This is a genomic window from Rhizobium sp. M10 (assembly GCF_002531955.1).
GTDB lineage: Bacteria > Pseudomonadota > Alphaproteobacteria > Rhizobiales > Rhizobiaceae > Rhizobium > Rhizobium etli_C.
In genome coordinates this window covers 1-230686 of record NZ_NWTA01000001.1, presented here as the reverse complement: position 1 = coordinate 230686, position 230686 = coordinate 1, and the positions used below count along the sequence as shown (strand labels likewise).

The window sequence follows — 230686 nt, the reverse complement described above, 5'->3', positions numbered from 1 at the left end:
ATCGGCAGCCCCGGCGGCTCGCGCATCATCACCATCACGCTGGAGGCGATCCTCAATGTCGTCGATTTCGGCATGGATATCAGCCAGGCGGTTAATGCGCCGCGTTTCCATCACCAATGGCAGCCTGACAAGGTCTATCTCGAGCCCTATGCGCTTTCGCCGGATACGGAAAAGGCCCTCGCCGCCATGGGTTACAGTTTCGACGGCGGCAATGATGCGCCGGTCTGGGGCCAGGCTGCCGGCATCCTCGTCGGCGGCAAAAGCCTTGCCGCCATCGCAAAGGGCGGTGGCGCCCGCTACAACGGCGCCATGGATGCCCGCGCGGTGGAAGGCTCGGCCGGCGGCTATTGACGGGCGCCAAGAGCTGTAGGCGGCGGATATCCATTCATGTCACGGTGACAAAGTCGACGTTCACAAACGGCGTGCCGCATCCTATGCATGTGCGAACTCTCCAAGCAGGACGATTCCCGAATGGCAAGCATTGAAATGATTGTCGCCGCCCGCGCCCGTCTGCGCGGCCATGCGCGCCGCACGCCGCTTCTCTCCTCCCCCTTCCTCAACGACATCGCCGGCCGGCGCCTGTTCGTGAAGGCGGAATGCCTGCAGCATTCCGGCTCCTTCAAATTTCGCGGCGGCTGGTCTGCCCTCTCTGGCCTCGATCCGGCCGTGCGAGCGCGCGGCGTCATCGCCTTCTCCTCGGGCAATCATGCGCAGGGTGTGGCGCTGGCAGCCAAGCTGCACGGCGTGCCCGCCGTCATCATCATGCCGAGCGATGCGCCGAAGCTGAAGATCGCCAACACCCGCGCCTTCGGCGCCGAAGTCGTGCTCTACGACCGCGCCAACGAGGATCGCGACGAAATCGGCGCCCGGCTTTCGGCCGAGCGCGGCCTGACGCTGATCAAGCCCTTCGACGAACCGCTGGTGATCGCCGGCCAAGGCACGACCGGCCTCGAGATCTCCGAACAGGCCGAAGAAGAGGGCGTGACGTCAGCCGAGGTCCTCGTGCCCTGCGGCGGTGGCGGATTGACCTCCGGCATCGCCCTTGCCCTCGAAGCCAGCGCCCCCGGCCTCCGCGTCCGGCCCTGCGAGCCCAAGGGTTTCGACGACACCACCCGCTCGCTCGCCTCCGGCAGGATCAACCGCAACGCGTCGATATCAGGCTCGATCTGCGATGCGATCCTGACGCCGCAGCCCGGCAACATCACCTTCCCGATCCTCAAGCGCCTTGCCGGCGCCGGCATCGTCGTCACCGACGAGGAGGCGCTGCGCGCCATGGCGCTCGCCTTTACCCGGCTGAAGATCGTCGTCGAGCCCGGCGGCGCCGTGGCGCTCGCCGCCGCCCTCTTCCACGCCGAGGCGCTGGAAAGCGATGCAGTCATCGCCGTCACCTCGGGCGGCAATGTCGATGCCGATCTCTTCGCCATGGCGCTGGAGCGCTTCGGCTGAGATATTAGAGCCTTTGCTGCAGCCCGCCCTCTACCGACTGCAGCACGAGCTCGCCGAGCCGCGCCGCAGCCGGCGGCAGCTCGGCTTCGGCCCGATGCAGAACCAGGCCAAGCTTCGGCAGGTCGGGCAGGCCGACGGCCTTCGGCATAAGCGGCCGGAGCTTCGCCGGCAGGCCGACCGGCGTGCGGATGGTGAGACCGAGGCCGGCTGCCGTCGCCGCCCAGAGGCCGCCAAGACTGGCACTGACGAAGGCGAGCCGCCAGGAAATGCCGGCCGCATCAAGCGCCTTTGTCGCCGCGCTGCGCAACAGGCACGGCGCCTCCAGTGAGGCGAGCGGCATCGGCTCGCCGCTGGCGGCATGCCAGCCGATCGGCCCCTCGGCAGGCCCGATCCAGCACATCGGCACTTCGCCGATCCGCTCGCAATGTGCCGTCAGCGCGCCGTCGCTCCAGGCAAGCGCCAGATCGAGCTTGCCTGATGTGACGCGCTCGAGCAGTTCGGTATTGCGTGCCACCCGCGCCTCGATGCGGACCTTCGGATGGGCGCGGGCGAAACGGCCGAGCACCTCGGGCAGCAAGGTCTCTCCGAAATCCTCCTGCAGTCCAAGCCGCACCCAGCCCTCCAGCTCGATGCTGTGCACGGCGGCGGCCGCCTCGTCGTTGAGCTCCAACAGCCGCCTGGCATAGCCGAGCATCGTCTCGCCGGCATCGGTCAGCGCCAGCCCGCGCCCCGCCTTGCGGAAGATCGGCGTGCCCGCCTGTTCCTCCAGCTTCTTCAGCTGCGCGCTGACCGCCGAAGTCGACCGTCCGAGCCTTTCGGCCGCCTTGGCGAAATTGCCGAGCTCCATGCCGGTCGAAAAGGTTCGAAGCACATCGAGATCGAAGATGGTCCGCCGCATCAGATAGTCCATATTTTCAGGATTATTTGTCCAAAATATTCTGATTTTCAGCATCATCGTGCCGTGCGATGGTGCTGTTGTCAAGGCCGGCGGACGGCCCCAACCATGGAGATCCCGATGCCCTTCGTTCGCATTTCCCTTCGCAAAGGCAAGTCGCCGGACTATCTCGCGGCAGTCGCCGACGCCATCCAACGCGCCCTGGTCGAGACCTTCGACGTGCCTGAGAACGATCGCTTCCAGGCCATCCACCAGCATGACGAGAACGAGCTGATCTTCGACAGCAGCTATCTCGCCGGCCCGCGCTCCGGCAATTTCGTCTATATCTCGATCACCATCGGCCGGCCCCGAACCGCCGAAATGAAGGCGGCGCTCTATCGCCGGCTTGTCGATCTCGTGTCGCAATCGCCGGGTCTTCGGCCCGAGGACGTGATGATCGTCATCAGCACCAGCGCCCCTGATGATTGGTCCTTCGGCAACGGCGTCGCGCAGATGACGGATCCCGACTGGCGGCTGCGGGCAGCAGGGGAACGGGCATGATTGCCATGCAATACAGCTTCACCCTGCCCGCCGATTACGACATGTCGATCGTCGACCGACGCATCCGCGATAAGGGGCCGCTGCTCGACGGTTTCCCCAATCTCGGCTTCAAGGCCTATCTCAGCGCCCGCCAAGGCGAATGCGCCAGCCGCGACAATCTCTATGCGCCCTTCTATCTCTGGCAGAAACCGGAAGGGGCAAGCGACTTTCTCTGCGGCCCGGGATTCGAAGCCCTGACCGGTGCCTTCGGCTGGCCCACGGTCAGAAGTTGGATTGTCTGGCAGGCGGAGCTTTCGGCTGAGATCGCTGCTGCCCGGTTTGCGACCCGCGATATCCTGCTGACCGAGCCTTACGCGCTGCTCGCTGATATCCGGCGGACCGAAAGCGCTGAGGCTGAAGCCGAGGTCGCGGCAGGCGGCGCACTCGCCTCCGTCTCCGGCTTCGAACCGACGACATGGACGCGGGTGCGCTTCAGGCTATGGCGCGAGATGCCGGAGATCGGCGCGCAGACGCAGGCCTATCGCGTCGGTCACCTGTCCCTGCCCTGACGCTGGCGTTAAACGGTTGCCCGGCGGTAGAAGGCGAGCGACCCGGCAAGCGCCAAGAGCGCCCCGCCGCAGGCTCGCTCCAGCCAGAGGGCCCCCGACGTCTTCAGAAAACGCACCGCCTGCGAACCGAAAAAGGCGTAGCCGAACATGATGATGAAGTCGAGCGCGGCAAAGACCAGCGCCAGCAGCGCATATTGCCCTGCCTGCGGCAGTGTCGGGTCGATGAACTGCGGCAGAAAAGCCGAGAAGAACAGGTAGCCCTTCGGATTGGTCGCCGCGACCATGAAACTCTTCAGGCCGATCGAGAAGGTCGATGTGGCACCCGCCGGCGCGCCTGCTTTCAACGCCGCATCGATCCCGCCTTTCGAGCGCAGCAGCATGATGCCGAGAAAGGCAAGATAGGCAGCACCTGCCCATTTCAGCATCGAGAACCAGAATTCCGATGCCGCGAGCAGCGCGCCGAGCCCGACCGCCACGGCGCCGATCAGCACGAAATCGGATAGCACCGCGCCGACCATGCCGGCGATTGCCGGCCGCAGGCCATGCCTCGAACCATTCGTCAGCGCCAGCAGCACTGTCGGGCCCGGCGTCGCGATGCCGACGAACGAAACGGCTGCAAAGGCCAGAAGCGTGACGGTGTCCATAATGATCCCTCCCAGGTCAGAGGAACGAAACTTGCACGCGCCACAAGCCCTGGCAATGCCGGACCGTCAACAAAAAACCCGCAGCCTCTGTCGGGCTGCGGGCGCTCGAAGCAATGCGATCGGATCAGATACCGCTCTGGCCGTCGGAACCGATATAGGCGATGCGGATCATGTTGGTGGCGCCGGGCGTGCCGAGCGGCACGCCGGCCGAGATGATGATGCGGTCGCCCGGCTTGCCGAAGCCTTCATCCGCGACGATGCGGCAGGCGCGGTTGACCATGTCGTCGAGATCGGTGGCGTCATGGGTGACGACGCAATGCAGACCCCAGACGATGGCGAGGCGCCGCGCCGTCTTGATGATCGGCGACAGCGCCAGGATCGGCACCTGCGGGCGCTCGCGCGAGGCGCGAAGGCCTGTCGTGCCCGACGAGGTATAACAGACGATCGCCGACAGTTTCAGCGTTTCGGCGATTTGGCGCGCAGCGAGTGAGATCGCATCGGCGCCGGTCGCTTCCGGCTGGGCGCGCTGGGCGTAGATGATGCCGGGATAATGCGGCTCGCGCTCGATGGCAGTGGCAATCGACGCCATGGTCGAGACGGCTTCGACCGGATAGTCGCCCGAGGCCGATTCGGCCGAGAGCATGACGGCATCGGCACCTTCGAAGACGGCGGTCGCGACGTCGGAGACTTCGGCGCGCGTCGGCACCGGCGCCGAGATCATCGATTCCAGCATCTGCGTGGCGACGACCACCGGCTTGCCCGAACGGCGGCAGGCGCGAATCAGCTGCTTCTGGATGCCGGGAACCGATTCGAGCGGCATTTCGACGCCGAGATCGCCGCGAGCAACCATCAAGGCATCGGAAAGCTCGATGATTTCCTCGATGCGCTCGAGAGCCTGCGGCTTTTCGATCTTCGACATCAGGCCGACGCGGCCGCGGGCGATCTTGCGCACTTCGGCAAGGTCGTCGGGACGCTGGACGAAGGACAGCGCCACCCAGTCGACATCGTCGGTGGCGAGCACCGCGTCGAGGTCGGCGCGGTCCTTATCCGTCAGCGCACCGACGCCGAGCAGCGTGTCGGGAAGGCTGACGCCCTTGCGGTCGGAGATGCGCGTGCCCGAAATAACCGTCGTGACGATGCTCTTGCCGTCGCACTTTTCCGCACGCAGCGCGAGCTTGCCGTCGTCGATCAGCAGGCGATGGCCGGGCTGCACCGATTCCAGGATTTCGGGGTGCGGCAGATAGACACGGGTCTGGTCGCCAAGCGCCTCGTTGTTGTCGAGCGTGAATGTCTGGCCGGGCTTCAGGTCGACTTTGCTGTCGACGAACTTGCCGACGCGCAGTTTCGGCCCCTGCAGGTCGGCCAGAATGCCGATCGGCCGGCCGGAGCGCGCTTCGACCGAGCGGATACGCTCGATGAGCGTACGCATCAGGTCATGGCTCGCATGGCTCATATTGATGCGGAAGACATCGGCACCGGCCTGGTGCAGCTTCTCGATCATCGATTCCTCGGAGGAGGCGGGCCCGAGGGTGGCGAGGATTTTAATTTTGCGATTACGCTTCATCAATTCTGGCTTTCTTGCGTCCCTGGGGTGTCGGAGAGTTGGACCATCCAGCTGCCCTGGCGGCCCGTGTCGTATTCCTTGAAACCCATCTTCTGGTAACCGCGGGCATAACAATCCTGCACACCCGAGATCTTGAACTCGTTTTCCGCCACGCACATCTGCACGTCACCCGTCCATCGTCCTCCCCGGGCGGCGTCCTCTGCGTAGAGGTAATAATAACGCGACTGCAGTTCTCCCTCGATCAGCGTGGCGCAGGTGGTTGCCGGCACTTGCCACCAGCCTTCCGTCACCCAGCCATCCTTGGCCCGGTATCCGATCGCGACGCCGACGAGATTCTGTGTTCCGTTGCAGACGCGAAAATCGGCGCGTGCGGCATCTGCGATGAAGAACGGCATAAAAGCTGCAAGAGCGAACAGAGCGAGTCGGACCAGCGGTCCGGACCGCGTGAGGAAACTTGGCGCGGCTTGAATCAACACGGCTCCCAAATAGCTCCACGGTTATTCGTATCCGTGTCTTCTTGCGCCGCCGTCATGCGAAAGTCAACGCGATGCTAATCGATTATATTTCCTTTCACAAACTGCGCATCCAGGCTTCATCTTCGCTTCCCGCCGCCTGTCGCGCTTGAACCGGCGGCAGCCCCATGCGATCACTGCGCCCGACTGCGCAATGACGAACGGCAATTCCTTCATGGACGACTTCCAATCCTTCGAAAGCCTACCGGGAAAACATGACAAAGGGATGGTGATCCTCGCCGATCACGCGATGAACCGCCTCCCCGCGCAATACGGCCGGCTCGGCCTGCCCGAGGCGGCCTTTGCCCGCCACATCGCCTATGACATCGGCATCGAGGGCCTGACGCGGCAGCTCTCGGCGAGACTCGGCGTGCCCGCGGTGCTCGGCGGCTTCTCGCGCCTGCTGATCGATCCGAACCGCGGCGAGGATGATCCGACGCTGATCATGAAGATTTCCGACGGCGCCGTCATCTCGGGCAACCATCCGATCACACCGCAGGAGTGGGAGTATCGTATCGAGACCTTCCATCGCCCCTATCACAATGCCGTGGCGGACACGATCGACAAGGTGGCGAACGCCACCGGCCGGGCGCCGCTGGTCTTGTCGCTGCATTCCTTCACGCCGGCGTGGAAAGGAATTCCTCGTCCCTGGCATGCCGCAGTCCTCTGGGACAGTGACCGGCGCGCGGTCGGCCCGCTGCTCGACATGCTGCGCGCCGATCCCGATCTCTTGGTTGGCGACAACGAGCCCTATGACGGCGCCCTGAAGGGCGATACCATGTACCGGCACTGCATGATGACCGGCATTCCGCACGCCCTGCTCGAAGTGCGCCAGGATCTGATCGCAGACGAGACCGGGATTGCTGCATGGGCCGAACGCCTGGCGCCGATCTTTGCGGCGATGAACGCCGATCCTGCCTTGCACGACTTCGACGTCCATCCGTCGCGCACCGGTCCCTATTGAAGGAAGGAAAGCGAGATGACCGCGCTCAGTAAAGAACAGCAGACCGAATTCGAAGCCGCCGCCTTCCGCCGCCTTGTCGCGCATCTTCGTGAGCGCAGCGACGTGCAGAACATCGACTTGATGAACCTCGCCGGTTTCTGCCGCAACTGCCTGTCGAACTGGTACCGCGAAGCGGCCGAGGCCGAGGGTGTCGCGGTAACCAAGGACGAATCGCGTGAAATGGTCTACGGCATGCCTTACGAGGACTGGAAAAATCTCCACCAGAACGAGGCCTCGCCTGTGCAAAAGGCCGCTTTTGAACTGAACAACCCGCACAAATAGCCCGTCACCGAGCGAATAGGCTTGACCCTCGCGCCGCTTCGCGGCAGTCACGGGCATCCAAAATGATCATCCAATCAGGAGAACACGATGTCTGATGCTCATGGCGTCGCCCGCGACCAGCTTCGCGCTTTCATCGAGCGCATTGAACGGCTGGAAGAAGAAAAGAAGACCATCGCCGACGACATCAAGGACGTCTACGGCGAAGCCAAGGGAATGGGCTTCGACACCAAGATCCTGAAGAAGGTCGTGGCGCTGCGCAAGAAGGACGAGCAGGAGCGCATGGAAGAGGAAGCGATCCTCGACACCTATCTGCACGCGCTCGGCATGATCGAGTCCCCGCCGGAAGGCTGATCCGACTGGCATTACCGATGTCGACAAGCCGCTGGAGCGATCCGGCGGCTTTTCTTTTGCGGAGAACGCGCCGGGCCGAACATTCACGGTCCGATCGAAACGACCAAAAGAAAAACCGCCGGATCGCTCCAGCGGTTTTTCGATATTCCGATGATCGGCACGCTCAGTTCGTATTGAACTTGCGCACCTCCATGAAGTTGACGGCCGTGCCGCTGAAGCGGGCCGGGTCGACCGAAGCGGTCTTGACGTTGAAGCCTTCGGCATAGACGGCGGTCGGCTGGGCGCGCATCGTCTGGCTGACGAAGCGCGGCGCCTTGACCTGCTTGGAGGCCATTTCGAGACGGGCATTGGTCAGCGCCCACTGCGAAATCATCTTCTGCGTCAGCTTCGGCTCGGTCCGCACCGTCGCGCGGCTGGCGTCGGCGGCGGCGGCTTGCTTCTGTGTCGGGCGGCCACCCTTGGTGGGAAGAGCCGGCACCACGGCGTTTTCGGCTGCCGGTTCGTCGAAGGCGTCGCCGAAGCTTGCCGACTTCGTTGCTGGCGCCAATGCGGCGAGCTGAAGCGACGGTTTCTGGGCAGGCGCCTGTTGCGGCATCGCCGCGTTGATCGCCTGCTCCACCGTCATCTCGGGCGCATGCGCGGCGACCAGGTTTTCGTCACCCTTGTTCTGCTGGTCGAGCGCATCGGCAAGGGCAGGAGACAGTCCGCCGTCCTGATCGGCCTCGTCGGCCTCTGCTTCCGGATCGGCATTGGCGGCAGCGAGAAGCTTCTCGGCAAGGGCCGGACGTTCGACCGGCGTCGGAACCGGCATTCCGCTCAGCATGGCAGGATCGGTCGACGCGACTTCGGCATCGCCGGGCGCGCGGCGCTGGCCAAGAAGCGAGGGAACCGGGATGCTGTAGGCGCTGAGATCGGCGAATTGCTGCGGCTGGGCCTGATCGGCCGGGAGCGCGGCGGCCAGAGCCTGCTGCGCAGCATTACCCGAAGGCGGCGCGACCAGCGCGCTTGCCACTTCGCTGCCGGCCGGCTGGTTGCTGAATGCCGGACGAACCTGCGGCACCGGCGCGTTCACATCGGCGACCTCGGTCTGCTGCGGCTCGGCAGGGGCAGGCTCGGCCTTCGGCGGCGTCGCCTTGGCGACGGCGACCGGGGCCGAATCGTCGGAATCGTCTTCCTGCTCGTCGGCGCCGCCGCCGAAGAGCGCCTCAAACAGCGTCTTGTGCTTCGGTGCCGATTCGGAAGCGCTGGCGATCTCGATCTGCGTGCTGTTGCCGCGGCGCTTGTAGTCGGCCATCGCCTGCTGGTAGCCCGGCAGCGGCTTGCCGTCGGCCGGAATATGGATGGTATTGCCGTTCGGGAAAAGCCGGACAAGCTCGTCGCGGCTCATGCGCGGCCAGGCGCGAACACCGCCGACATCCATGTGCACGAAGGGCGAACCGGACTTCGGATAGAAGCCGACGCCGCCGACCTGCATCTTCATGCCGATGGCGCGAATCGTCGCCAGCTTGACGTCGGGAATGAAGAAGTCCATCGCCTTGCCGAGCATGTGCTGGCTCTTTTCGGCAACGCCGGATTTGCGCGAGCGGCCGCGCAGCATCTCGTTGGTCGCCGGCGAGCGGAAACCGCAGACGACGTTGATATAGTCCCGTGAACCGCTCTGGCGATAGACTTCCCAGATCAGGTCGAACAGGCGCGGATCCATCTTCGTCGGCTGGTTCTTGCGCCAGTCGCGCAGGAAGCGGTTCAGCTGCTCCAGACCCTTGGGGTCGAACTTGCCGTTACGCTTGTAGGTAATGACGGCTTTTTCGCCGGTATGGATGAAATAGAGCTTGAGGCTGCGGGTGTCGCCCGCGGCCTGAGAAGGCGTACTGACGAATACCGGCGAGGAAACCGCAAGCGCAAGAAGGGCGGCCGCCGCCGTCCTCACTGCCTTTCCGCAGATGTCGGCGCACAAAGAACGCCAGCTCAAGCGCGAAGGCTTGGAATTCCCATTCAGATTCGGCAACTCGATCCCCGTCAGACAGACAATGTCCCGTACTGTCCCAGATGACTGTCAAATGCGGTCACACGATGGCAAAAATGCCACACATGATCAACCTTTTCTTTACATAGTGAACGAGCCACTAACAAGTGGTTTATGAACAGTAACAAATCGTGGTTGCCCGAGTCTTAACAAATGCGGGCTTAGGCCGCATCTTTCTGGGGATTATCGGGATCTATGCCGTAATCTTTGAGCTTGCGATAAAGTGTGGACCGCCCGATGCCAAGCTTGCGTGCCACTTGACTCATCTGTCCGCGATAGAATTTAAGCGCGAATCGGATGAGTTCCTCCTCGACATCGGCAAGCTTGCGCACGTCGCCTGAGGGGTTGACGCTGGCGATTGCATTTTCGGAGGTCTCGGACAGGCGGTGGTGGTGGTGAACCTCCCCGTGCGTCGCAACCCGGTAGTCCTCGCTATATGCCTCGTCCGGGTCGAGGCCGGTATTGTCGGCCACGAGCGCCAGGTGATCCACCACTTCATATTCCGGAAGCTGGGCGGCGATCTGCGGGAAGTCCGCCTCGGTCAGCTCCGGCCCCTCGGCCAGAACGACCGCGCGGAAGATCGCGTTTTCGAGCTGGCGGATATTGCCCGGCCAGTCATAGGCGGTCAAAAGCGCCAGCGCGCCCGAATTCACCGTCATGCGGCGGCCGTTCTTCTGCTCGCTGGAGAAGCGGTCGGCAAAGACGCGCACCAGGTGGGGAATATCTTCCTTGCGTTTGCGCAGCGCCGGAATGGTGATCGGGAAGACGTTGAGGCGATAGTAGAGGTCCTCGCGGAAATGGCCGTTCTTGACCTCCTCGATCAGATCCTTGTTGGTCGCCGAGATCAGTCGGACATTGACCTTGTGGGCGGTGCGCGCACCGACGGTCTCAATCTCGCCCTGCTGCACGGCGCGCAGCAGCTTCACCTGTACTTCGAGCGGCAGGTCGCCGATTTCGTCGAGGAAGATGGTGCCGCCGTCGGCTTCCATGAATTTGCCGATGTGACGTTCGGTCGCGCCGGTGAAAGCGCCCTTTTCATGGCCGAAAAGGATGCTCTCGACGAGATTGTGCGGGATCGCCCCGCAATTGACGGTGACGAACGGCTTGTTCGAGCGTTCGCCGCCGGACTGGATGGCGCGCGCCACCAGCTCCTTGCCGACACCGGATTCGCCTTCGAGCACGACGGGAATGTTGGATTGCGCCGCCCGCTGGGCAAGATCGATGACGCGGAGCATTGCCGGGCTGGCCGAAACGATGTCGTCGAAACCGACGGAGCCTGAGCGCGACCGGCGTCCGGCGCGCGCCTTCACCTCGCGCTGGTCGAGCTTCATCGCATTCGAGATCGACGTGGCGATGCGTTCGGGCGAGACCGGCTTGACGACGAAATCGAAGGCGCCGGCGCGCATCGCCTGCACCACGGTTTCGATGCCGCCCTGGCCTGTCTGCACGATCACGGGGATCTGCGTGCCGAATTCGTGAAGCGCGTCGAGGAATTCGAGACCGGTCATCTCGGGCATCATCAGGTCGAGCACGATGACGTTGAAAAGGCCGCTGTCGCGCTTGACCATTTCCAGGCCGATCCGGCCGTTTTCCGCCTGGTGCACGACATGGCCGTGACGCTCGATTGCGTTCTTGAGCAGGCGGCGCTGCACCGGGTCGTCTTCGACCACGAGGATTTGCCCTGCTCCCTTGAGCTCATTGTAACCGGTCATTGTCGCCTCACTTCATGCGAAACCATGGAGGGCACTCTGACAGAAAGGCTTGAACATCCAGTTTTGAGAAATAATTGCATTTTAACGATTGCAACGACCGATTTTCGTGCCGAAGCGAGGCCTTTGATGGGGCGAAAGGCCCTTGATGCGGGGCCTTCTCACGCTTATTCAAACAGACCTGTTTTAAAGTGGAGAGGAATTGCGTCCATGAAAATCAAGCTCCCGCACGCCAGCCTTCGCTTGTCGCCTGCAGCGCCGGCTGGGCCCGCCGATCCGGCGCTCGGTGATCTGCCGGTCTGGAAGCTGCAGGATCTCTATCCCTCCGCCACGTCAACCGCCTTCGTCGCCGACATGGAAAAGGCCGGCAAGGCCGCGATCGCCTTCGAGGAAAGGTGGAAGGGCAAACTCGCCGACGCCGCGACGAAAACCGGCACCGAGGGCATCGGCGCGGCGCTGAAGGAATATGAGGCGCTTGACGACATCATGGGCCGCCTCGGCTCCTTTGCCGGCCTCACCTATTTCTCCGACACGACAAACCCGACCAACGGCAAGCTCTACGGCGACGTGCAGGCCAAGATCACCGAATTCTCGGGCCATCTCCTGTTCTTCGCGCTGGAACTGAACCGCATCGACGACGCGGTCATCGACGCCTGCATCGCCAACGACCCCGATGCCGGCCATTATCGCCCCTGGCTCATCGACCTCAGGAAAGACAAGCCCTATCAGCTCGACGACAGGCTGGAGCAGCTCTTCCTCGAAAAGTCGATGACATCGGCCTCCGCCTTCAATCGCCTGTTCGACGAAACGATGGCGGAACTCCGCTACGAGATCGATGGCGAGAAGGTGCCGCTCGAAGTGGCCTTGAACATGTTGCAGGAAAAGGATCCGGACGTGCGCCGCAAGGCGGCCATGGCGCTCGCCGAAACCTTCAAGGCCAATATCCGCATCTTCACGCTGATCACCAACACGCTTGCCAAGGACAAGGATATCTCCGACCGCTGGCGTGGCTTCGAGGACATTGCCGACTCCAGGCACCTCGCAAACCGTGTCGAGCGCGAGGTCGTCGATGCGCTCGCCGCCGCCGTCCGGGAAGCCTATCCCCGCCTTTCGCACCGCTATTACAAGATGAAGGCGAAATGGCTCGGCATGGAGCAGATGAACTTCTGGGACCGCAACGCGCCGCTTCCGGAAACCTCCAGCGCCGTAATCTCCTGGTCGGAGGCAAAGGACACGGTGCTGTCGGCCTATGGCAATTTCGCCCCCGAGATGGCCGATATCGCCAGGCGCTTCTTCGACGAACAATGGATCGATGCCCCGGTTCGCCCCGGCAAGGCGCCCGGCGCCTTTGCCCATCCGACGGTTCCCTCTGCCCATCCCTATGTGCTCGTCAACTATATGGGCAAGCCGCGCGACGTGATGACGCTTGCCCACGAACTCGGCCACGGCGTGCACCAGGTTCTGGCCGGCGCGCAAGGGGCGCTGATGTGCCAGACGCCGCTGACGCTTGCCGAAACCGCCTCCGTCTTCGGCGAGATGCTGACCTTTCGCACGCTTCTCGAAAAGACCACCGACAAACGCGAGCGCAAAGCGATGCTCGCCCAGAAGGTCGAGGACATGATCAACACGGTCGTGCGCCAGATCGCCTTCTACGAGTTCGAACGCCAGCTGCACACCGCCCGCAAATCAGGTGAACTCACCGCCGACGACATCGGCGAACTCTGGCTCTCCGTCCAGTCCGAAAGCCTCGGGCCGGCGATCAGCATTTCCGAGGGCTACGAGACCTATTGGGCCTATATCCCCCACTTCATCCACTCGCCCTTCTATGTCTACGCCTATGCTTTCGGCGATTGCCTGGTGAATTCGCTCTATGCCGTCTACCGGAAGGCCGAGAAGGGCTTCCAGGAGAAGTATTTCGAACTGCTGAAGGCCGGCGGCACCAAGCACCATTCCGAATTGCTGAAGCCTTTCGGCCTCGACGCCACCGATCCGTCGTTCTGGAGCCAGGGCCTGTCGATGATCGAAGGGCTGATCGATGAGTTGGAGGCTTTGGATAGGGCGTAAGAGAGCGAGTCCCTTCTCCCCTCGGGGAGAAGGTGCCGGCAGGCGGATGAGGGGGCGACACGGCAGGACCTCTCCTTCGCAGACGCTGAGGACGTCGCTTCGCTCCACCCCCTCATCTGCCCTTCGGGCATCTTCTCCCCGAGGGGAGAAGAGAGAAAATATTTGAGGCTCCCGATCGCATCTGAGCAATGGGGAGCAAAACAAACCGAAAGCGTTGCGTGGCCGATCAACCCTATATTCTCTTCCGCGACGACACATCAGGCCAGGTGATGCTGTTCGCCGAACCTGTAGAGATCATCGCCGCGCGAACGCCCGCCGAATTCTTCAGCGGCCTCACCCGCATGGAAGAAGCAAAGGCCGAAGGCAAATGGCTTGCCGGTTACATGGCCTACGAGGCCGGGTATCTCTTCGAGGAAAAACTTGCTTCCTTCGTCGGCGAAAATCGCAAGACGCCGCTCCTCTGTTTCGGCGTCTTCGACGCGCCGCAACCGGACACACATCCGCTTGCCCAGCCCAAACAGCGTCTCGAAAACGAGGAATTCCTCACCGAACCGAAAGCCGCCTGGGATTTCCCTATATATAAAGAGCGCTTCGACCGGCTTCACGAGCATCTCAGGCTCGGCGACGCCTACCAGGCGAACCTCACCATGCCGGTCGAGGTCCGCTGGAATGGCGATCCTCGCGCCGCCTTCTGGTCGCTGATCGAACGCCAGCCGGTCAAATATGGCGCGCTGGTCGATCTCGGCGGCCCCGTCATCCTGTCGCGCTCGCCCGAACTGTTCTTCCGTACCGATGAGCAAGGCTGGATCGAGACCCATCCGATGAAAGGCACGGCCAAACGCGGCGCCACCGCCGCCGAGGATGCCGAAATCATCGAGGCCATGCGCAACGATATCAAGACGCAGGCCGAAAACCGCATGATCGTCGATCTGCTGCGCAACGACATCTCCCGCATCACCGAGGTCGGCACGCTCGATGTCCCGAAGCTCTTCGATGTCGAGACCTATCCGACCGTCCACCAGATGGTCAGCCATGTGCAGGCGAGGCTGCGCCCCGGCCTTTCGATCCGCGACATCTTCACCGCCCTTTTTCCCTGCGGCTCGATCACCGGGGCGCCAAAGATGCGGGCGATGGAAATCCTCCACGCGCTCGAAGATGCTCCCCGCGATGCCTATTGCGGCGCGATCGGCATGATCTCGCCCAGCGGCGCCATGCGTTTCTCCGTCGCGATCCGCACCATCACGCTTTTTGAACGCGGCAGGGCCGTCTTCAATGTCGGCGGCGGCATCGTCTTCGATTCGACCGCCGAGGCCGAATACGAGGAGTGCCTGCTCAAGGCCCGCTTCGCCGTCGGCGACCAATGGATCGCGCGATGACCGACTTTTCGCTGATCGAGACGCTGCGCTGGCAGCCCGGCGACGGCTTCATCCGCCTGCGGCTGCATCTCGCCCGGCTTTCCCGCTCCGCCCGTCGCCTCGGCTTCCCACAGCCGATCGAGGCGGCCGCCAAGCTCGAGGGCGCCGTTGCAGGCGCTGCCGGTCCGCTGCGCATCCGCCTGACCTTCGACGCGCAGGGCCGCATCGAGGTAACGAGCGCGGCTTTCGTGCCGCTGGCGCCGGAGACGGCCTGGACGGTGCGCATCGCCGAGACCCGCCTCGATTCCACCGACAGGCTGCTGCGCCACAAGACCACGCGCCGCGCCGTCTACGAGACGGCGCGCGCCGAATATGCGCCCGATGAGGCCGATGAAGTCATCCTGCTGAACGAGCGCGGCGAGGTCTGCGAGGGCACCATCACCTCCGTCTTCCTGGATGACGGGACCGGCACACTGCGCACTCCGCCGATCTCCTGCGGCCTGCTTGCGGGCGTGCTGCGCACCGAGCTCATTTGCGCGCGCAAGGCGCGTGTCGGCCGCCTCACACTTGCCGATCTCGATGCCGGCACGCTTTATATCGGCAACTCGCTGCGCGGCCTGATCCGCGCCAATCTTGTCAGGAGCTGACCATGTTCATTCTCTCCCTCACCTATCTCAAGTCCAATGACGAAGCCGACAGGTACATGGAGCCGCACATGGCCTGGGTGAAAGAGGGTTATGCCAAGGGCTGGTTCCTCGCCTCCGGCCGCAAGATACCGCGCACCGGCGGCGTAGTCCTCGCCATCGGCGACCGCGCCGCTATCGAGGCCTATGTCGCCGCCGATCCCTTCACCATCCATGGTGTTGCCGCATACGACATTACCGAGCTCGCCGTGACGACGACGGCCGAAGGGTTGGAAATCCTGAAACGCTGATTTTACGGAGCGGGGCGGAGTTCCCGTCGCCCCTTGCCGGCCCGCCCGCCCGATATTTGACCTTTCCCCCTCAACGCTCTTTATTGTGACGCCGTTTTGTGGTTAGAGCCGGTCACCTCGCAATTTCTGCGGCAATTTCAAAAGAATTCTTCAGGCTGATCGCCTTCGTCCCCTTCCACAGGAGAAAAGAATGACGGAAAAGAACCATCCGGTATATGCCGAAATTACCGGTCCGATCGTGATGATCGGCTTTGGCTCCATCGGCCGCGGCACCCTGCCGCTGATCGAGCGCCACTTCAAATTCGACAAGAGCCGGATGGTCGTCATCGACCCGCGTGAAGAACCCTCCGACATGGAGATTCTGAAGAAGCACGGCGTCCGCCACATCAAGGAATTTGTCACCAAGGACAATTACAAGGAGCTGCTGAAACCGCTCCTGACGGAAGGTGAAGGCCAGGGCTTCTGCGTCAACCTCTCGGTCGACACCTCCTCGCTCGACATCATCAAGCTCTGCCGCAAGCTCGACGTTCTCTATATCGATACGGTCGTCGAGCCCTGGCTCGGCTTCTATTTCGACAAGAGCATGAGCAACGCCGACCGCACCAACTACGCGCTGCGCGAAACCGTGCGCAAGGAAAAGGCGAAGAACCCGGGCGGCGCCACCGCCGTCTCCACCTGCGGCGCCAATCCCGGCATGGTCTCCTGGTTCGTCAAGCAGGCGCTGGTCAACCTCGCCAATGACATCGGCGTCAAGTTCGAGGAGCCGGACCAGCACGATCGCGAAGGCTGGGCCAAGCTGATGAAGAAGCTCGGCGTCAAGGGCATCCACATTGCCGAGCGCGACACCCAGCGCACCAAGCATCCGAAGCCGCTCAACGTCTTCTGGAACACCTGGTCCGTCGAAGGCTTCATCTCCGAAGGCATGCAGCCGGCCGAACTCGGCTGGGGCACGCATGAAGAATGGATGCCGAAGAACGCCAAGAAGCACAAGAAGGGCAACAAGGCGGCGATCTACCTGGAGCAGCCGGGCGCCAACACCCGCGTGCGCACCTGGTGCCCGACGCCCGGTCCGCAATATGGCTTCCTCGTCACCCATAACGAGTCGATCTCGATCGCCGATTATTTCACGGTCCGCGACAAGGACGGCGAAGTGACCTTCCGCCCGACCTGCCACTACGCCTACCATCCGGCCAATGACGCCGTGCTCTCCCTGCACGAGATGTTCGGCAATGGTGGTACGTCGCAGCCGGTCCATCACGTTCTCGACGAGGACGAATTGGAGGACGGCATCGACGAACTCGGCGTCCTGCTCTACGGCCATGAGAAGAACGCCTACTGGTATGGCTCACGACTGTCGCTCGAAGAAACCCGCCGCATCGCGCCCTACCAGAACGCCACCGGCCTGCAGGTCACATCAGCCGTTCTCGCCGGCATGGTCTGGGCGCTGGAACACCCGACGGCCGGCATCGTCGAAGCCGACGAGATCGACTACAAGCGCTGCCTCGAAGTGCAGATGCCCTATCTCGGCCCGGTCGAAGGTCATTACACCGACTGGACCCCGCTCGACGGCCGTCCGGGCCTCTTCCCAGAGGACATCGACACCAAGGATCCGTGGCAGTTCCGCAACATTCTCGTTCGCTGAGAGTGCTCGCACACGCTCGATGATGCCCGCCGCAAGGCGGGCATTTTTGTAACGCTGGCTGTATAAATGGCGCCCCCGCCGCGCCAAGCCTTGCCATCATGGCGGTCACCCGCCATGTTTTGCCCGAACTTGGCGGGTGACCGCCACGCCGAATCGCCGGGAGAAGCCTTATGAAAATCAGAACTGGTCTCGTTCTTGTCGGTGCCGCGGCCGCTCTTGCCGCCTGCGTTTCATCGGAGCCGCGCCCCATGCCGATTGCGGCCACGCCCCCCGCCACCGGCGTCGAAGGCAATTGGAGCGATCCGAACGGCATCGTTTCCACCTTCCAGGGCGGGACTTTCACGACCCGCACCACCGACAGCAACCAGCTTCTCGCCTCGGGCACCTACATCAATACCTCGCCGACGCTGGTGGAGATCAATATGACCTCGCTGGTGCGCAAGACCCAATCCAAGGTCAATTGCGCCCTCGTCAATCCGAGCCAGCTCAATTGCACCTCGGATTCCGGCGCCCAGTTCACCCTTTCCCGCCGCGGCTGAAAGTGAGGCGATAGGCCGAAAGCACCATGCGGGCCGTCGCCGGTTACCTGATCCTGCTGCTCGCAATGCCGCTTGCCGCGTTGGCCGTCGTTTTGCCGGCCAACGTCTATCGTGCCCAGGGCATCGATGCTCCCGATTGCGACGGACCGCTGCAGGTGTTGATCTTCGCCCTGCCGGTCGTGCTGATCTATGGCGTCGGCGCGCTCCTTGTCTATCGCGCCGGGCGGCGCTTTCATCGCCTCCTTTCCCCACTCTGCCTGATCATAGCGCTCTCTGCGGTTCCGAATATTGCCGAGGCTGTGCACGAACTGCACCGAAACGACGCCGGCGGCGAATGCCGGGGGTAGCAGTCGGCTTTTTTGTCCCGCCCCTCTTGGAAAGAATGCCGTCTGGCCCAGCTTTCCCTTGCAGTCATATGCCGTGTCATGGAACATCGGCATGCCGGGTACCGCCCCGGCGGACTATGGAAGGGATCGGCGAGGGGGATCTTTCGCCTCAATCAGGAGAACAGGGATGACGAAGTCTTTCAGCTTCGGTCTTTTGACCGCGTCCATGCTGGCGCTGAGCGCGGGCGCCGCCTTTGCGGATTACGAACTTAATATTCTTCATATCAACGATTTCCATTCCCGCATCGAATCGATCAACAAGTTCGATTCCACCTGCTCGGCCGAGGAGGAAGGCAAGAAGGAATGCTTCGGCGGTGCCGCCCGCCTGAAGACCGCGATCGACCAGCGCCGCCAGGCGCTATCGGGCAAGAATGTCCTTCTGCTGAATGCCGGCGACAATTTCCAGGGCTCGCTGTTCTACACCACCTACAAGGGCGCGGCCGAAGCCGAATTCCTGAACCTGATGAAGTTCGACGCCATGACCGTCGGCAACCATGAATTCGACGACAGCGAGGATGGTCTCGCGACCTTCCTCGACAAGGTGCAATTCCCCGTCGTGACGGCGAACGTCAAGGCGACGGCTGCCTCCAAGCTCGGCGACCGCGTCAAGCCGTCGCTGGTGCTCGATGTCGGCGGCCAGAAGATCGGCATCGTCGGCGCCGTCACCAATGATACGCCCGAATTGTCCTCTCCCGGCCCGAACGTCACCATCGCCGATGACGTCCAGTCCATCACTTCAGCGGTTCAGGAGCTGAAGGGCCAGGGCGTCAACAAGATCATTGCGCTCACCCATGTCGGTTATCCCCGCGACCTCGCCGTCATCGCCAAGATTCCGGATGTCGATGTCGTCGTCGGCGGCCATTCCCACAGCCTGCTGTCCAACACCGATCCGAAGGCTGAAGGCCCATATCCGACGATGGTCGACAATCCCGGCGGCTACAAGGTGCCGGTCGTCCAGGCGGCCTCCTACAGCAAATATCTCGGTGATATCGTCGTCAACTTCGACGATAGCGGCATCGTCAAGGATGCCAAGGGCGACCCGATCTTGATCGACTCGTCCTTCACGCCCGATCCGGCCGTCGTCACCCGCGTCGCCGAACTCGCAAAGCCGATCGAGGAATTGCGCAAGAAGGTGATCGGCGCCTCCGAAGCTCCGATCGAGGGCGATCGCAAAGTCTGCCGCGTCAAGGAATGCTCGATGGGCAATCTGGTGGCCGACGCCATGCTTGACCGCACAAAGAACCAGGGCGTCACCATCGCCGTTCAGAACGGCGGCGGCCTGCGTGCTTCGATCGACGGCGGCGATGTCACCCAGGGCGAGGTCATCACCGTGCTGCCCTTCCAGAACACGCTCGCCACTTTCGAGGCCACCGGCGCAGACGTCGTCAAGGCGCTCGAAAACGGCGTCAGCCAGATCGATCAGGGCGCCGGCCGCTTTCCGCAGGTCGCCGGCCTGAAATTCTCGTTCGACCAGTCCAAGCCTGTCGGCAGCCGCGTCAGCGATGTCCAGGTGAAGGACGGCGACAGTTTCGCTCCGATCGACCAGGCCAAGACCTACAAGCTCGCCACCAACAACTTCATGCGGGCCGGCGGCGACGGCTATTCGATCTTCAAGGAAGGCAAGAATGCCTATGATTACGGCCCGGATCTCGCCGACGTAACCGCCGAGTATCTGGCTGCGCATTCGCCTTACAAGCCCTATACCGATGGCCGCGTGACGGAAATCGGCGCGACGGTGGCGCAGGCGCCGGCACCAACCACCCAACCTGCCCCCGCCCCTGCGGCTCCGGCAGCGCCGGCACCAACCGCCGAGCCCGCCCCTGCTCCTGCAGCGCCGGCAGCACCCGCTCCGGCCACCGAGCCTGCTCCGGCCGCACCGGCCGCACCCGCGCCCGCCCCGGAACCGACGCCGGCGCCGGCAGCCTCCGCGCCTGCGGCAATGACGCCCTCGACCCATGTGATCGCCGCGGGCGACACCTTCTGGGATCTCGCCGTGACCTTCTATGGCGACGGCACGCTGTGGCGGAAGCTTTCGGAAGCCAACGGCAAGCCGGACCCGCGTCACCTGATGGTCGGCAAGGAGATCCAGGTTCCCGCCAAGTAAGACGATTTGTCTCGACGCCATCGGCCGGCCCGGGGTTTCCCGGGCCGGCTTTTCTTTCTATAGGGTGAACCATGATCTCAAGGCTGCGTATGAGCCAACGAGACAACGAGTGTTGGGGCCAGAATGACAGCAGATATTTCACTCCGTCCGGCGGATCATCCGGCCGTCAAGTCAGGCAAGATCGGCGTCCTGCTGGTCAATCTCGGCACGCCCGACGGAACCGACTACATCTCGATGCGCCGCTATCTCAGGGAGTTCCTGACCGATCGCCGCGTCATCGAATGGTCGCGCTGGAAGTGGTATCCGATCCTGTTCGGCATCGTGCTCAACAGGCGCCCGCAGAAGGTCGGCAAAGCCTACGAGCTGATCTGGAACAAGGAGAGGAACGAAAGTTTTCTCCGTACCTATACGCGCAATCAGTCGGAACTGATGGCCGGGCGGCTGAAGGATCTCGATAACGTCAAGGTCGACTGGGCGATGCGCTATGGCACGCCGTCGATCGCCTCGCGCATCGACGCGCTGAAGCAGGAGGGCTGCGACCGTATCGTGCTCTTCCCGCTTTATCCGCAATATGCGGCTGCGACGACTGCCACCGTCAACGACAAGGCGTTCCAGAAACTGCTCTCGATGCGCTGGCAGCCAGCGCTGCGTACCGTGCCCGATTATCACGACGACGAGACCTATATCGAGGCGCTCGCCCAATCCGTCGAACGGCATCTTTCGACACTCGACTGGAAGCCGGAGATGCTGATCGCCTCGTTCCACGGCATTCCGATGTCCTATTTCAAGCAGGGTGATCCCTATTACTGTCAGTGCCAGAAGACCGGCCGGCTGCTGCGCGAGCGCCTGGGCCTCACCCAGGAAAACTTCATGGTGACCTTCCAGTCCCGCTTCGGGCCGGAGGAATGGCTGCAGCCCTATACCGACAAGACGGTGGAGAAACTCGCCAGCGACGGCCTCAAGCGCATCGCCGTCATCAATCCCGGCTTCGTTTCCGACTGTCTGGAAACGCTCGAAGAAATCGCCGAGCAGGCCGCCCATTCCTTCCACGAGAATGGCGGCGAGAAGTTCGCGCATATTCCCTGCCTCAACGACAGTGAAGACGGCATGAAGGTGCTGGAAAAGGTCGTCCGCCGCGAATTGCAGGGCTGGGCCTGAGAAAAAGGGATAACCGGCGGCAGCCCACGGATCTTGGCGAGAGGAAAGCTGCTTTTCACGTGAAGGTGGAAGTGTGGCATCCGTGTGGCATTTCTTCCTCGCAAAGAACATGCTAACCCCACATCAGTGTGTGGGCGCATGCGCCGATGGGAGGGTTTTTTCATGCTGTTGGGCGGTTTCGATATCGTCGTGATCGTGCTGGTCATCTTCGTCATCCTGGTCCTCTTCGCCGGGATCAAGACGGTGCCGCAGGGCTACCGCTATACGATCGAGCGCTTTGGCCGTTATACCCGCACGCTGGAGCCCGGCCTCAACCTCATCACCCCCTTCATCGAGCGCGTCGGCGCTCGGTTGAACGTGATGGAGCAGGTGCTGAACGTGCCGACCCAGGAGGTGATCACCAAGGATAACGCCTCGGTTTCGGCCGATGCCGTCGCCTTTTATCAGGTGTTGAACGCGGCTCAGTCCGCCTATCAGGTTGCCAACCTCGAAAACGCCATCCTCAATCTCACCATGACCAACATCCGCTCGGTCATGGGCTCGATGGATCTCGACGAACTGCTTTCCAACCGCGATGCGATCAACGACCGGCTGCTGCGCGTCGTCGACGAGGCCGTGCAGCCCTGGGGCATCAAGGTCACCCGCGTCGAAATCAAGGATATCCAGCCGCCGCGCGACCTCGTCGACGCCATGGCCCGCCAGATGAAGGCCGAGCGCGAGAAGCGCGCCCAGGTGCTGGAAGCCGAAGGCTCGCGCAACGCGCAGATTCTGAGAGCCGAGGGCGCCAAGCAATCCGCCATCCTGCAGGCCGAGGGCCAGCGCGAAGCCGCCTTCCGCAACGCCGAAGCCCGCGAGCGCCTGGCCGAGGCCGAAGCCAAGGCGACGCGGATGGTCTCCGAGGCGATTGCCGCCGGCGACGTCCAGGCGATCAACTATTTCGTCGCGCAGAAATACACCGAGGCGCTCGCCTCGGTCGGCTCGGCGCCCAACTCCAAGATCGTGCTGATGCCGATGGAAGCCTCGTCTATCCTCAGCTCCCTCGGCGGTATCGGCGCCATTGCCCGCGAGGTCTTCGGCGACCCCGGCAATCCGCCGCCTGCGCCGCCGCGTCCGCGCCCCGCGCCGGTCCGCTCGACGCCGCCGATCAATCCGCCGACCCCCAACCCCTTCAACCCCGATTCGGAGCGCTGAGCCATGCTGGCGAAGATCATCGCCGAACTCGGTCCGTGGAGCTGGTGGGTTGTTGGCCTGGTTCTGCTCGCCGCGGAAATGATCGTGCCCGGCTTCTTCCTGGTGTGGATCGGCCTCGCCGCCTTGATCGTCGGTGCGCTGTCGCTGCTGTTCTGGGACAGCGCGTTCTGGGTCTGGGAGCTGCAGGCGATCCTTTTTGCCTTGCTCGCCGTTGCCACGACCTTTGCCGGCCGTCGGCTGATGCTGCGCAATGCCGCCACCGACGAGCCCTTCCTCAATCAGCGCGGCGCGAGCCTCGTCGGCCGTACCGCGACGCTGCACGAGCCGATCCGTGAAGGCCGCGGCCGCATCCGTCTCGATGATACGCTGTGGCAGGTGATGGGGCCCGATCTGCCCGTAGGGACGCAGGTCAAGGTCGTGGCGAGCAACGGCCGCGACCTCACGGTCGAACCCATCTAATCAAACAATGCTGATCAGGCGACGCCGATTCGCAGCAGGTCATGGAAATGCACCAGCCCGACCGGGCGGCTGTCATCGTCGACGACGATCAGCGCGCCGATGCTGTGCTGATTGAGCAGCGCGAGAGCAGCGGTCGCCAGAATCGTCGGCTTCACCGTCTTCGGCGTCTTCGTCATGATGTCGTCGACGGCAAGCTCGGCGAGATTGCGGGTCAGGTTGCGCGCCATATCGCCTTCGGTGACGATGCCGCAGAGCCGTCCCTCCTCGTCGAGCACGCCGACGCAGCCGAAATGCTTGCGCGACAGCACGGTGATCGCTTCCGGCATTGGCGTGCCCTTGGCAACGAGCGGCAACCGCTCGCCGGTATGCATGATGTCGGCGACATGTGTCAGGCTGGCGCCGAGCTTGCCGCCGGGATGGAAGACGTGGAAATCCGTGGCGGTAAAGCCGCGCGCCTCCAAAAGCGCCACTGCCAAGGCGTCGCCAAGCGCAAGCTGCATCAGCGTCGAGGTCGTCGGCGCCAGCCCATTGGGGCAGGCTTCCTGTTCGTTCGGCACCAGAAGCACGATATCGGCAGCGGTCGCAAGCGAGGAGCGTTCGCCGCAGGTGAGCGCGATCAGCGGAATGGAAAAGCGCCGCGTGAAGGAAATAATGCTCTTGAGCTCGGCGCTCTCGCCGCCTTTGGAAATCGCCAGCACGACGTCGTCGCGCGCGATCATGCCGAGATCGCCGTGATTGGCTTCGGCCGCATGCACGAAGAAGGCAGGCGTCCCGGTCGACGCAAAGGTCGCCGCCAGCTTGGCGCCGATATGGCCACTCTTGCCGACGCCGGTGACGATCACCCGGCCGGAGATATCGCCAATGACTTCGATCGCGCGGGTGAACGGGCCGGCCAATCCATTGTCCAAGGCCTGTTCGAGCGCTTCGAGACCGCGTTTTTCGATTTCAATCGTGCGTTTTGCTGATTCGAGCACGCCGTTTTCGACCAGTTTTATCGCTCTTCTGTTCATGGACTTGCGTTAGACCTTTTCACTTTCCAAGTCCACCCCGGCCTCTTTCCGAATTGTGAACGGCGCCCGCCGACGACAACGATTGATTAACCACGAGGCTTTACCTTTGGGTAAGAACCGAAAGCATGTCAGGCGCGAATTGCATGGGCCAGCCAGATCAGACGAGCAGTGTGACGCCGCTCCGCGCCATGAGCCGTGCCGTCTCTTTTGCTGCGTTCGGCAGTCTGCTGCTTGGCCAGGTAGCCTTTGCACAATCCGCCTCACAACAGCTGGCAAGCGGCAGCTCCGCGGCCTCTCAGGACAATCGCTCCACCTACAACGCCGCATCCGCCGCTGACGAGAGCGACGACGGCGCCATTCCCGCGGCGAACGGCACGACCGCGAACGCGGATGACGCTTCGCAGAGGCCCGCCATACCGGATGCGCAATCCGGCGACGATATCACCGGCTCCATCCTCGACGAGGACATCCGCCGGCTGAACACCCGCGAAGCACCGGTCGACGAAACGCCGCGCCGCCGGGCTGCCGAAAGTGCGTCGACGGCGGAAACGCCGGGCATTCCGCTCGGCACTTTCGTGCTCCGTCCGAGCGTCACCCAGAGCATCAACACCGAGACCACCAAGGACGGCAACACCAGGCAGCGGCGCGCCTTCCTCGAAACCGATGCGGCCGCGACGCTGACCTCCGACTGGGGCCGCCACCAGCTGAGCGTCACCTCGGAAGGCGCCTGGCAGAGGAATATCAGCGGCGAAGGCGAGGAGCAGCCTTCCTTCAAGATCAACGGCGATCTCAGGCTGGATCTTCCCCGGGATACGGTCACGCACCTCACCGCCGGGTATAATTTCTACCGCGAAGATACGGACGATCCCGACGCGATCGCCAATGCGACGCAGCAATCCGATGTGCAGGAGTTTTCGGCCGGGGCCTCCGTCCAACGCGATTTCGGCATCCTGCGCGGCACGACGGCGCTGGCGCTGACCCGTTCGATCTATTCCGACGCCACGCTGGCCAGCGGCGCGACCGTCGCGCTCAGCGACCGCAATCAGACGACGGGCACGTTGCGCGGCCGCGTCGGCTACGAGCTGTCGCCCGCACTCATCCCCTTCATCGAGGCGACGATCGGCCGGACGCTTTATGACGAGACGCGCGATTCCGCCGGCTATGAGCGTTCGGGCCATAGCTACGGCGCCAAGGCCGGCGTCGAGGTCGATCTCGGCGAAAAGCTGAAGGGGGAGGTCGGCGTTGGTTACGAGAGGGCGGATTTCGAAGATAACAGGCTCTCGTCGATCGACACGGCCACGCTCGATGCGAGCCTGCTCTGGTCGCCGATCCGCGGCACCGACGTCAATCTCGACCTGCAGACGAGCATCCAGCCGACGACCACGGCCGGCGAGAGCGGTTACGTCTCGCACGCGCTGACGACGACGGTCACGCATCAGCTGCGCGACAATCTGGTCGGCACGATGATCGGTGGCGTGGTTTGGCGCGATTATCCCACCGACAGCACCATCAACGACGAGCTCGTCTATAGCGCGGCGACCGGCCTCACCTGGAACATCAATCGCTATCTCGACCTGACCAGCACGCTCGGCTACGAACTGACGACGCGCAAGGAAGGATCCGATTCGCAGCAATGGCGCGCAGGCCTCGGCCTCAAGCTGAAACGCTAAAGCGCATCGCGATCTTTCAGATTCGCTGCTTGCGCTTTAGCTCTTTCTTTCACGCATGTCGTTGCCGCAAAACCGCGCACACTTTTGCGCGACATGCTTAAACGCCGCACATCCGGTCCGGATGCGCGGCGCCCTGTCATGTCTGCGCTGATGAGAACCTTACCTCAGGCCGGCCAGCAATTCCTTGAAGCCGCCTTCGACGGTCGGGCGGATATCGGCGCGTTCGAGGGCGTAGGCGACATTTGCCAGGATGAAGCCATCCTTGGCGCCGCAGTCGTAGGTCGTGCCGCGGAAGTGGTAACCGGCAAAATCCTGTTCCTTCAGCAGCTTCAGCATGCCGTCGGTCAGCTGGATCTCATTGCCGGCGCCGCGCTCCTGGGTTTCGAGGATCCGGAAAATCTCCGGCTGCAGGATGTAGCGGCCGTTGATGAAGAAGTTGGAAGGCGCCGTTCCCTTGGCGGGTTTTTCCACCATGCCGGTGATTCGGAAGCCCTCGCCGATCGCTTCGCCGACGCCGACGATGCCGTATTTATGTGCCTGGTCGGGTGCGCATTCCTCGACGGCGATGATATTGCCGCCGCTCTGCCCGTAGAGGTCGATCATTCCCTTCATGCAGCCCTTGTCGCCCTTCATGATCATGTCGGGAAGCAGCAGTGCGAAAGGTTCGTCGCCGACGATTTCGCGGGCGCACCAGACCGCATGACCGAGGCCGAGCGGCTCCTGCTGGCGGGTGAAGCTCACCGTGCCGGCCTTCGGCAATTGCTGCTGCAGGAGAGTAATTTCCGCCTTCTTGGCGCGCTCCTTGAGCGTCTGCTCAAGCTCGAAATGAATGTCGAAATAATCTTCGATGACGTGCTTGTTACGCCCGGTGACGAAAACCAGATGTTCGATCCCGGCTTCGATCGCCTCATCGACGACATATTGAATGATTGGCTTGTCGACGACGGTCAACATTTCCTTCGGAACAGCCTTTGTCGCCGGGAGGAATCGCGTCCCCAACCCGGCCACGGGAAATACTGCTTTACGAACTTTGTTGTGCTGAGCCACACCGGCCTCCTGCTTCGCCATATCGCTTTGGAAAAAGAGCCTTTTGGTTCTACCTAGTATAGAATTGCTACTGTTTTGCAATGGTGACCGGAGCGCACCGCCATGGTAAAGAATTTGTTGACTCCGTTCCTGTAGTCTCGGGTCTGGGCGGACATGACGCCTCTGCTGCACCGAAAACTGAAGATGACGGATACGACAGTCGATGATCCAGAATCACAAAAACTCCCTTCGTGGTCTTGCTCTCGCCCTCGTTGTCGCCGCCCAGGTAGGCCTGGTCCCCGACAGCGCGAAAGCCGATTCCCGGTTCCAGAAATGGATCGCGGATTTTTACCAAACAGCCGCACAGAGTGGCATCAGTAAGGCAACCTACCAAAAGGCCTTTTCCGGGGTGAGCGAGCCCGACCCGACGGTGCTCGAAAAAGCCGCCTATCAGCCGGAATTCACCTCGAAGATCTGGGATTACATCGATTCGCGCGTCAATCCCTACACGGTCAAGATCGGCCGCGAGATGGCCGCCAAGCATGCTCGCACGCTCAACGCGATCGAGCAGCGCTTCGGCGTCGACAAGGCCATTCTGCTCGCCATATGGTCGATGGAATCCAATTACGGAGCGATCCTCGACAAGGACGACCGGCTGCACTACGTGCCGCGCGCGCTGGCGACGTTGGCCTATGCCGATCCGAGCCGCGCCAAATTCGCCAAGAAGCAGCTGGTTGCCGCGCTGAAGATCCTGCAGAACGGCGACGTGCCGGCACGCGAGATGACCGGCTCCTGGGCGGGCGCCATGGGCCACACGCAGTTCATCCCGACAAGCTACCTGCTTTACGCCGTCGACGCCGACGGCAACGGCCATCGCGACATCTGGAATTCGGTGCCGGATGCGCTGGCGACCTCGGCCAATCTCCTGATGAAGAACGGCTGGGATACCGGCAAGACCTGGGGCTACGAGGTCGTCGTTCCCGCGGCCGCCGCCAAGCAGGCCGGCAAGACCCATACGCTCGCCCAATGGGCGGAACTCGGCCTGAAACGCCCAAACGGCAAGGCCTTCCGCGAAGGCGGCACCAAGGCCGTGCTGAAGATGCCGGCCGGACCAAACGGCCCGGGCTTCCTGATGACCGCCAACTTTTTCACCATCAAGAACTACAATGCCTCGGACAGCTACGCGCTTGCCGTCGGCCTGCTGGCCGATCAGATCGCCGGTTACGGCGGCATGCAGCAGCGCTGGCCGCGCCCGGACGGCGCCCTTGATATCACCGAGAAATTCGAGCTGCAGACCCGCCTCAAGACCCTCGGCTATTACAATGGCGAGGTCGACGGCAATTTCGGCTCGGGTTCGAAGGCGGCGATATCGGCGGTGCAGGAGCGCATCGGCATGCAGCCGGACGGCGAGCCTTCGCTGCCGCTCCTGAACGCACTTCGCCGATAGGAATGCCGAAAAGCAAGCCCTGATTGGAAGCCACAGAACCGTGACCTAAATTATGAGCGGGAGTGGACGCTGACCTACCCCGCGTGCAAGATGCCGGCAGATGCGGAACTGCCCATGATGAAGAAAACTGATCGGACCCCTAAAATCCGTTGGCCGGTGCTCGCCTTGACGGCGGCTGCGCTGTGCGTCGGCGCGTTTGCGCCGGTGCATGTCGCCGAGGCCCAGGAGCAGCGCTACGAGCGCCGGTCGATCCTCGATTTCTTCCTTGGCCGGCGCTATCTCGATGACGGTCCGCAGGCCCCTGATGCCCAGCAGCCGCGACGCCAGCAGCGCAAGCGCCCGCCGGCGCAGAAGGCGGTGATCAATGCCCGCACCGCGCCGCCGGTGCGGCCGCCAGTGCAGGAAGAGCCGGTCGTGCAGAAGCTTGGCGACGCCAAGAAGGTCCTGATCGTCGGCGATTTCCTCGCCAGCGGCCTCGGCGACGGTCTCACCGCCGCCTTCGAGACTTCGCCCGGCGTCGTCGTCGAAGCCCGCGGCAACGTCTCCTCAGGCCTTGTCCGCGACGATTATTATGACTGGCCGGAACAGCTGCCGAAGATGATCGACGAGCTGAAGCCAGCCATGGTCGTCGTCATGATCGGCGCCAACGACCGCCAGCAGATGGTGACCGACACTGCCAAGGAAAAATTCCGCACCGACGGCTGGTTTGCCGAATACCGCCGCCGCGTTCTTTCCTTCGGTAAAGAAGTCACCGACCGCAAGATCCCGCTGCTTTGGGTCGGACTTCCCGCCTTCGAATCCGATCAGATGACGGCTGACGCCGTCCAGATGAACCAGCTCTATCGCAACCAGGTGGAAAGCATCGGCGGCGAATTCGTCGATATCTGGGATGGCTTCGTCGACGAGAACAGCAACTTCATCGTCACCGGTTCGGATGTGAACGGCCAGCAGGTGCGCCTGCGCACCTCCGACGGCATCAATCTCACGCAGGCCGGCCGCCGCAAACTTGCCTTCTATGTGGAAAAGCCGGCCCGCCGCATTCTCGGCACCCAGGCAAGCCCGGATCTGGTGCGGCTGGACGAAAGTGCCCTGCCCGGCCTCGGCCTTCCCACCAATCCGGTCGAACACACCGTGCCGATCAGTCTCTCCGATCCCAATCTCGACGGCGGCACCGAGCTTCTCGGCGCAAGGCCGCCGCCTGTGACGCTGACGAAATCGCCGCGCGATCTGCTTGTCGAGCAGGGCGAGATGACGCCGGCCCCGGTCGGGCGCGTCGACGACTATCGCATGCCGGCGGCCAAGACGCCGGCCGAAGTCTCGGTGAAATGAGAAAGTCCGCGCGAGCATGATGCCGAAACGTGTCGGCGGTTTCGGACCACATAAAAAAATCCGCCTGGGAACTGACCCTCGATAAGTTGGTCAACAACCTACGGGGGTCCGTTCACAGCCGGAGTTCGTCTCGTTCTGAGCCTGCGTGAGCCGACAGTCAGTTCGGCAGCACGCTCGAGCCCATCAAGGCCTCATCGATGGCGCGGGCAGCCTGGCGACCTTCGCGGATCGCCCAGACCACCAGCGACTGGCCGCGGCGCACGTCGCCCGCCGTCCAGAACTTGTCGATCGAGGTCTTGTAGTCCCGGTCGTTGGCGACGACGTTGGTCGAACCGCGCTTATCGGTATTGAGCGTCAGCTTGCCCTCGAGCTCCTTCAGCACGCTTGTCGTGAACGGGCCGCGGAAACCGATAGCGATGAAGGCGAGATCGGCTCGGATGACGAATTCCGTGCCCGCAACCGGCCGCCGGCGCTCGTCGACCTCACAGCATTTGACGCCCGTCAGCACACCGTCTTCGCCGATGAATTCGAGCGTCGCCACCTGGAACTCGCGCACGGCGCCTTCGGCCTGCGAGGAGGAGGTGCGCATCTTCGTCGCCCAGAAAGGCCAAACGGCGAGCTTGTCTTCCTTCTCCGGCGGCTGCGGCCGGATGTCGAGCTGAGTGACCTTGACGGCGCCCTGGCGGAACGCCGTGCCGACACAGTCCGAAGCCGTATCGCCGCCACCGACGACGACGACATGTTTGGCGCCGGCAAGGATCGGATCCGACGGCCAGCCGACGCTGTCGATGTTCTCGCGCCCGACGCGGCGGTTCTGCTGCACCAGATAGGGCATGGCATCATGGACGCCGGCAAGGTCAATGCCCGGAATGCCCGCCTCGCGCGGCGTCTCGGAGCCGCCACAATAAAGCACGGCGTCATGATCGGCCAGCAGCTGCTCGACCTTGACGTCGACGCCGACATTGACGCCGCAATGGAAGGTGACGCCCTCGCCCTTCATCTGCTCGACGCGGCGATCGATGAAGTTCTTCTCCATCTTGAAATCGGGAATGCCGTAGCGCAGCAGGCCACCCGGCTTGGTCTCGCGCTCATAGACATGCACCTCGTGGCCGGCGCGGCCGAGCTGCTGGGCGGCCGCCATGCCGGCGGGGCCGGAGCCAATGACGGCGACTTTCTTGCCGGTATGAACTGTCGCCGGCTGCGGCCGGATGAAGCCGAGCTCATAGGCCTTGTCGGCGATCGCCTGTTCGACCGTCTTGATGGCGACCGGCGCATCTTCGAGGTTCAACGTGCAGGCTTCCTCGCACGGCGCCGGGCAGACGCGGCCGGTGAACTCCGGGAAGTTGTTGGTCGAATGCAGGTTCTGGATCGCCGCTTCCCAGTTGTTGTTGTAGACGAGGTCGTTCCAGTCAGGAATCTGGTTGTGCACCGGGCAGCCGGTGGGGCCGTGGCAATAGGGGATGCCACAGTCCATGCAGCGCGCCGCCTGTTTCTGCACTTCCGGATCCGACATCGGGATCGTGAATTCGCGGAAATGGCGGATGCGATCCGACGCCGGCTGGTACTTCGCCACCTGCCGGTCGATTTCCAGAAACCCTGTTACCTTACCCATCTCTTCGTCCCTTACCCTCATGACCGCCTCATCCGCGGCCAATTGTCTGTCGTCAGTCCCGGCATTCCGGGCGGGTTGCTTCTCTTGACCGTCATTGGAACATATCCCCTGAAACATCCGGGCGATCTGGACGGCCTTTCGCCGTCATGATCGTCACGGATCATCGAGACGTTTCCGATATCCGCCACCCGCAATCAGCCCGTGGCGAATATCCCGGTGCAAATCACTCCGCGGCGATGCCCATCCGGCTGCGTTCCATTTCCTCGAGCGCACGGCGGTATTCGACCGGCATGACCTTGCGGAACTTTGGACGGTAGTCGGCCCAGTGATCGAGGATCTGCTTGGCGCGGGACGAGCCCGTATAATGCAGATGATTGGAGATCAGCTGGTAGAGGCGCTCCTCGTCGTGACGCGTCATGTCGCCCGAGACGTCGACACGTCCCTTGTGCATGAGATCGCCGCCGTGGTGGTGCAGCTTCTCCAGCATGTCGTCTTCTTCCGGCACCGGCTCGAGCTCGACCATCGCCATATTGCAGCGGCTGGCGAAATCGCCGGTTTCGTCGAGCACATAGGCGACACCGCCGGACATGCCGGCCGCGAAATTGCGGCCGGTGGCGCCGAGCACGACGACGACACCGCCAGTCATATATTCGCAGCCATGGTCACCGACACCCTCGACGATGGCGATCGCACCCGAGTTGCGCACGGCGAAACGTTCGCCGGCCACGCCGCGGAAGTAGCATTCGCCCTCGGTCGCACCGTAAAGCACGGTGTTGCCGACGATGATCGAGTTTTCGGCGACGATCCTCGAATTCTCCGGCGGCCGGATAATGATCTTGCCGCCCGAAAGGCCCTTGCCGACATAGTCGTTGCCATCGCCGATCAGGTTGAAGGTGACGCCGCGCGCCAGGAAGGCGCCGAAGCTCTGGCCTGCCGTGCCGCGAAGCGTCACGTTGATCGTGTCTTCCTTCAGCCCGCGATGGCGGAAGCGCTTGGCGACCTCGCCGGACAGCATCGCGCCAGCCGAGCGGTCGACGTTCTTGATGCCGACCTCGAAGGCGACGGGCATCTTGTCGGTCAGCGCCGGCTCAGCCTGCTCGATCAGCACGCGGTCGAGAATGTCATCGATCGGGTGCTGCTGCCGGCTCGTCCAGAAGGTCTCCTCCTTGGCGGCATCGACCTTGTGGAAGATGCGGCTGAAGTCGAGACCCTTGGCCTTCCAATGCGCCAGCATCTCGTCCTTTTCCAGAAGCTCCGAAGCGCCGATGATCTCGTCGAGCCGGGTAAATCCGAGCGAGGCGAGGATTTCGCGCACTTCGTTGGCGACGAAGAAGAAGTAGTTGATGACGTGCTCCGGCGTGCCCTTGAAGCGCTTGCGCAGCACCGGATCCTGTGTCGCCACGCCGACCGGACAGGTGTTGAGATGGCACTTGCGCATCATGATGCAGCCGGCCGCGATCAGCGGCGCGGTGGCGAAGCCGAACTCGTCGGCGCCGAGCAGCGCCCCGATGATGACGTCGCGGCCGGTCTTCAGACCGCCGTCCACCTGCAGCGCAACACGCGAACGCAGGCCGTTCAGCACCAGCGTCTGCTGGGTTTCGGCAAGGCCGATTTCCCAGGGGCTGCCGGCATGCTTGAGCGAGGTCAGCGGCGAAGCACCGGTGCCGCCGTCGAAGCCGGCGACGGTGATATGGTCGGCGCGCGCCTTGGCGACGCCGGCGGCAACCGTACCGACGCCGACTTCGGAGACGAGCTTGACCGAGACATCAGAGGTCGGGTTGACGTTCTTCAGATCGTAGATCAGCTGCGCCAGATCCTCGATCGAATAGATGTCGTGGTGCGGCGGCGGCGAGATCAGGCCGACACCCGGCGTCGAGTGACGGGTCTTGGCGACCGTCGCATCGACCTTGTGACCGGGCAGCTGGCCGCCCTCTCCGGGCTTGGCGCCCTGCGCCACCTTGATCTGCAGCACGTCGGCGTTGACCAGATATTCGGTCGTGACCCCGAAACGGCCCGAGGCGATCTGCTTGATCGCCGAACGCTCCGGATTGCTCGACCCATCGGAGAGCGGCATGTAGCGGTCGGATTCCTCGCCGCCTTCGCCGGTGTTCGACTTGCCGCCGATCCGGTTCATGGCGATCGCCAGCGTCGTATGCGCCTCCCTGGAGATCGAGCCGAAGGACATCGCTCCCGTCGAGAACCGCTTGACGATATCGGCCGCCGGCTCGACCTCGTCGATCGACACCGGCTTGCGGCCGAGCGCCTCGGCGCTCTTAATGTTGAACAGCCCGCGGATCGTGTTCATGCGCAGCGCCGAATTGTTCACCATTTCGGAGAATTCGCGGTAGCGGTCCTCGGCATTGCCGCGCACGGCATGCTGAAGAGCTGCGACCGCATCCGGCGTCCAGGCATGGCTTTCACCGCGCATGCGGTAGGCATATTCGCCGCCGATATCGAGCGTCGTCGCAAGCAGCGGATCCTTGCCGAAGGCGGCGTTGTGGCGGGCGACGGTCTCTTCGGCGATCGCTTCGAGGCCGATACCTTCGATCATCGTTGCGGTGCCGAAGAAATACTTGTCGACCAGTTCCGACGACAGGCCGATCGCATCGAAGATCTGCGCGCCGCAATAGGACTGGTAGGTCGAGATGCCCATCTTCGACATCACCTTGAGGATGCCTTTGCCGACCGCCTTGATGTAGCGGTAGACGATTTCCGAGGCATCGACTTCCTTGGGGAACTCGCCCTTGGCATGCATGTCGAGCAGCGTGTCGAAGGCAAGATAGGGGTTGATCGCTTCGGCACCGTAGCCGGCAAGCAGACAGAAATGATGCACTTCGCGCGGCTCACCGGTCTCGACGACGAGGCCGACCGAGGTGCGAAGCCCCTTGCGGATCAGGTGATGATGCACGGCAGCCGTTGCCAGCAGCGCCGGAATGGCGATTCGATCGGGCCCGATCTGGCGGTCGGAGAGCACGATGATGTTGTAGCCGCCCTTGACGGCCGCTTCCGCGCGCTCGCAGAGCCGGTCGAGCATGTCAGGCATGCCGGCAGCACCCCGCTCGATGTCATAGGTGAAATCGAGCGTCTTGGTGTCGAACCGGTCTTCCGTATGACCGATCGAGCGGATCTTTTCGAGATCGCCGTTGGTCAGGATCGGCTGGCGCACTTCGAGGCGCTTGGCGTTCGCCATGCCTTCATGGTCGAGAATGTTCGGGCGCGGGCCGATGAAGGAGACGAGGCTCATGACGAGCTCTTCGCGGATCGGGTCGATCGGCGGGTTCGTCACCTGCGCGAAGTTCTGCTTGAAATAGGTGTAGAGCAGCTTCGGCTTTTCCGACATCGCCGAGATCGGCGTGTCCGTGCCCATCGAGCCGATCGCCTCCTGCCCGGTCGTCGCCATCGGCGACATCAGGATGCGGGTATCCTCGGTCGTGTAGCCGAAGGCCTGCTGACGGTCGAGCAGAGACACGTCGCGGCGTAGCGCCCGCGGCTCCACCGGCTTCAGCTCTTCGAGGATCAGCTGGGTGCGGTCGAGCCAGCTGCGATAGGGATGCGCGGTGGCAAGCTGCGACTTCACCTCGTCGTCGGAGATGATCCGGCCTTCTTCCATGTCGATCAGCAGCATCTTGCCCGGCTGCAGGCGCCACTTCTGAATGATCTTCTCCTCCGGAACCGGCAGCACCCCGGCTTCGGACGCCATGATGACGCGGTCGTCGTCGGTGACGAGGTAACGCGCCGGCCGCAGGCCGTTGCGATCGAGCGTCGCGCCGATCTGCTTGCCGTCGGTGAAGGCAACGGCAGCCGGCCCGTCCCACGGCTCCATCAATGCCGCATGATATTCGTAGAAGGCCTTGCGTTCGGCGGCCATCGACTGGTTGCCGGCCCACGCCTCAGGGATCAGCATCATCACCGCATGCGCTAGCGAATAACCGCCGCGCACCAGGAATTCGAGCGCATTGTCGAAGCAGGCCGTGTCCGACTGTCCCTCGTAGGAAATCGGCCAGAGCTTGGAAATGTCTTCGCCGAACAGCGGCGAGGAAACCGACGCCTGGCGCGCCGCCATCCAGTTGACGTTGCCGCGCAGCGTGTTGATCTCGCCGTTATGGGCGACCATGCGATAGGGGTGCGCAAGCTTCCACGACGGGAAGGTGTTGGTCGAGAAGCGCTGGTGCACCAGTGCGACCGCGCTTTCGAAACGCGGGTCCGACAGGTCCTTGTAATAGGCGCCGACCTGATAGGCCAGGAACATGCCCTTGTAGACCACCGTCGCCGACGACAGCGACACCGGATAGAAATTGCTCTCCTCGCCGTCGAACTCGTCATAGATGCGGTTGGAGATCACCTTGCGCAGCGTGAACAGCCGGCGCTCGAATTCGTCATTGTTCTCGGCATCCTCACCGGCACCGATGAAGACCTGCACGTGATGCGGCTCGGTAGCGGCAATCGCCGGCGCCTTGGAGAGCGAGGAATTATCAACCGGCACGTCGCGAAAGCCGATCAGGACCTGGCCTTCCTCTTCAATGACGTCCTTGATCACCTTCTTGAAGTGCTCGATCTGCTTTTCATCGCGCGGCATGAAGATATGGCCGACGCCATATTCGCCGGCCGGCGGCAGGGTGATCCCCTGCCCCGCCATCTCCTCACGGAAGAAGCGGTCGGGAATCTGCACCAGAATGCCGGCGCCGTCACCCATCAGAGGATCGGCGCCGACGGCGCCGCGGTGCGTCAGGTTCTCAAGAATGAACAAGCCGTCCTTGACGATCTGGTGCGACTTCTCACCCTTCATATGCGCGACAAAGCCGACGCCGCAGGCATCATGCTCATTGCGGGGATCGTAGAGGCCCTGTTTCTTCGGCAGGCCGGAGGCGGATTTGGACATATTGGCCGTCGCACGCATCTCAGCAGCGGCAAACCGGTCAAATTCCATGGATGGCGTCTTCGTCATCGTCTTTCCTCCTGTCGAAACCCGCGGGCCGCGGGCGGCTTTTCGTCCCGCACCGCAACCCGAAGATAGGTTCGGCGCATGACAGCGCTGTTGCATTGTGAAGATCGCCGCAGACATCTGCTTCTAGGGAAAGCAAACCGTCGCGTTCCGCGCCTGCCATTCGCCTCCGCGCGCCGCCCATCCTGGGGCTTGGCACTCGGAAGAACTATAGCGTGAAAGCCCGCCTGTTCCAGGGCTTTCGGCGCCTCTTCGGCCGCAAAGGCCAAAATAGGACAGCAACACTGTCCTAATTCATCTGCTCTATGCCAGAAAGCATTTGGCTTCGCAAGGGCGTCGGGTCAAAAATCGTCATTTTGCGACGGAAGATTACCAAATCGGTCGCAATCACGAAATAAAATTACGTCAAGTCGAGCCATTTTATTTATTGATTGCGCGGTTCAATTTTCGTGATGGATTATGGGCAATGGCCTTGATCCCGTGAAGGATTGACGTAATGTCCGCTGCGACCCTCCCAACCTGTTTCACTCCCACGGTCTCCGCTATGTTCTTTGCATCCGACAATTGGGCCGGCGCCCACAGATCCATTGCCGAACGCCTGCTGGCGGAATCGGCTGGTTTTGCCCCTGCCTATGGCGCCGGCGACCTCGACAAACAAGTCGAGGCCCGCTTCTGCGAGATCTTCGAACGTGAGGTTTCCGTCTTCTTCGTCGCCACCGGCACGGCCGCCAATTCCCTGTCGCTGGCAAGCGTCCAGCGCCCTGGCGGCATCACCTTCTGCCATTCCGAGGCGCATGTGATCGAGGATGAATGCGGCGCGCCGGAATTCTTCTCCGGCTCCGCCCGCCTCGTTGCCGTCGACGGCGAAGCTGGTAAGATCGATCCGGCGAAACTTTCGGCGAAGATCGCCAACTTTCCCGAGGACGCCCTCCGTCACGGCCGTGCCAGCGCCGTCACCATCACCCAGGCGACCGAGATCGGCACCGTCTATTCCCTGCCGGAGATCGGCGAGATCGCCGCCATATCACGAAAGCGCAACCTGCCGCTCCACATGGACGGCGCCCGCTTCGCCAATGCGTTGATTGCGCTCGGCGCCACCCCGGCCGAAATGACCTGGAGGCGCGGCGTCGACATGCTCTCCTTCGGCGGCACCAAGAACGGCTGCTGGTGCGCCGAGGCGATCGTCTTCTTCGATCCGGAACGGGCGCGCGAAATGCCCTTCATCCGCAAGCGCGCCGCCCAGCTCTTTTCCAAGTCGCGTTTCATCGCCGCCCAGTTCGATGCCTATTTCGAAAACGGCCTCTGGCTCGATCTCGCCCGCCATTCCAACGGCATGGCCGATCGCTTGCGCGCCGGCATCGGCGCCAGCAATGCCGCGCGGCTCGCCTGGCCGACCGCGTCAAACGAAGTCTTTGCCGTCATCAGCAAGAGCGCGGCAAAAACCGCCGAGGAAAGGGGGGCAAAATTCTACGCATGGCCGGTACCCGCAGCAACGCCCGAACTCGTCACCGAAGGCGAAACCCTGATCCGCCTCGTCACCAGCTTTGCGACCACGCAAGCCGATGTGGATGGTTTCCTAAAGTGCCTGACCGCCTGATCGGCCGGGAGGAGCGCCCGCCTGCCGGGCAGGCTCGCGGTGCCGACGATGGCTCATGCCGACCTCAGCCCCCTCACCTTTTGCAGAATATCGTCCGAAAGTGCGGCGACCAGCGTCTGATCGGCGCCCTTGCGCGGCACGAGCACGAATTCCACGTCCTCCAGCGCCGGCAGCCTTCCAGCAGCGATCTCTTTCAGCCCCGAGGGCGCCATGCTGCGCGGCTGCACCAGCACGCCCATCCCGGCCCGCGCCGCCGCCGTCAGCCCGCTGAGACTGCCGCAAGTGCAGACGATCCGCCACGGCACGCCGTTGCGCCCGAGCGCTTCCAGGGCGATCGCCCGTGTTACGCTCGGTGGCGGGAAAGCAATCAGCGGCAGTGGCCCGGCAGCCAGCAGCCGCTCAGGATCGCGCGCCAGCCAGACGAGCGGCTCGCGATAGACGAGCTTCCCGCGTGCGTCACCGAGCCGGCGCTTGGCAAGCACCAGATCGATGTCGCCATTGTCCTGCATCTCGTAGAGGACGCCGGAGAGCGCCACGGTCAGTTCCAGGTCGACGGACGGGTGCGACCGAACGAAATCTTCCAGCGCCGCCGGCAGCTGGCTGGTGACGAAATCCTCCGAGACGCCGAGCCGCAGGCTGCCGCGCAGACTGTTGCTCTTAAATAGCGACTGCACCTGCCCCTCGATCGAAAGCATGGCGCGCGCATGCGTCAGCAGCGCTTCGCCATCGCCGGTCAACATGACCTTGTGCGTGTCGCGCGCCAGAAGCTTGCGACCGAGCGTCGCCTCCAGCCGCTGAATATGCTGACTGACCGTCGATTGCCCGAGACCCAGCCTTTCTGCGGCGAGCGTGAAACTGCCCATCTGTTCGACAGCGACGAAACTGCGCAATTGCGAAAGGTCCAGCATGACATCCGGTTTCTTGATAACTGTTATTTCTTGCATCCTGGATCATAATGGAGGACAGAACAATATCTAATCTTGTTTTGCCGCGAGACCGCCATGCGCCGCTTTCTGCCCGATAGCTTCACCAGCCTGCTTGTCTGCACCGTCATCCTTGCCTCGCTGTTTCCGGCAAGCGGCACCTTCGCGGCTTATTTCGGCATCGCCACCGATCTCGCCATCGCCGCCCTGTTCTTCCTGCATGGCGCCCGCCTCTCGCGTGATGTCGTTATCTCGGGGCTCCTGCATTGGCGCTTGCATCTCGTCATCCTGCTGACGACCTTCGGCATTTTCCCGCTGCTTGGTGTGGCGCTCGGCTTCATTCCGGACACGATCCTGCCGCAGCCGCTCTATCTCGGCATCCTCTTCCTCTGCGTGCTGCCGTCGACGGTGCAGTCATCCATCGCCTTCACCTCGATGGCCGGCGGCAACGTGCCTGCCGCCATCTGCTCGGCCTCCGCCTCGAATATTTTCGGCATGTTTCTGACCCCGCTGCTCGTCGGCCTGCTCTTTTCCGTCGGCGGCCATGGCGGCTTCTCCCTCGACGCGCTTCAGCAGATCCTGCTGCAACTGCTTGCCCCCTTCATCGTCGGCCAGATCCTGCAGCCCTGGATCGGCGACTGGATTCGCGCCAGGAGGAAGATTCTGATGCCCGTCGACCGCGGCTCGATCCTGATGGTCGTCTATCTCGCCTTCTCGACGGCAGTCGTCGAAGGCCTCTGGCATACCTTCTCGATCGCCGATATCGCCGTCGTCATCGTCGCCGACATCGTCCTTCTGGGGATAGTGCTGGTGCTGACGATGTTCGGCAGCCGCCGGCTCGGCTTCGGCAAGGCCGACGAGATCACCATCACCTTCTGCGGCTCCAAGAAAAGTCTCGCAAGCGGCGTGCCGATGGCAAACGTCATTTTTGCCGGCCAGTCGATCGGCGCGATCGTGCTTCCGCTGATGCTCTTCCACCAGATCCAGCTGATGGTCTGCGCCGTCATCGCCCAGAAATACGCCGCCGCCGCGGCCCGCCGTGCAACCGAACAGCAGATCAAGGATGCCGCCAGCCCCGCCTGAACCGCAATAAAGCGAGCGCAATAAAAAACGGCGCCCCAAGCGGAGCGCCGTCCATTTATCCGCACGGGATAACGATCAGCTGTTGACGACCTGCGCCTCGATGGCCTTCGGAGCCTCGACCGGCTCTGCGGCAATCGCGATCTTGCGGGGCTTCATGGCCTCAGGAATATTGCGCAGGAGGTCGATGTGCAGCAGGCCGTTCTTCAGCGAAGCGGCGGTCACCTCGACATGGTCGGCGAGCTGGAAGCGGCGCTCGAAGGCGCGCTTGGCAATGCCGCGATAGAGGAATTCGCCGCCTTCGGCGGTTTCCTCGTTCTTTTCACCCTTCACGGACAGCACATGGGCATGCGCTTCGATCGAAAGTTCGGTCTCGTCGAAACCGGCGACCGCCATGGTGATGCGATAGGTGTTTTCACCGGTGCGCTCGATATTATAGGGCGGATAGGTCTGCGCCTGCTCCGGCTGAGCAAGGCTGTCGAGCATGGTGAACAGCCGGTCGAAACCGACCGTCGAGCGATAAAGGGGAGAGAAGTCTACGTGACGCATGATGTCCTCCTGTGGAAGCGACGTGTTGCGATAAAATGTCCCTGAAACCCCATGTTTGGCGGCCCCGGGGACGGTTGCGCGGGCCCTTCTTGGCACCCGCATCAAGGAGATGGTGATGGGATTTGCGGAGTTCAAGACCTTTTCGGAATCGCCTTGAACGGCCCGTGAACCCCGCATGAACGGCCGGTTCGGAACGCATTCAGACGCAAGCGCCTAGAGATAGCAGCGTCGGGTAAATCTGGTCCCGGCGGCTGAAGTGCATCGTCCCTTCTTCTTCAGCCTCAACCTAGGCCGGCTGCGGGCACCCTCATGCTCCTGCCGGCCCTTTTCTCCCGCCGCTTTGCGGGCACCGCCGCTTTCCAAGCCGGGAGCCATGCGCTATCCCTGATAGCGAAGCAGGCAGCAGCGGCGCATTGGCAAAGTCATGGATCAGGTTCTCTATTCGACGCCCGACAATCCCGCCCCGGAAAACCGCACGGAAGGGTATTTTGAAACCCATGACGGCCACCGGCTGCGTTACGCCGTCTTTCGCTCCGGCGCCCAGGTCGCCAGGGGCACGGTGGTCATTCTCCATGGCCGCAACGAATATATCGAAAAGTACTTCGAGACCATCCGCGACCTGACGGCGAAAGGCCTCTGGGTCGCGACCTTCGATCTGCGCGGCCAGGGCGGTTCTCAGCGGCTGATGAAACGCCGCAATCACGGCCACATCCGCCGCTTTGTCGATTACGAGCACGATCTCGACACCTTCCTCGAAAAGGTGGTGCTGCCGGATACGCGCCTGCCTTTCTATCTGCTCGCCCATTCCACCGGTGGGCTGATCGCGCTGTCGGCCGCCCCTTATCTGACCACCCGCATCGACCGCATGGTGCTGTCCGCTCCCTTCATTGGCCTGACCGGCCAGACGGCCTCGCCCCGTGTCATCCGTGCCCTTGCAGGCACGCTGACCGCTCTCGGCCTTGGTTTCCTGCCGTTGACCTCGAAATTGAAGGAGCCGGACTTCAGCCACAACCCGCTGACCTCGGACGAACAGCGCTTCGACCGCAACGTCGCGATGATGGCGGCTCATCCGGAGCTGACGCTCGGTCCGCCGACAGCCCGTTGGCTCACCGAGGCGTTCCGGACCATAGATCGGGTCACCTCACCCAACCATCTCTTTTCGATCACCATCCCGACCATCGTCATCGCCCCGACGCGCGACGGCGTCGTTCCCTATACGGCGCAGGAGCGGCTCTCGCGCTATTTCCGCGCCGGTCAGCTGGTGCCGATCAACGGCGCCCGCCACGAGATCTTCCAGGAACGGGATATCTACCGCGCCGCCGCGCTCGCCGCCTTCCACGCCTTCATTCCAGGCAGCGATGCCGAGGAAAACCAGGATGTCGCAGCCCTCGGCACGTGAGCCCGGATCAGGAACTGACCGGGGGATCAGCCGAGCTGACCGAGGGATCAGCCGAGCTGACCGAGGGATCAGCCGAGCTGACCGGGGGTCAGCGCTGCAGCACGGCGATCGCCTGCTCGTAGACCGCCCGGCTGCTGGCGGCGATGATCGAGCCGCCATTTTCCGGCCGGCCGCCGTCCCAGGTGGTGATGATGCCGCCCGCCCCCTCGATGACGGGAATGATGCCGCCGACATCATAGGGCTTCAGCCCGTTTTCGATGACGAGATCGATATGGCCGGCAGCAAGCAGCGCATAGGCATAGCAGTCGCAGCCGTAGCGGAAGAGCCGCACCTGGCTCTCGATCTCCCGATATTTCTCCATCTCCTCGCCGCCGAAGAGATGCGGCGAGGTGGTGAACAGAATGGCGCTGGAGAGCCGGTCGCACTGGCGCGTCACCAACCGCCGTTCGCCCTCCGGCCCGGTATAGATCGAACCGTTTTCGTCGGCGAAATAACGCTCGCCGGTAAAGGGTTGTTCGATCATGCCCATGATCGCCCGACCCTCCTTCTGCAGGCCGATCAGCGTGCCCCACACCGGCACGCCCGATATGAAGGCGCGGGTTCCGTCGATCGGATCGATCACCCAGACATAGTCACGGTCGAGCCCGACATTGCCGTGCTCCTCGCCGAGAATGCCGTGATCGGGGAAATTCTCCTCGATCAGCGCCCGGATAGCGAGCTCGGCGGCCCGGTCGCCTTCCGTCACCGGATCGAACCCCGAGGAAAGCTTGTTGGTGACATCGAGGCCGGAGCGGAAGCGTGGCAGCGTCTCGGCGCGGGCGGCCTCCGCCAGACGATTGAAGAACGAACGGTCAGGAAGCATGGTGGCACCATTTGGCTGGCGGGAACGGGGTTTCATAGCGAAACGTGACGGGAATGCAAACGCAGCGGGCAATTTCGGACGAATTGCCCAAAGATATCGCAGCGCAATATATTGCTTGACATTTGTGCAATGCAATAGTAGCGTCGTCGGTACAGTCTTTTGACTGTAAATACCCTCCTTGGGTGTTTCCTCCCTAGACTTAGCCGCGCTGACCAGCGCGGTTCTTTTTTGGCCATTGCGAAAGACGACGGCCACACGAATATCGCCAAATTGAAAAGAAGATTATTCGGCGGCCAGCGCCCGGTCGCCGGCGAACTTTTCGACGTAATCGGCCATCTGCTGCATGAAGGCCGTCACGGCCTCGGCCACCGCGGCGAAATCTTCGCGCTTCTCCAGCGTCACCTCGTCGACATAGATCGCCCGGTTCACCTCGATCTGCAATGCATGCAGGCCGCGCGAGGGGCGGCCGTAATGTTCGGTGATGAAACCGCCGGCATAGGGCTTGTTGCGGATCGCCGCGAAGCCCATTTCCTCGAGGATGGCGATGGCGGCGCGCGAAAGTTCGGCCGAAGCGCTGGTGCCGTAGCGATCGCCGATGATAAAATCGGGCCGCCCGGTGCAGCCGGCGACGCGCACATTGCCGGGCATCGAATGGCAATCGATCAGCACGCCGAAGCCGAACTGCACATGGGTACGGGCAATCAGCCGGCGCAGCGCCGCATGGTAAGGCTTGTAGACCGCCTCGACCCGATCCAGCCCCTCCTGCACCGGCAGGCGCCGCGCATAGATCTCCATGTTCTCGGCGACGATGCGCGGAATGGTGCCGAGCCCGCCGGCGACCCTCAGCGAGTTGACATTGGCATAGGGCGGCAGCAGCCCGTCGAACATCCTGGGATCGAGCTCGTAGGGCTCGCGGTTGACGTCGAGATAGGCGCGCGGAAAGTTGGCGGCGAGAAGCGGTGCGCCGAGGGTGACGGCCGAACCGAAGAGCTCATCGACATAGTGATCCTCGGAACGCCGGATGGCGATGCCTTCGAGCCTCGACTGGGCGATGAATTCCGGTGGATAAATGCGGCCGCTATGGGGGGAGTTGTAGACGAAGGGAATGGTCTGCGACACGGGCTCATGGACTTCAAAAAGCTCGTATTCGCGGATTTCCGGCACTTTCTGCCCTCTTTACCATGTCATGAACTGACTGCTTCGGCCATGTTGCCAGTTGCCCGCCCTCAAGTCCATACTATGTAGAAGGGATGGCAATCACGCACAGGCAATTCACCGGTTGTTTACCGGGCAAAGACTAGTGTAAACGGCTGGCACCCACCCAAAACCTATTGATCAGCGGTCTGGATTGATGACTCAGAAGATACTTCTCGCCGAAGACGACAACGACATGCGCCGCTTCTTGGTGAAAGCGCTGGAAAAGGCCGGTTACAAGGTCCTTTCCTACGATAATGGCGCCAGCGCCTATGACCGGCTGCGCGAGGAGCCGTTTTCCCTGCTGCTGACCGATATCGTCATGCCCGAGATGGACGGCATCGAACTGGCGCGCCGCGCCACCGAACTCGATCCCGACCTGAAGGTCATGTTCATCACCGGTTTTGCCGCCGTGGCGCTGAACCCTGATTCGAAGGCGCCGAAGGATGCCAAGGTCCTTTCCAAGCCCTTCCACCTGCGCGACCTCGTCGACGAGGTCAACAAAATGCTTGCCGCATAAGGCTTGTCTGGCGGTGCGTCACAAAACTGAAAAAAGCCTATTGACGGCTCCAAAGGTTTTGTGATCTATGCGCCGCCATCGGATGGGCGTGTAGCTCAGCGGGAGAGCACTACGTTGACATCGTAGGGGTCACAGGTTCAATCCCTGTCACGCCCACCATCCAGATTGCTTGACCTAGAAGGCCTTTCGAGAAATCGAGAGGCCTTTTTACATCGCGGCTTGCGGGTGTGATACACCTGCCCCAGTAGGAGTTTCAGACTTGGCCCAGGTCATCAAACGACGCAAAACTCTTGTGGTTTCCAACGACAAGATTTCACTCGCAAAAGGTGTCAGCCTTCCTGAGGGACGCTACCCCGTCACTGCCGAGTACGTCGTCTCCCATATGCGCGGCAGACCGGTCGAGCAGGCCGGCCGGATCATGCTTCACCTGACGCGTCAGAACCTCCTGGACTACGGTGTCGATCTGACCGGCAGCGCGATGTTGGGCAGTGATATCGATGTGAGCGGCAATGTCGCCCGCAAGGAAGCCACCCTGGAGTGAATTCTTGGGGCACAGGTGTCGTCACCGCGTCAAGGCAGCAATTCAGGCCGAGAACACCGCCCAATCACGTCGCAGCAGCATGCAATGCCTGACCTTCCAGCGCACGGCCGGTTCGCCGGCGCAGACAGAGGGTAGGAGATTTTTCGCCCCGGCAGCCGCCGCACACACGGCAAATTGGTAAGAGGGCAGATAACGAAAGCGTCGCGATTCCTCAGTTTCGCTTGCCACACCCCAATCATGCTCATCGCAGTTACCTATGAGCCAACCCCGGATTCGCCAGATCACAGCGATCGCGCGACAGCATATGAGGACACGCTGCCTGTTCGTGATTGGTCTTCGGCGGTAAGGCGGAGATTACCACATCCCGATAAGCCTCCGCCTGGACCAGGCTCGCTTCAGGTGAGCCGTCGACGTTGTCCTTGAACAGGCGCGGATTAGATTTACCCACCAGCCGGTGGTCTCCGGTTACCTCTCTGCTACTCGTCCTGAATTTTGCTTCGGCCATCCGCGGCGGCATTTGTGCAGGTCCTCCAGACGCCCGTTCGCCAGTCCGTCACGCAGCAGCCGCCGGAGAAAAACGCACATCTTCCTGCCCGTCGAGATTTGTCCCTGGAGTCGGCTCAAGATATCCGGGCAAGATATCGCCCTCCGGCGTGAACAGGAAAGCGTTGTCGTCCCTGATATCCCGACCGACATCGACAACCACCGGCATCCCCAGAATGTTCGAGAGGCGAGACAATTTGCTGGTCACGTCCTCCCTTTCGTACAGATAGATGTTCAGCTTCGTAGCAAACGTTTTGCGTTCGAGCAGCCAGCGCTCCGTCACGGAATACTTGTCGAGGAAGTCGACGAACGACCTGGCCGCATCTCCTCCGTCGAACACAGCCGGGCTCGGCACGCCGAACGCGTCGCAAAACGCAGCCTCCAATTCTGCCAAGCCGGGCTTGCCGTCGACATAGACATCCGCCGCAGGGCCTCCGTAAACCAGAGTTACTTTTTGCATTTGCGCCAAAGCTCCATGACGGTGTCGATTGCGTCCTGATCCAAGATGCCCTTTTTCTTCATAGCCTGGGCGAATTTCTGAGCGTTTTCCGGCGAGTTTCCGTTCAACTGCTGGACAAGCTGGTGCTGGGGACGCGAGAGATCAACAATACCCGGCCCGCTTACGGGATGCAGCGACCCGTTGTGCATGCCGTAGCTGCGGCGGTTTCGGCGGAGCCGGTCGCGGCGCGGGCGGGCGCGGTACAGGCGGACGGCGCACTCCACCCTTCAAAAACTGGAGAATGAGTCTGAGAAGACCGCCCATCAGCCGATCCTGCTCCAGATATTCTCCCAATCATCACCGGCGGCCCGCTCGAGTTCCAGCAATAGGTCGTCAATCGCGTCGTCCGGATGATCGACATCAGATAGGCCCATTTCATATGCGCTCGCTCCGAAGCCAACCCTAGCCGCGTTCCCGATGCCTCATAGGACGGGACCCGGTCCATCAACTCGGCATCGGTCAGTTCCGCCGTCGCCGGATCGACATCGCGTAGATAGGCCGTCACCTTGCGGCGGGATGCCTGCATGCGGGCATCCTCGATCATTGCTGAGGCGAATACGCGTCGTGCGATGACAAACATGATTACTGCTATGACCGCTTGTAGGAAGGTCGCCAGCACGTCGAGCAGTTGGCTCAAAACGATGCGGGCAACTACAAAACCGTTGGGTTTGAAATTCGTCATTCCCAATTTCTTGACGAGGTGGGATCGACATGATCACCGAAGACGCGCCTGAATTTGCTCGTTGGTCATCTGCAGCATTCACATTCGCGGTTCTGTTGAAATCTCAAAAGCCTAGCGAGTGAATTGGACTTGCGAAAACGTCCCGCAGAGCCGAAAGCAGGATGAATATAAAAAGTGCAACGATGAAGAGACCCCACGCCATTAGATCATAACGCACAGTTTTTCTTAGGATAGCAAAGTACGAACTTAGAATTCTCTTCATCTCCGCTTACCGCTTACCGTTCATGGTGTCAGACTGCGCACTTCACCGCGGTAGCCCCAAGGGATTTGCCAGCCAGGAATAAGGGGCTCCGGATTTTGTATTTCGTTCGGCCAGATCGTTGGAAGAGGAAGCTCGTTGGGGATCAACTCATTGATTAGGTAGCCTCCAACTGTTGTCTTCGCTCTTGGCCTCCTGCCCTCCTATTTCGGCGATCAAGCGTTTTGCCTCTGCGACATAATCCATCGCAAACTTGTCGGCCAACCAGCTTAGAAACTGGAGTTCGGGATCCGCAAGCCGGATCGCATCTGGATGATCTCTGAGAATATTGCGAAGGGCCGCCACCTGTTGCGCAACAAGCTCGCTTGTCATCGTCACACCTTCTGCACTTCCGGTTACAAAAGCGTGAATGTAAGACGCCACCTGATTATCATGTCTCTGCTGCCAGTTTTCCGCCTAAAGTGTAGACGGGACCAGAAACGAAAATGCCGCCAGCCAACCGGCTACCAAACCCAACCAAGAACTTACCTCGCAGCTCCGTCTGTTGCCACAGCAGATAAAGCTGCATCTCAATGCGAATTTGCTCTCTCGTCTGACCGTTCCATGCCACGCCGAGAACTTGGTCGATTTTTCCGGCGTGAACTCTTGCCCCGGAACCATAGGTATCGAATTGTCCCTCAAGGGCCATGATCCATAAAATTGCGATCATCACGTCGGTCGGGTGACTTGCAAATCCTTTGACGGCGGCTCCCAGGTACTCGCCAACTTGATCCAAGATTGGCGCGGGCAATCCTCGAGCAGCCTCGAAGATAAAATCGTCACCATCGTAGGTCGTGGTGATCCGCGATCCGTTTTCTCGAACAATCATAATGCCCGACATCGTGGATCTCCTAGTTCAGGTCTACTCTCTTGGCTTGGACGGTATACTCTGCCCCTGCCTTCGACCGGATTGTTTCACTTGCCTCAATCTCAAGATAGGTTTTCTCCCCCGGCAGCTTATTAGCCATCCCCGGATTCGCACAGATTGCGGTTATGGCGTGTGCGCGTATGAGGACATGCTTACGCGAGCACGAATTGCATATTGTTTTCGTGGCTCATCCCACCGTTGTTCACGGCAAGATTTGCGACAGACACGTGACAGATTCGTGACAAAATACGTGTTATTTCAGCAACATAGCTGCGCCAGCCTGCTGTCATGAACAACATCCTTATTGCGACGCAACATCCGCTATGTAACGTCCGCGGCGAGGCAGGCACCTGGTCAAAAAGGCGCCGCTTCGCTCACACGGGGTGAAGGTCGTAGGGACTGCCGATGGCAACGGTCTTCATCCTCTCGCATCTGAACTGGAGGTTATTCCATGAACATCAAGAGCCTTCTTCTCGGCTCCGCTGCTGCTCTCGCAGTAGTTTCCGGCGCTCAGGCTGCTGACGCTATCGTTGCTGCCGAGCCGGAACCGGTTGAATATGTTCGCGTCTGCGACGCTTACGGCACCGGCTATTTCTACATCCCGGGCACTGAAACCTGCCTCAAGATCAACGGTTACGTCCGTTTCCAGGTTGACGTTGCTCCGAACGCCAGCTCGATCGGTGCCAGCGGCGGCGGTTCCGTTGCCAACGACTCGGACTGGGATGCTCGTACACGCGGCCAGGTTCAGTTCACGGCCAAGAGCGACACCGAATATGGTCCGCTGACCGGCGTCATCGTCATGCAGTTCAATGCTGACAACGCTTCGGCCCAGCAAGCCAAGCTCGACTCCGCTTACATCGACATCGCCGGCTTCCGCGCCGGTCTGTTCTACAGCTGGTGGGACGACGGCCTCTCGGGCGAAACCGACGATATCGGCTCGCCGGTCACGCTGCATAACTCGCTCCGTTATCAGTACGAAACCGACGCCTTCTACGCCGGCATCAGCGTCGACGAGCTCGAAGACGGCCCGTTCTACAACGGCGAAACGCCCAACAACGTCGGCGTTGCCGTTGGTCTCGGCGGCAAGGCTGGTATCTTCAGCTACCAGATCACGGCCGGTTACGACACCGACAACGAAGAAGGCGCCGTCCGTGCAATGGGTACGGTTGCCGTCGGTCCGGGCACGCTCGGCCTCGCAGTCGTCTACGCATCCAACCCGAATGCCTACTACAACAAGGCTGAATGGGCGATCGCTGCCGAATACGCCATCAAGGCGACTGACAAGCTGAAGATCACCCCGGCTGTTCAGTACTACGACAACTACGGCGTCACCGCTGGCGAGTTCAACGACGACGTCAGCGCCTGGAAGGCCGGCGTAACGATCGACTACCAGATCGTTGACAACCTCTCCACGAAGATCTCGGTCCAGTACCTCGATCCGGACAATGCCGACGACGTCACCTCGGGCTTCTTCCGCCTGCAGCGCGCGTTCTAATAAAAAGGCTGCCGGCTAGTCTAGACCGGCAGCCGCAAATTCCTGATCCGACTGACCTCCGATCGGGAAGGAATGGGTCTGGACTTCCCTGCCTGGACCCATTCCCCCCTGATCAGACAGTGCAATCAAGGCGGCAGGCGCTCGACGAGTGCCTTGCCACCGTCATATCATGCCGGCTTGTTGTCGATACCTGACAGCTACGCCATTGCCGAGCCTTCCGGCCAGCAAGCCCAACGGGCTTTTCACGTATTTGCCGTCGATCGCTGATCCCCCGCAGCCGGTGATAATCTTATGCCGCGGGAATGGCGGAACCAAATTCGGACACAGAACCATGCCATGGCGAATCGAGGATGAGGCAGTGATTCGCCTCGCCAGCACATGGGGTTTGAAATCGAAATGAACTTATCCGCGCTTGCAGCCGCCGCATTTTTGTCCGCCGCCCTTGCCTTGCCGGCCACCGCCGCGCCGGCCTCTCCCGCTGAAACCTTTCCCGGCGCAGCCGGCGTCATTACCCTGTCCGGCAAATGCGCCAAGCTCGTCGTCGCCAAATTCGACGCCACCAAGGGCTGCAAGAACGAGCTTGCCAGCGTTACGCTGGCCAACGGCTCGGTGACGTTCATCTTCACGTCGGATGGCAAGGCGCTCGGCTTCCAGGGCGACGGCGCCGGGATCAAGCCCGCCTCCAATGGCAATGCCCGCCTGCCCCTCAGCCTCGTCACGACAGGCGTCGGCAACAAGATGACCGGTCAGGTCAAGGTCGCCGGCTTCTGCACCTTCGGCAATCCCTACGCCGGCAAGCCGATCGCGATCGAATGCACGGCCGAAAGCAAGGATTCCTCATTCGCCGGCAGCTTCCGCACTGGCGGCAAGCTGGTGAAAAAGGGCAAGTAGCGAAGATCAGGCGCACCAGGCGCCGCCCGCGCCCGGCTTGCGCGCCAGCCCCTCGTTGATCAGCTGCGCTCCGAAAGAACGGCCATCGCGCGAAACGACGCGCGGGGCGCCGGAAGACTCGGTCTTGCCTGCCGCATTCATGGTGAAGGGTCCGGCGTTCAGCAGCCCCAGCAGCCGCGACTTGGCGGCAAAGGCGATCCTGCGCTCGTCATCGCAGCGCGCCCGGTCGACGATCGGACTTGCCATATCGGCGATGACGATCTTCTCGCCCTTGTACCAGAAGACGCCGCCGTCGCCGACGCAGTTGATATGGGCGCCCTGGCCGCAATAACCGAAGGCGGCCGTTCCCGTTTGTGCAGCCCCGGGAGAAACCGCGGTCGGAACCGCCTTGACCGGCTGGATGGCCGGTGTCGGGATGGCGGCCGGCGGCAACGATTGCGGCGTGACCGGTGCCGTTTTCGGCGTCGGCGCGGCAAGCGCCACCTGCTTCGGCGGAACATCCCTCCTGGCAACAGGCCTCGGCTCCGCCGTTTCCCGCGTGGCCGGCGCCGATTGGCGGGCAAGCAGCGGCTGGATGCTCTTCCAATGATCGTGAGCAAGAATGCCGCCGATCGCGGCAATGCCGATCACCGCCCAGGGCAGCAATCCGCCGCCGCCGCTGCGCGCCCTGCTCTTTCCTCTCGCCGGCGCCTTGCGGCGGCCGCGTGTCGCTGTCTTGGCCATCTGTCCGATTCCCGTGAGGCCGCAATTATCGCCGGCCAATCCTTTCCGAAAGGTTGGCGCGGCGACAGGATGATGCTTGTGCAGCTGATCTTTTCCTGAAACGGCATCGACGCCCCGAGCACATTTCGGCTGCAACTCCGCGCGGGGCGCCGCTCGGGGCGAGCATCGATAGACAGCAAAACGCCCGGCATCATGCCGGGCGCCGGTCTTGCTACAATGGCCCGCCACTCATTCGGAGCGTGCGGCCGAAGGATCGTTTTTCCCAACCGATGCTGAGCCTTGAATGGACGAAGCAAGCGGCGTTTGACGTTTGCCGATATCGATGCGCTCATCCGCCGCCTCGCGTATCGCCTGCCATTCATTTTCATGCCGGATGGCGATATCGCGGGGCACAAAGTTGATCGTCATATGTTTGTCATCCTGTTTCGAAAAATCTGCTGCCAGGCGCCGAAGAAGCCCTTGGAATAGGCGCTATTTCTTGGTCTCCGCGTGGCCCTTGAGGTCGGGACCGCCTTTGGAAAGATCTGCGCCGGTCACATGCGCCGGCACGTGGATGTCATGAATGACGCCAGGCGTCAGCGTCAGATCGACATGATGCGGCGGCAACACCTGCGCCTTCTGCATGCGGTTCGGCTTCGCCCGCTTCATGCGGTCGGATGCCTCCGTGCGTTTGTCGGGAACATGGGTCGAAGTGTGCATCATCGGCCTCCTTTTCAGCTCAACCAGGGTCTAACGAGCGGGCGTCGGGATGGTTCCCAAAAAAACTGACAATCTCCCGGCAATGACCGGCTTGACTGAGCCGGGAAGTTGATTACCTAGAGCCTGTCCGCAGCCTTCCAGACATCGGCTGCGGACAATGTTTGGTGCCGGGCCCCTCTGGCGAGAGTTTTTACGGCGCTCTCGTGATGTCGGTACCGCCTGCAGCTTAGCCGGCGGATTTTTCATCGATGAAAAAACTCACCATGCCTTGCCAGCATGCCCGTTATGGCATGCCGCGTTTTTCGCTCTCCAGCCTCTCCAAAAAGATTTGCGGCTGTGAGGTGCGGCCATGAATCAACCTGCAACCCATGAATCCTCGCTCGGCTATTTCCGCTGGGCTTTCATCGTCACTGCTCTCGGCCTTATTCTCGGCGCCGTGCTCGGCTGGCAGACAACCGGCACCATCGGCGGCATGGCGACCGTCTTCTTCATCTGCACCGTGCTTGCGGTACTCGAGATCTCGCTCTCCTTCGACAATGCCATCGTCAATGCCAACAAGCTGAAGGAGATGACGCCGCTCTGGCAGCAACGCTTCCTCACCTGGGGCATCATCATTGCCGTCTTCGGCATGCGCATCGTCTTTCCGCTGGCGATCGTCGCGATCGCGGCACGGATCGGTCCCTGGGACGCGCTGGTGCTGGCTGCCCGCGAGCCCGCAGAATATGCCCGCATCATGAACGATGCGCATCTGCCGATCGCAGCCTTCGGCGGCACCTTCCTGATGATGGTCGGCCTCAGCTATTTCTTCGACCACGAGAAGAAAATCCATTGGCTTCGCGGCCTGGAAAAAGTGATGGCGCGCTCAGCGACCATCAGGGGCATCGAGATCGCCTTCGTGCTGGCGCTGATGCTTGTGTTCTCCTGGCTGATCGGCGGCGAGGAAGCCAGCGTCTTCGTCCATTGCGCCATCTACGGCCTGCTGACCTTCCTGGCGGTCGAGGTCGTCGGTGAGCTGCTCGATGCCTCGCAGCAGACGATGAGCGCTGCCGCCAAGGGCGGTCTCGGCGCTTTCATCTATCTGGAGGTGCTGGATGCCAGCTTCTCCTTCGACGGCGTCATCGGCGCCTTCGCCCTGACGCAGAACCTCTTCGTCATCGCGATCGGCCTCGGCATCGGCGCCATGTATGTGCGCTCGATGACGATCATGCTGGTGGAGAAGGGAACGCTTGCCGAATACCGCTATCTCGAGCATGGCGCCTTCTATGCCATCCTGATCCTCTCGGTGATCATGTATGCGCAGACCCTGGTGCACATCCCCGAGGTGATCACCGGCCTCGGCGGCGCGGCCCTGATCGGCCTGTCGCTCTGGTCATCCATCCGCCACAACAGGCGCGCGCGGGTGGAAGATCACGCCCCCCGGCAGGAAGAACTTCACGCCTGACGATAGAGCATGCCGCGCAAAAGCGTGCACGGTTTTGCGATGACGACATGCGTGAAAACAAAGGCTTGAAGCGCGACGCGCTTCAAGAAGCCGCAGCGCCTGGCGTTGCGGCCCGTTGAACAAAATAAAGCCCGCGACCATTCGGTTGCGGGCTGTTTCATTCATGCATGCCTTGAAGGTCTTAGCGGGTGACCTGACCGAAGGAGGCCGGGTCGATGCCGAGTTCCCTCAGGTCGCGGGCGCGCGGCCGGCGGCCGGCTTCGACAGCGGCGCTGACCGCGTTTGCGGCGCCGAGCACGGCAAATGCACGGCCAAGGAAACCAGTGCGGATGGAACTGCGGATAGCGGACATTGTGTTTTGCTCTCGTTCTATGATTGACCACCTGCAAATGGGGCCGCCCGTCCTCCAGGACAATGCACGTAAACTCATCTCAGCCATGCAAAAAGAAGAGGCCGGCGCATGTCTCCATGGCCGGCCTTGAGGCAGGGGTAAGTTTGTCTTTTTAGTCTTCGTTTGCCGCCAGCTGCGCAAGCACCTGTCCCCGGCCGCGCAGCCGCAGGATCAGCGGGATGAGGAAGGCGGCCGCTGCAACAATGAGAAGGCCTGCCGCGATCGGTGACATCACAAGCGTCGTGACGTCGCCCTGGCTGATCGCCAGTGCCCGGCGCAGCTGCTGTTCGGCAAGCGGCCCGAGGATCAGGCCGACGACCGTCGGCGCAATCGGATAGCCGAAGAGCCGCATCACGTAGCCGAGCAGGCCGAAAGCCAGCAGCATGCCGAGTTCGAACACCGACGGATTGGCGCCGATCGTCCCGAGCGTCGCAAACAGCAGGATGCCCGCATAAAGCCACGGCTTCGGAATGGTCAGCAGCCGCACCCAGAGCCCGATCAGCGGCAGGTTCAAGACCAGGAGCATGGCATTGGCGATGAGCAGGCTGGCGATCAGGCCCCAGACGAGCTGCGGGTTGGTGGCGAACAGCAGCGGTCCGGGCTGCAGCCCGTATTGCTGGAAGCCGGCCAGCATGATCGCCGCCGTCGCCGTCGTCGGCAGGCCGAGCGTCAGCAGCGGCACCAGCGTGCCGGCCGCAGATGCGTTGTTCGCCGCCTCCGGGCCGGCCACGCCTTCAATCGCGCCATGACCGAACTCCTCGGGGTTCTTCGCCAGCCGTTTTTCGGTCGCATAGGAGAGGAAGGTGCCGATTTCGGCGCCGCCCGCCGGCATGGCGCCGATCGGAAAGCCGATCAGCGTGCCGCGCAGCCAGGCTTTCCACGAGCGCGCCCAGTCCTGCGCGTTCATCCAGAGCGAGCCCTTGACGGCTTCGACCTTATCCTCCGCCCGGTTGCGCTGCGCGGCGATATAAAGCGTCTCGCCGATCGCGAACATCGCCACCGCGAGCGTCGTCACCTCGATGCCGTCAAGCAGGTCGGGTATGCCGAAGGAAAGCCGCGCCTGCCCTGTCTGCTGGTCGATGCCGACCATGGCAAGGGCAAAGCCGATGAACAGCGAGGTCAGTCCCCGCAGCGCCGAATCGCCGAAAGCCGAGGAGACAGTGACGAAGGCGAGCACCATCAGCGCGAAATATTCGCGCGGCCCGAAGACCAGCGCCAGCTTGACGATATAGGGCGCGATGAAGGCGAGCCCGAGTGTCGCGAGCAACCCGGCGACGAAGGAGCCGATCGCCGCTGTCGCCAGCGCCGGCCCGCCGCGCCCGGCGCGCGCCATCTTGTTACCCTCGAGCGCGGTGACGATCGAGGCGCTTTCTCCTGGTGTGTTCAAGAGGATCGAGGTGGTCGAACCGCCATACATGCCGCCGTAATAGATGCCTGCAAACATGATCAGCGAACCGCCGGGGTCGAGCTTGTAGGTGGCGGGCAGCAGCAGCGCCACGGTGAGGGCGGGTCCGATGCCGGGCAGCACGCCGACGGCAGTGCCGAGCGTCACGCCGACCAGCGCATAAACCAGGTTCATCGGCTGCATCGCAACCAGGATCCCCTGCCATAGGAATTCGAATGTGCTCATCTTGATATCCCAAGCGCGTTCCCGGCCGTGCGTTACGCGATCCGGCGCTGCGCAAAAATCAAAAGTGCCGACAGCGCGCGCGCCGTCAGAAGAACAGGCGTTCGAGCGGGCCGGCCGGCAGCGTCAGCTGCAGCAGCTGCGAGAAGATCGCCCAGACGACGAAGCTGAAGACGATGCCGAACGGCAGCGAGATCCAGAGCTTCCGTTTGCCGAAGCCGCGTGCCGTGAATGCAAACAGCAGACCGGTGGCGATCGAGAAGCCGGCAAGGCGCAGAAGCAGCATCTGTCCGACAAGACCGGCAATGATCCAGATAACGGGCGCCACTTCCTGCCGATCGCGTTCCGGAAACTCGCCGCGCCAGGCTTCGGCGACGGTCCAGATCCCAAGACAGAAGAGGCCGAAGGCCACCACTTGGGGCATCGTTGCCGGGCCGATGCGGTCATACTGCGCGATTGTTTTCAGATGCGATGCATCCCAGAACATCACGCCGGCGACAACAAAGAGGAAAGCGGCAATGATGAACGCCGCCCAATCAGGGCGGCGCGTGGTTGCCGAGGAGTTATCCCCGCTCATTGAACAAGTCCGATCTCTTTGAGAATGCCTTCAGTGGCAGCGACATCCTTTTCAAGCTGCGCCTTGAAGGCGTCGCCGGACAGATAGGTGTCGGCCCAGCCCTTGGTCTTCAGAATTTCCTGCCAGGTGGCGGAGCCGTGCAGTTTCTCGAAATCGGAGGTGATGGCGGCGACCTGCTCTGCCGACAGGCCGGGGGCAGCGGCGACCATGCGCCAGTTCTGGATGCTGACGTCGGTGCCGGCTTCCTTCAGCGTCGGCGCATCGACGCCGTCGATACGCTTGTCGCTCGATACGGCAAGAAGACGCAGCGTGCCCGCTTTCACTTGCGATTCGAACTCGCTGTAGCTCGATACGCCGGCCGTAACCTGACTGCCGAGAATGGCGGCAAGCGCCTCGCCGCCGCCGGAAAAGGCGACATAGTTGATCTTGGTCGGGTCGACGCCGGCGGCCTTGGCGATCAGACCGACGGTGATGTGGTCGGTGCCGCCGGCCGAACCGCCGCCCCAGGAAACAGCGCCCGGATCCTTCTTCAGCGCCGCGACCAGATCGGCCATGGTCTTGATATCGGACGAGGCGGGAACAACGACGGCCTCATATTCGCCGGTCAGGCGGGCGATCGGCGTGACGTCCTTAAGCGTCACCGGCGACTTGTTGGTCAGGATGGCGCCGACCATGACATAGCCGCCGACGATCAGCGAGTTGGGGTTGCCGGCAGCCTGGCTGCTGAACTGCGCCAGCCCGATGGTGCCGCCGGCGCCGGGGACGTTCTGGACCTGGACGTTGCCGGAGATCTTCTCCTGCTGCAGCGCGGTCTGCAGCGAACGGGCCGTCTGGTCCCAGCCGCCGCCGGGCGCGGCCGGCGCGATGATGGTATAGTCGGCCGCATAGGCCGGCAGCGCGATGGCGGCTGCGAGAATGGTTGCGATGAACGTATGCTTCACGATTTGTCCTCCGTCGGCGGCTGAGCGCACCGCCTGTTATTCTCCAGGGAATCGGGAGGGGTAGCCGGCCGGCGGACACAGTTGTCCAAATGACGAGCGGAATGCCTCCCAAGGCTTCAGTTCTCCGCCTCCACGGAGAAGAAGTAGCCAAAGCCACCACAACAAGCTGTCATCTAGCTGACATCGGCAAGATATCCAGGAGGAAAGGACACTTTTTTGCCGTAATTGCCCGCGCGGCGGATCCGCCGTGTTGCTTTCAGCGGCTCACCGCTCCCGGCATCACATCCGTCGGGATCGGGCAGATGTAAGGCTTTCCACCGGTCTTCTCCATCCATTCGGCCTTCGCCGCCTTCATCAGCTCCGGTGATTTCACCAGGGAAAGACCGGTCAGGGCGAGAGCCTTGGCTGCATGCGCCATGGCCTTATGCGCAGCCGGCGCCTTTCCTTGCGCAACGACCTGCCATGTATGCGGGTTGGTGCCGATGGCCCAGGCAGGAGCCCAGCATTGGGCCGTGGGGGTCACCCAGCTCACATCGCCGACATCGGTCGAGCCTGCCCGAAAGTGCGAATGGCCCTCGAAATGCCGCAGCCCGAGATGGAGCGGCATCGCGCCATCGATCTTGGCAGCGGAGAAGACGTCGTGCCCGATCTGATACAGCCTGATGCTGCTGGCGATGGCTTCGTCGGTAAACGTCTTCTGGATGCGACGCGCAAAGGCGATATCGGCTTCGTCGAAGGCGACGGGGCCGAGCGCCATCATGTTTTCATGCATCGCCGTTTCCAGCGTAATATTCGGGAGAAGGTTCGTGGAAGCCGTATCGAAGACGATCTCCACGTCGGTCTCCGTCATCATCGCGGCGCCACGCGCGACTTTTTCCACGCGGGCTGCGAGATTGAGAGCCTGTGGCATGTCCGGCGCCCTGATGAGGTAGAGCACCTCGGCCTGCGCCTGCACGACATTGGCAGCCCGTCCGCCGGCATCGGTGATGGCATAATGCACGCGGCAGTCCTGTGGCATATGTTCGCGCAGGAAATTGACGCCGACATTCATAAGCTCCACGGCATCGAGTGCGGATCGGCCGAGATGCGCAGCATTGGAAGCGTGGGCCGCAACGCCCTTGAACCGGTAATAATATTCCAGCACCGCGAGATTGTTTGTGGAGCGGACGCCGTTGAACGGTGCGGGATGCCAGGTGAGAGCCGTGTCCACATCGTCGAACGCCCCCGCACGCACCATGAAGGTCTTGCCCGAGCCGCCCTCTTCGCCGGGGCAGCCATAGTATCGCACAGTCCCGGAAATGCCGTTATCCTTCAAATGGTTGGCGAGCGCGACGGCGGCCATCAACGACCCGACCCCCAGAAGATTGTGGCCGCAGCCATGTCCGGTCGCGCCTGCCGCAAGCGAACGCTGCTCAGCGATGCCCGCAATCTGGCTCATGCCCGCGAGTGCGTCGAATTCGCCGAGAAATGCAATGACCGGCTTGCCCGCGCCAGCTTCTGCGATGAAGGCGGTCTCCATGTCGGCAACGCCGCGACGGACGGAAAAGCCCTCGTCCTCAAGGGCCTTTGCCAGCAGACCGGAAGAACTCTTCTCCTCGAATTTCAGTTCGGCAAGATCCCAAATCCTGTCGCTCAGCACCGCGCAGGCCGGCCGCATACGCTCGATCGACGAAACGATCGCATCCACTGCTTCCTTGCTCATCCCTGATCCTTGCTTCTCCCGGCGGCCAGAAGGCCCCAGGCATGACATATCGGTCCGGCAGGCGAGCCTGCCGGTCCTGTCGTGTTGCCAATCCGAAGTGCAGCGGCGTCTGCGCCTCGGCGCCGCGAGATTCTTCAGTCGACCGAGACTTCCCAGAGGCGGGCGTTCGACTGCCAGACCGGCTGCCCCTTCAACGTCTTCGTCGCACCCCACACGTCGACCATGTCGTAGAGGAAAATGCCCGGCGCCTCCTTCAGCATCAGCTCATGGAACGCGTCGAATATCTTCTGCCGCTTGGCCGGATCGGCTTCGACATAAGCCGCTTTCATCAGTTCCACGGCCTTGGGATCGTCCCACATCAGTGAAGCATTCTTGTCTTTGTTGCCGACATAAAAACTGTACATCAGCGCAGGGTCGAGCCGCGGGGCGACCGATTGCGAAATCACCTGATAGTTGCCGGACCGGCGGCGGTCGACTTGCGTTGCGTAATCGAGAACTTCGATCTGCACATTCAATCCGGCCTGCTGCATCATCGCCTGCGCCATAACCGCGGCGGGAAAGCTTGGAACATTGCCGCGCTTGTTGGCGATGATGGTGATCGGCTCGCCCTTGTAGCCGGCATCGGCCAATTCCTTCTTCGCCGCCTCGATGTCGTAGGGCAGCCTCTGCTTCTGGGTATCGTCAAAATAAACGGAATCCTGCGACACCATCGAGCCGTTCGCCTCGCCGGTTCCATTTGAGGCAGCGGTGACAAGCTCGCCAAGGTCGAGCGACATTGCCATAGCCCGCCGCACGCCGGGCTTGCTCAGCACCTTGTCGCGCGTCTGGATGTAGAACAGGTTCTTGCCGTTGTTGCGGGCGACGATCAGCTGCAGCTTATCGCTCGCCTTGATTTCCGGAATAAGGTCAGGCGATATCTCGGCGGTATCGAGGGCGCCGGACTCCAGTCCTGCCTTGACGGTGGATGCATCGGGAATGACCATGAACTTGATGCCATCGGCCAAAGGTCGTTTCGAGCCGACCATCCCGTCCGGCTTGCCGTCATTTTCGGGAGAGACGTAGTCGGTGAACTTGGCGAGGCGGATGTACTCGCCTTTTTTCCATTCGTTCCACATGAACGGACCGGTCCCGACCGGTTTGACGAAACTACCATCCGCTGCGAGGGAATCGGGGGAAATGATGGCGGTGTAACCGCATTCCGGACGCGACATCAGACCCAGAAAGACGGCCGAGGGCTTTTCGAGCGTGATCTGGACGGTCGATCCATCAAGCGCCTTCACACCGGTCACGGGGGCGGCACCGCCGGGCGCAAAATCGGAAAGGCACGTCCATTTCGTCTCGGGCTTGAGATAACGGTTCCAGTTCCACACGACGTCGTCGGCGGTCAGCGGCTTGCCATTGTGGAATTTCACGTCGCCGCGAAGGCGGAATGTATAGCTAAGGCCATCGCTGGAAGCGTCGACGCTCTTGGCGAGCAGCGGCTTGACCTCGCCGCTATTGTTATAGCCGACCAGGCCCTCGACGATGTGCAGGATAACACCGTCGGTATTGCCGTCGCGATTGACCCCGGGATTGCTGCTGCGCAGATCCGAACTCTGAGCCACGACGATGTCGCGCGCATGCCCGAAACCTGCCATGCCAAGCAGCATCGTGCCGGCGAGAAGAATTTTCTTCATTGTTCTACCCTCTTTGTTTTGTCGATGGATCAAGGTTGAAAATTGTCCCAGCAGGCCCGTGAGAGCCGGCCGATGGTTTCGAGCGCGATCGTGTAGCCCGGCGTGCCGTCCGCCATGGCCTGAGGCACGTCATCGGTGAATACGGCAATGGCATAGAAGGGCTCTTCGCCCAGATAAACGATGCCGGCATTCATGCGGCCGCGCTTGCCCGTGCCGCCCTTGTGCGCAACCACGGTGGCGAACGGCAATCTCGACGGGATCGCATAACGCAAGATCTGGTTCTTCAGGGTTTGAAGCGCGTAGCGGCAGAGCGCCTGCGAGCAGCGCAATCTCTCCGCCGCTTCCTCCGAAGTCTGTGCATCGAGGATCGCCTGCAGGAGAAAAATCTGGTCGCGTGCCGTGGTCGTGGTGACCGACCGCAGCGAATGATCAGGTGATAAGGCCAGCGGTGGAATTAAAAAACGATGATGCGTGGCGTCCATGCCGATCGACTTGCAATAGCCGTCCACCTCCTCGAGCGTCAGCCGCTCGAAGACCATCTTGGTGCAGACATTGTCGCTCAACACCATCATCCCGGTGATCGCATCGCGCAGCGAAATGACAATGCCCGGCGTCAGGTAGCGAAACATGCCGCTTGCCACTTCCTCGGCAAAGCGAGCCTCGTAGGTGATCGGCTCGTCGAGATCGAGCCGGCCTTCATGAACGGCCTTGAGCGCCGCCATCATGATCGATGTCTTCCGGGTACTGGCCGAAGGGGTTTCTTCGTCAGCGCCGCGCTCTATCGTTTCACCGGTGCGCAGGTTGCGCACCATGAACCGGGTGACGAATGGCTGCGCTTCGCAGATTGCATGAAGTTGTTCGGCCGTATCGGCCGCTGTCGTCACGATAGCCACGTTAATTCTCCAAACGCCATTTGAGTGTCACACCACCGCTTGCATTGTGGTCGAGCGCGGGTATGGCCGAGAGGAGACGACGCGTGTAGGGCTCCCTCGGATTGTCGAAGATCGTGCCGCAGTCGCCTTGCTCGACGATGCGGCCCTCCTGCATCACCACCACCCGGTCAGCCACCTGTTCGACCACGCCAAGATCGTGGCTGATGAAAAGGCAGGAGAAGCCGTAGCGTTTCTGCAGATCCGAGAAGAGGTCGAGCACCTGCGCACGGACAGTAACGTCGAGCGCCGACACCGGCTCGTCGGCGATCAGGAATTTCGGCCGGCGCGCAACAGCCCGGGCAATGGCGACGCGCTGCCGCTGGCCGCCTGACAATTCGTGCGGATAGCGGCTGGCATAGTCCTTCCCGAGGCCGACTTCCTCGAGCGTTTCGAAAGCCCGTCGCCGCTTGGCCTCGCCGCTCAGGTTCGGCACCAGACGCAGCGCCTCCTCGACAAGCGCGAGAATGGTCATGCGCGGATCGAGCGAGGAGTAGGGGTCTTGGAACACCATCTGGCAATCCAGCCGGTAGTTCTTCCAATCCTCGTTGCGGGACCGGCCCTGGAACTCGATCGTCCCGCCGCTTTCCCTGACAAGGCCGGCGATGGTGCGGCCGAGCGTCGTCTTTCCCGAACCGGAACCACCGACGAGGGCGACCACCTCGCCTTCATAGACATCGATGCTGACCCCATGCAGAGCCCGCTTCCCCCGCGCCTTTTTGAGGAACGACCGGCGACCGGGATAATCGACGACGATGTTCTGCGCCGACACCATCGGTGTCTTGGTCTTATCGATGGCGCGCGGTTCACCGCGATAGGGGAGCGAGGAGAGGAGCTTGCATGTGTAGGGATGCTGTGGCGCCGCGAGAAGCTTGTCGGCTCTCCCCTGCTCGACAATTGCGCCCTTCTCCATGACGATGATACGGCTGGTGTACCGGGCAACCATCGGCAGATCGTGGCTGATCAGCAGGACGGCCGTGCCTTCCGCGGTCGTCAGATCGACCATCAGCTCCATCACGTCGCGCTGAATGACGGCATCCAGCGCCGTGGTCGGCTCGTCGGCGATCAGCAATGCCGGCTTCAGCAGCATGACGGAGGCCAGCATGATGCGCTGGCGCATGCCGCCGGAAAACTCATGCGGGTAGGAAGTGAGGGCGCCTTCAGGGTTGAGAATACCGACGCGCTTCAGCATGTCGAGGATGCGCGCACGCCGCTCCTGCGGCGCCAGCTTCGTGTGCAGGACAAGCCCCTCCTCCAGCTGACGGCCGATGGTCATGGATGGATTGAGGGATGTCATCGGTTCCTGGAACACGACGCCGATCTCCCGGCCCCGCATCGCCCGAAGATCACTGTTGCTCATCGAAAGCACGTCGCGGCCCTTGTAGCGCACGGTTCCGCCGGTCACGCGAACCGCCGCCGGCAGCAGCGATATCAGCGCCCGGGTCGCCAGCGTCTTGCCTGAGCCGCTCTCGCCGACAATGCCGACAATCTCGCCTGGCGCTATGTCGAAGCCGACGTCCTTGACGACCTGCAGGCCGGTGCCTGCAACCTCAAGCGAGAGACCGCAAACGTTCAAAAGCGTGTCGCCGGTCATTTCAGCCCCCTCATACGCGGATCCAGCTTGTCACGAAGGGCGTCGCCCAGAAGATTGATGCCGAGCAACGTCAGCGCGATGCAGAGGCCGGGAAAAAGGCCGAGCCACACGGCCTGCTGGATGAACGGACGGCCGGCGGCAAGCATGTTGCCCCAGGTCGGCGCCGGCGGAGGCACACCTAGACCCAGGAAGCTCAGGGCGCTTTCCGAGAGGATGGCCCAACCGAACATCGACGTGGCAAGCACGGTGATCGGGGCAAGGCAATTGGGCAGGATGTGACGAACCATCGTGAAAAGCTCGCTGTTGCCCATTATTCTCGACGCTTCGATGAATTCCCGCTCCCGCAACGACAGAACCGCGCCGCGCACGACGCGCGCCATGGACGGGGTGTAGGCAATGCCGAGTGCGAAGATGATGCCGTACTGATTGGCGCCGAATACGGCCAGCAGCCCGAGCGCCAGCAGAATGCCGGGGAATGCCAGCAGCGCATTGTTGATCGCCATGATGACGCCGTCGGCCCAGCCGCGGACATAACCGCTGACAACACCGATCAATGTGCCGAAGACGGTCGCGAAACCGACGGTCAGCGTGCCGATCCACACGCTGGCCCGAGCGCCGACCATCAAGCGGCTGAGAACATCGCGTCCGAACTCGTCGGTCCCGAGCAGATGAGCGCCGCCGGGGGCAGCAAGCCTTACGGCAAAACCAAGTTTCATCGGGTCATATGGGGTCCAGAAAAGACCGACCGCGGCGGTGATCACCAGGATGGCAATCAGAATGCTGCCGATGAGGCCGTTGAAAGTGAACTTTTTCATTCGGCAACCACCCGCGGATCGAAGAAGGGATAGAGGAGATCGACCACCAGATTGACCAGAACATAGGATAGCGCCACGAACAGCAGGCAGCCCTGGATCACCGGGTAATCCCGGGCAAAGATGCTATCGACCATCAAACGGCCGAGGCCCGGAATGGTGAAGACGGTTTCGATCACCGCGATTCCCCCGAGCAGGTTGCCGAGGATCAGGCCGATAACCGTCCATGTCGGGCCAAAAGCATTCTTGAAGGCATGGCGCCAGAGGACCGCGCTTTCCGAAAGGCCCTTGGCGCGCGCATGCGTGATGTAGTCGAGACGCAGGACTTCCAGCGTCGAAGCACGCGCCATGCGGATCAGAACGCCCATTTCGTGGATGACCAGCGTCATGATCGGCAGGACGAGATACAGGATCCCGCTGGCGATATTGTCGCCGACCGAGACATAACCGAGAACCGGCAACCAGCCGAGCTTCAGGCCGAAAAGCAGCAGCAGCAGGAGGCCGAGCCAAAAAGTCGGAATGGAAAGCAGCACCGTCGCCGTGCCCACCAGGGCCAGGTCCGTCAGGCTGTTCTGTCGCCAGGCCGCGATCACGCCGGCGGGCACTGCGATGACGCTCGCCAGCAACACGGCAATGACGACAATTTCGGCGCTGACCAAGAAGCGGGATGCGACGAGCGGCAGCACCGCCTCGCCGTTGACGATGGAGCGCCCGAAATCACCCTGCAGAACGTTCCCTGCCCAGATGACGAATTGCTGGATCATCGATTTGTCGAGCCCGAGCTCGATGCGCATCGCCGCCACTTGGTCAGGCTGCGCCATGTCGCCGAGCATCAAAGCGGCGGGATCGCCGGGGATAAGCCGGATGAGTGCGAAAACGGTGACGGCCACGAGGGCGATCGTCGGCAATGCCATCAACAGGCGGTTAAGAATGAAGCGTATCATGTGTTCCCCACGATTGGCGGCAGAGCCGTGGCCGCCATCGGTTTCGTTAAGGGAGACTATGACGGAATGAAAAAATCTCCGCAATATTATGCGTATTCGTCATATGTTTATGCAGAATGATAGGATGCAGGAAACGCTGCCATTCTGTTGTTATGGAGAAGTAAGCTACTGATTCAAATATCTTTTTGTGAAAGCTGGATCTGCCGTTTCAATGCATCGCTCAGAGATTGCGCTGCAATCGACAAGGGAACCCCTGCAGCACGTGCAAGCCCGAACTGCTGACGTGCATGCGGAATGAACGGACGATGCACGACGGGAAGATGGCGATAGAGATTTGCATAGAAGCTGCTGATGATCGTGACACCGAGGCCGTGGGCGACATAGGAACAAGCGGAGCTGTTCGTATGGGTTTCGATCTTGACGATCTGCTTCACGCCCGCCTGTTTGAAGCTCTGATCGAGCGCCATGCGATTGGGCCTTTGACGGCCGATGAGGATCAGCGGTACGTCGCGCAGGTCCTTGGCCGAGATCTCCGCCAGTTCTGCCAGCCGGTGATCCCTCGGGATGACGCAGACGCTTTCCCCGCTCGCCACCTGCTCGACTTCGATGCCGGGACCGATTTCCCCTTCCATACGCAGGAAGCCGATATCGAGCACACGCTCCTCGACCAGCTTATTGATGGCAATGGTGGTGTCGAAAAACGTCTCGATGCGGACGCTGGGGAAATCCCGCACGTAATCCACCAGCATGGCCGGCGCGAAGTTCTCCCACATGCTGCTTGGCAGACCGATCCGCACGATTTCCGGCCCTGCGGCGCCGCTTCTCAGATCTTGGGCGTGCCCGGACATCCGATCCACGGCCAAGAGAATATTCTCTGCATCCCGGGCGAGGATGCCCGCCTCCGGCGTCGGGATCAGCCGCCCCTTGTCGCGTACAAAAAGGGTGATGGACAAGTCCGCCTCGAGCTGCTGCAGGAGCCGGCTCACCCCCGACTGGCTGAGGCCCATGGCCTTGGCCGTCGCAATGGTCGATCCGGTGGACATCAGCGTCCGCAAGACCTCGAGCTGTCTGATGTTCATCGTGAAGCGTCCTCTGCACCGGCGGCCCAGCGCCAGTCGGCAATGCTTTGCAGAAAAAGGCCCGCGGATTTGGCCAAGGGATATTTCTCGCCGCTGACGAGGCAATAGGTCACCGGCAGTTCCGGCGCCAATGGCACAAAACGCAGCGGCAGGGCAGCGTATTCGCGCGCGATGATGTCGCCCACCAGCGCGATCCCCAAACCATTCGCAGCCAGCGCACATGCACTGGCCACCGAATGTGCCTCGAGCAGCGGGCGCTGGCGTAGGCCGCCCTGGTAGAAAAGCGCCTCCAATTCGTGACGAACAGGCCGCTCCCGGTTGAGGACGATGAGGTCCTGCCCCTTGAGGTTCGATATCGTCAGAGCGCTCTGTTTTGCCAATGGATGATCGGCATGAAGAGCGCAGACGATGCGGGAGAAAAGCTGTTTCTCCTGCCGCAGTCCGGGCGTCGCCAGCGGCAGGCGAGCGAAACCGATATCGGCCTCTCCGTCCGCCACCATCCTCTCGATCGCCAGATAGCTGCCGGAAGCGAGCTCCACGCGCACCGGACCATGGGCGCCGAAGAAGGCCTTGATCATGCGGGGAAGCACGGTGGATGACAGGCTGGCCGGGAAGGCAAGGCGCAGCAGCATGTCGCGTGAACGACCGCTTTCCAATTCCACCGCCGCCGTTTTCAGCTCCCGCAACCGATCCGAAATAGCGCGGATATCCGGCCCGAGCTGCCGGCCTTCGCGGGTCGGAGACAGCCGGTTCTTGTCACGTTCGAACAGACGGACGCCGAGATAGTCTTCAAGCTGCTGCAGCAGTCGGCTGGCATTGGATTGTGAAATGCCGAGCTCCAGCGCGGCGGCGATCGTCGATCCCGTTGCCGCGATCGCGTCATAGGCCTCGATATGTTTGAGGCTGATCCCTGCGCTGACTGCCCTGACCATGTGATGACTTTCCTCGGTAGCCTTATTCGAGAACTGCATAAGATTGCGGCGCTGTCAAAAGCAGAACAATTTCCGGTCTCGACCGAAGACCATGGAAAGAGTTTCGTCAATGACCACCGTTCTGCAGCGCATCGCAGCCCAGCTTTCATCCCGAAAGCATTTCTCTGAAACCGCCATCGAACGGGCAATCGATGCCGTCGCCGATACTTTTGGCTGCATGATCGCCGGCGCCGGAGACCCGGCCGTCACCGGCGTGACCGCGGCTTTTGCAAGCGAAATCGCAGGCGGAGGAAGCGCCTGGCTTGTAGCAGGCGGCGGCGCCCCCTCCTCCATTGCCGCGCTCGTCAATGGAACTGCGGCGCATGCACTGGATTTCGACGACAATTTCCATCCAGCCCGCGCCCATGCATCCGCGGTCCTCGTCCCTGCATTGCTGGCCACGGTTGCAGCAGGTCGCCCGGTGAGCGGCGGCGCTTTTCTGAGCGCCTATCTTGCAGGCCTGGACGCGCAGGCTGCCGTGGGTTTCGGCGTCAATCCCTCGCATTACAACAGGGGCTGGCATGGGACGGCGACGGTGGGCGCAATCGGCGCCGCGGCGGGTGTGGCTCAGTTGCTGGGCGCAAGCGAGGAGGAGACAGCGCAGGCGATGAGCCTTGCAGCGTCGCTCGCCTGCGGCCCCAAAGGTCAGTTCGGTACTCTGGCCAAGCCGCTTCATGCAGGCATTGCAGCCCGAAACGCGGTTGAGGCGGCGCGGCTCGCCATTGCAGGCATCGGAGGCCGGCTCGACATCCTGGAAAGGCCGCAGGGATTTCTGGATCTTTTTGGCGGGGACGACCCGCGGGCATGGACGGATCTGCGACCGGAGCCGGCCCATATCATCGAAAGACGCGGCTTGGTCACCAAGCGACATCCATGCTGCGCATCGACCCACCGGGCAATCGATGCGCTGCTCGAGCTTAAACGAGACTATGGACTGACGGCGGACGACATTTTGTCGATCGACACCAAGGTCGGCGTCTCCGCCTTTCGCAACCTCGCCTATGCGGAACCCGCAGACGAGATGCAGGCCCGCTTCTCGATGCAATACTGTCTGGCGACGGCCTTTCTGAATGGATCCGTCAGCCTTGGCGATTTCACGCGCTCTGCCGTTTCGCGCCCGGATGTGAGGATGCTGGCAAAACGCATAACGATGGAATCCTATTCAGCGGACGAGGAAAAAGGAAATGAACGCTTGCCGCATATTGTCACCGTGCGGCTGTCGGACGGGACGACGCTACGCCGACAACGTCTCCATGCAAAGGGTTCCGTGGAAGACCCGCTGAGCACGCAGGATCGCCGCGAAAAATTTGAAGACTGCCTGAAATGGGGAAATCGTCAACCGGGCTGCGACCTCTACGCGCGCCTCAGAAGACTGAATGAGGCCGCAGACCTGTGGACGGAGCTTGGCATGGCGAACCACAGCCGGAAAGCTGAATTGCTTGCGGGACCTGAGACCGTATAACCCCTGTCAATCCGGGCTTTTCGTGACTTCGCGTTCCGCAGGTTGCTTCAGCCGCGCCGACCTGCTTCGGCGAGGCTGAGACAGGCAGCGCGGATCCGGCAATCCTCTTCCGGATATGGCTGTCCGGCGCTCGCAAGGACAGGTCTTCCTCACTGCGCCCGCAAAACCTCGTTCCAGTGCGCGATCAGCCGCGCCCGCTTCACCTGGTCGAGATAGACCATCAGCCCGGGGCTGACAGGCACTGGCCGAAGTTGCGAACCGAGCAGCTCCTGCAGCGTATTGGCGGTGTTCTCGCCGGCCACCTCGGGGCTGACCGCGGGGATCTGCAGCTCGCGCGCCATGATCGTCTGGCCCTCCTTCGACATGAAAAAGGTAAGGTAACGACGACCGAGCTCCGGCTCGGCGGCCGCCTGCGGGACCAGCCCGATCCGCGACATCACCACCGTATAGTCCTTCGGCAGCACGATCCCGACATCAGGATGCCGCGAAGCCCAGTCGGCGGCGTAGGAGCCGAGGATATTGTAGCCGAGCACGAAGCGCCCGTCGGCGACGCGTTCGAGGATCGCCGAGCTCGTCGAGTAAAGCTTGACGCCGGCCGCGCCCATCGCGCCGATCACCGACCAGATGTCGCCGAACTGCTCCTGGTCGCGCGCCATGAACAGAAAGCCGACACCGGACCTCTCGATATCGTAGGTGCTGATCCGGCCATAGACCGCATTGCCCTTGCGCTTCAGATAGTCGACGAGTTCCGCCCGCGAGCTTGGCACCGGCTCATGCGCGAAGCTCGGCTTGTGATAGACGAAGACCGCCGGCTCGAAAGTCAGCGCATAGGCGGTGTTGCGCCAGTTCGCCCATTTCGGCCATGCGGCGCTCATCGGCAGATTGCTGACCTGCGCATAGCCGTCATTCGAAAGCTTCACCTGCAGGTCCATCGCCGAGGAGAAAGCAAAATCCGCCGTCTTCTTGCCGGCATCCGTCTCCCCGACGATCCGGTCATAGATTTCGCCGGTCAGCATGTCCTCATATCTGACCGCGACATCGGGATTGGCCTCCTGAAAGCCCCGGATCATCGGCTGCGCCAGCGGCTCGTCGAGCGAGGAATAAACGGTCAGCACCGGCGCCTCGGCCTTGCCCGATTTCGCCGGAAAAAAGACCTGATCGGCCAGGGCAAAACCCGGCCAGAACGCCAGCAGCAAGATGAAAATTCTCCTCATGCCGCAACAATGCCCGAGCGTGCGGAAGGGAGCAAGGGCGCCGGATCTAGATAGCGGCCCACTCCATGAGAGCGTTCTGCGCGTGCAGCAGAAAGGCCTTGGCAGCGTGGCTCTGGCAGAGCGAATGCTGCATCGCCTCGACTGTCACTTCTTGCCCGCGCATCACCGGCGGGCACGGCAGGAAGATCGCGTTCTTCCGCAGCAGATCGAGCAGATCGGTCCCAAGCCTGTAATCGGCAAGCACGTCCTCGCTGGCGTCACCCGGCCATGAATCGGTGATTACCACGTCGGCATCCGATAGCTCATCCATATCAGTGCTCCTGCGGAAGCGCCCGCTGAGCAGTGCGGTATCGCGGATATGCCAGCGTTCGGGATAGACCTGAACCACTTCGATCGGCAGCACGATGGACGCTTCGACCCAGGAGCGGAGGATATTCGCGTCCGCCGCCACGCCGACGACCTTCAGCCCGTCGATCGTGCCGCGCCGACCATTGATATAAGCAAGGTCGCCGAGCGTCTCGCAAGGGTGGTTCGAGCGGGTGCGCGCATTGATGACAGGCACCGACGAAGCGGTCGCCACCGCTTTCAGCGTTGCAAGCTCCTTCGTCCGGATCACTAGCATGTCGAACCAGTTTCCGAGGTAGCCCGTAAGATCGCCGGTCTCCTCCCTTGCATTGAAGCTGATCGGCACATGCACGCAGATGCCACCCATCGCCTGGATGCCAAGATCGAAGGCGGTGGTATTGCGCCAGCCGCTATCGTCGGCGATCAGCGCGACGCGCTTGCCCGCAAGACTCTGCGGCATCGCCCGCTCGTCCCAGGACTTGGCGAGCTCGCCGGCCCGGCCGAGAATCCACCGAAGCGCCGCCTCCGGAATACAGTGAAACTCTAGAAAATCTCGAGCTGAACCGGTCATTCTGATCCCCGCCGCATATGAAAACCGCCGCCACAATAACGTGAACCGACCTCACGGCAACCGCCGCCGAACTGGTGTCGAGAGATAACGGGTGATGGTTTGCCCGCGTCCGACTGAAAAGCCAAAACTACGATCGAGCGAGGTCTTATCTCGACCACGGAAATATTGATATGTAGCAACAACAGCCCACTGGCCGGTCATGCCCACAATTATAACCATAAATAATTATGATTTCGCGTCATCCTTCACCTTTTTAGAGTATTGATGAAGACAGGCGACGATATATTGTCGCGCTACCGCGTCAAAACGTCGACGCCGCCCGAATTTCTTTTTCGGGGGACGACTCTGCGCGACCTCTAAAAATCAGCTAGGTTATTCCGGGAAGATCCATGGGAGGGGTCATGGAACGACGACTGAGCGCTATTCTCGCTGCGGATGTCGTCGGCTACAGCCGGCTGATGGGCATCGATGAGTCAGGCACGCTGCAGGCCCTGAACCGCCATCGCTGCGAGCTGGTCGATATCAGGATTTCGGACTATAAGGGCCGGATCGTCAAACTCACCGGCGACGGCATCCTGGCCGAATTCCAGAGCGTCGTGAATGCAGTCGCCTGCGCCGCCGAAATCCAGCGCAGCATGTCGACGCGCAACGAGAACGTCCCGAAGGATGAGCGCGTCGAATTCCGCATCGGCATCAATCTCGGCGACGTCGTCGTCGAAAACGGCGACATCTTCGGCGACGGCGTCAATCTCGCCGCGAGACTCGAGCGTATCGCTGCGCCCGGCGGCATCGCAGTTTCCGCCTCGGTGCGCGATCAGGTCGGCTCGCGCCTCAATCTCGGCTTCGAATTTATCGGCGAACACATGCTGAAGAACATCCGCCAGCCGGTGCAGGTCTACACCGTCACCCTCGCGCCACCCTCTTCCGCCAAGCTCATCGCGCAGAACCGCAATACCTGCTTCATCGCGGTGTTGCCTTTCACCAATATGAGCGGCGACGCCGACCAGGATTATTTCTCCGACGGCATAACCGAAGACATCATCACCGATCTTTCCAAGATCTCCAGCCTGCACGTCGTGCCGCGCAATACGATCTTTACCTACAAGGGCATCTCGGTGAAGTTGAAGCGGCTCGCCCAGGAACTCGGCGTGCGCTATGTGCTCGAAGGCAGTGTGCGCATCTTCGACAAGCGCGTGCGCATCTCCGGCCAGCTGATCGACACCGCCAATGGCGATCATCTCTGGGCCGAGCGCTACGACCGCGACCTCACCGACATCTTCGCCATCCAGGACGAGATCACCCACGCGATCGTCGGCCAGCTGAAGGTGCGCCTGCTGCCGGAGGAGAAGAAGGCGATCGCCAACGAGCCGACCGCCAATGTCGAGGCCTATACCTATTATCTCCGGGGCCGCCAGCTTTCCCACACCTGGACGAAATCCTATCTGCAGCTCGCCAGGCGCATGTTCTGCAAGGCAGTCGAACTCGATCCGGACTATGCCCGCGCCTATGCCGGCATCGCCGATTGCGACGCCGCGATCCGTGACTGGGCGCCCGACGATGTGCCGCTGAGACGCATCCTCGAGATGAGTGCCCGCGCGCTCGCGCTCGATCCCGATCTTCCGGAGGCCCATGCCTCGCACGGCTTGGCGCTGCATCAGAGCGGCTATGATGACCGGGCGGCGGCCGCCTTCGAGCGTGCCCTGACGCTCGACCCGAACCTCTTCGAGGCGAATTTCCATTATGCCAGGTTCTTCTTCATGCACGGAAACTTTGCCGAATCCGTTCAATATTTTACCCGCGCCGCCGAAATCCGCCCTGACGACTACGTCTCGCCGATCCATCTGATGGCCGCCTACCATTCGCTCGGCCGTGGGGTGGACAGGGAAAACTGGGCCCGCCTCGGCTTGCTGCGCGCCGAACGCGCGCTGAATCTCAATCCGGAAAATTCCGGCCCCGCCCATCGCGGTGCGCTGGCGCTTGCCCATCTCGGCGATGTCAAACGCGCACGCGACTGGGCGGCGCGGGCGATCGCCATCGATCCCGACGACATTGTCGCCCAATATAATCTCGCCTGCGTCTATTCCGTCCTCGGCGATGTCGACCAGGCGATCGACCTTTTGGAGAAGCTGCTGCCGAACAGCTCCGTCTACCATATCAAATGGTTCAACAATGATTCCGACCTCGACAATATCCGCGACGACCCGCGCTTCCAGAGGCTGCTCGCCGCCGCGATGACGCAGCGCGAGGAGATGGAAAGGACGGGCAGCTGAGATCGATCTTTATCCGGCCCGTTCACCAATCTTCAAAATCGCTGTGACAACCCGTCTTCACCCCTGTAACGTCGCTTGAAAAACAGGGGAACATCCGTGCGCATCTTGCTCACCGAGGACAATATCGCGCTGGCCGACGGGCTCTCGGCGATCTTGCGCGGCACGGGCCATGCCGTCGATGTGGTCCATGACGGGGCCTCCGCCAATGCCGTCATCGCGGCGGAAAATTTCGACCTTGTCATCCTCGACCTCAACCTGCCCGAGATGGACGGGCTCGATGTGCTGCGCGCCATGCGCGCCCGGCAGAATCAGGCGGCCGTCCTCATCCTGACGGCGCGGGGAGCGCCGGAGGAACGGGTAAAAGGCCTTGATCTCGGCGCCGACGATTATCTGATCAAGCCCTTCGACATCGCCGAATTCGAGGCTCGTGTGCGCGTGCTGCTGCGCCGCCAGGCCGGGCTGCGTTCGGCGACGGTCGGCTTCGGCGGCATTTCCTTCGATCTCAATTCCCGCACCTTCTCCGCCGGTTCCACCCCTCTTGACATTCCCGCCCGAGAACTTGGCCTGCTCGAAATCCTCTTCATGCGGGCCGGCAAGGTCGTGGCCAAGGAGGCGATCATACAGTCGCTGACCGCCTTCGACGACGACATTTCCGCAAACGCCATCGAGCAATATGTCAGCCGGCTGAGAAAGCGCCTTTCGCCGCATGGCCTGACAGTCAAGACTGCCCGCGGCATCGGCTATTATCTCGACAAGCTGCCCGAGGCTTCATGAAGGCCGCCTACTCTCTCCGGCGCCGGCTGCTCTTCTGGCTGCTCGTCTCCACGGCCGTCATCGGCATGCTGGCGCTTGCCGATACCTATCGCGAGGCTGTGCAGACCTCGAACATCGTCTCCGACCGTGTTCTCGCCGGCTCGGCGCTCGCGATCGCCGAACGGGTCGTCGTCGCCGAAGATGGCACGCTGCAGGTCGATATCCCCTATGTCGCGCTCGAAATGCTGACTTCGGCCGCGCAGGACCGCGTCTTCTACCGCGTCGACGGCCCGCCGGGCCAATTCATCACCGGTTACCAGGCTCTGCCGGTCCTGCAGAAGACGCCGAGCGGTGCGGCCGCCTTCGCCGACGACACCTTTCGCGGCGAGCCGATCCGCATCGCCACGCTCGAACGGTCCGCCTCGACCGGCATCCGCTCGGTACCCTTCGTCGTGACCGTCGCCGAAACCACGATCGCCCGCCGACAGTTGACCCAGGCGATCCTCGTGCGTTCTGCACTGCGCCTCGCCGTCATGATCGCCGGAGCGGCGGTGATCGTCTGGATCTCGGTCACGGTGGCGCTCCGCCCGCTCTACAAGCTCGGCGACGCCATCGGCGAACGCAGTCCTGACGATCTGCATCCGATCGAACAAACCGTGCCGAGCGAGGTCGAGCCGCTGGTCGATACGGTCAATTCCTTCATGGTCCGCCTGCAGTCGGCGCTCGATGCCCTGCGCAATTTCACCGGCAATGCCAGCCACCAGCTGCGCACGCCGCTGGCGATTATCCGCACCCAGCTTGCACTTTCGGCCCGCGCCGGCTCGCTCGGTGAAGCCCAGGCGGCAGCGCTGAAGGGCGACCAGGCCGTCGCGCATGCCGAGCGCATCCTTGCCCAGCTTCTGCTGATGGCGAAGATCGACGCCGCCGCGGCCAAGGAGGCGCTGACCGCCTCCGCCATCGATCTCGCCGCCATCGCCCAGGAAATCACCGGCGAACAGATCCCGGCCGCTGCCGTCGCCGGCATCGATCTCGGCTTCGAGGGTGAGAGCCCGGCGATGATCCGCGCCGAGCCGCTGCTGATCGGCGAAATGCTGCGCAATCTTGCCGGCAATGCCATCGCCTATGCTGGCAAGGGGGCTGAAGTCACCGTCCGCGTCATCGCCGCCGCCGAGACGATCCGCCTCGAAGTCGAGGACAACGGCCCCGGTATTGCGCGGGAGAAGCTGGAGGCGGTACGCCGCCGTTTTTCGCGCGGCAATGATTCCGCCGCGCCCGGCGCCGGCCTCGGCCTTCCCATCGTCGAGGAAATCGCCAATCTTTTCAATGCTGTCATGACGTTGGAACCTGGAACGGGCGACCGCGGGCTGAAGGTTGCCGTCACCTTTACCAGGGCGTCGTAAAAGCCGTCGCCACCCCGGCCTTTGCACCTTGCTTTCTTTCGCTGCATTGCACAGACTGGCTTTGGGAACAGCAAGACGCACGACGATGCGCGCAGGATAAAAAGAGAAATATGTCGATCAAAGCCAGTATCTATCACCTGACGCATTATATCTATGACAAGCCGGTTCGCCTCGGCCCCCAGATTATCCGGTTGAAACCGGCCTCGCATTCGAAGACACGGGTGCTCAGCCACTCGCTGAAGGTCACGCCCTCCAACCATTTCGTCAATCTGCAGCAGGATCCCTACGGCAATTATCTCGCCCGCTACGTCTTCCCGGACCCGGTAACGGAGTTCAAGATCGAGGTCGACCTCGTCGCCGACATGACGGTCTACAACCCGTTCGATTTCTTCGTCGAAGAGGAAGCGACCAAATGGCCCTTCGATTATCCCGAAACGATCCGCGAGGATCTGTCGATCTACATGACGCCCGAGCCGGCCGGCCCGCGCCTGAAGGCGCTGCTGCCGACCCTCGACTGGTCGCCCGGGCAGGCGACGATCGATATGGTCGTCGGTTTGAACGCCCGCCTGCAGCGCCAGATCGGCTATGTCATCCGCATGGAAGCCGGCGTGCAGACGCCGGAGGAAACGCTGGAAACAGCCAAGGGCTCGTGCCGCGACACCAGCTGGCTGCTCGTCCAGATCCTTCGCCATCTCGGCCTCGCCGCCCGCTTCGTCTCCGGGTACCTCATCCAGCTGACGCCGGATCTGAAGGCGCTCGACGGCCCCTCCGGCACCGAAGTCGATTTCACCGACCTGCATGCCTGGGCCGAGGTCTACCTGCCCGGCGCCGGCTGGGTCGGCCTCGATCCCACATCGGGCCTCTTGACCGGGGAAAGCCACATCCCGCTGGCCGCCACGCCGCATTACCGCAACGCCGCGCCGATCTCTGGCGGTTACTTCGGCGAGGCCGAAACCGAATTCGCCTTCGACATGAAGGTTTCGCGCGTCGCCGAGCACCCGCGCATCACCAAGCCCTTCTCGGATGAAAGCTGGGAGGAGCTCAACGAACTCGGCGAGAAGGTCGACCGTGTCCTCGAAGCAGAGGACGTACACCTGACGATGGGCGGCGAGCCGACCTTCGTTTCGATCGACGACTTCCAGTCCGAAGAGTGGAACACCGCCGCCGTCGGCCCGACCAAGCGCGAAAAGGCCGACAGCCTGATCCGCCGGCTGCAGGAGCGCTTCGCCCCCGGCGGCTTCCTGCATTACGGCCAGGGAAAATGGTATCCGGGCGAAAGCCTGCCGCGCTGGACCTTCTCGCTCTACTGGCGCCGCGACGGCAAGCCGATCTGGCAGAACCTCGATCTGGTCGCCGCCGAAGGCAGGGATACCGGTGTTGCGGCCGAGGATGCCGAAAAGCTCTTGACGGCGATCGCGAGAGAATTGGCGATCAAGCCCGACATGGTGCAGCCGGCCTTTGAGGATCCGGCCGACTGGATCATCAAGGAAGGCAATCTTCCCGACAATGTCGATCCGGCGAATTCGAAGCTGAAGGATCCCGAGGAACGCAACCGCATCGCCCGCGTCTTCGATCGTGGCCTCACCGTCCCCACCGGTTACATCCTTCCGGTCCAGGCATGGAACGCCAGGGCCGCTGAAAGCCGGGTCTGGGTCAGCGAGAAATGGCGCACCCGCCGCGGCAGGATCTTCCTTGTGCCTGGCGACAGCCCGATCGGCTACCGCCTGCCGCTCGGCACCCTGCCCTATGTCCCTCCGGCACGCTATCCCTATATCCATCCCGCCGATCCGACGATCCCGCGCGAACCGCTGCCTGACGTTTTCGTGCCGGCCGGCCGCGCCATGCCGGAAGCCTCCTTCCACGCCGGCGAGAACAATCGCAGCCGGATCGAACAGACGCTCGGAGAAATCGGCGGCGCCGTGCGCACCGCCATGTCGGTCGAGCCGCGTGACGGCAGGCTCTGCGTCTTCATGCCGCCGGTCGAGCGGATCGAGGATTATCTTGAGCTGATCGCCGCTGCCGAAAACGCTGCCGCCGAGCTCAAGCTTCCCGTTCATATCGAAGGTTATCCGCCGCCGCAGGACGAGCGCATCAACGTCATCCGCGTCGCCCCGGATCCCGGCGTCATCGAGGTCAACATCCATCCGGCATCCAACTGGAAGGATTGCGTCGATATCACCACGGCAATCTACGAGGAGGCGCGCGCCACCCGGCTCGGCGCCGACAAATTCATGATCGACGGCCGTCATACCGGCACCGGCGGCGGCAACCATGTCGTCGTCGGCAGCGCCAATCCGAACAACAGCCCCTTCCTGCGCCGTCCGGATCTGCTGAAGAGCGTCGTCCTCCACTGGCAGCGCCACCCCTCGCTCTCCTACCTCTTCTCCGGCATGTTCATCGGCCCGACCAGCCAGGCGCCGCGCATCGACGAGGCTCGCCACGACAGCCTCTACGAGCTGGAGATCGCCATGGCGCAGATCGCGGCGCCCGGCCGCGGTCAGCCGCCGCTGCCCTGGCTCGTCGATCGCCTGTTCCGCAATCTCTTGACCGATGTCACCGGCAACACCCACCGCGCCGAGATCTGCATCGACAAGCTGTTTTCGCCCGACGGCCCGACCGGCAGGCTCGGCCTCATCGAGTTCCGCGGCTTCGAAATGCCGCCGAACGCACGCATGTCGCTTGCCCAGCAATTGCTGGTGCGCGCGCTGATCGCCCGCTTCTGGGTCAACCCGGTCGACGGCAAGTTCGTCCGCTGGGGCACGACCCTGCACGACCGCTTCATGCTGCCGCATTTCGTCTGGGCCGATTTCCTCGACGTGCTCGCCGATCTTCGCGAAAACGGCTTCGACCTCAGCCCGGAATGGTTCAAGGCCCAGCTCGAATTCCGCTTCCCCTTCTGCGGCGAAGTCGAATACGAGGGCTCGAAGCTGGAACTGCGCCAGGCACTGGAGCCTTGGCATGTCATGGGCGAGGAAGGCGCGGTCGGCGGCACCGTGCGCTACGTCGACTCCTCCGTCGAGCGCCTCCAGGTGCGGTTCGAAACCAGTAATACGGCCCGCTACACGGTGACTTGCAACGGCCGCACCCTGCCACTGACGCCGACCGGCACCTCCGGCGTATCGGTCGCCGGCGTCCGCTACAAGGCATGGCAGCCGGCTTCGGGCCTGCACCCCGTCCTGCCGGTCAACACACCTTTGACATTTGACATTTATGATACATGGTCGAAGCGTTCGATCGGCGGCTGCATCTATCATGTTGCCCATCCGGGCGGCCGGACCTATGACACCTTCCCGGTCAACGGCAACGAGGCGGAAGCAAGGCGGCTCGCCCGCTTCGAACCGTGGGGACATACGGCAGGCGGGTATATCCCGCGCGCCGAGACGGGTTCGCTTGAATTCCCGCTGACGCTGGATCTGCGGCGGCCCGCCGGAATTTGAGCCGGGATCGAGGCCAAGGGCTGAGGCCGGGGTTGGGATGTGAGTTTTGATGGGTAAAAGGCCCGCAGCGGAGCGCAAGGGTGAGGCAGAGGTTCGCATCGGCAAGGATGCGGCCTTCGACTATGCGCCGCTTCCCGGCACTGCCGACGAGATGGTCGACAACAATGGCGTCGTCCGCCCCGTCTGGCAGCGTTTCCTCTCGCATCTCGGCGCAATGCCGGAAAAGGATCTCGCCGAGCGTTTCGCTCGCGCCGACCGCTATCTCAGGGATGCCGGCGTCTTCTACCGCGCCTATGGCAGCAAGGGCACCGGCGAACGCGCCTGGCCGATCTCGCATATCCCGGTGCTGATCGACGAGCGCGAATGGCAGGCGCTGTCGGCGGGCCTGGTCCAGCGCGCCGATCTGTTGGAAGCGATCGTCGCCGATATCTATGGCGACAACCGGCTGGTGGAGGAAGGGGTGCTGCCGCCGGCGCTGATCGCCGCCAATCCCGAATTCCAGCGCCCGCTCTCCGGCATCCGGCCGGCATCCGGCCACTATCTGCATTTCTGCGCTTTCGAGATCGGCCGCGGGCCTGACGGCAATTGGTGGGTGCTCGCCGACAGGACGCAGGCGCCATCGGGCGCCGGTTTCGCGCTGGAAAGCCGCGTCGCCACCACCCGCGCCTTCTCGGATATCTACGCCGAAACCCCGGTCCACCGCCTCGCCTCCTTCTTCGGCGCCTTCCGCGATGCGCTGCAGAGCATGAAACATTCCGGCGACGACCGCATCGCTGTGCTGACGCCAGGCCCGGCCAACGAGACCTATTACGAACACGCCTATATCGCCCGTTATCTCGGCTTCATGCTGCTCGAGGGCGAGGATCTGACCGTCGTCAAGGGCCGCGTCATGGTGCGCACCGTCGCCGGCCTGAAGCCGATCGGTGTGCTCTGGCGCCGTCTCGATTCCGCCTTCGCCGACCCGCTGGAGTTGAACCAGAATTCGCATATCGGCACGCCCGGCCTCGTCGAAGCCTTGCGCACCGAAAGCGTCACCATCGTCAATGCGCTCGGCACCGGCATTCTCGAAACCCGGGCGCTTCTGGCCTTCATGCCGACCATCTGCCGCCGTCTGTTGGGGCAGGATTTGCGGCTGCCCTCGATTGCGACCTGGTGGTGCGGCCAGGAGGAAGAGCGCGAGCACGTCGCCAAGAATATCGAGAAGATGGTGATCGGCCCGGCCTACTCCCGGGCGCCCTTCTTCGACGACGACGGCGAATCCGTGCTCGGCTCGTCGCTGCGGGCGACCGCCAGGGATTCCATCACCGATTGGCTGAGTTCGGACGGCCCCAAGCTGGTCGGCCAGGAGGTCGTCACACTCTCGACGACGCCCGCCTGGGTGGACGGGAAGCTGGTGCCGCGGCCGATGTCGCTGCGCGTCTTCGCCGCCCGCACCGCCAACGGCTGGCAGATCATGCCCGGCGGTTTTGCCCGCATCGGCTCCGGCGCCGATGTCGCGGCGATCGCCATGCAGTCGGGCGGCGCGGCCGCCGATGTCTGGATCGTCAGCGACAAGCCGGTCGAGCGCCACACGCTGCTGCCGGCCGAAGGCAGCTTCACCCGCAACATGCCGGGCAGCCTGCCGAGCCGGGCAGCCGACAACCTGTTCTGGCTCGGCCGCTACATCGAACGCGCCGAAGGGGCGTTGCGCATCCTGCGCGCCTGGCATGCGCGTTATGCCGAGGCCGCCGATCCGAGCCAGCCGCTGCTCGCCGACGTCTCGGCCTATCTCGCCGCCGTCGATATCGATACTGCCGAGGCCGTGCCGGAAACGCTCTTACGCAACATCGACAGCGCGGTTTATTCGGCGAGCAATATCCGCGACCGTTTTTCGCCGGACGGCTGGCTGGCGCTCAACGATCTCGCCAAGACCGCCCGCCGTTTCCGTGTCACCGTCACTGCCGGCGACGACGCCAGCCACGCGATGACGATCCTTCTGCGCAAGCTCGCCGGTTTTGCCGGCCTCGTGCACGAGAACATGTACCGCTTCATGGGTTGGCGCTTCCTCTCGCTCGGCCGCTATATCGAGCGCGGCCTGCACATGACCCGCCTGCTCGGCCACATGTCCGGCCCGGAAGCGCCCGACGGCGCCCTCGACATGCTGCTGGAGATCGGCGACAGCGTCATGACCCACCGCCGCCGCTACAACGTCAATACGGCGCGGCTGACGGTCACAGACCTCTTGGCGCTCGATCCGCTCAACCCGCGCTCGGTGCTCTTCCAGGTGAACGAGATCCACCACGAGGTCGAGCAATTGCCGAATGCCCTGATCAACGGCCAGATGTCGCCCTTCTACCGCGAGGCGATGCGGCTTCATTCCGGCCTGGCGGTGATGACGCCGGAGGGCATGGGGCCTGAGGTCTATCAGCGGTTCGAACGCGAACTGGAGCAGCTTTCCGACCTGCTCGCCCAGACCTATCTCGGGTGACGGCAGTGCTTTACGACCTCTCGCTCCGCATGGGTTACATCTACGACGTCCCGGCGTCCGGCGCTCGCCATATCATGCGCCTGATGCCGCTGTCGCTCACCAACCGGCAACGCCTGGTCGCCGGCTCGATCACGATTTCGCCGACGCCGGACGAGCAGTCGCATTTCGTCGATTTCTTTCAACACCCCGCCACCTCCTTCATGTTGCGCGCGCCGCACGAGGCGCTCGACATTCGCATGCAGGCCCGCGTGCAGGTCGAAAGCCAGCCGATCGCCGCCGATTTCTCGCCGCTGCTTGCCGACCTGCCCGAGGAGATAGCAGGCATCTGGTCGCTGGCGCCGGATTCGCCGCACCACTTTCTCGGCGACAGCCCGCGCCTGACGCAGACGCGCGAGATCGCCGACTATGCCCGAAGCTGCGCCAAGCCCGATCTGACGGCGATGCAGATCGCCCATGCGCTCTGCACCCGCATCAACAAGGATTTCACCTACGATCCCGACGCGACGACGGTCGACACGACACCGCTCGAGGCTTTCAAGCTGAAGCGCGGCGTCTGCCAGGATTTTACCCACATCATGATCATGGCGCTGCGAAGCCTCGGCATTCCGGCGGGTTACGTCTCCGGCTTCCTGCGCACCATTCCGCCGCCCGGCAAGGAACGGCTGGAAGGGGCCGATGCCATGCATGCCTGGGTCAGGATCTGGTGCGGCGAGACGATCGGCTGGATCGAGCTCGACCCGACCAACGACATCCCCGCCGGCACCGACCATATCGTCGTCGCCTATGGGCGCGATTATTCCGACGTCGTCCCCGTTATCGGTGTGTTGAAAAGCTATGGCGGCCAGCGCGCCGTCCAGGCGGTCGACGTGATCCCGCTGAAATAAGCCAATCCCAAAACTGGAAAAAACCGGCGATTCGTTAAAATTCTATTGACGCCGTAAGGTCGGCGTAAAGAACCAGCATGCGTTAATCACCTGACAGGGTTTCCAGTTGGGTGAACATGATGAGCACCTTCTCTTTGCATCCCTGCCTGCGTCGCATGTTCAGCGATCGAGGCGGTAATTTCGGTATCATGACGGCGATTTTGGCGCCGGTTCTTCTCGGTGCTGCCGGCATGGCGGTCCATGTCGGCGATATGCTGCTCTCCAAGCAGCAACTGCAGGAAGCAGCCGATTCGGCGGCGCTTGCCACCGCCACCGCGCTGGCGAATGGCACGATCCAAACCTCTCAGGCCGAGGCCTTCGCGCGGAATTTCGTCGCAGGGCAAATGGCGAATTATCTGCAAAGCGGCGTCGACATTAAAAGCGCGACGGGCGTTACCGTGCAGACAAACACATCGGGAAATTCGACATCCTACCAGGTGACGGTTTCGCCGAGCTACGACCTGACGGTCAATCCGCTGATGCAGGCGGTCGGCTTCACCACGCAGCACCTTTCGACATCAGGCACAACGGTTGGCGGCCATTCCCAGACCCAGACCCAGGGCTCCATCTCGATGTATCTGGCGCTCGACAAATCAGGATCGATGGGAGAGGACACGGCGACCGTCAACGAGGAAGATCCCACGGAATCATATACCTATGCCTGCAATCCCCACTATAACAAGAAGGGCAAGGAGGTCTGGGACACCTGCACGGGCAGTCGCGCGAACTACTACACGAAAATAGAAGCGCTGAAGATGGCCGCCGGCAATCTCTTCGCCCAGTTGAGCACCGCCGATCCCAACGCCCAATACGTCCGCACCGGTGCGGTCTCTTACGATATCGTTCAATACGCACCCAGCAGTCTCGCCTGGGGAACTGTTGGTGTTTCGAGCTATGTCAATGCGCTTCAGGCGAATGGCGGTACGAATTCCAGCGGCGCTATGAGCACCGCCTATTTGTCCCTGACGGCAAAGAATGCTGCGGGGAACGACGCCGAAGACTCCGCCCACCAGCTGAAGAGCGGGCAGATACCCAAGAAGTACATCGTCTTCATGACGGACGGCAACAATAACGACGACAGCAGCGGCGGCCGTTCATATGACACGCTGACCAAGGCGACATGCGACACAGCCAAGTCCAAGGGCATTGTGATCTATACCATCGCCTTCATGGCGCCCGAGGGCGGACAGGCGCTGCTGCAGTATTGCGCCTCAGACGCCTCCCACTATTTCCAGGCGGAAAAAATGGAAGACCTTTTCGCCGCGTTCAAAGCGATCGGAGCGAAGGCGTCCACTCAAGTGACGCGCCTGACGAACTGACGATACTGCCAGCCGAAAGCCGATCAAAAAAGCCGCGCCGGAACAAACCGGCGCGGCTTTTCGTTATCGCTATCCCATCCATCTGATCGGGAAAAGCGTTTGAAATCAATCCCCTCGAACCCCGTGAATATGAAGGTTTCGCAAATTTTTCGTTTGTCCAAATCCTTTGTTGCAAGTGCTTCCTAACGATGCATAAACTGTGGTCCGCGCAAGCGACAAATCGATTAAATCAGGCATAACACCCTGAAACCAAATTAAAATTGGCGAGATCTGACCATGAATACCGTTTCCAAGCCGGTTATCCCTTCTCCCGCTCCCCGCAGTTCAAGGCCGGAAATTCTCGCTGAAGAAATCATCGAACGACTGACCTACCGCATCGGCAAGGACGCCAAGGTGGCGAAGCCGCATGACTGGCTGACCGCGACGATCCTGGTGGTGCGCGACCGCATCATCGACAAGTGGATGGCCTCCACCCGCGAGGTCTATGCGACCGGCGCCAAGCGCGTCTATTATCTTTCCCTCGAATTCCTGATCGGCCGCCTGATGCGCGACGCCGTCTCGAATCTCGGCCTGATGGAAGAGGTGCGCGATGCGCTCGCCTCGCTCGGCGTCGATGTCAACGTCATTGCCGGGCTGGAGCCGGATGCCGCACTCGGCAATGGCGGCCTCGGGCGTCTCGCCGCCTGCTTCATGGAGAGCATGGCGACGGTCGACGTCCCGGCCTATGGCTACGGTATCCGCTATGTCCATGGCCTCTTCCGCCAGCAGCTGGCCGACGGCTGGCAGGTGGAACTGCCCGAAAACTGGCTCGCCCACGGCAATCCCTGGGAGTTCGAGCGCCGCGAGAGCTCCTATGAAATCGGCTTTGGCGGTTCCGTCGAATTCATCACCACCCATGACGACCAGCCGCGCTACGTCTGGAAACCGGCCGAACGCGTCATCGCCGCCGCCTTCGACACGCCGGCCGTCGGCTGGCGCGGCAAACGCGTCAACACGCTGCGCCTCTGGTCGGCGCAGCCGATCGATCCGATCCTGCTCGATGCCTTCAACGCCGGCGACCACATCGGCGCGCTGCGCGAAAGCAACAAGGCCGAAAGCCTGACCCGGGTTCTCTATCCGGCCGACGCCACGCCGGCCGGCCAGGAACTGCGCCTGCGCCAGGAATTCTTCTTCTCGTCCGCTTCGCTGCAGGACATCCTGCGCCGCCACCTGCAGCAATATGATGATTTCACCTCGCTGCCGGACAAGGTGGCCATCCAGTTGAACGACACCCATCCGGCCGTCTCGGTCGCCGAACTCGTGCGTCTGCTCTGCGACGTGCACGGCATGGATTTCGAACAGGCCTGGGAGATCACCCGCCACACGTTCTCCTATACAAATCACACGCTTCTGCCCGAAGCGCTGGAAAGCTGGCCGGTGCCGCTGTTCGAGCGCCTGCTGCCGCGTCACATGCAGATCGTCTATGCGATCAACGCCAAGATCCTGCTCGATGCCCGCAAGACCAAGAATTTTTCCGACAGCGAAATCCGCTCGATCTCGCTGATCGAGGAAAGCGGCGACCGCCGCGTGCGCATGGGCAACCTCGCCTTCATCGGCTCGCATTCGATCAACGGCGTCTCGGCCCTGCACACCGATCTGATGAAGGTCACGGTCTTTGCCGACCTGCACAAGCTCTATCCCGACCGCATCAACAACAAGACCAACGGCATCACGCCGCGCCGCTGGCTGCAGCAGTGCAATCCCGGCCTCACCGGCCTGATCCGCGAGGCGATCGGCGACGAGTTCCTCGATGATGCCGAAAAGCTGCGCCCGCTCGAGGCGCATGCTTCCGATCCGAGCTTCCAGCAGAAGTTCGCGGCGATAAAGCGGGCCAACAAGGTGGCGCTCTCCAATCTCGTCGCCAGCCGCATGGGCGTGAAGCTCGATCCGTCGGCGATGTTCGATATCCAGATCAAGCGCATCCACGAATATAAGCGCCAACTGCTGAACATCATCGAAGCCGTTGCCCTCTACGACCAGATCCGCTCGCATCCGGAGCTGGACTGGGTGCCGCGCGTCAAACTCTTCGCCGGCAAGGCGGCGCCGAGCTACTACAACGCCAAGCTGATCATCAAGCTGATCAACGACGTCGCCCGCACCATCAACAACGACCCGTCGGTGCGCGGCCTGTTAAAGGTCGTCTTCGTGCCGAACTACAATGTCTCGCTCGCCGAGGTCATGGTTCCGGCCGCCGACCTCTCCGAGCAGATTTCGACCGCCGGCATGGAGGCATCCGGCACCGGCAACATGAAGTTCGGCCTCAACGGGGCGCTGACGATCGGCACGCTCGACGGCGCCAATGTCGAGATGCGCGACAATGTCGGCGAAGACAACATCGTCATCTTCGGCCTCAGGGCCGACGAGGTTGCCAAGGTCCGCAGCGACGGCCACAATCCCCGCGCCATCATCGAGGGCTCGCGCGAACTCTCGCAGGCGCTCTCCGCCATCGGCTCCGGCGTCTTCTCGCCCGATGATCGCAACCGCTACACGGCGCTGATCGACGGCATCTATTCGCACGACTGGTTCATGGTCGCCGCCGATTTCGACGCCTATGCCCAGGCTCAGCGCGACGTCGACCAGATCTGGACCAACCAGTCCGACTGGTACACCAAGACGATCAACAATACGGCGCGGATGGGCTGGTTCTCTTCCGACCGCACGATCAGGCAATATGCAGACGAAATCTGGAGAGCCGGATGAAAACGCCGAAAACCATCCCTGAAGTAAAGCTTTCCTGGGAAATTTCGGCAGATGAAATCACGGCGATCCTTGCCGGCTCGCATTCCAATCCCTTTGCCGTCCTAGGTGTGCACCAGGCCGGCGACGCCTTCGTCGCCCGCTGTTTCATTCCGGGCGCCGAAGACGTGACCGCCATGACGCTCGACGGCGTCGTCGTCGGCGAACTGAAGCAGCTGCATGCCGACGGCTTCTTCGCCGGCCCCGTTTCGCTGACCAGGCTGCAGCCGGTGCGCTACCGCGCCCGGCGCGGCGATGCCGAATGGGCCGTCACCGACCCCTACAGCTTCGGGCCGGTGCTTGGGCCGATGGACGATTATTTCGCCCGCGAAGGCTCGCATCTGCGTCTGTTCGACAAGATGGGCGCTCACCTCATCCGCCATGACGGCGCCCAGGGCATGCACTTCGCCGTCTGGGCCCCGAATGCGCAGCGCGTCTCGGTCGTCGGCGATTTCAACAATTGGGACGGCCGCCGCCACGTCATGCGGCTGCGCGCCGACAGCGGCATCTGGGAGATCTTTGCCCCTGATGTGCCGATCGGCGCCGCCTACAAATTCGAGATCCGCGGCCATGACGGCGTATTGCTGCCGCTGAAGGCCGATCCCTTCGCCCGGCGCAGCGAGCTGAGGCCGAAGACCGCCTCGGTCGCCGCCGCCGAGCTGGAGCAGGTCTGGGAGGACGAGGCCCATCTGAAGCATTGGCGCGAGACCGACAAGCGCCGCCAGCCGATCTCCATTTATGAGGTTCACGCCGCCTCCTGGCAGCGTCGGCAGGACGGCACCATGCTGTCCTGGGACGAGCTCGCCTCCAGCCTCATCCCTTATTGCGTCGACATGGGTTTCACCCATATCGAATTCCTGCCGATCACCGAACATCCCTACGATCCCTCCTGGGGCTACCAGACGACCGGCCTCTACGCGCCGACCGCCCGCTTCGGCGAACCGGAGGGTTTTGCCCGTTTCGTCAACGGCTGCCACAAGGTCGGCATCGGCGTCATCCTCGACTGGGTGCCGGCGCATTTCCCGACCGACGAGCATGGCCTCGGCTGGTTTGACGGCACGGCGCTCTATGAGCACGAAGACCCGCGCAAGGGCTTCCACCCCGACTGGAACACGGCGATCTACAATTTCGGCCGCACCGAGGTCGTTTCCTATCTCGTCAACAACGCCCTCTATTGGGCCGAGAAGTTCCATCTCGACGGACTGCGGGTCGATGCCGTCGCCTCGATGCTCTATCTCGATTATTCCCGCAAACACGGCGAATGGATCCCGAACGAGTATGGCGGCAACGAGAACCTCGAAGCGGTCCGCTTTCTGCAGGACCTCAATATCCGCATCTATGGCCTGCATCCCAATGTCATGACCATCGCCGAGGAATCGACCTCCTGGCCGAAGGTCTCGCAGCCCGTCCACGAAGGCGGCCTCGGCTTCGGCTTCAAGTGGAACATGGGCTTCATGCACGACACGCTGAGCTACATGAAACGCGATCCGGTGCACCGCAAGCACCATCACAACGAGCTCACCTTCGGCCTGCTCTATGCTTATTCCGAAAATTTCGTCCTGCCGCTGTCGCATGACGAGGTCGTCCACGGAAAGGGCTCGCTGATCGCCAAGATGCCGGGTGACGACTGGCAGAAGTTCGCCAATCTGCGCGCTTACTACGCCTATATGTGGGGCTATCCCGGCAAGAAGCTGTTGTTCATGGGCCAGGAATTCGCCCAGTGGAGCGAGTGGAGCGAGGCGAAGTCGCTCGACTGGAACCTACTGCAATACCGTATGCACGAGGGCATGCGCCGCCTGGTGCGCGACCTCAACTTCACCTACCGCAGCAAACAGGCGCTGCATGAGCGTGACTGCGAGGGCGAAGGTTTCGAATGGCTGGTTGCCGACGACGGCGAGAATTCCGTCTTTGCCTGGCTGCGCAAGGCGCCGGGCCAGAAGCCGATTGCCGTCATCACCAATTTCACGCCCGTCTATCGCGAGAATTATTCGATCCGCCTGCCTCTGGCGGGCCGCTGGCGGGAGATTCTGAATACCGATGCCGACATCTACGGCGGCAGCGGCAAGGGCAATGGCGGGCGCGTGCAGGCCGTCGATGCCGGCGGCAACATCACCTGCTCGATTACGCTGCCGCCTTTGGCAACGATCATGCTTGAACCTGAAAATTAAGACTGGTGGGAGGAGAAAATGGTAGAAAAGCGTATTCAGCCACTTGCCCGCGATGCAATGGCCTATGTTCTGGCGGGCGGCAGGGGGAGCCGTCTCAAGGAACTCACCGACCGGCGCGCCAAGCCCGCCGTTTATTTCGGCGGCAAGGCCCGCATCATCGATTTCGCTCTGTCGAACGCGCTGAACTCCGGCATTCGCCGCATCGGCGTCGCGACGCAATACAAGGCGCATTCGCTGATCCGCCACATGCAGCGCGGCTGGAACTTCTTCCGCCCGGAGCGCAATGAGAGCTTCGACATCCTGCCGGCCAGCCAGCGCGTCTCCGAGACCCAATGGTATGAAGGCACGGCCGACGCCGTCTATCAGAACATCGACATCATTCAGGATTACGGTGTCGAATACATGGTCATTCTGGCCGGCGACCACGTCTACAAGATGGACTATGAATGGATGCTGCAGCAGCACGTCGATTCCGGCGCCGACGTCACCATCGGCTGCCTGGAAGTGCCGCGCATGGAAGCGGTGGGCTTCGGCGTCATGCATGTCAACGAGAAGGATGAGATCATCGCCTTCGTCGAGAAGCCGGCCGATCCGCCGCCCATTCCCGACAAGCCGGATTACGCGCTGGCCTCGATGGGCATCTATGTCTTCCACACCAAGTTCCTGCTCGATGCACTGCGCCGCGATGCCGCCGATCCGACCTCGAGCCGCGATTTCGGCAAGGACATCATCCCCTATATCGTCCAGCATGGTAAGGCGGTCGCCCACCGCTTCGCCAAATCCTGTGTCCGGTCGGATTTCGAGCACGAGCCCTATTGGCGCGACGTCGGCACGATCGACGCCTATTGGCAGGCCAATATCGACCTGACGGCGATCGTGCCGGAGCTCGATATCTACGACAAGTCCTGGCCGATCTGGACCTATGCCGAGATCACCCCGCCGGCAAAATTCGTCCATGACGACGAGGATCGCCGCGGCTCGGCCACGTCTTCCGTCGTCTCGGGCGACTGCATCATCTCCGGTGCCAGCCTCAACAAGAGCCTGCTCTTCACCGGTGTCAGGGCCAATTCCTTCTCCAAGCTGGAAGGGGCGGTCATCCTGCCGAATGTGAAGATCGGACGGCGCGCGCAGCTCAAGAATGTGGTGATCGACCACGGCGTCGTCATTCCGGAAGGTCTTGTTGTCGGCGAGGATGACGAACTCGATGCCAAACGCTTCCGGCGGACGGAAAGCGGCATTTGCCTGATCACGCAACCGATGATCGACAAGCTGGATATCTGACGTATGAAAGTTCTTTCGGTTTCGTCCGAAGTCTTCCCTTTGATCAAGACAGGGGGCCTGGCCGATGTGTCAGGCGCCCTGCCGATTGCTCTGAACGCCTTCGGGGTCGAGACCAAGACTCTCCTGCCCGGCTATCCTGCCGTCATGAAGGTCATTCGCGACCCCGTCGTCAGGCTCGAATTCGCGGACCTGCTCGGAGAAAAGGCGACCGTGCTCGAGGTCCGGCACGAGGGCCTCGATCTGCTCGTCCTCCATGCCCCGGCCTATTACGACCGGCCGGGCGGCCCCTATCTCGATCCGCTCGGCAAGGACTATCCCGACAATTGGCGCCGTTTCGCCGCCCTGTCGCTCGCCGCCTCCGAGATCGCCGCCGGTCTGCTGCCCGGCTGGCGGCCGGATCTGGTCCACACGCACGATTGGCAAGCGGCGCTGACCTCCGTCTACATGCGCTATTATCCGACGCCGGAACTGCCGAGCGTGCTGACGATCCACAACATCGCCTTCCAGGGCCAGTTCGGCTCCGAGATCTTTCCAGGCCTGCGCCTGCCCGATCATGCCTTCGCCATCGACGGCGTCGAGTATTACGGCACGACCGGCTTTCTGAAAGGCGGCCTGCAAACCGCCCATGCGATCACCACTGTCAGCCCCACCTATGCCGATGAGATCCTGACGCCGGAATTCGGCATGGGGCTCGAAGGCGTGATTGCCACCCGCATCGACAATCTGCACGGCATCGTCAACGGCATCGACACCGATATCTGGAATCCGGCAACCGATCCCGTCGTCCACACCCATTACGGCCCGACGACGCTGAGGAACCGCGACGAGAACCGCCGCTCGATCGCCGAATTCTTCCATCTCGACAATGACGATGCCCCGATCTTCTGCGTCATCAGCCGTCTCACCTGGCAGAAGGGCATGGATATCGTCGCCAACGTCGCCGACGAGATCGTCGGCATGGGCGGCAAGCTCGTCGTCCTCGGTTCCGGCGAAGCCGCGCTTGAAGGCGCGCTGCTCGCTTCCGCCAGCCGTCATCCCGGCCGCATCGGCGTCTCGATCGGCTATAACGAGCCGATGTCGCATCTGATGCAGGCCGGCTGCGACGCGATCATCATCCCCTCACGCTTCGAGCCCTGCGGCCTGACCCAGCTTTACGGTCTGCGCTATGGCTGCGTGCCGATCGTGGCGCGCACCGGCGGGCTGAATGACACGGTGATCGATGCCAATCACGCCGCCCTTGCGGCGAAAGTGGCAACCGGCATACAATTCTCACCCGTGACGGAAACGGGCATGCTGCAGGCAATCCGCCGTGCGATGCATTTTTACGCGGACCGAAAACTCTGGACCCAATTGCAAAAGCAGGGCATGAAATCGGATGTCTCCTGGGAGAAGAGCGCCGAACGCTACGCTGCCCTCTATTCAAGCCTCGTCTCGAAAGGCATGTGACCTAAAATGATCAAGTCCGTACCCACCACGCCCTACCTGGACCAGAAGCCCGGCACCTCAGGCCTGCGCAAGAAGGTTCCGGTCTTCCAGCAGCCGAATTATGCGGAGAACTTCATCCAGTCGATCTTCGATTCGCTGGAAGGCTACCAGGGCAAGTGCCTCGTCATCGGCGGCGACGGACGCTATTACAATCGCGAAGTCATTCAGAAGGCGGTCAAGATGGCCGCGGCCAACGGCTTCGGCAAGGTGATGGTCGGCAAGGGCGGCATCCTGTCGACGCCGGCCGCGTCCCACATCATCCGCAAGTACAAGGCTTTCGGCGGCATCATTCTGTCTGCCAGCCACAATCCCGGCGGCCCGACCGAAGATTTCGGCATCAAGTACAACATCAACAATGGCGGTCCGGCCCCGGAAAAGATCACCGACGCGATCTATGCCCGCTCCAAGACGATCGACAGCTACAAGATCGCCGATTTCGCCGACGTCAATCTCGATCGCATCGGCAAGGACGAACTTCCCGGCGGCATGATTCTCTCGGTCATCGATCCGGTCGAAGATTATGCCGCGCTGATGGAAGAGCTGTTCGATTTCGGCGCCATCCGCAATCTGATCAGCCTCGGCTTCCGCATCGCCTTCGATGGGATGAGCGCCGTCACCGGCCCCTATGCCAAGGAAATCTTTGAAAATCGCCTCGGCGCTCCCTCTGGATCTGTGCGCAATTTCATGCCGCTGCCGGATTTCGGCGGTCATCACCCGGATCCGAACCCGGTTCATTGCAAGGAACTCTTCGATGAGATGATGGGTGATGACGCGCCCGATTTCGGCGCCGCTTCCGATGGCGACGGCGACCGCAATCTGATCATCGGCCGCGGCATCTTCGTCACACCCTCCGACAGCCTGGCGATCCTTGCCGCCAACGCCAATCTCGCCCCCGGTTACTCCGGCGGCCTCGCCGGCATCGCCCGCTCGATGCCGACCTCGGGTGCTGCCGACCGTGTTGCCGAAAGACGCGGCATCGGCATGTATGAGACGCCGACCGGCTGGAAGTTCTTCGGCAACCTGCTCGACGCCGGCATGGCGACGATCTGCGGCGAGGAAAGCTCCGGCACCGGATCCAGCCACGTCCGCGAAAAGGATGGCCTCTGGGCGGTGCTGCTCTGGCTGAATATTCTTGCCGTGCGCGGCGAGAGCGTCGCCGATGTCGTCACCCAGCACTGGCAGACCTACGGCCGCAACTATTATTCGCGCCACGATTACGAAGGCCTCGACACCGATGCGGCGAACGGGCTGATGGACAATCTCCGCAGCCAGCTTTCCACCCTGCCCGGCAAGAGTTTCGGCAGCCTGAAGGTCGAGAAAGCCGACGATTTCGCCTATCACGATCCGATCGACAAATCGGTGAGCGAGCACCAGGGCATCCGCGTCCTCTTCGAAGGCGGCTCCCGCGTCGTCTTCCGTCTCTCCGGCACCGGCACGTCTGGCGCAACCTTGCGTGTCTATATCGAGCGTTACGAGCCGGATTCGACTCGCCACAACATCGAAACGCAGGAAGCGCTCGCCGATCTCATCGCGGCAGCCGACAGCGTTGCCAGCATTCGGGAACGCACGGGACGCGACGCGCCAACCGTGATCACCTGATCCGGGGGAAACATGCGCGGGAACAATGCGGCGCAGGCCGGCGCGATCGTCTTCGATACCGGCGTCGAATTTGCCGTGTGGTCGCATCATGCCGCGCAGGTCGAGCTCTGCCTGTTCGACAATGACGGCAACAGGGAATTCGCGCGCCTGCCGATGGCGCGCGACGGCAACCAGGTCCATCGCCTCTTCGTCGATGGCCTCAGGCAAGGCGCCCGCTACGGCTATCGTGCCGACGGTATCTACGCGCCGGACAACGGCCTCTGGTTCGATCCGTCGAAATTGCTGATCGACCCCTATGCCAAGGAGATCGACCGGCCGTTCCGCTATGATCCCCGCCTCGGCATCTACGGCGAAGACAGCCAGGATCTGATGCCGAAGGCGATCGTCACATCAGATACACGCGCCGCCGTCGCCAAGCCACTCTTCAAACCGGGCGGCTTCATCTACGAAGTGGCGGTGCGGCCCTTCACCATTCTCCATCCCGACATACCGGAGCGCCAGCGCGGCACCATCGCCGCCCTCGCCCATCCCTCCGTCATCGCCCATCTGAAGCGGATCGGTGTCGATGCCGTCGAGCTGATGCCGATCACCGCCTGGATCGATGAACGCCACCTGCCGCCGCTCGGCCTCACTAATGGCTGGGGCTACAATCCGGTCGCCTTCATGGCGCTTGATCCCCGGCTCGCCCCCGGCGGCATGACCGAGCTGCGCGAGACGGTCGCCGCCCTCCATGCCGAGGGCATCGCCGTTATCCTCGACCTCGTCTTCAACCATACCGGCGAGAGCGACCGCTACGGCACGACGCTGTCGCTGCGCGGCCTCGACAACCTGCATTATTTTCGCCATGCGCAGAATTGCCCGGGCGAACTGGTCAACGATACGGGAACCGGCAACACGCTCGCCTGCGACCATCCCGAAGTTCGCCGTCTCGTCATCGACAGCCTGCGCCATTTCGTGCTCAACGCCGGCGTCGACGGTTTTCGCTTCGATCTCGCGCCCGTCCTCGGCCGAACCGCGACCGGCTTCGAGCGCGATGGCGGAACACTTGCCGCCATTCTGGCCGACAACGTGCTCGCCGACCGGATCATGATCGCCGAACCCTGGGACATCGGTCCCGGCGGTTACCAGCTCGGCAACTTCCCGCCGCCCTTCCTCGAATGGAACGATCGGGTCCGCGACGACCTGCGTTGTTATTGGCGCGGCGATCAATGGAAGACCGGCGCGCTGGCAACCGCGCTTGCCGGTTCTTCCGACATCTTCGCCCGCATTGACGGCAAAGGGACGCGCAGCGTCAATTTCCTTGCCGCCCATGACGGCTTCACGCTGATCGACCTCGTCTCCTATGCCGGAAAGCACAACGACGCCAATGGCGAGCACAATCGCGACGGCCATAATGAGAACCACTCGTGGAACAATGGCGTCGAAGGCGAAACCCTCTACCCCTCGATCCGCAAGCGCCGGATAAACGATGTGATGGCGCTGATATCAACGCTCTTTGCCACCCGCGGAAGCATCATGCTGACGGCCGGCGACGAAGGCGGACGCAGCCAGCGCGGCAACAACAATGCCTATTGTCAGGACAACGAGATCACCTGGCTCGACTGGAAGACATTGAATGAGGATCTCATCGCCCATACCGCCTTCGTCGCCGGGCTGCGCCGCCGCTTCACCGCCTTTTCCGAAACGGATTTCCTGTCGGGAAATGGCGACGTCGAATGGATCTCGGTTTCGGGCGAACCGATGACGGTCGCCGAATGGGAGACGCCGTCGCTCGCCGTCCTCGGCATGCTGCTGGCAACCGGCGACCGGGCCTCACGAGGCAAACGCACCCGGCTTGCCGTGCTCTTCAATCGCTCCGAAAGCCGCGAGCTCTTTACGCTTCCGTCGGAAGGCGAAGCTTGCTGGCGTCAATTGACGCCGGCGGGCGTGAAAAAGGCCGGCGCCCGAGTCACCGTCGAGCCACGCTCCGTCGGCTTTTTCATAGAAAAGTGACCGGCGCCTCCCATTGGCGCAAATCCTTGTCGCAATCGTCATAAATGCACGATAAGGCTTTGGCGCGGCGGGCTTATCTGACGGGGAAATGCATGGGCACGGAAATTTCACTCTCCGACGTGCGGGGATTGATCGGCATGGAAACGGGCCTTTCGGATTGGATCACCGTCGACCAGACGATGATCGATGCCTTTGCGGGGGCAACGGATGACCACCAGTTCATTCACGTCGATCCCGAGCGCGCCGCCGCCGAAAGCCCCTTCGGCGGCACCATCGCCCATGGCTTCCTGACACTGTCTCTGCTCTCGGCGATGAATTACAACTGCCTGCCGAAAGTGCGCGAGCAGACCATGGGCATCAATTACGGCTTCGACCGCGTCCGCTTCATGACGCCGGTCAAAAGCGGCGCCCGCGTGCGCGGCCGCTTCCTGCTCTCCGACGCCCGCTTCCGCGGCGGCGGCATGCTGATGACCACCTACGACGTTACGATCGAGATCGAAAACGAGAAGAAGCCGGCCCTGACGGCAAAATGGATCACCATCATCCAGTTCGACCCGAAGGATCGTCCCGAGGACGTGTAAGCCGGATGCGGCTATGATTTCACGGAATTAACGACCGCTTCAAGCGCGTGGCCGTCCGGATCGATGACGAAGGCGGCATAATAGTGCTCGCCATAATGGGGTCGAAGACCGGGACCGCCATTGTCACGGCCACCATGCGCGATTGCCGCGGCATGAAACGCATCGACCGCCTCACGGCTCAGCGCGGCAAAGGCCAGATGAAACCCCGGGCCGGCCGGACGCTGGCCCTCTGGCCGATGTTTGATCGCCAGCTTGTCGCCGCCGCCGGGAGGGCCGTAGCCGACCGCCTGCCCCGTCTGCCCAGGCCTGATGTCATCCCAGACCCTGACATAACCGAGGGCACCAAGGGCGGCATCGTAAAATGCCGCCGACCGCTCTATATCGGAAACGCCGAGGGAGGCATGATGCAGCATTCTTCCTCCCTCGAACGGGCGCCCTAAACAGGCAGGACTGATCCGGGCTCAATGACCGGCATCATGAGCCGCCTCGTTGAGCAGCCCGAAGACGAAGTCGGAAAACGACCGCCAGCATTCGACCCGGAACGTCTGTTCATCCGTGCGCAGAAGCACGATTTCCGCCTTGCCCAAGATGGTCCGCGATGCGGCCCCGACCGGAAACGAAGAAAGCGACAGGTCCTGCGGGCAGCCGGCGGCAAGCGTCTTTTCCGCGCCCGGCCCCGAGACGATGATCGCGACATTGCGGTGGGAAACGTCGGTCGCCGAATGCACGGCACGGAGGCCGGAAAGCAGCGCCATCAGATCGGCGCCATCCTCATCGATTACCAGCCATTCGTCCGGCCCGATCCAGAGCGCTGAGCGCGCACCGGCTCGACTGGAGGTCTTCGGAGCGTTCGGCACGGTGAGACCGAGCGCTTTGGACAGCGCGGCAAGCGATTCCGCCGGCGCGCGCAGTGCCACCCGGCTCGCTGCCGGTGCCACCGTCAGCCGTACCGTTGCGGAGCCGCCGAGACGGCCGGCAAGCACTGGCTTGCGAATTGCGACATCAGCCATGGATGCGGCCTCCTTCCTTGTCAAAGAATACCAGATCCGCCACCTCGACGGCGATCGTCCGGTCCGGCATCGGCACGTAGAGCGTCTCGCCCATCCGCGCCCGGCCGCCGGCGACGAGCGCGAAGGCGATCGACCGGCCGCAGCTTTCCGACCAGTAGGCCGAGGTGACGTGGCCGAGCATCGTCATCGGCTTCGGCTCGTTCGGGTTCGCGACGACCTGCGCGCCTTCTTCGAGCACCAGCTTCGGATCCTTGGTGACAAGCCCGACCAGCTGCTTGCGTCCCTCTTTCACGAGGTCCGGCCGCTGCAGGCCGCGAATGCCGACAAAGTCCTTCTTCTTCTTCGAAACGGCCCAGGCAACGCCCGCGTCGTCGGGCGTAACCGTCCCGTCAGTATCCTGGCCGACGATGATATAACCCTTCTCGGCGCGCAGAACGTGCATCGTCTCGGTGCCGTAGACGCAGGCGCCGAGCGGTTCGGCATTGGCCCAGACGGCTTCGAGCACCGACTGGCCATAATCGGCCGGCACGTTGATTTCGAAACCGATTTCGCCGGTGAAGGAGACGCGGAAGAGCCGCGCCGGCACGCCGCAGACGGTGCATTCGGCAACGCTCATATGCGGGAAGGCCTCGTTTGAGAGGTCGACCCCTGTGACCAGCGGCTCGACGATCGCGCGCGCCTTCGGTCCCTGCACGGCAATGACGGCCCATTGTTCGGTGACCGAGGTCAGCCATACCTTCAGGTCCGGGAATTCCGTCTGCAGGTAATCTTCCATGTGGTGAAGAACGCGCGGCGCTCCGCCGGTCGTCGTCGTGACATGGAAACGGTCCTCGGCCAGTCGCCCGACGACGCCGTCGTCATAAACGAAGCCGTCTTCGCGGGTCATGATGCCGTAGCGGGCCTTGCCCGGCTTCAGCGTATCCCAGGCATTGGTGTAGATGAGGTTGAGGAACTTCGCCGCATCCGGCCCCACCACTTCGATCTTGCCAAGCGTCGAAGCGTCGAAGATGCCGGCCGACTCTCTGGCTGTGCGGCATTCGCGCGCGACCGCCTGATGCATGTTCTCGCCGGCACGCGGATAGAACCAGGCACGTTTCCAGTTTCCGACATCTTCGAAAACGGCACCGTGGGCTACTTCCCATTCGTGCAGCGGCGTCTTGCGCGTCGGATCGAATAGCTCTCCGCGCGAATGGCCGATCAGCGTGCCGTAGGTGACCGGCGTGTAGGGTGCGCGGAAGGTGGTGAGACCGACCTGCGGGATTTCCTTGCCGAGCATTTCGGCGGCGATCGCCAGGCCATGCATGTTGGAAAGCTTGCCCTGGTCCGAGGCCATGCCGTTCGTCGTAAAGCGCTTGATGTGCTCGATCGAATGCATGCCCTCGCGCACGGCAAGGCGGATATCCTTGGCACAGACATCGTGCTGGAAGTCGATAAAGGCCTTGGCGTTGGTTTTCGGTCCGGCGCCTTCGGCGGCACCGATCATACCGCCCGTCCATTCAAAGGCCTGCTCGGCCGAAATTGCGATCTTCTCGCCGCTGCTTCCGCCGGTGGCCTGCGCCATCAGCTCGCCGGCGGCAAGCGATTCCTCGATCGTCCGCTGCAGGTCGTCGGTGCCGTTGCAGGCGCCGACCGACAGGCAGTCCTGCGCGTAGGAGCCGGGCAGGAAACGCTGGCTTTCAGCGTCGAAGGCGACTTTGCCGCGCGACTGCGAGAACAGATGCACGGACGGCGTCCAGCCGGCCGAAACCAGCAGCGCATCGACGGCGATCTTGCGCGGCGAACCGCCGCCGTTGCGCGCCACCGTCATCGACGAGATGCGCAGCCGCCCCGCGGTGTTGATGACCGACTGGCCGGCCAGGACGTCGATGCCGAGCGCGCGCGCTTCCGCCAGCACCGCCGCGCCAGGCGCCTGCCGGCAATCGACGATGGCAGCGATCGAAACGCCCGCGCGCTTCAGATCGAAGGCCGTTTCATAAGCCGAGTCATGCGCCGTGTAGATGCCGACATTCTTGCCGACGGCGACGCCGTAATGGTTGAGATAGGTCCGCGCCGCCGAGGCCAGCATGATGCCGGGCCGGTCGTTGTTCGGAAATACCATGTGCCGTTCGATCGCGCCGTTGGCGAGGATCACCCGCTTGGCCCGGACCTGCCAGAGCCGTTCGCGCGGCAGATCATGGGCGGGATTGGCGAGATGATCGGTGACGCGCTCGGCCAGGGCGACAAAATTGTGGTTGTAGTAGCCGAAGGCAGTCGTACGCAGCAGCACTTGGACATTGTCCATCGCCTTCAGCTGCGCCACGGCCTTTTGCGCCCAGGTGAAGCCGTCCTGCCCGTCGATCTTGGCGCCGGCATCATAGCGCAACGCGCCACCCGCCTCCGCCTGCTCGTCGCAGAGGATCACCCTGACGCCGGTCCGGGCCGCGGCCAGCGCCGCCGAAAGCCCGGCAACGCCGCCGCCAACCACCAGCACGTCGCAATGCGCGTAACGGCTGGCATAATGGTCCGGATCGCCTTCCGTCGGGGCAACACCGAGGCCGGCGGCGCGACGGATGAGCGGTTCATAGACATGCTTCCAGGCGGCGCGCGGCCACATGAAGGTCTTGTAGTAGAAGCCGGCGGCGAAGAACGGCGACATCAGATTGTTGATGGCCCCGACATCGCGGGCAAGCGAGGGCCAGCGGTTCTGCGAGCTGACGATCATGCCGTCGAAGACTTCCTGCACGGTGGCGCGCACGTTCGGCTGCTTGCGTGCTGCATCCCGAGCGACGTCGATCAGGGCGTTCGGTTCTTCGGCGCCGGCTGACAGAATGCCGCGCGGCCGGTGATATTTGAACGAACGGCCGACGAGGTGCACGCCGTGGGCGATCAGCGCCGAGGCGACGCTATCGCCTTCGAGCGCCGCATAGGTCTTGCCGTCGAAGCTGAAGCGCGCGGTTTTGGCCGGCGTCAGGCGCCCCTTGCCGGCGATACGGTTGACGCCGCTCATTGCGCCTCTCCTTCCAGGGCTTCATATGTCTCGACAGGCGCGTGCTTCTCGGCCGCAGCCCCGATCTCGGGCTTCGGCTCGCCTGCCTTGTAGGTCATGATGAACTTGTCGCTCACCGTGTCGCGCGCGGCGTTGAAGAAGCGCCCGCAGCCGTGAATATGCCGCCAGCGTTCGTAGATCAGCCCCTTCGGATTGTCGCGCAGAAAGAAATAGGCCTCAAATTCCTCATCCGATATCGAGGCCATGTCGGTGGGCCGCGCGATATGCGCGTCGCCCGCGCCGCGGAATTCGAGCTCGGAGCGCTCTTCCTGGCAGTAAGGGCAATGGATCAGCAGCATGTAGGATTTCCTTCTCCTCCACTTCTCCCCAGCGGGGAGAAGGTGCCTGAAAGACGGATGAGGGGGTGAGCGACAAAAGCAGCGAGCATGAGCACGAAAACACCCATCGTCAGTGCGCCACCGCCGCCGCTGCAGCCTCGTCGATCAGCCGGCCGCTGCGGAAACGTTCCAGCGTCAGGCCGGCGCTGAACTTGTGCGGTTCGTCGCGGGCGATCAGATGGGCGAAAAGATTGGCCGAGCCCGGCGTCGCCTTGAAGCCGCCGGTGCCCCAGCCGCAATTGACGTAAAGCCCGGGAACCGGCGTCTTCGACTGGATCGCCGAACGATCCGGCGTGTTGTCGACGATGCCGCCCCATTGGCGCATCATCTTGACGCGCCGGAACATCGGGAAGAGTTCGCAGATGGCATCGAGCGTATGGGTGATGATCTGCAGCCCGCCGGTCTGCGAGTAGGAATTGTACTGGTCGGTGCCGGCGCCGATGACGAGTTCTCCCTTGTCGGACTGGGAGATATAGGCGTGCACCGTGTTCGACATGACGACACAGGGGAAGATCGGCTTCAGCGGCTCGGAAACCAGCGCCTGCAGCGGGCTCGATTGCAGCGGCACCCGCACATCGGCCATCTTCATGATCGTCGTCGTGTGTCCGGCCGCCGACACGCCGACTTTTCTGGCGCCGATGAAACCGCGCGTGGTCTCGACGCCGGTCACGCGCCCATCGGGCGCACGGCGGATGCCGGTCACTTCGCAATTCTGGATGATGTGGACACCGCGGTCCGATGCTGCGCGCGCATAACCCCAGGCGACCGCATCGTGCCGCGCCGTGCCGCCGCGCCGCTGCAGCGCCGCGCCGTTGATCGGGTAGCGCGCGCTGGCCGAGATATCGAGCGGCGGACAATAGGCCTTCGCCTGCTCCGGCGTCAGCCATTCATTGTCAATGCCGTAGAGCCGGTTCGCATGGATATGGCGCTTGAACGACTGCTGGTCGTGAATATTGTGCGAGAGCATCATCACGCCGCGCGGCGAATACATCACATTGTAGTTGAGCTCCTGCGAAAGCCCCTCCCAGAGCTTCATCGAATGCTCGTAAATGTGCATGCTCTCTTCATAGAGATAGTTCGAGCGGATGATGGTGGTGTTGCGCCCGGTATTGCCGCCGCCGAGCCAGCCCTTCTCGATCACCGCCACATTGGTGATGCCATGCTCCTTGGCGAGATAATAGGCGGCCCCCAGGCCGTGCCCGCCGGCGCCGATGATGACGACGTCGTATTCGGCGCGCGGTTCTGGTGAAGTCCACTGCTTCTCCCAGCCTCTGTGGCCACGAAGGGCCTCTCGCGCCACGGCAAAAACCGAATATTTCCGCATCCGCCTTCTTCTCCTTCGGGCAAGGACTATTCTCCGTGCCCATACAAATCGCAAATCCAAATGCGGCACAACGGCTCTTTTGCGACGCGCGAGAGCTTTGGTTTTGACACTGAGCGACATGATGTCGAAAAGCGCCCGGTTTTCCAGAACGCGCGCTCCGCTTCCTCCGGCAACCAGCAACCGATCGGACCGCCGGCCAGCCCTCACCCAAGTGGGCGAGAAGACAAGCAGTTACCAAAATGTTAATTCTCCCCTGTTGCCGGGGTCTTATATGATGTGGGGTCGGCGTTCATTCTTCCACGCGCTTTTCATCGCGTTTTTGAGCGCCCAGGCGTCGCCCGCCGCCGAGCCGGTCGGCCAAGCCGTCCTCATCAAGACCGAAGTGACCGGACAGGCCGGCCCCATAGAGGTGAATAGCAGCGTTCACCGCGACGAGCGAATCCGAACGTCGCAATCCGGACTTGGCCAGTTTCTGTTTCGTGACGGCACCAAGCTTGCGGTCGGCTGGGGTTCCTCCGTCGTCATCGACAAATATGTGTTCGACGATACGCAATCGGTCAGAAAGCTCACCATCAAGGCCGCCAAGGGGACTTTCCGCTGGGTCAGCGGCAATTCCAATTCGTCGGCCTATCAGATCCTGACGCCGGCCGGCACGATCGGCGTGCGCGGCACCGCATTCGATTTCTACGTCGGCCCCGACGGCACCACCGCCGTCGTTCTCTTGAACGGCGCGGCCAGCTTCTGCGGCCCCGGCGGCTGTCGCCAGCTGCAGCAACGCTGCGATTGCGTTGTCGCCAAACCGAATGGCGATATGACGGCGGCCGGCCGGGTCGATCGCAACGTCCTTGACAGACTTGGAAACCAGCGTGCCCTGCCCTTCCTGTCCGGCAACCAACGGCTCTCGGGCGGCCTCGGCATGCTCGGCGGCTGCAATATGGCCTCCGTTATGCCGGAAAGAAAAGACAGAACACGGCCTCCGCCGGCAGTTGCGCCTGCTCCGCAGAGGCAGGATCCGCCACAGAGACAGGCCGAGCCACAAAAGGAGCGACCGAACAAGCCCGACAAGCCTCATCACGACAAGCCTCATCACGACAGGCCGCACCATGATAAGCCCCACCATGACAAGCCGGATAGACCCGACAAGCATGAGGGCCATGGGAGCCACGACGATGACGGAAAGCCCGGAAATCACGGTTTGGATCATCGGGACCCCGAGCGCCACCATGATGGAGATCGCGACCATAAGAATGATCGAAACCACGACAGAAGTCGGAATTTCAATCGCGGTCGGTGAGGCTGTTTTCGGGATCCTCGCAAGTCAAGGCGTCAGCACTGCTATGTCCGCCAGACGATGGCGTAGTGCGTCGACGAGCAGTGCAAAGGCCGGCGAGGACCGTCGGCGTGTCGGACAGTGAAGGGGATACCCCCAAGAAGGGCACCGCCCTTCGAAAATCGCTTCTACTTTTCGGCATCGGCGGCGCTCTTTTCGATCCCCGCCGGCAATTCCCGAAAATGGTCGGTCCTGCTGGGTATCCGCCGATAGAATTCCACCAAACCGCCCACCACCTCATCCGCCCTGAGCTTTGCCGTATCCATAAGTTTGCGGGTATTCTTTGAATGCGCATGCAGGGCTTGCATCAATTGCCGGTGAACGGCATTGAGCGCGGCGAATTCCCGGGATGCCGCCACATGCTCATCGCCGAGGACGGCAAGGATCTTAGTGCGGCTGCTCTTTCCCTTCAGTGGAATGGCGCCGGCGTCGATCAGCGCCATTCCTTTCACTGAACGTGCAGCGCTGTCGGAGATGAGGATATCGAAGCCTACCTCTTTGCACGACGACTCGATGCGGGCGGCGACGTTGACGGCATCTCCGACAGCCGAATAGTTGAAGCGGGTCTTGGCGCCCATATTGCCGACGCAGGCAATGCCGGTATGGATGCCGATGCCGATGCCGACCTCCTGATCGGGACCGAAGCCGAAGGCGTCGCCGGCGTTCAGTTCGGCGAGTGTCGCGCGCATGGCCAAGGCTGTGCGAACCGCCTTGGTTTCGTGATCCGCAACATCAACCGGCGCATTCCAGAACGCCATGATCGAATCGCCGATAAACTTGTCGAGCGTGCCTTCATTGGCCACGACATGACGGCTTAGCGCGTCGAGCAATGTGTTCAGGAAGGCGACGACAGCCGTCGGCGCCAGCCGTTCACTCATCTCGGTGAAGTTCCTGACGTCGACGAACATGACCGTCAGCTCGCGGTCATCCCCACCCAGGCGCAATGCATCGCGGTTATGCTCAATGCGATGGAGCAGCGACGGAGACAGATAGTGTCCGAAGGCGCGCCGCACCTCGCGCCTTTCCCGATCAATCACCAGAATGCGGAACGAGGTTGCGGCAAAATGGGTGATCGATCCGCTGACGATCGGCGCCAGCGGATCGAGAAGAAGTCCCCAATAGAGAAACGACAACCACGACGCCACGAGCGCCATTGCCGTAATCAGCAGGCCGCAGACCAGGGCGACGGCGGGACTGACGAAGGTCGTCACCACGACGAGCAGGCATCCGAGCACCGCGATCGTGAGGATTTCCAGCCCGTCCGCCCAGTCGGGCCGCGACAGGAACTGGCCGGAGAGAATCTGCTCGACGGCCTGCGCATGCAGCGAAACGCCAGGGACATTCTCGCCGAGCGCGGTGACGCGAATGTCCTGCAGGCCCGCGGCCGAAGTCCCGACGAAAATGACGCTGCCGTTGATGGCGGCTGCAACGTCGGAGCTGGCGCCTGCACCGGTGAGCACCTGGCGCGCAGAGATATAGCGCTCGGCCCGGTCCGGCGTGACATAGAGCCAGAGTTCGCCGGCCGCCGTCAGCGGCACGACGAAGTCGCCGATCTTTGCCGATGTCATAATGGCGGCGCGGTCGGGCGCGCCCGACAGCACATAGGTCGACACCCCCTGCGCGACCCGCAGCGCCTCGATCGCCAGATTCGGATAGAGCTGCTCGCCATCGGTCAAGAACAGCGGAACCGCCCGAACCACAGGCGAGGGATTGCCCGGATTGAGGCTGATATGGCCAAGCCCCGCTGCATTGGCCTCCAGTTGCGGCCTGAGCGGCGTCGAAGCGTGCAGAAAGGGCGGGGCCGAGACCGGACTTTCGCCCGTGAAGGCGAAGCCCGCCTTGACGGGCGGCCGGTAACCGCCCTCGTTGGACAAGCCGAAGCCGAGGACGACGGGCTTGCCGGCAATCGAGCCGGCGAATATCTCGTCGTTGTCGGGCAGTTTCTCGGCAAGCGAAGGATCGACGCCGGCGACCTCGCGTACGACGTTGCGCGGCGATAGCCGGTCCGGCTCGGCGAAGAGAACATCGAAGGCGATGGCCGCTGCCCCCATTTCCGAGAGCCTGTCCACCAACAGCGCCAGCCTGTCCCGCGGCCACGGCCACTGGCCGAATTCGCGCAGCGAGGCTTCGTCGATGTCAACCACGCGGACCGGCATCGGTTCGAAGCTTCTCGGAACCAGCCGCTGATATTCGTCGAAGGTCACCCCGCGGATCAGCTTGAAAATCCCCGGATCGTCCGCCCGCAGGATCGTCAGCGCTGCCACGATCGCCAGGCCGATAACCACACCGATTTGCTGCACGCGTGTCATCATCTCACCGGCTGTCCCTCCCGCGGCCGACGGAGCGGCCTGCGTCTGCCGACAGACAGGCTACGCCGCTTTCGGCCCGAATGCCATTCGCGCACGCGTCCTGGACGCTCCGTTTTCGACCTCTTGCCCTTCGTCTTTCCATCCGGCCGATAAGAAGCGCCGTCAATGAGCCCACGGCTCCGATTTTGGCCAGGCTTTTGCTGGGATGACAAGGCTTCGACCTTGCCGGGCGCCCGGCGAAATGTTCTTGTAGCGATCGAAAATCGCACGCTTTTTCAAGAGAAGGGTAAGGGTCGCCGTGATTTCCGAATCCGCCGCGCGCCGAAGCGGCTACTGGCTGATCGCCGTCGTGCTGGCCATGCTGGCCGGGCTGCCGCTTGCCGTCTGGCTCGACATCAGCGATCTCTCGGGAAATACCTTGCGGCGACAGGCGCGCGACATGAGTTCGCTGATATCGAGCATTCGCTCCTATTATTCGGCGAACGTCGTCGGACGGGTTTTGGCCGCACATGCCAGCGGCGCGACCGCCGGCACGGTCGTCTCCCACAACTATGCCAATATTCCAGGCGCCATCCCGCTGCCGGCAACACTTTCGCTGGAGCTCGGCGACGTCATCAAGGAACAGCAGGCCAATATCACCTATCGTTTCGTCTCCGATCTGCCGTTCAAGAGCCGCGCATCCCACGAGCTCGACGACTTCGAAAGACAAGCGCTCGCGGCGCTGCGCGCCAATCCGCAACAGACGCTGAACGACCTCACCCGTGTCGGACTGACCGATACCCTGCGGTTCATCACCCCCGTCGTCATGGGCCAGGCCTGCGTTGCCTGCCACAACAGCCACCCGGAAAGCCCGAAGACCGATTGGAAGGTGGGCGATGTGCGCGGCATCCAGGAAGTGATCATCCGGCAGCCCTATGCGAGCAACGTCTTCGCCTTCAAATACCTGCTCTGCTATTTTCTGTTTGTCGCCATCATCGGCCTCAGCTTCATTCTGCTGCAGCGGCAGCAGGCGCGCGCGATCCATAACGCCAACCAGGATCTGGAAGCGGCCAACGAATTCCTCGCCAGCGTCTCGCTGAAGATTTCACGCTACCTCTCGCCGCAGATCTACAAGAGCATTTTCAGCGGGCAGAAGGACGTGGTGGTCCATACCGAGCGCAAGCGCCTGACGATCTTCTTCTCCGACATCAAGGATTTCACCGCGACCACCGAGCGGCTGCAGCCGGAAGCGCTGACGGAGATGCTCAACGAATATCTGACCGAAATGTCGAACATTGCGCTCGCCCATGGCGGCACGGTGGACAAGTTCATCGGCGACGCCATGCTGGTCTTCTTCGGCGACCCGGAAACGAAGGGCCCGGAGGAGGATGCGAAAGCCTGCCTGCGCATGGCCGTCGACATGCAGCGCCGCCTCGGCGAACTGAAGGACAGATGGCGCAGAAACGGCACCGAAGAGCCTTTCGTCGTGCGCATGGGAATCAACAGCGGCTATTGCAACGTCGGCAATTTCGGCAGCAGCGACCGCATGGACTATACGATCATCGGCGCGGAGGCCAATCTCGCCGCCCGCCTGCAATCGATCGCCCAGGGCGGAGAGATCGTCATCAGCTACGAAACCTATGCGCTGGTCGACGAGATCGTCGATGCCCACCCGCTGCCGCCGATCACGATGAAGGGCATACAGCGCGAGATCGTGCCCTATGCTGTGGACGGGCTGACGCTCGGCGCGGATCATAAGAGCCGCGTTCTGAGCGAACATCTCGCCGGCCTCGACCTGCATCTGGATATGAGCCGGGTCGAGCCTGCCGACCGCCTTCGGGTCAGGACGGCGCTCAAGGAGGCGATTGCAGCTCTGGATGAAGCCCTGCCGGAGTCGGCGCGATCGAGACAGGATACCGGGCCGGCGTGATTTTTCCGCCTGCCTCCCATATCCGTCTGGACTTCCCCGACCCGATCTGCTATCCCGCATCACCAATCGCAAGGCTGCTGCCGCGCGAACGTTATTTTTTTGCCCCTGGCGCTGCGCCGCCTCAGGCATCAACCAAACCAAAGGAACGTGATTCTCGTGCAGGTACTTGTCCGCGATAACAATGTCGATCAGGCTCTCCGCGCTCTCAAGAAGAAGATGCAGCGCGAAGGCATTTTCCGCGAAATGAAGATGCGCGACTACTACGAGAAGCCGTCGCAGAAGCGTGCCCGCGAAAAGGCCGAGGCTGTTCGCCGCGTTCGCAAGCTGGCCCGCAAGCGCGCCCAGCGCGAAGGCCTGGTCGCACGCTAAGCGTTGCCGTCGTTTTTTCGACGTTTTCAGATGCATTGTGGCGGGGGCGATTGGTTCGCCGCCGCCTTTTTAGTTTGCCGCTGAAGATCGCATATCCCAATATCGGATATGCCGCATGGGGAAAGCGAGCCCGAATGGCTGTTACCACCTTCAATCCGTCCCGCGCCTGGCGCTTGCAGAAAACCGCATTGCTGCCCGCTATGGCGCTGGCCGCCATGTTCGGCCTTGCCGGCTGCGAAACGACCAATACCACCGACGCCGTGATCCGCATCGACAAGGCGCAGGGTTCGGAGGAGAACATCGCCTCGCTGACGGCGGTTATCAACGCCAACCCCCGGGATCCCGAAGGCTATAATGTCCGCGGCTCCGCTTACGGCCGCGGCGGCCAATTCCGTCCGGCGCTGAACGATTTCAACACGGCGCTGCAGATCAATCCGCGCTTCTTCCAGGCCTATGCCAACCGCGCCCTCGTCTATCGCAACATGGGTCAGCAGGCCCAGGCGATCGCCGACTATAACGCCGCGCTGCAGATCAACCCGAGCTATGACGTCGCCTATATCGGCCGCGGCAATGTCTATCGCATGGCCGGCCAGGACGACCAGGCGTTCAACGATTTCGACCGCGCGATCCAGCTCGGCACCACCGATGGCCGGGCCTATCACAATCGCGGTCTGATCTATCAGAAGCGCAATCAGCAGGACAAGGCGATCGACGATTTCTCGAAAGCGATCTCGCTCGCGCCGAACTCGGCCGAGCCCTATAACGGCCGCGGCATTTCCTATATCGCGCTGAACGACGACGACAACGCCTTTGCCGATTTCAACCATGCGATCGAGCTCAACGGCAACATCGCCGAATCCTGGGCCAACCAGGCGCTCGTCTACGAACGTCGCGGCGACAAGGCCAAGGCCGCCCGCTCCTATCGCCATGCGATCGGCCTCGATCCGAAGTACCAGCCGGCTCGTGACGGCCTTGCTCGCGTTGGCGTCGCCCCAGCCGGCTAAGGATGTGCATTGGGGCGGCCGGACCATCGGATGCTCCAGATCCTTGCCGTTGCGAGAAATCTCCGGCGGAGCCGCCTTATCTGTGACCGGCCCGATGCGCGTGCAGCGACCGCCGATGACGTCGACGCTGTCATGAAGGCGGCGGCATCGCCTTGAAAAGAGAGGCGGAAAAAACATCCGTCGTCTTCGATGGCATGTCATACGATGTTGCAACCGGCTCCTGCTCCCCCTAACATGTCGCTGCTTCGATAGCCCGCTATCGGGCGTTGGAAAAACGTGTTGAGGGCGTTTTGCGAGAGATACGGATCTTTGCGTTCCTGACCGCGAGCGAAAACTGTTGCGGGCAGCGCCCGCCCCAGCGCCGCGCATCGTCCGAGCGACGCAAGGGATGCGGCCATGTTTTGTGCCCCGGGATTTTATCCTTCGCTCGATGGGACTCGATGGAGTGTGCGATGGCGCAGGCGGCGTGGCGCATTCAATGAAGATCGTTGCGCTGTTCTTCCCAAAGGCTTCGATCGGCACCTATCTCGTTGCCATGGCGGTGGCGATTGCGCTGCCGATTTTCGCCTTCGTGGCGCTGCTTCTGCTGCAGCTGGAGGACAACCAGCGTTCGGCGCTGCGGCGCGAGACGGTGCAGGACGCACTTGCCCTTTCGCGCATCATCGACCGGCAGCTTCAGGACATGGCGACGACGCTGCGGCTGCTGTCGAGTTCGCCGGAACTTGAAAACGGCGATCTCGCCTCCTTCCACGAGCGCACGGAAACGGCTCTGCGCAACAATTCGCTTTACGTGCTTGCCGTCGACCGCACCGGCCAGCAACTGCTGAATACACGCCGGCCTTTCGGCACGCCGCTCGGAGAGATGGCAAACATCGCCTCCCTCGATGCCGCCATGAAATCCGGTCGCATCGAGGCTTCCGATGTTTTTCGCGGCAGAACCAGCGGCGATTGGGTCTATAACGTCACCCTCCCGAGGACAACGGATGATCCGGTCGCCGCCCTCATCATCACGCAGGATGCCAGGGATCTCGGCAGGCTGGTGACGACTCAGGGCCTTGCTCCCGGCTGGTCGGCCGCCGTCATCGATCAAAGCGGTCACGTGGTCGTTGCCGCCGGCCCCGCAGCCCTGGAACCCGGTACGCCCTTCGATCCGCGCATCCTGCCGGCGCTTGGTTTCTCCCGCGGCGTCTTCGAAGACAAGACGATCCTACCGCACACGCTTCTCGGTTATGCTCAAATTCCCGGCTGGTCATGGAAGACGGTGATCTGGGGGCCGGTGGCACAGGCTTCGATCCTCAGCACCTGGCGCTTCCTCATCATCGGCGGCGTGGCGCTTGTGCTCGTCGCGGTGCTCGCCGCCTATGCCGTCGCGAGACAGGTGCGCACCACCATCCGCGATATCGCCGAAATGGCAAAGCGTATGGGCGACGGCCACATTGTCTCGCCGGTCGAGACCAGCGTCATCGAGGCGAACCAGGTGGCGATCGCGCTGTCGAATGCCTCCTTCGACCGCAGCCAGACCGAGGACCGGCTGCGTTTCGTCATGCACGAACTCGTCCACCGCACGAAAAATCTTCTGACGCTTGCCCAGGCAATGATGCGCCAGCTCGCCAAGCAGGCCGACAGCGTCGAGACCTTCCAGGCCGCTGTCGCCGATCGCCTCGACGGGCTGGGGCGTTCGATCGAGCTCCTGACCAGCGAGCAATGGGGAGGCGTATCGCTGCGGCGGGTCGTCGATATCCATCTGCAGGCCTTCCCGCAATCGCGTGAACAGATCGAAATCACAGGTGAGGATTTCGTCCTGAAGCCGGATGCGGTGCAGAATCTCGGTCTGGCGCTGCATGAGCTGGCCACCAATTCGGTGAAATACGGCGCGCTTTCCGTTCCGCAGGGCCGTGTCCGCTTCGAATGGCGCGATGTCAGGGAGGAAGACAAGCCGGATGCCCTGCTCCGCTTCACCTGGGAGGAGCGTGGCGGCCCGCCGGTGACAGAGCCCTCACGCACAGGCTTCGGCACGACCGTTATCAAGGCCCATGCCGCCGCCGCCTTCCGCGGCACAGTTGAGATCGATTTCCGGCCTGAAGGCCTGTTATGGGTGTTGACGGCGCAGCGCGCCGCGCTGGAGCGGGACTGACGCATGTCGCCCGGTAGGGCGGAGCGTTTCCCCGGAAATCCTGGCGCCAGAGCGCATCCCATGAATCACGTTTGATACCGCGTGCTTCAGCCTCCCGGAACAATCGCCACCTGCACCCGTTTCGAACAGGTCGTTCCCAAGGAGAAAGACCATGTTCAAGCAAACCATCATCGCAGCCGCGGCTCTGACGGCCGCAGCCTGGGCAAGCCCGGCCGGCGCGGAAAACTATGTCACGCTTGGCCGCCTGGTCTGCGGATCGAATGGCGGCCAGGGTCTGATCATCACGTCGCAGAAGAACCTGATCTGCACCTACACGCCGGCATCCGGCGGCGCCAAGGCGGTCTACGCCGGCAAAATCGAGAAGTTCGGCCTCGACATCGGTCAGACCGGCAAGAGCGTGATGATTTGGCAGGTGCTTGCGAAAACCGGTACGGATATGCCGCAATACGCCTTGGCCGGTGAATATTATGGCATCGGGGCGGATGCGAGCATCGGGGCAGGCGCCGGCGCCAAGGTGATCGCCGGCGGCACCAACAAAGCGTTCATGCTGCAACCGTTGAACGTCCAGGCTCAGGAAGGACTGAACCTGGCGATCGGGGTCGAGAAGATGACGCTGGTGCCAGGCGAGACATAAGAAAGCAGCAGGAGGGCCGCTGCATTTCACTCGATCAATGCGAAATCGCCTTGTTGATATCCTCGGTCATTTTCTTCGCATCGCCGAGCAGCATCATCGTGCCGTCCTTGTAGAACAGCGTATTGTCGATGCCGGCATAACCGGAGCCGAGCGAGCGCTTGACGAAGAGGCAGGTCTTCGCCCGGTCGACGTCGAGGATCGGCATGCCGTAGATCGGCGAGGTCTTGTCGTCGCGCGCGGCCGGATTGGTGACGTCGTTGGCGCCGATGACATAGGCGACATCGGCCTGGGCGAATTCCGAATTGACGTCCTCGAGTTCGAAGACTTCGTCATAGGGAACATTCGCTTCGGCGAGCAGCACATTCATGTGGCCGGGCATGCGGCCGGCAACCGGATGAATGGCATATTTCACTTCGACGCCGTTCTTCTTGAGATTGTCGGCGAGTTCGCGAAGCGCATGCTGGGCCTGGGCAACCGCCATGCCGTATCCCGGCACGATGAGGACCTTCGAGGCATTCGCCATCAGATAGGCCGCGTCCTCGGCCGAGCCGAGCTTGACGGTCCTGTCCGAGGTATCGGGTCCGCTGGCCGCCGTCTCGCCGCCGAAGCCGCCGAGGATGACGGAGATGAAAGAGCGGTTCATGCCCTTGCACATGATGTAGGAAAGGATCGCGCCGGAGGAACCGACGAGCGCGCCGGTGATGATCAGCGCCAGATTGCCGAGCGTGAAGCCGATGCCGGCCGCGGCCCATCCCGAATAGGAGTTCAGCATCGAAACGACAACGGGCATATCGGCGCCGCCGATCGGCACGATCAAGAGAACCCCAAGCGCCAGCGACAGCGCCACCACGGCCCAGAAGTCGAAATGGCTTTCGGTGGCGGCAAGTCCGATGATGAAGAGCACGATCAGAACCAGCAGGGCCGCATTGATCAGATGCCGGTAGGGCAGCAGGATCGGCTTGCCGGACATGCGCCCGTCGAGCTTCAGGAAGGCGATGATCGAGCCGGTGAAGGTCAGCGCTCCGATCGCCACGCCGAGCGCCATCTCGACACGCGCCTCGGTGTGGATATGACCGATCTCGCCGATGCCGAACGAGGCCGGCGTATAGAGCGCCGAAGCCGCGACCAGGACGGCCGCAAGTCCGACCAGCGAATGGAAGCCGGCGACGAGCTGCGGCATCGAGGTCATGGCGATGGTGCGGGCGACATAGGCGCCGACGCTGCCACCGATGGCAAGCCCAAGGATGATCAGCACAAAGCCGCCGAAGTCAGGCGTCGCCAGCACCAGCGTCGTCAGGATCGCGATCCCCATGCCGACCATGCCGTAGAGATTGCCCTTGCGGCTGGTGGCCGGATGCGACAGGCCGCGCAGCGCCAGGATGAACAGAACGCCGGAGACGAGGTAGAGGAAGGCTGCGATATTGGTCATCGGTCGCTCACCGGTCCTTCTTGCGGTACATCGACAGCATCCGCTGCGTGACGAGGAAGCCGCCGAAGATGTTGACCGAAACCAGCACCAGGGCGACGAAGCCGAAGCCGGTCGCAAGTCCGCTCGTCGAGATGCCGACCGCCAGCAGCGCGCCGACGACGATGACCGAGGAGATCGCATTGGTGACGGCCATCAGCGGCGTATGCAGGGCCGGCGTTACCGACCACACGACGTAATAACCGACGAAGATCGACAGGACGAAGATCGCGAATTGAAAGACGAAGGGATCGATCGCCCCGCCGGTGGCGGCACTGGCCGCTTCCGGCGCCTGGGCCGCCGCCGCAATCACCGCGGTCACCGCCTGGTCGAGCTGTTCCAGCGCTCTGTCCATTGCTTCACTGGCCATCAGTTGTCCCCCTTCTTCGCGCCGCCGAAGGCGGGATGAACCACGTCGCCGGCATAGGTCAGCATCGTCGCCTTGACCAGCTCGTCGTCGAGGTTGACGATGACGCTGCCGGTTTCCTTGTTGACCATGGTCTCGAGGAAGGTGACGAGGTTCTTGGCGTAGAGCGCCGAGGCGCTGGCCGCAACCCGGCCCGGCATATTGGCAAAACCGATCACCTTGACACCGTCGACATCGGCGACCTCGCCGGCGACGACGCCCTCGATATTGCCGCCGCGCTCGACCGCGAGGTCGACGGCAACGGCACCCGGCTTCATCGAGGCGAGCATGGCGCGTGAAACCAGCCGCGGCGCGGCGCGACCGGGGATTAGCGCGGTGGTGATGACGATATCCTGCTTGGCAATATGCTCGGCCACGAGTGCAGCCTGCTTGCCCTGATAGTCGGCCGACATTTCCTTGGCATAGCCGCCGGCTGTTTCCGCCGCCTTGAACTCGTCGTCCTCGACGGCGATGAACTTGGCGCCAAGCGAGGCGACCTGCTCCTTGGCGGCCGGGCGGACGTCGGTGGCCGAAACCGCCGCGCCGAGACGGCGCGCGGTGGCGATCGCCTGGAGGCCGGCGACGCCGGCACCCATGACGAAGACCTTGGCGGCCGGCACGGTGCCGGCGGCCGTCATCATCATCGGCATGGCGCGGTCATAGACCGCCGCCGCCTCGATGACGGCCTGGTAACCGGCGAGATTGGCCTGGGACGACAGCACGTCCATCGATTGGGCGCGGGTGATGCGCGGCATCAGTTCCATCGCGAAAGCCGAAAGCCCGGCACTGGCCAGAGCCGCGATCGCTTCGTCATTGCCGTAGGGATCCATGATGGCGATCACCGCGGCGCCGCTTTTATAGGATGAGATTTCCTCTTCGTTCGGGCGGCGGACCTTCAGTACCACGTCGGCGGAGGCGGCATCGGCAAAACTGCCGATCCTGGCGCCGGCCGCCTCGAACTCTCCATCCGGAATACGTGACGCCGCCCCGGCACCGGCCTCGACGACGACGTCGAAGCCGAAACTCTTCATTTTCTTCACGGTCTCGGGGGAGGCCGCGACACGCGTCTCCCCGGCATTTTCCCTTGCAACGAAAACGATATTGCCCAACTGCCCCCTCCTCCGGGTCAGCCAGACCGCCGCAGGCTTCCCTGCGCAGGCCAAGCACCTAAGCATGTCGCGCAAAACTGTCCGGCGGTTCTGCGATAACGATATGCGAGAAAATAAAGACCTGAAGCACGAACAGCGAATCTGAACGATCGCAACGCGCTTCAGTCACAAGCTTCGGCGAAGCCCTCCCTTTGCCGCGATCAGCGGACCAGGAAGACGCCGGCAGCGAGAAGAATGATGAAGACGAAGAGGCCGCCGAGAAGGCCGGCGCCGCCGAAGAAACCGGCAGTCATCGCAAGCAGGAGGACGATGAGAAGCATCGAGCCGTATTTCGTGGCCGCGATGAACATGTCGTAGGTCTTTTCATGTTCCCGGTAATCCATCGGCGCGCCGGTCTCGACCGGTCCGGTATGATGTTCGGCCATAAATATCGTCTCCCTGAAATGCCTCTGCACTGCCTCATCCCTCGCCCACGCGAGGGAGGCCCCTATTTGCAGGGATTACACAATGACAGGCGAAAGCGCAATGCATGAGAATGCCGCAGCCGCGCTTGGCAACCCCTTCCTCCCGCTGGAAAGATGCGCAGAGACGCCCACGGCGAAGCTTATATCTCCGCTCGTCGCCGACCCGCCCCGATCCGGGCTGCAATCGCTTCTCCGCCGGGGACCAGAAATCATAGCGGCAGGTCGGTGCCGAGTTCGCCTTGCGGCACGAAGCGCGCCGTCGGAATGATGGTTAGCGGCGGCAGCGTGTCGTTGGGATTGCGCGAGAACATCATGCGTTGCTCGCTGGCGCTGGAGATGAAAAAGGGATAGCGCGTCAACAGCTTGCGCCCGACCTCGACCACATTCGTCGCCATCAGCGTCATGTCGATCCCGTAATTCTTCGCCAGCCGGCCGGGGACGATCGTGTCGGCATAGAAGACCCGCTTGTAGAAAGCGGCATGCGGCGGTCGAACGAACTGAAGCACACGGTCTGCGCGGAAATAGGCGGCCGCAACAATGGTGGGTCTCAGTGTCAGATAGGGAACCCAGGGCAGATCGGCCGTGAGTTCCGGATCGGCCGCGAAACGCGCCGGATCGATCAGGGTCAACCCTGCATCCAGGAGTTCGTCCATCGCTTCGGGAAAGGCGCCGCCGGACTGACTGAGGCGGTGATCAGGTGTCACATAATGAACTCGGATCGTGCTGATCAGCTCACCATAATAGTACAACCCGAAAATATAGGCGTGGCTGTCGAAATCGCTGTCATCAAGCAGCCCTTTCGGAGCGAGCGCCAGGACGTCATGGGCCTTGTAAGCCTTGTAACGCAGGCGTTCCACCTGTTCCATGTCTTCGCTGCTTTCGACGCGACGATATTCGACATGATCCAGAATATCCAAAATTTTCGTGCTGAAATCACCACGCTTGAACAGTGTCTCTGACATTCTCTCGATCCGCTCGTTAACGGATCATTAATCATACGCCGGTGAAATTTAGGCAAGGAAATCCGATAATTCGGCCCGTATATAAACTATTAAGGTTAACGGTGCGGGGGACTGTCAGCGGAAGACTTGGCGCTCACAGAGCGCTCAGGCGACCTTGTTGCGGCGACGTTGCACGGGCCGGCGGCCGATGCCCTGCTGCAACAGCGGGATGTTTTGGGAAGGCACCGGCTGCGAGAAAACATAGCCCTGCACCAGATCGGTGCTGCGGTGCTTGTTGAGCAGCGCAAGCTGCTCCTCGGTCTCGACGCCCTCGATGACGATCTTCAGGCCGAGTTCGCGGGCGAGATGGACCGTGCCGCGCAACAGCTTGAGACGGCGGGTATCCTCGACGATGTTGCGCACGAAGGAACGGTCGATCTTGACGATATCGAGCGGCAGCGTATCGAGATAGCTGAGGCTGGAGAAACCGGTGCCGAAATCGTCAATGGCGATGGTGATGCCGCGGGCCCTCAGCTCCGCCAGGATGGCGCGCACGGCCTGCGGCTCGTCGATCAGGCAGCTTTCGGTGACTTCGAGATGCAGCCGCGCCGCATCGAGGCCGGAATGAGCGAGCGCATCGGCGACCACGGAAAGGATATCGGCATCGCGCAGGTCGCGCGCCGAGAGGTTGACCGAGACGGCGATATGGTCCGGCCAGCTCATGCACTCGGTGCAGGCCTTGAACAGGACGAAACGGGTGATGTCGGAGATAATGCCCATCTCTTCGGCAAGCCGGATGAACACGTCGGGCGGAATCGAGCCCTTCTCCGGATGCACCCAGCGGGCCAGCGCTTCGGCGCATTCTATCCGTGTGCCATCGGCCCGGAACATCGGCTGGAAGACGAGATGCAGCGCCTGCGCCGAAACCGCTTCGCGCAGGTCAGCCTTCAGCTTCTGCTGCTCGATATAGCGCCCGTCCATCTCGCGCTCGAATCCGGATATGCCGCCCTTGAGGCGGGACTTGCTTTCGAACAGGGCAAGATCCGCCTTGACGCTCCACTCATCCATTGCGAAGGCCGAGCTTTCGAGGATCGCGTAGCCGGCGCTGAGCGACACCAGGAAGGTCAGCTCGTCGACCTCGTAATGGCCCTGGATCGCGGCGTGCACGCGGCGAATCGAGAGCTCGAGCGATGTGGGCTCCTTCGCATGCGGGAAGAACAGGATGAACTGATCGCCCATCAACCGGCCGAGGATGGCATTGCCGCAAGCCTGCTTGATGCGGGCGGCGATGGCGCAAAGCAGATGGTCGCCGGTGACGTGACCACGCATGTCGTTGACATGTTTGAACTCGTCGATATCAAGAACCATGAAGCCGAGCGGTCCTGATTTGCGCGGGTGCCTGGCGAGATATTCCTGGACCAGTTGCCCGAAATACTCGCGGTTCGGCAGGCCGGTCAGCGCATCGAAGCGGACCATGTGCATGATCTTCTGCTCCGCCTTCACACGGCTCGACACGTCTTCGAAGATCAGAACGGCGCCGCCGTCGGCCCTCCGGCTGGCGGAGAATTCGAGCGACAGGTCCTCAGGGAAATGAATGAGCGTACGTGACAGGTTGCCGTCGGCGACCTGAGTGAGCTGGCGCAGGATGAGCTCCGGCTGCGAGGCATCCATGAAGCTGTAACGCGCGCCATAACGCAGCACGGCGCCGAGGTCGCGATCCTTCAGCCGCTCCGGCGCACCGATCCTCAAAAGCTCGCAGGCCTTGCGGTTGACGACCTGGATACGGTTTTCGGCATCGACCATCACCAGGCCATGCGGCATGTTGTTGAGCGCCGTATCGAAACGGTCGGCGATCATGGTGATTTCCCGGCGCGCGATGACGTTCTCATAGAGGAACTCGCGCACGCCATTCGCCATTGCCCGTGTCGTCAGCCAGAAGGGAATAAGGAAGATCGACAGGAGACCGCGGTAGAAATCCAGCGCCAACAGGCTGCAGACGATCATCGGCAGGCAGCAGGAGAACGTCTGAAGGTCGACCGCGAGGCGCGAACCGTAGTTGCGGCCGACGACCGAAACCATGGTTGCCATAGTGACGGCAATGCAGGCAAGCTCGGCAAAGGAATCGCGCACGACGAAGATCGCGTAGCCGCTGGCGATACCAAGCAATGCCGTGGTGCAGGCAGCACCGGCAACCAGAATCCGCTCCCAACGCTCGATTCCGGCGTGCGACAGCCTCTCCTTGTCGACACGGTCAAACTGCCGGAAGATGGCCATGCGCACGCTGAAGACCAGAAGGAAGGCGGCAGAGAGGAGAATGTAAACGGAAGACTGTGTCTTGGCGGCGACGGCGAGGCATGTCGCCACGTGGACGATTACGCCAGCAAGAAGCGTCATGCGGTTCCCGGAAAGGGAACTCACAAACGACAGATACACATCTAAAGGGACCCTGTTCGGGCTATCTGGCTTCATCCACACTTTCCCTGTGCGCGGGAATTCTAGAGGCAACCCTTTAAAAATTGATTTCAATCGAATCAAACATTTGGTCAAATTTTCTAAAACCCCAGGATGAACACCACAGCCTTGGCGTGATAATGCAGCCTTATCGCGAGATTGTTGAAATAATCATCCACGCCTGGGTTGTTAAAATGCTTTACCGGCCATGCGGGCCGGCCGTCTTGGTGCCGCCTCAACCCCGAAAATCGGAATCGTTTTCGGAAAAATCCGAAGTCCGCGCAAGAAAGGAGACGGCGCTATACGACTATGCCCCAATGCGCGGCATTTATCCTTCCAATTTCGAAGGCCGTGGTCTACACCGATTCCAAAGAGGGTAAGCTGCCGAATAACGGCAGGACAAGAATAAGGGAAACGAATGTCGGGACTTCTGGCGGCAAGCCGGCTGATCGATTCGGTCAGTCAAATCATGGGCAAACTTTCCGAATATATGGTGCTGTTCTGCTGTCTGATCAGCGCCGGAAACGCCATCGTCCGTTATGCCTTCAACTACAGTTCGAACGGCTGGCTGGAAATCCAGTGGTATCTGTTCGCCTTCGTCGTCATGCTCGGCGCCTCGCATGCGCTGCGCAACAATGAGCATGTCCGCGTCGACCTGATCTATGGCGCCGTGTCCGACAAGGCGAAGATCTGGATCGACATCGTCGGCCTCATCCTGTTCCTCATCCCCGTCTGCATCTTCCTCACCTGGCTCTGCTGGCCCTTCTTCGCGCTGTCCTACCGGCAGGGGGAAATATCGGGCAATGCCGGCGGACTGATCCGCTGGCCCGTCAAGCTGATCCTGGTCGCAGGCTTCGGGCTGCTGTCCCTTCAGGGCGTTTCCGAGCTGATCAAGCGGATCGCCGCCCTCACCGGCTATATCAGCATCGACACAAAATACGAAAAGCCGCTGCAATAGCGCCCCGGGAGGAACGGATTTGTTTGATTTCGGCATTATTCCGCCGGCCATGTTCCTGGGCATGGTCCTCTTCATGCTCTACGGCTTTCCGGTCGCCTTTTCGCTCGCCGCCGTCGGCCTGTTCTTCGGCATCATCGGCATCGCCACCGGCCATTTCAGCGAAGCCTTTCTGCAAGCGCTGCCCCTGCGCTTTTTCGGCATCGTCTCCAACGACCTGCTGCTCGCCATTCCCTTCTTCACCTTCATGGGCGCGGTGCTGGAACGCTGCGGCCTTGCCGAGGATCTGCTCGAAGGCACCGGCAAGCTCTTTGGCGGCATTCCCGGCGGCCTCGCCTATGCCGTCATCCTGGTCGGCGCCGTCCTCGGCGCCATCACCGGCACGGTGGCCGCCTCCGTCATCACCATGGGCGTGATCTCGCTGCCGATCATGCTGCGCTACGGTTACAACCCGCGCCTTGCCACCGGCGTCATCGCCGCCTCCGGCACCATCACCCAGGTGATCCCGCCCTCGCTCGTCCTCGTCGTCCTCGCCGACCAGCTCGGCAGATCGGTCGGCGACATGTATCTCGGCGCGATCGGCCCCTCGATCCTGCAGGTGGCGATCTTCGTCCTCTTCATCCTTGTCATGTCGATCATCCGGCCGAAATCGATGCCACCGCTGCCGAAAGAGGTGCGCGGCAACCTTGACTGGGCGCTGCTCGCCAAAGTGCTGATGGGCATGGTGCCGTCGATCGTGCTGATCTTCCTCGTGCTCGGCACGATCTTCATGGGGCTTGCGACGCCGACGGAAGCCGGCGCGCTCGGCGTGGTCGGCGCCATGGGGCTCGCCGCCCTGCATCGCCGTCTCACTTGGCCGCTGATCCGTGAGGCGATGACGTCGACCACCCATATCACCTCGATGGTGGTGATGATCCTGATCGGCTCCACCTGTTTCAGCCTGGTCTTCCAGGGCATGGACGGTTCGCGCTGGATCGAGCACATGCTCTCGGGCATCCCTGGCGGCCCGGTCGGCTTCCTGATCTTCGTCAACATCTTCATCTTCGTGCTCGCCTTCTTCCTCGATTTCTTCGAAATCGCCTTCATCGTCATCCCGATGCTCGCCCCCGTCGCTTCCAGTCTCGGCATCGACCTGATCTGGTTCGGCGTGCTGATCTGCGTCAACATGCAGACGAGCTTCATGCATCCGCCCTTCGGCTTCGCGCTCTTCTATCTGCGCTCGATCGCCAGCAAGGACGTCAAGACCTCCGATATCTATATGGGCGCGCTGCCCTGGGTCGGCATGCAGATCATCCTGGTGGCAATCGTGATCTTCTGGCCGCAATCGGTCACCTACTGGCTGGATCACGGCCCGAAGGTCGACCCGAACTCGATCAAGATCGAAGTGCCGGGCTTCGGCGGCCAGCTCGGCCTGCCGCCGGTGGGCGGCGGCGGCAATGGCACGCCGCAGATCCCCGGCCTGAACCTGCCGCCGCTCGGCTTGCCGGGAGCCCCGCCGCCACCTGCGAAATAACTCCCCCAAAATAACAGGGCCAAAACAAAACCCCGGACCAAGCGATCCGGGGTTTTGGTATGCGTTCGTGTCAGGCGCCGATGGAAGCGCTTAAAGCGCGTCGCGTCAAATTTGATTCACGCAACGCACTTTAGCTCTTTGTTTTTATGCATGTCGTTGCCCCGGAACCGCGCACACTTCCGGGCGACATGCATTAGAGCTTGCCGGCCCGCTGCTGGATCATCATGAACGTATCAAACGTGTATTCCGAGAGCTGCATCCACAGATAGGCGTCGCGCTTGAAAGCGGTCTGGTCGTCGTAGATCTTCTTGAAATACTGGTTGTTGGCCGAGATTTCGCCGTAGATGCCCATGGCCGCCTGGAAGCAGGCCTCCATGATCTCCTGGCTGAACGGGCGCAGCGTCGCGCCTTCGGCGACGAGCTGCTTCAGCGCCGTCGGGTTCTTCGTGTCGTATTTCGCCAGCATGTTGGTGTTGGCGAAGGCGCAGGCGTCGGTGAGCGCTGCCTGGTAGTGCTTCGGCAGGTTGCTCCATTTGTCGAGATTGAAGAACGCATGCACCGTCGGGCCGCCTTCCCACCAGCCCGGATAATAGTAATATTTCGCCACCTTGTGGAAGCCGAGCTTCAGATCGTCATAGGGACCGACGAATTCCGCCGCATCGATCGTGCCCTTTTCAAGCGCCGGGTAGATGTCGCCGCCGGCGATCTGCTGCGGGACGACGCCGACCTTCTCCATGACCCGGCCGGCAAGGCCGGCGATGCGCATCTTGACGCCCTTCAGGTCATCGAGCGTATTGATTTCCTTGCGGAACCAGCCGCCCATCTGGGCACCGGTATTGCCGGCCGGCAAAGCATACATGCCCTGCGTGGCATAAAACTCGTTCATCAGCTTGTTGCCGTTGCCGTCATTAAACCAGGCATTGGTCAGGCGGCTGTTGAGGCCGAAGGGGATCGCCGTTCCGATGGCGTAGGTCGGATCCTTGCCGACGAAATAATAAGAGGTGGTGTGGGCTGCCTCGACCGTACCGGCAGCCACCGCATCGACGGCCTGCAGACCCGGCACGACTTCACCGGCCGCGAAAGGCTGGATGGTGAAATTGCCGTCGGTTGCGGCGGCAACATGCTTGGCGATGTCTTCGGCACCGCCATAGATCGTATCCAAGCTCTTCGGAAACGACGACGTCATGCGCCACGCGATCTTCGGATTCTCCTGCGCGATCGCAGGCGCTGCCAATGCCGTTGCGGCAACCGCGCCGGCCCCGGCGGTTCCCGCCTTCTTGAAAAACGAACGACGATCCATCAAAAACCTCCCGTATAGATGGCACTGCGCGGCCAATCTTCACCCCTACCCGCAGCGAGGGCAGAGCTAAGCATGGCGAGGGCCGCGATTCAAGCTTTAGTCTATTAGCCTTTGGCATCAAGACGGCAATAAGGCAACACCCAGGCACCCATCAAAATCAGCAGCTTAGCCGCGAGGACAGACGCCACGGCGAGGCGCTGGCGGAAATCGGCCGCCAGCTGCAGCCAAACGTTGACTTCGCGGCCATTCTGGCGGCAGAAACGACAAGCAGAAGATTTCACCGGGGCGAACATGACGAAACCGATCGTTGCCATTCCTGCCGATATCCGCAGCTTCGACGGCGCGACCTGGCACGCCGTGCAGCATCAATATCTCAGTGCCGCGTTGAATGCGGCCGGCGTCATGGCCTTTGTCATCCCGGCTTTCGAGGCGGGCTTCGACACAGACGCAATCCTCGACCGCGTCGATGGTCTGCTGGTATCGGGCTCGGCCAGCAATGTGCATCCTTCGCTTTACGGCGCCGAGGCGAATGACAAGGACGGTCCCTTCGATCCCGCCCGCGACGCCACAAGCCTGCCGCTCATCCGCCGCGCCATCGATCGCGCCATCCCGCTGCTCGCCATCTGCCGCGGCATTCAAGAGCTGAATGTCGCTCTCGGCGGCTCGCTGGCAAGCGAGATCCACGAGCAACCCGGCATCTGGGACCATCGCCGGCCGGAAGGAGTCGACCGTGACGGCATGTACGCCATCCGCCAGACTGTCCACGTCAAGGAAGGGTCCTGCATTGCCGGCATCCTCGGCCCGGGCGATATCCGCGTCAACTCGTTGCATCGTCAGGCGATCGCCAGGACCGCGCCGCGCCTGCAGGTGGAGGCCACCGCCGAGGACGGCACCGTGGAGGCCGTTTCCGTCATCGATGCCAAGGCCTTCGCCGTCGGCGTGCAATGGCATCCGGAATATTGGGCCGAAACCGACAAGACGTCGAACCGGCTGTTTGCCGCCTTCGGCGACGCCGTCCGCAGTTACGCCGCCGCCAAACTGCCCGTGACCGCGGCGCAGGCGATCGCCTGACCACTGGCCAGGTCAAGCGCGCCCGCTTGAACCATCGCGTCTAAACCTTTTGCGGTGTCTCCGGCACCGGCGTCAGTGCCGTCCCCTTCTCGAACCAGGCGATCAGATTGTCGGCCACCAGATCGGCCATCGCATTGCGCGTGGGCACGGAGGCCGAGGCGACGTGCGGCAGCAGCACGGCATTGGCCGGTTCCATGAGCGTCGCCGGCACGGTCGGCTCTTCATAGAAGACGTCGAGGCCGGCCGCGCCGAGCGCGCCTGACGCCAGAGCCGCACTCAGCGCCTCTTCATCCACCGTCCAGCCGCGGCCGACATTGACGAGGATGCCGTTCGGACCGAGAGCGGCGAGGATATCGGCATCGATCGTCTTATGCGTCTGCGGCGTCTTCGGAACGATAGCGATCAATGTGTCCACCGCCTCGGCCAGTCCTTTCAACGTCGGGTAATAATCATAGGGCGCGTCGGCATGGCGCGACCGCGTGTGATAGCTGATCTTCACCTTGAACGGCTCCAGCCGTTTGGCAATCTCGAGCCCGATGCGGCCGAGGCCGTAGAGCCCGACATGACGGCCCTTGAGCGAGAAACGCGACAGCGGATAGGCCGTGCCCGGCTTCCAGTTGCCCGCGCGCAGCCAGGCTTCGGCCCGCGGCAATTCGCGGATCGTGTTCAAGAGCAGGCCGATCGCCGTGTCGGCAACCTCGTCGTTCAGAACGTCAGGCGTATTGGTGACGATGATGCCCTTTTCGGCTGCCCGTTTTACATCCATACCGTCATAACCGACGCCGAAGCTGGCGATCACCTCGACGTCAGGCAGCTGGTCCATCCAGGCGCCGGGAAAAGCGCCGGAGACGGCGACGCCGCGGATGCGGCCGGCTGTCTCGCCGTCGAGTGCCAGCTTCTCCTCGCGGGCGACGGCAATGATCTCAAAACGATCCTTCAGCCTTTCGAGAACACGCTCGTGTATCTTCCCAGGAACGAGAATGGCGATGCGGGACATGGCTTTTCCTCTTGGACGGGGTCTGGTTCAGGCGCGTGGCCGATGGGGACTGGTCGACTGGCGGATGCGCATTTCCGGCTTGATGAGATGCATGCCGTCAGGTTCGTGGCTGCCGGCGAGACGATCGAGAAGCGCGCGCGCAGCCAGACGGCCGACTTCGGTCTGGCCGTTCCAGACGGTCGTCAGCGCCGGTGTGGCGATCGAAGCTTCCTCGAGATCGTCATAACCGGTGACGGAAATGTCGCGCCCCGGCACCAGTCCGGCACGGGCAATGCCGTTCATCAGGCCGATGGCGACGAGATCGTTCCAGCAGACGGCGGCCGTCGGCTTCTGCGGCAGCGAGAGGAAATGCACCGCGGCCTCGAAACCGCCCTGCTTCGAGCGCGGACCGGGAATACGCAGGTTCGGATCGACCTCGATGCCGGCCTTGCGCAGCGCATTGACATAACCCTGGTAGCGGTCGCGGCCGGTGGACGTCTGGTCCGTGCCGCCGATCATCGCGATCGAGCGGTGACCGAGGCCGATCAGGTGGTTGGTGGCAAGAGAAATGCCGTAACTGTCGTCACCGCGATAGGTCGGCAGTTCCAGACCGTCCATCGAGCGGGCGACAAGGATTGCCGGCATGCCGTTTTCCTCCGCCAGCTGCAGATCTTCCGGCGGCGTGCCGATCGCCGGCGACATGATGACGCCGTCGCCGCCGAGCTGCAGGAGCGTTTCGATGAAGGTGCGCTGCTTTTCGACATTGTCGTAATGGTTGGAAAGGATGAAGGTGTGGCGGCTGCGATCGAGCTCGCTTTCGATCGCCTTCAGGATCTCGCCGTAGAAGGGGTTCATGATGTCGTGCACGACGACGCCGATGATGCCGGAGCGCGAGGTGCGCAGGCTGGCGGCACGGCGATTGTAGATGTAGCCGAGCGCGCGCGCCTGTTCCTTGATCTTCTCCCGCGTATTGCCGGCAACCAGCGGACTGTCGCGCAAGGCGAGCGATACGGTCGCCGTTGAAATGCCGAGCGTTTCGGCGATTGTCGAAAGCTTGATCTTCTGGACCACGTGTCCTCCTCCAGGCAGCACGCAAGACAGCAGACCGCGTCGGAAAACCGGCGCGGTCCCTTAAAATGTTTAATTAAAAGATTTAACAGGCGGAAGCAATTCGTCTTTTCAGCGAAATTTCAGTCTTCATCAGGTTCTTCCAAAGGAAGCGCTTCGGCCTGCAGATTGGCGTCGATCGCCTTCAGCAGACGCACGAGATTGCGGATTTCCTTTTCTGAAAATTCCAGCGTCGCCAGCCGGTCGCAGGCCGAGGCCGCCATCTCGATCGCCCGCACGCTGTCACGGCCGAGCGCCGTGAGATAGACCTTGGTCAGGCGCGCATCCTCGGCATCGGGCTTGCGCTCGAGGAAGCCCTGCGCCTCCATGCGGCCGATCGTGCGGGTCATCGTCGGCGCCTTGACGCCGAGCTTTTGGGCAAGGCCGCCCGCCGTCATGCCGTCGCTCTCGGCGAGCGAGAGAATGACGCCGTCCTGGCCGGCATAGAGGCCGCTTTCGAACAGGTTGCGCGACAGCACCGTACGCATGGAACGAGCCGCCTGGGTCAGCGCCGGCGAGAGATCGACGAGCGTATACTCCGTCTGGTCCTTCTTCTTGGACTTGCTCTTCTTGCCGTCCTTATGCTTCTTTCCCATAGCCATCCCTTTGATCTTTAAGCCCCGACGCCGCTGCGATATGACATTGCCCAGGATCTCGTCATAAACAAGAGGCAACGACCGGATGATGACGCCTTCGCCCCGCTTCGACGAAAGCCGCCCGGCCTCGACCCCTGCCCCGCGCCGCCCGATCGCCGTGCTGCCGCTTGGTGCTCATGAGCAGCACGGCCCTCACCTGCCCTTCGAAACCGACACGCTGATTGCCGAAGGCATCGCCCAACGATTGAAGGCGGCCCTGCCCGCCGGTCTGCCGGTCACCTTCCTGCCCGCCGAATCGGTCGGCTACTCCATAGAGCATATGGATGTTGAAGGAACAAAGACGCGCGCCTTCGACGAGGCGGTCCACCGCTGGCTCGGCATTGCCGAAGGCCTGGCCAAGCAGGGTACCCGCAAATTGGTGATGCTGAACGCCCATGGCGGCAACTCGCCCCTGATGACCATCGTCGCAACCGAGGCGCGGGTCCGCTTTGCTATGCTGGCCGTGGCGACGAGCTGGACCCGCTTCGGCCTGCCGGACGGGGTGATCCCGCCGGGGGAAAAGGCGATCGGCATTCATGGCGGCGACATCGAGACCTCGGTCATGCTGGCGCTTCATCCTGACAGGGTTGATATGGCGAAGGCCGCAGATTTCCCTTCGCGACAGACGGAATTTGCCGAACGCTTCAAACATCTGCGCGCCTACGGGCCGCACGCCTTCGGCTGGAAGATGTCGGATCTCAATGCCGAAGGCGTGGCAGGCAATGCCATGGCGGCGACGGCTGAAAAGGGCGAGGCGCTGATTGCCCATGCGGTAAGGGGCCTGGTGGAACTGCTGGAAGATGTCGATGCCTTCGACGTCGGCGAGTTCCGGTGAAGACGGATCCGCACCGGCAGATGATGTGATCTTATAACATTATAAAACCCTTTGAACTGCCGCGCCCATGCCATTATATGAGACCAACCGTTTAAGCAGCCGATCCAAAACGCTCGGCCCACGCCTAATCCTAGAGGTTCTCATGACCGACGCGACAGCCACCCTGAAGCCCATTCCCGTCACCGTGCTCACCGGTTATCTCGGTGCCGGCAAGACGACGTTGCTCAACCGCATCCTGTCGGAAAATCACGGCAAGAAATATGCGGTCATCGTCAATGAATTCGGCGAGATCGGCATCGACAACGACCTGATCGTCGAGTCGGATGAAGAGATCTACGAGATGAACAATGGCTGCGTCTGTTGCACGGTGCGCGGCGACCTGATCCGCGTCGTCGAAGGCCTGATGCGCCGTCCCGGCCGCTTCGACGGCATCATCGTCGAAACGACGGGCCTTGCCGATCCGGTGCCGGTCGCCCAGACCTTCTTCATGGATGACGACGTGCGCGCCAAGACCGAGCTCGACGCCGTCATCGCTCTCGTCGACGCCAAGCACCTGCCGCTGCGCCTGAAGGACAGTCGCGAGGCCGAAGATCAGATCGCCTTCGCCGACGTCGTCGTCATCAACAAGAGTGACCTGGTGACCACCGAAGAACTTGACGTGATCGAAGACATCGTCCGCGCCATCAACCCGGCCGCCCGCGTTTACAAGACCAGCCGCTCGGGCGTCGACCTCGCCCGTGTGCTCGACCAGGGCGCCTTCAACCTGGAGCGTGCGCTCGAAAACGATCCGCATTTCCTCGAGCACGGCCATGACGATCATGTCTGCGGCCCGGATTGCGATCATCATCACCATGATCACGATCATCAGCATGATGATCACGACCACCACCATCACGACCATGAGCATCACCATCATGGCGCGATGTCGGCGATTCACGATGTCACGGTGCAGTCGGTGTCGCTGCGCGGCGGCGAGATGAACCCGGAGCGCTTCTTCCCCTGGATCCAGAAGGTCACCCAGATTCAAGGCCCGAACATCCTGCGCCTCAAGGGCATCATCGCCTTCAAGGACGACCCCGAGCGTTACGTCGTTCAGGGCGTGCACATGATCATCGAGGGCGATCATCAGCGGCCGTGGAAGGACGGCGAGAAGCATGAAAGCCGTCTCGTCTTCATCGGCCGCGATCTCGACCGTGAAAAGCTCGAGGCCTCCTTCAAGGCATGCGAGGCAGCCGCCTGATGCCGACAGTTGCACCGCTTGATCTCGACGGCCACGTTCTGGCCGTCGAATTTTTAGGTGACATCCCCTTCTTCGCAAACGCAAACGGCACGTTTCATCGGCTGGACGGCGGCGAGAGGGTTTGCGAGGCCCATCAGGGCATGCTCACCGCCATCCGCGATCCCTATAGCGACAGCCTGATCTCGGGCGGCGAGGACGGCAAGGTGCTGCGCATTGCCGCCGACGGCAGCGTCAGCGAACTCGCGACGGCGCCGCGCAAGTGGATCTCGCAGGTCGCGGCCGGCCCGCAGGGCGCCGTCGCCTATTCTCATGGCAAGAGCTCGCTCGTTCGCCTCGCTGACGGCACCACCAAGGAATTCCCGGAGGAACGCACCGTCGAAGGCATCGCCTTCGCGCCGAAAGGCCTGCGCATCGCCGCCGCCCGTTACAATGGCGTGTCGCTGCATTGGGTCGGCACGAGCGCCAAACCGGTCGATCTCGAATGGAAGGGCGCCCATACCGGCGTCACCTTCTCGCCTGACGGCAATTTTCTCGTCACTTCGATGCAGGAAAATGCCTTGCACGGCTGGAAGCTCGACAGCAAACCCGGCGCCGAGGCCCGGCACATGCGCATGACCGGCTATCCCGCCAAGGTGAAATCGCTGTCCTGGTCGGTGAAGGGCAAATGGCTCGCCTCATCGGGCGCGCCCGCAGCCATCGTCTGGCCCTTCCAGGGCAAGGACGGGCCGATGGGCAAGGCGCCGCTCGAACTCGGCACCCGCGCCAATATCATGGCGACCTCGGTCAGGTTCCATCCGCTGGAGGACATCCTTGCCATCGGCTTCATCGACGGCATGATTCTGGCCGTACGCATCGCCGACAGCAAGGAAGCGCTGCTGCGCCGCCCCGGCAAGGGCGCGATCACGGCGATGAGCTGGAGCGCAAACGGCAAGCTGCTCGCTTTCGCCTCCGAAGCCGGCGATTGTGGCGTCATCGATATTTCGGCGTGAGTTCCTGTTACCGGCAATGGGCGACGCCGTGACCGAACCGGAGATCGTGGCGCTTGGCGCCGAGCATATGCAGGCGGCGGCGGCAATCAGGCGCGTCGCCCTGTGGCGGCGATTGCCTTGGCTGCCGGATCTGCATACGCCTGAGGAGGAAGAGCAGTACTGGCGCACGCATCTCCTGCCGAATTGCACCATCCTCGGCGCCAAGATCGGAAACCGGCTGGTCGGCGTTATCGCCTATGGTGACGGCTGGATCGAACAGCTTTACGTTCTCCCTGATTTCCAGAATATCGGCATCGGCTCCCTGCTGCTCGGCTGCGCCCGGGAGGAGATGGATGAAATCAGGCTCTGGACGTTCCAGCGCAACAGCGGCGCCCGCGCTTTCTACGAGCGGCACGGTTTTTCCGTCGAGGAAAAAACCGATGGTCTCGACAACGAGGAAAAGGAGCCCGACGTGCTCTATCACTGGCGCCGGCTTCCGGAGCTGACGCCTGGCCTACAGCCGTCTGATCCAGGGCCGTAGAACATCGGACTTGCCAAATGCCCTAGAACAGGATGATTTTAGGCCCGGTCGGCCTAAAATCATCCTGTTCTAAATTAAAGAGTTAGAGCATGATGTCGTCCGAAAACCGCTCACACTTTTCGGCATCATGCTCTAGCCAGGCGAAACATGAACCGCGCGCAGCAAGTGGCTGCGCTGTCGCTGACAGAGGAAACGGGAATGCCGAAATCGACCGGCCTCGGTTTGGCCGAACAACAGCCGCCGTCCCCGGACAATGCCTCCGTCTGGGCGGTGATCCGCGCCGAGGCGGCCGAACTTGCCGTGCGCGAGCCGATCTTGCGACGGCTGCTGGCCACAGAGGTAACGGATGCCACCGGCAACAATGAGATCATCGCCCGGGTGCTGGCGGCGCGGCTTTCGGTGACGCAGGTGGAAACAGGCAATCTGTTCGATCTTATCCTCTCCACCCTCACCGACGATATCATGCGGAAGATCGAGGCCGATCTCGCAGCCGTGCGCGAGCGCGACCCGGCCTGCACGACGTTCCTGCACGCGCTCCTCAACCTTAAGGGTTTTCATGCGCTGCAGACGCACCGCATCGCCCACGCGCTCTGGAATGCCGGCCGGCCGGAAATCGCCACCTGGCTCTCCAATCTTGCCTCGCTGGTCTTCGGCCCGGATATCCATCCGGCCGCACGGATCGGCGCTTCCATCATGCTCGATCATGGCTCGGGCATTGTCATCGGCGAAACCGCAGTGATCGAGGACGAAGTATCGATCCTGCAGAATGTGACGCTCGGCGGCACCGGCAAGGAAACCGGCGACCGCCACCCGAAGATCCGCCACGGCGTGATGATCGGCGCCGGCGCCAAGATTCTCGGCAATATCGAAATCGGCGCCTTCAGCAAGATCGCCGCCGGCAGCGTCGTGCTAAAAGCGGTTCCCGAACATTGCACGGTCGCCGGCGTGCCGGCCACGGTCGTGCGCATTCACCGCGCCGATGAAATCCCGGCCGAAACGATGGATCAGAATATCTAGATGTTTCGCTACGCCGCCTGCTGACTTTCCCAGAAGGCTTCGACGCGGTTGCGGCCTTCGCGCTTCGAGCGATAGAGCGCTTCATCCGCCTTGTGGACCAACTGCCCGAAATCCCCGTCGCTTTGCGCGCGCGTGGCGACGCCGATGCTCAGCGTCGGAAAGACGGCCAGATCCGGCCGTTGCATGACGGCGGCTGCGAAAGTGAGACGAATGCGCTCGGCGATCGCTACCGCCTCTTCTTGGGAAGCCTTTTTCAGCACCGCCAGGAACTCATCGCCGCCTTGCCGGGCGAGCAGATCATGGGGCTGCATGATGTTTCTCGAAACATTGACAAAGAGCCGCAGGATCTCGTCGCCGGCGGCGTGGCCGTGCCTATCGTTCAGCTGTTTGAAATGGTCGATATCGATGATCAGCAGCGAAACCGGCTGAGAGCCGAGAGCGGGCAAACGCTGGGCAAGTCCCCCGCGATTGAGCGCACCGGTCAGCGGATCGTGATGGGCGAGTTCGGTCAGCTGATTTCGGCTACGCTCGGCCGCCATCAGCACCATCGCCATGCTGCGCAGCATGATGAAGGCGACGGCCGACACCGCCATCCAGCTATGAGCCGCGCTGGCGCCGAAAGGATCCGGCCCGCCGATCTCGCCGGTTGCCGCAAGAATGCTGCGCGCGGCAAAAATCATCGCTGTGCAAATGTAAAGACCGACAAGCAGGGCTGCCGAATACAGCCTTTCGCGCCGGACGATGCTGACGGCTTCCCTCGCAATGGCAAGATCGCAGAGGCAGCAGATGACGGAGACATAGAGGAGCCTTGCCGATACCGCGGTGGGGTCGCTGACGATAAGCACGACAGGCACGCTGACGAGGAGGATCGCAAGCCAGAAATAGCGTTGGTCGAGACCCCGTCCGGAAAAGATGCGCACGGCAAAGAACATCAGCATGTAGCCAGCGATGGTGACGATATTGCCGCCGTCGACCGAAACCGAATAGGGAACGATACCGCGCAGCGCGACGAGGAAGGATCCGACGCCGACAAGCAGGTTGCTTAAACCCCAGCAGAGCGGCCACCTGTCGAAGCGGCCAGTGGCATAGGCTGCAAGCTGGAGAATGCCCAGCACGAAACAGCTCACGGCAACAATAAAATAGATCGTCCTGAGATCCAGCAGCATGACGCTTTCCCGAAATTCTCGCGGACCCTACAGGAAGCCTTTTGCGGTTTGATTGGAGGCTTTGCTAAAAATTTATCGATCACCGTTTTTTCAAGCGGCCCGCACCGCGCCGATGATATCCGCCAGCAGGCCGTGCAGCAGATCTCTGTAGCCGTTTCGCGCCGAGGGGCCGCTCTCCTCGGAAGTCATGACGACCGTCAGATCGAGCGACGGCACGATATAGAGCATCTGACCGCCGTAACCCCAGGCAAAATGCACCTGCTCGCCGCCGATCTGCCGGGTGAACCAGCCATAGCCATATTCATCGCCGGAGAAACGTGAGTTGGTCTGATGCTGCCATGACTGGGAAATCCAGTCCCCGGGGACGACCTGGCGGCCTTCGGCGGTCTTGCCGCCGTTGCGATAGAGTTCGCCGAAGGCAAGCAAGGAGCGCGCGCTCATCGCCATCTGATTGCCGCCGAGATAGATGCCCTGCGGATCCTGCTCCCATGCACCGATGCGAAAACCCTCGACCGGGCCGAGCCAATCGCGCGCCAACGCCAGCGTCGAGCGGCGGCCGACCCTGGTGAGAATGGCCGAAAGCAGATGCGTGGATGCGGTGGAATAGAGCATTTCGCCGCCGGGCCGATCGACGAAAGGCTGCGAAAGCGCAAAACGCACCCAGTTGCGCGAGGAGACCCAGCGGCCGTAATTCGGTCCGGACATGCGATCGAGCCCCGTCTGCATGGAGAGAAGATTGCCGATCGTGATGTCGTTGAGACGCGGATCCGGTGTTTCAGGCAGATCGGCTTTCAGGATCGGCGCGATCTTCTGATCGGGTCCCTCAAGCAGGCCTTTGCCGATGGCGATGCCGACAAGCGCCGAAACGATCGCTTTCGAAGCGGATTTGATATTGGCCGATTCCGCCGGAGAATGTCCGCGGAAGCCGCGTTCGGCAAGCACGCGTCCGCCGCGCGCGACGATCACCGTTTTGAGCGGCCGCATCGCCGGGTCGCTGGCCGCCCGATCGAGACGCGGACCAAGCCCGGTGACGGCGCGGGCCGTGCTCTGGGCGGCAGCCGGCGCCGCTGCGGCAAGCGACAGAAAAAAGAAAAACAGCAGCGAGAGAGCGCGGACCATGCGGGGCAAGATAAGGTATTGCCGCGACAGGGTCGCGGGCCGACCGCATTTTTCACGCGATTGTGTTGCCAGTGCACCGGTGGCCGCGGTGCCCGCTTCGCCCACGCCGCCGGGCGGGAAGACAATCCGCGCCGCGACCACGGCAGGCCCGCCTGCCTGCATGGTCAAGCGGCGCGGATATTGCCGGCCGGAGGAAGGATATCCGACCCCGGCCAGCCGATGGGTTAGGCGGCGCGGCGAACCGGCGCGCTGGCCAGCAGGCGCCCGGACGGGACGATCATGCCGGCCGCGCAGTCAAGCCAGCCTTCCGTAAGCTCGAGCGCAAGAAAGCGCGAGCGTTCGAACGGACCGGGCATGACGAGATGGCGAGCCTTTTCGGCAAAGAAGCCGAAACGCTCGTAATAGGCGGCGTCGCCGACGAGCAGGACGGCGCCATGGCCGCGGTTCTTTGCTTCGAGGATCGCCGCACGCATCAGCGCCGCGCCGATGCCCTTGCCGCCGTGACGGGAATCGACGGCGAGCGGACCGAGCAGCAGCGCGTTGATCGGCGTGCCTGCATCGTTGACGCCGGCCTCGACGTTCCAGAGCCGCACCGTGCCGATGACATGACCGTCGCGGTCACGCGCGACCAGCGCCAGGCCCTCGGCCGGAACACGGTTGCGGCGGATCTTCTCCGACGACTTCTTGCGGCGATCCGGCCCCATGACGCGGTCGAGTAGGTTTTCACGGGCAACGACATCCGAGGGATTTTCGGCGTCGATGGCAAAGGTGGTGGGCGCAAAGAATGCGCGGACAGAATCAAGAACAGCGGCCATCTTGGCCTCCCGTACCCAATACCGTTATCAGCGGCGATGAAGGAAAATTGTGAAGTTGCCGCCCCGGCTGGTTACGGGGCCGGCGGAAACGACCTTAGATGACGTAGGCCTTCAGCGGCTCGAAACCGTTGAAAGCGACCGCCGAATAGGTCGTCGTATAGGCGCCGGTGCCTTCGATCAGGACCTCGTCGCCGATCGAAAGGGAGATCGGCAGCGGATAGAGGTTCTTCTCGTAGAGCACGTCGGCCGAATCGCAGGTCGGGCCGGCGATGACGCAGGGCTCCATCTCGTCGCCGTCGTGCTCCGTGCGGATCGGATAGCGGATGGCTTCGTCCATCGTCTCGGCGAGACCGCCGAACTTGCCGATGTCGAGGAAGACCCAGCGGGCATCGTCATTGTCCGACTTCTTCGAAATCAGAACGACTTCAGCCTTGATGACGCCGGCATTGCCGACCATGCCGCGGCCCGGCTCGATGATCGTCTGCGGGATCTGGTTGCCGAAATGCGTGCGCAGCGCCTGGTAGATCGACTTGCCGTAAGCTTCTGCGGACGGAACGTCGCGCAGATACTTGGTCGGGAAGCCACCGCCCATGTTGACCATCTGCAGGTGGATGCCCTGCTTGGCAAGCGAGACGAAGACGCGCTTGGCATCGGCAAGTGCCGAATCCCAGGCATCGACCTTGGTCATCTGCGAACCGACATGGAACGAGACACCGTAGGACTGCAGGCCGAGCTGATGGGCGTAGACGAGAACGTCGACGGCCATCTGCGGAACGCAGCCGAACTTGCGCGACAGCGGCCATTCGGCGCCTTCGCCATCGGTCAGCACGCGGCAGAAGACGCGGGCGCCGGGAGCGGCGCGCGAGATCTTCTCGACTTCCTCGTGGCTGTCGACCGCAAAGAGGCTGACGCCAAGTGCATGCGCGCGGGCGACGTCGCGTTCCTTCTTGATCGTGTTGCCGAAGGAGATGCGGGCAGCGGTCGCGCCGGCTTCGAGCGCCATTTCGATTTCGGCAACGGATGCGCAATCGAAATTGGAGCCGAGGCCTGCGAGCAGCTTCAGCACCTCAGGAGCCGGGTTGGCCTTGACGGCGTAGTAGATGGCGCTGTCCGGCATCGCGTGACGGAAGGCGTGGAAATTGTCGCGAACGACGTCGAGGTCGACCACGAGGCAGGGACCGTCGGGACGTCGGGTTGCGAGAAAGTCGCGGATGCGCTGGGTGGTCATATCGATTCCCTCTTCCAATTCCAGAGCTCCGGCATGAACCGGAGGACAAAGGGCATACGAGAACTCGCATTGGAACCAGCCGGTGGAGACCCCGGAACCATAGCAAGCGCTCGATGCGCGGATAGTGAACCAACGCCGCGGACGCGGTGTAAGTTCGGCTTTGTCTGCCATGGATTGGAGGGAGAATCCCAACCGCACTTCCGGCAATGATGGTGTGCCTCTTCAGTAACCCCCGCTGATGGAAAGCAGGGAGAGAACAAAAAGGCCCGCACCGTCGTTGCTTCAGGCGTCCTCGCATTTTCCGGTTGGCCGGAATAGCGACTGGAGGGGTTAATTCCAGGTACCTTACCGATTTCCTCACCAATTCGAGGGTTCGGCGGACACCCATGGGCACGTGCGACTTTGGGCTGAGGTGGAAATAAGAATATTCGCCTTCACAATCAAGCGTTTTTTTGATCTGGAGGTCAAAAAAATAATTGAACAGGTCGGGCCAATTTGTTCAATGTTTCGAAACAGCTTGGGGAAGCGCCATGGACACTCTGACCCGCATACGCGCCTTCATCGATGTCGTCGAGGCCGAAGGCTTTTCCGCCGCCGCACGGCGCACCGGCCGCTCGAAGGCGCTGCTTTCCAAATATGTGCGCGAACTGGAAGACGAACTCGGCGCTCTGCTGCTCAACCGCACCACCCGGCAGTTCTCGATGACCGAAGCCGGCCACACCTATTACCGCAGCGCCTCCGATATTCTGAAGGAGATCGACAATCTTGCCGATCTCGTGCGCGAAAACAACGCCCAGTTGAAGGGACGGCTGCGCATCTCGGTGCCCCGCACCTTCGTCGACGCCGACGTCGGCCAGTCGCTGATCGATTTTGCCGCCGAGAACCCGGACCTTTCGCTGGAGATCGCCGCCGATGACCGATTCGTCGACCTGATCGAGGAAGGCTTCGACGTGGCGATCCGGATTTCCAAGCTCGAAGATTCCGGCATGATCGCCCGCAAGATCTCCGATTTCCGCGTCCATCTCTGCGCCACCCCGGATTTTATCGAGCGCCATCCCGATCTTGAGCATCCGAGCGACATCTCCAATGTCCCCTTCATCGTCGATACCAATTCGCGCACCCAGGGGAGCATTCGCTTCTACAACCCCGATAACACAACCTTCACCGTCGCCGTCTCCGGGCCGATAGAGGTCAACAGTCCGCATGCGACATTGCGCGCCGCCCTCGCCGGCATCGGCATCGCTCTCATCCCCGATTTCGTCGCCCGCAAGCCGATCGAGAGCGGCGAACTGCTGACGCTGTTTAACGATTACATCCCGACCGACCGCGGCATCTATGCCGTCTACCCGCACCGGCGCTACCTGCCGGCCAAGGTGAGGATCTTCGTCGACTACCTGCACAACTGGTTCAAGAAGCATCCGTGAGGCTGGGCCGAAAGAACCCGCCCGACTGGGCGATCGGACGTCGACGATCGGCATCGGCCGCAAGCCGGTCCCAATTCCGTCCCAATTTCTGGCAAGAACTCGGGTCGAGCGAATAAGGCAGCGGGACGCATGAAAAAATCCATACCATTGATAGCCGCGCTTCTTTCGCTGGCGCCGGCCGCCGCCCTTGCGCATCCGCATATCTTCGTGGAGGCGCGGCTCGAAGTCGTCGCCGGCGCCGACGGCAGCATCGAGGAACTGCGTAATGTCTGGCGCTTCGACGAGGTCTTCTCCTCCTCGGTCGTCATGGATTTCGACAAGAACACCGATCTGAAGCTGGAGCCGAACGAACTCGCGCAGGTCGGGAAAACGGTGAAGCAGTCGCTTGCCGATTACGACTACTACATGAATCTGACGGTCAACGGGAAGAACGTCACCGTCCAGCAGCCTGACATCATCCATGTCGATTATAAGAACGGCCAGCTCCTGATGTTCTTCGCGGTCAAGCCGGCGGAGAAGATGCCACTCAAGGGCAGGCTCACTTTCGGCGTCTACGACCCGACGCTCTATACGTCGATCGACTTTCCGACCGACAACGAACTCTCCACGGTCGGCGACAACTTCAAGGCCTGCAAACACCAGGTGGTGAGACCGGATGCCGACGAGGTGATCTCGCAAAACAAGCAGTCGCTGACGGATGCCTTCTTCAACGATCCGACCGGCACCAACATGTCCAAGCTCTTCGCCACGCGGCTGGAGATCACATGTTGATGAAACGCCCCCTCATCCTTTCCGCAGCACTGCTTGCGCTCGTGACGGCGGCAAGCCTTGCCCACGCGCAATCGCCGCTCGGCATCGGTACGGCCGAACCGAGTTTTCAACCGACCGGCGGGCCGTTCGCACCGCTTCTGCTCTATGTGAACTATGAACAGCAGGCCTTCTACCGGGCGCTGACGGATGCCTTGAAGGGCATGCGCGAGGATCCGTGGCAGCTGACATCGCTGATCGGTCTTTCCTTCGCCTACGGCGTCTTCCATGCCGCCGGCCCCGGCCACGGCAAGGCGGTCATCTCCTCCTACATGATCGCCAACGAGGTCGAGCTGAAGCGCGGCGTGGTGATTTCCTTCATTTCGGCCTTCATCCAGGGGGTCGTCGCCGTCGCCCTGGTCGGCGGCGCCTGGCTGGTGCTGCGCGGCACCGGCATCACGCTGACGGCCGCGACCCATGCGATGGAAATCGCAAGCTTCGTCATGGTCATCCTCTTCGGCGGCTGGCTGCTGTTTCGCAAACTGCGCTCGATGGCGGGCAATTTGCCGCGCCGCCGGCTGATGGCCACCTCCGCCGGTCCGGTCAGCATGATGCTCGATTGGAAGGACAACGCCGCCGAACGCCAGGCCTATGCCTTCAATGGCAAGGCGCAGGCCGTGGACGCCGGCCACACCTTCGTTCCGGGCATGGTCTGCGAGACCTGCGGCAATGCACATGTGCCGGATCCGGCCCTGCTCGCCGGCGACAAGTTCAGCGTCCGCGAAGCCTGGTCGGCGATCGTGGCCGTCGGCCTCCGCCCGTGCTCCGGTGCGCTTCTGGTCATGACCTTTTCGCTGCTGAACGGTCTCTATCTCGGCGGCATGCTGTCGGTCGCCGCCATGTCGCTCGGCACGGCAATCACCGTGTCGCTGCTTGCCACTCTCGCCGTCACCGCCAAGGGTGCTGCCATCCGCCTCTCCGGGCGCGGCTCGACCACCTCGGTCTGGATCGGCAACGCCATCGAAATCCTCGGCGCCCTGCTGGTCATCCTCATGGGCGTCCTGCTGCTCGGCGCCTCCCTGCAAGGCTGACCTTATTTTTTTCGGCCGCGCTGGTAACGCGCCCTGAGCCAGAAGACCGCGAAAAACGCCATGATCAGGCAGACGCCGACGGCAATTCCCAGCACCGGCGAGAAATTGCCGATCCATAAAACGATGGTCGGCAGAAAATAGATGACGAGGCCGGCGCCGAGCAGGATGATGGCGGCGGCAGTCGCCTGCGAGCGGCTCTCGGGGGTCACGCGAGCCTTTCCTTCTCCAGATCGGCACGAATGTCGTGCAGGCGTCGGATCTGTTTGCCGGCGACGTCGAAATTATCGGGCGAAAGCCAGGCCTCGAAAGCATCGTTGATCAGCGGCCAATCGGCATCGATCATCGAGAACCAGGCGGTGTCGCGGTTGCGATGCTTGGAGATCATGTGCTGACGGAACACCCCTTCGAAGCTGAAGCCGTACCGCACCGCCGTCGTCTTGCTCGCCTCGTTGTTATTGTCGCATTTCCATTCGTAGCGGCGGTAGCCGAGATCTTCGAAGACATGTTTGGCCATCAGGTAGTGCGCCTCGGTGGACAGCGGCGAACGGCTCATATCGGACCCATGCGCCACGCCGCCGATCTCGACGACACCATTTGCCGGGTCGGCGCGCATATAGTTCGCCATGCCGACAATCTTGCCGCTGGCGTTGTCGCGGAAGATATGAGTGAGCCAGCCCGACTTGGTGTGGACGGCCTCCAGCCAGTTGGCGAAATCTTCGATACCGGAGAAATCGTCCTGCGCGAAATAAAGCAGCAGCGGGTTGATGCCCATGCCGCCGAGCCCGTCCCACAACGCCTCGAGATGTTCCGCGCGCCGATAGGGCTCGACAGTGACGAAACGGCCCTTCAGCGTGACCGGCTTCGGCGCCGGGCAGCCCTTGAAATTTGCAAGATCGCGCATGTTCACTCCCCTTGTCTAGGAGTGGATAGGCCAGCCGCCCGACAAAGGCAACCGGCCGAGATGTTACTGTGACAAGGTGGTCTTGGCGGACGACACCGTCGCCTCGATATGGTCGACCAGCTGGTCGGCGAGACCGAGCCGGCCGGCAAGCAGATCGAGGTAGCCGCGTTCGGCGCGCGAATCCGGATCGATGGTGAGCCGCGAGGCGGTGTAGAGCTCGACGCGCTGCTCTTCCGTGACGGCAGCGGCGACGAGCGCATCGATATCCGTCGGCGACGCGAGTTCGCGCTCGATGAAGGCGGCGGCCTCGCCACTGACGTCGGCGGCGGTGATCTTGTCCATGATGAGCGCACGTTCGGCGGCGTCGATATGGCCGTCCGCTTTGGCGGCGGCAATCATCGCGCGGATCAGGACCAGTACGAATTCATTGCTGCCGGCAGGAGACGCCGGCCCGAAACCGGATTCGACAGGCGGCGGCAGAAGTACCGGATTGTTTGCCGAGGGTGCATCCGAGGGGGCTGCGGGCGCCTGCCCCGCCTGATAATTCTTGTAGGCCTGGTAACCAAGGCCGGCAATGGCGGCAAGACCGCCGATCGCCAGGGCATTGCCGGCAATACTGCGGCCGGTCTTGGTGCCGAGAAGCGCGGCGGCGATCGCACCGGTCTTCATCGGATTGTTCTTTGCCGTCTGGACGGCATCGCCGGCCCTGTCACGGACCGAACCGCCGAGACCCGGCACCTGCGAACCCAAGAACTGGTCGAGAAGCTTCTTTGCGTCGAACATTCCTCGTCATCTCCCTGTTTGAAGCTGGAGGAGTACATAGGTTTGCGACGGTTGAAATACAAATGTGAGGGCTCGCCAAGAGGCGCACCCCCTCTGCCCTGCCGTGCATCTCCCCCACAAGGAGGGAGATTGGCTGGGCGTGAGGGCTTCCCCAAACAACTGACAGCCACGATGGGGAGGAAAGGCTAACCTCCTGCCGATCTCACCCCTTGTGGGGGAGATGTCCGGCAGGATAGAGGGGGGTTCACACCCACCCTAAGAAAATACGATCTCAGGCCTTCAGCGCCGCCGCTTCCGCCGCGAGCTTGGTAATGCCTGCCCAATCGCCGGCAGCGACCAGTTCCTTCGGCGCCACCCAGGAACCGCCGACGCAGATGACGTTCGGCAGCGACAGGTAATCATTGGCGTTCTTCAGCGAAATGCCGCCGGTCGGGCAAAACAGCGTGCCGGCAAGGGGTGAGGAAAGCGCCTTGAGGAAGGCGGCGCCGCCGGCCTGCTCGGCAGGGAAGAACTTCAGCACCTGGTAACCTTCTTCGCGCAGCGCCATGACTTCGCTGGCAGTCGCAGCGCCCGGAAGCAGCGGCACATCGGAATCGGCGGCAGCATCGAGCAGCTCCTGCGTCGTGCCCGGGCTGACGATGAACTTCGAACCGGCCTCGACGGCGGCCTGCCAATGGGCGGCATTCAGGATCGTGCCGGCGCCGACTTCAGCGCCCTCGACCTCGGCAGCGACGGCCCGCACCGCTTCGAGGGCCGCCGGCGTGCGCATGGTGATCTCGATTGCCTTCAGGCCGCCGGCGACGAGCGCGCGGGCCAGCGGCACCGCCGACTTGGCATCATCGACGATCAGGACCGGGACGACCGGCTGGAGTTTCAGGATGGAAAGGAGTTTTTCTGTTTTCTCGCCCATGGTCGCGCGACCTCCTTGAAACGATTGAAATTGCATCCCGAATAACGCCCCCGCCGACCCTTGTCGAGATAAAACCCGGTCGCATGAGAAGATGGGTAGGAAATGCGTGGAAATTGGTCTACCGTGCGACGATCGTCACAAAAGGTTCACTGACATGGCGAAAGAGATCGAGCGGAAGTTTCTGGTACGCAGCGATGGATGGCGATCCGCCGTCGAGACGAAATCCGTGCTCAAGCAGGGTTACATCGCCTCAATGGACGACCGCTCCGTCCGGGTGCGCACGCTCGACGGCCGGAAGGCGAAGCTGACGATCAAGATCGGCCGCAGCGCCATCACCCGCGACGAATTCGAATTTGACATCCCGATTGCCGATGCCGAAGAACTGTTGGAAAATGCGATCGGCATCGTCATCGAAAAAACGCGTTACCGCGTTCCGCATCAAGGTTTCGTCTGGGAGGTCGACGTCTTTGCCGGCGAGCATCGCGGATTGGTGATCGCCGAGGTCGAAATGACGTCGGAAACCGACGACCCGACCCTGCCCAGCTGGCTTGGCCGCGAAGTGACTGGCGATTTCCGCTATTCCAACCAGGCCCTCGCCACAGAATACGGGCATGACAGGCATGGCCTATCGCATTCGGCCTAACGCCGATTTCACCGAGGCGTTCCGCGACGTCGCGACCGAGCAGCTGGAAAGCGCTATCGCGGTCCTTGAGGAGCGGCCGGACGGCGCGCATGAGGCGATCCACTCCTTCCGCAAGAACCTGAAGCGGTTGCGCTCGCTCTACCGGCTCGTCGCGCGCGACGTGCCGGATTTTCAGGACCGCGAAAATGCAAGGCTGCGCGATGCCGCAGGCTCGCTGTCGGCAATCCGCGACGCCGCCGCCCTCATCGGCACGGCGCAATATCTGCAGCATTCAGCCCGCGGAAAAGAAGAGGGGGAAGCGCTCGGACGGATCGTCACCGTTCTCGAAGGCCGCCGTGACTGGATGGCGGAGGCCGAAAGCGGCCTGGAGCAGCGGCTCGCGGAAACCTCGGACGTTCTGAAGGAAGCGATCGCCGCACTCGATACAGTCTCATTTGATAGCGGTCATCGCAAGAATGCCCGCATGCTGGCGAAGAGCTGGCGCCGCACCGCGCGAAAGGCCGGGACCGCGCTGGCCGCCTGCCACGGCGAGGCGTCGGCCGACGATTTCCATGTTCTGCGCAAACGCACCTACGATTATCGACTCTATCACGCCCTGTTGCGCGACATCTGGCCGGGCGCGATGAAGGCCAAACGCGATGCGGCCAAGGAGCTCGTCGAGGATCTCGGCCATATTCACGACCTGGCAGTGCTCTGCGAACTGGTGGAAGCCGAGCCGCAGCTCTTCACCCGCAATGACGATCTGGCGCATCTGCTCGACGCCATCATCTTCCGCCAGCAGGAAGACCGGCGGCAGGCGCTTGTCAAAGCCGAAGCCGTTTTCGCCGATGATCCTGATGACGAAGCGCAGCGCATCGAACTGCTCTGGCTGACGGCCGCAAATTGAGCGGCGGCGTCATTATTTCGATTGCGCCAGCGCCTCTGAAATGTCGAAAGAAGCCCATTGACCTCAACCAGACTTGAGGTCCTACCCTCCGGCAGTCGCGACCAAGCAGACCTGACCGCGAGGAAAAAATGATTGCCGTAAATGCTGCAATGCCAAAGCTGCTCGGGCTCTACGAGACCCATCTGACCGTTGCCGACCTCAACACGTCCACGGATTTCTACCGGGATGTCGTCAGGCTCGAACCGGCGGCGTCATTCGAGGAGCGCAAAGTCACCTTCCTCTGGGTGGACGACAGGAAGACCGGCATGCTCGGCCTTTGGGAAACCGGAACCGGACCCCTGAGGATGCGGCTGCACATTGCCTTCCGCATGACTGTCGAAGGCGTGCTGCAGGCGCCCGCCGCTCTCAAGGCAAAGGGTGTCGAACCTCTCGGCTTCACCGGCGAACCGGCGGCGGAGCCGGTGGTTCTCGGCTGGATGCCGGCCCTGTCGATCTATTTCAAGGATCCGGATGGGCACTCGATCGAGTTCATCAGCATTCTCGACGACACTCCCGACCGAAGCTTCGGCGTGCGGCCGTTTTCGGAATGGAAGGCGAAAGCATAATCGGTAATCGTCAAAGCCGCTACCGGCGAAGGCAATTGCGCGAGCCGCCGATTTTCTGTATTTCCCGCGCATGACCGACAGCCTGACACACACCGGCCCGTTCCTCGTAGCGGCGCTCTACCATTTCGTTTCCGTACCGCGCTTTGCCAGCCTGCAAGCGCCGCTGCAGACGCTTTGCGAAGAGAACGGCGTCAAGGGAACGCTGCTTCTGGCGCATGAGGGCATCAACGGAACGATCGCGGGACCGGATGCCGGCATTGGCGCCGTGCTCGCCTTCCTGCGTGCCCAGCCGGAATTTTCGAGCCTGGAGCACAAGGAAAGCCGCGCGTCGAAGATGCCTTTCCTGCGCCTGAAGGTGAAGCTGAAAAAGGAAATCGTCACCATGGGCGTCGAAGACATCGACCCCAACAAGGTGGTCGGCACCTATGTGGTGCCTCAGGACTGGAACGCGCTGATTTCCGATCCCGATACGATCGTCATCGATACCCGCAACGATTACGAGACGGCGATCGGCACCTTTCGCGGCGCGATCGACCCGAAGACGAAGACGTTCCGCGAATTTCCGGATTGGGTGCGTCAGAATTCCGGCCTGCACAACAAGCCGAAGATCGCCATGTACTGCACCGGCGGCATACGCTGCGAGAAGGCCACGGCCTTCATGAAGGCTGAGGGCTTCGACGAGGTCTACCATCTGAAGGGCGGCATCCTGAAATATCTGGAGGACGTGCCGCCGGAGGAAAGCCTCTGGGACGGCGCCTGCTTCGTCTTCGATGAGCGTGTGTCCGTCGAACACGGCCTGAAAGAAGGTGAGCACCGGCTGTGCCACGCCTGCCGCAACCCGATCACTTCAGAGGAAATCACCTCGCCGCTCTACGAGGAAGGCGTTTCCTGCAGCCACTGCTATCACACGCGCACGGCGGAAGACCGGCTGCGCTACCGTCAGCGGCAACATCAGATCGCGCTGGCAAGAAAACGCGGCCAGCGGCATATCGGCAGCTGACCCGTTGCCGTTGGACGGGCTTGCTATCCGAAAATGTCGTCGTCAGGCCGCGCCGAGACGGCGCTGGGCCGATGGCTCCGCGGCGCGCAGCTCGTTGAGCATGTCGGTAATTCGCTCGGCCACCATCGGCTTTCCGAACAGATAACCTTGCAGACAGTCGCAGCCGAACAGGCGCATGGCGACTGCCTGCCCCTCGGTCTCGATGCCTTCGGCCGTCACCGGAATATCGAGCGAGCGGGCAAGCGCCACCGTCGCCTGCAGCATTTCGCGCTGGCGTTTGTCCTCGTTGACGCCCATGACCAGCGAGCGGTCGATCTTGATGCGGTCGAAGCCGAACTGCCTGAGATAACCGATCGAGGAGAAGCCGGAACCGAAGTCGTCGAGCGCCACTTTGACCCCCAGCCCCTTCAGCCGTTCGATCGACTGGCGGGTCCGCTGCGGATTCTGGATCATGTAACCTTCGGTAATCTCCAGCGTGATGCGGCTGGCCTCGATCTCCGTCTGCTTCAACACGTAGCGCACATAGTCGGTGAAGGCGGGATTGCGGAACTGTCCGGGCGAGACGTTGACCGAGACATTGAGTTCCGGCCATTGCTTGGCCGTCTCGCAGGCTTTGCGCAGCACAAACAGGCCGAGCGATTCGATGAGGCCGCTGGTCTCGGCGATCGGAATGAATACCTCGGGCGAAACAGGGCCGTGGCCCGGACGGTTCCAGCGCACCAGCGCCTCGACGCCGGTCAGCGCCTGCGTGGCTGCATCGACCAGTGGCTGATAGGCAAGCGTCAGGTCGCCGCTTTCGATGGCGATTCTGAGATCGAGCTCCAGCGCATTGCGCTGCTCGCGGTCCGCATCCATCGACGGATCGTAGAGCGTCATGCGTGCGCGACCGGCCTCCTTCGCCTTATACATGGCAAGATCGGAGCGGCGCACCAGCTCTTCGCGGTCGATTGCGCCGGCAGGCGACATGGCGATGCCGATGCTGGCGCCGACGACGACGACGCGGCGACCGATCTCCAGCGGATCGACCAGAAAATCGAGGATCTGCTCGGAAAGCTGCAGCGCGGCGGCATTCTCGCCGTCCGAGAGAAAGGCGATCGCAAATTCATCGCCGCCGATGCGGGCGAGAACCGCGCCTTGTGGGATCAACACCTTGAGCCCGGCCGCGACCGCGCGGATCAACTGGTCGCCGGTGCCGTGTCCATAGCTGTCATTGACTTCCTTGAAACCGTCGAGGTCGAGATAGAGGAGCAGCACATTGCGCTTGCTCTGGCGGGCTTCGGCGACGAAACGGTCGACGGCCAGCCCGAGACCGTCGCGATTGGAGAGCCCGCTCAGCCTGTCGCGCAGCGCCTCCTCGCGGGCGCTGTTCTCCTCCGCCTTCAGGCGGCGGCCGGCGAGCCAGCCGATGGCCAGCAGCACCACGAAAAACAAGCCGACCAGACCGAGAGCCTCGATGACCATCGGCCGCACCTGCGCATAGGCGATATTCCCCGGTGCGCGCGAGGTCCAGACGAGCTTGCCGAGCGTTGCCCCCATCGGATCGACGATAGGCACGAGATACTCGGCTTCGAAGGTCGGTGGCGCCAGCCGCAGGCCGCCGATGACATAGGTCTGACCGAGCGCGCTCACCCTGTCGTCATCGAGATGCCGGGCGAAAATAAGATAGCGATGTTGACCGGCCGGCACATCGAGTGCCCCGGATTTTTGCCGCACCAGCGCTACGCCGGCAGCGGCAATCCCCCGTTTGGTGCGAACGAAGCTAACGGCCTGAGGCCTATCGGCCGGGCCGGCCGCCTTCACCGTGTCGAGCAGCGTCCAGAGAGACGGCGCGAAGAAATCTGCGAGCGGCTCCTCCATCGGCTTGCCGTCGCGATAGGCTATGATCGACTTCTTCGCGTCATCGATGACGATCGCCATATCGAAAAGCGAGCTATTGACCGACATCTCGCCGTAGTTGCTGACCGTCCACGCCATTCCATCGGCTGCGTAGACGTTGGCGGCGGCATCGTCCCAGGCGGCATAATCGTCGAGCGTCGCACCGAGCTGATCCTCGAAGGTCTTCAACGCGCCGATCGTCGTTTCACGCGAGCGCGCGTCATCAAGGACATTGGCATTTTCAGCCACGCGTTCGATTGCCGTCAGCACCATGATGGTGGCAACCGCAACGATGAAAGCAAAGGAGAAGAGGACAGCCGTGACGGTGATGTGACGGCCTATTCCCGATCCCTTACCCTGCAACCTTCCGAGTATCTGCATTACCGCTCCCTGACCATCGGACTTTGCCAGCCAAGGGTTCAGAAACGTTTAAGCAACCGCCTGTTGCAGATTTTGTCGGTCTATTTTTTTGCCCGCCGCCGGTAGAATTCGCGCTTAGACAGACCGCTGACCCGGCTTATGGTTTCCTTTCGGAAATTGCCCCGCGAGGTCGCGATACCATCTGCCGCTCTTCTTCACCGTGCGCAGCTGCGTTTCGTAATCGACATGGACGAGCCCGAAGCGCATGCGGTAGCCTTCCGCCCATTCGAAATTGTCCATCAGGCTCCAGGCGAAATAGCCGCGCATGGGATAGCCGTCCTTGATGAGATCGGCCACAACGTCGAGATGGTCGCCGAGATAGTCGAGGCGCATCGTGTCGTCGACCTCGCCATCGGCGACATCGGTATTGTCGCAGGCACCGTTCTCCGTGATGTAGCACTCCGGCAGCTCGTAGCGGCGATAAAGGTCCTCGACCAGGAGCTTCAGGCCCGGCGCATAGATTTCCCAGCCGATATCGGTCTTGGCGTCGCTTGCCGGCGGCGCTTTCACGGTCCAGGGAAAATCGCCCTTGCGGTCGGCATCGTCGGCGACGCGCTCGGGCGTGTAATAATTCAGACCCCACCAGTCGAGCGTCTGACTGATGAGCTTCAGGTCGCCGTCCTCGACGACGGGCATGCGGTCACCGAGCGCCTCGACGAATGCCTTGGGATATTCGCCCTTGAAGACCGGATCGAAGAAGGCGCCGTTGTGGAACTCATGCGCGCGCTCGGCGGCAGCAAGATCGGCCGGCCTGGTGGAGCCCGGGATGATCGAGACGGCGTTCAGCACAAGCCCGACGGGCACGTTCGGAGCCTCCGAGCGGATCGCCTCGACACCCAGGCCGTGGGCGAGGTTCATGGTGTGCATGGCGTGAAGGGCGGCCTGCATGTTGCGCTCACCCGGGGCATGGATGCCGTAGAGGTGGCTAAGCCAGACGATGCACCAGGGTTCGTTGAAGGTCGCGACGGCGTCGAGACGATCGCCAAGCCGGCTCATCACCGTCTTGGCATAGCGCTGATAGGCGTAGGCGGTCGAACGCGCCGTCCAGCCGCCGTCACCGGCAAGCAGCAGCGGCAGATCCCAATGGTAGAGCGTCGCGAAGGTCTTGATCCCGCGCGCCTTGCAGCCGTCGACGAGCCGGTCGTAGAAATCGAGGCCGGCCTCGTTCACCAGACCCGCGCCGTCAGGGATGATGCGCGGCCAGGCGATCGAGAAGCGATAGGCCTCGACGCCCATCTCCTTGATAAGATCGAGATCCTGCTCCAGCCGGTTATAGTGATCGCAGGCAACGTCGCCATTATCGCGATTGTGGACGCGCCCGGGCATGTTGCAGAAAGCGTCCCAGATGGACGGCTTGCGGCCGTCGGCCTTGCTCGCACCCTCGATCTGGAAGGCGGCGGTGGCGACGCCAAAGGTGAAATCGCCGGGAAAGCGGTCTGCAAGCGTCTTCGCATCGATCATCTGTAAATTCCCGTCTCTTAGCGTGTGAATGAATCGTTTCGGCTCCGACTTGATGCATGTCGCCCATTGGCGATCGCTTCTTTGATCAGCGGCACAGCGGAGCCTCCCGGCGGTCTTCTGATTGATGCCGTGCGCTTCGAAAGCGTCCTCAGGCTCTCTTGACTATGTTGTATCGCTCGACGGACTGCCTCCGTCGTCGTGGCGCTCCCATGAAAAACCTGGCCTATAACGCATCCTTGATTCGGAAGACAAGGATGCCCCATCAAAGCCTGGGATCAAACATCTGGCGACCACAACAACTTCAATCGCTTCGTGCCGGGCGTAGCCGCCGATCAAGCTGCTTCCCATTCGCTCTGCGGGTGGCGATCATTCTCAACGAACTTAAGGATTTGAAGCAGCTCGAAACTCATTGTATTTGTCGTGTCGACAAGAGGAGTTTTTATGTCCAATATTGACCCTAGCTCTCTTCCGGAACGCAAACGTGGCTCCGGCGTGAAAATGGTCTACGACCTGCTGCGCGATGAGATACTCGACCTGAAGCTCGCCCCCGGCAGCCCCATCGATGAGGTGCAGTTGGCGGAGCGGTTCAAGATGTCGCGCACACCGATCCGCGAAGCGCTGGTCCGCCTGGTCGGTGACGGGCTGATAGAAACGTTGCCGAACCGCTCGACCATGGTGTCGAACATCGATTTTCTCAATCTCAGCACATTCTTCGACGCCCTCGTTCTCATGTATCGGGTAACGACGCGCTTGGCAGCGCAGAACCATCGCCTTGAGGACCTGCCCACTATCCGTCGCTTCCACGAGGAATATTCGGCGGCGATCGATGCGCGCGACACGCTGGCGATGATCGCGACCAACGCCGCCTTCCACGCCGCCATCGCCGAGGCCGGACGCAACCCTTATTTCACCGGGCTTTTTCGCCGGCTGCTCGATGAAGGCCGGCGCATTCTCCGCCTTTACTACCAGTCCTACGACGAACATTTTCCGCAGCAGTTCGTCGATGAACATGCCGAGATAATTGCCGCGATCGAGGCCCGTGATGTCGAGAAGGCCGATCGTCTGGGCAAAATTCACGCCGAACAGATTGTCGCCCAGGTGCAGAAGCTTTTCAGCCGCAACGGCAAGCTCGACATAGCGCTATAGTTCTTGTATTTTTCTTGTCGACAAATAGAACACAAGATGTTATCTCCATCATCGAACGGGTTGGCGACCTCTGCTGGTCGGCCTTCTCACCGAGCCGCTGAAGGAGATCGACATGAAGGCAAAATTTTTTTCCGGCGTCATTCCCGCCCTGATGACGCCTTGCAGGGACGACCGCACGCCAGACTTCGACGCGCTGGTGCGCAAGGGCAAGGAACTGATCGAAAAGGGCATGTCCGCCGTCGTCTATTGCGGCTCGATGGGTGACTGGCCGCTGCTGACGGACGAACAGCGCATGCAGGGCGTTGAGCGACTGGTCAAGGCCGGCATTCCGGTCATCGTCGGCACGGGCGCCGTCAACACCGCTTCGGCTGTCGCGCATGCTGCGCATGCCCAGAAGGTAGGCGCCCAGGGTCTGATGGTGATCCCGCGCGTCCTGTCGCGCGGCACGGTCGTCGCCGCCCAGAAGAACCACTTCAAGGCGATCCTTTCGGCCGCTCCGAACCTGCCGGCCGTCATCTACAACAGCCCCTATTACGGCTTTGCCACCCGCGCCGACCTGTTCTTCGCGCTGCGCCAGGATCACAAGAACCTCGTCGGCTTCAAGGAATTCGGCGGCGCGGCCGACATGCGCTATGCGGCCGAAAACATCACCAGCCGCGACGATGACGTTTCGCTGATGATCGGCGTCGACACCTGCGTCTTCCACGGCTTCGTCAATTGCGGCGCTGTCGGCGCAATCACCGGCATCGGCTGCGTGCTGCCGAAGGAAGTCATCCACATGTGCAAGCTCGCCCAGGCTGCGGCTGCCGGCGATCCGGATGCCCGCCAGCGCGCGCTGGAACTGGAATCGGCGCTTGCGGTGCTCTCCTCCTTCGACGAGGGCCCGGACCTGGTTCTCTACTTCAAGCACATGATGGTGCTGAAGGGCGACCAGGAATACACGCTGCACTTCAACGAGACAGACGTGCTTTCCGAAAGCCAGCGCGGCTATGTCGAAGCCCAGCTGAAGCTGTTTGACACCTGGTACGCCGAGTGGAGCAAGCTGCCGGGCGCCGTGCAAAAGTATAAAGCCGCTGCATAATCCATCGATCTAAGCTGAAGGCCCTCCTCGCGGAGGGCCTTTTGTTTGTAAACCGGTGCAAAAGACGACGTCGTCACGAGACCGCTTCGAGACCTTTTTCGAAAAGACGGTCAAGCAGCTCCAACTCGGCGGCCGTCAGTACGACACCTTCCGTCTCGGATTTCTGGCGGGCGACGAAACGGCGCTGCGAAGGCAGGCGGGCGCCGCTGCCGACGATCGCCTCGAAAAGTACCTCGGCCCGGGCGAAGGGATCGCCGGGGCGGCCGGCGGCGAAGGCTTGCGGCGACATCGCGATGATGAGTTCGCCGTGGAAGGGGGCAAGTGTCGTCGTGCCGAGATAGTCGAGCACCTCGGGGCTCGTGAGATCACCGATCATGATGCCGGCGAGCAGTTCGATCATCGTGCCGATGGCCGATCCCTTGTGTCCGCCGAAGGGCAGCATGGCGCCGGCAAGGGCGGCTTCCGGATCAGTCGTCGGATTGCCGTCGGCATCGATCGCCCAGCCCTCGGGAAGCTGCTTGCCGGCGCGGCGGTGCAGCTCGATTTCTCCGCGGGCGGCGACGGAGGTCGCAAAGTCGAAAACGTATGGCGACGTGTCCTTGCGCGGCCAGCCGAAGGCGAAGGGGTTCGTGCCGAGCAGCGGCTTGTTGCCGCCGGCGGGCGCGACGGTCGCATAACTCGGGCACATGACGAGGCCGGCAAGGCCCTCTTTGGTCACCGCCTCCACCTCCGGCCAAAGCGCGGAGAAGTGGCTGCACTCGTTGATGACGAGGGCGGCAATGCCGAGTTTGCGTGTGCGTTCGGCCAGCGCCGGCACGCCGAGTTCGAAGGCCGCATTGGCAAAGCCGCCATTGGCATTGACCTTGACGATGGCCGACCCGTCGTTGAGGTCCAGTTCCGGCATCGCGTCCGGCTTCACCTTGCCTGATTTGACGGTGCGCAGAGCGCCCTCGATGCGGTAGATGCCGTGCGATTTGCAGGCGTCGCGCTCACCGGCGACGATGACCCGGGCAAGCGCCCCGGCCTGGACGGCATTGAGGCCGGCCTTGCTGAAGATGGCTTTGACACGGGCATGCAGGTCGGCAATCGTCAGGGTGGTCTTCGTCATGCTGCGTTTCTCCGCGGCGAGGTTTCATGGGACGTTGATTTATCCTGCATACATATAGTATGCAAGATTTTGACTCCAGCAATCGCCCGTTGGCAAATTTGGCAGGTCACTCCAGTTCCACGAGAAAGGGTACGTCGAATGGCTTTCACTCCCAAGGGTAAACATCTGGTCGCCGGCGCATGGTTGCAAGGTGACGGCACCTTCACCTCGGCGCCCGCCTTTGGCCCGGCACATGCCTTCGCCGTTGGCACGGTAGCGCTTGTAAACCGCGCCGCGGAAGCCGCGGAAGAAGCCTTCCTCAGCTACGGCTATTCCTCGCGTGCGACCCGCGCCGCGTTCCTGCGCGCCATCGCCGACGAGATAGAGGCCCGTCGGGACGCCATCACCGAAATCGGCACGCAGGAGACCGGCCTGCCGGTCGCGCGCCTGGAGGGCGAGCGCGGCCGCACGACCGGTCAGCTTCGCCTCTTCGCCGACCATATCGAGAAAGGCGACTATCTCGACCGCCGCTTTGACGCCGCCCTCCCCGACCGCCAGCCGCTGCCGCGCCCAGAAATCCGACTGGTCCAGCGGCCGATCGGCCCGGTCGCCGTGTTCGGCGCCTCGAACTTTCCCCTCGCCTTTTCGACGGCAGGCGGCGACACGGCAGCTGCGCTTGCGGCCGGCTGCCCCGTCGTGGTGAAGGGTCACTCCGCCCATCCGGGCACGGGTGAGATCATTGCCGACGCCCTCGAGGCCGCGATCGGCAAAACCGGCGTGCATCCGGGCGTCTTCTCCCTCATCCAGGGCGGCAACCGCCAGGTCGGCGAGGCGCTGGTGCAGCATCCGCTGATCAAGGCCGTCGGCTTCACCGGGTCGCTCGCCGGCGGCCGCGCCCTCTTCAACCTTTGCGCCGCGCGTGCGGAACCGATCCCCTTCTTCGGTGAACTCGGCTCGGTCAATCCGATGTTCCTGCTGCCCGAAGCCATGAAGGCCCGCGCCGAAGGCCTCGGCCAGGGCTGGGCGGGCTCGCTCACCATGGGCGCCGGCCAGTTCTGCACCAATCCGGGCATTGCCGTCATCACGGACGGCGCCGACGCCGACCGCTTCACCGCCGCTGCCGTGGAAGCACTCGGCAAGGTCGGTCCGCAGACCATGCTGACCGACGGCATCGCGAAGGCCTATCAGAACGGCCAGGCGCGCTTTGAGAGCCGCAACACGGTAAAGCCGCTGCTGACGACCGAATCCAGCGGCCGCAATGCGCTGCCGAACCTCTTCGAGATCTCCGGTGAGCAATTCCTCGCCGACCATGCGCTGTCGGAAGAAGTCTTCGGCCCGCTCGGCCTCGTTGTGCGCGTCGGCTCGGTCAGCGAGATGGAAACCCTGGCCCGCAACTTCGAGGGCCAGCTCACCGCGACCATCCATATGGATGCCGGCGACCTTGCCGATGCCAGGCGCCTGCGCCCCATCCTTGAACGCAAGGCCGGGCGCCTGCTCGTCAACGGCTTTCCGACGGGCGTGGAGGTGGTGGACTCCATGGTGCATGGCGGCCCCTACCCGGCCTCGACGAACTTCGGCGCCACGAGCGTCGGCACGATGTCGATCCGCCGCTTCCTGCGACCGGTTTCCTATCAGAACATGCCTGAAGGCCTGTTGCCGGACGAACTCCTCGACTAAACTCAGGGCTCTAAAACATGGTCGAGGCTGAGATTGAACACAGTACCGTCGTAATCGGCGCCGGTATCATCGGCCTGTCGGCCGCGATCGCCGCACAGTCTCGAGGCCTTCGGGTCATCGTGCTCGAGCGGGAAGCGCCGGCGGCGGGCGCTTCTGCAGGCAACGCCGGCGCTTTCGCTTTTACCGACATATACCGGCCTCATTCACGCTAGCCGCCAAACGGCAATGGTGCCTATATGGCCAGCGTCGTATTGCCCTGTACCAGTTCCAGCCGGGCTTGCCAAAAATCCGGCATGGGCTCTGCCTCCGTCATCTGCAACAGCGCCTGTGCGGCCTTCTCTCCGATTTCCGTGCGGGGCACATCGATCGTGGTGAGCCGCGTTCGGACCGCATTGGCGAGCGATGTGCCGTTGAAGCCGACCGCGGAAATCCGCTCGGGCACCGGAAGCCCGGCTTGATGCAGGTAGGAAAGCCCGCCCAGCGCCATGGCGTCGTTGAGGAAATGGATGCCATCGATTTCAGGATGCATCCGCATGAGTTGCTCCGTCAGGAAGCGTCCGGTGGCTGCTTGCCGCGGCCTGTCTTCGCAGGTCACGCTGACGAGATCGATGCCGGCGGCCGCAAGCGATGATTTCAACGCGAGATGACGCCGGCGGGCGCTGAGGTCCTTGTCGAGTTCGGCGCCTACATAGGCGATACGCCTCAGGCCGCGATCGAGGAAATGTTTGGCAACCAGGCGCCCCGCGTTCTCATGCGATGGACCGGCACTGAAATCCAGCGCATGCCTGTCGCAATCCCAAAGCTGGATTGCCGGGCAATTCCGTCGCGCCAGAAGCGCTTCCGCATCAACACTCCTTGCCATGCCGCCGTTCAGCAACAGCCCGGCCGGCTGGAACGACAGCATTGCCCGGATCAGGTCCGCTTCGACGGAGGGATCAAATTGCGACTCTCCGATGAATGTCTGGAACCCCCTTGGCCTGAGTATGGCGTTGACCCCGCTGAGGACTTCCGCATAGACGATGTCGCTGATCGAGGGGATGATGACCGCCACGATCCGGCTTCTGCGCGAACTCAGTGTACCGGCGAGGCTGTTGGGCAGGTATCCAAGCTCGTGCGCCGCCTGCCTCACCCTCTGCCGTGTTTCCTCCGAAATGTTGCCTACCTCCCGCAACACCTTCGAGACAGTCATTTTGCTCACCCCCGCCTTGGCGGCCACTTCAGCTAGGGTGACGGTCTTCGGGCGCTCTGAAGCCACGATTTTCTCCCGCTCTTCGATACTTATGAATTCGCTTGACGCAGCATTATGTTATCGATAACTTTGCGCAAGGTTAGCGATAACCTTAAAGCTGGCAGCATGCAATCTCAAGTCCTTCCGAAAGCCGCCCGGTCGGCGCGATGGAAGGCTCTTATGCTGGCGATGGGAGGTACGGCACACGGGGTTCGCAAGGCTTCGAAGCAGAAGCGAGCGAAAGCGTGACCGTTTGAAATCATCCAGAGGAGGAAGGTCAATGAAGTTTTCAAATAGCATCCGAACCGCACTCGCCGCGATCGGGATCGTCGCGGCCGGCTTGGCGTCTGCTGTCGAGGCGCATGCCGTCACGCTGAACGATATCATCTCGCGCGGCACCGTCCGTATCGGCGTCCTGACCGGCGCGCCGCCCATGGGAATGGTCGATGAAAAGGGCAACCCCACCGGCTACGACGTCGACGTCGCGAACCTGATCGGGGGCTATCTGTCGCTGCCGGTCGAGCTTGTGCCGTTAACGCCGCCGGCCCGCATTCCTGCCTTGCAGACCGGTAAGGTCGACTTCCTCGTCGCCACCCTGGCGCCGACGGGAGAGCGCGCCAAGACCGTGATGTTCACACAACCCTACAGCGCCTTCAACATGGACATTATCTCCGGTCCCGACCAGAAATTTGCCAAGCTTGCCGATCTCGAAGGCAAGCGCGTTGCCGCCAACCGGGGTTCGTCGCAGGAAACAGCGCTCCGCAAGGCTGCGATCCCAGGTCTGGAAATCGTTGTTTACGAAGATGATTCCACAAGCGCGCAGGCGCTGATCGCCGGCCAGGTTGATGCCGTCGCGCTGCCCTCGACGGTTGGCGATGCGATAATCAAGCAGCGCCCGGATGCCGGCCTGCAGGTCGGCTTCACTTTCTTCCAGCAGGGAAACTCGATGGCCACCAAGCTGGACGATTTCGAGCTGCGCCAATGGCTCAACACCGCTATCTACCTGATGAAGATCTCCGGCGATCTCGACAAGATTGCGACCAAGTGGACCGGCCGGCCGATGCCGACGCTGCCGACGTTCTGACCGCAGTTCTCGAGGATCCGCCGGCCAATGCTCCGGCGGATTTCCCATAACCACGGAGTCCTCATGTCCTACACATTTCAGTTCGGCGTGCTGGCCCAATACCAGGAGCAGATCTTCAGCGGTATCTGGCTGACGATCAAACTGTCGGTGCTGTCGATCATTCTCGGCTGCGCTGCCGGCATCGCGCTTGCCTCGGTACGCTCCATCTGGGGCGGTGTGGTCCGCCTTCTCGTCGATGCCTATGTCGAGATCATCCGCAATACGCCCTTCCTGGTCCAGCTGTTCATCGTTTATTTCGGCCTGCCGGGCCTCGGCCTGCGCGTCGGCGCCGATACGGCTGCGCTGATCGGCATGACAATCAACCTTGCCGCCTATTCGACGGAGATCATTCGGGCCGGCATCGAGGCAGTCCACAAGTCGCAGATCGAGGCCGGCGAGGCCTTGGGGCTTACGCGCTTCCAAATCTATCGCCATGTCATCATCGTGCCGGCGATCGCCAAGGTCTATCCGGCGCTGTGCAGCCAATTCGTGCTGATGATGCTGGCCTCCAGCATTTGCTCAGCCATCTCGACCCAGGAACTCGCCGCCTCGGCTGCCTTCATCGAATCGCAGACCTACCGGTCCTTCGAAATCTATATTGCGGTCACGCTGATCTATCTTGCCCTGGCGCTGGCACTACGCGCCGCCCTCGCCCTGATCGGCATGTGGCTTTTCGGCCGTCGTGTCGCCCGGCGAGCGATGACGGCGCTTCCGGAGGTGCAGGCATGACCCTCACGACCTTTGGTGCCGATCAGTTCGGCTTTCTTCTTCTATCGCTGCAATGGACGCTCCTGCTGACGGTTATCGCGCTGATCGGCGGCGGTCTGCTGGGCTTTGCCGTTGCGCTGGCCCGGACGGCACAGCCGAAACCCGTGCGAATTGCGGCAGCCACCTACATCCAGATCATCCAGGGCATTCCGGTGCTGATGATCCTGTTCCTCTCCTATTACGGTCTCAGCCTCGCCGGCTTGGAACTGCCGCCCCTCTTCGCGGCAGGAGCGTCTATGACGATTTACGCCTCCGGCTATCTTGCGGAAATCTGGCGGGGCTGCATCCAGGCGGTGCCGAAGCCGCAATGGGAGGCTTCGGAATCCCTCGCCATGACCAGATTGCAGCAATACCGCTATGTGATCCTGCCGCAGGCCATGCGCATTTCCTTGCCGCCGACCGTCGGTTTTGCCGTCCAGGTGGTGAAGAACACCTCGATCGCCTCGATCATCGGCTTCGTCGAGCTTGCCCGCGCCGGGCAGCTCATCAACAACGCGACGTTCCAGCCATTCCGCGTCTTCCTCGTGGTCGCCGCGCTTTATTTCGTCGTCTGTTACCCATTGTCCCAGCTCTCGCGCTTGCTGGAAAGGAGGCTTCATGCCGGAAGTAGTCGTTGAAAACGTCCACAAGAGCTTTGGTGCTCTCGAAGTCCTCAAGGGAGTATCTCTGACGGTCGGCCGCGGGGAAGTCTTTGCGCTGATCGGCCGTTCGGGCTCGGGCAAAAGTACGCTTCTGCGCTGCATGAACGGCCTGGAAAAGATCAATTCCGGCCGCATCGAAATTGCCGGCCATACACTCGGGCACGACGCAAAGGCGCTTCGCAAGCTCCGCACCGATGTCGGCATCGTCTTCCAGAGCTACAATCTCTTTCCGCATTTGACGGTGGGCGAGAACATCATGCTGGCGCCGAGGATCGTCAAGGACGTTGCGAAGGCGAAGGCCCGCGAGGTTGCCCACGAGGTACTTAAGCTCGTCGGCTTGTCAGAAAAGTTCGACTCCTACCCGGACCAGCTTTCCGGCGGCCAGCAGCAACGCGTCGCCATCGCCCGCTCGCTCGCGATGCGGCCGAAGGTCATGCTCTTCGACGAAGTGACATCGGCGCTCGATCCGGAGCTCACCGAAGAAGTGCTCACGGTGATGGAACAGCTCGCCCGCGATGGCATGACAATGATCCTCGTGACGCATGAAATGGCTTTTGCCCGGCGCGTCGCGACGCAGACGATCTTCATGCACAAGGGAAAAATCTGGGAACGGGGACCGTCTGCAGCGCTCTTCGCCGATCCACAGACACCGGAACTGCGGCAGTTCGTAAAATCCGACGTCAAATAACGGATTTTGCACCTTGTCGTCCGGCCATGAGTTGCGGCGACGCCTGTTTACGTGGCAGGCATCGCCAACCGGCGTGCGGGCGGGATAAAAGCCTGCGATGACGGGCGCGGAGGAACGGGCCTGGGATCGAAGGAGAATATTCAGTGCACTCCCGCAGAGAGTTCCTGATCATGGCCGCCGGTGCCGGCGCACTTGTGTCGGTCGACGTTCCCGCGTTCGCGCAAGAGGATACAGAACATGTGAAGCGGGCAACCGCGATTACGCAGGTCTTCGGCGACGGCGCCAGGCTGACGGCGGTAGCTGTCGAATATGATGCAGCTGTTGACGGAACGGGCCTGTCTCCCGACACTTTCCGGGTCGAGGGCCGCACGGTGACCGGCGTCTTCACGAGCGCCTCCGCCGATCCGGCCGGCCGGGCGGATGCCGGCCGTTTCGTGATCGTCACGCTCTCACCTGATGATGCGAAGGCCGGTCTGGCCACGAAGATCGTAGCCCGCTCTTGATGCCGTACCGTTCGGTACCGTGCCAGTCGTGTAGCCGGAAAACAAAGTGGAAAAACCGCAACGTTACAGCAGTCTGTGAAGCGGCGCGTCTGCAGCATCCTGTCGCCGTGACCCGCCGGACTCTCCGACGCTGACCGCTCTCATAACGTGAACGTCAGAAGTCGTGACTTGCCGCCGCGCCCGCGATCACCGACACAGCCAAGACATCGCAAACATGAAAGGAATCCGATGCTGTCTTCGATCCATTTGCTGCAGCCGCATCTGCTGAGCCTGCTGCGCGTCGTCTCGTCACTGGTGCTGTTCAGCTACGGAACGCAGAAGATCCTGCATTTTCCGGCTGCGGCAAGCGTGCCGCCGATGGGCTCGCTCTCCTGGATTGCCGGGCTGATCGAACTCACCCTCGGCTTCCTGGTCCTGGTCGGATTCCAGACCCGCATCGCAGCCTTCGTGCTTTCGGGCCTGATGGCCTTCGCCTATTTCATCGGCCATGCGGGAAAGAGCTTTTATCCCGCGCAGAATGGTGGCGTCGCAGCGATCCTGTTCTGCTTCGTATTTCTTTACCTGGTGGCGGCAGGTGCCGGGCCGCTCAGCGTCGACAGCCTGATGAAGCGCAACCGCGCTTCGGCCTGACGAATGACGGATAAGCCGAGGCGGCCAATGGCCGCCTCGGCATTTTCCCGGGCTCCGCGCCATTCCAGGCGCGGATCGCCAAGCTCAGAGCTTGACCCAGGCGCCGTTTTTCTTGGACGAGGCGACACAGGCCTCGACGAAGGCGACACCTTTCACCCCGTCGTCGACCGTGGGATAGACCACCGCCTTGTCGACCGCCTTGCCCTTCTTGCGCGCATTGATCGCATGCGCGGCTTCCGTATAGATCGTCGCGAACGCCTCGAGATAACCTTCCGGATGCCCTGATGGCACGCGCGTAACGCGGCCGGCGGCCGCTCCGGCGCCGGCGCCGCCGCGGGTGATCAGCCGCTTCGGCTCGCCGAAGGGCGTGTACCAGAGGTAATTCGGATCCTTCTGCGTCCATTCCAGCCCGCCCTTCGTGCCGTAGACGCGCACCATCAGGCCGTTCTCATGGCCGGGCGCAACCTGGCTGCACCAGAGCATGCCCTTGGCCGGCTTCTCCGAGCCCTTCGCCTTGAAGCGCAGCATGACATGGGCGTTATCGTCCAGCCGCCGGCCGGGCACGAAACTGTCGAGATCGGCGGCCAGGCTGTCGAGTTCCAGGCCAGTGATGAAGGAGGCGAGATTATAGGCATGCGTGCCGATATCGCCTGTGGAGCCGCCGACGCCGGACTGGGCCGGATCGGTGCGCCAGGCGGCCTGTTTCTGGCCGGTCTGCTCGACCGCCTCGGTCAGCCAGTCCTGCGGATATTCGGCCTGGACGACTCTGATATCGCCGAGTTCGCCGTTCGCGATCATCTCGCGCGCCTGGCGGACCATCGGATAACCCGTATAATTATGCGTCAGCACGAAGAGCGCGCCGTTTTCGTCGGCGACCTTTTTCAGCTTCTTGGCATCAGCAAGGTTCGACGTCAGCGGCTTGTCGCAGATGACGTGAATGCCGCGCTTCAGGAATTCCTTGGCTGCGTCGTAATGCACGTGGTTCGGCGTGACGATCGCCACCGCCTCGATGCCGTTCTTCAGCTTCGCCTCGCGGATCGCCATCTCGCGGTAGCTGGAATAGGTCCTGGACGGGTCGAGGCCGAGATCGCGGCCCGACTGTACCGCCTTGTCAGGCGTCGACGACAGCGCCCCGGCGATAAGGTCGTACTGATCGTCGATGCGCGCCGCGATGCGGTGCACCGCACCGATGAACGCGCCGGCGCCGCCGCCCACCATGCCGAGCCGGATGCGCGGCTCGCGGGTCTGTTCGGATGATGCTTCGATTGCCATTCTTGTCCTCCTGGAATTTAAACTCATGCGGATGCGCCCCTCATCCGGCTGCCGCCACCTTCTCCCCGCCCGCGGGGAGAAGGGGATTTGCCGCACCGTCTCCGTCCCGCTCCAACATTTCGTGGGGCAAGTCCCCTCTCCCCGTCAGAACGGGGAGAGGGTTAGGGTGAGGGGCAACCTCCCGGCATGCCCGATGTCTCAGAGCCCCAGCATCCGCCGGTTCGCCGCCTGATCGGTGCCGCTGCCGGCGAAATCGTCGAAAGCTTTTTCGGTGACGCGGATGATATGGGCGGCGACGAATTCGGCCCCTTCGCGGGCGCCGTCCTCGGGATGCTTCAGCGCGCATTCCCATTCGACCACGGCCCAGCCGTCGAAATTATTGGCCGTCATCTTCGAGAAGACGGCGCCGAAATCGACCTGGCCGTCGCCGAGCGAGCGGAAGCGGCCGGCGCGCTCCACCCAGCCCTGATAACCGCCATAGACGCCCTGGCGCCCGGTCGGATTGAACTCCGCATCCTTGACGTGGAACATCTTGATGCGGTCCTTGTAGATGTCGATGTTGTCGAGATAATCGAGGCACTGCAGGACATAATGCGAGGGATCGTAGAGCATGTTGGCGCGCGGATGGTTCTTCACCCGCTCCAGGAACATCTCGAAGGTGATGCCGTCATGCAGGTCTTCACCCGGATGGATCTCGTAGCAGACGTCGATGCCGTTTTCGTCGGCATGGTTGAGGATCGGCGTCCAGCGGCGGGCAAGCTCGTCGAAAGCGGTCTCGACCAGGCCGGCGGGGCGCTGCGGCCAGGGATAGATGAACGGCCAGGCAAGCGCACCGGAGAAGGTCGCATGCGCCTTGAGGCCGAGGTTTTTCGATGCGGTCAGCGCCATCTTGACCTGCTCGACCGCCCATTCCTGGCGGGCCTTCGGATTGCCGCGCACCTCGGGGGCCGCGAACCCGTCGAAGGCTTCGTCATAGGCCGGGTGAACGGCGACGAGCTGGCCCTGCAGGTGGGTGGAAAGTTCGGTGATCTCGATGCCGTTCTCGCGGGCCTTGCCGGCGAATTCGTCGCAATAATCCTTGGATGTCGCAGCCTTCTTCAGGTCGATCAGCTGGCTCGCCCAGGTCGGCACCTGCACGCCCTTGTAGCCGATATCGGCCGCCCATTTGGTGATGGCGTCCCACGAATTGAAAGGCGCGGCATCGCCCGCGAACTGGCCAAGGAACAGGCCGGGGCCCTTGATCGTCTTCATGTCAGATTCCTCCCTGAATATCGACCGTAAACGTTTCTGGAAACTTGTAGCACGCAATTCTGCGGGCGCAAGGCGCCTCTTCGCCCTCGCTCTCGGATCTGGCGTGAGCCCGGATGCGATATGGCTGCGAGCTAATCATGATGGGCTTTGACGGGCAAGAGGTACGTGCAGCATTTTCGGCAGCATGCCGATGGAAAAATGGAAACGCGCCCATTCTGTCGAATGGGCGCATATCTCCAATCGCTATCAGAACGGCGAATCCGGGAAGTAGAAGTTCTTGGCATTCTCCTTGGTGACGAGCGTCGCGTCGAGGATGTAATTGCCGTGGACCGGCACCTGATCGTAGAGCGCAGCCGCCGTCAGTTCCATCGCCGTGCCGACCATTGCCGGCGGATAGAGAACGTCGACCGGGATCAGCTTGTCGCCGTCCATGACCTTCTTGATCATGTCCTTGGAGCCGGCGCCGGCAACGACATACTGGATGTCGGTGCGCTTGGCCTGCTCGATCGCCTGCAGAACGCCGACCGCCATATCGTCGTCCTGGCACCAGACGACGTCGATCTTCGGGTACTTGGTCAGATAGTCCTGCATCACCTTGAAAGCGTCGTCGCGGTTCCAGTTGCCGTACTGGCGGTCAAGAACCTTGACCTTGGAGCCGGCGATACCCTTGTCGAAGCCGTCCTGGCGCTGCTGGTCGATCGGGATCGGCAGGCCGCGGATGACGACGACTTCAGCCTCCGGCGTCTTTTCGGCAATGTACTTGCCGGCGACTTCGCCGAGCGCCGGATTGTTGCCGGCGACATAGAGGTCGCGCACGGAGTTGTCGTTGTTGGACGGTGCGCGGTCGACCAGCGCCACGAACTTGCCCTTGTCCTTGACTTCCTTGATGGCGTTGACGAGCGGATCCGGATCCGATGGCAGGATGACGAGGGCGTCGATGCCCTGCGTATCAAGGTCCTGCACGGCGTTGGCCTGCGTCGCGGCATCCGGCGAAGTCTTGACGATGACGTTCAGGCCCGGATGTTCGGCCATCAGCTTCTTGGCAACGCGCTCGGCGTGGAACACGACCCCGGAAGTCCACCCGTGGTCGGCGGCCGGAATGGATACGCCGATCGTGTAGTTCTTGTCCTGGGCGTAGGCTGCGCCGGCAAAAGCCACCCCCGCAACCGCCAGACCCAACATGAGCTTGCGCATGCTATTTCCTCCCAAAAATATCAGGGACTTGTCCAATTCGAGCCGGGTGCCCTGTAAAGCCCGACCAATTCCAGAAGCCGGCTTGCCTTACGATTTGCGCACCAGTGACCGCTGCACCAGCATGGCGATGATGATGATCGCACCCTGGATCGCGCCGATCAGATATTCGCTGATGAAATTCGAAAGCAGCATGATGTTGCCGACGAGTTCGAGAATGAAGGCGCCGCAGATCGTGCCCCAGACGCGGCCGGCGCCACCCTTGAGGGCCGTGCCGCCGACGACGACGGCGGTAATGGCCTGCAACTCCCACAAGATGCCGGTCGTTGCCGAGGTGGAGCCGAGACGCGGCACGTAGAGCAGCACGGCGATCGCCACACAGAGGCCTTGGATGACGAAGGCAATGGTGCGCACGCGATTGACCGCAATGCCGGAATAGCGCGCGACGTCGCTGTTCGAACCGACAGCGACGACATGACGGCCGTAACGCGTGCGGTACAGGATGAAGGCCGCAATCGCAGTCACGACGAGGATCACCACGATCGGAACCGGAAGACCGAGGATATTGCCGAAATAGGCCGGACGATAGAGCGTCTGGATGTCGCTCGAGCGCAAGGTGATTGCGCCGCCCTGCGACAGCCAGGTCGTCAGGCCGCGATAAATGCCCATGGTGCCGAGCGTGGCGATGAAGGGCTCGATCTTGCCGACGGTGGTGATGAGGCCGTTGGCGAGGCCGCAAAGAGCCCCGGCAATGACGGTGAACAGCACGGCAGCCGTCAGCATCAGCACCGGATCGGCAATGACGCCCGAATTGATCAGCAGGATCATCAGACTGGCGACGAAGGCCACCATCGAGCCGACGGAAAGATCGAGGTCTCCGGCCGAGATGACGAATGTTGCGCCGACGGCGATAATGGCGATGAAGGCGCAGCGCGTCGCGACGTTGGCCAGATTGGTGATGCCGATGAAATTCGGATTGACCAATGCGCCAACGATGAGAAGCAAGGCCAGGGCGGCAAAGGGTGCAACCGCGCGCAGATCGACGTCACGCCAGGATCTGCGCCGGATTTCCCTGGTCTCTTCGTTAACACTCATATCCAAAACCAACCTCCCGCCCCAGACTCTGGGTACGTTATCTATTGCCCGCTTCGCCGAAGTCCCGCTCCGCCTTCACGCGGCCGCCTTCTTTTTCAGCCCGGCGGCGTAGCGCATGATCTCCTGCTCGGAGATCTCATCTCCCTCGAGCACGCCGACGATATGCCCTTCGCGCATCACCGCCACCCGCGTGCAGAGGCCGATGACCTCCGGCATCTCCGAGGAAACGACGATGATCGACCGGCCGTCCCGGGCAAGCGCCGAGATGAAATGATAGATCTGCTGCTTGGTGCCGACGTCGATGCCGCGCGTCGGCTCGTCGATGATGACGATGTCGGGATCGGTCTCCATGACCTTGGCAAGCAGTAGCTTCTGCTGGTTCCCGCCCGACATGCGGCCGGCGATGATATTGCCATCGCGAACCCTGATGTCGAAGCGTCGCTTGGCCTTCGCCAGCGCCGCCGCTTCGCTGCTCGGGCTGAGATAGCCATGGCGAGAATGCCGCCCGAGCGATTGCAGCGTCAGATTGGCCATCATGCCGGAGCGCAGCAGCAGGCCCTTCGACTTGCGGTCCTTGGTCATGTAGGCAAGCCCGCAGCGATTGGCGGCATGCACGTCGCCGGAGGGAACGTTTTGCCCCTTGATGACCACTTCACCCTCAAGGCGGGTTCGCAATCCGGCGATCGCCTCCATCAATTCGGTGCGGCCGGAGCCGATCATCCCGGAGAAGCCGATAATCTCGCCCTTGCGCACCTCAAAGCTCGCATCCCTGACATAACCGGTCGACACCGAGGAAACTCTGAGGACGACCTCCTCGTCGACATCGGGCTCGACCTTGGCGGGATAGAGGCTGGAAAGCTCGCGGCCGACCATCAGCTGCGCGATCGATTCCCCGTCGAGGATTGATGTCGGCGACGTCTTGATCCACTGGCCGTCGCGCAGCACCGTCACCCGATCCGTCAATTCCATCACCTCATCGAGCTTATGGGAGACGAAGACGAAGCTGGTGCCCTGGTCGCGCAGCTTGCGCACCTGCTTGAAGAGCATGCTTGTCTCTTCCCGCGACAAGACGGCCGTCGGCTCGTCCATGAACACGACGCGCGCATCGCGGCTGATCGCCTTGGCGATCTCGACCATCTGCTTGTCGGCGATGGAAAGCGTGCTGATCAGCGCATTCTCATCGACATGCGAACCGAGCACGTCGAGAACCTTGCGTGTCTCGGCGCGCATATATTTGCGGTCGAGCACACCGAAACGCGTGACTTCACGCCCGAGGAACAGGCTTTCCGTCACGGTCAGATGTTCGGCGAGATTGAACTCCTGGTGAATGATGACGATGCCGAGCGCTTCCGCCGCCCCATTGGGCGGCAGGATAACGGGCTGGCCGTCGAGCAGAATCTCGCCGGAGCTCGGCTGCTCGAAGCCGGACAATACCTTGACGAGGGTGGACTTGCCGGCGCCGTTTTCACCCATCAGCGCATGGATTTCGCCGGCACGGAGATCGAAATTGACGCTGAAGAGCACCTGCACGCCGCTGAAGGATTTGCATATGCGCCTGGCGGACAGCACCACGGGTGCGGTGTCGGCGATCTCCACGGTCATCATGCCCTCCCCCAAGAGCGCCTTGCATCCGGCAGGACGCACGGCGCCGCTCCATCACCTTGAACTAGCGCACATTTCCATTCTGAAAACCGTTCTCGATCCTCAGAGCTCTGCGCTTGCGGCTCCCGTCCGCTTTGAGCCTTATGTAAACCTTTACATCAGGCATGTAAAGGTTTACATCGTGGATTTACACAGATCCGCTGAAGCTTGCCTTTGACCTCTCGGCGAGTCTGTGTAGTGTCGCGGCGAAGACAGCCCCAAGGCAGAACGCAGTGTCGAATTCCACGCCCGCAACAATCGAAGACGTCGCCCGGATCGCCGAGGTCTCCATCGCGACGGTTTCGCGGGCGATCCACACCCCGGAGAAGGTCGCCAACTCGACGCGGCTTAAAGTCAATCAGGCGATCGCCGTCACCGGCTACACCACCAATGCCATGGCGCGCAGCCTGAGGCTCGGGCGCTCCAACATGATCCTGGTGGTGGCGCCCGACATCGGCGATCCCAATTTCTCCAATATTCTCGTCGGACTGGAGAACGAGGCGCGCGCCCACGGCTACGGCATCCTGATCGGCCACACCCAGAACGACGCCCAGCGTGGCCTGGAATATCTGAAGTTCTTCAACTCCAACCAGGCCGCCGGGCTGATCCTGTTCACCGGCATCCTGCCCTTCGGCCATCAGACGATGACCGCCCGGCTGCCGCCGAGCGTCGGGGTTTTCGAACCGGTCTTCAACGGCGGCATTCCCTATGTCGGCGTCGACGATACCGAGGGGGCGCGAAAGGCGGTGGATCTGCTGCTGGCCGAAGGCCATCGCAAGATCGCCTTCATCGGCGATTCGCGCACCCGGCTTGCCTATGTCAGGCGCCGCATGGGTTACAATGCCGGCCTCGACGCCGCCGGCGTCCCGCCGGATCTCAGGATCGTGCTCGAAGGCGACGGCACGATCGAAAGCGGCCGGCATGCGGTCGAACAGCTCTTCATGCGCGACACGCTCCCGACCGCCTTCATGTGCGTGAACGACCAGACGGCAATCGGCGTGATGATCGGGCTCGGCGCGCGGGGCTATGATATTCCGCGGGATTTCTCGGTGACCGGTTTCGACGACGTGCCGCAGGCCGTCTTCATCTCCCCGGCGCTGACGACGATCCGCCAGCCGCGAACGGCGATCGGCAAACAGGCGATGGCGCTGCTGTTGGAACTCTTGTCCGATGGTCGGCCGGCCGAGACGGAAATCCTGCTGCGGCCGGATCTGGTGGTTCGAAACTCCGTCTCCGCACCGTCGCGCCAATGGTTGAAGCGCTGAAGACGCTATAATAGCCGGCTACAAAGAGCTGCGCCGGCGACCGCTGGCCGCCGGCGCACCTTATCAGACGTAACGGTTGACGACGTTCTCGAGCAGTTCCTGCTGACCGGATCTCGGCTGCGGGTTGACGTCCTTGGTCTCGACCCAGTTGGTGATCTCATCCAGCGAGTATTCGCCGCGGAAGAGCTTCTGCGCCTCGGCGGTTTCCCAGCCGGCATAACGATCGGCGAGCGGCTGCGACAGGGCCTTGTCCTCGATCATCTTGGCGGCGGCCTTCAGGCCGCGGGCGCAGCAATCCATGCCGCCGATATGGCCGATCAAAAGGTCTGCCGGATCGAGCGACTGGCGGCGCAGCTTGGCGTCGAAGTTGGTGCCGCCGGTCTTGAAGCCGCCGGCTGCCAGAACGTGGTAATAGGCAAGCGCCATTTCCGGAACATTGTTCGGGAACTGATCGGTGTCCCAGCCGGACTGATAGTCGTTGCGGTTCATATCGATCGAGCCGAAGATGCCGAGCGCATTGGCGAGCGCCAGCTCGTGCTCGAAGGAATGGCCGGCCAGGATCGCATGGCCCTGCTCGATATTGACCTTCACCTCGTTTTCCAGGCCGTGCTTCTTGAGGAAGCCGTAAACGGTCGCGACGTCATAGTCATACTGGTGCTTGGTCGGCTCCTGCGGCTTCGGCTCGATCAGGATCGTGCCCTTGAAGCCGATCTTGTGCTTGTATTCGACGACGAGGTTGAGGAAGCGGCCGAGCTGGTCGAGCTCGCGCTTGAGGTCGGTGTTGAGCAGCGTCTCGTAACCTTCGCGTCCGCCCCAGAGCACGTAGTTCTCACCACCGAGCTTCTGCGTGGCGTCGATGCAGGTCTTCACCGTCGCGGCGGCGAAAGCGAAGACATCGGGATCCGGGTTGGTCGCAGCACCCGACATGTAGCGCCGGTTGGAGAAGAGGTTGGCCGTGCCCCACAACAGCTTGGTGCCGGTCGCAGCCTGCTTCTCGGCGAAATAATCGACGATCTCGTTGAGGTTCTTGGTGTTTTCGGCGAAATTCTTGCCTTCAGGCCGCACATCGGCGTCATGGAAGCAGTAATAGGGCGCGCCGAGCAGCGAGAAGAATTCGAAAGCGACGTCGGCCTTGAGCTTGGCAGCCTTCATCGTGTCTTCGAACCACGGGCGCAGGAAGGTCTGGCCGCCGAAGGGATCGCCGCCCGGCCAGGTGAAGGTGTGCCAATAGGCCACCGCGAAGCGCAGATGGTCTTCCATGCGCTTGCCCATGACGATCTCGTCCGGCTGGTAATGACGGAAGGCCAGCGGATTGGTGCTGTCAGGGCCTTCATATTTGATCTTCTGGATATCGCCGAAAAATCCGGTGCTCATGTCAGGTCTCCTTGGGTTCTCGTAGTTCAGTCTGATCGTTCATGCCGTTCAGCCCCCTCATCCGACCCTTCGGGCCACCTTCTCCCCCAGGGGAGAAGGGGAACGAGGCGCCGCCGCGAATCTCTTCTCCCCAGCGGGGAGAAGGTGCCGGCAGGCGGATGAGGGGGCCGCTGGCTCCAGTTTCAACGCGCCAGCGATTTGATCGCCGGATAAAGCGCCCGGTAACGCGTATAGGCATCCTCGTAAGCGCCGCTCAGCGCCGACACCGGTTCGATCGTGCCTGATGTCACCGGCGGCGTGCAGACGGCAATCGGATCGGCACCCGTCGCGGCAATCAGGCCGAGGCGGGCTGCGCCGAAGGCTGCGCCGAAATCGCCGTCGGCGGGCAAATCGACCGGAACGCCGAGGGCAGTGGCGATCGACGCCAGCCAGTAGCGCGAGCGCGAACCGCCGCCGATCGCCGTGACGCGGGAGATGCCGGTGCCGGCCGACCGCAGCGCTTCGAGATTGTCGCGGATGGCGAAGGCGACACCTTCGAGCACGGCCTGGGTCAGCACGGCGCGGCTGCTTTCATGTTCCAGCCCGATGAAGGCGCCGCGGATGACGGCATCATTGTGCGGCGTACGCTCGCCGGAAAGATAGGGCAGGAAGGTGACGCCGGTCGGCGCCTTCAGCGTCTCGCCGAGTTCGCCGGTGAGATCGGCGGCCGACTTGCCGGTCACGCCGGAATGCCAGTTGAGCGCATCGGTCGCCGACAGGATGACGCCCATCTGGTGCCAGGTATTCGGCAGCGCGTGGCAGAAGGCATGCACGGCGCTTTCCGGCTTCGGCAGATAGGAGCCGTTGGCGGCAAAAAGCACGCCGGAGGTGCCGAGCGAGACGAAGGCGGCGCCATCGCTGACGGTCCCCATGCCGCAGGCCGATGCGGCATTGTCGCCCGCGCCGCCGGCAACGACGACATTGCCCGATATGCCCCACTGTGCCGCGAGGTCGGAGCGTAGTCTGCCGGCCGGTGCCGTGCCTTCGACAAGCGTCGGCATCTGCTCCTCGGAAAGGTGAGTGGCCGCGAGCAGATCGGACGACCAGGCACGCTTGCCGGTGTCGAGCCAGGAGGTGCCGGCCGAATCCGACATTTCGGAAATATATTCGCCAGTCAGCCACAGACGCAGATAGTCCTTCGGCAGCAGCACCTTGGCGACCTTCGCGAAAATGTCCGGCTCATGCTGCCTGATCCAGGCGAGCTTCGGCGCCGTGAATCCGGGAAAGACGATATTGCCGGTGAGTGCGCGGAAGCGCGGATCGGCGTCGAGGGCGGCGGCCTCGACATGACTGCGCGTGTCGTTCCAGAGAATGCAGGGGCGCAGCACCTTGTCGGCGGCGTCGATCAACGTCGCGCCGTGCATCTGGCCGGAAAGGCCGATACCCCTCACCGCGGCAAGCTCTTTCGGGTGTTTCGCCATAAGACCGGCGACGGCCTCTTGCGTGGCGCGCACCCAATGGGCCGGCTCCTGCTCCGACCAGCCGGAATGCGGACGCGAAACGTCGAGCGACCCATTGGCCGAGCCGACGATCGTCTGATCGCCGTCGATCAGCATCGCCTTGACGCCGGAGGTTCCGAGATCGAGACCGAGATACATGGGGTTGCTCCTTTGCCGTTACGGCAGATTGTCTTTCAGGAATATGTCGAGACGGATGCGCTCCTGCGCGTCGATGACCGGGAGCCCGTCCGCCTTGGCTTTCAGCACGCGGATCGCGCTGCGCACTTCGTGGCCGGCGTCCTGATTGAGGATCGCATCGATCGTATTGTCGATCAGCGCCGCCCGCGTATAGGTGGTCAGTTCATGGGCGATGACGGTCAGCGTCCGGTCGACGGCCTTTTCCTTCAGCGCCCGGATGAGGCCGCGATTGCCGGCGCCGAGGCTGTAGACGCCGACAATGCCGGCATTCCTGGCAAGCGCGCCGGCGACGAGCATATGGGCGATCTCCGGATCGTCACGGCCTTCGAGCACCGGCAGGATCGCCAGGTCGGGAAACTCCTCGGCCATGACTGCGGTGAAGCCCTCCAGCCGCTCGCGATGGTCGCGCACCAGCATGGATCCGGCGAGCACGGCGATCTCGCCCTTTCGCGGCCCGAGAAAGCGGCCGAGCAGTCGTGCGGCCGTGCGGCCGGCCGCGATATTGTCGACGCCGGCATAATGGTGGCGCAGCGAGCCCGTCAGGTCGGACACCAGGGTGACGATGGGAAAACCCGCATGCACCAGCCGGTCGACGGTGGCGCGCACCTCAGGTGCATCGGTCGCGACCATGGCAACGCCGCAAGGCTTTTCCCGAGAGAGCTCTTCGAGCACAGCGACGAGAGCGGCCGGATCGAAGGCCGACACCTCGACGGTGCGAATATCGGTGCGCTCGGCAGCCGAACGGAGGATCGCTTGCCGGATTTCCCCATTGAGCCCGTGCATGAAGGAATTGTCGCTGGCCGGCAGGATGAACACGAGCGGATAGGTGCGGCCCTTGGCGAGATTGGCCGCAGCCACATCCCTGATATAACCGAGCTCGCGGATCGCGGTCTCGACCTTTTCGCGCGTAACATGGCGCACACCCGGACGCCGGTTGAGAACCCGGTCGACGGTTGCGAGACTGACCCCGGCAGCGGCAGCGATATCGTGAACTGTTGGCCTCATCATTCCTCCTGATGAGACCATTAACGCCAATTTTGATGTACGTAAATCAAAAAAACGAACGGGTGACTCGCGCATCGCGTTTCCCGCATCGCCGCCGGCCTGGAGCCGGTCAGCAGGTCGATTATTGGCTGATCGCATAGAGGCTGGAAAACTGCAAACAAAAAGGTCCTCCGGAGAGGACCTTTTCATGGGGCGGCAGGCCGGAGGTCAGTGGCCGCCACCGCCTCCCCCGCCTTGCGGCGCGGGTTTCTGGATCATCGCGACTCCAAGGATCATCGCGACGAAAAGTGCGGTCAGGATCAGGAAGACATCGCTGAAAGAGAGGATGACCGCCTGTTTGGTGGCAAGCCCGACCATCTGCTTGATCGCGACCGAGGCGCCGTCCATGCCGTAGCTGTTGAAATTGGCGGCCATGTTGTTCATCTGGTCGATCGCCGTCGGATTGCCCCAGTCGATATTTTCCCGCAGCCGCTCGTAATGCACGTCCTGCCGGTTGGTGAGCACGGTATTGATGACGGCAAGACCGACTGCGCCGCCGAGGTTTCTGGTCAGGTTGAACAGGCCGGACGCGCCGCGAATGCGCGAAGGCGGCATCGTACCGAGCGCGATGTTGTTGATCGGCACCATGCACATCATCAGCCCGAAGCCGCGCAGGATCTGCGGGATGAAGAGCTCGTAGAAATCCCAGTCCGCCGTCAGATGGATCATGATGTAGGTGCCGGCGGCGAAGCTGACGAAGCCGATCACCATCATCAGGCGCAGGTCCATCTTGGTCGACAGCCGGCCGGCGATCGGCGCGGTGACGAACATCGCAAGGCCGGAGACGAACATCGTCTCGCCGATATCCAGCGAATCGTAGCCGCGGATGCGCTCGAGATAGACAGGATAGATATAGGTGAGGCCATAAAGACCGATACCCATGACGAAGGAAAACACCGAGCCGAAGGAGAAATTCCGGTTGGCAAAGGCCTTGAGGTCGACGACGGGGAAATCCACCGTGAAGGCGCGATAGAAGAAGACGATGGCCGCAGCTCCGGAGGCGACGGCGGCAATCGCGATGGAACTGTCGTTGAACCAGTCGTTCGAATTGCCCTCTTCCAGCACATATTCCAACGTGCCGAGGAAGAGGCCCATCGACACCAGTCCCCACCAATCGAACTTTTTGAACAGCGACAGTTCCGGCTTGTCGAAATCGATGAAGTTCCAGGTGACGATGGTGACGATGATGCCGGGAATGATGTTGACCAGGAACAGCCAGTGCCAGGAGAAGGCGTGGCTGAGATAGCCGCCGACCGTCGGGCCGATCGTCGGCGCCAGCGTCGCGATCAGGCCGATGATCGGAGAGACGATGCTGCGCTTCGACGGCGGGAAGATCGTGAAGGCGGCCGCGAAGACCGATGGGATCATGCCGCCGCCGATGAAGCCCTGGATGACGCGATAGACGATCATCTGGTCGATATTCGTCGCCGTTGCCGCAAGCGCGCTCGCCATGGTGAAACCGGCCGCCGAGATCGCGAAGAGATAACGCGTCGAGATGATGCGCGCCAGCGTGCCCGACAGCGGGATCATGATCACTTCAGCGATCAGATAGGCCGTCTGCACCCAGCCGATCTCGTCCGAGCCGGCCGAAAGGCCGGCCTGGATTTCCGCAAGCGAGGCCGAGACGATCTGGATGTCGAGGATCGACATGAACATGCCGAGCACCATCGCGAGGAAGGCGATGAGCTTCCTCGGATCCATGCGATCCTCAGCATGGGCAGGTAACGCCGGAATCGTCCCCGCTGTTGCTGTCGCGCTTCCGGCCATCGGACCACCTCCGCCTTGTCTAAAGGCTTACTTGCTCGGCGCCGTGCGGGTATCGACGTCGACGACGACGCTGAGGCCCGCGCGCAGACGCCCGCTGTCGAGCGCCTCCTGCGGCAGCGCGATGCGCACCGGCACGCGCTGGATCACCTTGGTGAAGTTGCCCGTCGCATTTTCCGGCGGCAGCAGCGAGAAGACCGAGCCGGACGCCGGCGAGATCGATTCAACGGTGCCGACGATCGGATGGTCGTCATAGGCGTCGACATGGACGTTGACCTTCGAGCCGGCAACGAGATGCTGGATCTGCGTTTCCTTGAAGTTGGCGTCGATATAGAGCTCACGAACCGGAACGAGCGCCATCAGCCGCTGGCCGGGCGAGACGAGATCGCCTTCCTGGACCGAGCGATTGCCGACGATGCCGTCGTAAGGCGCCTTGAGCACGGTGAAGGAGAGATCGCGGGTGGCCTTGTCGCGCGAGATTTCCAGCGCCCGAACCGAGCCTTCGGCTTCCTTGCGCTGGGCCTGAAGAATGGTGATATTGGCTTGTGCAGCGGTGATGTTGGCGTCGCCGCCGGCAAGATTGGCCTTGGCCTGGTCGAGCGCGATATTGGCGTTGTCGAGATCGGCAGCGGTGCCGACCGACTTCGCCTGGAGCTCGCTCTGGCGTTTCTGGGTGATTTCGGCACCACGAACGGCCGCTTCGAGTGCCACCTTCTGCGCCCGCGCCTGCGCAAGGCTTGCATTGGCGCCTTCGATCTGCGCGTCGATACGCTGCAGCGAAAGCTGTTCGGTGGCGATCTGGGCCTGCGCCTGATCGAGGGCGTTCTGATAATCGCCGTTATCAAGCGTGGCAAGCACGTCACCCGCTTTGACTTCCTGGTTGGCGACCACATTCACCTTCGCGACGTAGCCCGTGACCTTTGGCGAAATCGTTGCGATATCGCCCTCGATATAGGCGTCGTCGGTCGACACCATGAAGCGGCCGTTCGTCCACCATTCGTAACCATACCAGCCGCCGCCCGCCAGCAGAGCGAGCACGACGATCGGCAGCACCGGACTGCGGCGCTTCTTCGCAGCCGCGGGTGCTGCGACCGAAGCCGGCGCCGACGGCGCGGGGGCGGACGGCTTTTCCAGGGCTTCCGCCGTCGGAGCCTCCACAACAGTCGCGACCTCGGCCTTGACCTCTTCGGCTTCGGCGTTTTCGCTGACGATGCGCGCGACGTTGCTTTTCTGGTTGCTCGACATGGCCACTTACCGATCTTGGAGTAATTGATCGAACTGAACGGTTCGGTTCAGTTGACATAAACCTGTTTTACCGTCATATCAAGATGCATAGAACCAATCGGTTCGATTTCTTTTAAGCAAAGGGCGAAACCGTAAACACGGTTAAGGAGACATGACGCTGAAACCCGAGAATGCCGCCGTATTCAGCCCTCCTCCTGCTGGAGGCCGATTTGCCGCGGGCGAAGATCCGGCCAAGCGCCAGCAGATCCTCGACGGCGCCAAGCGCGTCTTCATGAAAATGGGTTTCGATGCGGCCAGCATGAACGATGTGACGCGTGAGGCCGGTGTTTCGAAGGGGACGCTCTACGTCTACTTCACCAACAAGGAAGAACTGTTTTCGGCGATGGTCGAAACCGAGCGTGCCGCCTTCGTCGCCGCTGTCCGCACCGCGCTTGCCGAACACGACGACCCCGAATCCGGGCTGTACGAATTCGGGATAAGCTTCGTCACCCATATGACCGACGAAAAGGTCATCACCGCGATGCGCACCGTGCTCGGCGTTCGAGACCGCATGCCCGCGCTCTGTCAACGCTTCTTCAAGGGCCCGGTCAATCTGCGCACCATAATGCGCGATTTTCTCGAACGCCACATCGCTGCAGGCACGCTCGAGATCGATGACATCGATCTCGCCGCCGGCCAGTTTCTCGATCTTGCCAGCGGCAGTTTCTTCAAGCTGCGTCTGTTCGGCAGCATGGAAGAACCGCCGAGCCGCGAAGAAATCGACCGCGTCATCCGCGGTGCGATCAAGGTCTTCATGGCGGCCTATGGCGCGCGTCGGCACGACACCGCCTGATACGCTTTCTTGACTGCTCGCTTGCATCGGCCAAAACTCCGCAAGAACGATCAAACCCCGCTTTCGACTTTTCTCTAAGGAAGAAGCCGCAACCAGGGGAGTGAAAATGAGCGCCATCGCACGGGCGATCTGGTTCATAGAGAGCCATTTCGAAAGCGATATATCGCTGGACGAGATATCGGAAGCAGCCGGATTGTCGCGCTACCATCTGTCGCGCGTCTTCGGGCTGGTCACCGGCCACTCGATCAGCGGCTATATCAGGGGGCGGCGCCTCAGCCGCGCCGTACCCGCGTTGGTCAGCGGCTCATCCACCATCCTCGAGGTTGCGCTTTGCGCGGGCTACGGCTCCCACGAAGCTTTCACCCGTGCCTTTCGCGACCAGTTCGGCATGACGCCGGATGCGGTGCGCAGACAGGGGCACACGCGTAACCTTGTCTTACTGGAGCCGATCAGAATGGACCCCGCCCACCTCAGCGACCTCGAAGCACCCCGCTTCGAAACCCTGCAGCCAATGCTTCTTGCCGGCCTGGAGGAGATCTACGCCCATGGCGGCGATGCCGCCATCCCTTCACTCTGGCAGAAGTTCAATGGCCATTTCGGCCATATCTCCGGCCAGAAAGGCAATGTCGCCTACGGCGTCTGCACCCATATCGACGGCGAAGCGGAGAAATTCCGCTACATGGCCGCCGTGGAGATTTCCGATACCGGCGATCTGCCCGCCGATTTTGCGACGCTCAAGCTTCCCGGCCAGCGCTACGTCGTCTTCACCCATCGCGGCCATGTCTCCGGCATTTCTCTCACAATCAACCGGATTTTCGGCGCGTGGTGGCCGTCCTCGGGTCTGGAGCACGGCGAGACGCCGGACATGTTCGAACGCTACGACGAGCGCTTCGACCCCTATACCGGCATGGGCGTCACCGAAATCTGGTTGCCGATCAGAGCATGATGCCGAAAAGTGCGAGCGGTTTTCGGGCGAAATCATGCTCTAACTCTTTAATTTAGAACAGGATTCAAATTTAAGACCGAGCCGGCCTTAAATCATCCTGTTCTAAGGAATAAAAGTCACATCGATTTCGTATATCCCCTTGCGGCGCTTGCGCGGCAAGCCGTCGACACTACATTGCGGGGCGTCATCGTTCATGTGACGCAAAGGGGATATACGCTGATGCAGGAAATTGTGACGCTCATTCAGGATCCGGCCGCCTGGGTGGCGCTCATCACGCTGGTGGTGATGGAAGTCGTTCTCGGGATCGACAACCTGATCTTTATTTCCATTCTGACCAACAAACTGCCGCCCGAACACCGGGAAAGAGCCCGCAAGATCGGCATCGGCCTTGCGCTGATCATGCGCCTTGCTCTGCTCGGCACCATCGCCTGGATCGTGCAACTGACCGAACCGCTGTTCGAAGCCTTCGGACACGGCTTCTCCTGGAAGGATCTGATCCTGATCGCCGGCGGCCTGTTCCTGGTCTGGAAGGCCACCAAGGAAATTCACCACAGCGTCGATCCGATCGACCATCAGGAGGATTTCATCGCGACGTCGGCAACGACCGGCTTTGCATCGGCGATCGGCCAGATCCTGCTGCTCGACCTCGTCTTCTCGGTCGACAGCATCATCACCGCCGTCGGCATGACGCCGCATCTGCCGATCATGGTGATCGCCGTCATCGCCGCCGTCACCGTCATGCTGGTCGCCGCCACCCCGCTTGCCAACTTCATCGAGCGGAATCCGACGATCGTCATGCTGGCGCTCGCCTTCCTGCTGATGATCGGCACGACGCTGATCGCCGAAGGCATGGGTTTCCACGTGCCGAAGGGCTATGTCTATGCCGCCATGGCCTTCTCGGCGCTGGTCGAGGTGCTGAACATGTTCGCGCGCAACGCCCGCAAGCGCAAACGCGAAGGCGCTCACTGAGACTGAAGCAAGGGGCGCGTCGCAGCCGGCGCGCCCTGCACCAGCATCGTCAGGCCCTTTGCAGGCGCGGTTTTTCTTGACGCGCCGGATTGAATATGGCCTAAGGCCAGCCGAACGGACGATCGGCGGATGGTGCGGGCGCATGCCCTTTTTCCGGCCGGTTTGCCGAAGATATCTGCATCCTTCCGGCCGAACGTCGCTTTCCCGCGAAAACCGTCCGGCATTCATTGACGGGCACACACAATGACAGTTTCCGGCACAGCTACCGGCGTTCGCGTCCGCATCGCTCCCTCGCCGACCGGCGAGCCGCATGTCGGCACCGCTTATATCGCTCTCTTCAACTATCTCTTCGCCAAGAAGCATGGCGGTGAATTCATCCTGCGCATCGAAGACACCGACGCGACGCGCTCGACCCCTGAATTCGAGACGAAGGTGCTGGACGCGCTGAAATGGTGCGGGCTGGAATGGAAGGAAGGTCCCGATATCGGTGGCCCCTATGGCCCTTATCGCCAGTCCGACCGCAAGCCGATGTACCAGCCTTATGCGCAGGAACTGCTGGACAAGGGCCACGCCTTCCGCTGTTTCTGCACGCCCGCGCGGCTGGAGCAGATGCGCGAGGCGCAGCGCGCCGCCGGCAAGCCGCCGAAATATGACGGCCTCTGCCTCAGCCTGTCCGCCGAGGAAGTGACCTCGCGCACCGCCGCCGGCGAAGCCTCGGTCATCCGCATGAAAATCCCGGCCGAAGGCTCCTGCGATTTCACCGACGGCGTCTACGGCGATGTCTCCATCCCCTGGGATTCCGTCGACATGCAGGTGCTGATCAAGGCCGACGGCATGCCGACCTATCACATGGCCAACGTCATCGACGACCATCTGATGCAGATCACCCATGTGGCCCGCGGCGAGGAATGGCTGGCTTCGGTGCCGAAGCACATCCTGCTTTATCGCTATTTCGGCTGGGACCAGCCGGTCTTCATGCATCTGTCGCTGATGCGCAATGCCGACAAGTCGAAGCTGTCGAAACGCAAGAACCCGACCTCGATCTCCTATTATTCCGCGCTCGGCTATATCCCCGAAGCGCTGATGAACTTCCTCGGCCTGTTCTTCATCCAGATCGCCGAAGGCGAGGAACTTTTGACGATGGATGAGCTGTCGGAAAAGTTCGATCCCGACAACCTCTCCAAGGCCGGCGCCATCTTCGATATCCACAAGCTCGACTGGCTGAACGGCCGCTGGATCCGCGAAAAGCTCTCCGAAGAGGAGTTTCAGGCGCGCGTGCTGACCTGGGCGATGGAAAACGATCGCCTGAAGGAAGGCCTGCGCCTGTCGCAGACCCGCATTTCCAAGCTCGGGGAGCTGCCCGATCTCGCCGGCTTCCTGCTGAAGTCCGATCTCGGCCTGCAGCCGTCAGACTTCGCCAAGATCAAATCGCCGCCGGAGGAGATTCTCGAGATCCTCAACACCGTGCAGCCGGATCTCGAAAAGATCTTGGAATGGAATGTCGAGACGATCGAGGCGGAGCTGCGCGCCATCGCCGACCGCATGGGCAAGAAGCTGAAGGTCGTGGTCTCGCCGCTCTTCGTCGCCGTCTCCGGCTCGTCGCGCTCGCTGCCGCTCTTCGATTCCATGGCGATCCTCGGCCGCTCGGTCGTGCGCCAGCGCCTGAAGCTCGCCGCGCAGGCGGTCGCCGCCCTCGTCGGCTCGAAATGACAGTGGAGCCCCTCCCCCTTGTGGGGAGGGGTTGGGGAGGGGTTTTCTTTCAAAAAAAGACCCCTCCCCTCCGCTTCGCTTCGACCCTCCCCACAAGGGGGAGGGTTAGCCGAGCCAGACGCCGCGCTTCGAGCCAACGAACATTGATTTTAGAATTCATGCCGCATCGATGAGGCAAATGACATGAACGACAAGACCGAAAACACTCTTTCCTCCGACGCGACTGAGGTGCGCGCCCAGAAGCTGAAGCTGCTGCGCGAGCAGATCGGCGACGTCTATCCGGCGCATTTCCACCGGACGCTGACCAACGCCGAGCTCAGCGCCAAATACGAATCCCTGGAACCGGATGTCGAGACGCAGGATGTCGTCACCGTCGCCGGCCGCGTCTATTCCTCGCGCAATTCGGGCATGTTCATGGATATCCATGACGCCTCCGGCAAGATCCAGATCTTCTCGCATAAGGACGTCACCGGCGAGGAAGCCCGCGCCCTGCTGCCGATGATCGACATCGGCGACATCATCGGCGTTACCGGCATCGTGCGCCGCACCAAGCGCGGCGAACTGACGATCAACGCCCAGAAGATCGAAATGCTGACCAAGTCGCTGCTGCCGATGCCCGAGAAGTGGCATGGGCTCTCCGATATCGAGCTGCGTTATCGCAAGCGCCATCTCGACATCATGACCAACGAGGATTCGAAGCTTCGCTTCCAGCAGCGCTCGAAGATCGTCTCCGGCATCCGCCGCTTCATGGAGAATGACGGCTTCATGGAAGTCGAGACGCCGATGCTGCAATCGATCTATGGCGGCGCCACCGCCGAGCCGTTCAAGACGCATCACAACACGCTGAAGCTCGACATGTATCTGCGCATCGCGCCGGAACTGTTCCTGAAGCGCACGCTGGTCTCAGGCCTCACCGACAAGGTCTTCGAGATCAACCGCAACTTCCGCAACGAAGGCGTCTCCACCCGGCACAATCCCGAATTCACCATGATGGAGTGCTACTGGGCCTATGCCGATTACGAGGACATGATGGACCTCGTCGAGCGGCTGTTCGAGAGCTTGGCGCTTGCCATTCACGGTACGACGGAGTTCCCCTTCGGCGACAAGACCATGTCCTTCAAGGGGCCGTTCAAGCGCGTGCCGATGCCCGATGCCGTCAAGCAAGCGACCGGCATCGATTTCCTCGCGATCAAGACCGATGAGGAAGCGCGCGCTGCTGCCAAGGCTGCCGGCTTTGCCGTCGAGAAGGATTGGACCTGGGGTGAATGCCTCGCATTCATCTTCGAGGAGAAGGTCGAAGCGACGCTGATCCAGCCGTCCCATGTCACGCATTTCCCGAAGGACATCTCGCCCTTCGCCAAGGAAGTGCCGGGCGAGCCGCGCCTGGTCGAGCGCTTCGAGACCTATTGCAACGCCTGGGAACTCGGCAACGCCTTTTCGGAACTCAACGATCCCGAGGAGCAGCGCCGCCGCATGGTCGAGCAGCTCGAACAGGCGCATGCCCGCGGCGAAAAGGAAAAGCAGCTGGACGAGGAATTCCTCGACGCGATCGACCAGGGCATGCCGCCGGCCGGCGGCCTCGGCATCGGTGTCGACCGTCTGATCATGCTGCTGACCAATGCGCCGTCGATCCGCGACGTCATCCTCTTCCCGGCCCGCCGCAGCAAAGCCGACTGACAGCAAGAGACGTAGGAAAAACGAAAGCGGAGTGCCTCGGCGCTCCGCTTTTTTATGATGTTCAGTGGGTCTTGGCGGCCTCTGCCGGCGGCTCTTCGGCCGGCGCCTCCGCCACAACATCGGCGCTGACGCCCTCGGGGGCCGGCGCCGCTTCGCTTTCGGCCGCCGGGGCCGCGCCATGTGCGCCGCCCGCGGGGCTCTTTTCCTTGCCCTTTGCCCCGTTTGTCGTGGAGCCAACCGCGACCGGGTCGACGCAATCCTCGGGATCCTTGAACGAGGCGCTGATCATGGCGATCTCGTCGGCCGGCAAGTCGATGCGCTCGCCGAAGAACAGCCCGTTTTCGCTGGCCTTGCCGTCATAGTAGCGCGCCGTATAGGGCTTGTCGTCGAGACCGGGAACCGCCTTGTCGGGATGCGGGATGTAAACGACGTCGGCGCCGATTGCCCGGCCGCGAATATCGGCGCGCAGCGTCGGGCCGTTCTCGTCGAGCACCACCACCTGCACCAGATCCGGTTTCTGTGCGGCATAAACAGCCTGGGCGACACGCAGTGCGGTCCTGACACGCGTCATGCCGTCGGTCGGTTCGGTCTTGATGTATTTCCGCACCCAGACGTGATCCTGCTTCTTGATCGTCACCAAGTTGACGTCGGAGCATTCGAGCCCGGAACCGCCGCCGGAGACACCGATCAACCTGTCCTTGCCGACATAAAGCGCCGCACCACCGGAAACGCCCGCCAGAAGCGAGACGCCGCCGATGATGATTGCCAATTTCCGGGAGGGCCGGAATATGCGCAGTAAGGCCTTCACGCCAACTGCTCCGCCATCTCAAACTCCAACGCAGGACAGGTGCTGGGAATGCTAGAGAAATGACGTTTCCGAAAGTTTAAGTGTGCATGCCAAGCCTGTTCCATTTTGAAAAAACACCAAAAAAGGTCCGCCTTTTTCAGCCGCTTGCCACCACACATTCCGCCATGCTCTAAACGCTGATGGCCTTCACGCTTCGCCAGATCCAATATTTTGTCGCCATCGCCGAACAAGGTTCGGTGACACGTGCCGCGCAGAACCTTTCGATCTCGCAATCCTCGGTGACGGAAGCGCTGAAGGAGCTCGAAACCGATCTCGGCGTCGAGCTCTTCGAGCGCCATCCGCGCGGCCTGACGATCACCCACAACGGACACCAGTTCCTCCGTCACGCGACCAAGATTCTCGCCTCCGTTTCCGATGCGCGCACCAGCTTCTCCGGCCGGCAGAGCGCCCTTTCCGGCACGCTGAACATCGGCGTCACCTCGCTCGTCGCCGGCTACGTGCTCTCCGACTTGCTGGCGCGATACCGGCGCGCCTGTCCTGGAGTCGAGGTCAGCGCGATAGAGGACAATGGCGGTTACCTCGAACATCTCCTGGTCGGCGGCGAACTCGATGTCGCCGTCATGGTGATATCGAACCTGCGCGACCGCATGGCGCTGCAGGCGGAAATCCTCGAAACCTCGCCCTATCGGCTATGGCTGCCGATGGGCCATCCGCTGGTTTCGGCCGACATCATCTCGGTGGCCGATATCGCTCGCGAACCACTGATCATGCTGACGGTCGACGAGATCGAGGAGAATACCGGCAAGCTGCTGTCGGCGCTCGGCGCCCGCCCGCATGTCGCCTTCCGCACCCGCTCGGTGGAGGCGGTACGCAGCCTGGTCGCAACGGGCGCCGGCGTGGCGCTGCTCCCCGACCTCGTCTACCGCCCGTGGTCGCTCGAAGGCGACCGCATCGAGAGCCGCGACGTCTCCGGTTCGCTGCCGGTGGTCCAGGTCGGCATGGTCTGGCGCAAGGGCTCCAGCCTGCCGCAGGCGGCGCGCGACTTCGTCGGCATCGCCGAAAGCCTGCGATCCGGCCGCGTCCGCTGATATCGGAATTTCCGATATCGCCTTTCTGATAAATGAATTTGCGAAAGCGCCCATTTGGGATCACCTTCTTGAGCGGGAACAAACCGCCACGGAAAGTGGCACCAGACCGGGAGCCGGACGATGACGAATCTCTTGAAATCCTGCACGGCAGCGATCGCCTGCCTGAGCTTCGCGACGCAGGTGACCGCCGCCGAACCGCTGAAGGCGCTCGGCAAAGGCGAGGGTGCGGTCAGCATCGTCGCCTGGGCCGGCTATATCGAACGCGGCGAAACCGACAAGAACTACGACTGGGTCACCGGTTTCGAAAAGGAGACCGGCTGCAAGGTTTCCGTCAAGACCGCCGCCACCTCGGATGAAATGGTCTCGCTGATGAACGAGGGCGGCTTCGACCTCGTCACCGCATCGGGCGACGCATCGCTGCGCCTCATCGCCGGCAAGCGTGTTCAGCCGATCAACACCGATCTGATCCCAAGCTTCAAGAATGTCGACCAGCGCCTGCAAAACGGCGCCTGGTATACGGTCGGCGGCGTACATTACGGCGTGCCCTACCTCTGGGGCCCGAATGTGCTGATGTACAATACCGATGCCTTCAAGGACAAGGCGCCGACCAGCTGGAACGTCGTCTTCGAAGAAGAGACGCTGCCCGACGGCAAATCGAACAAGGGCCGCGTCCAGGCCTATGACGGCGCGATCTATATTGCCGACGCCGCCATCTATCTGATGGCCCACAAGCCGGATCTCGGCATCAAGGACCCCTACGAGCTGACTGAAGATCAGTACAAGGCGGCCCTCGACCTGCTGCGCGGCCAGCGCAAGCTGGTCTCGCGCTACTGGCACGATGCGATGATCCAGATCGACGACTTCAAGAATGAAGGCGTCGTCGCCTCCGGCTCCTGGCCCTTCCAGGTGAACCTGCTGCAGGCCGACAAGCAGAAGATCGCCTCCACCTTCCCGGAGGAAGGCGTCACCGGCTGGGCCGACACCACCATGCTGCACGCCGACAGCGAACACCCGAACTGCGCCTATATGTGGATGGAACATTCGCTGCAGGCCAAGGTCCAGGGCGACGCCGCCGCCTGGTTCGGCGCCGTCCCCTCCGTTCCCGCCGCCTGCAAGGGCAACGAACTGATGGGTGATGCCGGCTGCGCCACCAACGGCTTCGATCACTTCGACAAGATCAAGTTCTGGAAGACCCCGGTCGCCAAATGCACGACGCAGAGCGAATGCGTGCCGTACCATCGCTGGGTGTCGGATTATATCGGCGTGATCGGCGGGCGGTAATAGCCAGACCGGCTTATGTCGTCAAAGACCCCTTCCCAACCCCTCCCCACAAGGGGGAGGGGCTATAGGGGGCACCGCCTCACTCCTCTCTGAACGCCGAATTCTTCGCGAGGGTGCGGCAGGTTAAGCCCCTCCCCCTTGTGGGGAGGGGTTTGGGGCGGGGTCTTTTTTAGGCCCGGACCAAAGCCCTCTCTGAACATGCAAGACCCGGAGTTCCCAATGACCTCAGCCGTCCGTTTCCAGCAGGTATCGCGCTATTTCGGTCAGGTTCGCGCTGTCGACGGCGTCGATCTCGAGATCGCGGCCGGCGAATTCTTCGCCATGCTCGGCCCCTCCGGCTCCGGCAAGACGACGTGCCTGAGATTGATCGCCGGCTTCGAGCAGCCGAGCGCCGGCCATATCCAGATCTTCGGCGAGACCGCCGAGGGCGTTCCACCCTATCGCCGCAACGTCAACACCGTGTTCCAGGACTACGCGCTCTTCCCGCATCTGAACATCCTCGACAATGTCGCCTACGGGCTGATGGTCAGGGGCGTCGGCAAGGCGGAACGGCTGAAGGCGGCGAACGATGCGCTGGAGCTCGTCAAGCTGCCGGGCTACGGCGCCCGCCGCCCAGGGCAACTGTCCGGCGGCCAGCGGCAGCGCGTGGCGCTTGCCCGCGCGCTCGTCAACAAACCGAAAGTGCTGCTGCTCGACGAGCCGCTCGGCGCGCTGGACCTCAAGCTGCGCGAGCAGATGCAGGAAGAATTGAAGAGCCTGCAACGCGCGCTCGGCATCACCTTCGTCTTCGTCACGCACGATCAGGGCGAGGCGCTGTCCATGGCCGATCGCGTCGCCGTCTTCAACAATGGCAACATCGTCCAGGAAGGCACGCCGCAGGATATCTACCGCCGCCCGAGGACCCGCTTCGTCGCCGATTTCGTCGGCTCCTCGAATGTGATCGCGCCGGATCTGATGGCCGCGCTCGGCGGCGAGAAACGCTGGGCGAGCCTGCGTCCGGAAGCGATCCGCCTGGCAAGCGACGGCGTCGATGCGACAATCGAACATGCAAGCTTTCTCGGCGCCGCCACTCGCCTCAGCGTCGATCTCAGGGGCAGCCGGCTGCATGTCATGCTGCCGGCCGGCGCGCCTGTGCCCGACATCGGCACCGGTATCCGGCTTGCCTGGCAGCCTGCCGATATCCACTACATGGACGACGCGGCATGACGGCGCTCACCCTCTCCGACGCCAAGACATCGATCCTGCCGGGACGCAGCGGGCTCTTCGGCCGCATGTCGGACGCCTTCTGGCGGCACCCGAAACTCCTGCTCTTCCTGATGCTGACGCCGCCGCTGCTCTGGCTCGGCATCATCTATATCGGCTCGCTGATCGCTCTGCTGTTGCAGAGCTTGTTCTCGATCGACGATTTTTCCGGCCTGGTGAATTACGAATTCACCCTCGCGACCTATGCCCAGCTGCTGAGCCCGACGAATTTCGACATCATCATCCGCACCGTCGTGATGGCCGCTCTCGTCACCATCGCTTCCGCGTTGATCGCTTTTCCGATCGCCTATTACGCGGCGCGTTATGCGCAAGGCAAATGGAAGGCGCTCTTCTATCTCGGCGTCATGCTGCCGCTCTGGTCGAGCTATCTCGTCAAGATCTACGCCTGGAAGCTGATCCTCGCCAAGGAAGGCATCCTCACCTGGATCTTCGAAAAGCTGCATCTCGCCTGGCTGCTCGACGGCATCCTCAATCTGCCCGTCATCGGCGGCAATTCGCTGTCAGTGAGCTACCTCGGCACCTTCATCGTCTTCGTCTATATCTGGCTCCCCTACATGATCCTGCCGACGCAGGCGGCCCTCGAACGTGTGCCCGGCAATCTGATCGAGGCCTCGGCCGATCTCGGCGCGACGCCACGCCAGACCTTCCGCACCGTGCTGCTGCCTTTGGCGCTGCCCGGCATCGTCGCCGGTTCGATCTTCACCTTCTCGCTGACATTGGGCGATTACATCATTCCGCAGATCATCGGCTCGTCCCGGCTCTTCATCGGCCAGGCCGTCTACGCCCAGCAGGGAACGGCCGGCAACGTGCCGCTCGCCGCCGCCTTCTCCGTCGTGCCGATCGTCATCATGGCGCTTTACCTGTCGCTCGCCAAAAAGCTGGGGGCCTTCGATGCGCTCTGATCTCAAGCGATCGCCGCTGCCCTTGAAGATCGCCGCCGCCGGCGGACTGCTCTTCCTGCATCTGCCGATCCTGCTGATCTTCGTCTATGCCTTCACCACGGAGGAAAAGAGCTATCAATGGCCGCCGCCGGGCCTGACGCTGCAGTGGTTCACGATAGCGTGGAACCGGCCGGACGTCTGGTCGGCGCTCGGTCTCTCCGCCCAGGTCGCCGTCATCGCCACCGCGATCGCGCTCGTCCTCGGCACGCTCTGCGCGGCAGCCGTCAGCCAGACGAAGTTCTTCGGCCGCGAGGCGATTTCGCTGCTGGTCATCCTGCCGATCGCCCTTCCCGGCATCATCACCGGCATTGCGCTGCGCTCCGCCTTCAGCCTGTTCGACATCCCGTTTTCGGTCTGGACCATCGTGCTCGGCCACGCCACCTTCTGCGTCGTCGTCGTCTACAACAATGCCGTCGCCCGCTTCCGCCGCACGTCCGGCTCGCTGATCGAGGCCTCGATGGACCTCGGCGCCGACGGCTTCCAGACCTTCCGCCATGTCATCCTGCCGAATATCGGCACCGCCCTGCTTGCCGGCGGCATGCTCGCTTTCGCGCTGTCCTTCGACGAGGTCATCGTCACCACCTTCACTGGCGGCCAGCAATCGACCCTGCCGATCTGGATGCTCGAAGAACTCATCCGCCCGCGCCAGCGCCCGGTCACCAATGTGGTCGCCATGGTCGTGGTGCTCGTCACCTTCCTGCCGATCCTGGCAGCCTATTACCTCACCCGCGACGGCGACCAGATTGCCGGCGGCGGCAAATAACAGGGAGAACGTCATGGATACCCAAATGCTGATCGGTTCCCGCTTCGAAAAAGGCACGGAGACGGAAGAGCACATCCTGAACCCGAAGACCGGCGAGACGGTGCTCGACCTTGCCGAGGCCTCGCTGTCGCAGATCGATGCCGCCGTCGATGCCGCCGAAAAAGCCTTCACAGGCTGGTCGCAGACGACGCCGGGGGAACGCTCCGGCTACCTGCTGAAGATCGCCGACGCCATCGAGAAGGATGCCGCCGGCTTCGCCGCACTGGAGGCTTTGAATTGCGGTAAGCCGATCAAATCAGTGCTGAACGACGAAATCCCGGCGATCGTCGATTGTTATCGTTTCTTCGCCGGCGCCGTGCGCAACCTGCATGCACCAGCCGCGGGCGAATACCTGCCCGGCCACACCTCGATGATCCGCCGCGATCCGATCGGCGTCGTCGGCTCGATCGCGCCGTGGAACTATCCGCTGATGATGATGGCCTGGAAACTGGCGCCGGCGATTGCCGGCGGCAATACCGTCGTCTTCAAACCTTCGGAGCAGACGCCGCTGACGGCGCTGAAGATGGCGAGGCTGCTCTCCAAAATCCTGCCCGAAGGCGTCGTCAACGTCATTCTCGGCCGCGGCGAAAGCGTCGGCAACGCGCTGATCAATCACGCCAAGATCGGCATGGTCTCGATCACAGGCGATATCGCCACCGGCAAAAAGGTGCTGCAGGCCGCCGCCAAGACGGTCAAGCGCACCCATCTGGAACTCGGCGGCAAGGCGCCGGTTATCGTCTTCGATGACGCCGATATCGATGCCGTCGTGTCGGGCATCCGCACCTTCGGCTATTACAATGCCGGCCAGGACTGCACCGCCGCCTGCCGCATCTATGCCGATGCCAGGGTCTACGACAATTTCGTCGCCGATCTCTCCTCGGCCGTCGCAAGCATCCGCTTCAACCACGCCGACGATACCGAAAACGAAATCGGCCCGCTGATCTCCAGGCGTCAGCGCGACCGCGTCGAAAGCTTCGTTGCCCGCGCCTCCGAACACAAGCACATGGAGATTACCACCGGCGGCAAGGTCTCCGGCGACAAGGGCTTCTTCTTCACCCCGACCGTCATTGCAGGCGCCGTGCAGGACGACGAGATCGTCCGCCGCGAGGTCTTCGGCCCGGTCGTCTCGGTCACCCGCTTTTCCGATGCCGACGATGCCGTCGCCTGGGCAAACGACAGCGATTACGGCCTGGCCTCCTCGGTCTGGACCAAGGATATCGGCCGCGGCATGAAGACCGCCGCCCGTCTGCAATATGGCTGCACCTGGATCAACACGCATTTCATGCTGGTCAACGAGATGCCGCATGGCGGCCTCAAACAGTCTGGATACGGCAAGGACCTGTCGACCTATGCGCTGGAGGATTACACCGCCGTTCGCCACGTGATGATCAATCACGGCTGAACGGCGAACAGCCTGATCTGCTCAGCCAGTCTGGCGCAAGGCGCGAGCAACTGCTTGCCGCCGCGCCAGACCATATCGGAGCGCAGCCTAGACGATGGTTGCCGGTGATTGATCATCGATCGGCAAATCCCAGCCGGTTTACGCTTTGAAGTGAGCCGCGTTTCACCCCGAGGCGATGCGGTCTGGAGCCAACGATCTGGAACAATTTCCCGGCTGCGGCGTCTTCTCAGGCAAAAGCAAAGGATGACGCCATGCTGAAATGGGCTCTGATATTTTTCGTGATTTCGATCATCGCCGGCTTCTTCGGGTTTTCCGGTGTTTCCGCAGCCACGGCGACCATCGCCCGCGTGCTCTTCGGCATCGCCTTGGTGATCTTCCTGATCTTCCTCGTCCTCGCGCTGATGGCCGGACAGGCGGTGCTGTAAGCGGGCGCGGACGACCTGAAGCCACCTCTCGCTCTCTATCCGGCCTTTCGATGGCAGCGGGGCAGGATCGCGCCTGCTATAACATCGCCCTTAGCCAGCGGGGCATATGGTCCGTCCGCTTTTTCAGCAGATGGCCGATCGATATCGATCCAGTGCCCGCAGCCACCAGGACGAACATGCCGCCGGCAATCGCCAGATCCTTCTCGAAATGCAGGAGCTCGTTCTGGCTGGCAAAGTTGGTGTGGAAGAGGAAGGCGGTTGCCAGGCAAAAGAGCGCCAGCGCCAAGGCGCCGAGCCGGCTTAGGAACCCGGTCGCAACGCAAAGGCCGGCGCCGATCTGAAGGACGATGGTGGCAAAGGCGATCGGCGCTGAAAGACCCAGTTTTTCGAAGGTGTCTATGGTCGCGGCGAGATCGGCCGCAAGCGACAACCCCTCGTGCAGGAAGATCAGCGACAGCAGAAGCCTGCCCAGGAGAAGAATGAGATCGGACGGCCGCAGCCGGCTCGAGGCGCTTTCCATCTTACCCTCCGGTCGAAGAGCGGCGATCGGCAGCCGTTCTTGCTTCAGCTTTCCCCGTGGAAGCCGCATTATAGCAGGCTAGCGCCGACATTGATCGCCAGCGCCAGGATCGTCGTATTGAACAGGAAAGACAGCACGGCATGCAACAGCGTCAGCTTACGCATGCCGGTCGACCCGACTGCGACATCCGCCGTCTGCGCCGCAACACCGATGGTGAAGGAGAAATAGAGGAAGTCCCAATAGCTGGGCTCTTCGATCCCGTCGGGAAACTTCAAGCCACCCTCTTCGTCGGCCCCGCCATAGAAATAATGGGCATAGTGAATGGTGAAGAGCGTGTGCAGAAAAACCCAGGAGATCAGGATCGTCAGCACGGCGCCGCCTGCCCGCGTGAGCGCGACGTCGGGTGTAGCCTCCTTGATCGAATGAAGCTCGAGGCCGATGCCGGCGATGCTGGCAACGGCCGCGCCGATCGAAAGGACCAAAAGGACCGTATCGGAAAAATCGAGATCTGCGGCGCGTTCGCGGATGCTTTCCACCGACGCCCGCAGCATCTTGCGCCAGCTGAGCACGATGAACACACCGGCGCTGACATTCCATCCGAACAGGATATTGCGGGCGCTGACCTCGCGCGATGTCACCAGCAGAAACACCGCCAGCCCGGCCAGGAAAGCGATGATGAAGCTTGCATGTCTTCGGAAAAACGTCGCCAAAGAACTTGCCCGCTTCTCTTGCACGATCGTCGCCTCCGGCCGCATAGGCCGTTGATATCAGCACGAAAAAGGCGCGGGGGCCAGCCGGCCTCCGCGCCTCCAATTGTTTGCGCAGCTCGATCAGGCGGCAGCGAGCTGCAGTTCCTTCTGCACCATGCTGCGTAGCGTCGTCAGGTCCTTGGCGAAGGCACGGATGCCTTCGGCGAGCTTTTCCGTCGCCATCGCGTCTTCGTTCATCATCCAGCGGAAGGTCTTCTCGTCGACCGAGACCTTGGCGTCGGGCTTGCGGCTCTCCGGCGAGAGCCTGCGCTCCAGCTTGCCTTCATCCTTGGAAAGTTCGTCGAGCAGGGCCGGGCTGATGGTCAGACGGTCGCAGCCGGCAAGGGCTTCGATTTCGCCGGCATTGCGGAAGGAGGCGCCCATGACGATCGTCTTGATGTCGTTCGCCTTGTAATAGTTGTAGATATCACGCACGGAGATGACGCCCGGATCTTCCTCGGCGGTGTAATCCTTGCCGGTCGATTTCTTGTACCAGTCGAGAATGCGGCCGACGAAGGGCGAGATCAGGAACACTTTGGCATCGGCGCAGGCGATCGCCTGGGCCTTGCTGAAGAGAAGCGTCAGGTTGCAGTCGATGCCCTCCTTCTGCAGCACTTCAGCGGCGCGGATGCCCTCCCAGGTGGACGCGAGCTTGATAAGAATGCGATCCCGTTCGATGCCGCGATCCTTATAGGCGGCGATGATCGAGCGCGCCTTGGCAAGGGAAGCCTCGGTGTCGAAGGAAAGGTCGGCATCGACCTCGGTCGAGACCCGGCCGGGAACGAGATTCACCAGCGCAGCGCCGACCGAGATCGCAAGGCGATCGGCGACGGCGGAGGAGACGGCTTCAGGGTTGCCGCCCTGCGTCTTGCCCCAGGCGACGGCTTCCTTGATGGCGTCGGCGAACATCGGTGTGCCGAGCGCTTTCAGCACAATGCTCGGATTCGTCGTGCAATCGACCGGCTTCAGGCGCGCGACCGCCTCGATGTCGCCGGTATCGGCGACGACGGTGGTGATCTCGCGGAGTTGGTCAAGCTTGGATGTCATGGTCAATAATCCTTGTTGAACTTGGGCTGCGACCGGCGCGAGTTCCGCCCGGCAAAGGTGATCTACCGACAGGCTGTCGGCATGCTGCAGGCGAAAATGCGCACATCCGTCACGGATGATTCATAAACGTGAAGGACAGTGGCCATGTTCCCGCGGCCAAACCGCACGCCGAACGCAAGCGATGTCGCCTGCGGCTGGAAGGCCGGTCGTGACTTTCGGCATGCCCGCACTATGTCCTCCTCGGACGGACAGAACGACTTCGTGTCGCCGGGACTATCGCCATTCGCCCGAGGAAAAGTCAAGGACATTTGTGCATTTCAATTGACATAAGTGTCACACCCGTCATTATCCCGGCAACAAACGCGCCGCGACAGCCGTTCATTCCTGATGGGATTTAGGGCCAGGAAGTCGGCTGGAGGACATGTGGTCAAGCTCAAACGCGGCACGCATACGGCCTATTCGGAGGCATCCTCGCTGCGGCTGCGGGCCGCGTGGCTCTATTACAACGAGGGCCTGACCCAGAAGGATGTCGCCGAACAGCTCGGTATCAGCCGCACCACCGTCATCCGCCTGCTCGACGAGGCGATGAAGCGCAGCGAAGTCCAGATCTGGATCAACGATTCGATCGGCGATTGCGTCGAGCTTTCGGTGAAGCTGGAGCGCGCCTACGGCCTCGACGAGGCGATCGTCGTGCCGGCGCCGGTCCATGGCGACGTCGCCTCGCTGGCAAAGAATGTCGGCCTGGCGCTTGGCCAGTTCCTTTCCGAGGCCATCCCGGACGACTATACGATCGGCGTCGGCTGGGGCCGCACGATGACCGCCTCGCTGTCGAGCTTCCGGCCACCGCGCCGCGCCAATTGCAAGGTCGTGTCGCTGCTCGGCGGCATCGTCGCCGTCCACCAGACGAACCCGATCGATTACACGTGGCGGCTGGCCAATCAGCTCGGCGCCGAATGCTATATGTTCCTGGCGCCGCTTCTGGTCGATTCCGTCGAAACCAAACGCAATCTCATCGAGAAGTGCGGCCTGGACACCATCTACCGTCTCGCCGAGAATCTTGACCTGGCGATCGTCAGCTGCGGCGATATCGGCCCGCATTCGACCTCGCTGTCGGAAGGCTGGATATCGAAAGCCGAACTGCAGGAACTGATCGACGCCGGCTGCGTCTGCGACACCATGTTCAACTTCCTCGACAGAGATGGCAATTCGGTCGACCACTCGATCAATCGTCGGGTGATGTCCGTCGATCTCGACACGCTGAAGGAAGCCAAGCACATCGTGCTCTCCTCCGGCGGCGCCCATCGTGCCGTCGCCATCCGCGCCACGATCAAGCGCATCGGCTGCAACACGCTGATCACCGACGAAAGCGCGGCGCGAGAGCTATTACGACTGGCGGAATGAGTTCATGCTTTCACTCGATAGTCGACGTTGGGGTGACTTGCGGCACTGCTATGGTCCTGCGACAAATACGCCTGAGCTGCTGAAAACGCTCGAAGAATCGCCTGGGCCAATGCCCGCCCCTGACGCAGAACCCTGGTTCAGCCTGTGGTCGAGCCTTTGTCATCAGGGTGATGTCTACACGGCTTCATATGCGGCCGTTCCTCATATCGTCAGGGTCGCCCTCACCACGGCGACGCCAATCGACTTCTCATTCTATCAGTTGCCGGCGAGTATCGAAGTTTCTCGAAGAATGGGGCGAGGACCGGATATACCTGGTGATCTGGAGCAAGCCTACCGGCACGCGATCGCATCCTTAACCGACTGTGTAAGCGTTCATCGCCATGAAGCATGGGATCGGCCGACCTTGCTGTCGGCAAGCGCGGCCCAGGCAGTTGCCAAGGGGCATATCGATATCGCGGAGGCGCTATCCAATCTGGATGACGACATCATCGCCCGGATCATCAATTCCGATTTTGACTAGCTCCGGCATCTATCAGGCGTGCGCCGATTCCCAGCCGAGCATGGCCCGCTTGCGGGTCAGGCCCCAATGATATCCGGTCAATGCTCCGTTCTTGCCAAGCGCGCGATGGCAGGGCACGACGAAGGAAATCGGATTGGCCCCGACGGCAGCGCCGACAGCGCGCATGGCGGTCGGCCGGCCGATATCTCTGGCGATATCGCTATAGGTCACCGCCTTGCCGAACGGGATCTTCAGCAGGCTCTGCCAGACGCTGACCTGGAAATCCGTTCCGATCAGGACGACCCGCAGCGGCTGGTCCGACGTCCAGCGGCCCGGCTGGAAGATGCGCTCGGCATAGGGAGCCGTCGCCTGCCGGTCCTCGATGTATTCCGCATTCGGCCAACGGCAGGTCATGTCTTCCAGGCAGGCCTTTTCGTCGCCGCTGTCGCTGAAGGCAAGGCCGGCGAGGCCGCGATCCGTGACCATGACGAGAGCCGCACCGAAGGGGCAATTGTGGAAGCCGTAGCGGATCGTCAGGCCGCCGCCCTTCGCCTTCCATTCGCCCGGAGACATCGCCTCATGGGTGACAAAGAGATCGTGCAGGCGGCTCGGGCCGGAAAGCCCGACCTCGATGGAGGTTTCGAGCAAGGGCATCTCTTCCTTGCGCAGCAGCCGCTTGGCGTGATCGAGCGTGACGGCTTGCAGAAAGGCCTTGGGAGAGAGGCCGGCCCAGCGGGTGAAGGTCTTCTGAAGCTGCGTTGGGGACTGGTTCAGCCGCGCCGCGATCGCTTCCAGCGAGGGCTGATCGCGATATTCTTCGCTGATGAGTTCGATGACCCGACGGACGGTGTCGTAGTCGGGGCCGCCGGGGGTGATATCTGTGTCGAGCTTCGCGATCATATTCATCGTTTTTCTCCTTTAGACAGGAGATAATCAAGGGCGGACGGCCAAACCACCCGATTCTTGCGCCTCCGGCGGATCGGCTCAGAGACGCTGCTTGACCGTGGCGAGCGCCCCTTTGAAAGCCTTGGCGAAACTCTCGCGGTCATCAGGGTTCAGGAAGGAGCCGACATCCGTGCGCCGGCCCTCGCCGAAAATCTGCATGGAGAGGATGCCGATTTCCTGATGCCGGCGGACGAGGAACCGCGCCCAGAACGGGTTGAAATGATGTTCCACCATCCGCCCCGACGGCGCAAACTTGCGCACCGAAACATCCGTGCGCGACACCGTGACTTCCTCGCGTGCCCTTCCGGAGCGGTAACTCAGCCAGAAAGCACCGTAGAGCAGGGCGAAATCCAGCCCGAAGAAGAAGCCGATCGGCCAGGCATCGGTCACGGTGAAGAACATGCCGTAGAGAAAGCAGACGGCACCCGACAAAATGAGCAGCACCTTGAAGCCCTTGCGCCCGAGCGATCGGTGGGGAAAGAGTTCGGCTGCGAAAACAGGCTTTTCGTTGAAGCTGTCGGCGTTGCTTTCCATCATGGCCGTTGAGTATAGATTCTCCATGGCGAATCCGAAACTCAAATCCGTTGGCAAACCGTCCCAAAACTCGAATGTCATCACCCGCCGCAAACCGGCAGCGGCGGTGAAAACCGCCTATTCCGTGGCTGAGCGCGAGGAGATCTTCCGCCGTTTCTCGGTGCAGCGGCCGGAACCGAGGGGCGAACTCGAGCATACCAACCCCTTCACCCTCGTCGTCGCCGTGGCGCTCTCCGCCCAGGCGACCGACGCCGGGGTCAACAAGGCGACGCGGGCGCTCTTCAAGGTCGCCGACACGCCGCAGAAAATGCTCGATCTCGGCGAGGAGAAGGTCCGCGATTACATCAAGACGATCGGCCTTTATCGCAACAAGGCAAAGAACGTCATCGCGCTTTCCCAGATGCTGGTCGACGAATTCGCGGGCAAGGTACCGGAAACGCGCGAGGAACTGGTCCGCCTGCCCGGCGTCGGGCGCAAGACCGCCAATGTCGTGCTCTCCATGGCCTTCGGCCAGGCGACGATGGCGGTCGACACCCACATTTTCCGCATCGCCAACCGCATCAGGCTGGCTCCCGGCAAGACGCCGGACGAGGTCGAAGCGCGGCTGATGAAGGTCGTGCCGAAACATTACCTCTATCACGCCCATCACTGGCTGATCCTGCACGGCCGCTACACCTGCAAGGCGCGCCGTCCCGAATGCGAGCGCTGCGTCATCGCCGACATCTGCAAGTCGCCGGAAAAGAGTTCGGATATTCCGGCGCCGCTCGTCGAGTTACCGCCGCAGGTGATCGGCGAGGCCGTCGAGTAAGGCCGCAATCGCCTGCTCGTAATCCCGCCTGTCCCCGCCGGCTTCGATCGCAATCGCGGCGCGGTCGAAAGACGCCGACAGCAGCGATGTCAGCGGGTCAAGCAGGGCGCCTGCCTCCGGCAAAAGCGCCGCAAGTCCTTCCCGTAAACTCGCCTCCGCATTCTCCGCATCCAGTGCCGCGACCGCCGGCGATCCGAGAACGGCAGGTGCTTCCATCAGCAGCAGCCGTGTCCGCCCCGGCTGCGCCATCGCGGCGAAATAGGCTAAAGCGCCGGCGATCAGTGCAGCCCGCGCCCCTTGTTCCGGCGCCGAAGCCGCCTCGATTGCCTTGGCCACCGCTTGCGCCTCGCACTTGATTACCGCCTGGAACAGTGCCTTCTTGTCCTCGAAATGATGGTAGAGCGCCCCGCGCGTCACGCCTGCCGCCGCGACGATCTGCGGCGTCGCCGTTTCGGCATAACCTTTCTCGACGAAGATACGCCGCCCCGCGTCGATCAGCGCCTGCCTTGTCTGTTCGGTTCTCTCGCGATTGCTGCGGCTCATACCATCTATTTACATACAAACTGCATGTATGTTAATACACAAAAACATACAGACTGTATGTAAAATGGAAGGAAGCAAGAGATGAAATCGACCAGCTATTATCCTGTCATCATGACGGGCGACGTTGAGGGCACCGCCGCCTTCTACCGCGCCCACTTCGGCTTCAAGGCGGTTTTTGAAGGCGACTGGTACGTTCACCTGCAATCGGCCGAGGCGGAGCATGTCGCGCTCGCCATCCTCGACGGCAGCCACGAGACCATCCCTGCCGCCGCGCGCGGTGAGGTTCGCGGCTTGCTGCTCAATTTCGAGGTCGAGGATGTCGATCGTATCTACGAGGCCTGCCGGAGCGCCGGCCTGCCGATTTTGAGAGAGATCCGCGATGAGGATTTCGGTCAGCGGCATTTCATCACCGCTGATCCGAACGGCGTGCTGATCGACATCATCAAGCCGATCCCGCCCAGCGCGGAATTCGCCGCGATGTACGACGCCTCCGCCCTGCCCGGCTGAGCCTCAGGCGCGCGAACCCTCGCGAGCCGAAATCAGCTTGTGCAGATGCACCATCATGCCGGCGGCAAAGAGCGGCGTCAGCAGATTGACGAAGGGGATCATCAGAAACAGTGCAATCAGCAGCCCGCCAAGAAAGACGGTGGGCGCATGCTTGGCGCGAAAAAGCCGCGCTTCCCGCGGCGGGCGGAAGCGCATGGCGGCGAATTCGAAAAATTCCCGCCCAAGCAGGTAGCCGTTCACCAGAAAGAAGGCGACCAGATTGACGCCGGGAATGAACAGCAGCAGCAAGGCGACGATATTGCCGAGGATCACCACGCCAAGGAACTTGATCGAGCTTGCCATCGCCGGTCCGAGCGGCATGGCGGTGCCCGGTGCGTCGCCGGGATAATCGCGTTTTTCGATGACATCGGCGACATCGTCGAGAAACAGGCCGGCGATCAGCGCCGTGACCGGTGACAGCAGCAGCGCCAGCATGAGCGCAAGGCCGATGCCCGCGAGGATCGCGAAGACCAGGGTGAACCACCCTGCCCATTCCGGCAGATCGGGAAAGAAGCCCGTCAGCCAGGGAAAGAGAAAGGCCATGAAGGCTCCGCGCAATGCGAACCACAGGCCGACCAGCACCAGAATCGTCAAGCCGAGCACTTTCCAGAAGACCGAACGCGTTTCCGGCGCGAAAAGGTTGGCGAGCGATAGTCGAGCGGCGTCAAGGATCATTTCTTCAGCGTCTCCGGTTGCGCAGAAGATGTAGGAAAGGCGAATGCGACCGACAAGAGAGAATAAAATTGCAGGCTGTAATAGAAACTTGTCGCAATATAAGTGCTAATATAATATTATGGCCAATAGAAATAAGCATGGGCCTGAGAAGCAGCTTCCGACAATAGTTGCAAAGACAAGGGATCGCGATAGCGCTCCACGGAACGCCTCTGAGGGAAGACGGGGGGAGGCTGACGTGGAAGATTTTGTGCACAAACTCAGGCAATACGTTAAAAGCGGCACACCGGCCGAGCGTCGTATCGCGAAATATTTCTCCGAACACCTGAATGACCTGCCGTTTGAGACGGCGGCGTCGGTCGCCGACCGGCTGGATCTGTCGCCGATGACCGTCGGGCGCTTCCTGCGCGCGCTCGGTTACCAGGGGCTGGACAGCGTCAAGGTGGAGATCCGCGAGACCGTGACGACATCGCCGGCACAGTTGCAGAGCGCCATGAGTGAGCTGCATGCGGATGCCGCGGAAGGCAAACCGCTCGCCGTGCTGGTCGCCGAACAGATCCAGGCGCTCCATCATATCTATCATCTGACGGCGCAGCCGCACTGGTCCGAAGCCGTCAGCCTGATCAGAACCGCCCGGGAAGTGTCGATCGCCACCCACGCGCGGCTTGCAAGCCTCGCCAATCATTTCTGCCAGCGGCTGACACAGGCCCGCGACGGCGTGCGCACGCTCGACGGCGCCGACAACCGTTTTGCCGACCTCTTTGCCCGGCTGGCGGTCGACGACGCGCTGCTCGTCATCATCGACTGTCGCCGCTTCGCCAAGGCGCGCCTGCTTGCCAGAACCGCGCGGCGCTACGGCTACAAGGTCGTCCTCATTTCACCGCAGCAGGCGGATTGGATGGCGGATCAGTCGAACGTCATGCTGCCCCTGCCGCCCGCCCGCGCCCCCGATCTCGACAATCTTCCACCGCTGATCGCGCTGCTCGATTGCCTGTCGGAATCGGTCATCCTCGAAGTCGGGGAAGAGGCCGCGCTTCGCCGCCGCCGCATGCTGGAATTCGCAACCGTGCTCGGCGAGACGGCCAACCACTGAAACAGCTTCAAACACGCGCTTTCGGCGGCTACTGCATCGCTTCCAGCTCGGCGCGGTGCCGATACATCGCCAGAAGGCGGCGATAATCGCGGTCGTAGAAGGCTTGCTTCGCCCTGTCGGGCAGCCGTTCCTCGCCGCCCGGATACATCGCCTCGCCGGCCGCCGCCAAATCCTTGTGCAGGCCGCAGGCAACCGATGCCGCGATCGCCGTGCCGAGCAGCACCGCCTCGTTCATCTTCGGCACCACGACCCTGCAGCCGGTGGCATCGCTATAGAGTTCCATCAGCACCGGGTTTTTCACATGCCCGCCGGCGACATGCAGCGTATCCGGCACGTAGCCATATTCCTTCATTTTCTCCAGGATATGGCGAATGCCCAGCGCAATAGCCACTGCAGACCGCCAATAGAGCGCACAGAGCCCGTCGAAGGAGGTATCGAGCGTCAGCCCGCTGACGACGCCGACCGCATGCGGATCGGCGCGGGGCGAGCGGTTGCCGTGAAAATCCGGCAGCACGAAGATGCGCTCCCCGAAAGCATCGCCTTCCTCGGCCCGCAATTCGGCAATGCGCGCGACGATCCTCTGATGCAGCGCCGCCGTCGGCTCGCCGCCGGCCGCATGCATGCGCACCATATGGTCGAGCAGCGCCCCGGTCGCCGATTGCCCGGCCTCCACCAGCCAGGACTGCGGGAAGACCACTTCATAATAGGGACCCCACATGCCGTGGCTCGGTTTGCGGTCCTGCGAAAAGGCGACGATGCAGCTCGACGTGCCGGCGATCAGCGCCAGCTGATGCTCGCGTTTCACGGGATCGGCGGCATAACCGCCGAGTGCGCCGAGCGCGCCGGCATAGGCGTCGATCATCCCGGCCGACACGTGGCAATCGGTGGTCAGCCCCAGGGCTGCCGCCGCCTCCGGCGTCAGCCGGCCGACGCTACCGCCGACCGGCGTCGTCTCATCCGGCAGGCGCCCGCGCGCCTGAAGATCTTCGAGACCGATGCGCTGCAGGAAATCCTGCTGCCAGCCCTTTTCGAGATGGGCGAGATAATTCCATTTTGCCGTCAGCGTGCAGCGCGAGCGGGCGGGCGATCCGGTCGATTTCCATGTCATGAAATCGGCGAGATCGAAGAAGTAGCCGGCCTTTTCCCATGTGGCGGGCAGCTTCTTCTTCAGCCACATCAGCTTCGGCATTTCCATTTCCGGCGACATCACGTGGCCGGAATGCTCGAGCACCGCGTGCTCCGTCGCCGTACAGAAATCGGCTTCCTTCAGCGCCCGATGGTCGAGCCAGACGATGGTGTCGAAACGCTGCTCGCCGCCGGTGGAAACGCTGATCTGCCGGCCCTCGACGTCGCGCACCACGAGCGAACAGGTGGCGTCGAAACCAATCGCGCCGACCGAGGCGGCGGCAATGCCGGATTGCGCCATCGCGCGACGCACTGCCGTGCAGGCGGCCGACCAGATGTCTTCAGAATCGTGCTCGGCGTGGTTTTCGCGCGGCCGGTTCATTGCAATCGGATGTTCGGCCTTGGCCAGCAGACGGCCGGCGGCATCGAAGACACCGGCGCGCGCGCTGCCGGTGCCGACATCGACCGCAACCACATGATCACGCATCAAATCTTGGTCCCGTCCAGCTTATGGTTGCGGACAAGGTGTATCAAATCCGGCATGGCGTCAAACACGACTTCCGGCGAAAGCCGGTCGAGTTCGGCACGGTATCCGGCGAAATTCGCATGCGATCCGCCGGTGAAGGCAAAGACCGTCATACCCGCCGCCTTGGCGGCGGCAATGCCGGCCGGACTGTCCTCGACGACGACGCAGGATCCAGGTTCGACTTGCATCTGCCGCGCCGCATGCAGGAAGAGATCGGGCGCCGGCTTACCGCGCTTGACCATCGTCGCGCTGAAGATGTCGGGCAGCTTGTCGAGAAGGCCGGTGACGGAAAGCGACAGCCGGATTCGCTCCATCTGGCTGGACGAGGCGACGCAGCACGGAATGCCGAGCCGGTCGATCGTCGCGGCGATGCCGTCGATCGGCTTCAATTCGGTGCGGAAGCGAGCGTAGAGATCGGTGCGGATGCGTTCGAGGAATTCCTCGCTGGCATGGATGTTGAATTCGGTTTCCAGCGTAGAGATGAGCGTCGACAGGCTGCGGCCGAGAAAACGCTCATAGGCCTGATCTTCGCTGATCGAGACGCCGAGATCGTTCATCGCGCCGACGAGGACGCTGATCGAGATCGGCTCGCTGTCGACGAGCACGCCGTCGCAATCGAAGATGACCAGCCGTGGTTCAGCATCAGCCATGAAAGACCCAACCTGAGTTCAATTCGCACGCACGTCCGCGCCGCTCGCAGACCGGACGGATGGCGGCGCGAGTGCCGCCACCCGGTCCTTACACCGCGAGCTTGCCGTCGAGATAGAGCTGCAGCGTCGCCCGCGTGCCCTTTTCCCACAGGGTTTTGAGCGCATGGGCGAAACGCTTGCGGAAGAGTTCGGATTTTGCCACCTCGCCGAAAATATCGTCGAAGGCGAGGAAGGCGGACGGATCGTCCTTGGCCTTCAGCGCCGCCGCATGCAGGCGCTCGGCGCTGGCATCGTTGAAGACGATATCCTTGCCGCTATCGGTCTTGCCGGCGAAATAGCGGCACCAGAGCGCCGAGACCAGCGCCAGACCGACGACGTCCCTGCCCTGACTGAGATTGTCGAGCGTCGACGGCAGGATGAATTTCGGCTGGCGGTTCGAGCCGTCCTGCGCCAGGCGCGGAATGGTGTCGGCAATCTTCGGATTGAGCAGGCGATGTTCGATCAGCGCAAAATAATCCGTCAGCGACGTGTTCGGCACCGGCGGCACGATCGGAATGATCTCGTCTTTCTCGAGCTTGGCGAGAAAGGCGCGAATCAACGGATCTTCCATGGAGTCATGCACGAAATGAATGTCCATCAGCGCCGCCGGATAGGCGATCGCCGCATGTCCGCCGTTGAGGATGCGGATCTTCATGTGCTCATAAGGCGTAACATCGGGCACGAAGGTGACGCCGACCTTTTCCAGCGCCGGCCGGCCGGCGGTGAACTTGTCTTCGAGCACCCACTGCTTGAATTCCTCGCAATAGACCGGCCAATTGTCTTCGATCTCGAAATTATCCCTGAGGAAATCGATCTCCCGCTGGCCGGTCGCCGGCGTGATGCGGTCGACCATCGCATTCGGGAAGGCGACGTTTTCCCGGATCCAGTCGGCGAAGACGGGATCCGAGAGTGCCGCCGTGCCGACCACGGCATTAGCGGTGACGATGCCGTTATGGGGAATGTTGTCGCAGGACATGACGGTGAAAGGACCGATGCCCTTTTCCTTGCGCGCCTTCAGGCCGGCGACGATCAGCCCGAACACCGTCTTCGGCGCATCGGGACTGTTTCCGTCGGCGGTGATATCAGGATGGGCCGGATTGAATGTGCCCGATGCATCGATGAAGTATCCACCCTCGGTGATCGTCAGCGAAACGATGCGGATCTCCGGATCGGCGAGCCTGGCGATGATCGCGGCAGGATCGCCGACCGGCAGGATGTCGATCATCGGCGCGGTGACGCGCGCCGCCGTCTTGTTGTTGTCCTGTTCGACCACCGTCGTCAGGAAATCCTGGGCCGCAAGCTTCTCACGCATGGCGGCATCGGACGGCAGCACGCCGGCGCCGACGATCGCCCAGTCGTGATCCGTGCCTGCGTTGAAGAGATCGTCGAGATAGATCGCCTGGTGGGCGCGGTGGAAGTTGCCGACCCCGAAGTGCACGATGCCGGCTTTCAGCGACGCCCTGTCATATCGGGGGATGGCGGCAGTGCGCGCCGCGTCCGGAAGCGTTGCCAGCGATAGTTTGCACGTCATGTTCCAGTCCTCTTGAAGGTCTTGCCGAAACGGCCGGGCGCCATCGCCCGGCTCGCATGCCTGCCCCCAGCCGGCCGCCTGCCTCAGATGGCAAGGCCGCCCTCGTTGAATTTGTGAATGCGCGAACGGTCCGGCGTCAGGTAGACCGTATCGCCCGCCTTGGCGGCAAAATCACCGCTGCCGCGCGCCGTCACCATGCCGATGTCATCGGCATCGATATGCAGGAAGGTGTCGGAGCCGAGATGCTCGGCGACCACCACCCTGCCCTTCCAGTCACCGCTCTCCATCGACAACAGCATATGTTCGGGACGGATGCCGATCGTGTGGGCGCCGAGCTGGGCGGCGTTCTGGCCCTTGATGAAATTCATCTTCGGCGAGCCGATAAAGCCGGCGACGAAAAGGTTGCGCGGGCGGCTGTAGAGTTCGAGCGGCGAGCCGACCTGTTCGATATTGCCCCGGTTCAAGACGACGATCTTGTCGGCCATGGTCATCGCCTCGACCTGGTCGTGGGTGACATAGACCATCGTCGTCTTCAACTGCTGATGCAGCTCGCTGATTTCCAGGCGCATGTTGACGCGCAGTGCGGCATCGAGGTTCGACAGCGGCTCGTCGAACAGGAAGGCCGAAGGCTGGCGCACGATGGCGCGGCCGATCGCGACGCGCTGGCGCTGGCCGCCGGAAAGCTGACGCGGCTTGCGCTCCAGATAATCGGTGAGATTGAGCACGCGGGCGGCATCGGTCACCTTGCGGTCGATCTCGGCCTTGTCGACGCCCGCCATCTTCAGCGGGAAGGCGATGTTGTTGCGCACGCTCATATGCGGATAGAGCGCATAGGACTGAAACACCATGGCAAGGCCGCGTTCCGACGGCGCCTTTTCGGTGGCGTCCCTGCCGTCGATGACGATCTTGCCGCCGGAAACGTCCTCGAGACCGGCGATCAATCTCAGCAGCGTGGACTTGCCGCAGCCCGACGGGCCGACGAAGACGACGAATTCGCCGTCCTTGATATCGAGATCGATCGAAGGGATGACCTTGGCTTCGCCGAAGACCTTGGAAACCTTCTGAAGGGTAATGCTGCCCATGTTTGTCTCCCTTTTCTTATTTCACTGCGCCGAAGGTCAGGCCGCGGACGAGTTGCTTCTGGCTGAACCAGCCGAGGATCAGGATCGGCGCGATCGCCATGGTCGAGGCCGCCGAGAGCTTGGCGTAGAACAGGCCTTCCGGGCTGGAATATGAGGCGATGAAGGCCGTCAGCGGCGCCGCCTTGGAGGCGGTGAGGTTGAGCGTCCAGAAAGCCTCGTTCCAGGCAAGGATAATGTTCAGGAGCAGCGTCGAAGCGATGCCGGGCACCGCCATCGGCGTCAGCACGTAGATGATCTCCTTCATCAGCGACGCCCCGTCCATGCGGGCCGCCTCGAGGATCTCGCCGGGGATTTCCTTGAAATAGGTGTAGAGCATCCAGACGATGATCGGCAGGTTGATCAGCGTCAGTATGATCACCAGGCCGGTGCGGGTGTCGAGCAGGCCGGAATTGCGGAACATCAGATAGATCGGGATCAGCGCGCCGACCGGCGGCATCATCTTGGTCGACAGCATCCACATCAGCACGTCCTTGGTCCGCTTGGTCGGCGAAAACGCCATCGCCCAGGCGGCCGGGATCGCGATGATCAGGCCGATCAGCGTCGAGCCGAAGGAAATGACCACCGAGTTCATGAAGTGGCCGAGATAGTTCGACCGGCTCTGCACCTCCGCATAGTTCTCCGTCGTCCAGTGGAAGAACAGGAACTGCGGCGGCGAAGCGATGGCGTCGGCTTCCGACTTGAAGCTCGTCAGGAAGGTCCAGAGAATCGGGAAGAAGATCAGGATGCCGAGCGTCCAGGCAATCGCGGTGACGATGACCTTGCGCTGCGTTGTGACTTTTCTGGCCATCTCAAGCCTCCAGATTCTTGCCGACGAGGCGCACGAGGAAGATCGCGACGATATTGGCCAGCACGACCGCGACGATGCCGCCCGCCGACGCGCCGCCGATATCGAACTGCAACAGCGCCTGCGCATAGACGAGATAGGTGAGGTTGGTGCTGTCGGTGCCCGGCCCGCCATTGGTGGTGACGAGGATTTCGGCAAAGACCGAAAGCAGGAAGATCGTCTGGATCAGGATCACCACGGTGATGGCGCGGGCCATGTGCGGCAGGATGATATAGATGAATTTCGAGATCGCCCCGGCGCCGTCCATCTCGGCAGCCTCCTTCTGCTCCTCGTCGAGCGACTGCAGCGCCGTCAACAGGATGAGGGTGGCAAACGGCAGCCACTGCCAGGCGACGATGAGAACGACGGAAAACAGCGGCGCATTCGCCAGCCAGTCGATCGGCTGCAGGCCGAGCGCCTTGGCAAGATGCGCAAAGAGGCCGTTGACCGGGTTCATGAACATGTTCTTCCAGACGAGCGCGGCGACCGTCGGCATGACGAAGAACGGCGCAATGACAAGGATGCGCACAATGCCTTGGCCGTACATCGGCTGGTCGAGCAGCAGCGCGAAAGCGATGCCGCCGATGACGGTAATGACAAGCACGCCGGCGACGAGCAGCAGCGTATTGACCAGCGCGGCGAAGAAGGCCGGATCGGACAGGAAATATTCATAGTTCAGAAAGCCGACGAAGCTCTCCATGCCGGGGCTGAGCAGATTGTAGTTCAGCGTCGAGAAATAGATCGTCATCGCAAGCGGAACGATCATCCACGCAAAGAGGAGCAGCACGGAGGGCGCGATCATCAGGCGCGCGGAAGAGCGAGTGTGCAAGGTTGCCATGGCAATCACCGATCTGGTCTGAAGCGGGGAGCGGCCGCAGGAAAGCTTTGTCTGGAAAAGCGGCCGCCGATGCGGTTCGGGCGATCGGCGGCCAAGAGGGGCGGATTGTCAAGGATCCGCCTTCTCAGGAGGTTTACTTAATGTAGCCGGCTTTGGTCATTTCGCGGGTTGCCAGCTGCTGTGCGCTCTTCAACGCCTGATCGACCGAAATCTGGCCGGCAAGGGCTGCCGAGAACTGCTGCCCCACCGCCGTGCCGATGCCCTGGAATTCCGGGATCGCCACGAACTGGACGCCGACATAGGGGACCGGCTTGACGGTCGGCTTGGTCGGATCGGCCGAGTTGATCGAGTCGAGCGTCATTTTGGCGAAGGGAGCAGCTTTCTGGTAATCCGCGCTCGCATAGAGCGAGGTGCGGGTGCCGGGAGGTGCGTTCAGCCAGCCTTCCTTTTCAGCCACAAGGTTGGTGTAATCCTTGCTCGTTGCCCAGGCGACGAACTTCTCGGCGGCTTCGACCTTCTGCGAGCCTGCCGGGATGGCGAGGTTCCAGGCCCAGAGCCAGTTGCCGCGCTTGCCGAGGCCCTTGTCCGGAGCGAGCGCGAAGCCGACCTTGTCGGCAACGGTGGATTCCTTCGGGTTGCTGACGAAGGAAGCGGCGACCGTTGCATCGATCCACATGCCGCACTTGCCGGTCTGGAAGAGCGCCAGGTTCTCGTTGAAGCCGTTGGAAGAAGCGCCCGGAGGGCCGGCGTCCTTCATGAGCTTGACGTAGAAGTCCAACGTCTCCTTCCACTCCGGCTGATCGAACTGCGGTTTCCAGCTTTCATCGAACCAGCGCGCGCCGAAGGAGTTGGACATGGCCGTCAGGAACGCCATGTTCTCACCCCAGCCGGCCTTGCCGCGCAGGCAGATGCCGTAGATCTCCTTGTCCTTGTTGGTGATCTTGCGGGCAGCATCCGCAACGAAGTCCCAGGTCGGGGCATCCGGCATCTTCAGGCCGGCGGCGTCGAACAGGTCCTTGCGGTACATGACCATCGAGCTTTCACCGTAAAACGGCGCAGCATAGAGCTTGCCATCCGTGGTCAGGCCGCTGCGGATTGCCGGCAGCAGGTCGTCAACATCGTAATTGGCGCCGAGATTGTCGAGCGGTAGCAGCCAGCCCTGCTTTGCCCAGATCGGAACTTCATAGGTGCCGATCGTCAGAACGTCGTACTGGCCGCCCTTGGTCGCGATGTCGGTCGTGACCTTCTGGCGCAGCACGTTTTCTTCGAGAGTGACCCATTCAAGGTCGATGCCGGGATTCTTCGCCTTGAAATCATCCGTCAGCTTCTGCATCCGGATCATGTCGCCGTTGTTGACGGTCGCGATTGTCAGCGTTTCGGCCGAAGCCATGCCGGCAAACGCCAGTGCCGAGCAGGCGCCCAGCAGGAAAGTTCTCAATGTCATATCTTCCTCCCAGAAGACGAGATGTGAGCATTCGCTTTGCTCATGAGCAATTACTCACCAAACGGCAAAAAATGTCAATCGGCAATCGTTGCTGCGATGCCGAACACCTCACCTATCCGATTGATTCAGAAGAAGAATTTTTTGCTCAGTTCTTGAGCAAAAACTCAGCAGTCTCTTCGTCGGTGATCAATCCATTGATCTGGTGGCCGACGACGGCAGCCTTGATCGCCTTGAATTTACGTTTGCCCTTGGCGAGCCCGATGACCATTGATGCCTCGCGGGACGGGATCGGCGCGGACGCGACACGCTCGTTGATCGGGTTGTCGAGCAGCCGGCCGTCGACATCGAAAATCCACCCGCAGATCTCGCCGACCGCGCCGCCGCGCATCAGCTCCATCATCTCGTCCTTCTCGAGAAAACCGTCGACGCAGAGCGGCCCGTCGATGCCGAGTTCGCCGATGCCGACGAAGGTGACGTCGGCCTGTGCGCTCATGTCGAGCGTCGAACGCACAAGCTGCTGGCCGTGCAGCAGCTCCCGCTCCTCGGCCGAGGTGACGAGAACCGGCAGCGGCATCGGATAGTGCCGCGCCTTCACCGCATCCGCCATGCTGAAGATGACGTTGTAATAGGCCGCCGATCCGTCCGGCGCGATATTGCCGGTCAGCGAGACGATGCGGTGATTGGGACATTCGATGGCCGGAAGCTGGTCCACGGCCGCCTTCAGCGTACGGCCGGTGCCGACCGCAAGCACGATCGGCTCCGCCCGCTTCAGCCAGCGCTCGATCTCGGCCGCCGCCGCCTCGGCGATGCCGATGGTGGTCGACGAGGAGCCCGGATCGCTCGGCACCACCTCCACATGTTTCAGTTCGAATTTCCGCCGCAGCTGACTGCCGAGTTCAAGACAGGCAGCGATCGGATGATCGAGCCGCACCTTGATCAGACGTTCGGCGACCGCCAGCGACACCAGCCGCTGCGCCGACTGCCGCGAGATTCCCATCGAGGCGGCGATTTCGTCCTGCGTGCGCCCGGCGACGTAATAAAGCCAGCCGGCACGCGCCGCATCGTCGAGCCGTGCAGGGGTCTCGGATCTTTTTGCCATATGATGCCTACCACGCAAAGTGAGCCGGCTTGCCGCCCGCCGGATATGATTTCGAGTCTGTACCGCGCCAGATCAAAACAAAATTCCTGAAAATGTCGAGCCTGTTGACAAAAGCCCTGCCGAATAACCGCTGCTATTCAGGCAAACCATTGCATCACGAGATAGACCCCCGCCTTTGCGAGGCCGTAAATCACGCCGCCGGCAATGACGAGCGACACCGCGGTCATGATGAAGCCGATGAGCGCGAAGAGCCCGTCGCGGCCCATGATGCCGAAAGCGAAGACCGAGATCGTGATCGCCGGCAGGATATTGCCGAGCGGAACCGGCAGCACCAGCACGATCGACAGCAGCAAGCATGCGAGACCGGCGAAATACTCCGCCGGCGGCTCGGCGAAGATGGCAAGCCTCGGCTTCAGCATGCGTTCGGCCCAGGCGAGCCAGCGATGGATGCGGACGACGACGCTCTCGAAATCCTCCCGCAGCACCGAACGGTCGGCGATCGCCCTGGGCAGCCAGGGTTTTAACCCGAAGGTCAGCTGCGCCGCCAGAAAGACCAAAGGCGCACCGAGCAGGGCGGAGGTGCCGGGCGGTGTGGGAAACGCGTTCGGCAGCGCGAAGATCAGCATCAGCGCGCTGATCGCCCTGTCGCCCATCGTCTGGAACAGATCACCGATCGAAATCCGCTCACGGCTGCGGTCGGCGGCCAACTGCCGCAGGATGGATGAGAGGCGGCGGCCTTTGGCCCGTGGCGGACGTGGTCTTCGGCGTTTGTTGGAATCGGCGTTTTCGATTGTCATGATACCGGTGGATGATGGAAGTGCGGAATCCGATTTTGGCAGCGCAATATGCCAATTGAATGACTTATGCGGTCAGAATTACGGCACAACCCTGAACCCGAGGAGGGAATGAAGGCTTGTAATTCCCCGCCAACAGTGCGAGCAGACGGCCCAGATCAGGAAAGCGGCAGAATGGCAATGATCATTTCGTTCGACATCGGCGGCTCCGCCATCAAGGGCGGCATCGCCCGCTCCGAGACGGACATCGTGCCGCTCGGCCGCCGGCCGACGCCGAAGGATGATTTCGCCGCTTTCGTCGACACCCTGCGCGCCATCATCGCCGAAACCGGCGAAGCGCCGAGCCGCATCGCGCTGTCCATCGCCGGCGTCGTCGATCCCGATACGCAGCGGTTGATCTGCGCCAACATTCCCTGCATCCATGGCCGCGCACTCGCCGCCGATCTCGAAGCCGAACTCGGTCTGCCGGCACTGATCGCCAACGACGCCGACTGCTTCGCCATCGCCGAAGCCGGCCTCGGCGCCGGTCGCGGCCACCGCATCGTCTTCGGCGCCATCCTCGGCACCGGCGTCGGCGGCGGATTGGTCGCCGACGGGCGCCTCGTCAACGAAGCCGGCGGCTTTGCCGGCGAGTGGGGTCATGGCCCGATCATCGCGTCGGCAGCCGGCAATCCGCCAGTCGCCATTCCCGCCTATGCCTGCGGCTGCGGCCAGAAAGGCTGCGTCGATACGGTCGGCGGCGCCCGCGGCCTGGAGCGCCTGCACAAGACGCTGCACGATCTCGATCTTTCCAGCGAAGAGATCATCGGTCAATGGCAGCAAGGCGAGGAGAGGGCGACACGCACCATCGACGTCTATGTCGATCTCGTCGCCTCGCCCCTGGCGCTGACGATCAACATCACCGGCGCGACCATCGTGCCGGTCGGCGGCGGCCTGTCCAACGTCGAGCCCTTGCTTGCCGAACTCGACCACGCCGTGCGCGCCCGCATCCTGCGCAAGTTCGACCGGCCGCTGGTGGTGCGCAGCCAATGCCGCATCGAACCCGGCCTGATCGGCGCCGCGCTGCTGGGGTTGAAGGCCGAGGCAGCCGCTCTTTAAAGTACCGGCCACATCCGCACGATCGCTGCAAACCGATCCCAGTCCTTGCGCGTCAGAGGTGTCCATGCCGCTTCGGCGATTGCCGGAAGACGCGGAAAGACCAGCCGGTTGAAATGGGCGCGCGAGGCGACATTGCCGCCCCAGATGCAGGCTTGGATGCCGAGTATCTTGTCCCTCAAGGCCTCCGGCAGCCCGTCCTCGGCCTCATAAGCATAGGTGCGTTCCGGCGGCGTGAAACCGGCCCAACTGGCGCCGGGCTCGTCCCAGGCTTCGGCCTGGGCCATGTCGAGATAACAGGCCTGTCCGGGCGTCATCACCACGTCGTAGCCGTCCTTTGCCAGCGCGAGGCCGAGCTCGGGCTTTTCCCAGGCCATCAGCAGCGTGCCGTCACGATCGACGCCGCCGCCGTGCGATACTTCGTTCCAGCCGGCGAGCTTCTTGCCGCGCTGCGACAGCATGGCTTTGATGCGCTTCAGGAAATAGGATTGCAGCGCGGCGGTGCCGGCAAGCCCCTCCCGCTCCATCAGCGTCTTGCAGAGCGGCGAGGGAAGCCAGGCCCCCTCGGCCACCTCGTCGCCGCCGATATGGACATATTCGCCGGGAAACAGCACCACGATCTCGTCGAACACCTTGCCGAGGAATTCATAGGTGAATTCGACCGCCGGGTTGAGGGCGTTGTTGGTATAGCCCTGCGGCGAGCGGTAACTGTGCGGCGGCTCCTGCCGGTCGACGAGATCGGGAAGCGCAGAGAGCGCCGCGGCGCTATGGCCGGGAATATCGATTTCTGGCACCACCTCGATGTGCAGCGAGGCGGCATGCGCAACGATGCGCCTGACGTCGTCCTGTGTATAGTGGCCGACGCGCGCGTCCTGCCCATCGCCGAAGTCAGGTACGAGCGTTTCATCCGGCCCGCGCTCTGCGCTCGCTCCCATCAGTTCGGGATAGGCCTTGATCTCCAGCCGCCAGGCTTCGTCGTCGGTCAGGTGCCAGTGGAAGATATTGAGCTTGTTCCAGGCGAGGATATCGATCAGCCGCATGACATCAGCCACCGGATAAAACTGCCCCGCCACGTCGAGGTGGCAGCCGCGCCAGCCATGACGCGGCTGGTCGGCAATCGTGCCGAAATTCGGAAATTTGAAGACGTCGCGGTCGGCGCGGGCGCCGTGCAGCAGTTGCGCCAGGCTGATCAGCCCATAGTGCCGCCCCGCTGCATCCGCGCTCGAAAGCACGATCTCCCGCGCGGTGAAACGCAGTTCGTAAGCAAAGGCTGCGATCGACGATTCGGTGACGAAACGAATGGCCCGCCCGCCCTTGACGGCGGCAAGCGAGAACGGCGCGGGCTCGGCAGGATAGAGCCGCTGGTAAAGCGCAAGAAGCAGAGAGAGTGCCTTGATCGCATCCGGCCGGGTCCTTTCGGCAGGATAGAGGACGGGGGGCAGATCTCCCGCCTTCAGCCCGAGCGACAGCGGCCAAGGCAGCAGCGCAAAGGGTTCCTCGACCCGGCCCGGCGGCAGCAGCGGCGGCGTCACACCGCCGTCCCCGCCTTCAAGCATGAGATCGCCGAAACCGACCGCAACGCGACGGCCGTCCGCCAGCGTCAGACGGGCCGATTTGATGCCGTCGGTCCGATGTTTCGGTTCGTCGGCCAGCCCCTCGACGGTGAACCGCCAGTGCCCACCCGGGGGAATGCTCAGCCCCTCGGGCGGCAGGAATTCATGGAAATTCGCGACCTGCCGCCGCATGCCGGCACCGTCGCAGACATAGGTGTCGGCAATCCGCGTCGGTGATCTATAGGCAAGCGCGAAGCCGGAAAGCGGTTCGGACGAAAGATTGAAGAGCGTCAAGGTCAGGTGGCCGGAACCGCCCTCGACCGGGCTCCAGCTCGCTTCCAGATGGTAATCGGCCATGGTCGTGCCTCCCTCCGCGAATTGATCCGCGGCAATGCATGGCCGCGATCGCGGCGGATCTCTCGGCATGCTTTCGCAAGCTTAGCTTTTTCGAGATGGCAATGGAATCGGCCGCCCGAGTTCAAGGCGGAACGGCCTGCGCGGAGGGGCGGTCCGCGTTTGCGTGAACCGCCCTAGGAAACGCGCTTTGACAGGGATGACGACCCCGCAAAGGAAAACGGCACGGCTTTCGCCGCGCCGTCCTCACTCAGCTGCCAACGCCGGCGGATGTCTGTCATCCGCCTCTTCCTGGATGGCGTCGGCATCCCTGCCCGGCTCGTTCTTTGCCTTCGGCTCTCGGCCGAAGAAAAGCGCGTAGCCGGCAGGCAGAACCAGGATGGTGAGCACTGTCGCAACCAGGATGCCGCCCATCATCGCGTAGGCGAGCGGCCCCCAGAAGACGCCGCGCGAGATCGGGATCAGCGCCAGCACCGCGGTCAGCGCCGTCAGCATGATCGGCCGGAAACGCCGCACGGCAGCACCGACGATCGCCTCCTGCCGGTGCATGCCGGCCTTGATATCCTGGTCGATCTGATCGACGAGGATGATCGAGTTGCGCATGATGATGCCGAGCAGCGCGATGACGCCGAGGATCGCCACGAAGCCGAAGGGCGCGCCGCTGATCAGCAAGGCGGCCGCCGCACCGATGATGCCGAGCGGGCCGGTGGCGAGCACCAGCATCGCCTTGCCGAAATGCTGCAGCTGTATCATCAGCAGCACGATGATGACGGCCAGCATGATCGGTGCCTTGGCGGCGATCGACATCTGGCTTTCCGCCGCATCCTCGGCGCCGCCCTGGATCTCGACCTTGTAGCCGGCCGGCAGCCTGTCGCGCAGGTCCTGCATGTCGGCATACATCTTCATGACCACGTCGTTCGGCTGCACGCCGTCCGGCAGCGTCGCACGCACGGTGATGGTCGGCAGCCGGTCGCGCCGCCATTCGATGCCCTGCTCCATGACGGGCACGACCTTGGCGACCTGCGAGACCGGCACGAAGCCGCCGAAATCCGTCGGGACATAGACCGAATTGACTGCCGACAGCAGCGAGCGGCTGGAATCCGGCTCACGGGCGACGATCGAGACCGTCTCCTCGCCGTCGCGGAAATCGTCGAGCGGCGCCCCGGACATGGCGGTCTGCAGCATCTGGCGCACGCGCTGCGAGGTGACGCCGAGTGCCCGGGCGCGGTCCTGGTCGATCACCAGCTTCATCGCCGGCACCTGTTCCAGCCAGTCGTCATGGATGGCGCCGAGCATCGGATTGGCCTCAAAGCGGGCCTTCACCTGGTCGGCGATCGCTCGCACTTCCTGGCGGTCCGGTCCCATGACGCGCATCTGCACCGGCCAGCCGGTCGGCGGACCGAGGAACAGGCGGTCGACCTTGCCGCGGATATCGGGGAAGTCTTCCGCAAGGATCGTCCGCAGCTTGACGATCAGCCGTTCGCGCGCCGGTTCGTCATTGGCCATGACGAGGAGCTGGGCGAAGTTCGGATTGCGCAGCTGCTGGTCGAGCGGCAGGAAGAAGCGCGGCGCGCCTTCGCCGATATAGGTGGCGATGAACCGCTTGTCGGGATCATCCATCATCTTGGCTTCGAGCGCCTTTGCCTGCACCTCGACTTCCTTGATGCTGGTGCCCTCGGGCAGCCAGAGATCGACGAGAATTTCCGGCCGCGACGATTGCGGGAAGAAATTCTGCGGAATGAACTGGAAGGCCCAGAGGCTGGTGACGAAGGTGCCGAGCGTCAAGAGCAGCACGATGACCCGGTGGCGGACCGCCCAGCCGACGGTGCCGCGCAACCGGCGATAGAAGCCGGTGTCGAAGGCATCGTGATGCTCGCCGGCGTGATGGCGCTGCTTGAGGATCATGTAGCCGAGCCAGGGCGTAAAGTAGACGGCGACGAACCACGAAGTCACCAGCGCGATGCCGACGACATAAAACAGCGACCTGACATATTCGCCGGCCGTCGATGCGGCGAAGCCGACCGGAATGAAGCCGGCCGTGGTGATCAGCGTGCCGGTCAGCATCGGGAAGGCGGTCGAGGAATAGGCAAAACTTGCCGCTTCGATCTTGACCAGCCCCTCCTCCAGCTTTCGCTCCATCATCTCGACGACGATCATCGCATCGTCGACGAGCAGGCCGAGCGCGATGATCAGCGCGCCGAGCGAGATGCGCTGCAGGTCGATGCCGAGTTCGTACATCAGCGCAAAGGTGGCAGCGAGCACCAGCGGAATGGCAATGGCGATGACGAGACCCGAGCGCCAGCCGATCGACAGGAACGAGACGACAAGCACGATGACGAGGGCTTCACCGAGCGCATGCATGAATTCGCTGATCGCATCCGTCACCACGTCGGGCTGGTTGGCGATCTGGTCGACGGCGACGCCGTAAGGCAGCGCGTCCTCGAAGCGCTGATAGGTCGCCTCCACGCCCTTGCCGACATCGGTGACATTGAAACCCTTGGCCATCACCACGCCGACCTGGACGCTGTCATGGCCGTTGAAGCGGTACTTGCGCTGATAGGGGTCCTCGAGGCCGGAACTGACGGTGGCGATATCGCCGAGGCGCGTCACCTGGCCGCCGGCACGAAGGCGCAGCTCGCGGATATCGGCCGCCTTCTTGACGTCGCCTTCGACGGAGATGCGCACCGAGCGCAGGCCGGTATCGACGGAGCCGGCCGGATCGACGTTGTTCTGGCCCTTGACGGCATTCTGCAGGTCGAGGATCGTCAGGCCGCGCTCGGCGAGCGCCTTGGACGAGACATCGATATAGATCTTCTCCGGCTGGTCACCGATGATGACCGCCTTCTCGACGCCCGGCGTCGTCAGCAGCATGTCGCGCGCCTGGATCGCGAATTTTTTCAGTTCCGGATAGGAATAACCGTCGCCGCTGATCGAGTGCAGCGTGATGAAAGTATCGCCGAATTCGTCGTTGAAATAGGGGCCGAGCAGGCCCTGCGGCAGCTCGCTGGAGATGTCGCCGACCTTCTTGCGCACCTGGTAGAAGGCATCCGCCACGTCTTTCGAATTCGTGTCGCCCTCGACCTGCAGGGTGATGATCGCACTGCCGCCCCGCGTATAGGACTTCACCCAGTCGATATGCGGCGTTTCCTGCAGCTTGCGCTCGATCTTGTTGACCACCTGGTCTTCCATCTCCTGGATGGAAGCACCTGGCCAGATCGCCTGCACCACCATGACGCGGAAGGTGAATTCCGGATCCTCGCGCTGGCCCATGCGCATCAGGCCGAGCACACCGGTGATAATAATCAGGCCGAAGAGGAAGCGGGCGATGCTCGGATGGCCGATCGCCCAGCGCGACAGATTGAAGGGCCGCTTTTCAGTGGTGGTGGCATCCATGGTTTTCTTCCCTTTGCGACGCGATCAGCGGACTGTCTGGTCCGTGGCGGCCAGGGCCGATTGCTGGTCCGGCACCTTCACCTTCAGATTTTCGTGCATGAACTGCGTGCCGGCGGCAACGACGAGATCGCCGGTATCGAGGCCCTCGGTCACATGCACGCCGTCGCCGGTGAAATCGGCGACCTTGATGTCGCGGCCATGCACGGTCGCCGTGTCGCGGTCGACGGTCCAGACCATCTGCTTGCCGTCCTTTTCAGCGAGCGCGCTGAGCGGGATCGAGACGTAGCTGTTGCCGTTGCTGATATCGGCCTCGATCGTCGCCGTCATGCCGAGAAGCACGCGCGGATCGTTCGGCAGGCTCACCCGAACCGCAAAGGTGCGCGACTGCTGGTCGGCACTGCCGGAAACCTCGCGCACCTTGCCGTCGAGCACCAGCCTGTCGTCGGCCCAGAAGCTTGCCTTGACCGTCTTGCCCGGCTTGAATTCGGCGATATCGTTTTCCGGAACGGCGATCTGCACTTCCTTCTCGCCGTCGACGGCAACGGTGACGACCGGGGTACCGGAGCCGACCACCTGGCCGATATCGGCATTGATCGATGTGACGATGCCGCTCTGACCGGCCTTGAGATCGGTGTAGCTCACCTGGTTCTTCGCCTGATCGAGCGCCGAGAGCGCGGCATCGCGCTGCGAGATCGCCTGGTCATGGCTGAGGGCGGCCTGTTCGAGCTGCGACTTCGGGGCGACGCTTTTGTCGAACAGCTGCTCGGCGCGTTTGTTGGCCAGATCGGCGGTTTCAACGCCCCTTTCGGCCGCGGCGAGATTGGCTTCCGCCGTCTTGACCGCCAGCTGGTAATCGGTGGCGTCGATGCGGGCAAGAGCGTCGCCCAGCGTCACCCGATCGCCGATATCGACGAGGCGTTCGGTGATCTTGCCGGCGACGCGAAAGCCGAGGTTCATCTCCGTGCGCGCCTTGACCGAGCCGGAATAATCGAGCTTGCGGGTGTCGCCGGCCCTGGCGATCTCGACGACCTTCACCGGCCGGATGACCTCTTTCACCTCGGCCTTCTCCTCCGAGCAGGCGGAAAGGCCGATGCCGACGGCGCTGACGAGCACGAGGCTGGCGACGGACGGCATGCGGTGACTGAGGGTCTTGAGCGAAAACATCTTCCGCACTCCTGGATCGTTTCGGGGGATTCGGCGGCGGCTGCCGCCCGTTATTTCTTCAGCGCCCTGATCACATAATCGATCAGTTCGTCGACGCTCGCGCGGTTGGTTTTGGCAAGACATTGCGCCACCATCTGCGGGTGGCAAAGATTGATCGTCGCCGCGCCGAAGCAGCGCGAGGCAACGACCGGATCCTGCTCGGCAAACTCGCCGGCCGCGATCCCTTCAGCGATGATTTCGGCAATGAGATCATGGACGCGGTCGATATGCTTCTCGATGACATGCCAGTCGCGCTCGATCGCGACGATGATCATCTCATGCACCTTCATCTCGTCGAGCATCAGATCGAGCGTCAACTGATGCTGGGTCTCGACATAGCGGCGCAGCCGCTCGCTGGCGCTGATCGGCTGGTGGCGGATGTCGTAGGCGATTTGATAGGCCGTGGCGAGCATGCGCCCGCAGAGCGCCTGGTGGATTTCCACCTTCGAGGCGAAGAACCGATAGATATTGGCCGGCGACATGCCGAGATCGCGGGCAATGTCGGCCACCGTCGTCTTGCTGTAGCCATAGTGGCGAAACAGCCGCTCGGCCGCATCGAGAATGCGGGTGACATTCTCCTGCCGGGTGACGTCGAGCGTATTTTCCGCAATGTCGTTCATGGTTTTCGGAGTCCGAATTACGACTGACGATTTTCGAATTTCGTCAGTCGTAAAATATCAGCCGGCATTTGTCAATATACCGACACGGCAATGCGGCGCGAAGGGGCTCCTGCCATCGCAGCAGCCCGGCGCATTGAACACAGCGGATTCTCGGAAAGACGCGAGGAAATTGGAAAGTGCCGCGACAGAAAGGCGCGGCACTTCCCGTCGGCGGCAGCAGCAATCAGGCGAGCTTGACGTCGAGCGTGATCGGAACGGCGGCGAGCGCCTTGGAAATCGGGCAGCCGGCCTTCGCCTTATTGGCGAGTTCGGTAAAGGTCGCCTCGTCGGCGCCGGGGATGCGGCCGGAGAGGGAAAGATGGATGGCGGTGACGGCAAAGCCGCCCTCGACGCTTTCGAGCGTCACCTTGGCGGAGGTTTCCATATGCTCGGCGGTGAAACCGGCTTCACCGAGGATCAAGGACAGCGCCATGGTGAAGCAGCCGGCATGGGCAGCACCGATCAGCTCTTCCGGGTTGGTGCCGGGAATGCCTTCGAAGCGGCTGGCAAAGCCGTAAGGATAGTCCGTCAGGGCGCCGCTCTGCGTCGAGATCAGGCCTTTGCCGTCTTTAAGGCCACCGGTCCAATGGGCCGAAGCCGTGCGATTGATCTGCATGCCGTCCTCCTGTTTCGATTGTGCTTTCGAGGAAGCGGCAGGGTGCCGCTCCATGCCTGCGGGAGATCAGATTGTCTTCCCGATGGCAATATAATGCTCTATCGCCAGAAGACGACAGGCCTGTAAAAATCAGCCGGCTTGAAGCCCCTTCAGACGGAATGCTGCAGCACGCTGAGGCCGCCGTCGATCGTCAGGCAGGTCGCGTTCATGAACGGGCACTCGTCGGAGATCATGAACACCGCCGCCATGGCGATCTCCTCCGGTGTTGCGATCCGCCCGCCGGGATGCAGCCTCATCGTCGCGGCCCTTGCCGCTTCCGGATCGGGAAAGCTGTTCCAGTAATCGATCACCTTCTGCGTCGAGACATAGCCCGGCGCCAGCGCGTTGACCCGGATATTGCGGGCCGCATATTCGAGACCGAGCGACTTCGTCATGCCCAGCAATGCATGTTTTGCCAGCGGATAGGGAAATGTGTGCGGGATGACGGTGAAGGCATGCGTCGAGGCAATGTTGAGAATGACGCCGCCGCCGTGTTCGATCAGGCCCGGCAGCACCGCCTTGCAACAATTCCATGCGCCCTTGAGGTTGATGTCGAAACAGCGGTTCCATTCGTCGTCGGTCGTGGCGAGCGGCTCGGCAAAGACGTTGACCCCCGCATTGTTGACGAGCGCGTTCAGCGGACCGATCTCCTCATTCGCCTCGGCAACCACCCGCGTGATCGTTCCGGCATCGGTTATATCGGCTGGCAGATAACCGACCTGGGCGCCGGTGCTTGCGAGATCCGCCGCTGCCCGAGCCAGCAGCGCCGCATCGCGGTCAACGAGATAGACGGCCGCATCCTCGCTGATGAACGCCTTCGCGATCGCAAGGCCGATACCTTGCGCAGCGCCCGTTATCAGGATGTTCTTGCCGTGCAGACGGTTGCTCATCATCTTCCCTCCGGTTGAACCGGCAGCGCCGACAGCTCGATCGTGACCTTGCCGGAAAGAACCTCACCCGGCGAAAGCGGTATGAGGCCTCCGAACTCAGGCAGGTGATGGCCGTTCGGCAGATGGCTCATCGGCTCGAGGCAGAAGAAATCCGTGCGGTCGGTCCGCATATACAGCATGAACCGGCCGAGCGCGGCATCGGCTTCCAGCGCCGCCTGAATTGAAAGCTCCGGCCAGGCGATGGCTGCCCGCCCGTCCCATCCCTCGAAGGTATTGTTCATCCAGAGCCGCGGCAGCGGCTTGCCGGAGCTGAAATCGAAATCATCAGGAACCGGCCCGGGTTCTCCGGGGAGATGGTCGTGCCGCTCGTTCCAGAAGCGTTCGGCGGCAATCGTCAACCGCGTTTCCGGCGTCCTGACGAAGAAAGGATGCTGGCCGAGGCCGAAGGGCAGAGCCGCCTCACCGCGGTTCTCCACGGAGAGCGTCAGCGCCAGTTGATTGCCGGCAAGACGGATCTCCTGCCGGGCGAGATAGGCGTAGGGCGAAATGCCGTCAGGATCTCTGGAAAAGCCGAGCTGCACATGCTCGGGGCTCGATTCCTCCACCTGCCAAAGGCTGATCCAGCCGTCGCCGTGCAGGTAGAGAGGATCGTGACAATTTCGCTGGAAGACATAGTCGCGTCCGCCGAAGGACATGGCATTGCCTTCCACCCGGTTGCCGAACGGCACCATGGGAAAATTCGCGAAATTTCCGCCTGGGCCGCCGGCTGGAAGGAGAAAGGGCTTGCCCCGAAACGTTGCGGCGGTGACGGCAGCGCCCCGGCGGCTGACCCTGACCGAGAGGTCGCCGTGGCTCAGCTCGATGTCATCTCCGCCATGTCCGTTGTTCATCCACGTCGTCCCGCGGCCGAAGATCTCAAATTGTCGAGCAGCACCGCGATCAGCAGGATCAGCCCGCGCACGACATACTGATAGAATGCCTGGATATTGAGGAGATTCATAACGTTTTCGGCAATGCCCATGATCAGCACGCCGACAATGACGCCGCTCATCGCCGCCCGGCCGCCGGCCAGCGAAACCCCGCCAAGAACGCAGGCCGAAATCACCGACAGCTCGAGCCCGGTCGCCGCATTCGGCTGGCCGGAGGTGATGCGCGAGGCAAGCAGGATGCCGGCAATGCCGCAGACGAGGCCCTGCAGCGCAAAGATCCAGATGCGCGTGTTGACGACATTGACGCCGGCAAGCCGCGAGGCCTCGGGATTGCCGCCGATCGCCAGCGTGTTTTTGCCGAAGACGGTGCGGTTGAGCACGAAGCCGAAGACGACGAAAAGGATCAGCATGATCCAGATCGGCGTCGGCACGGTGGCAAAGCGCGACAGGGCGAGTTGATAGAAGGCCGGGTCATTGATGCCGACGGCGCGGCCATCCGAGGCGATCAGCGCCAGCCCGCGCACGATCTGCATCGTCGCAAGCGTGGTGATCAGCGCGTTGATGCGAAAGCGGGCAATGACGATGCCGTTGACGAAACCGACGACGGCGCCACACAGCAGGGCGGCCAGCAGACCGACCGGAATCGAGCCCGTCGCGTTCGAGACCATAACGGCGATCATGCCGGAGAAGGCGACGATCGAGCCGACCGAAAGATCGAAATCGCGCGATGCCAAGCAGAACATCATCGTGCAGGCGACGATGCCGATGGTGACGACCGACTGCAAGAGCCCCAGCATGTTTCGCTCGGTCAGGAAGTTCGGGACGAAGAGCGAGACGACCACGAAGGCGGCGGCGAAGATCACCACCAGCCCCTGTTCGCCGAGAAGGGTTTTTTTCAACGCGTTCATTGTCCGTATTCCTGATCTTAAATGGTGCCGGCGGCGTTCTTGTCGGGCAGTGCCGCCGTCAGGATGCTGCGCTCGTCGAAATCCGGCCGGGCGACATTGGCCGCCACCCTGCCCTGGCACATCACCATGATGCGATCGCAGATGCCCATGACTTCGGGCAACTCGCTCGAGATCACCACGATCGCCATGCCGCCGGCTGCCAGCTCATAGAGGATGTCGTAAATTTCCGACTTCGCCCCGACATCGATACCGCGGGTCGGCTCGTCGATGACGAGAACCTTGATGCCCTGCTCGGAGAGCCAGCGCCCGAGAATGACCTTCTGCTGATTGCCGCCCGAGAGATTGACGATGTCCTGTCGGCGCGACGGTGTGCGCACTCGAAGCTTGGCGATAAATTGGTCTGCCTGTGCCGCCTCCATCTTCGGCTTGAGAATGCCGAAGGGCGAAAAGTGCCGGCGTGATGAAATGGCGATGTTCTCTTCGATCGACCGACCTTGGATGATGCCGTCGAATTTACGATCCTCCGGGCAGAGCACCATGCCGGCCTTGATGGCAGCCTTCGGATTGTTGGGCGAGACGGCAATGCTGTCGATCGTGGCCTGGCCCTGATCTCTGGCATCGGCGCCATAAAGCAGCCGCGCCATCTCACTGCGGCCGGCGCCGATCAGGCCGAAGAAGCCGAGAATTTCGCCCTGGCGCACGGAAAAACTGATCGGATTGCGTAGCCTCGGCCCGGATAGGCCCCTGACCTCCAGCCGGATGTCGCCGAGCGCGCGTTCGCGCCATCCCCAGACATTGCTGATCTCGCGCCCGACCATTTCCGAAATGATCTGTTCGCGCGTCGTCTCGGCGATCTTCGGGTGATGGGCGGCAAGCTTGCCGTCGCGCAGCACCGTCAGGCTGTCGCAAAGTCGAAAAATCTCGTCGAGACGATGCGAGACGTAAAGGATGACGGCTCCCCTCGCCTTCAGCCTGCCGATCAGCGAAAACAGGATTTCGCTTTCACGCGAAGAAAGCGAGGAAGTCGGCTCGTCGAGCGCGATCACCCGCGCGTCGAGCATCACGGCCTTGGCGATCTCGATCATCTGCCGCGCGCCGATCGAAAGCGAGCTGACCTTGGCCGACGGATCGACATCGATGCCGATCTCCTCGAGTTTCGCGCGCACCGTTTCGATCAGCCTCTTCGACTGGATGACGCCGCCCTTGGCCGGAAAGCGCCCGAGCCAGAGGTTTTCGGCCACCGTCAACTCCGGGACGAGCTGCAGCTCCTGATGGATGACGACAATGCCGGCATGGAAGGCGTCGCGCACGGAGGTGTATTTTTGTTCCTCACCATCGATGAAGATGCTGCCGTCATCGGCGGTCTGATCGCCGGAAAGGACGCGGATCAGCGTTGATTTGCCGGCGCCGTTTTCGCCCATCAGGCCGTGGACGGCGCCCTTCTCGACGGTGAAGGAAACATTCGCCAGCGCCTGCACGCCGGGATAGCCCTTGGAAATATTGTTGAATTCGAGGAAAGCCATCACCGCTCCGCCGAGAAGGATCCGGCAGCACGCTTGGGTGCTGCCGGATTGACATCATCCGGAGATGATCACTCGATGCCAAGATCCTTGCGGACCTTCTCGTAGTCGCCGCGCAGCGCCAGCGAGCCGGAGGTCAGCGTCAGCTTTGCCGGCTCCTTGCCGTTGGCGATCCAGTCGTACATGTTGATCGCCGTCTCGTAGCCATGACGCTTCGGCGAGATGATGACGGTGCCGAAGAAACCGGTCGCCGCCGGCTTCTTGAATTCGTTGATCGCCGATTCCGCCCCGCCGATGCCGACACCGATGATGTTGGCCGCCGGGATGCCGACCGATTCGGAAGCACGGACGGCGCCGAGAACGGCTTCGTCGTTGAGGCCGAAGGCGACCCAGTATTTCACATCGGCATGTTTGTTGAGAACGGTGGTCGCGGCATTGAGCGCCGCTTCCGTATCGGTCTTCGCCTGCGGTGCGTCATAAATATTCTCGGCCGGGAAGCCGGCTGACTTCAGCACCGAAATCGCACCCTCGACGCGATCGACCGCGGTCGGCAGCTGATCGTAAGAAACCCGGATCGCGCCGACATTCTTCATGTCCCAACCACGCTTCTTGATCTCGTCGACGATGGCCTGCCCCACGGTCTCGCCGATCTTGGTGGCCGAAATGCCCATATGCGGCACGTCCTCCAACGGCTTGCCGTCGGCGCTGACGAGGCGGTCGTCGACCGTCATCAGCTTCAATTGGTTGGCTTCCGCCTTGGCGACGATGCCGGGGCCGAGCTTGACGTCGGGCGTGCAGACGATAAAGCCCTGCGCGCCCTGAGCGCCGAGATTGTCGATCGCCGACTGAACCTTCTCGCCGTCTTCGGCCCCGATCTTGACGACGGTGAAGCCTTTCTCCTTCGCTGCCTGGTCGGCGAATTTCCACTCGTCCTGAAACCACGGCTCCTCGGGCTGCTTGACGATGAATCCAATCTTCACGTCGGCGGAAAATGCCGAGCCGGCTGCCAGGATGGCGAAAGCGCCAGCCACAATAGCTGCTTTGAACAAGCGCATGTCTCTCTCCCTAAACTCTGAAATCGAGCCACTGCCTCCCCGGCAGTGTCCAATGAATTATGTTAAATCATCATACCAGTCAATTGCCAATGTATGATGATTGGAATAATAGGATACAGCGAGAGCCGGGAGGGCCCGTCGCAAAGCCGATCGAATTCGGATAATGAGGTCCGGTTGCTTCCCGGGAGCAAGTTGCGGAGAGGTGAAGTTGGAATCTGAGGGACAGGGCCGAGCGGAAAGCTCCAGCAGCAGCGAACGCCGGCCGCGCGTACGCCGTAACGTTACGTCGGCGATCGCGCAGGATATCTGTGCGGATCGTTATCCCTCGGGCTCGCCGCTGCCCCGCGAGAACGACCTCTGCGAGCTCTACGGCGTCAGCCGCACCGTCATTCGCGAATCGCTGAAAGTGCTGGAATCCAAGGGACTGGTGCGCGGCAAGCCGCGGGTCGGAACGACCGTTTGCGACAGGGACGAGTGGAATATCCTGGACGCCGAGGTGCTCGACTGGATGGGGCCTTACATCAAGGACTTCGACCTGTTGGGCTGCATTCTCGAAGCCCGGCGCACCATAGAGCCGGCAGCCGCCGAATATGCCGCCGAACGCGCCAGCGCCCAGGAGATCGCCGATCTCGACAAGGCCTGGCGGCAGATGCGCGACAGCGCCGGCGAACCGGAAAGCTTCACCGAGGCCGATGTGATGTTTCATACGGTGCTGCTCACCGCCAGCCACAACCAGGTCTTCCGCCGCCTGTCGAGCGCCATCCATGCGGCGCTGAAATATGCATTGCATGCCTCCAACATCGCCGTCGAAAACCGGGAGGATGCGGTGCTCGTTCACGGCCAGCTGGTCGAGGCTTTGCGCATGCGCGACAAAACCGGCGCCCGCGAATGCGCCAACCGCATGCTCGACCTTGCGGTGCGCGACCTTGCCGCCGCCGAAAAGGTGATCGGCAGAACGAAATGATGGTTGCCGAGGAATGAGCGGCGCCACCGCCGCCTGAAACATGGGAAAAGACGGAAAGAACCGCGATGAAGATCACCAAACTCACCACCTATATTGTTCCGCCGCGCTGGCTGTTTCTGAAGGTCGAGACCGACGAAGGCATCGTCGGCTGGGGTGAGCCGGTCGTCGAAGGCCGCGCGCTGACCGTCGAGGCCGCCGTCCACGAGCTCGAAGACTACCTGATCGGCAAGGATCCCTTCCTGATCGAGGACCACTGGACGGTGATGTATCGCGGCGGCTTCTATCGCGGTGGTGCGGCCCATATGAGCGCCATCTCCGGCATCGACCAGGCGCTCTGGGACATCAAGGGCAAGGCCCTCGGACAGCCGATCCATTCGCTGCTCGGCGGCCAGCTCCGCGACCGCATCAAGGTCTATTCCTGGATCGGCGGCGACCGGCCCGCCGATGTCGCCAACAATGCCAGGGACGTGGTCGCCCGCGGCTTCAAGGCGATCAAGCTCAACGGCTGCGAAGAAATGCAGATCGTCGATACGAACGAGAAGGTGGAGAAGGCGGTCGAGACCATCGCCGCCATCCGCGAGGCGATCGGCCCGCATATCGGCATCGGCGTCGATTTCCACGGCCGCGTGCACAAGCCGATGGCCAAGGTTCTCGCCAAGGAGCTCGAGCCCTACAAGCTGATGTTCATCGAGGAGCCGGTGCTCTCCGAAAACAAGGAAGCCCTGCGCGATATCGTCAACCATACCTCGACGCCGATCGCGCTCGGCGAGCGGCTCTTTTCGCGCTGGGACTTCAAGCAGGTCCTTTCCGACGGCTATGTCGACATCATCCAGCCGGATCTTTCGCATGCCGGCGGCATCACCGAATGCCGCAAGATCGCGGCGATGGCCGAAGCCTACGACGTGGCGCTGGCGCCGCATTGCCCGCTCGGCCCGATCGCGCTCGCCGCCTGCCTGCAGGTCGACGCCGTCAGCTACAATGCCTTCATCCAGGAGCAGAGCCTCGGCATCCACTACAACACCGGCAACGACATTCTCGATTACATCTCCAACAAGGAGGTGTTCCACTATGCCGATGGTTTCGTCTCGATCCCGCAGGGGCCTGGTCTCGGCATCGAGGTCGACGAGGCCTATGTCATCGAGCGCGCCAGGGAAGGCCATCGCTGGCGCAACCCGATCTGGCGCCATGCTGACGGCAGCTTCGCCGAGTGGTAAAGATTGGAGGGGTCGCGCAAGCGGCCCTTTTTCATGCGCCGTGTCGGATATCGCCCGTCTCATCCGTCATAGTGGAAACTCAAAGAGGAGAGTCAGCATGGCCAGAGCAATCGCAATCATCGTCGCCCGCGTCATCTTCAGCTTCATCTTCTTCATGGCCGCCGGCTTCAAATTCGCCGATATCGGCGCGACGGCGGGCTATATCACTGCCGCCGGTTTTCCGATGGCGACATTCCTGACCTGGGTCGCGGCCTTCTTCGAGATCGCGCTGGCGCTCGCCTTCATCTCCGGGGCCTTCTTTGCCGAAGCCAGCCTGCTCGCAGGCATCTACGTGATCTTCCTCGCCTTTGCCTTCCACGGACCGTCTCGTTGGCAGCAGAACCAGGCCGAATTCGGCTTCTTCGTCGATCACTTCACCTTCCTCGCCGGCCTGCTCTTCGCCGCCGTCCATGGGCCGGAGAGATGGGCGCTGCGCTACAGCCTGTTGAAATAGCGATCGCTCTGCAATCGTTCCGGAACCAAGCGCCGCGGCGATCATTGCTTCTCCACCACTTGGCAGAGGAGCGTCTCATGGCATTAGAGGGAAAGAGCGCCTTGGTGACGGGGGCAGGCTCCGGTATCGGCAAGGCGGCTGCATTGAAGCTTGCCGCCGAAGGCGCAAGGGTCGCGGTCCTCAGCCGCACGGAAAGCGAAGTACAGGAAACCTGCAACCAGATCGTTGCTGCCGGCGGCCGGTCGATCGCACTGACCGCCGATACGAGCGACGAATCCCAGATGCGGGCGGCGATCGAAGGGATGACCGAGGATTTCGGCGGCATCGACATCGTCGTCGCCAATGCCGGCATCAACGGCGTCTGGGCACCGATCGATGATCTGAAGCCTGACGAATGGGATCAGACGATGGCCGTGAACCTGCGCGGCACCTATCTGACACTCCATCTGACCGTGCCCTATCTGAAAAGGAATGGCGGCTCCATCGTCGTCGTCTCCTCGATCAACGGCACCCGCACCTTTACGACACCCGGCGCCACCGCCTATACCGCCACCAAGGCGGCACAAGTTGCCATGGTCCAGCAGCTTGCGCTGGAGCTCGGCAAACATCGCATCCGCATCAATGCCGTCTGCCCCGGAGCGATCGAAACCGGCATTTCCGCCAACACCACCATGCGCCATCGCGAGGAAACCGAAGTGCCGGTCATTTGGCCGGAAGGCGAAATTCCGATCACCAACGGCAAGAAGGGTTCGAGCGAGGATGTCGCCGAGGCGATCCTCTTCCTCGCATCCGACCACGCCCGTCACATCACCGGCACGCCCATCTGGATCGATGGCGGCCAGAGCCTTTTGCGCTAACGGCCCTGGAAATCAGCCGTTCAGTCGGGCGCTGTCAAGCGTATACAGTTCCTGCGCGCGCTGCACGCCGCGCAACGCATAACGTCCGACACATGCGAGCGCGGCACGCTCTTCCTGGGGTATGGCCGCAGCGAAATCAGAGGAGATCAGCAGGTTGAGATCGACCGAACGGCACATCGAGGCGATCCGGCTGACCTCGTTGACGGCAGGGCCGATGACGGTGAAGTCCAGCCGGTCCTGGCTGCCGATATTGCCGTAAAAGACATCGCCGATATGCAAGCCGATATAGACGTCCGTCGTCGCCCGGCCGTCGGCCGCGCGCGCGGCATTCAGCGCGGCGAGCTTTTCCCGTAGCAGCGATTCGGCGCTGAGCGCCGCACGGCATGTCTCAGCCGGCACCTCGCCCTTGAAGATCGCGAGCACACCGTCGCCGATCAGCTTCAGCACGTTGCCGCCCGCCTCGTGGATCGCCGAGATCGCCACCTCGCTGTAATCGTTGAGCAGCGGGATGATTTCCTCGGGCGGCACACGGTCGGAAATCTTGGTGTAGTTCAACAGATCGGAAAACCAGAGCGCCGCGGAAATCCGCTCCGACTTGCCGCGGCTGATCTTGCCTTCCATCACCTGGCGCGCCGCGTCCTCGCCGAGATAGACTTCGGCGATGGTGCGGGCGATGCGCCCGAGCGCGATACACTTGATCGCCAATCCGAGGACCGGCACGAGCTTGCGCAGGATGGCAAGATCGTGATCGGAAAAACCCTCAGGATGTTTCGTCGCGAAATGCGAGAAGAAGCAATCCATCTCGCCGATCGTGCCGGCTTCGCTGAAACGATGCATCATCGCCACGAAATCCGTGTGACCGGCTTCCGCGATCTTGTCGAGCATGCTGAAATCGGTCGGATCGCCGAAGCCCAGGCGTCGGCGCACCTCCCGCTCGTTGCCCGACCAGAGATGGTAGAAGGCCGAGCGCTGCCAGTTCGCGGCCGCTTCGCCCGAGCTCGTCGGACCGTATTCGAATTCGGCTTCGATCTCCTCTACGCTGTCCCAGCGGAAGGCTCGGCCCTCATGCACGGGGTGCAGCGTGTCCATCAGCGCCAGACCGCGGTCGAGCGGCAGGCCGGCATTCCGGCAGGCCGCGCAGAAGCCGGTCATCAGTTCGGCTTCCGAAGCGCCCTTCAGTCCCTGCTCCGTAACCCAGGCCGCAATTGTGCTGACGTCGCTGTAATCCATGCCGCTTACCTCGCTGATATCAAGCTTTAGCCCAAATCCGGCATCGATGGAAAGCCGATTGGCTCAATCGCCGGCCGGCATGTTGTAGGGCGTGATGATTTCAACCGCTGAAAGCAAGGCCGGAACCGCCCGCCGGACCGAGGCCTCGCGGCTCATGATCGCCCTGAAGGCCGAACGCGCATCGGTTCTGAGATCATGATGCAGCACGAAGCCGATCCGGCGTCCCGCAAGCAAAGCCCGATTGTCGGCATCGAGATCATGGGCGACAAAGACGCGGACCGGACGGTGGGCGGCTTCGAAGGCCGCCAGCACGGCTCGGTTGCCGCCGCCGATCGAATAGACGGCATTGATCGCGGAATCGGCCGCGAGCGCCGCCGCCGCAAGCGTTCCCGTCGCCGCATCGCTGCCGTGCCCCTCGCTGATTTCGGTGACACCGATGTTGGGGTAATGGGCGCGGATGACGCGGCGAAAACCGATTTCGCGCTCCTCCTCGCCGCGGAACCGCCCGCTCGACAGCGTCACCAGCACCTTGCCGCCGTCACTCCCGAGGCATTCGCCGACAAGATGGGCCGCAGTTTCTCCCGCCGCCCGGTTGTCAGCGCCGGCATAGGCGATGCGCGCCGAATTCGGCAGGTCGGTCACCAGCGTCACCACGGGAATCCCGGCCGCATCCGCCCGCCCGACGGCGGCAACGACCTCGCCGACATCAGGTGCCTTGAGCACGATGCCGTGCGTGCCGCGCAGCCGGATGCGGTCGAGAAGCTGCACAAGTTCTGCCGGCTTCAGCACCTCGGCAAAGTGGAAGCGGCAACGAAAGACGCCGGGCAAAAAGGTTGCCATCTCGGCCTCGAAGGCGGCCCTCACCGCATCACTGAAACGCTGCGGCGTCTCCATGACGATATCGATCGCCAGCGTGCGCCCGCTGCTCATCGCCCCCGTCTGCTGCTTCTCCAGCTCCGCGATCGCCGCTCTCACCCGCATTTCCGTCTGTTGCCGCACGCCCGGCCGGCCGTTCAGCACCCGGTCGACGGTGGCGGTGCTCAGTCCGGCCTGAAAAGCGATGTCCTTGACGAGAAAAGGATGCGCCATGGGAGCCCTTCCTGATGGTTTTTTGATGGATTCCTGATCTACATCACCGCGCATCGCGGCGTATAGTGCCTCATCGGAAACAGGGAGGAGCCTGGGATGAAAACCGATAACCAGCAGAAATTGCGCGCCGACCGTGTCTGGCTCTCCGAAGATGCCTGCGATCTTGCCGATTTTCGCCGTCTTGCGGAAAAGACGACCGCGCTTGCCGATTATCCCACCGCGTCAGCGGTCGAGAAAAACATCCTGATTTATGACAGCCGCAAGGTGATGGCAGCGGCAGCGGAAGACCGGCGCGCCGTGCTGGCCGAAATCTGCGAGGCCTTCGGCGACGGTCCCGGCGTCATCGTATTCAAACATGCTTACGAGCATACCGGCATCATCGACCGCGCCAGCGCGATCTTCGATCAGATCATCGAGGAACAGCATCGCACCTCGACCGGCGGCGGCGATCACTTCGCCAAGCCCGGCGCCAACGACCGCATCTGGAATTCGCTGGAAAAACACTGCCTCGCCGATCCGGCAAATTTCGCCGAATATTACGGCAACGCCATCGTCGCGCTGGCAAGCGAAGCCTGGCTCGGCCCGAGCTATCAGATGACGGCGCAGGTCAACCGCGTCAATCCGGGCGGCGCAGCACAGTCGGCGCATCGCGACTACCATCTCGGCTTCCAATCGTCTGAGGTGATCGAGCAGTTTCCGGCGCATGTGCACCGGCTCTCGCCGGTGCTGACGCTGCAAGGCGCGATCGCCCATTGCGACATGCCGCTCGAAAGCGGCCCGACGCTCTTCCTGCCGCACAGCCAGACCTATGTGCCGGGTTATCTCGCGCTGAAGCGCCAGGAGTTCCGCGATTATTTCGAAGCCAACCACGTGCAGCTGCCGCTCGAAAAAGGCGATGTCGTCTTCTTCAATCCCGCCCTCTTTCACGCCGCCGGCACCAACCGCTCGGCCGACATCAAACGCGTCGCCAACCTCCTGCAGGTTTCTTCCGCCTTCGGCCGCGCAATGGAAACCGTCAATCGCGAGAGGATGAGCGCCAGGCTCTTTCCCGCGTTGAAAACCTTGCAGGGCAGGCTTCCACCCGATGAAATCACCAACGCCGTCGCCGCTTGCGCCGAAGGCTATTCCTTCCCGACCAATCTCGACCGCGACCCGCCGCTCGGCGGCCTGGCACCGAAGACGCAGGCACAGTTGATGCACGAGGCATTGAAGGAAGGCTGGAGCGACGAGGCCTTTACGGCGGCGCTTGCCGAGCAGGCGAGGAAGAAGCTGAGCTGAACTTGGAGACTGGAGCCACACACGTTGACATAACCGCCTCCCGTACCCGCGGGAGGCCATTCGCGCATCACCACCGAGGAGGAACCCCATGAGCACGAACCACGGCCGCCTTGACGGCAAGATTGCGATCGTCACCGGCGGCACGCAAGGGCTGGGCGCCACCATTGCCCGTCTCTTCGCCGAACGCGGTGCGAAAGGCATCGTCATTTGCGGCCGCAACGAAGCCAAGGGCGAGGCGAAGGCAGCGGAGATATCCGCTGCAACCGGCACCAGGGTCGTCTACGTCAAGGCCGACCTCGGCAAGGTCGAAGACGCGCGGAATGTCGTGCACGCCTGCGACGAGGCCTTCGGCCGGGTCGACGCGCTGGTCAATGCCGCCGCCATCACCGATCGCGGCACCATCCTCGATACCAGTCCTGAACTCTTCGACGCCATGTTCGCCGTCAATGTGCGCGCGCCGTTTTTCCTGATGCAGGAGACGGTGAAGGTCATGCGCCGCGAAAAGACCGAAGGCACGATCGTCAATATCGGCTCGATGTCGGCCAAAGCCGGCCAGCCCTTCATCGCCGCTTATTGCGCCTCCAAGGGCGCGCTGGAAACGCTGACGAAGAACACCGCCTATGCGCTCTTGCGCAACCGCATCCGCGTCAACGGCCTCAACATCGGCTGGATGGCTTCCGAGGGCGAGGACCGCATTCAGCGCGAATATCACGATGCACCCGCCGACTGGCTGGAGAAGGCGGCCGCCAGCCAGCCCTTCGGCCGCCTCGTCGATCCGCATGAGGTGGCGCGCGCCTGCGCTTACCTGTCGTCGGCCGAATCCGGACTGATGACCGGCTCGGTCATCTGCTTCGACCAGTCGATCTGGGGGGCTTACGACGGCTCGCCGCATCCGGTCGCCGCCCTCTGAAAAACCGGAGCCCGGCATTTCCGCTCGCCGGGCTCTGGCACCTCCCAGCATTTGTCGCTAGGAAAAGGGCGGCAGCATTCAGGGAGGAACTGGCGTGGCCGACAATCCGCTTTACGACATCCGCGATGAACGTTTCGGCGCCCTGGTCATCGGCAGCGCCGCGCTCGAGGAACTCTATGGCGGCTGCCGCTGGACGGAAGGCCCGGTCTGGTTTTCCGACCTCAACTGCCTGCTCTGGAGCGATATCCCGAACGAACGCATGATGCGCTGGACGCCCGACGGCACGGTCTCGGTCTTCCGCTCGCCCTCCAATTACGTCAACGGCAACACCCGCGACCGGCAGGGCCGACTTATCTCCTGCGAACATGGCGGCCGCCGCGTCACCCGCACCGAACTCGACGGCAGCATCACCGTTCTCGCCGACAGCTACAGGGGCAAACGGCTGAACTCGCCGAACGATGTCGTCGTCCATTCCGATGGCGGGATCTGGTTCACCGATCCGACCTACGGCATCCTGTCCGATTACGAGGGCCACAAGGCCGAGCCCGAGCAGCCAACCCAAAACGTTTACCGGATCGACCCTTCAAGCGGCGCAATCGAGGCCGTCGTCGAGGATTTCATCCAGCCGAACGGCCTTGCCTTCTCGCCCGACGAGACGAAACTCTACATCGCCGATTCCGGCTCGGCCAAGCATGACGTGCCACGCCATATAAGAGTTTTCGACGTCGTCGACGGCAGGAGGCTCGCAAACAGCCGCTATTTCTGCAGCCTCGATGTCGGCAATCCCGACGGCTTCCGCTTCGATATGAGCGGCAATCTCTGGACGAGTGCCGGCGACGGCGTTCATTGCTTTTCGCCCGACGGCACGCTGCTCGGCAAGATCAGGGTGCCGCAGACGGTCTCCAACCTCACCTTCGGCGGTCCCAAGAAAAACCGGCTCTTCATCACCGCGACGCGCTCGGTCTATTCGATCTATACGAAGACCAACGGCGCCCAATATCCGTGAGGATCAGGCATCGGCTTGAAGATCGCCGTTCCGGGATGACGACTTGCATAAAAAAAGCTAAAGCGCGTCACACGAATGAGATTCGATGTGCGTGCTTCAGAGCATGAGGCCGAAACCCGTGAGCGGTTTCGGACAACATCCTGTTCTGGCAGCCCGCACATCCATTGCATCAAGAAGGGATGTCCCGATGACCCGATTTTCACGCGCCGAAGGGCGCCGCACCACTTCTGATGCCATGACCGGGAGAGCCTGAGATGCGTTCCGTCGTTTCCTTCAACGAAGGCTGGAGTTTCCATGAGGGCTTCGGACAGCGTCTGCTCGAAAGCTTCGACGCCGCCAAGTCGGTCAGCCTGCCCCATACCGCCGTCGAATTGCCTTTCAACTATTTCGACGAGAAAAGCTATCAGCGTGCCTTCACCTATCAGAAAGTGCTGCGCTGGCTGCCCGAATTCGAGGACCGCGAGGTTTCGCTCGTTTTCGACGCCGCCATGGCCGACAGCGTCGTCTATTTGAACGGCGAAGAAATCATCGCCCACAAGGACGGCTACACCCCCTTCGAGGCCCGTTTCACCGGCAAGCTCATCAAGGGCGAGAACCTGGTGACCGTCAAGATCGACGGCAGCGAGAACCCTGAGATCCCGCCCTTCGGCGGCCGCATCGATTATCTGACCTATGCCGGCATCTACCGCGACGTCTGGCTGAAGGTCACCGATCCGGTGTCGATCCGCAATCTCAAGATCGAAACCGCGGACGTCCTCGCTCCGGAGAAATCGGCAACCATCCGCGTCGATATCGCCAATCCCGAGGGCCGCAGCTTCTCGGCGACCGTCACGGCCACGCTGAAGCAGGCTGACGGCACGGTGATCGCCACCGCAGCAACCGAGACGATCGGCGACCGCACCAGGCTTTCCTTCGGCGGCCTCACCGGCATTACCCTCTGGGACATCACCGATCCCACGCTCTACGAGGTCACCGTCGAACTCCGGACCGAGCACGGCTCCGACCGTGTCTCCACCCGCTTCGGCTTCCGCACCGCCGAATTCACGCCGGAAGGCTTCCTCTTGAACGGCAAGCCGCTGAAGCTGCGCGGCCTCAACCGTCATCAGTCCTTCCCCTATGTCGGTTATGCCGCCGGCCGCTCCGCCCAGGAACGCGACGCCGACATCATGAAGAGCGTGTTGAAGTGCAATATCGTCCGCACATCGCATTATCCGCAGTCGAAATGGTTCCTCGACCGCTGCGATGCGATCGGCCTGCTGGTCTTCGAGGAGATCCCCGGCTGGCAGCATATCGGCGATGCCGACTGGCAGAAGGAATCGATCGAAAACGTCCGCCGCATGATCGAGCGCGACTGGAACCATCCCTCGATCATCATCTGGGGCGTGCGCATCAACGAATCGCAGGATAATCACGATTTTTACGCCGAGACCAATCGCCTCGCCCGCGAGCTCGACAGCACCCGCCAGACCGGCGGCGTGCGTTACATCACCGAGAGCGAGCTGCTCGAGGACGTCTATACGATGAACGACTTCATCCTCGGCAACGAGGAGCTGCCGGGCGCCAACCGCCCGCGCACCGCATTGCGCGGCCAAGAGGAAAATACCGGGCTGTCGAAAAAAGTGCCGTATCTCATCACCGAGTTCAACGGCCACATGCACCCGACGAAGATCTATGACCAGGAGCAGCGCCAGGCCGAGCATGTGCGCCGTCACCTGGAGGTGCTGAATGCCGCCTATGGCGACCCCGATATCTCGGGCGCGATTGGCTGGTGCATGTTCGATTACAACACCCACAAGGATTTCGGCTCGGGCGACCGCATCTGCTATCACGGCGTCATGGACATGTTCCGCGAGCCGAAATTCGCCGCCTATGCCTATATCAGCCAGTGCGACCCGTCCGACGAGATCGTCATGAAGCCGGTGACCTTCTGGGCGCGCGGCGAGCGCAATATCGGCGGCGTGCTGCCGCTGATCATCCTGACCAATTGCGACGAGGTGGAACTGCAATATGGCGGGCTCAGCAAGCGCATCGGCCCGGACCGCGAGAATTATCCGCATCTGCCGCATCCGCCCGTCGTGCTCGATCATCGCCACTTCACTGCGGACGAGCTCGGCACCTGGGGTCTCGAATGGATCGACGGCACCTTGACCGGTTATATCGGCGGCGAGCCGGTGGCGAGCCTGACGTTTGCCGCCGATCCTCTGCCGACGACGCTGGAAATCGTCGCCGACAGCCACACGCTGAAGGCCCGCGAACGCGACAGCACCCGCCTCATCATTCGCGCCCTCGACCAATGCGGCCAGCGCCTGCCCTTCATGAACGACAGCATTGTGCTGAAAGTGCATGGACCCGGAAAAATCGTCGGCCCGGCCAATGTGCCGCTGCAAGGCGGCACCGCCGGCTTCTGGCTGGAGGCGACGGGTCTGGTCGGCGAGATCACCGTCGAAGCGATCTCCTCGCGTTTCGCGCCGGTGACCCTCACTGTGACGGCCGCCGCCTGACGGCCATCACGCGATCCGCATCTGGCTGTCGGGATCGAAGAACACGGCCTTGTCGAGATTGAAGGCAAGGCGGGTGTTCTGGCCTGGAGCAATGCCGGCA

General features: G+C 62.3%; 204 protein-coding genes, 1 tRNA gene and 2 pseudogenes (1 of these 207 cut by a window edge). 103 read left to right on the top strand and 104 right to left on the bottom strand.

The window, feature by feature from the left end; translation table 11 throughout:
* Window positions 1-351 carry the 3' portion of a gamma-glutamyltransferase gene (ggt, locus tag CO671_RS01055; RefSeq protein ID WP_097603970.1) on the top strand. Its footprint begins 1386 nt before the window's first position, so 351 of the gene's 1737 nt are visible here — the last part of the coding sequence; its start codon lies off the left edge, out of view; its stop codon occupies window positions 349-351.
* Window positions 352-471: 120 nt separating this feature from the next.
* Window positions 472-1446: a threonine/serine dehydratase gene (locus CO671_RS01050; RefSeq protein WP_097603969.1), complete on the top strand. Its 975-nt coding sequence runs from the start codon at window positions 472-474 to the stop codon at window positions 1444-1446.
* Window positions 1447-1450: 4 nt separating this feature from the next.
* On the opposite strand, the gene CO671_RS01045 is transcribed toward CO671_RS01050, so the two are convergent.
* Complete coding sequence (locus CO671_RS01045; protein WP_097604083.1) at window positions 1451-2344, bottom strand: LysR substrate-binding domain-containing protein; 894 nt, start codon at window positions 2342-2344, stop codon at window positions 1451-1453.
* Between the two features lie 117 nt (window positions 2345-2461).
* On the opposite strand from CO671_RS01045, the gene CO671_RS01040 reads away from it, so the two are divergent.
* A complete protein-coding gene (locus tag CO671_RS01040) occupies window positions 2462-2881 on the top strand; it encodes a tautomerase family protein (protein ID WP_097604082.1) in 420 nt (139 codons plus the stop codon).
* A complete protein-coding gene (locus CO671_RS01035) occupies window positions 2878-3429 on the top strand; it encodes a DUF4865 family protein (RefSeq protein ID WP_097603968.1) in 552 nt (183 codons plus the stop codon). The genes CO671_RS01040 and CO671_RS01035 overlap by 4 nt, the downstream gene beginning before the upstream one ends.
* Window positions 3430-3437: 8 nt before the next feature.
* Here the strand turns inward: CO671_RS01035 and CO671_RS01030 are convergent, their stop codons facing one another.
* The 3 genes from CO671_RS01030 to CO671_RS01020 form a co-directional block, all read right to left on the bottom strand.
* The gene (locus tag CO671_RS01030) at window positions 3438-4073 is read right to left on the bottom strand and encodes a LysE family translocator (RefSeq protein WP_097603967.1); all 636 of its coding nucleotides are present in this window, start codon (window positions 4071-4073) and stop codon (window positions 3438-3440) included.
* A gap of 124 nt (window positions 4074-4197) precedes the next feature.
* Window positions 4198-5637 (bottom strand): pyruvate kinase, encoded by a 1440-nt coding sequence (gene pyk / locus CO671_RS01025; protein WP_097603966.1) that lies wholly within the window; start codon window positions 5635-5637, stop codon window positions 4198-4200.
* The gene (locus tag CO671_RS01020) at window positions 5637-6122 is read right to left on the bottom strand and encodes a DUF1036 domain-containing protein (RefSeq protein ID WP_012485172.1); all 486 of its coding nucleotides are present in this window, start codon (window positions 6120-6122) and stop codon (window positions 5637-5639) included. Before CO671_RS01020 ends, pyk begins: the two co-directional genes overlap by 1 nt.
* A gap of 202 nt (window positions 6123-6324) precedes the next feature.
* On the opposite strand from CO671_RS01020, the gene CO671_RS01015 reads away from it, so the two are divergent.
* The 3 genes from CO671_RS01015 to CO671_RS01005 all read left to right on the top strand — a co-directional run bounded on the left by CO671_RS01015 (window position 6325) and on the right by CO671_RS01005 (window position 7785).
* The gene (locus CO671_RS01015) at window positions 6325-7113 is read left to right on the top strand and encodes an N-formylglutamate amidohydrolase (RefSeq protein ID WP_097604081.1); all 789 of its coding nucleotides are present in this window, start codon (window positions 6325-6327) and stop codon (window positions 7111-7113) included.
* A gap of 15 nt (window positions 7114-7128) precedes the next feature.
* Window positions 7129-7434 (top strand): DUF1244 domain-containing protein, encoded by a 306-nt coding sequence (locus CO671_RS01010; RefSeq protein ID WP_010030106.1) that lies wholly within the window; start codon window positions 7129-7131, stop codon window positions 7432-7434.
* Between the two features lie 87 nt (window positions 7435-7521).
* A complete protein-coding gene (locus CO671_RS01005) occupies window positions 7522-7785 on the top strand; it encodes a DUF2312 domain-containing protein (RefSeq protein ID WP_003585771.1) in 264 nt (87 codons plus the stop codon).
* 163 nt (window positions 7786-7948) lie between these two features.
* Here the strand turns inward: CO671_RS01005 and CO671_RS01000 are convergent, their stop codons facing one another.
* Window positions 7949-9790, bottom strand: a complete 1842-nt coding sequence (locus CO671_RS01000) for a DUF882 domain-containing protein (RefSeq protein ID WP_097603965.1) — start codon at window positions 9788-9790, stop codon at window positions 7949-7951.
* A gap of 179 nt (window positions 9791-9969) precedes the next feature.
* Window positions 9970-11520: a sigma-54 dependent transcriptional regulator gene (locus CO671_RS00995; protein WP_097603964.1), complete on the bottom strand. Its 1551-nt coding sequence runs from the start codon at window positions 11518-11520 to the stop codon at window positions 9970-9972.
* A gap of 207 nt (window positions 11521-11727) precedes the next feature.
* On the opposite strand from CO671_RS00995, the gene CO671_RS00990 reads away from it, so the two are divergent.
* The 11 genes from CO671_RS00990 (at window position 11728) to CO671_RS00940 (ending at window position 23349) form a co-directional block, all read left to right on the top strand.
* On the top strand, window positions 11728-13581 hold the full coding sequence (locus CO671_RS00990) for a M3 family oligoendopeptidase (RefSeq protein WP_097603963.1): 1854 nt from the start codon (window positions 11728-11730) through the stop codon (window positions 13579-13581).
* A 269-nt stretch (window positions 13582-13850) separates the two neighbouring features.
* The gene (locus CO671_RS00985; protein WP_245424935.1) at window positions 13851-14957 is read left to right on the top strand and encodes an aminodeoxychorismate synthase component I; all 1107 of its coding nucleotides are present in this window, start codon (window positions 13851-13853) and stop codon (window positions 14955-14957) included.
* Window positions 14954-15583 carry an aminotransferase class IV family protein gene (locus CO671_RS00980; protein ID WP_097604080.1) on the top strand — a complete coding sequence of 210 codons (630 nt, stop codon included), beginning with the start codon at window positions 14954-14956 and terminating at the stop codon, window positions 15581-15583. The genes CO671_RS00985 and CO671_RS00980 overlap by 4 nt, the downstream gene beginning before the upstream one ends.
* A 2-nt stretch (window positions 15584-15585) precedes the next feature.
* Window positions 15586-15870, top strand: coding sequence for a YciI family protein (locus CO671_RS00975; RefSeq protein WP_097603961.1), 285 nt, complete (start codon window positions 15586-15588; stop codon window positions 15868-15870).
* Between the two features lie 190 nt (window positions 15871-16060).
* On the top strand, window positions 16061-17512 hold the full coding sequence (locus CO671_RS00970) for a homospermidine synthase (protein ID WP_097603960.1): 1452 nt from the start codon (window positions 16061-16063) through the stop codon (window positions 17510-17512).
* A 170-nt stretch (window positions 17513-17682) separates the two neighbouring features.
* Complete coding sequence (gene omp10, locus CO671_RS00965) at window positions 17683-18051, top strand: outer membrane lipoprotein Omp10 (protein WP_097603959.1); 369 nt, start codon at window positions 17683-17685, stop codon at window positions 18049-18051.
* 26 nt (window positions 18052-18077) lie between these two features.
* Entirely contained in the window at window positions 18078-18398 is a 321-nt protein-coding gene (locus CO671_RS00960) for a hypothetical protein (RefSeq protein WP_097603958.1), read from the top strand.
* A 166-nt stretch (window positions 18399-18564) separates the two neighbouring features.
* Window positions 18565-20541, top strand: a complete 1977-nt coding sequence (locus CO671_RS00955; RefSeq protein WP_097603957.1) for a bifunctional metallophosphatase/5'-nucleotidase — start codon at window positions 18565-18567, stop codon at window positions 20539-20541.
* A gap of 123 nt (window positions 20542-20664) precedes the next feature.
* Window positions 20665-21699 carry a ferrochelatase gene (gene hemH, locus CO671_RS00950; protein WP_010033190.1) on the top strand — a complete coding sequence of 345 codons (1035 nt, stop codon included), beginning with the start codon at window positions 20665-20667 and terminating at the stop codon, window positions 21697-21699.
* A gap of 162 nt (window positions 21700-21861) precedes the next feature.
* Window positions 21862-22890, top strand: a complete 1029-nt coding sequence (locus CO671_RS00945) for an SPFH domain-containing protein (protein ID WP_097603956.1) — start codon at window positions 21862-21864, stop codon at window positions 22888-22890.
* 3 nt (window positions 22891-22893) lie between these two features.
* Window positions 22894-23349 (top strand): NfeD family protein, encoded by a 456-nt coding sequence (locus CO671_RS00940; protein ID WP_010033200.1) that lies wholly within the window; start codon window positions 22894-22896, stop codon window positions 23347-23349.
* A gap of 14 nt (window positions 23350-23363) precedes the next feature.
* Here CO671_RS00940 and CO671_RS00935 read toward each other — a convergent pair whose 3' ends face one another.
* Window positions 23364-24359, bottom strand: coding sequence for a KpsF/GutQ family sugar-phosphate isomerase (locus CO671_RS00935; protein WP_097603955.1), 996 nt, complete (start codon window positions 24357-24359; stop codon window positions 23364-23366).
* A gap of 143 nt (window positions 24360-24502) precedes the next feature.
* On the opposite strand from CO671_RS00935, the gene CO671_RS00930 reads away from it, so the two are divergent.
* On the top strand, window positions 24503-26029 hold the full coding sequence (locus tag CO671_RS00930) for an outer membrane beta-barrel protein (protein WP_097603954.1): 1527 nt from the start codon (window positions 24503-24505) through the stop codon (window positions 26027-26029).
* A gap of 159 nt (window positions 26030-26188) precedes the next feature.
* Here CO671_RS00930 and galU read toward each other — a convergent pair whose 3' ends face one another.
* Entirely contained in the window at window positions 26189-27076 is an 888-nt protein-coding gene (galU, locus tag CO671_RS00925; RefSeq protein WP_097604079.1) for a UTP--glucose-1-phosphate uridylyltransferase GalU, read from the bottom strand.
* 202 nt (window positions 27077-27278) lie between these two features.
* On the opposite strand from galU, the gene CO671_RS00920 reads away from it, so the two are divergent.
* Window positions 27279-28502 (top strand): lytic murein transglycosylase, encoded by a 1224-nt coding sequence (locus CO671_RS00920; protein ID WP_097603953.1) that lies wholly within the window; start codon window positions 27279-27281, stop codon window positions 28500-28502.
* Between the two features lie 90 nt (window positions 28503-28592).
* Window positions 28593-29831 (top strand): DUF459 domain-containing protein, encoded by a 1239-nt coding sequence (locus CO671_RS00915; protein WP_097603952.1) that lies wholly within the window; start codon window positions 28593-28595, stop codon window positions 29829-29831.
* A gap of 157 nt (window positions 29832-29988) precedes the next feature.
* Here the strand turns inward: CO671_RS00915 and CO671_RS00910 are convergent, their stop codons facing one another.
* On the bottom strand, window positions 29989-31443 hold the full coding sequence (locus CO671_RS00910) for a glutamate synthase subunit beta (protein ID WP_097580374.1): 1455 nt from the start codon (window positions 31441-31443) through the stop codon (window positions 29989-29991).
* 223 nt (window positions 31444-31666) lie between these two features.
* Window positions 31667-36388 (bottom strand): glutamate synthase large subunit, encoded by a 4722-nt coding sequence (gltB, locus tag CO671_RS00905; protein WP_097603951.1) that lies wholly within the window; start codon window positions 36386-36388, stop codon window positions 31667-31669.
* Window positions 36389-36929: 541 nt separating this feature from the next.
* Between gltB and CO671_RS00900 the strand changes: the two genes are divergently transcribed.
* Window positions 36930-37982 (top strand): low specificity L-threonine aldolase, encoded by a 1053-nt coding sequence (locus CO671_RS00900; RefSeq protein WP_097603950.1) that lies wholly within the window; start codon window positions 36930-36932, stop codon window positions 37980-37982.
* Window positions 37983-38035: 53 nt separating this feature from the next.
* On the opposite strand, the gene CO671_RS00895 is transcribed toward CO671_RS00900, so the two are convergent.
* Window positions 38036-38890 carry a LysR family transcriptional regulator gene (locus tag CO671_RS00895; RefSeq protein WP_097603949.1) on the bottom strand — a complete coding sequence of 285 codons (855 nt, stop codon included), beginning with the start codon at window positions 38888-38890 and terminating at the stop codon, window positions 38036-38038.
* A 93-nt stretch (window positions 38891-38983) separates the two neighbouring features.
* Here CO671_RS00895 and CO671_RS00890 point away from each other — a divergent pair, with 93 nt between their 5' ends.
* Window positions 38984-39988, top strand: coding sequence for a bile acid:sodium symporter family protein (locus tag CO671_RS00890; protein ID WP_097604078.1), 1005 nt, complete (start codon window positions 38984-38986; stop codon window positions 39986-39988).
* Window positions 39989-40063: 75 nt separating this feature from the next.
* Here CO671_RS00890 and CO671_RS00885 read toward each other — a convergent pair whose 3' ends face one another.
* The gene (locus CO671_RS00885; RefSeq protein WP_064683240.1) at window positions 40064-40534 is read right to left on the bottom strand and encodes an Hsp20 family protein; all 471 of its coding nucleotides are present in this window, start codon (window positions 40532-40534) and stop codon (window positions 40064-40066) included.
* Window positions 40535-40958: 424 nt separating this feature from the next.
* On the opposite strand from CO671_RS00885, the gene CO671_RS00880 reads away from it, so the two are divergent.
* Window positions 40959-41933 carry an alpha/beta hydrolase gene (locus tag CO671_RS00880; protein ID WP_097603948.1) on the top strand — a complete coding sequence of 325 codons (975 nt, stop codon included), beginning with the start codon at window positions 40959-40961 and terminating at the stop codon, window positions 41931-41933.
* An 88-nt stretch (window positions 41934-42021) separates the two neighbouring features.
* Here CO671_RS00880 and hisN read toward each other — a convergent pair whose 3' ends face one another.
* Entirely contained in the window at window positions 42022-42795 is a 774-nt protein-coding gene (hisN, locus tag CO671_RS00875; protein ID WP_010033006.1) for a histidinol-phosphatase, read from the bottom strand.
* A 282-nt stretch (window positions 42796-43077) separates the two neighbouring features.
* A complete protein-coding gene (locus CO671_RS00870; protein WP_010033008.1) occupies window positions 43078-43959 on the bottom strand; it encodes an N-formylglutamate amidohydrolase in 882 nt (293 codons plus the stop codon).
* 187 nt (window positions 43960-44146) lie between these two features.
* Here CO671_RS00870 and cpdR1 point away from each other — a divergent pair, with 187 nt between their 5' ends.
* The 3 genes from cpdR1 (at window position 44147) to CO671_RS00855 (ending at window position 45050) form a co-directional block, all read left to right on the top strand.
* Complete coding sequence (gene cpdR1 / locus CO671_RS00865) at window positions 44147-44509, top strand: response regulator CpdR1 (protein ID WP_003542883.1); 363 nt, start codon at window positions 44147-44149, stop codon at window positions 44507-44509.
* An 84-nt stretch (window positions 44510-44593) separates the two neighbouring features.
* Window positions 44594-44668 (top strand) — tRNA-Val (locus tag CO671_RS00860).
* A 100-nt stretch (window positions 44669-44768) separates the two neighbouring features.
* Window positions 44769-45050, top strand: coding sequence for a hypothetical protein (locus CO671_RS00855; RefSeq protein ID WP_245293745.1), 282 nt, complete (start codon window positions 44769-44771; stop codon window positions 45048-45050).
* A 553-nt stretch (window positions 45051-45603) separates the two neighbouring features.
* On the opposite strand, the gene CO671_RS00845 is transcribed toward CO671_RS00855, so the two are convergent.
* From CO671_RS00845 to CO671_RS00825, 4 genes are all read right to left on the bottom strand, one after another.
* Window positions 45604-46053 (bottom strand): hypothetical protein, encoded by a 450-nt coding sequence (locus CO671_RS00845; RefSeq protein WP_097603946.1) that lies wholly within the window; start codon window positions 46051-46053, stop codon window positions 45604-45606.
* A 160-nt stretch (window positions 46054-46213) separates the two neighbouring features.
* Complete coding sequence (locus tag CO671_RS00835) at window positions 46214-46774, bottom strand: hypothetical protein (protein ID WP_097603944.1); 561 nt, start codon at window positions 46772-46774, stop codon at window positions 46214-46216.
* A gap of 409 nt (window positions 46775-47183) precedes the next feature.
* Complete coding sequence (locus tag CO671_RS00830) at window positions 47184-47405, bottom strand: hypothetical protein (protein WP_097603943.1); 222 nt, start codon at window positions 47403-47405, stop codon at window positions 47184-47186.
* A 58-nt stretch (window positions 47406-47463) separates the two neighbouring features.
* Entirely contained in the window at window positions 47464-47913 is a 450-nt protein-coding gene (locus CO671_RS00825) for a hypothetical protein (RefSeq protein ID WP_097603942.1), read from the bottom strand.
* A 478-nt stretch (window positions 47914-48391) separates the two neighbouring features.
* Here CO671_RS00825 and CO671_RS00820 point away from each other — a divergent pair, with 478 nt between their 5' ends.
* Together CO671_RS00820 and CO671_RS00815 are read left to right on the top strand one after the other, a co-directional pair.
* The gene (locus CO671_RS00820) at window positions 48392-49435 is read left to right on the top strand and encodes a porin (protein WP_097603941.1); all 1044 of its coding nucleotides are present in this window, start codon (window positions 48392-48394) and stop codon (window positions 49433-49435) included.
* 396 nt (window positions 49436-49831) lie between these two features.
* Window positions 49832-50326, top strand: a complete 495-nt coding sequence (locus CO671_RS00815; protein WP_097580506.1) for a hypothetical protein — start codon at window positions 49832-49834, stop codon at window positions 50324-50326.
* Window positions 50327-50332: 6 nt separating this feature from the next.
* Here the strand turns inward: CO671_RS00815 and CO671_RS00810 are convergent, their stop codons facing one another.
* The 3 genes from CO671_RS00810 to CO671_RS00800 all read right to left on the bottom strand — a co-directional run bounded on the left by CO671_RS00810 (window position 50333) and on the right by CO671_RS00800 (window position 51751).
* Window positions 50333-51049, bottom strand: a complete 717-nt coding sequence (locus CO671_RS00810; protein WP_097604077.1) for a hypothetical protein — start codon at window positions 51047-51049, stop codon at window positions 50333-50335.
* Between the two features lie 228 nt (window positions 51050-51277).
* Window positions 51278-51457, bottom strand: a complete 180-nt coding sequence (locus CO671_RS00805) for a hypothetical protein (RefSeq protein WP_010032152.1) — start codon at window positions 51455-51457, stop codon at window positions 51278-51280.
* Between the two features lie 63 nt (window positions 51458-51520).
* A complete protein-coding gene (locus CO671_RS00800; RefSeq protein ID WP_010032149.1) occupies window positions 51521-51751 on the bottom strand; it encodes a hypothetical protein in 231 nt (76 codons plus the stop codon).
* Window positions 51752-52097: 346 nt separating this feature from the next.
* Here CO671_RS00800 and CO671_RS00795 point away from each other — a divergent pair, with 346 nt between their 5' ends.
* The gene (locus CO671_RS00795) at window positions 52098-53189 is read left to right on the top strand and encodes a DUF475 domain-containing protein (RefSeq protein WP_097603940.1); all 1092 of its coding nucleotides are present in this window, start codon (window positions 52098-52100) and stop codon (window positions 53187-53189) included.
* Window positions 53190-53370: 181 nt separating this feature from the next.
* Here the strand turns inward: CO671_RS00795 and CO671_RS33620 are convergent, their stop codons facing one another.
* The 12 genes from CO671_RS33620 to CO671_RS00735 form a co-directional block, all read right to left on the bottom strand.
* Window positions 53371-53541, bottom strand: a complete 171-nt coding sequence (locus CO671_RS33620) for a hypothetical protein (RefSeq protein WP_097603939.1) — start codon at window positions 53539-53541, stop codon at window positions 53371-53373.
* A gap of 151 nt (window positions 53542-53692) precedes the next feature.
* Window positions 53693-55210 carry a tripartite tricarboxylate transporter permease gene (locus tag CO671_RS00785; protein ID WP_097603938.1) on the bottom strand — a complete coding sequence of 506 codons (1518 nt, stop codon included), beginning with the start codon at window positions 55208-55210 and terminating at the stop codon, window positions 53693-53695.
* 85 nt (window positions 55211-55295) lie between these two features.
* Window positions 55296-55784 carry a tripartite tricarboxylate transporter TctB family protein gene (locus CO671_RS00780; protein WP_010029796.1) on the bottom strand — a complete coding sequence of 163 codons (489 nt, stop codon included), beginning with the start codon at window positions 55782-55784 and terminating at the stop codon, window positions 55296-55298.
* A complete protein-coding gene (locus tag CO671_RS00775) occupies window positions 55781-56725 on the bottom strand; it encodes a tripartite tricarboxylate transporter substrate binding protein (protein WP_097603937.1) in 945 nt (314 codons plus the stop codon). The genes CO671_RS00780 and CO671_RS00775 overlap by 4 nt, the downstream gene beginning before the upstream one ends.
* A gap of 256 nt (window positions 56726-56981) precedes the next feature.
* Entirely contained in the window at window positions 56982-58427 is a 1446-nt protein-coding gene (locus CO671_RS00770) for a M20 family metallopeptidase (RefSeq protein ID WP_097603936.1), read from the bottom strand.
* A 134-nt stretch (window positions 58428-58561) separates the two neighbouring features.
* The gene (locus CO671_RS00765; protein WP_097603935.1) at window positions 58562-60103 is read right to left on the bottom strand and encodes an ABC transporter substrate-binding protein; all 1542 of its coding nucleotides are present in this window, start codon (window positions 60101-60103) and stop codon (window positions 58562-58564) included.
* Between the two features lie 29 nt (window positions 60104-60132).
* Window positions 60133-60915, bottom strand: a complete 783-nt coding sequence (locus tag CO671_RS00760; RefSeq protein WP_097604076.1) for a serine hydrolase — start codon at window positions 60913-60915, stop codon at window positions 60133-60135.
* Window positions 60916-60997: 82 nt separating this feature from the next.
* Window positions 60998-62626: an ABC transporter ATP-binding protein gene (locus CO671_RS00755; protein WP_097603934.1), complete on the bottom strand. Its 1629-nt coding sequence runs from the start codon at window positions 62624-62626 to the stop codon at window positions 60998-61000.
* Complete coding sequence (locus CO671_RS00750) at window positions 62623-63441, bottom strand: ABC transporter permease (protein WP_097603933.1); 819 nt, start codon at window positions 63439-63441, stop codon at window positions 62623-62625. The genes CO671_RS00755 and CO671_RS00750 overlap by 4 nt, the downstream gene beginning before the upstream one ends.
* Window positions 63438-64382 (bottom strand): ABC transporter permease, encoded by a 945-nt coding sequence (locus CO671_RS00745; RefSeq protein WP_064683224.1) that lies wholly within the window; start codon window positions 64380-64382, stop codon window positions 63438-63440. Before CO671_RS00745 ends, CO671_RS00750 begins: the two co-directional genes overlap by 4 nt.
* Window positions 64383-64555: 173 nt before the next feature.
* A complete protein-coding gene (locus CO671_RS00740) occupies window positions 64556-65461 on the bottom strand; it encodes a LysR family transcriptional regulator (RefSeq protein WP_097603932.1) in 906 nt (301 codons plus the stop codon).
* Window positions 65458-66432 carry a LysR family transcriptional regulator gene (locus CO671_RS00735; protein WP_348627712.1) on the bottom strand — a complete coding sequence of 325 codons (975 nt, stop codon included), beginning with the start codon at window positions 66430-66432 and terminating at the stop codon, window positions 65458-65460. Before CO671_RS00735 ends, CO671_RS00740 begins: the two co-directional genes overlap by 4 nt.
* Window positions 66433-66502: 70 nt before the next feature.
* On the opposite strand from CO671_RS00735, the gene CO671_RS00730 reads away from it, so the two are divergent.
* The gene (locus CO671_RS00730) at window positions 66503-67894 is read left to right on the top strand and encodes an MmgE/PrpD family protein (RefSeq protein ID WP_097603930.1); all 1392 of its coding nucleotides are present in this window, start codon (window positions 66503-66505) and stop codon (window positions 67892-67894) included.
* Window positions 67895-68043: 149 nt separating this feature from the next.
* Here the strand turns inward: CO671_RS00730 and CO671_RS00725 are convergent, their stop codons facing one another.
* Both CO671_RS00725 and CO671_RS00720 read right to left on the bottom strand, forming a co-directional pair.
* Window positions 68044-69090, bottom strand: a complete 1047-nt coding sequence (locus CO671_RS00725) for an ABC transporter substrate-binding protein (protein ID WP_064683404.1) — start codon at window positions 69088-69090, stop codon at window positions 68044-68046.
* A gap of 64 nt (window positions 69091-69154) precedes the next feature.
* A complete protein-coding gene (locus tag CO671_RS00720) occupies window positions 69155-70024 on the bottom strand; it encodes an ornithine carbamoyltransferase (protein WP_097603929.1) in 870 nt (289 codons plus the stop codon).
* Between the two features lie 401 nt (window positions 70025-70425).
* Between CO671_RS00720 and CO671_RS00715 the strand changes: the two genes are divergently transcribed.
* The 14 genes from CO671_RS00715 (at window position 70426) to CO671_RS00650 (ending at window position 94474) form a co-directional block, all read left to right on the top strand.
* On the top strand, window positions 70426-72294 hold the full coding sequence (locus CO671_RS00715; RefSeq protein WP_097603928.1) for an adenylate/guanylate cyclase domain-containing protein: 1869 nt from the start codon (window positions 70426-70428) through the stop codon (window positions 72292-72294).
* Between the two features lie 96 nt (window positions 72295-72390).
* On the top strand, window positions 72391-73068 hold the full coding sequence (locus CO671_RS00710) for a response regulator transcription factor (protein ID WP_085743241.1): 678 nt from the start codon (window positions 72391-72393) through the stop codon (window positions 73066-73068).
* The gene (locus CO671_RS00705) at window positions 73065-74447 is read left to right on the top strand and encodes a sensor histidine kinase (RefSeq protein WP_097603927.1); all 1383 of its coding nucleotides are present in this window, start codon (window positions 73065-73067) and stop codon (window positions 74445-74447) included. Before CO671_RS00710 ends, CO671_RS00705 begins: the two co-directional genes overlap by 4 nt.
* Before the next feature lie 110 nt (window positions 74448-74557).
* The gene (locus CO671_RS00700; protein ID WP_097603926.1) at window positions 74558-77884 is read left to right on the top strand and encodes a transglutaminase family protein; all 3327 of its coding nucleotides are present in this window, start codon (window positions 74558-74560) and stop codon (window positions 77882-77884) included.
* A gap of 49 nt (window positions 77885-77933) precedes the next feature.
* On the top strand, window positions 77934-80351 hold the full coding sequence (locus CO671_RS00695) for a circularly permuted type 2 ATP-grasp protein (RefSeq protein WP_097603925.1): 2418 nt from the start codon (window positions 77934-77936) through the stop codon (window positions 80349-80351).
* Window positions 80348-81235 (top strand): transglutaminase family protein, encoded by an 888-nt coding sequence (locus CO671_RS00690; RefSeq protein WP_097603924.1) that lies wholly within the window; start codon window positions 80348-80350, stop codon window positions 81233-81235. The genes CO671_RS00695 and CO671_RS00690 overlap by 4 nt, the downstream gene beginning before the upstream one ends.
* A gap of 119 nt (window positions 81236-81354) precedes the next feature.
* Entirely contained in the window at window positions 81355-82593 is a 1239-nt protein-coding gene (locus CO671_RS00685; protein WP_097603923.1) for a pilus assembly protein, read from the top strand.
* 276 nt (window positions 82594-82869) lie between these two features.
* A complete protein-coding gene (locus tag CO671_RS00680) occupies window positions 82870-85332 on the top strand; it encodes a glycogen/starch/alpha-glucan phosphorylase (protein WP_097603922.1) in 2463 nt (820 codons plus the stop codon).
* The gene (gene glgB / locus CO671_RS00675) at window positions 85329-87536 is read left to right on the top strand and encodes a 1,4-alpha-glucan branching protein GlgB (RefSeq protein WP_097603921.1); all 2208 of its coding nucleotides are present in this window, start codon (window positions 85329-85331) and stop codon (window positions 87534-87536) included. Before CO671_RS00680 ends, glgB begins: the two co-directional genes overlap by 4 nt.
* 18 nt (window positions 87537-87554) lie before the next feature.
* On the top strand, window positions 87555-88817 hold the full coding sequence (glgC, locus tag CO671_RS00670) for a glucose-1-phosphate adenylyltransferase (protein ID WP_097603920.1): 1263 nt from the start codon (window positions 87555-87557) through the stop codon (window positions 88815-88817).
* 3 nt (window positions 88818-88820) lie between these two features.
* Entirely contained in the window at window positions 88821-90263 is a 1443-nt protein-coding gene (gene glgA / locus CO671_RS00665) for a glycogen synthase GlgA (protein ID WP_097603919.1), read from the top strand.
* Window positions 90264-90269: 6 nt separating this feature from the next.
* On the top strand, window positions 90270-91901 hold the full coding sequence (locus CO671_RS00660; protein WP_010031384.1) for an alpha-D-glucose phosphate-specific phosphoglucomutase: 1632 nt from the start codon (window positions 90270-90272) through the stop codon (window positions 91899-91901).
* Between the two features lie 12 nt (window positions 91902-91913).
* Window positions 91914-93893, top strand: a complete 1980-nt coding sequence (glgX, locus tag CO671_RS00655) for a glycogen debranching protein GlgX (RefSeq protein ID WP_097603918.1) — start codon at window positions 91914-91916, stop codon at window positions 93891-93893.
* A gap of 92 nt (window positions 93894-93985) precedes the next feature.
* A complete protein-coding gene (locus CO671_RS00650; protein WP_038691313.1) occupies window positions 93986-94474 on the top strand; it encodes a MaoC family dehydratase in 489 nt (162 codons plus the stop codon).
* Window positions 94475-94485: 11 nt separating this feature from the next.
* Here the strand turns inward: CO671_RS00650 and CO671_RS00645 are convergent, their stop codons facing one another.
* From CO671_RS00645 to CO671_RS00625, 5 genes are all read right to left on the bottom strand, one after another.
* Complete coding sequence (locus CO671_RS00645; protein WP_097603917.1) at window positions 94486-94887, bottom strand: VOC family protein; 402 nt, start codon at window positions 94885-94887, stop codon at window positions 94486-94488.
* A 48-nt stretch (window positions 94888-94935) separates the two neighbouring features.
* Window positions 94936-95484: a sarcosine oxidase subunit gamma gene (locus tag CO671_RS00640; protein WP_097603916.1), complete on the bottom strand. Its 549-nt coding sequence runs from the start codon at window positions 95482-95484 to the stop codon at window positions 94936-94938.
* The gene (locus CO671_RS00635; RefSeq protein WP_097603915.1) at window positions 95477-98470 is read right to left on the bottom strand and encodes a sarcosine oxidase subunit alpha; all 2994 of its coding nucleotides are present in this window, start codon (window positions 98468-98470) and stop codon (window positions 95477-95479) included. The genes CO671_RS00640 and CO671_RS00635 overlap by 8 nt, the downstream gene beginning before the upstream one ends.
* On the bottom strand, window positions 98467-98808 hold the full coding sequence (locus CO671_RS00630; RefSeq protein ID WP_097603914.1) for a sarcosine oxidase subunit delta: 342 nt from the start codon (window positions 98806-98808) through the stop codon (window positions 98467-98469). The genes CO671_RS00635 and CO671_RS00630 overlap by 4 nt, the downstream gene beginning before the upstream one ends.
* Before the next feature lie 109 nt (window positions 98809-98917).
* Window positions 98918-100171 carry a sarcosine oxidase subunit beta family protein gene (locus CO671_RS00625; RefSeq protein WP_097541797.1) on the bottom strand — a complete coding sequence of 418 codons (1254 nt, stop codon included), beginning with the start codon at window positions 100169-100171 and terminating at the stop codon, window positions 98918-98920.
* Between the two features lie 274 nt (window positions 100172-100445).
* On the opposite strand from CO671_RS00625, the gene CO671_RS00620 reads away from it, so the two are divergent.
* Window positions 100446-101465, top strand: coding sequence for a FecR domain-containing protein (locus tag CO671_RS00620; RefSeq protein ID WP_097603913.1), 1020 nt, complete (start codon window positions 100446-100448; stop codon window positions 101463-101465).
* Window positions 101466-101629: 164 nt separating this feature from the next.
* On the opposite strand, the gene CO671_RS00615 is transcribed toward CO671_RS00620, so the two are convergent.
* On the bottom strand, window positions 101630-103810 hold the full coding sequence (locus tag CO671_RS00615) for an adenylate/guanylate cyclase domain-containing protein (protein ID WP_097604075.1): 2181 nt from the start codon (window positions 103808-103810) through the stop codon (window positions 101630-101632).
* A gap of 298 nt (window positions 103811-104108) precedes the next feature.
* Between CO671_RS00615 and CO671_RS00610 the strand changes: the two genes are divergently transcribed.
* From CO671_RS00610 to CO671_RS00590, 5 genes are all read left to right on the top strand, one after another.
* Complete coding sequence (locus CO671_RS00610; protein WP_097603912.1) at window positions 104109-105719, top strand: adenylate/guanylate cyclase domain-containing protein; 1611 nt, start codon at window positions 104109-104111, stop codon at window positions 105717-105719.
* Window positions 105720-105875: 156 nt separating this feature from the next.
* Window positions 105876-106088: a 30S ribosomal protein S21 gene (rpsU, locus tag CO671_RS00605; RefSeq protein WP_003585885.1), complete on the top strand. Its 213-nt coding sequence runs from the start codon at window positions 105876-105878 to the stop codon at window positions 106086-106088.
* 134 nt (window positions 106089-106222) lie between these two features.
* Complete coding sequence (locus CO671_RS00600; RefSeq protein WP_097603911.1) at window positions 106223-107092, top strand: tetratricopeptide repeat protein; 870 nt, start codon at window positions 106223-106225, stop codon at window positions 107090-107092.
* A gap of 478 nt (window positions 107093-107570) precedes the next feature.
* Window positions 107571-109226, top strand: a complete 1656-nt coding sequence (locus CO671_RS00595; RefSeq protein ID WP_097603910.1) for a sensor histidine kinase — start codon at window positions 107571-107573, stop codon at window positions 109224-109226.
* A 151-nt stretch (window positions 109227-109377) separates the two neighbouring features.
* A complete protein-coding gene (locus CO671_RS00590; RefSeq protein ID WP_097603909.1) occupies window positions 109378-109860 on the top strand; it encodes a DUF992 domain-containing protein in 483 nt (160 codons plus the stop codon).
* A 34-nt stretch (window positions 109861-109894) separates the two neighbouring features.
* Here the strand turns inward: CO671_RS00590 and CO671_RS00585 are convergent, their stop codons facing one another.
* The 6 genes from CO671_RS00585 to CO671_RS00560 all read right to left on the bottom strand — a co-directional run bounded on the left by CO671_RS00585 (window position 109895) and on the right by CO671_RS00560 (window position 116714).
* Window positions 109895-111289 carry an NAD(P)(+) transhydrogenase (Re/Si-specific) subunit beta gene (locus CO671_RS00585; RefSeq protein ID WP_097603908.1) on the bottom strand — a complete coding sequence of 465 codons (1395 nt, stop codon included), beginning with the start codon at window positions 111287-111289 and terminating at the stop codon, window positions 109895-109897.
* Between the two features lie 7 nt (window positions 111290-111296).
* Window positions 111297-111695 (bottom strand): proton-translocating transhydrogenase family protein, encoded by a 399-nt coding sequence (locus CO671_RS00580; RefSeq protein WP_064683198.1) that lies wholly within the window; start codon window positions 111693-111695, stop codon window positions 111297-111299.
* Window positions 111695-112840, bottom strand: a complete 1146-nt coding sequence (locus CO671_RS00575; protein ID WP_097603907.1) for a Re/Si-specific NAD(P)(+) transhydrogenase subunit alpha — start codon at window positions 112838-112840, stop codon at window positions 111695-111697. Before CO671_RS00575 ends, CO671_RS00580 begins: the two co-directional genes overlap by 1 nt.
* A gap of 200 nt (window positions 112841-113040) precedes the next feature.
* The gene (locus tag CO671_RS00570) at window positions 113041-113265 is read right to left on the bottom strand and encodes an aa3-type cytochrome c oxidase subunit IV (RefSeq protein ID WP_097580418.1); all 225 of its coding nucleotides are present in this window, start codon (window positions 113263-113265) and stop codon (window positions 113041-113043) included.
* 248 nt (window positions 113266-113513) lie between these two features.
* The gene (locus CO671_RS00565) at window positions 113514-114266 is read right to left on the bottom strand and encodes a hypothetical protein (RefSeq protein WP_010031322.1); all 753 of its coding nucleotides are present in this window, start codon (window positions 114264-114266) and stop codon (window positions 113514-113516) included.
* Between the two features lie 144 nt (window positions 114267-114410).
* Window positions 114411-116714, bottom strand: a complete 2304-nt coding sequence (locus CO671_RS00560) for an EAL domain-containing protein (protein WP_097603906.1) — start codon at window positions 116712-116714, stop codon at window positions 114411-114413.
* Between the two features lie 400 nt (window positions 116715-117114).
* On the opposite strand from CO671_RS00560, the gene CO671_RS00555 reads away from it, so the two are divergent.
* Together CO671_RS00555 and CO671_RS00550 are read left to right on the top strand one after the other, a co-directional pair.
* On the top strand, window positions 117115-117654 hold the full coding sequence (locus tag CO671_RS00555; RefSeq protein ID WP_097603905.1) for a TRAP transporter small permease subunit: 540 nt from the start codon (window positions 117115-117117) through the stop codon (window positions 117652-117654).
* A 19-nt stretch (window positions 117655-117673) separates the two neighbouring features.
* Complete coding sequence (locus tag CO671_RS00550; RefSeq protein WP_097603904.1) at window positions 117674-119164, top strand: TRAP transporter large permease subunit; 1491 nt, start codon at window positions 117674-117676, stop codon at window positions 119162-119164.
* 193 nt (window positions 119165-119357) lie between these two features.
* On the opposite strand, the gene CO671_RS00545 is transcribed toward CO671_RS00550, so the two are convergent.
* Both CO671_RS00545 and CO671_RS00540 read right to left on the bottom strand, forming a co-directional pair.
* The gene (locus CO671_RS00545) at window positions 119358-120464 is read right to left on the bottom strand and encodes a TRAP transporter substrate-binding protein (protein WP_038691341.1); all 1107 of its coding nucleotides are present in this window, start codon (window positions 120462-120464) and stop codon (window positions 119358-119360) included.
* Window positions 120465-120568: 104 nt separating this feature from the next.
* On the bottom strand, window positions 120569-120778 hold the full coding sequence (locus CO671_RS00540; protein ID WP_097664189.1) for a hypothetical protein: 210 nt from the start codon (window positions 120776-120778) through the stop codon (window positions 120569-120571).
* On the opposite strand from CO671_RS00540, the gene CO671_RS00535 reads away from it, so the two are divergent.
* On the top strand, window positions 120756-121535 hold the full coding sequence (locus CO671_RS00535; RefSeq protein ID WP_097603902.1) for a gamma-glutamyl-gamma-aminobutyrate hydrolase family protein: 780 nt from the start codon (window positions 120756-120758) through the stop codon (window positions 121533-121535). The two genes, CO671_RS00540 and CO671_RS00535, sit on opposite strands and share 23 nt — an antisense overlap.
* Window positions 121536-121575: 40 nt before the next feature.
* Here the strand turns inward: CO671_RS00535 and CO671_RS00530 are convergent, their stop codons facing one another.
* From CO671_RS00530 to CO671_RS00520, 3 genes are all read right to left on the bottom strand, one after another.
* The gene (locus tag CO671_RS00530; RefSeq protein ID WP_097603901.1) at window positions 121576-122532 is read right to left on the bottom strand and encodes a 2-hydroxyacid dehydrogenase; all 957 of its coding nucleotides are present in this window, start codon (window positions 122530-122532) and stop codon (window positions 121576-121578) included.
* 27 nt (window positions 122533-122559) lie between these two features.
* Window positions 122560-123582: a LacI family DNA-binding transcriptional regulator gene (locus CO671_RS00525; protein ID WP_020922290.1), complete on the bottom strand. Its 1023-nt coding sequence runs from the start codon at window positions 123580-123582 to the stop codon at window positions 122560-122562.
* Window positions 123583-123701: 119 nt separating this feature from the next.
* A complete protein-coding gene (locus CO671_RS00520) occupies window positions 123702-124214 on the bottom strand; it encodes a MarR family winged helix-turn-helix transcriptional regulator (RefSeq protein WP_041683777.1) in 513 nt (170 codons plus the stop codon).
* An 85-nt stretch (window positions 124215-124299) separates the two neighbouring features.
* On the opposite strand from CO671_RS00520, the gene CO671_RS00515 reads away from it, so the two are divergent.
* The 5 genes from CO671_RS00515 (at window position 124300) to cysE (ending at window position 128854) form a co-directional block, all read left to right on the top strand.
* Window positions 124300-125088, top strand: a complete 789-nt coding sequence (locus CO671_RS00515; protein WP_097603900.1) for a creatininase family protein — start codon at window positions 124300-124302, stop codon at window positions 125086-125088.
* 142 nt (window positions 125089-125230) lie between these two features.
* Window positions 125231-126328, top strand: coding sequence for a GTP-binding protein (locus CO671_RS00510; protein ID WP_097603899.1), 1098 nt, complete (start codon window positions 125231-125233; stop codon window positions 126326-126328).
* The gene (locus CO671_RS00505; RefSeq protein WP_097604074.1) at window positions 126328-127317 is read left to right on the top strand and encodes a WD40 repeat domain-containing protein; all 990 of its coding nucleotides are present in this window, start codon (window positions 126328-126330) and stop codon (window positions 127315-127317) included. Before CO671_RS00510 ends, CO671_RS00505 begins: the two co-directional genes overlap by 1 nt.
* A gap of 16 nt (window positions 127318-127333) precedes the next feature.
* Window positions 127334-127837, top strand: coding sequence for a GNAT family N-acetyltransferase (locus CO671_RS00500; RefSeq protein ID WP_097603898.1), 504 nt, complete (start codon window positions 127334-127336; stop codon window positions 127835-127837).
* 198 nt (window positions 127838-128035) lie between these two features.
* Complete coding sequence (cysE, locus tag CO671_RS00495; RefSeq protein WP_097604073.1) at window positions 128036-128854, top strand: serine O-acetyltransferase; 819 nt, start codon at window positions 128036-128038, stop codon at window positions 128852-128854.
* A gap of 8 nt (window positions 128855-128862) precedes the next feature.
* On the opposite strand, the gene CO671_RS00490 is transcribed toward cysE, so the two are convergent.
* The 4 genes from CO671_RS00490 to odc2 form a co-directional block, all read right to left on the bottom strand.
* On the bottom strand, window positions 128863-130020 hold the full coding sequence (locus CO671_RS00490; RefSeq protein WP_097603897.1) for a GGDEF domain-containing protein: 1158 nt from the start codon (window positions 130018-130020) through the stop codon (window positions 128863-128865).
* 90 nt (window positions 130021-130110) lie between these two features.
* On the bottom strand, window positions 130111-131139 hold the full coding sequence (locus CO671_RS00485; RefSeq protein ID WP_097604072.1) for a serine hydrolase: 1029 nt from the start codon (window positions 131137-131139) through the stop codon (window positions 130111-130113).
* 224 nt (window positions 131140-131363) lie between these two features.
* Complete coding sequence (locus CO671_RS00480) at window positions 131364-131954, bottom strand: N-acetyltransferase (RefSeq protein ID WP_097603896.1); 591 nt, start codon at window positions 131952-131954, stop codon at window positions 131364-131366.
* Between the two features lie 94 nt (window positions 131955-132048).
* The gene (gene odc2, locus CO671_RS00475) at window positions 132049-133182 is read right to left on the bottom strand and encodes an ornithine/lysine decarboxylase (RefSeq protein WP_038691369.1); all 1134 of its coding nucleotides are present in this window, start codon (window positions 133180-133182) and stop codon (window positions 132049-132051) included.
* Window positions 133183-133712: 530 nt separating this feature from the next.
* On the opposite strand from odc2, the gene CO671_RS00470 reads away from it, so the two are divergent.
* The 3 genes from CO671_RS00470 (at window position 133713) to CO671_RS00460 (ending at window position 136444) form a co-directional block, all read left to right on the top strand.
* Window positions 133713-134606 (top strand): LysR family transcriptional regulator, encoded by an 894-nt coding sequence (locus CO671_RS00470; RefSeq protein ID WP_097603895.1) that lies wholly within the window; start codon window positions 133713-133715, stop codon window positions 134604-134606.
* A 129-nt stretch (window positions 134607-134735) separates the two neighbouring features.
* A complete protein-coding gene (locus CO671_RS00465) occupies window positions 134736-135377 on the top strand; it encodes a DUF1007 family protein (protein WP_097603894.1) in 642 nt (213 codons plus the stop codon).
* Window positions 135371-136444, top strand: a complete 1074-nt coding sequence (locus CO671_RS00460; RefSeq protein ID WP_097603893.1) for a nickel/cobalt transporter — start codon at window positions 135371-135373, stop codon at window positions 136442-136444. Before CO671_RS00465 ends, CO671_RS00460 begins: the two co-directional genes overlap by 7 nt.
* 2 nt (window positions 136445-136446) lie before the next feature.
* Here CO671_RS00460 and CO671_RS00455 read toward each other — a convergent pair whose 3' ends face one another.
* The 4 genes from CO671_RS00455 to CO671_RS00440 all read right to left on the bottom strand — a co-directional run bounded on the left by CO671_RS00455 (window position 136447) and on the right by CO671_RS00440 (window position 139038).
* Complete coding sequence (locus tag CO671_RS00455; protein ID WP_097603892.1) at window positions 136447-136653, bottom strand: hypothetical protein; 207 nt, start codon at window positions 136651-136653, stop codon at window positions 136447-136449.
* The gene (locus CO671_RS00450) at window positions 136650-137345 is read right to left on the bottom strand and encodes a GNAT family protein (protein WP_097603891.1); all 696 of its coding nucleotides are present in this window, start codon (window positions 137343-137345) and stop codon (window positions 136650-136652) included. Before CO671_RS00450 ends, CO671_RS00455 begins: the two co-directional genes overlap by 4 nt.
* Window positions 137346-137408: 63 nt before the next feature.
* Window positions 137409-138128, bottom strand: coding sequence for a tellurite resistance TerB family protein (locus CO671_RS00445; protein WP_097603890.1), 720 nt, complete (start codon window positions 138126-138128; stop codon window positions 137409-137411).
* A 271-nt stretch (window positions 138129-138399) separates the two neighbouring features.
* A complete protein-coding gene (locus CO671_RS00440) occupies window positions 138400-139038 on the bottom strand; it encodes a 2-dehydro-3-deoxy-phosphogluconate aldolase (RefSeq protein WP_097580438.1) in 639 nt (212 codons plus the stop codon).
* 154 nt (window positions 139039-139192) lie between these two features.
* On the opposite strand from CO671_RS00440, the gene CO671_RS00435 reads away from it, so the two are divergent.
* From CO671_RS00435 to CO671_RS00420, 4 genes are all read left to right on the top strand, one after another.
* Complete coding sequence (locus CO671_RS00435; protein ID WP_097603889.1) at window positions 139193-139681, top strand: CYTH domain-containing protein; 489 nt, start codon at window positions 139193-139195, stop codon at window positions 139679-139681.
* On the top strand, window positions 139659-140567 hold the full coding sequence (locus CO671_RS00430) for a CHAD domain-containing protein (protein WP_097603888.1): 909 nt from the start codon (window positions 139659-139661) through the stop codon (window positions 140565-140567). Before CO671_RS00435 ends, CO671_RS00430 begins: the two co-directional genes overlap by 23 nt.
* Window positions 140568-140695: 128 nt before the next feature.
* Entirely contained in the window at window positions 140696-141172 is a 477-nt protein-coding gene (locus CO671_RS00425) for a VOC family protein (RefSeq protein WP_097603887.1), read from the top strand.
* Between the two features lie 70 nt (window positions 141173-141242).
* Window positions 141243-142172 (top strand): rhodanese-related sulfurtransferase, encoded by a 930-nt coding sequence (locus tag CO671_RS00420; RefSeq protein ID WP_097603886.1) that lies wholly within the window; start codon window positions 141243-141245, stop codon window positions 142170-142172.
* Between the two features lie 42 nt (window positions 142173-142214).
* Here CO671_RS00420 and CO671_RS00415 read toward each other — a convergent pair whose 3' ends face one another.
* From CO671_RS00415 to CO671_RS00405, 3 genes and pseudogenes are all read right to left on the bottom strand, one after another.
* Window positions 142215-144428 carry an EAL domain-containing protein gene (locus CO671_RS00415; RefSeq protein WP_097603885.1) on the bottom strand — a complete coding sequence of 738 codons (2214 nt, stop codon included), beginning with the start codon at window positions 144426-144428 and terminating at the stop codon, window positions 142215-142217.
* Window positions 144429-144542: 114 nt separating this feature from the next.
* Window positions 144543-145928 (bottom strand): GH1 family beta-glucosidase, encoded by a 1386-nt coding sequence (locus CO671_RS00410; RefSeq protein ID WP_097604071.1) that lies wholly within the window; start codon window positions 145926-145928, stop codon window positions 144543-144545.
* Between the two features lie 111 nt (window positions 145929-146039).
* Window positions 146040-146155 (bottom strand): annotated as a pseudogene (locus CO671_RS00405) (IS481 family transposase); the annotation flags it as partial.
* 214 nt (window positions 146156-146369) lie between these two features.
* Here CO671_RS00405 and CO671_RS00400 point away from each other — a divergent pair.
* Window positions 146370-147074, top strand: a complete 705-nt coding sequence (locus tag CO671_RS00400; protein ID WP_097603884.1) for a GntR family transcriptional regulator — start codon at window positions 146370-146372, stop codon at window positions 147072-147074.
* A 112-nt stretch (window positions 147075-147186) separates the two neighbouring features.
* Window positions 147187-148155: a dihydrodipicolinate synthase family protein gene (locus tag CO671_RS00395; protein WP_097603883.1), complete on the top strand. Its 969-nt coding sequence runs from the start codon at window positions 147187-147189 to the stop codon at window positions 148153-148155.
* A 73-nt stretch (window positions 148156-148228) separates the two neighbouring features.
* On the opposite strand, the gene CO671_RS00390 is transcribed toward CO671_RS00395, so the two are convergent.
* On the bottom strand, window positions 148229-149263 hold the full coding sequence (locus CO671_RS00390; RefSeq protein WP_097603882.1) for an Ldh family oxidoreductase: 1035 nt from the start codon (window positions 149261-149263) through the stop codon (window positions 148229-148231).
* A gap of 138 nt (window positions 149264-149401) precedes the next feature.
* Between CO671_RS00390 and CO671_RS00385 the strand changes: the two genes are divergently transcribed.
* Both CO671_RS00385 and CO671_RS00380 read left to right on the top strand, forming a co-directional pair.
* The gene (locus CO671_RS00385) at window positions 149402-150919 is read left to right on the top strand and encodes an aldehyde dehydrogenase (NADP(+)) (RefSeq protein WP_097603881.1); all 1518 of its coding nucleotides are present in this window, start codon (window positions 149402-149404) and stop codon (window positions 150917-150919) included.
* 17 nt (window positions 150920-150936) lie between these two features.
* A pseudogene (locus CO671_RS00380) lies at window positions 150937-151110 on the top strand (FAD-dependent oxidoreductase); the annotation flags it as partial.
* Window positions 151111-151151: 41 nt separating this feature from the next.
* On the opposite strand, the gene CO671_RS00375 reads toward CO671_RS00380, so the two are convergent.
* Window positions 151152-152135, bottom strand: coding sequence for a LacI family DNA-binding transcriptional regulator (locus CO671_RS00375; protein ID WP_245424934.1), 984 nt, complete (start codon window positions 152133-152135; stop codon window positions 151152-151154).
* Window positions 152136-152427: 292 nt separating this feature from the next.
* Between CO671_RS00375 and CO671_RS00370 the strand changes: the two genes are divergently transcribed.
* From CO671_RS00370 to CO671_RS00345, 6 genes are all read left to right on the top strand, one after another.
* Window positions 152428-153231: a transporter substrate-binding domain-containing protein gene (locus CO671_RS00370; RefSeq protein WP_097603879.1), complete on the top strand. Its 804-nt coding sequence runs from the start codon at window positions 152428-152430 to the stop codon at window positions 153229-153231.
* A 63-nt stretch (window positions 153232-153294) separates the two neighbouring features.
* On the top strand, window positions 153295-153999 hold the full coding sequence (locus tag CO671_RS00365) for an amino acid ABC transporter permease (protein WP_097603878.1): 705 nt from the start codon (window positions 153295-153297) through the stop codon (window positions 153997-153999).
* Window positions 153996-154655, top strand: a complete 660-nt coding sequence (locus CO671_RS00360) for an amino acid ABC transporter permease (RefSeq protein ID WP_097603877.1) — start codon at window positions 153996-153998, stop codon at window positions 154653-154655. Before CO671_RS00365 ends, CO671_RS00360 begins: the two co-directional genes overlap by 4 nt.
* Window positions 154636-155367 (top strand): amino acid ABC transporter ATP-binding protein, encoded by a 732-nt coding sequence (locus CO671_RS00355; RefSeq protein ID WP_097603876.1) that lies wholly within the window; start codon window positions 154636-154638, stop codon window positions 155365-155367. Before CO671_RS00360 ends, CO671_RS00355 begins: the two co-directional genes overlap by 20 nt.
* 143 nt (window positions 155368-155510) lie before the next feature.
* On the top strand, window positions 155511-155870 hold the full coding sequence (locus CO671_RS00350) for a hypothetical protein (RefSeq protein ID WP_141514438.1): 360 nt from the start codon (window positions 155511-155513) through the stop codon (window positions 155868-155870).
* Window positions 155871-156098: 228 nt separating this feature from the next.
* Window positions 156099-156500, top strand: a complete 402-nt coding sequence (locus CO671_RS00345; protein ID WP_097603874.1) for a DoxX family protein — start codon at window positions 156099-156101, stop codon at window positions 156498-156500.
* 84 nt (window positions 156501-156584) lie between these two features.
* On the opposite strand, the gene CO671_RS00340 is transcribed toward CO671_RS00345, so the two are convergent.
* The 5 genes from CO671_RS00340 to CO671_RS00315 form a co-directional block, all read right to left on the bottom strand.
* Window positions 156585-157772 carry a Gfo/Idh/MocA family oxidoreductase gene (locus CO671_RS00340; protein WP_097603873.1) on the bottom strand — a complete coding sequence of 396 codons (1188 nt, stop codon included), beginning with the start codon at window positions 157770-157772 and terminating at the stop codon, window positions 156585-156587.
* A gap of 198 nt (window positions 157773-157970) precedes the next feature.
* Window positions 157971-159023 (bottom strand): sugar phosphate isomerase/epimerase, encoded by a 1053-nt coding sequence (locus CO671_RS00330; RefSeq protein WP_003566650.1) that lies wholly within the window; start codon window positions 159021-159023, stop codon window positions 157971-157973.
* Between the two features lie 246 nt (window positions 159024-159269).
* Window positions 159270-160217, bottom strand: coding sequence for a substrate-binding domain-containing protein (locus CO671_RS00325; protein WP_097580447.1), 948 nt, complete (start codon window positions 160215-160217; stop codon window positions 159270-159272).
* A gap of 87 nt (window positions 160218-160304) precedes the next feature.
* Window positions 160305-161309 carry an ABC transporter permease gene (locus tag CO671_RS00320; RefSeq protein ID WP_097603872.1) on the bottom strand — a complete coding sequence of 335 codons (1005 nt, stop codon included), beginning with the start codon at window positions 161307-161309 and terminating at the stop codon, window positions 160305-160307.
* Window positions 161310-161384: 75 nt separating this feature from the next.
* Complete coding sequence (locus tag CO671_RS00315) at window positions 161385-162911, bottom strand: sugar ABC transporter ATP-binding protein (protein ID WP_097604070.1); 1527 nt, start codon at window positions 162909-162911, stop codon at window positions 161385-161387.
* Window positions 162912-163183: 272 nt separating this feature from the next.
* On the opposite strand from CO671_RS00315, the gene CO671_RS00310 reads away from it, so the two are divergent.
* On the top strand, window positions 163184-164215 hold the full coding sequence (locus tag CO671_RS00310) for a LacI family DNA-binding transcriptional regulator (RefSeq protein ID WP_097603871.1): 1032 nt from the start codon (window positions 163184-163186) through the stop codon (window positions 164213-164215).
* A gap of 63 nt (window positions 164216-164278) precedes the next feature.
* Here the strand turns inward: CO671_RS00310 and xylA are convergent, their stop codons facing one another.
* From xylA to CO671_RS00280, 5 genes are all read right to left on the bottom strand, one after another.
* Entirely contained in the window at window positions 164279-165589 is a 1311-nt protein-coding gene (xylA, locus tag CO671_RS00305; protein WP_097603870.1) for a xylose isomerase, read from the bottom strand.
* Window positions 165590-165771: 182 nt separating this feature from the next.
* Complete coding sequence (gene xylB / locus CO671_RS00295; RefSeq protein WP_097603869.1) at window positions 165772-167226, bottom strand: xylulokinase; 1455 nt, start codon at window positions 167224-167226, stop codon at window positions 165772-165774.
* An 18-nt stretch (window positions 167227-167244) separates the two neighbouring features.
* Window positions 167245-168270, bottom strand: a complete 1026-nt coding sequence (locus CO671_RS00290; protein ID WP_097603868.1) for a LacI family DNA-binding transcriptional regulator — start codon at window positions 168268-168270, stop codon at window positions 167245-167247.
* Between the two features lie 207 nt (window positions 168271-168477).
* A complete protein-coding gene (locus tag CO671_RS00285; RefSeq protein ID WP_097603867.1) occupies window positions 168478-170076 on the bottom strand; it encodes a DHA2 family efflux MFS transporter permease subunit in 1599 nt (532 codons plus the stop codon).
* Window positions 170077-170103: 27 nt separating this feature from the next.
* Window positions 170104-171318, bottom strand: coding sequence for an HlyD family secretion protein (locus CO671_RS00280; RefSeq protein ID WP_097603866.1), 1215 nt, complete (start codon window positions 171316-171318; stop codon window positions 170104-170106).
* 151 nt (window positions 171319-171469) lie between these two features.
* Between CO671_RS00280 and CO671_RS00275 the strand changes: the two genes are divergently transcribed.
* The 5 genes from CO671_RS00275 (at window position 171470) to lysS (ending at window position 177452) form a co-directional block, all read left to right on the top strand.
* Entirely contained in the window at window positions 171470-172150 is a 681-nt protein-coding gene (locus tag CO671_RS00275; protein WP_097603865.1) for a TetR/AcrR family transcriptional regulator, read from the top strand.
* 106 nt (window positions 172151-172256) lie between these two features.
* Window positions 172257-173096: an AraC family transcriptional regulator gene (locus CO671_RS00270; RefSeq protein ID WP_097603864.1), complete on the top strand. Its 840-nt coding sequence runs from the start codon at window positions 172257-172259 to the stop codon at window positions 173094-173096.
* Window positions 173097-173315: 219 nt separating this feature from the next.
* Window positions 173316-174065, top strand: a complete 750-nt coding sequence (locus tag CO671_RS00265; protein WP_097603863.1) for a TerC family protein — start codon at window positions 173316-173318, stop codon at window positions 174063-174065.
* Window positions 174066-174308: 243 nt separating this feature from the next.
* Complete coding sequence (gene gltX, locus CO671_RS00260) at window positions 174309-175775, top strand: glutamate--tRNA ligase (RefSeq protein WP_097603862.1); 1467 nt, start codon at window positions 174309-174311, stop codon at window positions 175773-175775.
* 183 nt (window positions 175776-175958) lie between these two features.
* On the top strand, window positions 175959-177452 hold the full coding sequence (gene lysS, locus CO671_RS00255) for a lysine--tRNA ligase (RefSeq protein WP_097603861.1): 1494 nt from the start codon (window positions 175959-175961) through the stop codon (window positions 177450-177452).
* Between the two features lie 61 nt (window positions 177453-177513).
* On the opposite strand, the gene CO671_RS00250 is transcribed toward lysS, so the two are convergent.
* Complete coding sequence (locus CO671_RS00250; protein WP_097603860.1) at window positions 177514-178260, bottom strand: hypothetical protein; 747 nt, start codon at window positions 178258-178260, stop codon at window positions 177514-177516.
* A gap of 179 nt (window positions 178261-178439) precedes the next feature.
* Here CO671_RS00250 and CO671_RS00245 point away from each other — a divergent pair, with 179 nt between their 5' ends.
* From CO671_RS00245 to CO671_RS00215, 7 genes are all read left to right on the top strand, one after another.
* The gene (locus tag CO671_RS00245) at window positions 178440-179348 is read left to right on the top strand and encodes a LysR family transcriptional regulator (RefSeq protein ID WP_097603859.1); all 909 of its coding nucleotides are present in this window, start codon (window positions 178440-178442) and stop codon (window positions 179346-179348) included.
* A gap of 120 nt (window positions 179349-179468) precedes the next feature.
* Window positions 179469-180629, top strand: coding sequence for an ABC transporter substrate-binding protein (locus tag CO671_RS00240; RefSeq protein ID WP_097603858.1), 1161 nt, complete (start codon window positions 179469-179471; stop codon window positions 180627-180629).
* 219 nt (window positions 180630-180848) lie between these two features.
* Window positions 180849-181835: an ABC transporter ATP-binding protein gene (locus tag CO671_RS00235; RefSeq protein WP_097603857.1), complete on the top strand. Its 987-nt coding sequence runs from the start codon at window positions 180849-180851 to the stop codon at window positions 181833-181835.
* Window positions 181832-182794: an ABC transporter permease gene (locus CO671_RS00230; protein WP_097603856.1), complete on the top strand. Its 963-nt coding sequence runs from the start codon at window positions 181832-181834 to the stop codon at window positions 182792-182794. The genes CO671_RS00235 and CO671_RS00230 overlap by 4 nt, the downstream gene beginning before the upstream one ends.
* Window positions 182784-183596, top strand: coding sequence for an ABC transporter permease (locus CO671_RS00225; RefSeq protein ID WP_097603855.1), 813 nt, complete (start codon window positions 182784-182786; stop codon window positions 183594-183596). The genes CO671_RS00230 and CO671_RS00225 overlap by 11 nt, the downstream gene beginning before the upstream one ends.
* A gap of 13 nt (window positions 183597-183609) precedes the next feature.
* Window positions 183610-185037, top strand: coding sequence for a gamma-aminobutyraldehyde dehydrogenase (locus CO671_RS00220; protein WP_097603854.1), 1428 nt, complete (start codon window positions 183610-183612; stop codon window positions 185035-185037).
* A gap of 251 nt (window positions 185038-185288) precedes the next feature.
* Window positions 185289-185462, top strand: a complete 174-nt coding sequence (locus CO671_RS00215) for a DUF1328 domain-containing protein (RefSeq protein WP_004678026.1) — start codon at window positions 185289-185291, stop codon at window positions 185460-185462.
* A gap of 76 nt (window positions 185463-185538) precedes the next feature.
* On the opposite strand, the gene CO671_RS00210 is transcribed toward CO671_RS00215, so the two are convergent.
* The 3 genes from CO671_RS00210 to tal all read right to left on the bottom strand — a co-directional run bounded on the left by CO671_RS00210 (window position 185539) and on the right by tal (window position 187778).
* Complete coding sequence (locus CO671_RS00210; RefSeq protein ID WP_097603853.1) at window positions 185539-185982, bottom strand: DoxX family protein; 444 nt, start codon at window positions 185980-185982, stop codon at window positions 185539-185541.
* A 68-nt stretch (window positions 185983-186050) separates the two neighbouring features.
* Window positions 186051-186719: a DUF1345 domain-containing protein gene (locus CO671_RS00205; RefSeq protein WP_097604069.1), complete on the bottom strand. Its 669-nt coding sequence runs from the start codon at window positions 186717-186719 to the stop codon at window positions 186051-186053.
* Between the two features lie 93 nt (window positions 186720-186812).
* Entirely contained in the window at window positions 186813-187778 is a 966-nt protein-coding gene (gene tal / locus CO671_RS00200; RefSeq protein ID WP_010030259.1) for a transaldolase, read from the bottom strand.
* 423 nt (window positions 187779-188201) lie between these two features.
* Between tal and CO671_RS00195 the strand changes: the two genes are divergently transcribed.
* Window positions 188202-189179, top strand: coding sequence for a sugar-binding transcriptional regulator (locus tag CO671_RS00195; protein WP_064683142.1), 978 nt, complete (start codon window positions 188202-188204; stop codon window positions 189177-189179).
* A 4-nt stretch (window positions 189180-189183) separates the two neighbouring features.
* The gene (locus CO671_RS00190; RefSeq protein ID WP_097603852.1) at window positions 189184-189699 is read left to right on the top strand and encodes a hypothetical protein; all 516 of its coding nucleotides are present in this window, start codon (window positions 189184-189186) and stop codon (window positions 189697-189699) included.
* A gap of 12 nt (window positions 189700-189711) precedes the next feature.
* Here the strand turns inward: CO671_RS00190 and CO671_RS00185 are convergent, their stop codons facing one another.
* Window positions 189712-190584 (bottom strand): bifunctional helix-turn-helix domain-containing protein/methylated-DNA--[protein]-cysteine S-methyltransferase, encoded by an 873-nt coding sequence (locus CO671_RS00185; RefSeq protein ID WP_097603851.1) that lies wholly within the window; start codon window positions 190582-190584, stop codon window positions 189712-189714.
* 78 nt (window positions 190585-190662) lie between these two features.
* The gene (locus CO671_RS00180) at window positions 190663-191160 is read right to left on the bottom strand and encodes a DUF2244 domain-containing protein (protein WP_097603850.1); all 498 of its coding nucleotides are present in this window, start codon (window positions 191158-191160) and stop codon (window positions 190663-190665) included.
* Here CO671_RS00180 and nth point away from each other — a divergent pair.
* A complete protein-coding gene (gene nth, locus CO671_RS00175) occupies window positions 191159-191965 on the top strand; it encodes an endonuclease III (RefSeq protein WP_170964907.1) in 807 nt (268 codons plus the stop codon). The genes CO671_RS00180 and nth overlap by 2 nt on opposite strands.
* On the opposite strand, the gene CO671_RS00170 is transcribed toward nth, so the two are convergent.
* Window positions 191930-192508: a TetR family transcriptional regulator gene (locus tag CO671_RS00170; RefSeq protein WP_097603848.1), complete on the bottom strand. Its 579-nt coding sequence runs from the start codon at window positions 192506-192508 to the stop codon at window positions 191930-191932. The two genes, nth and CO671_RS00170, sit on opposite strands and share 36 nt — an antisense overlap.
* 81 nt (window positions 192509-192589) lie before the next feature.
* Between CO671_RS00170 and CO671_RS00165 the strand changes: the two genes are divergently transcribed.
* The gene (locus CO671_RS00165) at window positions 192590-193015 is read left to right on the top strand and encodes a VOC family protein (RefSeq protein WP_097603847.1); all 426 of its coding nucleotides are present in this window, start codon (window positions 192590-192592) and stop codon (window positions 193013-193015) included.
* A 3-nt stretch (window positions 193016-193018) separates the two neighbouring features.
* Here the strand turns inward: CO671_RS00165 and CO671_RS00160 are convergent, their stop codons facing one another.
* Window positions 193019-193729 (bottom strand): sulfate transporter family protein, encoded by a 711-nt coding sequence (locus CO671_RS00160; protein ID WP_097603846.1) that lies wholly within the window; start codon window positions 193727-193729, stop codon window positions 193019-193021.
* Between the two features lie 235 nt (window positions 193730-193964).
* Here CO671_RS00160 and CO671_RS00155 point away from each other — a divergent pair, with 235 nt between their 5' ends.
* Complete coding sequence (locus CO671_RS00155) at window positions 193965-194819, top strand: MurR/RpiR family transcriptional regulator (RefSeq protein ID WP_064683134.1); 855 nt, start codon at window positions 193965-193967, stop codon at window positions 194817-194819.
* Between the two features lie 28 nt (window positions 194820-194847).
* Here CO671_RS00155 and CO671_RS00150 read toward each other — a convergent pair whose 3' ends face one another.
* The 9 genes from CO671_RS00150 to CO671_RS00110 form a co-directional block, all read right to left on the bottom strand.
* The gene (locus CO671_RS00150; protein ID WP_097603845.1) at window positions 194848-196431 is read right to left on the bottom strand and encodes an FGGY-family carbohydrate kinase; all 1584 of its coding nucleotides are present in this window, start codon (window positions 196429-196431) and stop codon (window positions 194848-194850) included.
* Entirely contained in the window at window positions 196431-197120 is a 690-nt protein-coding gene (locus tag CO671_RS00145; protein ID WP_010029693.1) for an HAD family hydrolase, read from the bottom strand. Before CO671_RS00145 ends, CO671_RS00150 begins: the two co-directional genes overlap by 1 nt.
* Window positions 197121-197208: 88 nt before the next feature.
* Window positions 197209-198690 carry a mannitol dehydrogenase family protein gene (locus CO671_RS00140; RefSeq protein WP_097603844.1) on the bottom strand — a complete coding sequence of 494 codons (1482 nt, stop codon included), beginning with the start codon at window positions 198688-198690 and terminating at the stop codon, window positions 197209-197211.
* Window positions 198691-198773: 83 nt separating this feature from the next.
* Window positions 198774-199772, bottom strand: a complete 999-nt coding sequence (locus CO671_RS00135; RefSeq protein ID WP_097603843.1) for an ABC transporter ATP-binding protein — start codon at window positions 199770-199772, stop codon at window positions 198774-198776.
* Window positions 199773-199788: 16 nt separating this feature from the next.
* The gene (locus CO671_RS00130) at window positions 199789-200619 is read right to left on the bottom strand and encodes a carbohydrate ABC transporter permease (protein WP_038691452.1); all 831 of its coding nucleotides are present in this window, start codon (window positions 200617-200619) and stop codon (window positions 199789-199791) included.
* Between the two features lies 1 nt (window position 200620).
* A complete protein-coding gene (locus CO671_RS00125; RefSeq protein ID WP_097603842.1) occupies window positions 200621-201493 on the bottom strand; it encodes a sugar ABC transporter permease in 873 nt (290 codons plus the stop codon).
* A 133-nt stretch (window positions 201494-201626) separates the two neighbouring features.
* Window positions 201627-202937, bottom strand: a complete 1311-nt coding sequence (locus CO671_RS00120) for a sugar ABC transporter substrate-binding protein (RefSeq protein ID WP_064683128.1) — start codon at window positions 202935-202937, stop codon at window positions 201627-201629.
* 145 nt (window positions 202938-203082) lie between these two features.
* Complete coding sequence (locus tag CO671_RS00115; protein ID WP_097603841.1) at window positions 203083-204036, bottom strand: sugar-binding transcriptional regulator; 954 nt, start codon at window positions 204034-204036, stop codon at window positions 203083-203085.
* Window positions 204037-204173: 137 nt separating this feature from the next.
* A complete protein-coding gene (locus tag CO671_RS00110) occupies window positions 204174-204752 on the bottom strand; it encodes an exopolysaccharide biosynthesis protein (protein WP_170964909.1) in 579 nt (192 codons plus the stop codon).
* A gap of 258 nt (window positions 204753-205010) precedes the next feature.
* On the opposite strand from CO671_RS00110, the gene CO671_RS00105 reads away from it, so the two are divergent.
* A complete protein-coding gene (locus CO671_RS00105; RefSeq protein WP_097604068.1) occupies window positions 205011-205928 on the top strand; it encodes an ROK family protein in 918 nt (305 codons plus the stop codon).
* On the opposite strand, the gene CO671_RS00100 is transcribed toward CO671_RS00105, so the two are convergent.
* The 10 genes from CO671_RS00100 to CO671_RS00055 form a co-directional block, all read right to left on the bottom strand.
* Window positions 205925-207835 carry a family 20 glycosylhydrolase gene (locus tag CO671_RS00100; RefSeq protein WP_097603839.1) on the bottom strand — a complete coding sequence of 637 codons (1911 nt, stop codon included), beginning with the start codon at window positions 207833-207835 and terminating at the stop codon, window positions 205925-205927. The two genes, CO671_RS00105 and CO671_RS00100, sit on opposite strands and share 4 nt — an antisense overlap.
* 243 nt (window positions 207836-208078) lie before the next feature.
* A complete protein-coding gene (locus CO671_RS00095) occupies window positions 208079-211225 on the bottom strand; it encodes an efflux RND transporter permease subunit (protein WP_097603838.1) in 3147 nt (1048 codons plus the stop codon).
* Window positions 211226-211249: 24 nt separating this feature from the next.
* Complete coding sequence (locus CO671_RS00090) at window positions 211250-212389, bottom strand: efflux RND transporter periplasmic adaptor subunit (RefSeq protein ID WP_097603837.1); 1140 nt, start codon at window positions 212387-212389, stop codon at window positions 211250-211252.
* A gap of 50 nt (window positions 212390-212439) precedes the next feature.
* Window positions 212440-213048, bottom strand: coding sequence for a TetR family transcriptional regulator (locus tag CO671_RS00085; RefSeq protein WP_064694220.1), 609 nt, complete (start codon window positions 213046-213048; stop codon window positions 212440-212442).
* 223 nt (window positions 213049-213271) lie between these two features.
* The gene (locus tag CO671_RS00080) at window positions 213272-213703 is read right to left on the bottom strand and encodes an OsmC family protein (protein ID WP_010028352.1); all 432 of its coding nucleotides are present in this window, start codon (window positions 213701-213703) and stop codon (window positions 213272-213274) included.
* 149 nt (window positions 213704-213852) lie between these two features.
* Window positions 213853-214632 (bottom strand): SDR family oxidoreductase, encoded by a 780-nt coding sequence (locus CO671_RS00075; RefSeq protein WP_097603836.1) that lies wholly within the window; start codon window positions 214630-214632, stop codon window positions 213853-213855.
* A complete protein-coding gene (locus tag CO671_RS00070; protein ID WP_097603835.1) occupies window positions 214632-215522 on the bottom strand; it encodes an aldose 1-epimerase in 891 nt (296 codons plus the stop codon). The genes CO671_RS00075 and CO671_RS00070 overlap by 1 nt, the downstream gene beginning before the upstream one ends.
* The gene (araH, locus tag CO671_RS00065) at window positions 215519-216469 is read right to left on the bottom strand and encodes an L-arabinose ABC transporter permease AraH (RefSeq protein WP_097603834.1); all 951 of its coding nucleotides are present in this window, start codon (window positions 216467-216469) and stop codon (window positions 215519-215521) included. Before araH ends, CO671_RS00070 begins: the two co-directional genes overlap by 4 nt.
* Window positions 216470-216486: 17 nt before the next feature.
* Window positions 216487-217992 carry an L-arabinose ABC transporter ATP-binding protein AraG gene (gene araG, locus CO671_RS00060; protein WP_097603833.1) on the bottom strand — a complete coding sequence of 502 codons (1506 nt, stop codon included), beginning with the start codon at window positions 217990-217992 and terminating at the stop codon, window positions 216487-216489.
* Between the two features lie 68 nt (window positions 217993-218060).
* Window positions 218061-219044 (bottom strand): arabinose ABC transporter substrate-binding protein, encoded by a 984-nt coding sequence (locus CO671_RS00055; RefSeq protein WP_097603832.1) that lies wholly within the window; start codon window positions 219042-219044, stop codon window positions 218061-218063.
* A 202-nt stretch (window positions 219045-219246) separates the two neighbouring features.
* On the opposite strand from CO671_RS00055, the gene CO671_RS00050 reads away from it, so the two are divergent.
* The 4 genes from CO671_RS00050 to CO671_RS00035 all read left to right on the top strand — a co-directional run bounded on the left by CO671_RS00050 (window position 219247) and on the right by CO671_RS00035 (window position 222572).
* Complete coding sequence (locus CO671_RS00050) at window positions 219247-220008, top strand: FadR/GntR family transcriptional regulator (RefSeq protein ID WP_170964906.1); 762 nt, start codon at window positions 219247-219249, stop codon at window positions 220006-220008.
* 65 nt (window positions 220009-220073) lie between these two features.
* On the top strand, window positions 220074-221222 hold the full coding sequence (gene dgoD, locus CO671_RS00045; RefSeq protein ID WP_097603830.1) for a galactonate dehydratase: 1149 nt from the start codon (window positions 220074-220076) through the stop codon (window positions 221220-221222).
* A gap of 97 nt (window positions 221223-221319) precedes the next feature.
* Entirely contained in the window at window positions 221320-221715 is a 396-nt protein-coding gene (locus tag CO671_RS00040; RefSeq protein WP_097603829.1) for a DoxX family protein, read from the top strand.
* A gap of 77 nt (window positions 221716-221792) precedes the next feature.
* Window positions 221793-222572 carry an SDR family NAD(P)-dependent oxidoreductase gene (locus tag CO671_RS00035; protein ID WP_097603828.1) on the top strand — a complete coding sequence of 260 codons (780 nt, stop codon included), beginning with the start codon at window positions 221793-221795 and terminating at the stop codon, window positions 222570-222572.
* Between the two features lie 12 nt (window positions 222573-222584).
* Here CO671_RS00035 and CO671_RS00030 read toward each other — a convergent pair whose 3' ends face one another.
* Together CO671_RS00030 and CO671_RS00025 are read right to left on the bottom strand one after the other, a co-directional pair.
* Complete coding sequence (locus CO671_RS00030; RefSeq protein ID WP_097603827.1) at window positions 222585-223802, bottom strand: adenylate/guanylate cyclase domain-containing protein; 1218 nt, start codon at window positions 223800-223802, stop codon at window positions 222585-222587.
* A 63-nt stretch (window positions 223803-223865) separates the two neighbouring features.
* Window positions 223866-224891, bottom strand: a complete 1026-nt coding sequence (locus CO671_RS00025) for a LacI family DNA-binding transcriptional regulator (RefSeq protein WP_097603826.1) — start codon at window positions 224889-224891, stop codon at window positions 223866-223868.
* A gap of 96 nt (window positions 224892-224987) precedes the next feature.
* On the opposite strand from CO671_RS00025, the gene CO671_RS00020 reads away from it, so the two are divergent.
* The 4 genes from CO671_RS00020 (at window position 224988) to CO671_RS00005 (ending at window position 230586) form a co-directional block, all read left to right on the top strand.
* Window positions 224988-226169 (top strand): phytanoyl-CoA dioxygenase family protein, encoded by a 1182-nt coding sequence (locus CO671_RS00020; protein ID WP_097603825.1) that lies wholly within the window; start codon window positions 224988-224990, stop codon window positions 226167-226169.
* Between the two features lie 88 nt (window positions 226170-226257).
* Complete coding sequence (locus CO671_RS00015; protein WP_097603824.1) at window positions 226258-227079, top strand: SDR family oxidoreductase; 822 nt, start codon at window positions 226258-226260, stop codon at window positions 227077-227079.
* Between the two features lie 94 nt (window positions 227080-227173).
* Complete coding sequence (locus CO671_RS00010) at window positions 227174-228085, top strand: SMP-30/gluconolactonase/LRE family protein (protein WP_097603823.1); 912 nt, start codon at window positions 227174-227176, stop codon at window positions 228083-228085.
* A 254-nt stretch (window positions 228086-228339) separates the two neighbouring features.
* Complete coding sequence (locus CO671_RS00005; RefSeq protein ID WP_097603822.1) at window positions 228340-230586, top strand: glycoside hydrolase family 2 TIM barrel-domain containing protein; 2247 nt, start codon at window positions 228340-228342, stop codon at window positions 230584-230586.
* The last annotated feature ends 100 nt before the right edge of the window (window positions 230587-230686 follow it).

Excerpts from the sequence above, each read along its gene's own strand:
- CO671_RS00640 (WP_097603916.1), bottom strand. The coding sequence starts at position 95,484 with ATGGCTGATGTCGCAATTCGCAAGCCAGTGCTTGCCGGCCGTCTCGGC.
- CO671_RS00770 (WP_097603936.1), bottom strand. The coding sequence starts at position 58,427 with ATGAGCAAGGAAGCAGTGGATGCGATCGTTTCGTCGATCGAGCGTATG.
- CO671_RS00445 (WP_097603890.1), bottom strand. The coding sequence starts at position 138,128 with ATGTTCGACGCAAAGAAGCTTCTCGACCAGTTCTTGGGTTCGCAGGTG.
- CO671_RS00645 (WP_097603917.1), bottom strand. The coding sequence starts at position 94,887 with ATGCTGCATCATGCCTCCCTCGGCGTTTCCGATATAGAGCGGTCGGCG.
- CO671_RS00940 (WP_010033200.1), top strand. The coding sequence starts at position 22,894 with ATGCTGGCGAAGATCATCGCCGAACTCGGTCCGTGGAGCTGGTGGGTT.
- CO671_RS00920 (WP_097603953.1), top strand. The coding sequence starts at position 27,279 with ATGATCCAGAATCACAAAAACTCCCTTCGTGGTCTTGCTCTCGCCCTC.
- CO671_RS00595 (WP_097603910.1), top strand. The coding sequence starts at position 107,571 with ATGAAGATCGTTGCGCTGTTCTTCCCAAAGGCTTCGATCGGCACCTAT.
- glgC (WP_097603920.1), top strand. The coding sequence starts at position 87,555 with ATGGTAGAAAAGCGTATTCAGCCACTTGCCCGCGATGCAATGGCCTAT.
- CO671_RS00510 (WP_097603899.1), top strand. The coding sequence starts at position 125,231 with ATGACCGACGCGACAGCCACCCTGAAGCCCATTCCCGTCACCGTGCTC.
- CO671_RS00190 (WP_097603852.1), top strand. The coding sequence starts at position 189,184 with ATGCTTTCACTCGATAGTCGACGTTGGGGTGACTTGCGGCACTGCTAT.
- CO671_RS01015 (WP_097604081.1), top strand. The coding sequence starts at position 6,325 with ATGGACGACTTCCAATCCTTCGAAAGCCTACCGGGAAAACATGACAAA.
- CO671_RS00020 (WP_097603825.1), top strand. The coding sequence starts at position 224,988 with ATGAAAACCGATAACCAGCAGAAATTGCGCGCCGACCGTGTCTGGCTC.
- CO671_RS00100 (WP_097603839.1), bottom strand. The coding sequence starts at position 207,835 with ATGGCCGATTACCATCTGGAAGCGAGCTGGAGCCCGGTCGAGGGCGGT.
- CO671_RS00125 (WP_097603842.1), bottom strand. The coding sequence starts at position 201,493 with ATGGCAACCTTGCACACTCGCTCTTCCGCGCGCCTGATGATCGCGCCC.
- CO671_RS00330 (WP_003566650.1), bottom strand. The coding sequence starts at position 159,023 with ATGAAGACGATCAAGGGCCCCGGCCTGTTCCTTGGCCAGTTCGCGGGC.
- CO671_RS00745 (WP_064683224.1), bottom strand. The coding sequence starts at position 64,382 with ATGATACGCTTCATTCTTAACCGCCTGTTGATGGCATTGCCGACGATC.
- CO671_RS00370 (WP_097603879.1), top strand. The coding sequence starts at position 152,428 with ATGAAGTTTTCAAATAGCATCCGAACCGCACTCGCCGCGATCGGGATC.
- CO671_RS00915 (WP_097603952.1), top strand. The coding sequence starts at position 28,593 with ATGCCGGCAGATGCGGAACTGCCCATGATGAAGAAAACTGATCGGACC.
- CO671_RS00385 (WP_097603881.1), top strand. The coding sequence starts at position 149,402 with ATGGCTTTCACTCCCAAGGGTAAACATCTGGTCGCCGGCGCATGGTTG.
- CO671_RS00900 (WP_097603950.1), top strand. The coding sequence starts at position 36,930 with ATGTTCTTTGCATCCGACAATTGGGCCGGCGCCCACAGATCCATTGCC.
- CO671_RS00615 (WP_097604075.1), bottom strand. The coding sequence starts at position 103,810 with ATGACACGCGTGCAGCAAATCGGTGTGGTTATCGGCCTGGCGATCGTG.
- CO671_RS00565 (WP_010031322.1), bottom strand. The coding sequence starts at position 114,266 with ATGTCAGAGACACTGTTCAAGCGTGGTGATTTCAGCACGAAAATTTTG.
- CO671_RS00315 (WP_097604070.1), bottom strand. The coding sequence starts at position 162,911 with ATGACCGTGGAGATCGCCGACACCGCACCCGTGGTGCTGTCCGCCAGG.
- CO671_RS00290 (WP_097603868.1), bottom strand. The coding sequence starts at position 168,270 with ATGAGGCCAACAGTTCACGATATCGCTGCCGCTGCCGGGGTCAGTCTC.
- CO671_RS00030 (WP_097603827.1), bottom strand. The coding sequence starts at position 223,802 with ATGGATTACAGCGACGTCAGCACAATTGCGGCCTGGGTTACGGAGCAG.
- CO671_RS00265 (WP_097603863.1), top strand. The coding sequence starts at position 173,316 with ATGCAGGAAATTGTGACGCTCATTCAGGATCCGGCCGCCTGGGTGGCG.
- pyk (WP_097603966.1), bottom strand. The coding sequence starts at position 5,637 with ATGAAGCGTAATCGCAAAATTAAAATCCTCGCCACCCTCGGGCCCGCC.
- tal (WP_010030259.1), bottom strand. The coding sequence starts at position 187,778 with ATGACATCCAAGCTTGACCAACTCCGCGAGATCACCACCGTCGTCGCC.
- CO671_RS00270 (WP_097603864.1), top strand. The coding sequence starts at position 172,257 with ATGAGCGCCATCGCACGGGCGATCTGGTTCATAGAGAGCCATTTCGAA.
- CO671_RS00720 (WP_097603929.1), bottom strand. The coding sequence starts at position 70,024 with ATGACCGGTTCAGCTCGAGATTTTCTAGAGTTTCACTGTATTCCGGAG.
- CO671_RS00545 (WP_038691341.1), bottom strand. The coding sequence starts at position 120,464 with ATGGATCGTCGTTCGTTTTTCAAGAAGGCGGGAACCGCCGGGGCCGGC.
- CO671_RS00395 (WP_097603883.1), top strand. The coding sequence starts at position 147,187 with ATGAAGGCAAAATTTTTTTCCGGCGTCATTCCCGCCCTGATGACGCCT.
- hemH (WP_010033190.1), top strand. The coding sequence starts at position 20,665 with ATGACAGCAGATATTTCACTCCGTCCGGCGGATCATCCGGCCGTCAAG.
- CO671_RS00325 (WP_097580447.1), bottom strand. The coding sequence starts at position 160,217 with ATGCGCAAGCTCATGTTGGGTCTGGCGGTTGCGGGGGTGGCTTTTGCC.
- CO671_RS00275 (WP_097603865.1), top strand. The coding sequence starts at position 171,470 with ATGACGCTGAAACCCGAGAATGCCGCCGTATTCAGCCCTCCTCCTGCT.
- CO671_RS00945 (WP_097603956.1), top strand. The coding sequence starts at position 21,862 with ATGCTGTTGGGCGGTTTCGATATCGTCGTGATCGTGCTGGTCATCTTC.
- CO671_RS01045 (WP_097604083.1), bottom strand. The coding sequence starts at position 2,344 with ATGCGGCGGACCATCTTCGATCTCGATGTGCTTCGAACCTTTTCGACC.
- CO671_RS00210 (WP_097603853.1), bottom strand. The coding sequence starts at position 185,982 with ATGGAAAGCGCCTCGAGCCGGCTGCGGCCGTCCGATCTCATTCTTCTC.
- CO671_RS00700 (WP_097603926.1), top strand. The coding sequence starts at position 74,558 with ATGTCGATCAAAGCCAGTATCTATCACCTGACGCATTATATCTATGAC.
- CO671_RS00005 (WP_097603822.1), top strand. The coding sequence starts at position 228,340 with ATGCGTTCCGTCGTTTCCTTCAACGAAGGCTGGAGTTTCCATGAGGGC.
- CO671_RS00440 (WP_097580438.1), bottom strand. The coding sequence starts at position 139,038 with ATGGGCGAGAAAACAGAAAAACTCCTTTCCATCCTGAAACTCCAGCCG.
- CO671_RS00825 (WP_097603942.1), bottom strand. The coding sequence starts at position 47,913 with ATGTCGGGCATTATGATTGTTCGAGAAAACGGATCGCGGATCACCACG.
- CO671_RS00650 (WP_038691313.1), top strand. The coding sequence starts at position 93,986 with ATGGGCACGGAAATTTCACTCTCCGACGTGCGGGGATTGATCGGCATG.
- CO671_RS00980 (WP_097604080.1), top strand. The coding sequence starts at position 14,954 with ATGACCGACTTTTCGCTGATCGAGACGCTGCGCTGGCAGCCCGGCGAC.
- CO671_RS00730 (WP_097603930.1), top strand. The coding sequence starts at position 66,503 with ATGACCACCGTTCTGCAGCGCATCGCAGCCCAGCTTTCATCCCGAAAG.
- CO671_RS00560 (WP_097603906.1), bottom strand. The coding sequence starts at position 116,714 with ATGAAGCCAGATAGCCCGAACAGGGTCCCTTTAGATGTGTATCTGTCG.
- CO671_RS00910 (WP_097580374.1), bottom strand. The coding sequence starts at position 31,443 with ATGGGTAAGGTAACAGGGTTTCTGGAAATCGACCGGCAGGTGGCGAAG.
- CO671_RS00075 (WP_097603836.1), bottom strand. The coding sequence starts at position 214,632 with ATGAGCAACCGTCTGCACGGCAAGAACATCCTGATAACGGGCGCTGCG.
- CO671_RS00490 (WP_097603897.1), bottom strand. The coding sequence starts at position 130,020 with ATGCTGCTGGATCTCAGGACGATCTATTTTATTGTTGCCGTGAGCTGT.
- CO671_RS00740 (WP_097603932.1), bottom strand. The coding sequence starts at position 65,461 with ATGAACATCAGACAGCTCGAGGTCTTGCGGACGCTGATGTCCACCGGA.
- CO671_RS00320 (WP_097603872.1), bottom strand. The coding sequence starts at position 161,309 with ATGAGTGTTAACGAAGAGACCAGGGAAATCCGGCGCAGATCCTGGCGT.
- CO671_RS00105 (WP_097604068.1), top strand. The coding sequence starts at position 205,011 with ATGATCATTTCGTTCGACATCGGCGGCTCCGCCATCAAGGGCGGCATC.
- CO671_RS00015 (WP_097603824.1), top strand. The coding sequence starts at position 226,258 with ATGAGCACGAACCACGGCCGCCTTGACGGCAAGATTGCGATCGTCACC.
- CO671_RS00140 (WP_097603844.1), bottom strand. The coding sequence starts at position 198,690 with ATGACGTGCAAACTATCGCTGGCAACGCTTCCGGACGCGGCGCGCACT.
- CO671_RS00795 (WP_097603940.1), top strand. The coding sequence starts at position 52,098 with ATGAATCAACCTGCAACCCATGAATCCTCGCTCGGCTATTTCCGCTGG.
- CO671_RS00390 (WP_097603882.1), bottom strand. The coding sequence starts at position 149,263 with ATGACGAAGACCACCCTGACGATTGCCGACCTGCATGCCCGTGTCAAA.
- CO671_RS00760 (WP_097604076.1), bottom strand. The coding sequence starts at position 60,915 with ATGGTGCGCAACCTGCGCACCGGTGAAACGATAGAGCGCGGCGCTGAC.
- CO671_RS00715 (WP_097603928.1), top strand. The coding sequence starts at position 70,426 with ATGGAACGACGACTGAGCGCTATTCTCGCTGCGGATGTCGTCGGCTAC.
- CO671_RS00145 (WP_010029693.1), bottom strand. The coding sequence starts at position 197,120 with ATGGCTGATGCTGAACCACGGCTGGTCATCTTCGATTGCGACGGCGTG.
- CO671_RS00480 (WP_097603896.1), bottom strand. The coding sequence starts at position 131,954 with ATGGCCGCTGTTCTTGATTCTGTCCGCGCATTCTTTGCGCCCACCACC.
- CO671_RS01035 (WP_097603968.1), top strand. The coding sequence starts at position 2,878 with ATGATTGCCATGCAATACAGCTTCACCCTGCCCGCCGATTACGACATG.
- CO671_RS00680 (WP_097603922.1), top strand. The coding sequence starts at position 82,870 with ATGAATACCGTTTCCAAGCCGGTTATCCCTTCTCCCGCTCCCCGCAGT.
- CO671_RS00410 (WP_097604071.1), bottom strand. The coding sequence starts at position 145,928 with ATGATCGATGCGAAGACGCTTGCAGACCGCTTTCCCGGCGATTTCACC.
- CO671_RS00040 (WP_097603829.1), top strand. The coding sequence starts at position 221,320 with ATGGCCAGAGCAATCGCAATCATCGTCGCCCGCGTCATCTTCAGCTTC.
- CO671_RS00970 (WP_097603960.1), top strand. The coding sequence starts at position 16,061 with ATGACGGAAAAGAACCATCCGGTATATGCCGAAATTACCGGTCCGATC.
- CO671_RS00635 (WP_097603915.1), bottom strand. The coding sequence starts at position 98,470 with ATGAGCGGCGTCAACCGTATCGCCGGCAAGGGGCGCCTGACGCCGGCC.
- odc2 (WP_038691369.1), bottom strand. The coding sequence starts at position 133,182 with ATGACCACCCAGCGCATCCGCGACTTTCTCGCAACCCGACGTCCCGAC.
- CO671_RS00985 (WP_245424935.1), top strand. The coding sequence starts at position 13,851 with ATGCTGTTCGCCGAACCTGTAGAGATCATCGCCGCGCGAACGCCCGCC.
- CO671_RS00630 (WP_097603914.1), bottom strand. The coding sequence starts at position 98,808 with ATGCTGCTGATCCATTGCCCTTACTGCCAGGAAGAGCGCTCCGAGCTC.
- CO671_RS00955 (WP_097603957.1), top strand. The coding sequence starts at position 18,565 with ATGACGAAGTCTTTCAGCTTCGGTCTTTTGACCGCGTCCATGCTGGCG.
- CO671_RS00235 (WP_097603857.1), top strand. The coding sequence starts at position 180,849 with ATGACCTCAGCCGTCCGTTTCCAGCAGGTATCGCGCTATTTCGGTCAG.
- CO671_RS01050 (WP_097603969.1), top strand. The coding sequence starts at position 472 with ATGGCAAGCATTGAAATGATTGTCGCCGCCCGCGCCCGTCTGCGCGGC.
- CO671_RS00755 (WP_097603934.1), bottom strand. The coding sequence starts at position 62,626 with ATGACCGGCGACACGCTTTTGAACGTTTGCGGTCTCTCGCTTGAGGTT.
- glgX (WP_097603918.1), top strand. The coding sequence starts at position 91,914 with ATGCGCGGGAACAATGCGGCGCAGGCCGGCGCGATCGTCTTCGATACC.
- CO671_RS00515 (WP_097603900.1), top strand. The coding sequence starts at position 124,300 with ATGATGACGCCTTCGCCCCGCTTCGACGAAAGCCGCCCGGCCTCGACC.
- CO671_RS00600 (WP_097603911.1), top strand. The coding sequence starts at position 106,223 with ATGGCTGTTACCACCTTCAATCCGTCCCGCGCCTGGCGCTTGCAGAAA.
- CO671_RS00625 (WP_097541797.1), bottom strand. The coding sequence starts at position 100,171 with ATGCGGAAATATTCGGTTTTTGCCGTGGCGCGAGAGGCCCTTCGTGGC.
- CO671_RS00465 (WP_097603894.1), top strand. The coding sequence starts at position 134,736 with ATGAAAAAATCCATACCATTGATAGCCGCGCTTCTTTCGCTGGCGCCG.
- CO671_RS00995 (WP_097603964.1), bottom strand. The coding sequence starts at position 11,520 with ATGACCGGTTACAATGAGCTCAAGGGAGCAGGGCAAATCCTCGTGGTC.
- CO671_RS00805 (WP_010032152.1), bottom strand. The coding sequence starts at position 51,457 with ATGACGATCAACTTTGTGCCCCGCGATATCGCCATCCGGCATGAAAAT.
- CO671_RS00120 (WP_064683128.1), bottom strand. The coding sequence starts at position 202,937 with ATGACATTGAGAACTTTCCTGCTGGGCGCCTGCTCGGCACTGGCGTTT.
- CO671_RS00220 (WP_097603854.1), top strand. The coding sequence starts at position 183,610 with ATGGATACCCAAATGCTGATCGGTTCCCGCTTCGAAAAAGGCACGGAG.
- CO671_RS00765 (WP_097603935.1), bottom strand. The coding sequence starts at position 60,103 with ATGAAGAAAATTCTTCTCGCCGGCACGATGCTGCTTGGCATGGCAGGT.
- CO671_RS00660 (WP_010031384.1), top strand. The coding sequence starts at position 90,270 with ATGATCAAGTCCGTACCCACCACGCCCTACCTGGACCAGAAGCCCGGC.
- CO671_RS00570 (WP_097580418.1), bottom strand. The coding sequence starts at position 113,265 with ATGGCCGAACATCATACCGGACCGGTCGAGACCGGCGCGCCGATGGAT.
- CO671_RS00820 (WP_097603941.1), top strand. The coding sequence starts at position 48,392 with ATGAACATCAAGAGCCTTCTTCTCGGCTCCGCTGCTGCTCTCGCAGTA.
- CO671_RS00025 (WP_097603826.1), bottom strand. The coding sequence starts at position 224,891 with ATGGCGCATCCTTTTCTCGTCAAGGACATCGCTTTTCAGGCCGGACTG.
- CO671_RS00470 (WP_097603895.1), top strand. The coding sequence starts at position 133,713 with ATGGACACTCTGACCCGCATACGCGCCTTCATCGATGTCGTCGAGGCC.
- cysE (WP_097604073.1), top strand. The coding sequence starts at position 128,036 with ATGCCGAAATCGACCGGCCTCGGTTTGGCCGAACAACAGCCGCCGTCC.
- CO671_RS00530 (WP_097603901.1), bottom strand. The coding sequence starts at position 122,532 with ATGTCCCGCATCGCCATTCTCGTTCCTGGGAAGATACACGAGCGTGTT.
- araH (WP_097603834.1), bottom strand. The coding sequence starts at position 216,469 with ATGAACGCGTTGAAAAAAACCCTTCTCGGCGAACAGGGGCTGGTGGTG.
- CO671_RS00835 (WP_097603944.1), bottom strand. The coding sequence starts at position 46,774 with ATGACGAATTTCAAACCCAACGGTTTTGTAGTTGCCCGCATCGTTTTG.
- dgoD (WP_097603830.1), top strand. The coding sequence starts at position 220,074 with ATGAAGATCACCAAACTCACCACCTATATTGTTCCGCCGCGCTGGCTG.
- CO671_RS00815 (WP_097580506.1), top strand. The coding sequence starts at position 49,832 with ATGAACTTATCCGCGCTTGCAGCCGCCGCATTTTTGTCCGCCGCCCTT.
- CO671_RS00895 (WP_097603949.1), bottom strand. The coding sequence starts at position 38,890 with ATGCTGGACCTTTCGCAATTGCGCAGTTTCGTCGCTGTCGAACAGATG.
- CO671_RS00800 (WP_010032149.1), bottom strand. The coding sequence starts at position 51,751 with ATGATGCACACTTCGACCCATGTTCCCGACAAACGCACGGAGGCATCC.
- CO671_RS00430 (WP_097603888.1), top strand. The coding sequence starts at position 139,659 with ATGGCCTATCGCATTCGGCCTAACGCCGATTTCACCGAGGCGTTCCGC.
- CO671_RS00485 (WP_097604072.1), bottom strand. The coding sequence starts at position 131,139 with ATGGTCCGCGCTCTCTCGCTGCTGTTTTTCTTTTTTCTGTCGCTTGCC.
- CO671_RS00695 (WP_097603925.1), top strand. The coding sequence starts at position 77,934 with ATGGGTAAAAGGCCCGCAGCGGAGCGCAAGGGTGAGGCAGAGGTTCGC.
- CO671_RS00055 (WP_097603832.1), bottom strand. The coding sequence starts at position 219,044 with ATGCGCTTGTTCAAAGCAGCTATTGTGGCTGGCGCTTTCGCCATCCTG.
- CO671_RS00555 (WP_097603905.1), top strand. The coding sequence starts at position 117,115 with ATGTCGGGACTTCTGGCGGCAAGCCGGCTGATCGATTCGGTCAGTCAA.
- araG (WP_097603833.1), bottom strand. The coding sequence starts at position 217,992 with ATGGCTTTCCTCGAATTCAACAATATTTCCAAGGGCTATCCCGGCGTG.
- CO671_RS00345 (WP_097603874.1), top strand. The coding sequence starts at position 156,099 with ATGCTGTCTTCGATCCATTTGCTGCAGCCGCATCTGCTGAGCCTGCTG.
- CO671_RS00930 (WP_097603954.1), top strand. The coding sequence starts at position 24,503 with ATGGGCCAGCCAGATCAGACGAGCAGTGTGACGCCGCTCCGCGCCATG.
- xylA (WP_097603870.1), bottom strand. The coding sequence starts at position 165,589 with ATGAGCACCGGATTTTTCGGCGATATCCAGAAGATCAAATATGAAGGC.
- CO671_RS00115 (WP_097603841.1), bottom strand. The coding sequence starts at position 204,036 with ATGGCAAAAAGATCCGAGACCCCTGCACGGCTCGACGATGCGGCGCGT.
- CO671_RS00080 (WP_010028352.1), bottom strand. The coding sequence starts at position 213,703 with ATGCAGATCAATCGCACGGCTTCGGCCCATTGGACCGGTGGCCTTAAA.
- CO671_RS00780 (WP_010029796.1), bottom strand. The coding sequence starts at position 55,784 with ATGAGCGGGGATAACTCCTCGGCAACCACGCGCCGCCCTGATTGGGCG.
- CO671_RS33620 (WP_097603939.1), bottom strand. The coding sequence starts at position 53,541 with ATGTCCGCTATCCGCAGTTCCATCCGCACTGGTTTCCTTGGCCGTGCA.
- CO671_RS00450 (WP_097603891.1), bottom strand. The coding sequence starts at position 137,345 with ATGCGCGATCTTGCAAATTTCAAGGGCTGCCCGGCGCCGAAGCCGGTC.
- CO671_RS01030 (WP_097603967.1), bottom strand. The coding sequence starts at position 4,073 with ATGGACACCGTCACGCTTCTGGCCTTTGCAGCCGTTTCGTTCGTCGGC.
- glgA (WP_097603919.1), top strand. The coding sequence starts at position 88,821 with ATGAAAGTTCTTTCGGTTTCGTCCGAAGTCTTCCCTTTGATCAAGACA.
- CO671_RS00500 (WP_097603898.1), top strand. The coding sequence starts at position 127,334 with ATGGGCGACGCCGTGACCGAACCGGAGATCGTGGCGCTTGGCGCCGAG.
- CO671_RS00735 (WP_348627712.1), bottom strand. The coding sequence starts at position 66,432 with ATGCAGTTCTCGAATAAGGCTACCGAGGAAAGTCATCACATGGTCAGG.
- CO671_RS00245 (WP_097603859.1), top strand. The coding sequence starts at position 178,440 with ATGGCCTTCACGCTTCGCCAGATCCAATATTTTGTCGCCATCGCCGAA.
- CO671_RS00285 (WP_097603867.1), bottom strand. The coding sequence starts at position 170,076 with ATGGCCGGAAGCGCGACAGCAACAGCGGGGACGATTCCGGCGTTACCT.
- CO671_RS00035 (WP_097603828.1), top strand. The coding sequence starts at position 221,793 with ATGGCATTAGAGGGAAAGAGCGCCTTGGTGACGGGGGCAGGCTCCGGT.
- CO671_RS00160 (WP_097603846.1), bottom strand. The coding sequence starts at position 193,729 with ATGATCCTTGACGCCGCTCGACTATCGCTCGCCAACCTTTTCGCGCCG.
- CO671_RS00240 (WP_097603858.1), top strand. The coding sequence starts at position 179,469 with ATGACGAATCTCTTGAAATCCTGCACGGCAGCGATCGCCTGCCTGAGC.
- CO671_RS00225 (WP_097603855.1), top strand. The coding sequence starts at position 182,784 with ATGCGCTCTGATCTCAAGCGATCGCCGCTGCCCTTGAAGATCGCCGCC.
- CO671_RS00785 (WP_097603938.1), bottom strand. The coding sequence starts at position 55,210 with ATGAGCACATTCGAATTCCTATGGCAGGGGATCCTGGTTGCGATGCAG.
- cpdR1 (WP_003542883.1), top strand. The coding sequence starts at position 44,147 with ATGACTCAGAAGATACTTCTCGCCGAAGACGACAACGACATGCGCCGC.
- CO671_RS00705 (WP_097603927.1), top strand. The coding sequence starts at position 73,065 with ATGAAGGCCGCCTACTCTCTCCGGCGCCGGCTGCTCTTCTGGCTGCTC.
- CO671_RS01010 (WP_010030106.1), top strand. The coding sequence starts at position 7,129 with ATGACCGCGCTCAGTAAAGAACAGCAGACCGAATTCGAAGCCGCCGCC.
- CO671_RS00425 (WP_097603887.1), top strand. The coding sequence starts at position 140,696 with ATGATTGCCGTAAATGCTGCAATGCCAAAGCTGCTCGGGCTCTACGAG.
- CO671_RS00990 (WP_097603963.1), top strand. The coding sequence starts at position 11,728 with ATGAAAATCAAGCTCCCGCACGCCAGCCTTCGCTTGTCGCCTGCAGCG.
- CO671_RS00365 (WP_097603878.1), top strand. The coding sequence starts at position 153,295 with ATGTCCTACACATTTCAGTTCGGCGTGCTGGCCCAATACCAGGAGCAG.
- CO671_RS00535 (WP_097603902.1), top strand. The coding sequence starts at position 120,756 with ATGACGAAACCGATCGTTGCCATTCCTGCCGATATCCGCAGCTTCGAC.
- CO671_RS00090 (WP_097603837.1), bottom strand. The coding sequence starts at position 212,389 with ATGTTTTCGCTCAAGACCCTCAGTCACCGCATGCCGTCCGTCGCCAGC.
- CO671_RS00580 (WP_064683198.1), bottom strand. The coding sequence starts at position 111,695 with ATGGCCAGTGAAGCAATGGACAGAGCGCTGGAACAGCTCGACCAGGCG.
- CO671_RS00435 (WP_097603889.1), top strand. The coding sequence starts at position 139,193 with ATGGCGAAAGAGATCGAGCGGAAGTTTCTGGTACGCAGCGATGGATGG.
- CO671_RS00230 (WP_097603856.1), top strand. The coding sequence starts at position 181,832 with ATGACGGCGCTCACCCTCTCCGACGCCAAGACATCGATCCTGCCGGGA.
- CO671_RS00585 (WP_097603908.1), bottom strand. The coding sequence starts at position 111,289 with ATGACCAATATCGCAGCCTTCCTCTACCTCGTCTCCGGCGTTCTGTTC.
- CO671_RS00130 (WP_038691452.1), bottom strand. The coding sequence starts at position 200,619 with ATGGCCAGAAAAGTCACAACGCAGCGCAAGGTCATCGTCACCGCGATT.
- CO671_RS01005 (WP_003585771.1), top strand. The coding sequence starts at position 7,522 with ATGTCTGATGCTCATGGCGTCGCCCGCGACCAGCTTCGCGCTTTCATC.
- CO671_RS00540 (WP_097664189.1), bottom strand. The coding sequence starts at position 120,778 with ATGGCAACGATCGGTTTCGTCATGTTCGCCCCGGTGAAATCTTCTGCT.
- CO671_RS00070 (WP_097603835.1), bottom strand. The coding sequence starts at position 215,522 with ATGAACAACGGACATGGCGGAGATGACATCGAGCTGAGCCACGGCGAC.
- hisN (WP_010033006.1), bottom strand. The coding sequence starts at position 42,795 with ATGCTTCCTGACCGTTCGTTCTTCAATCGTCTGGCGGAGGCCGCCCGC.
- CO671_RS00750 (WP_097603933.1), bottom strand. The coding sequence starts at position 63,441 with ATGAAAAAGTTCACTTTCAACGGCCTCATCGGCAGCATTCTGATTGCC.
- CO671_RS00880 (WP_097603948.1), top strand. The coding sequence starts at position 40,959 with ATGGATCAGGTTCTCTATTCGACGCCCGACAATCCCGCCCCGGAAAAC.
- CO671_RS00150 (WP_097603845.1), bottom strand. The coding sequence starts at position 196,431 with ATGCGTGATCATGTGGTTGCGGTCGATGTCGGCACCGGCAGCGCGCGC.
- CO671_RS00355 (WP_097603876.1), top strand. The coding sequence starts at position 154,636 with ATGCCGGAAGTAGTCGTTGAAAACGTCCACAAGAGCTTTGGTGCTCTC.
- glgB (WP_097603921.1), top strand. The coding sequence starts at position 85,329 with ATGAAAACGCCGAAAACCATCCCTGAAGTAAAGCTTTCCTGGGAAATT.
- CO671_RS00620 (WP_097603913.1), top strand. The coding sequence starts at position 100,446 with ATGTGGGGTCGGCGTTCATTCTTCCACGCGCTTTTCATCGCGTTTTTG.
- CO671_RS00505 (WP_097604074.1), top strand. The coding sequence starts at position 126,328 with ATGCCGACAGTTGCACCGCTTGATCTCGACGGCCACGTTCTGGCCGTC.
- CO671_RS00415 (WP_097603885.1), bottom strand. The coding sequence starts at position 144,428 with ATGCAGATACTCGGAAGGTTGCAGGGTAAGGGATCGGGAATAGGCCGT.
- CO671_RS00975 (WP_097603961.1), top strand. The coding sequence starts at position 15,586 with ATGTTCATTCTCTCCCTCACCTATCTCAAGTCCAATGACGAAGCCGAC.
- CO671_RS00845 (WP_097603946.1), bottom strand. The coding sequence starts at position 46,053 with ATGCAAAAAGTAACTCTGGTTTACGGAGGCCCTGCGGCGGATGTCTAT.
- CO671_RS00685 (WP_097603923.1), top strand. The coding sequence starts at position 81,355 with ATGAGCACCTTCTCTTTGCATCCCTGCCTGCGTCGCATGTTCAGCGAT.
- CO671_RS00400 (WP_097603884.1), top strand. The coding sequence starts at position 146,370 with ATGTCCAATATTGACCCTAGCTCTCTTCCGGAACGCAAACGTGGCTCC.
- CO671_RS00165 (WP_097603847.1), top strand. The coding sequence starts at position 192,590 with ATGAAATCGACCAGCTATTATCCTGTCATCATGACGGGCGACGTTGAG.
- CO671_RS00935 (WP_097603955.1), bottom strand. The coding sequence starts at position 24,359 with ATGAACAGAAGAGCGATAAAACTGGTCGAAAACGGCGTGCTCGAATCA.
- CO671_RS00960 (WP_097603958.1), top strand. The coding sequence starts at position 18,078 with ATGCGGGCCGTCGCCGGTTACCTGATCCTGCTGCTCGCAATGCCGCTT.
- CO671_RS01040 (WP_097604082.1), top strand. The coding sequence starts at position 2,462 with ATGCCCTTCGTTCGCATTTCCCTTCGCAAAGGCAAGTCGCCGGACTAT.
- CO671_RS00185 (WP_097603851.1), bottom strand. The coding sequence starts at position 190,584 with ATGAATATGATCGCGAAGCTCGACACAGATATCACCCCCGGCGGCCCC.
- CO671_RS00520 (WP_041683777.1), bottom strand. The coding sequence starts at position 124,214 with ATGGGAAAGAAGCATAAGGACGGCAAGAAGAGCAAGTCCAAGAAGAAG.
- CO671_RS00460 (WP_097603893.1), top strand. The coding sequence starts at position 135,371 with ATGTTGATGAAACGCCCCCTCATCCTTTCCGCAGCACTGCTTGCGCTC.
- CO671_RS00180 (WP_097603850.1), bottom strand. The coding sequence starts at position 191,160 with ATGATGGAAAGCAACGCCGACAGCTTCAACGAAAAGCCTGTTTTCGCA.
- CO671_RS00830 (WP_097603943.1), bottom strand. The coding sequence starts at position 47,405 with ATGACAAGCGAGCTTGTTGCGCAACAGGTGGCGGCCCTTCGCAATATT.
- CO671_RS00885 (WP_064683240.1), bottom strand. The coding sequence starts at position 40,534 with ATGCGTCACGTAGACTTCTCTCCCCTTTATCGCTCGACGGTCGGTTTC.
- CO671_RS00340 (WP_097603873.1), bottom strand. The coding sequence starts at position 157,772 with ATGGCAATCGAAGCATCATCCGAACAGACCCGCGAGCCGCGCATCCGG.
- gltX (WP_097603862.1), top strand. The coding sequence starts at position 174,309 with ATGACAGTTTCCGGCACAGCTACCGGCGTTCGCGTCCGCATCGCTCCC.
- CO671_RS00590 (WP_097603909.1), top strand. The coding sequence starts at position 109,378 with ATGTTCAAGCAAACCATCATCGCAGCCGCGGCTCTGACGGCCGCAGCC.
- nth (WP_170964907.1), top strand. The coding sequence starts at position 191,159 with ATGGCCGTTGAGTATAGATTCTCCATGGCGAATCCGAAACTCAAATCC.
- CO671_RS00890 (WP_097604078.1), top strand. The coding sequence starts at position 38,984 with ATGCGCCGCTTTCTGCCCGATAGCTTCACCAGCCTGCTTGTCTGCACC.
- CO671_RS00170 (WP_097603848.1), bottom strand. The coding sequence starts at position 192,508 with ATGAGCCGCAGCAATCGCGAGAGAACCGAACAGACAAGGCAGGCGCTG.
- CO671_RS00135 (WP_097603843.1), bottom strand. The coding sequence starts at position 199,772 with ATGGGCAGCATTACCCTTCAGAAGGTTTCCAAGGTCTTCGGCGAAGCC.
- omp10 (WP_097603959.1), top strand. The coding sequence starts at position 17,683 with ATGAAAATCAGAACTGGTCTCGTTCTTGTCGGTGCCGCGGCCGCTCTT.
- CO671_RS00215 (WP_004678026.1), top strand. The coding sequence starts at position 185,289 with ATGCTGAAATGGGCTCTGATATTTTTCGTGATTTCGATCATCGCCGGC.
- CO671_RS00280 (WP_097603866.1), bottom strand. The coding sequence starts at position 171,318 with ATGTCGAGCAACCAGAAAAGCAACGTCGCGCGCATCGTCAGCGAAAAC.
- CO671_RS00420 (WP_097603886.1), top strand. The coding sequence starts at position 141,243 with ATGACCGACAGCCTGACACACACCGGCCCGTTCCTCGTAGCGGCGCTC.
- CO671_RS00095 (WP_097603838.1), bottom strand. The coding sequence starts at position 211,225 with ATGGATGCCACCACCACTGAAAAGCGGCCCTTCAATCTGTCGCGCTGG.
- lysS (WP_097603861.1), top strand. The coding sequence starts at position 175,959 with ATGAACGACAAGACCGAAAACACTCTTTCCTCCGACGCGACTGAGGTG.
- gltB (WP_097603951.1), bottom strand. The coding sequence starts at position 36,388 with ATGACGAAGACGCCATCCATGGAATTTGACCGGTTTGCCGCTGCTGAG.
- CO671_RS00360 (WP_097603877.1), top strand. The coding sequence starts at position 153,996 with ATGACCCTCACGACCTTTGGTGCCGATCAGTTCGGCTTTCTTCTTCTA.
- CO671_RS00085 (WP_064694220.1), bottom strand. The coding sequence starts at position 213,048 with ATGAACGACATTGCGGAAAATACGCTCGACGTCACCCGGCAGGAGAAT.
- xylB (WP_097603869.1), bottom strand. The coding sequence starts at position 167,226 with ATGTATCTCGGTCTCGATCTCGGAACCTCCGGCGTCAAGGCGATGCTG.
- CO671_RS00810 (WP_097604077.1), bottom strand. The coding sequence starts at position 51,049 with ATGGCCAAGACAGCGACACGCGGCCGCCGCAAGGCGCCGGCGAGAGGA.